This is a genomic window from Mesobacillus sp. MER 48, assembly GCF_023714225.1.
In the GTDB taxonomy this organism is placed as follows: Bacteria; Bacillota; Bacilli; order Bacillales; family Cytobacillaceae; genus Mesobacillus; species Mesobacillus oceanisediminis_A.
The window spans coordinates 1-230,686 of the sequence record NZ_JAMAUR010000003.1 but is presented as its reverse complement, the minus strand read 5'-3'; the positions used below and the strand labels follow the sequence as shown (position 1 = coordinate 230,686).

Here is a 230,686-nt window from a genome sequence, read left to right as displayed (position 1 = left end):
CCATCTAAAACAGGTCTTCAAATTGGAAACAGAACTAAATCTTCACAGTAAAACAATTTTGCTGATTGACGATATATATACTACAGGCTCAACGCTGAGGCATGCAGCCAAAATATTAAAAGACAACGGGGCGGCGAAGGTGTATTCATTCACTTTGGCACGCTAGATGAGATATTATTGAAGGAGGAAGGACAGTGGACCTTCAAAATTGCCCAAAATGCGATTCACTTTATGTGAAAAATAAATTTCGTGATGTATGCGAAAAATGCTGGAAAGAAGAAGAACAAGCTTATGATTTAGTTTCCAAGTTCATGAGAAAACGTGAAAATAGAGCAGCAACGATCTTGCAAGTTGTAGAAGCAACAGGAGTTTCTGAAGACTTGATCTTAAAATTTATAAAAGCAGGCAAATTCCAGCTGACTCAATTCCCAAACTTCGGTTACCCATGTGACAAATGTGGAAGTATTATACGTGAAGGAAGGCTTTGTGCTTCATGTGCAAGCATTTTAAAGGCGGATTTAAAAAGTGTTGAGTATGAGGAACAGAGGAAGAAAGATTTGGCAAAACGCGCGACTTTTTTCACACATCGAGATTAGGTGAAAAGAATCATTAAATAACAGCGGACAATTGCCGATAATAAAAGTACAAATCGTTCTGAAAGAGAGGTTTAGACGATGAAAATAAACAATAATTTTGGCCCATCCGGGATCAATCCATATAAACGCCAAATGAACAAACTGGATGCAGCAGCAACTGCCCAAAACAAAAAGGCTGATAAAGTTGAGATTTCTACAACTGCCAAGGAAATGCAGCAGCTTTCCCAGGTATCAGTTGAACGCAAGCAAAAGGTTGAGGAATTAAAAATCCAGGTGGAGAACGGCACGTATAAAGTGGATTCAAAAGAGACTGCTAAAAGCATCATCAATTTCTATCGTAATAAATAAGGAATATACTCGTCTTGCAGACGAGTGTTTCTTTATGCCTAATAAGGAGGGCAGTCAATGTCTGTTGAATCACTGATTAGCATCATGGATAAATTGAACAAAATGCATAAAAGCCTTTACGAATTGACCGTGAAAAAGACCGGCATTGTGAAAAAAGGAGATACGGCTGCCCTCGACCAGCTTTTGAAGGATGAGCAGGCACATATGGCGGCAATCAATAAGCTGGAGCAAGAGCGGACGGCAGTATCAAATGTAATTTTACCGGGTGCCTCTTTACAGGAAATAGCTGAGGCAAATCCTGCAGGAAAAGATCAGCTTTTACAGATAAAAAAAGATTTATTAAATGTCATAATAGAAATCAAGGCGCGCAACGAACTGAATCAGCAGCTGATTCATCAATCACTGCAATTCATCAATTTTTCCAAGAGCCTTGTGATGCCTCAGGAAAAAGAGATTAATTACAAACCGCCAGCCGGCAAAAAAGCAAAGCCTGGTCAATCGCCGGGAATGTTCAACTCAAAAGCATAATATTTGGAGGAACGAAACATGCGTTCAACCTTTATGGGATTAGAAACAGCGCGCCGCGGAATGTTCACGCAGCAAAGCGCTTTGCATACAACTGGACATAATATATCGAATGCCAATACGCCTGGCTATACACGCCAGCGGATTAACTTTGAGCAGACAGAGCCTTATCCAAACGCTTCGCTTAATCGTCCACAGATTCCAGGACAGGTGGGTACTGGAGTAAAAGCTGGTTCGATCCAGCGTGTGAGGGAAAGCTTCCTTGATGTTCAGTACCGCGGTGAGAATAATAAATTGGGTTATTGGGAGACAAGAGCTGAAGCTTATAACAAGCTGGAAGAAGTGCTGAATGAGCCATCTGAATCTGGCCTGTCCAAGACAATGGACCAGTTCTGGCAGTCTTTGCAGGATCTGGCTGTTAACCCGACGAACCCTGGTGCCCGTTCGGTCGTACGTCAGAGGGGTATTGCCGTGGCAGAGACGTTCAACTATCTGCACAACTCTCTTTCTTCCATTCAGAGAGATTTAAAGAATGAAATTACAGTTGCGGAAAAAGAAATCAATTCGATAACTTACCAGATTAGTAAGATTAACGGTCAGATTGCAGCAGTTGAGCCACATGGTTATTTGCCGAACGATCTGTACGATGAACGTGATCGTCTGATTGATCAGTTATCGTCTATAGCTAATATTAAAGTTGATTACACAAATTCTGGCGGTGGCTCACTAAAAATGGCTGAAGGACAAGCCGTCATCAAAATGGTCAGCGATAGTGGAAAAGAACTTGGAATCCTTGTAAGCGGAGACCGCTACAATGAAGTGAATGTGAATTTTGATGGCGCTGGTGAGTCCGTGAAAACCGTGTCGATTGGCCAGTCAAAGTTTGATTTCAATGACCTGAAAACAACAGGAAAGCTCAAAGCGCTAATTGATTCATATGGATATGAAAAAGATGGCAAGGTAGCTGGCGTTTATCCAGAAATGATGACAAAATTAGATGATTTGGCCTATACATTCGCAACAGAGTTCAATAAAGTCCATGAAACAGGCGTTAGTCCTAATGATATTTTAAAAGGTGAAAAGGCTGGGAATCCATTTTTTGCAGATGCTGAGAATGAAACAATTGAACGAGCTGGTTTTGCCGGAAGAATCGCATTGGCACAGGAAATTCATAACAGTCTGGATAATATCGCTACGGCACAAGGTGAGGTAAAAACCGATGCCAATGGTGACAAATATGTCGATGCGACTGTTGGTGATTCTTCCAATGCATTGGAGCTAGCCAATGTATTCAATAAGCCATTGGAATATGCAGAAGATTTTACGCCAAATAATATGGCTGATGATGAAATGGCGAACTTCCGCAATTATTATGAAGGTGTGATCGGGGGCATGGCTGTCCTTTCTCAGGAAGCAGTCAGGCTGACACAAAACAGCGGCTCCTTAAGAGAAGCAGTGGATAACCGCCGGAAGTCAGTGAGTTCTGTATCATTAGACGAAGAAATGACAAATATGATTCAGTTCCAGCATGCCTACAATGCATCAGCCCGGATGATCACCCTCCAGGACGAAATGCTCGACAAAATCATCAACGGCATGGGAACCGTAGGAAGATAGGTGAAATAAAATGCGGATAACACAATCAATGCTTTCTTCCAATTCACTAAGAAACCTAAGCGAGAGCTATCGACGGATGGGGCAGTATCAGGATCAGCTTTCGACTGGTAAAAAAATAACCAAGCCTTCTGATGATCCGGTTGTTGCGATGAAGGGTATGTTTTATCGTTCGGGATTGACTGAAGTTGAGCAGTATAAGAGGAATCTTTCTGAACTTTATTTGTGGATGGAGAATTCTGAGGCGGGAATCGAGCAGGCGAATAATGGTTTGCAGCGTGTACGTGAGCTGGTGATTCAAGGGAAGACTGGAACGCTCAGTCCAACAGACCGGGAAGCGATTGCCCGAGAAGTTGAACAGATTAAAAATGATTTGGTACAGGTAGCGAATACACAAGTTTCTGGACGCTATATTTTTCATGGTACGGACACTGACCATCCACCAGTTCCAACTGAAAATCCGCCAACTGTAGCTGCTAACCTTACCGATACAGCTATTGATACTTATAAGGTGGAAGTCTCACGCGGAGTATCTTTAAGAGCGAATATAAACCCTGCAAATGTTTTTAATCAAGAAATGTTTAATGTGGTTCAGGAAATTGAGACTGCTTTAAAAGATGACAATCCTTCTGCATTGGACGATTTGCTCAGTAGGCTAGATAACGCAATGGATAACCTATCTGCAGAGCGATCAGAGCTTGGAGCACGATACAATCGTCTAGAAATGATAGACGACCGGATTGCCCAGCAAGAAGTAATGGCCAACCGTGTGCTATCCGATAATGAAGACGCCGATATCGAGAGGGTTATCACAGATTTGAAGACCCAGGAAAGTGTCCACCGTGCTGCATTAGGCGTAGGAGCACGTATCCTTCAGCCCACATTATTAGACTTTTTAAGATAAGCTATTCTCAATGGGAATAGCTTTTTTTTCTAGGAGGGGACAACATGCAATTTCCTCAGATTCGACTGCAATCCACTTTTGCTCAAACTGAGATTAATACTTATAATGCCAAGCTCGAATATGAACAACCAACAGCTGAATTGAGTATAGAGCAGCCTTCTGCTGAATTGGACATCAACCGCACTCCATCAAAATTAACCATTGATCAGACAAAGGCAAGAGAGGATATGGATCTTAAAAATATCTCGAAGCGAATTGAAGAATTCTCTCAGCAGGGAAATGAAGACTGGCTTACTGGGATCGCTCGTCTGTCCCAGGATGGAGATGAGTTAATGATGATAGAAAATGGGGGGCACACCATTGCCGATCAGGCTGAAAGAAACAGTGAGTCTCCAATACTTGAATTCAATATTGGCTGGATTCCTTCTGCAGGCAGTGTGAAAATAGAATACGACCCGGGAAAAGTGGATATTAATTGGAAGGTAAACAAGCCAATAATCGAGAGTAAGATCAATAAACCAGTTTTGAATTATTCACCTGGCAAAGTAGAAGTCAGTCTAAAGGAATATCCATCTCTTAAAATTGATTTTGAAAATCTAAAGCATGTCGGAATCAAGTATGAGCAATCTATTTAAAAGGAGATTGAATAATGAAGATAGCAACAAAGTATCATGGAGATGTGGAAATAAGTGCAGAAGAAATTCTAAATTTTGAAAAAGGGATTCCTGGTTTTCCGAATGAGAAGGAGTTTACCCTTCTTCCTCTTTCTGATGATGACACTTTTTATGTTATGCAATCAGTTTGTAATAGACAACTTGCCTTTGTTCTTACTAATCCATTTCACTTTTTTAGAGAATATGATTTTAAGGTTGAAGATTCGGTAGTTGAAGAACTAGAGTTGGAATCTGAGAAAGATGTGGTTGTTCATTCTATACTGACTGTTCAAGATCCATTTAATAAAACAACAGCAAATCTCCAAGCTCCAGTGATTATCAATACAAAAAATCGCAAAGCTAAACAAGTTATCCTGCACAATGAACAATACAGTACAAAACACCCAATCTTTGAAAAAACAAATGTAAAGGGGTGATTTAGATGTTGGTACTTACAAGAAAAAATGGTGAAAGCATAAAAATCGGCGATGATATTGAAATCACCGTCATCTCTTCAAAAAATGATCAGGTGAAAATTGGAATAAAAGCGCCGAAGAATATAGATGTTTTCAGGAAAGAAATCGTGGAACAAATCCAAAGCGAAAACGAACAAGCCTCACAAGACATATCCTCCATGATCAATTTTATAAAAAATAACCAAAAAAAATAAAAAAACTATTAAACATCTATTAATAGAGACGATAAAACTATTGTAAGAGAAATAAGGGCGGCCGACCTTATTAACTCAGACAAATAAAAGCATTGTTCACAAGGACGTGAACAACAAATTCAAGGAGGAAAACAAGCAATGAGAATCAATCATAATATTGCGGCACTTAACACACACCGCCAATTAAACAGTGCAACAAACGCACAGTCAAAGTCTATGGAAAAATTATCATCTGGTCTTCGTATCAACCGTGCAGGTGATGATGCAGCTGGTCTTGCAATCTCTGAAAAAATGCGTGGTCAGATTCGTGGCTTGGATCAAGCATCCCGTAACGCTCAAGACGGTATTTCATTAATCCAGACAGCTGAAGGTGCGTTGAACGAAACTCACTCAATTCTTCAGCGTATGCGTGAACTTGCAGTTCAATCAGCAAATGATACGAACACTTCAACTGATCGTGGTGAACTTCAAAAGGAACTTGATCAATTAGTTGATGAAATTGATCGTATTGCAGGTAATACTGAATTTAATACTCAAAATCTATTAGGTAAGAAAGATGCTTCAGGTACTTTTACTGGATCAGGCCAATCTTTCACATTCCATATTGGTGCTAATGAAGGACAAAAACTTACATTAACTATTAATTCAATGGATAGCGATAGCATGGGTGTTGTTGGTAGTGGAAGTGGTTCTGTACAGAGTTTAAAGACAGCAACAACAACTACCGGTTCTGGTTCAGGAGCAACGACGTCAACAACAGGTGGTCTTTTAACTCAATCAGGAGCAGATGCAGCTATCACAATTATCAATAATGCCATTGAAACAGTTTCTGCAGAGCGTTCTAAGTTGGGGGCACACCAGAATCGTCTAGAGCACACTATCAACAACTTAAATACTTCTTCAGAAAACTTAACTGCAGCGGAATCTCGTGTCCGTGACGTAGATTATACTTTAGCTGCCTAGGCAGTGAATAGTACAGTCGTCCTGGCTGGTAACGGCTAGTGATAATAATCGGGTGAATTGCTGGAAACCCCTAATAGAGCTTCCCTTGCCACAACGAAGTTGGAAACGACATGCGTGAGGGCTTGAAAAAAGTGAAGATTGGGCAATCAGCAGCCAAGCTCCTGTCTCGAAAGAGTGGAGAAGGTTCAACGACTAGGATAGACCATCTAAGGCGAAAGCTACGATGATGAAATCCGTAGGTGAAACAATGAACATCAGCATTGTGAATCCGAAGTGCCCGACCCCTACCAGCTTTTGGAGGGTGAAGATATAGTCTGGTCATTTGTGAAAGCAAATGTTCGCACGATGGCGAAAGAAATGATGGATCAAACTAAGAACTCTATACTTTCTCAGGCAGCTCAGGCAATGTTGGCACAAGCAAACCAGCAGCCGCAGGGAGTTCTTCAACTTCTACGTTAATTATTAAAAATCCTGTTTCTCATGAGTGAGAAACAGGATTTTTTTATCCCCTTTTAAATTTCTATACTTCATATTTTTTATTATTAGTTTACCCGTATAAAATAACAAAGCGCTTAATTATTCTTTTGGTAAACCGATATAATACATAACCATTTCAAAATATATGAATGGAGGAAATCAATATGGAATTAATCTTAAAGGATAAAATTTTTTATTTAGAGGGTCAGCCTTCTGTTGATAAAATAATTGAAACGATAAATACAATGTTAAGTGATAATCATTATTTTAGTCACTTTATCGCTGATGGGGTCGCGGTTTATGGTGGTCACGAAAATTTTCTATCCGAGCATATTATGGATATTAACAGACTTGAAATAGAGAGTAAAACTATAAGAGAATTTGTCATAGATTTATTAAATACATCAAGAACTTATTTGAAAAGGGCGATACAGGAATTACCCCACCTTGCAGATGGTTTTTATAATAATCCATCCTCTAAAGAATGGGATGGATTTGAAGCTCTGGTTGACGGGATAGATTGGCTGAGTGAGATGATCATCCAAATTGAAAGAAGTAAAGAGAAGCCTGGAAATTGGAAAGAATACAATGAAATCTCAGTATTAATGAATACAGAAATAAAAAACCTTCATTCAGCTGTTGAAAATGGTGATAGTGTTCTAATTGCTGATATTATTCAATATGAGTTTTTATCTATTTTCAAGGACCTGCAAACAACCATAGAAAATACAACTAACTTAGAGGGATATACCCATGATATTAATTGAAAACCGTAATTTTTTACGAAAGAACAATCCTGCTCTTTTGGAGAAAATTAGTAATATAGAAGAGTCTGGAAAAGAAAGCTTAGTAACGGTTGAAGCAGGTAAAAATAATGCAAAGACTATAAAAGTAAATGTAGATGGAAAAATACAATATATTCACAGTAAATACGACCCCGAAACTGAGGCAAAGAGATTAGTAGATAAACTAGGGGGTATGGAAAAGTATAATCAAGTTTTATTTTTTGGAATTGGATTAGGGTATCAAATTGATGAATTCTTAAAAAAGTACCCTTCTATGAAATTTTCTTTTTATGAACCTAATCTTGAAGTTTTTTTACAATACTTATCCCATCGAAAGTTAACAGACTTGCCAGTAAAGCAGATACAAAGTATTTTTGTATCGGCAAGTGAAGAACAAATTCGCCATGGGATAAATATTTTAGATGATTCAATTGGGAGCAGTACTTATATTTTTACGTTACCATTATATGAAAGTATTTATTCGAATGAATTAAAAATTTTAATGGATGCCTTTAAGGAACGGTTGAAAGACAAAAGAAGTAACATAGCAACAAATGTTTCCTTTCAACAAAGATGGTCTATTAATTCTATCAAAAATTTTCCGACTGTCCTCCAAACACCGAATATACTACATGATATAGATAAAAGTTTTTTCAAAGGTAAGCCGGTGATACTCGTAGCGGCAGGTCCGTCCTTATCCGATGAGTTTGAGAATTTAAGGTATATAAAAGAAAATGGATTAGCCTATATTTTTTCTGTTGGATCGGCCATAAATGCCTTAATCGAACATGGTATATTTCCAGATGCAGCATGTAGCTATGATCCAGGCATAAATAATCAGATGGTAATAAAAAAAATAAAAGATTTGGAAATCTCCAATATTCCTTTGGTATTTGGCAGTTCTGTAGGTTATGAAACTTTATACGATTACCCTGGAAAATTAGTTCATATGATTACTAGTCAGGATACTATTACACCCTTTTTATTAGATACAACACAGGATATCGATATTGTTCTTGATGCGCCTTCCATAGCTGTAGTAACTTTCCAGATGCTAACAAAGCTTGGCTGCAATCTGATTATTTTGGCAGGCCAAAATTTAAGCTATAAAAATAATCTGCGGTATGCAAAGGGAATTAAATACGATCATGTAGGTAATGAATTAACTTATGAGGAAACCAAAGATTTAATAAGAGTGAAAAGTGTAGATGGTAATGATGTATTTGCAGACCAGACCTTTGTTTTGATGCGAAAACAGCTGGAAATGTACATAAATAACTCAAAAGAGGTAGAAGTCATCAACACAACTCAGGGTGGCGCCCATATCGAAGGAACAACATTTATGGATTTACTCGAAGTAATTTCTAGTAAGTTGCAGAAAAAGGATATTGTTTCAGCTGATTGGTGCGAGAGTTATAATAGCTACAATAATGACTATGTAAAAAAACAATTGGATACAATGGCCTCTTCGATGGGGAGATTTGAAAAAGATTTGAAGACTGCAGTAAAGGATTTAAAGGAGATTAACTTTTTTCTTCAACAGAATAATATAAGTAAACTTGAACAAAAATTTGCAAAGTTTGATAAAGAGTTTGGCAACATTCAACAAAATCTATTCTTTCAGTCTTTTATTGGGCCCATGGTCAGAATCCAAAATAAACTCTTATCCGAAGAGAGCAAATCGGTTCGTTATGAAATCAATCCATTGAAAAAAGGTAAGAAAGTTGTTTATTTATTCGGTTCTTTTCTTGCAGAATGCGAATCCTGCTATCAAGTCGTGGTTCCACTATTTAAAGAATTACAAGATGAAATTTTAACAATGAAGGTTTAATAAAATCTTGTTTTTAAATATTAAGAGATTTGTCCACCGGGCAGATCTCTTTTCTCTTTTTGAAAATGTACTAATTCCAACGAAGTAAGATAATAAACTAAACAAAATTAACATTCCTCCGATATTAAAACTAAAAGATTCTATATTTCAGGGGGATCCAGAGATGATCGAGAGCTTATCATCCAATCAATTTTCCTCACATCTTAGAACAACAACCGTAATCGGTGATACAAACATCCAGACACAGGAAAGAGAAGTAAACGCGCCTGCAGTAGTAAAAGAAGAAAATAAAGAAAATACCATTTTTCCAGAAGACAAGGTGAAGGAAATTGTTGAAGGTATGAACAAATTCATGGATGCATCGCCTACAGCATTAAAGTTCGAGTTCCATGAAAAGTTAAATGAATACTATGTGAAAATTATTGATGAAAGAACAAAGGAAGTTATCAGAGAAATTCCACCAAAAAAAATGCTTGATTTTTATGCAGCAATGACAGAGTTCATTGGATTGATGATAGATAAAAAGATCTGAAGGTGATTATGAATGGCGAGTTTAAGGATAGGCGGTTTGGCCAGTGGAATGGACACCGACCAGATTGTCAGCGATTTAATGAAAGCTGAACGTATACCGCTTGATAAATTGAAACAACAGAAGCAAATTCTGCAATGGCAGCGTGATGACTACCGTTCGATGAATAGTCTGCTGTTGAATTTCAGGACGGAACTGACGAACATGAAGCTGACTACACAATACCGGGCAAGATCGGTTACTTCGACAAACTCGGAATTACTCACGGCCACGGCGAGTAGTGCGGCTTCGCAAGCTTCCTATACTATAAATAGTGTGAGCAGCTTAGCATCTGCCGCCACTAAAGTAAGTGGAGGTATTTCAGCATCGAAACTGGATAAAATTGACCCTGCTCAATCCCTTCTCAGTCAGAAGTCGAAAATGGCTGATATAGGAACCTTTCAATGGTCTAAAGGTGCCTTAGGGAGCCAGACACTGAAGGGCGATGGCAACTTAGATAGTTTTAAACTGACTTTGAATCCGGAAGAGTTAGTCGATACATCTCATGCTGAAAATATGTCAATTAAGGTAAACGGCAAGACACTTAATGTCGTTGCTGGGGATACGAATGCACAGCCACCAGCAGATACTGTGTTCATCGATAATATGGGGAATCTAAAGTTTAATTCAATCATCCCTAAGGATGCTACAATAAAAGTTGATTATATTTTGCAAGAAAAAATTGATACAAAGTCACTTGTCGTTGGCACAACTGAATTTCAGATGGGTACAATACCATTATCCGGCTTTAAATTGGAAAAGGGCGGAATTGTTTATACAGCAGGAGCAGCTGATCCTGTCACCGGAAAAAGCTCTTTAGTTGATGGTGGAGGGAATTCCATCGGTTCCATCAATCTTGAGACTGGCAAAGTGGAATTTGATGCTGCTCTTAATGCTGATGAGAATGTGAAAGTTTCCTATACTCAAAATTATTCAACATTAAATATAACTACCCAGACATCAAAGGGTTCTATAAAAGAAAATTTCCTAATATCCGCTACTGAGTCGTTGAATCAAGTCATGAATAAGGTCAACATATCTAATGCAGGAGTTACCATGTTCTATGATTCTTATTCTGATCAGATTTCCGTCACAAGGAATGAAACAGGGGATTATCTTACTAACGGAAGCTTGTCAGATAATACGAATAAGATTAACCAGATAGCAGCTGGCGGTATGTTTGCTTCGAATATATTGAAGATTGATAATACTAATGTGAATGGCACCAATGCGGTATTCAATATCAATGGTTTGAATACAAGTCGAGCAACGAATACTTTTGAAATGAATGGTGTAACTTTTACTTTAAAAAATAAATTTGATACTACTGCGACACCGGTTTCCTTATCGGTAAATAATGATTCCAACAAGGTATTTGACAATATAAAAGTATTTGTTGAAAAGTACAACGAATTGATAGATAAAATCCAAAAAAAGACATCAGAAGAATATTACCGCAGCTATAAGCCATTGACGGATGAGCAGCGGGAAACTCTTTCTGAAAAACAGCAAGAGCAGTGGGAAGAAAAGGCAATGAGTGGTCTGCTGAAAAGAGATCCTATCCTGACTGGAGTCCTTGGTGGCATGCGCAGCAATTTTTATGCTCCAGTCAAAAATTCAGCAGTTGATCCTCTTATGAATCAATTAGCAAGTATCGGAATTAAAACAACGGCTAACTATCTTGAGGGTGGAAAGCTTGAAATTAATGATGCTGCTCTGAAAAAGGCAATTGAAAACAACCCAGGATCCGTGGAGAATCTTTTCCGTAGTACGGGTACATCAAGTGAAGAGCAGGGTATTGTCCATCGTTTATATGACACCATCAATGGAACGATGGATAAGTTGAAAGCTCGTGCTGGAAATTCTTTTTCCACGACTAAACAATTTACGCTTGGTCGCCAGCTTGATAATGTGGATAACCAAATTAATCGTTTTGAAACTCGTTTAACACAAGTCGAAGACCGTTATTGGCGCCAGTTTACAGCGATGGAAAAGGCAATTCAAAAGGCTAATAGCCAGTCGGCTTACTTGATGCAACAATTTAGCGGTGGATATTAAAATGCCCTTTTTAAAAGGAGAGTAAAACATGGCACTAACTAACCCTTATCAATCCTACCAGCAAAACTCTGTCAATACCGCTTCTCCAGGCGAGTTGACGTTGATGTTATATAATGGCTGCCTGAAGTTTATCAATCTGGCAAAGCATGCGATTGAGACGAAAGATATCCAGGCGAAAAATACGAACATCCAAAAAGCACAGAAAATTGTTCATGAGTTAATGGTCACGCTTAATATGGACCTCGAAGTATCGGAAAATATGATGTCTTTGTACGATTATATGAACCGTAGATTGATTGACGCGAATATTAAGAATGATACAGCGATTTTGGAGGAAGTGGAAGTTCTTGTCACCGACTTCCGTGATACTTGGAAGCAAGTCATCCAGCTGAACCGCCAAAAGCAGCACAGCCAGGGTGGCATGGCCTAGTGAGTGCGGTCATCGATTTTCATCAGCTAACAACTGAGTTGATCCAGCTACTTGAGAACGCTGGTGTTGAGCGAGATAATAAAATTCCCATGGTTGAGGAATTACTGAACCAGCGTGAAACGCTAATCTTGGCTATCCAACCGCCCTATTCTCCTGAAGAAATGGAGATTGGCAGGAAGCTCAATCAGTTGAATGGGAGGCTGTCTCAGCTTTTAAAGTTAGAAAAAGCGGCGGTCCAAAAAGACATCAAGTATCTTCAAAACAAAAAAGAATCGAACACCAAATATGTCAACCCATACCAAAACATTTCATCAGATGGCATGTTTTACGACAAGAGGAAATAGGTGGCTGGTTTAAACACGTTAACTGAGGAAAAGTTTTTATTGGTCAACGAGTATATCGGGTTGCTTGATATCATCTCTGAAGCTTTTGGCCATATCCCTGTAAGTCTTGAAAGGAATAATCGTCAGGACTGGACTCCGAGCAATTGTGGGAAGATGTGACCATGGCTTTGATGCAAATGCATGAATCAAACAAGGTCCTTGCTGAGCATTTTTCCGATCAGCCAGGGGTTATCGAACAATTTTCACAATTCAATTTGGTCTAGGATAAGGACGATCAATTCCTGGAGGTACTTATCTGTGAGAAGATTTATCCTGCTCTCCTTGGATGGTCGGGGCAAATCACTCAACAATCCAGGCCCTATTACATTAATTAACCGCCCAAACCAGGGCGGTTTTCCCATTTTCGGACAACCCTCAACAAATTATCCACTATTCCGACAGTAAAAACAGACATAAAAATGTCAAATCTTCAGACTGTTTTTGCAGGAGTTCTTTGGGGTAAAATAGAATTAGTAATACATAGTCATATCCCAAAGGAGGAGTCCACTATGAACTACAACATTCGTGGAGAAAACATTGAGGTAACGCCAGCAATCAGAGAATATGTTGAGAAGAAGGTTGCGAAGCTTGACCGGTATTTTACCGAGTCACCCAATGCCAATGTGAACGTGAACCTGAAAGTTTACCAGGATAAAAAATCAAAAGTTGAAATTACGATTCCGATGAAGGACCTTGTGCTTCGTGCAGAGGAGCTTCATGAAGATATGTATGCTGCGATCGATCTGATCACGGATAAGCTTGAGCGTCAGATCCGCAAGCATAAAACAAAGGTCAACCGCAAATTCCGTGATAAGGAAAGCCTGAAGGATTTCGTTCCGATTTTCACAGATGTTGAGCAGGTTGAGGAAGATGAGGATCTTGAAGTTGTCCGTACAAAGAGCTTCGACCTAAAGCCGATGGACAGCGAAGAGGCAATCTTGCAAATGAACATGCTGGGCCACAGCTTCTATGTGTTCACAAACGCTGAAACAAATCAGACAAACGTTGTTTACAAGCGTAACGACGGCCGCTATGGATTGATTGAAGCTCAATAATAATCTAACACTCTACCCACAGTCAGAAATTGGCTGTGGGTTTTAATATGTTCTTTTGAAGGAAAAATTATACCGAGTGCCGAAATATTTTTACAGGAGGCGATACATATGACATTTTCAATCGTAGGTTATGATCCTCAGGAAAAAGAGTGGGGAATTGCGGTACAATCTAAATTTCTTGGTGTGGGGGCAGTTGTACCGTTTGCGAAAGCAGGAGTGGGAGCTGTGGCTACCCAGTCCTACGCGAATACAGCGTATGGTCCACAGGCGCTTGAGTTGATGGCGCAGGGAAAATCGGCTGAAGAGGCGATGGAACTGATCACAAAGGACGACCCTGACAAGAAAATGCGCCAGGTCGGCTTGATTGATGCCGAGGGCAACGCAGCAACTTTTACGGGTACATACTGTTATGACTGGGCAGGAGGAGTAACAGGCAAGCACTTTGCGGCCCAGGGAAATATTTTAGTGGACGAAAATACGGTAAAAGCAATGGCTGAAACGTTTGAATCAACGGAAGGCTCGCTTGCACACCGCTTGCTCCTGGCCCTTAATGCTGGACAGCAAGCTGGAGGAGACAGCAGGGGCCAGCAGTCGGCGGCACTTCTTGTCGTCAAGGAGCAGGGCGGATATGGCGGCTACAACGACCGTTACATCGATCTGCGTGTCGATGATCATCCTGAACCAATCACAGAGCTGATCCGTATCTATGGCTTGCAGCAGCTCTATTTTGCGAAAGCAAAGCCGGAGAACGTAGTTGCCATCAAAGGAGAGGTCAGGGAAACAGTAGTACAGCATCTGAAGCGCCTTGATTACCTGAAAACAGACCCTGCAGACGATGCTGAACTCCATAAAGCGCTCACTGCCTATATCCACACCGAAAACTTCGAAGAACGGGAGCAGGAAAAAGGCAAGATCGATCTGGAAGTTTTGGAGTTTATGAAAAATCAATAATCCTTGAGTCCCCCTGTCAGCCGGCAGGGGGCTTTTCACATTTCCCCTTTGGTTGTCACCCCTTGTCCTAAGTGGTAAAATAGTAAGAAGCAATAAATCGAATTTTTCTAAAAGGGATTCGGTGCATTCAGGGCGAATCTTTTTTCTTTGGGATTATTTTTTACAATTCGAATTCAACGAGATTCAATAGATAAAAGGAGCGTCTGTATGGGGATTTTAACGAAAATTTTCGACCAGAATAAACGCGATATTAAGAAATTGACAAAAATGGCGGATCAGATCGATGCGCTTGCAGGGGATATGGAAAAGCTGTCTGATGACCAGTTGAGGGAAAAAACAGAAGAATTCAAGAGCCGCTACCAGAACGGCGAATCGACTGATGATCTGCTTGTTGAAGCATTCGCGGTTGTCCGTGAAGGCGCCAAGCGTGTTCTTGGCCTGTATCCTTATAAAGTCCAGCTGATGGGTGGTATCGCTCTTCATGAGGGGAATATCTCCGAGATGAAGACTGGTGAAGGTAAAACCCTTACAGCAACAATGCCGGTTTATCTTAATGCTGTTACTGGCCGTGGTGTACACGTCATCACAGTTAACGAATACCTTGCTAGCCGTGACGCTGTTGAAATGGGCCAGCTATATGAATTCCTTGGCCTGACTGTTGGCCTTAACTTGAACAGCATGACGAAGGAAGAGAAGCAGGAAGCGTACCGTGCTGATATCACTTATGGTACGAATAACGAATTTGGCTTCGACTATCTGCGCGATAACATGGTGCTCTACTCAGACCAGAAGGTTCAGCGCCCTCTGCACTTCTGCGTCATCGATGAAGTAGACTCCATCTTGATTGATGAAGCGCGTACGCCGTTGATCATTTCCGGTTCTGCGCAAAAATCGGCTGCGCTTTATATCCAGGCGAATGCATTCGTCCGCACATTGAAGCGTGAAGAAGATTACACATATGATGAAAAAACGAAGGGTGTCCAGCTGACGGAGGAAGGGATTACGAAGTCCGAAAAGGCTTTCGGCATCGATAACCTTTTTGACATAAAGCATGTGACATTGCTGCACCATATCAACCAGGCAATGAAAGCACAGGCGAGCATGCACAAGGATGTTGATTACGTCGTCCAGGACGGCGAGATTGTTATCGTTGACCAGTTCACTGGCCGTCTGATGAAGGGCCGCCGCTACAGCGAAGGTTTGCACCAGGCGATCGAGGCGAAGGAAGGCCTTGATATCCAGAACGAAAGCATGACGCTTGCGACGATCACATTCCAGAACTACTTCCGTATGTATGAAAAACTGTCCGGTATGACCGGTACAGCGAAGACAGAGGAAGAGGAATTCCGCAATATTTATAACATGAACGTAGTTGTCATCCCTACGAACCGTCCGATTGCTCGTGACGACCGTCCGGATTTGATTTACGCATCGATGCAGGGCAAGTTCAAGGCAGTTGCCGATGACATTGCTGAGCGCCACCAGGCGGGACAACCTGTTCTTGTTGGTACAGTTGCGATTGAAACATCTGAAATCATTTCTGCGTTTTTATCGAAAAAGGGCATCAAGCATAATGTCCTGAACGCGAAGAACCATGAGCGTGAAGCGGATATCATCGCCGAGGCCGGTTCGATGGGCGCTGTGACGATTGCGACAAACATGGCGGGCCGTGGTACAGATATCAAGCTTGGCGAGGGCGTTAAAGAGCTTGGCGGTCTTGCGGTCATTGGTACCGAGCGACATGAGAGTCGTCGTATCGATAACCAGCTCCGTGGACGTTCTGGTCGTCAGGGAGACCCGGGTGTCACTCAGTTCTACCTTTCAATGGAAGATGAACTGATGCGCCGCTTCGGTTCTGATAATATGAAAACAATGATGGAACGCCTTGGAATGGATGATACCCAGCCAATCCAGAGCAAGATGGTGTCAAGAGCCGTTGAATCCGCGCAAAAACGTGTTGAGGGCAACAACTTCGATGCCCGTAAGCAATTGCTTCAGTACGATGATGTCCTGCGTCAGCAGCGTGAGATCATCTACAAGCAGCGTGATGAGGTTCTTGAATCTGAAAACCTTCGCAGCATCGTTGAAAATATGATCAGATCTTCATTGGAGCGCAATGTTTCCGCCCATACGCCAGCCGGCGAAGAGATGGAAAAATGGGATCTGAACAGCATCATCGATTACGTGAACGGCAACCTGCTTCATGAAGGTGACATTACTGTCGAAGACCTTCGCGGCAAAGAGCAGGATGAAATCATCGAAGCGATCATGGCGAAGGTGAAAGTGCGCTACGATGAAAAAGAAGAAATGTTGACTGACGAACAGATGCGTGAATTTGAAAAAGTCATCGTGCTTCGTTCGGTTGACTCGAAGTGGATGGACCACATCGACCAGATGGACCAGCTGCGCCAGGGTATCCACCTGCGTGCATATGGCCAGATCGATCCACTGCGCGAATACCAGCATGAAGGCTTCGCAATGTTCGAGAGCATGGTCCTTTCCATCGAAGACGATGTTGCGAAATATATCATGAAGGCTGAAATCCGCAGCAACCTTGAGCGTCAGGAAGTAGCGAAGGGCCAGGCGGTGAATCCAAAAGAAGACGAAGGCGGAAAAGTGAAGAAGAAGCCAGTCGTCAAAACAATGGATGTAGGCCGTAATGATCCATGTATTTGCGGCAGCGGCAAGAAATACAAGAACTGCTGCGGCAAAGCTGAATAAACTGATACAAGAGGCCGGCGGGCAACCCGCTGGTTTCTTTTTGTAGACCAGATGTGAAATTCATTTGGCAAGACGCTATAATATACTATGAGGTGAATGATATGGAATTAGCAGATATCAGGAATGAGCTTGAGAAAACAGCTAAGAAATTAGCGGACTTCAGGGGGTCTCTTTGACCTCGAAAATAAGGAAGCGCGAATTGCAGAGCTAGAGGACGGCATGCTTGCGCCAGACTTCTGGGATGACCAGCAGAAGGCACAGGTCGTCATCAACGAAGCCAATGCGCTTAAAGAACAGGTAAATGTTTTTAATGAGCTTAGCGAGACATACGAAAATCTCGATTTGACTTATGAGCTTGTAAAAGAAGAAAACGACGCAGATCTTTGGGAAGAACTCGAGAAGGAGCTTGTCGAGTTCAAAGAGCGCATGAGTGAGTTCGAGCTTCAATTGTTGTTAAGTGAAGAATACGATAAAAATAACGCAATCCTTGAATTGCATCCAGGTGCTGGCGGAACCGAGTCACAGGATTGGGGTTCGATGCTGTTGCGTATGTACACACGCTGGGCAGAAAAGCGAGGCTTCAAGGTTGAGACTTTGGATTACCTTCCAGGTGATGAAGCGGGAATCAAGAGTGTCACATTAGCGATCAAAGGTCATAATGCTTATGGATATTTAAAAGCAGAAAAAGGAGTACACCGTCTCGTCCGTATTTCTCCATTTGACTCTTCTGGCCGCCGTCATACTTCATTCGTATCCTGCGAAGTCATGCCGGAATTCAATAACGAAATCGAAATTGAAATTCGTCCTGAAGACCTGAAAATTGATACGTACCGTGCGAGCGGCGCCGGCGGTCAGCACATCAACACCACTGACTCAGCCGTCCGGATCACCCACTTGCCGACAGGTGTTGTTGTATCATCCCAGGCAGAACGTTCACAGATCAAGAACCGTGAAACATCGATGAAGATGCTGAAAGCAAAGCTATACCAGCGTGAAATCGAGCAGCAGCAAGCCGAACTGGACGAAATCCGCGGCGAGCAAAAAGAAATCGGCTGGGGCAGCCAGATCCGCTCCTATGTTTTCCATCCATACTCCATGGTAAAAGACCACCGCACCAGCGCCGAATCCGGCAACGTCCAGGCGGTCATGGACGGGGATATTGATATGTTTATTGATGCTTATTTGAGGTCTAAGTTGAGTTTGGGTGAGTAATATGTAAAGGTGGTCCCCCGCTGGGTTGCGGGGGATTTTTTTATTTCCGTTTGTAACTTCTACTTTTGGTTGCACCAGTTGCAATGAGATTTGAATTTGCCAGCAGCTTGGATGCTAGTTTTTGGGATGGTAAATGTACGAATGACCGAAACTGTTTGTTATTGATGGTTGGGTTAATTAAGAGAAAATAATCTTCTAATGCTTGTAAGTGGGCATCTTTAGCAGTGGCTCCGCAATGGGGACAATTCCAAGTACCACTGTATCTTTCCATAGCATAAAGAGTGCAAGACGGACATTGGACTCCAGTAAGATATTCGGCAGGGTTAATTTGAAATTTTGGAAGATGGGATTCCGGAGGCTGGTCACTCTTTAGTAAAAGCTTGCTTAGCTTCTTATGTTCTTTTAAGGTAAGCACGTCTTTTTTATACTTTGAAAGAAACTCTTCAATTTTAAAAATAAGTCTTCCGGGTGGACATACGCGAAGGTATACCTCTGGGTCATTAGTGGGGTTTCGCAAGGCAGTTGAAGGATTACTGCTGAAGACCAGGTATTCGATAGGAATCATAGGGTAATGATGGAGGTTCAGCCATTTTAGCAAAAGAATACGGTGTCTTTTGGCCTGAAGAAGTGGGTCATCAAACGTGTCTGTTTTATCATTAAAGCTTCGGTCCATTTGATTGAATTGGGAATTGAAAGTGAGGGTGCCTGCCATGTTCTTAGATTCGATAATAATGGCGAATGAAGGGGAGAGGAGCAGGGAGTCCATTTGGAAATGAGTTTCACCTGTTTTTAAGCGCAAACCCTGAAATATGTGAAAGGCATCTTCATGGAGCAGGCTGGTGTAATAGTCCAGAGTTACCTCGCCTTTGTGTCCAGCTCCGAATCTCATAGAGTCTTGCATGACTTCTGCCCGTTTGGAATGTGGATCAGGCAATCTTCTTAAGATAGCACCATTTATTTTGAGTCTTAATGGTACTTTTCTTCTTTTAACGATCAAAATTGGTTCCCTCCTTGTGTTTGATCCTAAATTCTTCGACAAAATACACTATAATTCCTGCTAGAAGAGGTGGAGACGAGAAATATTCACTAATAATCGAAGGTAATCTCTACGGAATCTCAACTATTCTCTACGAAAAAAGCATAATCTCTACGAAATGGCCCACATTCTCTACGAAAACTGCAATAATCTCTACGTTTATCAATTAACTAGGAAAATACAAAAGCCAATCACCTTCTTTTAGCAACCCCACCCAGCCCGTACGCATGCTGTACCAAAAAAAGCGGCCCCCGAAGAAGGCCGCTCCCAAATTAGATAAACAAATTCAATCCAGAATCCTCAGCGTCACCAAGATAAGCTGCAACGCCGCCGATTTCGACTCCATCAATCAGCTCTTCTTTGGAAATCCCCATAATGTCCATGCTCATGCCGCAGGCGACGAGTTTCACGCCGGCGTCCATGGCGTTTTTCATCAGGGTTTCGAGGCTGTCGACGTTTTTGTTGGCCATGACGGTCTTGATCATCTTGGCACCCATGCCGCCCATGTTCATCTTGGATAACGGCAGGTCGTTTGCGCCTTTCGGCATCATCATGCTGAACATTTTTGCCATCATGTCTTTTTCAGTCGAAGGTGCGTCGTTACGCTTCAGGATGTTCAGTCCCCAGAAGGTGAAGAACAAAGTTACCTCCTTACCCATCGCCGCGGCGCCGGATGCGATGATAAAGGTTGCGATGGCCTTATCGAGGTCACCGCTGAACACGACCATCGTCGCGCCATTTTTAGCAGGAGGAGCTGTTGACACTTCCATCGGTACAGCAATCGTATTCAAAGGTACCACGACGTTTCCTTTCATGATCTGGGCCTTGAATTTCTTATTCTCAAACTTGTTGCTGACCAGCTTGTTGCCTGTCTTCTCACACCATGCCTTGATGTCCTTCGCGAAGCCAGGGTCAGTAGCGTGGACTTCCATTACCTCGCCGTCCTGCATGTCACCGATTGTTTTGTACACCTTCATGATCGGACCAGGGCAAGACAGGCCGCATGCATCAAGGGTTGTTTTAACAGTCGGCGGAGCAACTGGAGCTGCCGAAGCCACTGGGGCAGCATCAACTGCCAATCCAACACTGTACTGTGCCGCACCAGCATCAATTTCCTCCAGCGCAGCATTACGCTGGGCAACACCATTATCGCTGATAGGTGTACCACAGTTCTCGCTGGCATCCGGCTCGAACACGCAAGAGTAAGTCTTGTATCCGCCATCCAGGTTGCGAACCTTGAATCCAGCTTGCTTCAGGATACGAGATGCTAGGTATCCACGGAGGCCAACCTGGCAATATACGTACACCTCTTTCGTCGGAATCTCGCCAAGACGGTCTCGTAGCTCTCCAAGCGGGATGTTAACAGAACCCTCAATCATCCCCATATCACGTTCGATCGGTTCGCGGACGTCGATCAGGTATCCGCCGTCTGCTAGAATGTCGTTGATTTCATGCCACTGAACAGTTTCCACGAGACCTTCCGCGATATTCTTCGCTGCGTAACCCGCCATATTGACCGGGTCTTTTGCAGAAGAATATGGCGGTGCATAGGCTAGTTCAAGATCAGGCAGGTCAAAAATCGTCATACCGCCCTTGATGGCAGTTGCCAAAACATCGATACGCTTGTCGGCGCCATCATAAGACACCGCCTGAGCGCCAAAGATTTTTCCTGTCTCGCGGTCGAAAATCAATTTCAGAGCGATAGGGAACGCACCTGGATAGTAGCCGGCATGAGAGCTTGGGTGAACGTGCACAACATCGTAAGCAATGCCAAGACGCTTCAATGTCTTTTCGTTATTGCCTGTTGCGGCAACGGTCATGTCGAACACCTTCGCGATGGATGTTCCGAGTGTTCCCTGGTACTTGGAGTCGATGCCGTTGATATGGTCAGCGACGATGCGTCCCTGGCGGTTGGCTGGCCATGCAAGCGGAATATGAGTCGCCTGGCCGTTGATATAGTCCTTCACTTCAATCGCATCACCGATTGCGTAGATGCTTTCGTCGGCTGTCTGCAATCTTTCATTAACACGGATTGCACCGCGAAGTCCAAGCTCCAGGCCTGCTTCCTTAGCCAATTTATTTTCAGGAGCAACGCCAATGGCAAGGATGACCAGATCAGTCTCGAGTTGGTTGCCGCTATTTAGGTTGATCAGTTTGCCGTTGTTTTCAATAGATTTCACGCCATCTTCAAGGACAAGGTTCACGCCTTTTTCACGGAGATGCTGATGTAAAATAGAAGCCATTTCGAAGTCGATCGGCGCCATGATCTGGTCAGCCATCTCGACAAGTGTTACTTCGACGCCGCGTTCCCAAAGGTTTTCGGCCATTTCAACACCGATGAAGCCGCCGCCGATGACTGTTGCTTTCTTCGGCTTCCGCTCATCGACATACGCCTTGATTTTATCAGTGTCCGGAATATTGCGAAGCGTGAACAATGCTTCAGCTTCATCGATACCCGGAATCGGAGGCTTAATAGGGCTCGCTCCAGGTGAAAGAACCAGTACATCATAAGTTTCTTCATATGTTTTACCAGTTCTTAAATCTTTGATTTCCACTACCTTGCGTTCACGGTCAATCAGAGTCACCTCGCTCAGGTTGCGGATGTCCATATTGAATTTTTTAGACATGCCTTCAACTGTCTGGACAAGCAAAGCATCGCGCTCCTGGATGGCACCTCCGATATAATAAGGAAGGCCGCAGTTGGCGAAAGAAATGTATTCACCGCGTTCGATCATCACGATTTCTGTCTGTTCATCCAATCTTCTTAAACGGGCAGCTGTTGTAGCTCCGCCAGCAACTCCACCTACGATTACCACTTTTTTAGCCATATATATTACCCTCTTTCTGGAAAAATTTATTGTGTAGTGTTGAGCAATCTTTGGTAAAAAAATAATTTCAACTTATTACAGGAAAGACTAATCAATATGACCGCCTCCTTATACGTGAAATATATCACAAAGTACGACTAGGGGTAAGGGTATTTGGAGAAACGTCAAAAATTGTTCATAATTTCACAAACTCCCCAAGAGAGGTCGAAAAATTAGCTTTAAAATCTTTCTATTCCTAATTGACCCGGGGTAGCCTATAAAAAGACGGCGTACCTCTTCATATATAATCGAAGTCATTCTTTCATCCTTTAATACGGCGCACTACTAGCGTTTACAGAAAATTCGACACATGCTATACTCACTGACGGCATTAATGGAAAAAGGGGATAGGACAGTGAAAAAACGGCGAAATCAGAAGATGAATCCAGCTTTGGACAAGCTGATTGAATATGTATATGTGTTGATAGGTTCAGGGATTGTGGCTATATCGTTTAATGTGTTCTTGCTGCCAAACCGTGTTGCTTCAGGAGGAGTGAGCGGGATCAGTACAATCCTGGATGCGACGCTTGGCTGGGAGCCGGCGTATGTACAATGGGCCTTTAATATTCCGTTGTTTATTGCCGGGGTTGTTTTACTTGGAAGACAATATGGGTATAAAACTCTTGCGGGGACCATTTTTCTTCCATTTGTTGTGTTCCTGACGAATGATGTGAAGCCCTGGACTCTTGATCCTTTGCTTGGGTCATTGTTCGGCGGTATTGGTGTCGGTCTGGGCCTTGGGATTGTATTCAGAGGAAATGCATCAACTGGCGGTACGGATTTGGCCGCGCAAATCATCCATAAGTACACGGGACTTTCACTTGGAACCTGCGTGGCGTTGATTGATGGGCTGATTGTATTGTCTGCAGCGATTGTCTTTGATATTGAACGAGGTCTTTATGCTTTGATCGGGCTTTATGTGACTAGTAAAACAATCGACCTTGTGCAGGTTGGTATCGGTCGCTCGAAGATGGCGATGGTCATCACGAACCGCCAGGATGAAGTTCGTGAAGCGATTTTGAATAAAATTGACCGTGGAGTGACAAAACTATCAGCATACGGCGGCTATACCGATCAAGAACGGCCAATCATCATGTGTGTAGTGGACCAGACGGAGTTCACAAAATTGAAACAATTGGTTCAATCCATTGACCCTGCTGCATTTGTGATTGTAATGGATGCTTCAGAGGTATTGGGTGAGGGTTTTAAAAGGGCTTAGTATTGGTATAAAATAGTCATGTATGCAAAATTTTCTTAGGGGGAGTTAAGTTTGAAGAAAAAGTTATTAGCTCTATTAATGGGAACCTCCTTGGCACTGGCAGCCTGCGGCGGTGGCGGTGGCGATGAAGCTGGCGGCGACAAAGCGGGGGCAGATCCGGAAAAGCTTTTTAACCAAAAATGTTCAAGCTGCCATGGCGGCAATCTTGAAGGCGGCGTAGGACCAAAATTAAGTGATGTAGGTTCACGTCTATCACAGGATGAGATTGAAAGTACAATCGCCAATGGTAAAGGGTCAATGCCTCCAAAATTACTTGAGGGCGACGATGCTTCCGCAGTAGCTGAATGGCTGGCAAACAAAAAATAATGTTTAAAAGGAAACGTTCTGATCAGCATCAGGGCGTTTTTTTTTGCGCTTATTTTTCCAGTCTGATGTCAGCTGCAATGCTTTCTTTATGCATTTTTGTAAAATCGCCAAATTATTTAGCAATTCAGCAAGCTTCACAATTTGTACATACAAGTTTTGACAAAACATTGTAATACCCCTGTAATAAAACTGAAAATTCGACAAACATATCCTTGCTGTAAATAGTGCATTTTACTTGGTAAATAGCTAGATTGGCAAGTGAAATGCTTTGTAAATTAATAGATATATTACCCTTCGGAGGAATATAATGGGACTTTTTGTTCAATTTGAAAAGAAACTGTAATATATAAAAGGGTTTATTTGATAGAGCTAGATGCTATAATAGGTTTGTTACAAATTGTCGAAGAAAAGCCGAGTGATAAGACTAACTATCTAAGGTGATACAAAAAATGATTGATATGCAGGATGTTTACAAGACTTATTCCAACGGCATCATGGCCGCAAACGGAATTAATGTTCATATAGATGCTGGTGAATTTTTATACGTGGTAGGACCCAGCGGTGCTGGGAAATCTACTTTTATAAAAATGATGTATCGTGAAGTGAAGCCTTCTAAGGGTTCCATCATTATAAATGGTGTTAATCTCGCAAAGCTTAAGGACAGCAAAGTACCATTGCTGCGCCGGAATATTGGCGTCGTATTCCAGGACTTCAAATTGCTCAATACTCTTTCAGTCTATGAAAATGTCGCGTTCGCGATGGAGGTTATTGAGGAATCGCCGCAATATATCAAAAAGCGAGTAATGGAAACTTTGGATCTAGTCGGGTTGAAGCATAAAGCCAGATCGCTTCCGACTGAGCTTTCAGGCGGGGAGCAGCAGCGTGTTGCCATCGCTCGTTCAATAGTGAACGCACCAAAAGTGGTGATCGCCGATGAGCCAACTGGTAACCTTGACCCAGACACTTCATGGGAAATCATGAGCATCTTCGAAGAAATTAATTTAAGGGGAACCACGATTGTCATGGCCACCCACAACAAAGAAATCGTCAACACAATCAAGCATCGCGTCATCGCGATTGAGAACGGCCGGATTGCGCGTGATGAAATGAAAGGTGATTACGGATATGAAAGCTAGAACATTCCGCCGCCACATTCGTGAAAGCTTTAAAAGCTTAGGCCGGAATGGCTGGATGACGTTCGCATCCGTAAGTGCCGTAACGGTTACCTTGCTTTTGGTCGGTGTCTTTTTCGTCATTATGATGAATTTAAATAAAGTCGCAACCACAATCGAGGAGGATGTAGAAATCCGAGTCCATGTGGATGTAGCGGCGAACGACAAAGATAAAAAGGTATTGGAACAGCGGATCAACCAGGTATCTGGAATTAAGAAAGTGACCTATTCTCCGAAGGAAAAAGAACTCGAAAGCCTGATTAACAGTCTCGGAGATGAAGGGGAAGCCTTCCAGTTATTTGAGCAGGACAATCCTTTGAACGATGTGTTCGTCGTAAAGACGAAAAATCCTACTGATACAATGAAAGTCGCAAAGCAGTTAGAGAAGCTGGAGTATGTAGCAACTGTAAAATATGGTCAGGGCAAGGTGGAGAAACTTTTCGGTTTTATAAAAGTAAGCCGTAATGTCGGACTCGTCTTGATTGTCGGACTTCTTTTTACTGCAATGTTCCTGATTTCTAATACGATTAAGATCACGATCATGGCACGTAAACGAGAGATTGAGATTATGAGACTCGTTGGGGCCACAAATGGTTTTATCAGATGGCCATTCTTCCTGGAAGGCCTATGGTTGGGTATCCTTGGGGCAGTGGTGCCGATTGGCGTCGTATCAGCAGCGTATTATTACGCTTACGACTTCTTGAACGAAAAGCTAAAAGATCATTTCATAAGATTGCTTGAATTCAACCCGTTTGTTTACCAGCTGTCTGCGATCCTAATTATCATGGGTGCGGCAATTGGAATCTGGGGAAGTCTTATGTCCGTCCGCAAGTTCTTGAAGGTGTAAAGGAGCAGATTTCCGGTATCTGCCGGAAATTTCTCCTAAACACTACATAACCAATAGACGATAGATAGAAAGACAAAGTTACGAAACTATCATGAGTAAGAGAGGGGAAAAGATCTAGTGAAAAAGCAGATACTCTCACTAGCAGTAGTCAGTACTTTAAGCCTGGGTTCTTTAGTTAGCCCATTATCAGTGAATGAAGCAAAAGCAGCAAGCATTTCGGAAATGCAAAAAGAAAAGAATGCATTGCAAAATAAACGTTCAGGCATCAATGCTGAAATCAATAAAAATCAATCTAAAATCGGTGAGCTGCAAACTGAGCAGCAAAGCCTGAATGACCAGATCAAAAAGCTAGATTTAGGCGTTGAAGACGCAGAAAAGAAAATTGAAGTAAAAAATGCAGAAATCGCACAGACTACTGCTGAAATCGAGCAATTAAAAGTAGAAATCGCTGAATTGATCAAGCGTATCGAAAAACGCAATGAATTGCTTAAGGACAAGGCACGCTCTTTCCAGGAAAATGGCGGTACTGTCAACTATATAGATGTCCTTCTTGGGGCACAAAGCTTCAGTGACTTCGTTGACCGTGTTAGTGCGGTAACGACAATCGTCCAGGCCGATAAAGATATTCTTGAACAGCACAGATTGGATAAGGAAGAGCTTGAAACGAAGCAGAATCAAGTAGAAACAAAGCTTAATAACCTTCAGGGAATGAAAAAGGAACTAGAAGCATTAAAAGTGAAGCTGAACGCTCAAATTAAAGAAAAGAACAAGCTTATGAGCACTCTTAAGCATGAAGAAGAGCAGATGCATGCGGAGAATATGGAAATGTCAGAAGCCGCGGATGTTTTGGCGGCACAGGAAGCTGCAATGGCTCAGGCAATTCAACTTGAAAAGAAGCGCCAGGCGGAAATCGCAGCCGAAAAAGCTAGACAAGCTGAACTTGCAAGACAAAGGGCAGCGGCAGCGGCAGCTGCAAAAGCGAAGAGCAGTGGTGGCGGAAGCACTTCAGCTCCAGATCCTGAACCAGTGGTGGCAGCACCATCATCAGGCGGCATGATCATCAGGCCGGCAAACGGACGTATTTCGTCTGGTCTTGGCAGTCGTTGGGGCACATTCCATGCAGGGATTGATATTGCCAACAGTGGATCAAACGTACCAATTCATGCTGCAGCAGATGGTGTTGTCATTAAGTCTTATTATTCTTCAAGCTACGGGAATGTTATCTTTGTTGCACACTCTATTGATGGACAAACATGGACAACTGTTTATGCACATATGAGTGCGCGGATGGCCAGCAATGGTCAAGTGGTTTCCAGAGGCCAGAGAATCGGCACAATGGGCAATACTGGACAATCTTATGGACAGCACTTGCACTTTGAACTGCACAGAGGATCGTGGAACCAAGCTAAATCAAACGCTGTAAACCCAGCGGCATATTGGTAAAACCTATCAGGAAGAGACATGATGTCTCTTCCTTTTTTATTTTCCCTGATAAAAAATCTATAAAACTTGTAAATATAGTTAAAAAAGTAGTGTATTGACAATCCAAATGCAGAGGGTGATAATTTTAATAGGTATATTTTCCTAACGAGTTCGGGGTGGGCATTTTGAGATTGGTATCGATACATAATTGTGAAGAGGGACTTATCCTTGCAAAACCAATATTTGATCAAAGCAACCGTATTTTGTTAAGTGCAGGGAGTGGATTGACTAATAGCTTTATTAAAAGGCTAAAAGATAAAAATGTTCATCATATTTATGTAAAGTCCGATATAACGGAAGATGTGGAAGTGGATGATGATTTAAATCCCAGGCTAAGGTTTGAAGCGGTCCAGAAGTTAAGTGAGGTCTTTAGTTCACTCCAAGAGGGGAAACCGGGGAAGAATGATACTTTGGGTCGGGTAAAGTCAATCCGGAGCATGTCGGATGTTTTTAGTCAAATTATAAAAGAAATGAATTCATCCAAACATCTTCTAAATTTATTAAGTCATATGCAATCCTCTATTGATACAATATTTGATCATTCTATTAATACGAGCCTTTATTCATTAACGATGGGGAGGCAACTTGGTCTTAAGGAAAAAGAGTTAAATATTTTAGGTCTTGGTGCTCTATTCCATGATATTGGAAAGCTTCAGCTTGAAGGTGAAACAAAAAACGAGCAGGCGGATTGGAAAAAACACCCTGAGCTGGCTTTCCAGGCTCTCAGGAAAGAACCTAGCCTGCACCTGCTAGTTGCACATTGTGCCTATCAGCATCATGAGCATGTAGATGGCTCTGGATTTCCAAGAGAATTAAAGGGGAAAGATATTCATTTATACGCAAAGATCATATCAGTCGCTGAAGCCTTCGATCATTTGATTAATAGCCAAAGTCTGCTTCCTCACGAAGCCATGGAGATTATAGTGGCACGTACCTTTACGAGGTATGACTATCAAGTGGTAGAAGCGTTTAAAACTGCGGTCGCTATCTATCCGATAGGGGTAACAGTCGATCTGAATACAGGAGAAAGCGGGGTAGTGATTGCCTATAATAATCAATATCCTCAGCGTCCAGTTGTGAGAGTGTTTAAAGACCAATACGGCCGGAAATTAAATCAATTTTACGATATTGATCTTATGAACTCATTAAATACAATGATTGTTAAATGTGATGCTATTATTGATAGGGAACCTGTTAAAAGCTAGATGTTGCTTTTAACAGGTTTTTTGTGCATTCCTTCATACCCTGTCCCTCTTCGTCATATAATGGGAATCATATAAATTTTTACGGCAGAGAAGCAGTTGATGCGGTAAACAGGGAGGAGTTTGGCAATGGAGCGTAAGTGGATTGCCATTTTGATGGCGGGCTCGCTGCTGACTGGGGCGGGGAGTACATACGCCGGGATGCAATGGTACGAGAGTAAGGCTGGGGTGCTGGACCGTCAGATTGTCCCTTTTAAGGATAGTGCGAGGGCAGAATCAGGCGAGCAGGGCAGTATTGAAAAAGTTGAGCAGGCCTACAGTTTGATTTTTAATAGTTATGTGGAAAAAGTAGAGGGAAAAAAGCTGGTTGAGGGTGCCATCAAGGGCATGCTGTCGACTTTGGAGGATCCTTATTCGGTCTATATGGACAAGGAAACTGCTAAGCAATTCAATCAGACACTGGAGTCATCATTTGAGGGGATTGGCGCTGAAGTCAGTTCAGTTGATGGAAAGATCGTGATTGTTTCGCCTTTTAAAAATTCGCCTGCAGAAAAAGCGGGTTTGAAGCCGAACGACCAGATTCTGAAGGTTGATGGTGAAAGTATCGATGGGCTGGACTTGTTTGAAGCGACAACGAAAATCCGCGGGAAAAAGGGGACCCCTGTGGTACTCGAGATTGGGCGGAAAGGCTTGAAGGATCCGCTTCAGGTAAAAGTGATCCGTGATGAAATCCCACAGATTACGGTTTATAGTGATATGAAAAAGGTAAATGGCGAAAAAATCGGATACCTGGAGATAACCTCATTTTCTGAGGAAACATCCAAGGAATTCAATAAAGAACTGAAGATACTGGAAAAAGAGGGATTGGATGCGCTGCTGATTGATGTTCGCGGAAATCCTGGCGGGCTGCTATCGAGTGTCGAAGAGGTTTTGCGAGAGCTGATTCCTAAAGATAAGCCGCTTTATCAGATAGAGGAACGCAGCGGAGATAAGACACGTTATTTTTCAAATTTGGCTAAAGCGAAAGACTACCCGATTGGCGTGTTGACAAATGACGGAAGTGCATCAGCAGCGGAAATCCTGGCCGGGGCATTGAAGGAAGCGGGCGGCTATCCTATTATCGGCGAAAAGACCTTCGGAAAGGGAACAGTCCAGCAGGCTGTGCCGATGGGCGATGGAAGCAATATCAAGCTGACGCTGTTCAAATGGCTGACGCCGGATGGCAACTGGATCCATAAGAAAGGCATCGAGCCAACCGTCGAAGTCAACCAGCCAGCTTTGTATCACACCCATCCGATTCAGGCTGAAAAACCGCTGAAGCTGGATATGAATAACGAGCAGGTCAAGAACGCCCAAGAGATTCTTGCAGGTCTTGGATTCGAGCCGGGGCGCACGGACGGCTACTTTAGCGATAAGACCGAAATCGCTGTCAAGGCATTCCAGCGTAACAAGAGTATGAACGTAACAGGTGTAATCAACGCCAAAACGGCCAGTGCTCTTGAGGAAGCTGCCAGGGAAGCGATGAAGCAGGAAGAGAACGATTTGCAGCTGCAGACTGCGTTGAGGCTGCTGGCAAGGTAATCAACTACAACTCCATTTTTAGAAGACGCTGTACCTTAGTCAGGGGTGCAGTGTTTTTTTTGTTAGTTTATGGTAAACGTAGAGAATATGCTTCATTTCGTAGAGATTATAGCCTCTTCCGTAGAGAATAAGCAGCATTCCGTAGAGATTCCAGACCAAACCGTAGAGAATAACCCGGATTCCATAGAGATTAGTTGCTATCGACCGAAATAAACCTCCACAAGAAAAAAATCCCATCCCATTTCCGCAAGTATTAATAGGTTTTACCCCCTAGATTTGATAGAATAAGCTTAATAATATGTAATTTTACGGGGATGGTGACATAGGGGTGGCACAGGATTGGTTCATTGAGCTTTTGAAGGGGACGGGCAGGCTTCTGCTTCACCCTGTGTTCTATTATTCTTTTATTATAGCTGCGGTCCTTGGGGTTGCGCGCGTGAAGCGGGAGCGGAAAAACTTCACGGTCCGGTCGGAAGATGCTTATTTTGAGCTAAGGCAGCTGTTTCCGCTTGGTCTGCTTGTCGGTCTGCTGATTTCCGCAATCACTATTGGAGCAGGGCTTACGATACCATTCGCGGCGATTGTTTTAATTGCGGCGGCGACATTGCTATTGAGCTTTACCGCGAGAGTGAGGCTGCTGGCTCCTGCCTATACGGTTGGCGCTGCTTTTTTTGCTCTAGCTTTTCTGTCGGGCAAAAACATCGAGCTTCCGCTGGCCGGCGATTTATTTTCAAATTTGGATGAAAAAATATATCCTTCCATCGCGATTTTGCTGGCACTGCTGACAATCGGTGAAGGATTCCTTATTTTAAAGAATGGCAAAAAGGGAACTTCTCCAAAATTAGTTAAAAGCAAGCGCGGCCAGACGGTCGGTGTTCATGAGGTGAAACGGCTGTGGCTGGTTCCGGCATTCATGCTCATTCCAGGAAACATCCTGACCATGCCGTTCGAGTGGTGGCCGGTGTTCACGCTTGGCGACAATACATATTCATTGCTTCTCGTTCCATTCGCGATCGGCATGCATCAGCAAATCCAGGGCATGCTGCCGAGGGAGGCCATTCAGCAGCAGGGCAGCCGGGTGATTGGACTTGGCATCCTGGCCGTACTGATTGCTGCAGCCGGGTACTGGTACCCCATCGCGGCCATCGCAGCCGTGTCTATCGCGATCATTGGCCGCGAAGCTTTGACTTATACCCAGCGGATGCAGGAAGAAAGCCGTCCGTTCTATTTTTCCAAAAAGAATCATGGCGTAATGATTCTCGGCATCCTGCCAGGATCGCCAGCCGATAAAATGGCCCTGGAAGTAGGGGAGCTTGTCACAAAAGTCAATGGCACGAACGTCAATGACGAAAAAACATTTTACGAGGCTCTTTCGCGAAACAGGGCACATTGCAAGCTGGAAGTGCTTGATACGAATGCGCAAATCCGTTTTGTGCAACGGGCGTTATATGAAGGCGATCATCACGAACTTGGTATCCTTTTTGTTCAGGATGAGAAAAAGTGGGACAGTGAAGTTGGATAAGAAACCAAAGCGGGAGCCATCACACGAGACTCCCGCTTTTTTCGTATTATTCCACAACCCCTGTCCGCAGAATCTCGAAGTCCACCTTTACATTAACCTTGCTATCCGGATACATCTTGTGCCATTTCGATGCAGTCAGGTTTGTGCCTCTGACGCTTTTACGGTAAATTTCGCCAAACCCGAATGGATCTGCTCCGGCCACGCGCGCCTTTTCAACCAGGTTCTCAATTTCGGAGGTGATTTTTTCACTAAGTCTGTCTTCCAGTTTTTTTAGTAGTACTGGGTTCTTAATGTCCATTACTTGATTGACCTCAAGCAATCTTGTTGTTAATTTGATTTTCATTTCGAACTGGAGGTTGTCTTTGTTGAGCAGGTTGATATCACTTTTGCTTGTGATCGTATCCAGGACCACGGACATTTGGTCAGGAGCTTCAATTGACTCCGGAATACCAAAACCGCCTTTTGGGATGGTTATTTCTATTGCTCCTGTTTTATATCGGTCATTGACCAATTTCAGAAAAAATGCTTCATCGGGATTGGCCTTGCTGACCATTTTATCATTCTTGAACAACGCCATGCCGGTAATGATAATTTCTCCGTTTTCCCCCCTTATAGTGGGCAAAACCGGGTCAGTTCCTGCAGCATAATAATCTTGCATGACTTCCTGCAGAGTTGACGAGGGGATTTTTTCCCCTTTTATATTTTGATCTAGTTCCTTATAAATGAGCTGGCTGATATCGGAAAACCCCGCGTTTTTCTGTTTGAGCAGTTTATGTGTACTGCCTTCAACGACTGCAAGATAGGTGAGATTGCTGATAGCCGGATCCCGTGCCAGGGTGTCTACGAGATTGATGATACCTAGCTGTGCGAACTCTTCGCTGACTAGTGCTACCCGGAGTTGACCTGATTGCAGCTTTTTAGGGCTTTTTAAATCAGCTTTGTTTTTCGCCCCTTTGCTAGTCTCTGATTTTGCGGAAAGGATAATGGAATTCTGAGCTGCCTCTGGATCAATTTGCAACAGTACCATTGTTACAAGAACATTTTTATCTTCTGTCGTATCATATCCGATTGTTGTGACCAAACCCATTCGCTCCAATGTTTTCGGATCAGCACAGCCGGAAATGATGATGGCAAGGATCGCAATGATGATTTTATTCATTTTTCTGTACATTGGCCTCATCCTTTTTTCGGAAAAATTTCTTTTTGACTAGAACTGCACCGAATAGCAGGAATGGATAGATAAACACGATATAGAAGGCACCTTTTGCGAAATAATCGTTCATCATATTGATTTGTACCCTGGTGAGTGGATAAAGCAGGGTCAAGAATAAAAATATCAGCAACTTCCAACTGACTTTCTGTTCCTTTTTACCAAAAACCCTTGAAATACCTCGGGTAGCCGCCCACATATAGAGCATCAAGTTCGGCATGATCAGCAACACCCAGAAGGTAATAGCCACGTATTCAAATCTTTCTATGAAAGGAAAGCGGACGATTGTTAAGAGAGAGAGAGTTCCCCAAATCGTCCGTTCCAACTGTCCTCCGCTAAAATAGGCCAGGGAGACCACCATAATCGTGAGGTAAAGGATGGTGGTAAAAAAAAGGCCTACTTGCATATATTTGTGGACCTTGTCTTTTTCTTTTAAAAAAGGATAGATTACATAGATGATCTCAAAGCCGACGACAGTGAATGTCATTTGTTTTGTACCCCTTAAAATTTCCGGAATGCTCGCTTCGAACATCGGAAATAAGTAATCCAAATTGGCGAACTGGAAGGGATAGGCAAGCAGGAGAATTAGCCAGAAGGACAGACCTACACTAAAGAAGCATACTCCTACCACTGTCCTCAGTCCTCCATTTAGTCCGTAGTAGACAAGGTAGAGAAGAGTAAGGGAGATCAGCCAGTCCGGTACTTCAGGGAAAATCCACGCCTGGATAACTTCAATATAATTTCGGACAATGATGTGGAATCCTCCAAGAAAATAAATGACAAATAAGATATTGAGCATGTTCCCGAACCATTTTCCAAGTACATCATATTGAATTCCATAGAGGTCCGTATTCTCATAGGCTTTCAAAGTCTTGACCATGATGAACCCAACGATTGCAGTTGCAACACCACTCAAAATAACGGAAATCCAGGCATCATGCTTTGCTTCCATATAAATGACCCTCTGGAATCCCTGGATGCCTACGCCTACCTGCATGGAAAAAATCACGAATACGAGCAGCATGGTATTGACCATACTCTGCGGTTTTACCTCGATCAGGATTTTCATTCATAACACCACATCTTTATTCTTTGGTTTTTTGGGCTCTGAATTTCATTTTGTCATCTGGTCTTGCCTGTTTTGGACGTCTATTGGTCCAGCCAATCGGGAGACGGATGATGCTGTCCCGCCAGTCTGCAAATCTCGGCGGGTAAAAAGGAGCCAGAAATGGGCTTCCAAGACTGGATTGGCGGATCAGGTGGATCAGCAGGAAACAAAAGCCGAACATCAGCCCGTAAAAACCCCAAAAACCAGCTAAAATAATTAAGGGAAAGCGCAGGATCCGTATGACATTGCCCATCGTATAGTTTGGTGTTGTAAAAGAGGCAAGGGCGCTAACGGCAATGATGATGATCAGGATGTTGCTTGTGAATCCGGCATCTACTGCAGCTGTGCCAACAACGATACCGCCTACGATACCCATTGTCTGGCCGACTTTCGTTGGCAGCCGGGCTCCTGCTTCCCGGAGGAGCTCAATCATTGTTTCGAGCAATAATGCCTCAATAATGGGCGGAAAAGGAACACGCGATCTTGATTCACCGAGAGGGACCAGCAATGTCTGCGGAATGATTTCGTAATGGAATGTCAAAGACGCAACATAAATGGCGGTGAAAAAAATCGAGACTATCATGGAAAAAACGCGCAGGATCCTGATAAAAGTGGCAATTTGCCATCTGACACTTTCATCCTCCATGCTCTGAAAAAATTCGATGAAGGTTTGCGGTGCTCCGATGACCTGGACACTGCCATCCACCAGTACCACTACTTTTCCGTTCAAAAGCCATGCACAGGCACGATCTGGTCTTTCCGTCAGCAGCATTTGCGGGAAAATCGCCAGGGAATTGTCTTCGATAAGCTGGATCAAGAAAGAGCTATCAAGGACTGAATCGATGTCGATGCTCTGAATCCGTTCACGCATTCTGTCAACCATCTCTTCATCGGCAATATCTTTTAAATAAAGCAGCGCAACCGCAGAATTCGTTTGTTTTCCTACTTTAAAACTTTCATTGCATAGATTGGCATTTGTAAGAAAACGGCGAAGCAGTGATATATTCGTTGCCAGACTCTCATTGAAGGCGATTTGCGGTCCCATCACCTGGGATTCATTTTCCGGCCTGGTCAATGAGCGGTTTTCCTGGGTAGCCACAACTGCGCTGATAATGACAGGGTATCCAGTAGAATGGACCAGTACGGCACCTTTCAGTATCGAATCGACACCATCTTCAACGTACTTATGCTTCGAAGTGCTCGAAACCGTTATGCTCTTTAAAGCTTCATCCGGTGTAGCAGAGGTGCCAGCCAAACGCGATAAAATATCCTCATTCAACATTTTCTTATCAGTCAAAGTGTCGAGGAAAACAAGGGTGAAACCATTGGCCAATTCTTTTGTGTTTAGGTCGGCACTATGATGAAGACGCTCTTTCATAATGTTGATGAATTCATCTTTGGATACGGGGATTAACTCCTTGTCGTCGAGATTTTTTTCATTCATGCTGTCAGGAGCTTCACGTTTCTGTTTCTTGAAGAACATAAAAAATCCCTCCGATGCCAGTCATCTACACAAAAGGTTTTGCATTATAGGGAAAAATTATACTGATGATAGATTTTGTGATTGTATGTATCAACTAAAAAAAGAAGCTGGCGTAATGCCAGCTTCCTTTTATATGAGGCCTAGTGAATCAAGGAATACAATGATGATGACGATTGGAACGATGAACCTCATGACATTGTACCAGAGATTAAAAAGCCAGCTGCCTGTTTTGGAATGTTGGAGAAGCTCCTGCCTTAAAACTTCTTTCCTGATTTTCAGCGGAACGAAAATCGAAATCAGCAGGACTCCAAGCGGCATCAGGATATTGCTTACCAGGAAGTCGGCTGTGTCAAAGATGTTTTTTCCGAAAACCGTTGCCTCCGCCAAAGTTCCAAAAGACAGGGCAGATGGGATGCCGAGCAGGAAGATCAATCCGCCGGCAATCCATGCGAATCTGGCGCGCTTTTTACGATCGCCTTTTGCAAGAGTGGCGACGACAATTTCAAGCATCGAGAATGCCGAGGTCAGTGTCGCGAACAAGAATAAGGCTAAAAACAGCAGCAGGAACAGCTCACCGAAAACCATTTTTTCAAAAACCGCTGGCAGGACGACGAACAGCAGTCCCGGACCTTCAGCAGCTTCAAATCCGAGTGAGAATACCGCCGGAAAGATTGCCAGTCCGGCAAGCAGTGCGATGAACAGGTTCATCCCGACAACCGACAGGGCCGGCTGTACAAGGCTGCCTTTTTTCGGCAGGTACGAACTGTATGTCACCATCACCGAGACCCCGATGCTCAGGGAGAAAAAGGATTGTCCCATCGCGAATAAGATGCTTTCGGAGGTGATGCTTGAAAAATCCGGAGCGAGGAAGAACTTTACTCCAGTTAACGCGTTATCGAGCGTGAGTGAACGGACGATCAAGATGATGAAAAGCAGGAACAGGGCAGGCATGAGGATTTTACTCGCTTTTTCAATGCCAGACTGGACGCCTTTTGCGACTACCACGATGGTGATCAGCAAGAACGCAGCCTGCGCGGCGAGTACGCTCCACGGATCGCTGATCGTCTTCCCGAACAGCTCACCATAATCGGTGCCTTCCTGAATCACCCCGCCAGCAAGCCCCTTTATAAAATAAACACTGATCCAGCCGCCAACCACACTGTAAAAGCTAAGCAGCACGAAGCTGGTAACGACACCGAGTATCCCGATCAAATACCATTTGCTTTTAGGCGCGATTTCTAGATAAGCACGAATCGCTTCTTTTCCAGTACTGCGGCCGATCACGAATTCCGCAAGCAGGAGCGGCAGGCCGATGAACAGCGAAAATAAAATGAACATGAGGAAAAACGCTCCGCCGCCGCTGACCCCCGTCACATACGGAAGCTTCCAGATTGCCCCGATTCCGATTGCCGAACCGGCTGCGGCAAGGATAAATCCAATCTTTGATGACCATTGCTCTTTCTCCATGTTGATTCTCCCTTTTCTCTCTATTTCAGCTGAGCCGCTGGACGTCAGGGCAAAATAAAAAGCCACGCCGCTATCCAACGATCTGGATAGGGACGTGGCTGAACACGCGGTACCACCCTATTTGGAAGCAAAAATACGCTTCCCGCTCAAGTTAATTGGATAACGGCCAAGTCCGTTCCTTTTTTACAATGTGTATTAAAGGAAAAGCTCCAAGAACGAAATTCACCAGGACTTTGTATCAGTTTTCACCAACCACTGATTCTCTAGTAACAGGGAGACCGGCTTAATAAACTCTCTTCAATGCTTCAACTTATTAAAATGTAATACTCGAAATTATAGTATGATAAGAATATACTGTCAAGCTTCTTTTTCAGAGAATTGAAACAAGCTATAATTGAGGAAACAGCAGGAAGTTGGAGGAGAGTGCATGCTGACACTTATTAAGAATGGCGAGATTTACGCACCAGATCACCTTGGTAAAAAAGATATTTTAATTGTCGATCGAAAAATCGGATTCATCCAGGATGAAATCGAAGTTCCTGAACAGTTCGTCGATGTGAAAGTTATTGATGCTGAGGGCAAGACGGTTGTACCAGGCTTCATCGATTCCCATGTCCACCTGATTGGCGGCGGCGGAGAAGGCGGGTTCCGAACCAGGACACCGGAAATCCAGCTGACCCAGGCGACAACTGCCGGCATCACGACGCTGGTCGGTGTTCTCGGCACTGACGGCACGACACGAACGATGCCGAGCTTGATTGCCAAGGCACGAGCGTTAGAAGAAGAAGGCATCACGACCTATGTGCAAACGGGCTCCTATCAGGTCCCTGTCAAAACGCTTACCGGCAAAATTGAGGACGACATCATTTTGATTGATAAAGTAATCGGGGCGGGCGAAATTGCGATTGCCGATCATCGTTCATCCCAGCCAACTGCCGAGGAGCTGGCCAAAATCGTTTCGGCAGCGAGGATCGGCGGGATGCTCGCTGGAAAAAGCGGCATCGTCAATATCCATGTCGGCGACAGCCTAGACCATCTGAAGCTGATCGAGGAGGTCGTCGAGAATACCGACATCCCGATCCGGCAATTTTATCCGACCCATATCAACCGCAATCCCCACCTGTTTGAAGCAGGCATTGAGTACGCGAAAAAAGGCGGCTGGGTTGATTTCACCACCAGCTCCATCCCGAAGTTTTTGGAGGAAGGGGAGGTCAAATGCAGTGTCGGTCTCAAGCGGATGCTTGAAGCGGGCGTCGACATCAGCCAGATTACCTTCACTTCCGATGGACAGGCGAGCCTGCCTGATTTTGATCAAAATGGTGAACTGATTGGTTTGCAGATTGGCCAGGTTTCGTCTTTGTACGATGCTGTTAAGGAAGCCGTAGTTTCGGAGGGGATTCCGCTTGAGGTCGCCATCCGAGTGATCACGGCGAACCCGGCAGCCGTTTTAAAGCTTTCACAAAAAGGCCGGATCGAAACAGGACGTGATGCAGACCTGGTGCTGCTGGATAAGGACCTTGAGATTGATACGGTCATCGCAATGGGAAAAGTAATGGTAGAAAACAAAGTTCCGCTAGTGAGAGGGACATTTGAATGATTAGAAGAACCTTGACCATAAGCGGTCAAGGTTCTTTTTGACTTGGTCGATATATCTGTAAATGTGGTCGATATATTCGGAAAAGTGGTCGATATATTTGAAAATCCGCCGAAATAATCAAAAATGTGGTCGATAAAATCAGATTTTTCGCCAATAAACCCATTTTACCGGAATTCGGAAGCAGGAATATGGGTGCGAAATCAATGAAACCTTACCCAAACAGCAAAAAAACGGGCAAAAACCCGCATTTTTTAAAAAATCATCGACAAAATCATTCCGCCAACCGCACCAGTAACAACGACAATCCACGGTGCGAGCTTCCAATACACTAGCATGCTGAACAAAACTGCTGCAAACACGAAATCAACAGGCACGAGAATGGAACTTGTCCAGATAGGATGATAGAACGCCGCAATCAGGATGCCGACAACAGCGGCATTAACGCCCATAAGCGCTCTGCTGATCTTGCTGTTCCGTCTCAATGCATCCCAGAAAGGCAGTGTCCCAAGGATCAGCAGGAATGCCGGAAGAAAAATTGCCGCTGTCGCGAGCAGTCCGCCCTTCCAGCCGCTGATGACTGCTCCGATATAGGCAGCGAAGGTAAACAAGGGTCCGGGTACTGCCTGGGCAGCGCCATATCCAGCGAGGAAGGCTTCCTCACTCAGCCAGCCTGTCGGCACGAATTCGCGTTCAAGCAGAGGCAAAACTACATGTCCTCCGCCAAAAACAAGTGAACCTGATCGATAAAAGCTATCGAACATCGCAATCCAGTTTAGTGAAGTGGCTTCCCGTAAAATCGGCAGGAGGATGAGCAAACCGAAAAAGAGTCCCAAGCTGACATACCCAACACCTTTGGAAATCGGGAAAGTCATCCGATCGTCTGCAGATGCAGTATGGGACTTGAATAAAACATATCCTAAAATTCCAGCGATGATAATCACGCCAATTTGCGTGAACGCTGTTTGCCACAGCAGAGTTGCAGCGAGCGCAAATAAAGCAATCGTCTTCCGCGGCAGATCGGGAGTGAGCTTCTGTGCCATTCCGAGGATAGCATGTGCCACCACCGCGACAGCGACGATTTTCAAACCATGAATCCAGCCTGCGTCTCCAATATCGAATCCCTGTAAAATCAAAGCGAAGACGATAAGTGCCAGAACAGAAGGCAGGGTGAATCCAAGGAATGCGAACAATCCTCCGAGTAATCCGCCGCGCATCAGCCCCACGCCGATCCCGACCTGGCTGCTTGCCGGGCCAGGCAGGAACTGGCATAATGCCACGAGATCCGCATAGCTTTTTTCGTCCATCCACTTCCTGCGGCGGACATATTCTTCATGGAAATAGCCTAGATGGGCGACAGGCCCGCCGAAAGATGTCAGGCCGAGCCTGGTCGAAACCATCAAGATTTCCAGCAGCGACTGGAAAGTTACACTTTTTTTCTCTGTCATTTCTTATTCTCCTTCATAACTAATTGAAAACGCTCATTGAAAAAAGATTTATAGGCCATCTGCAAATACAAAATCACCGTCAGTGACACACTTCCGACAATCCCAAGCATGATGGCGATCTGGTATTCCACGGCAACGATGGGGGAGGTGCCGGAAAGAATTTGACCCGTCATCATTCCCGGCAGGAATATGATTCCCATCCCGACCATTGAGTTGATCGTTGGCAGCATCGCAGAGTCAAAAGCCTCGTTGACGACTTTCCTTGCGGCGTCCTTCGGGGTGGCGCCAAGCATTAAGGCGCCTTCAATCTCATCCTTGTGCGAAGTGAATCCCGAAATTAAATGATTCACCCCTAGCGAAACACCAGTCATCGAATTTCCGATGATCATTCCGGCAATCGGGATGAAATAACGCGGTTCGTACCATGGAGTAACATCCAGGATAACGAGAATGAAAAAGAACAAACTCGAATGGATGCCGATTGCCATAGCATAGGCAATATACTTTTTCATCCCGCTTCCAAGAGGGTGCTTTGTACGTTTGTACACATTATAAATGGCAAAAATCTGCATGATGGCAATGATCAGCAAGGTATACCAGGGGTTAGGATTATCAAACAGATAGACGAGAAGGTACCCGACCAGTACAAGCTGGATGGACATTCGCACAGTAGCCAGCAGGATTTCTTTTTCCCGGCGGATTCCGCGAACCCTGACAATGATGATTAATATCAGGATGAAGATATAGGCAGCAGCAAGCTGCAGTAACGATAGATCCATTACACCATCCATCAGAGCCCCTCGCTTCCAAGGGAGTATTGGGACAAGTCAATCGTATTCTCGGCTGCGAGCTCTGCCAGTTCCTTTGAATGAGTGATCATAATGACTGTTTTCGAATGCTTTTTTGCATACTCGTAAAATCTTGTTAGCACAGTACGGGCTGTTTCTTCATCCAGCGCGGAGGTCGGCTCGTCCAGCAAAAACACCTCGGGATCCAGCAGCATCGCCCTGGCCCAGGAAAGACGCTGTTTTTCGCCGCCAGACAGGTTCTCCGCTTCATCGCCCAGCTTTTTATCAAGCATGAATAATTCGAGCATTGTCTCCATTTCCTTAACACTTGCTGCTTCTTTTCCGGAAAAAGAAAGGCCAATCTGCAAATTATCTTCAATACTGCCCTGAAAAATAACCGGCGCCTGCGACACCATAACAACCGTTCTTCTGAGCTGAAGCGGATCGAATTCGTTGATTGGTTTGTTTTTATAAAGAATCTTCCCTTCATCAGGGCTGGACAGATCATTCAAAAGCCTCAAGAGCGTCGACTTCCCGCTTCCGCTCGGTCCAAGAATGCAGGTGAATTGATTTTCCGGAATCGTCAGCTGGTCGATTTGTAAAATTCCGTTTACAGTCACATTCTGAAGTTTAAACAAACTGCTTCACTCCCATCATCCGCTGAATTCAGATACATTCCTGGTCAATCCTTGATTTCCTTAAAAAGCTCATACGCTTTCTTTTGGGCTTCCTCAAGCACCCTGTTTCCTTTGTCCGTTGTCCGATAGTATTTGCGTATTTTCCCTTCGACCTTTCTTTCTTCTTTTATCAGCAATCCATCTGATTCCATACTGTGCAAAATCGGGTAGAGAGTCCCGGCGCTCAAACTGTAGCCGTGTTCTTTAAGCTCTTCCAGCATCCACAACCCAAAAATCTCTTGCTCTTTTGCATGATGCAAAATATGGATCTGGATGAACCCGAGAAAAAGTTTCCTGAGAACTTTATCCTCCATGTAAAATTCCTTCTTTCCCTGATATCGAAATCCAATAACGAAACTCGATATCATTTTAACTTATCAAGAAAATAAATCAATTATTTTGCTACTATCCTTCCCTAATGAAAACAAATAGTAAATTCTACTCCGGAAATTTGCAGATTTTATCAATTTCAAAAAGCTGTAAAATTTCTCAGCTTTATATTTTGGTTTGTGATGAACTTAACATTTTCGCAGGAATGGGCGGGATTATCATGGTGGTAGATTTCCGAAAAGGAGGGCTCAAAATGAGTCGTTTAAATGTAAAAATGATTAGCCTGTTTGCTTCTGTTGGACTTGTTCTTGCAGGATGTGGGACGGGTGCTGCTACTAAGGTTGAAAAGAAACCTGAAGTGAAAGCGGCCAAACAAGAACAAGTTTCAGGAAAATATTATTTCACCGCCAATGAGGGCGGGACCATCAGCAAGGTCAATGTCAAAGATAATAAGGTGGCCGATACCATCAAGGCAGATGGAGTTGTTCATAATATCCAGCTTTCGCCTGATGGAAAAGTGGTTGCCGCAACACTAATTCCTGAATCTGGGCACGGGCATGGCGGTCACGAAGGAGGAACTTCTGGAAAAGTAGTATTCTATGATGCCTTTACAAATGAACTGTTAAAAGAAGTGGAAGTTGGGAATCATCCGGCGCATATTGTGTATTCAGGGGATGGCAAATACGTATTGGCAACAAACAACGAGGATGACACCGTTTCAGTCATTGACGCGGCAACCTATAAAGTGATCAAAACCGTTCCGACAGGCGATGGCCCACATGGTTTCAGGATTTCTCCAGACAGCCAATTCGCCTATATCGCCAATATGGGTGAGGACACAGTAAGTGTAATCAATCTGGAAACATTCCAGGAAGAAAGAATGAATATAGGAAGTACACCTGTGACAACAGGAGTGACCAAGGACGGAAAGACCCTGGCAGTAACCCTTTTCTCAGAAAACTCACTAGCCATAGTCGATCTAGAAACGAAGCAAGTGGCCAAGGTGGAAGTTGGTACAGGCCCGGCACAGGTCTATATTGGTCCTGACAGCAAGTATGCGTATGTCGCGAACCAGGGCACCGAGGAATCCCCTTCAAGTTCCATGTCAATAGTCGATTTGGAAGCAAAAACGGTTGTCGATGAGATCAAGACAGGAAATGGCGCCCATGGTGTAACGGTAAGCAGTGACGGAAAATTCGCCTATGTCACCAATATGTTCGATAACACAGTTAGTATCATTGACTTGGATAGCAAACAAGCAGAAACAATCGAGGTCGGGGAAATACCTAACGGAATCACGATCATGAATTGATTCGAAAAATCCACACATTTTCCACTTTTTCACGGTATGATGGAAATAAATTCATTCTAAATAAGCGTGAAGGAGGATGGAGATTAATTGGAAACAACTGAGAAAACCATAAAGCTGGCCGTTAATGGCGGCATTGATTTTGGCTCCAAACTGAATGCCAGGCAGCTGCTGGCCCTGGCGAAATATCTGGGAGAGGACCAGGAGCTGGAGCTGACGACGTTTCAGCAGCTGTATATCGAAATACCGGAAAGCCGAAAAGAAGAGGCAATCGCAGAGTTTGAACAGGCTGGCCTCAGCTGTTATCCAGTTGGGAGCTTTGTGAAAAGTCTCCGCACATGTAATTTTTGCAAAGGAGCGGAGGAGGAAGGGATGCCCGTTGCCATTGAACTGAACAAAAGGATCGCCGGCAAAGCTGTCCCTTTTACCCTGAAGCCAGCGTATACGGGCTGCCCGGTCGGCTGCGGTGAACCGCTCATTAACGATATCGGCATAATGAAAGTGAAAGACGGCTACAATCTATATGCCGGGGGAAAATCAAAGGGGCAGGATGCTGCACCGGGAAGCCTGTTATATGAACAGCTTACTCCGGATGAGCTTTATCAAAGCGTTGAGAGTCTCATAGACATATATAATGAGAATGGGAAAAAGCGCGAGCCGGTCCATAAATTCATTGTCCGGTTTGGAAAAGAAGAGCTGTTGGAGATGATTAATACAGCGTGTCAAAAGTAAAAATAAGATGATTTCATATTCTGCTATCCAAGGCTGGAGAGCATATGGACATATCCAATTTTCTGGATTTGTCCATATGCTTTTTTTGTTTTATAAAAATAATTTTGACACTTTCTCCACACTTACATATAATAAAAAACAAAAGTTGCACTAAGGAAACTTTTTAAGGTGGAGGAAATATTAATGAGCGAATCAAAAAAAGTCCGTTTATCCGATGGTGAAAAAGGAAACGTCATTAAGCTGACGTGCATATCAGTTGAAGGGGTCATGCGGAGAAGGCTGCTTGATTTAGGATTTGTGCCTGGGGCGATCGTGGAAGTAATCAGGAAAAGTCCTTTGGGTGATCCAATTGCTTTTCGCGTAAGCAATACTACGATCGCTTTAAGGAAAGATGAAAGCATAAAAATCGAAGGGGAGCTGATGGACTGATGAGCAGGCAATTTCGTGTCGCGCTGGCTGGAAACCCTAATACGGGGAAAAGTACATTGTTCAATGTTTTGACTGGATTGAAGCAGCATACGGGAAACTGGGCGGGAAAGACGGTTGAATTAAAGGAAGGTTCCTTTCAATATAAAGGCAACACTTTTAAACTAGTCGATTTGCCTGGTACCTATTCGCTTTACTCCAATTCTCTTGATGAAGAAGTGGCCCGCAATTATATTGTGTTCGAAAAACCTGATCTCACACTCGTCGTATTGGACGCTACTGCACTGGAACGGAATTTTAACCTGGCTTTACAAGTTCTTGAGATGACCGGCCAGGTAATCATCTGCATCAATTTGATTGATGAGGCTGAGAAGATGGGGATTAAAATTAATGAAAAGATCTTAATGAGGCGGCTAGGGGTACCGGTCATCAAAATCTCTGCCAGGAATAAAACGGGCATTTCGGCGCTGCTCGATGCCATGGACCGGCTGATGAGCGGTAAGATCACATGTAATCCTGTACCGGTCACCTATGATGAAGAAACCGAAGAAAAAATTGCAGTCCTCATTCCGCTGGTAAAACAGCTTCGGAATAACCGAATTCCATCCAGATGGCTTGCTTTGCGCTTACTTGATGGAGATAAAGCGCTGCTTGAGGAAATCAGCAAGCGGCAACCGTCAGAGGAGGTGTTGCAGTAATGGAATCTCAATCATTGGATCAAAATCAGCTTTTGGAAGAAATTCTTCATCAAGCTGAAAAACTATCAACCTCCGACTCTCGTGACCGCATCGTTGAGAAGCTCTATCAGAATAGCAGTCAATTGGTTCAGGCCGGAGTTACTTACACGAAAAATAAACACTCTCAGCGCACTGAAAAATTAGATGCGATTTTCACCTCGCCCATCCTTGGTTTCCCGATCATGCTGGTGATGCTCGGGGTGGTCTTTTATTTAACGATTGCCGGCGCAAATGTTCCATCTGCCATGCTGGCTGAATTTTTTGGCTGGATTGAAGGATACCTCACTTTGTTTTTTGAAATGATCCATGCTCCTGAATGGCTTCATGGTGTACTTGTTCTAGGTTTCTATCGTGGCACAACATGGGTGATCAGTGTCATGCTCCCGCCGATGGCGATTTTCTTCCCGACATTTGCCCTCCTTGAAAACTATGGCTATCTCCCGCGTGTTGCCTTTAATATGGACCGACTTTTTAAGTCTGTTGGCGCACATGGAAAGCAGTCACTGACAATGGCGATGGGTTTTGGGTGCAATGCGGCGGCGATGATGTCAACGAGAATCATCGAGTCGCCGCGGGAAAGAATGCTGGCGATCCTTACGAATAACTTTGTACCTTGCAACGGAAGATGGGGAACACTGATTGTCCTTGCTTCACTATTCATGGCTTCAGGTTTTACGGGCGGAATGGCAATGGTTGTGACGACGTCGGTCATCGTGGGGATTGTATTGTTTGGCATCATCGTGACATTCTTTGTATCATGGATTCTTTCAAAAACAATGCTTAAAGGAGTTCCTACACATTATACATTGGAGCTGCCTCCATATCGCAAACCGAAAATATTCGATACTGTGATCAGGGCTTCTCTTACAAAATCGCTATCCGTACTAAACAGGGCGGTAAAAGTCGCGGCACCAGCAGCAGTCCTGACATGGGTTTTCGCCAACATCGATATAGGCGGAACCAGCATCCTCCTGCATATTGTGCAATTTTTAGATCCTCTTGGGCAATCGCTGGGGCTGGATGGATATATCCTTATGGCTTTCTTGATTGGCCTGCCGGCAAATGAAATTGTATTGCCGGTACTGTTGATGGGTTATTTATCCACAGGGGAACTGATCGATGTGGAAGGAATCGGGGATTTGAAGCAAATCTTCCTTGATCAGGGCTGGACCTGGCTGACAGCTCTCAACATGATGTTGTTTTCACTCCTTCATTATCCTTGCGGAACCACACTGATCAATATTTATAAGGAGACAAAGAGCAAGAAATGGACTTTTATGGCATTCATGATCCCGACTGTCATCGCCTTACTTGTAACATTTGTGATCGCCCAACTGGCAAAGTTATTAGGCTGGGTGTGAAAATAAGCATAAGGGCCAAATAAGTGGGTTGGTCCTTATGCTTTTTGTTTTATCCAAGGCCCGACCAGCAAGCGACACCGTTATTTTTAAGTTGGCAGCGTTTGTTGTTGGCATGAACCAGACGCTTGCGAATTTGTTCTTTGCCTAATATAGAATGGGTTTCAGGGTATAGGATAGAATAATTAGACAAGGAGTGAAGCGTATGTCCCAAGATGCTTTGTCAAAATGGATTAAGCTGGGTGGCTACATAGTTACTGCAGCATTTGCTGGTATGTTGATCCTCGGTTTCTTCGCTGGTGAAACTGATTTGTTGAGCGAGCTTTACGAGAAGTTCGGAACAGCAGCCGAAATAGGAGCGATCGCAGCCTTTGCACTCTGGCTGGCCAGACTCTTATTCCTGCAATTAAAAAAACGGAAAGTTGGATTTTTGAAGTGGGCCCAGATAGCATACAAGCTTTTGAGGGAGCATCATACACTGATTGGCTGGGCTGCTTTTTCAGGAGCGATTGCGCATGGCTCTTATTTTTTCCTGCAGACTAATGAAGAATGGGAAAGCATCTACAGCGGATTAGCGACATTGATAGGATTTGCTTTCCTTGTAACCTTTGGCTTGATCCTGGACAAGTGGGCAAAGGGGAAGAAGTATCTCGCGTATAAAAAAATCCACCGGGCAATCGCGATTGTTTTTGGGATTGCCTTAGGGGTCCATCTCCTGATCGGTTAATGCCACAAAAAAAAGACTCCGGGGATGTCCGGAGTATTACTCTTCTACCGTGAATTGTCCCATCATCCCGGCGTCCTCGTGCTCCAGGATGTGACAGTGGTACATGAACAAACCTTTATGGTCGAATGTCGCAATCGCACGCACTTTTTCTCCAGGTGCGACCAAAATCGTATCTTTCCAGCCCCGTTCGTTTGCAGGTGGCGGATTTCCATCCCGGTCCAAAATCAGGAACTGAGTGCCATGGCCATGGAATGGGTGAGCCATTCCCATATTATTGCCCATCATGCCCATGCCCTCGTTCGAAATTTCCCATATCTCTGTATCATGAAGTTTGAGCTGCTCGTCAATCCGATCCATATCCATCTGTTTGCCGTTGATCGTAACATTGCTTCCCATTCCTGACATGACAAACTCTCTTGTCCTGGAAGCCATGGATTCATCGACTTGCGGAATGTCAGCCAATTGGGAGGGAAGTTCTTTTGGCCCTTTTTCCTCGCCAGTTACGACGAATTTCATGAATGAGGTGCCCTGGTCTGACAACTCGACTGTCTGGCCCTCTTCATATTCGGAAAAATCCACAATCAGCTCTGCCCGCTCGGCGGAGCTTAAAATGAGGCTGTTCAGCTTCACAGGCTCTTCCATCAGACCGCCATCCGTACCTATCTGGTAAAATTCCTGTCCATTGCTCAATGCGAATTGATAGATCCGCGCATTCGACCCATTGAGCAGCCGGAAACGAACCTTTCCTTTCGGAACCTCAACATACGGATTGATGGCTCCGTTGACCATAATGGTGTCACCCTGGAGACCCATCATCACGTCGTGCATGCTCAAATCATAATCAAACTGTCCATTTTCATCCAGCTGTTTGTCCTGGACAATCAATGGTATATCATTCACACCATATTCATCTGGCAGGTCCAGTTTTTCACTTTCTTCATCATCGATTAAAAATAACCCGGCAAGCCCTTTATAAACATGTTCTCCTGTTTCATGGAGCAGGTGCGGATGGTACCATAATGTTGCCGCGTTTTGTTCGATTTTAAATTGCGGGTTCCAGGTAGTATCTGGCTGGATTCCGTTGTGAGGACCGCCATCATCCTCACCATCCACTTCGAGACCATGCCAGTGTAGTGTGGTTGCTTCACCAATCTCATTTTTCACTTTGACAGAAACGTCATCGCCCTTTTTGACGCGAATGACTGGGCCAAGGTAATCGCCATTATACCCGAATGTATCTGTAGCTTTTCCTTTTAAAAACTCCATCGAACCTTTTTGGGCAACAAGAGTGAATTCTGCTTTGCCCGGGTCGGGATTCTCATCTTCAAGAATCGGAGGAATCGGGAGTGGCTTTTCTCCCTCGGCAAAAGATTCATTCTTCATATCCTCAACCTGGCCGGAACCGCCGCCCATCATTCCGCCATTTCCCATTCCGCCACCGTTCATCATTCCGCCGCCTTGGCCGGGCATATTCCCTCCCATGCCTCCGCCCATCATCCTCATGAATAACCAGCCGCCTACTAGGACTAAGACAAGGATGATCAGTGCTGCTATACCAAACTTTTTCACTTTTTTTGCGCCTCCTTTGTAGCCTTGGCCATCGTTGATTCTGACATTATACCTTTGGTATACCTAGTGTAGTATTTTATAAGCGCTATTTTTCAATTGCAAACAAAATAAACCGTATCAGCTAAATATGCATTTTCTATGGAGTTTATCCTTCCCTGAAAGTGGTAGTGGTTATTTGAGGCAATGAAAAAAGTAAGGAGGAATATTCTTTTGTTACTTCCAGCGTCTGATTTAGGATTGATCACATCCCACTTACCTGCCCACGACGGCATGCTTATGAAAATGAAGCTTTTGGCAAAAGAAGCAAAGGATGAAAAACTGATAAATTTGCTAAATTTGAAGGCAGGTATCATACGCAGCCATGTGCGCATTATGATGGATATGCTTGATCCGGATAAAAGCGACTTCGAGAAGATTCCAGATTTCGATGAGCTTCCCCAGAATCAGTTTGAAACGACAACGAGAGGCAGCAAAAAGATGGACAGGCATATCGCGATGGAAATCAAGACATCTGCCGAGGCGATGGCAAAGGATAATTTCGTCTCCGCTCTAAAGATGAAGGATCTTAAAGTGAAGGAAGCACATATTGAAATGGCACTGCAGCAAGTAACGCTCCTCGAAATGATTACAGAGTTCCTTAAAGAGAATGAAGCGGACGTAACACCTCTCGGTACTGTGGATGAACAAAAGAAGGTAGTGAATCATTTCAGTCATATTATGGAAGAATAAATTTTTAGAATGGAGGTTGAGAGGATGAATCGTGAACATGACCATGATAGCCGCCACAGCTCTATGCAGCAGGATGGCTTAACGGGAGAAAACAGATCGGCCGCCGATCACTCTGCCAACCCACATCAGGACCATAGCATGCATGATTCCCATGCAGGCCACCCAGGGGATCACGGACACGGCCAGCTTTTAGGTGAGCAGCGTGCATTGAAGGTCGAGGTGGAGTGGAAGTCAAATCCTGAACCGATTGAAAGCAATCAGGAAACGGAGATTGTCCTTGATATTAAAGATGCATCTGGCAAAGCGCATGAGGTGTTTACCACTGTCCATGATAAAGAAATGCATCTCCTGGCTATTAAAAAGGATCTATCGGTATTCCAGCATCTTCACCCTGCTTATCTGGGAAAGGGGAGATTCCAGATTAAAACAACCTTCCCTAAAGCCGGCAGATATAAACTGTATGCCGATTTCCTGCCGGAAGGGGCAAATCAGCAGCTGGCAACTCATGAGCTTGTGGTTGCTGGACAGGAAGGCGATGAAGAAATCAACGCCGATAAAGTCATGAGAAAAACGGTAGATGACCTTGAAATCGAACTGATCCTTCCAAAGGCCAGGGTGGATGAACCGGTAAAGTTAATTTTCGAACTTAGCGATCGTACAGGAGATCCTGTTACGGAACTCGAGCCATATCTTGGTTCTGCAGGGCATGTCGTGATTGTCAGCGAGGATATGAACGAATTCCTTCATGTCCATCCAGCCGATGAAAACACGAAGGGCCCCAGGGTGGAGTATATGACAAGCTTCCCAAGGGAAGGATTGTTCAAGATTTGGGGGCAGTTCAAGTATAAAGGCAAGCTCTATACCGTTTCTTTTGTGATAGAGGTACAGGAGTAAGCCATACTAAAAACGATGCGCACACTTTGATAGTGTGCTTTTGTTTTCATCCCTCAGCAAAGGAGGTTAATGTATTGAAGGATAAGGTCATTGAGGGGAAAATCACCATGCCGCAAACGGATAAAGGCCGGCTGAAAATCATTACTGTACTGGCAATACCGGCAGTCATCGAGAATTTTTTTCAGACGATCCTTGGCTTTGTTGATACATACTTTGTATCTAAAATTGGCCTTGCCGAAGTTTCAGCTGTAGGGGTGACCAATGCGGTCCTTGCCATTTATTTTGCGTTATTCATGGCAATTGGGGTAGCAGCCAATGTCAGGATTGCGAACTTTCTCGGTGCAAACTTGCCGGAAAAAGCAAGGCATATATCACAGCAATCGATCGTTCTTGCTGCTGCTTTTGGAATCATAACGGGTATCATCACATTGATTTTTGCAGAGCCTCTTCTCAAATTGATGGGGATAGAAGCAGAAGTTCTCGAGGCTGGAGCCCTCTATTTCAGGATTGTCGGGATTCCGTCAATCGTGATTAGCTTTATGTTTGTGTTAAGTGCCATTTTGAGGGGAGCAGGGGATACAAAGTCTCCGATGAAGGTCAGTATTGTCATCAATATCATCAATGCCGTTTTGGATTACGTCCTTATTTTCGGATTTTTATTCATACCTGAAATGGGGATTGTCGGTGCCGCGCTGGCAACGGTATTCTCGAGGCTGATCGGCAGCATTGCATTATTCTACTATGTGAATCGTACAGAAACCCTTGCCTTCCGCAAGGATTACTGGAGTATTGACAAGACTCACCTTAAGGAGCTGACAACCCTGGGAGCACCGGCGGCAGGTGAAAGGCTGGTCATGCGCGCAGGACAAATCGTCTATTTCGGCTTCGTCGTTGCGCTCGGGACGAATGCATTTGCAGCCCACCAGATTGCCGGGAATGTAGAGGTCTTTTCTTATATGATTGGCTATGGTTTTGCGACAGCGGCAACCATCCTTGTCGGGCAGCAGATCGGAGCCGGAAATATTGAAGAGGCCAAGCATTACGCGAGGCTTTCGACCTATCTTACTGTTGGCTTCATGACCGTACTCGGTGCGTTGCTCTTCTTTCTTGGTGACTGGGCAGGCAGCTTTTTCACCGAAGATCAGCAGGTTATTGACAATATCGGTACAGCCCTGAAAATCTCGGGAGTTTTCCAGCCATTCCTGGCCGTATTGATGGTGCTGACAGGGGCATTTCAAGGTGCGAATAATACCAAGTTCCCGATGTACCTGACAGGCTTTGGCATGTGGGCAGTGCGCACGGTGCTTGTCTATATCCTTGGAATCAAACTGGGCTGGGGACTAGCAGGAGTCTGGATCGCAATTGGCGCCGATATCGCATTTCGTGCGGTGGTCCTGGCGATTCAGTTCAAAAGAGGGAAATGGATGGCGCTCGAAAAAGCACCAGATCCAGAATCACACTGCCACCCGCAAACTGCAAAAGAAAACATGTCCGCCTGCGCCAATAACTACTGAAAACAAGCATACGGTTCCGGCTGTATGCTGTTTTTAATTCAGGTGATTAGGATGTTTGAAGATGGACAAAGTAAAGAGTGATGAATTGAAATTTATTAAAGGATGTTTATTATGCCTCTCCCACTTTATCTTTCATTGGCAATCCTGGCCATTCTTCATTTATTTTCCATGCGGAGACCGCTGAACCTCTTGCAGAATTCCATTATATATATGGTCATTGTGTTTTTAGCGACCCTTTTCATCACAATAGTACGGATGGAACTGCATTTAATGGAAAAGTCGAGTGGCAATCTGGATTACCTGTCATTTCTGCTTTATCGAAACCTTTTGCTGCCAGCTGTCGTCGTAATTTTTATCAATTATTACCTCCTGAAGGAATCGGGAAAAAACATAGCTTTGCTTTTACCAGCCTTTTTATTCATCCTGGTTGGAATGGATTGGTTTAACGACTATTTTGGAATCATTAAGTTTATCCGCTGGAATCTTTTTTACAGTGGTATTATTAATGCCATATACTTGTTGATCGCCCTTGGAGTCTTGAGGATGCTGCTGAATATCAACGTCCAGGAGAGCAATAAAGATGAAAATTTATGAGGATGCTTTTAACCAGAATGAGTGGTTCATCATTGGCAGCCTCATTGTGCTGCATGGCGCCCTTTGGTTTGCGCCGAAGCTTTTCAATAAGCTGGAAACGATTGCCTACTACTTTTATGGGGTCAATGTTGTCTTGTTTTTCGACCATACCATCAGTGTCAAGCCGTGGGATTTTTATGATGTGAATGATCGCTCCGCCTTTCAGTTCATGGACTTCCTTAGTTACATATCCTATGGGCCATACAGTTATTTCTTTGTTTACTTCTATGAAAAATACAAGATTTCTGGTGTTAAGGTGATTTTTTACGTTTTGATCTGGTCGGCATTTTCAATGCTGATGGAGTGGATTGGGCTCCAGATTGGCTTGCTTCATTATGACAAGGGCTATAAGATGTATTGGTCTTTCCCGATCTATCTTTTTGTTCAAACGCTGCTGCTGGCTTTTTACCTCCTTATTAAAAAGGAGCGCACCTGATGGAAGTTACTGTCATATTTTTTAAAAATTTCATATAATTAGGGAGGAACTCAAATAAAGGGGAAATATTTCGATGATTAAGACAAGTACCACACGTTTGCTCCGCCTTCTGATCCAATACATAACAGGTGTGCTCATTTTCATCTTCATCGGCAGTCTGCCAGTCCTCCTGAGGGATTTGACCTTTGATACGGAAGGATATTTCAAAAGCATAAAGGACCTTGCCATCAAGATTTTCACATTGACTGGCCTGACATACAATGGCCAGCATGAGATGCTGCCGGCCGTGATGGGCCGCTTTTTCTATTCGATGACGACATTGGGCACGGCTCTTATCGCGGCCACAGCTGCGGCGTTCCTGCTGTCCTATTTGCTCGTTCTCTTTTTTGAAAAGCAAAAAGACTATATTCTAAGCTTCATAGAAATCATCCGGTCCGTTCCTGATGTGCTATGGATGTTCCTGCTGCAGGCGGTAGTGATCTGGGTTTTTAAGACCTTTGGCGTGAAATTCGTCCAGACGACTTCGCTTGGAACCGATCACCAGGCTTTCCTGCTGCCGCTGATCAGCCTGAGCCTGCCGCTTTTTCTGTTCCTGACGCAGATTATCGTCCTTAAAATCTTTGAAGAATTGGATCAGCAGTACATTTTGCTGGCAAAAGCAAAAGGCCTGTCGTATTTTTATATGCTGAATGTCCATGTGCTCCGCAATATCAGCCAGGATTTGCAGGGTCACTTCAAGACGATTGTCTGGATGATGCTTTCAACGCTTGTCATGGTTGAATACATATTTAACCTGGACGGTTTGATGCTGTTCAATATCAAGCATATATCCGTCGAACTATTCGTGTTTAGCTGCATTCTATTTTTCACGCCGTTTTTCCTGATTTACAGACTAATAGATTTTAGAAGGTTAACCTTATGAGCAAATTGCTGAAAACGAAGAAATTCATATTTGGAGTATCCTTTTTGACGATTCTTCTGGTCCTGAGCATTTTGAACACCGTTGTGAACGACGGGAAAATCAGGCAGGTTCCTTTCGTCTACAATGAAGATGGAAGCCTGGACAAGGCTCCGCCGTATCCGCCATTTGATGTTTTTGTTTTGGGGTCGGACATGTATGGCTATGATATGCTCCATACGGTCATTGAGGGAGCGAAATATTCAATCGGCATCGTCTTGATTGTCGCTTTTTTAAGGATGGTTTTATCGGTTGTGCTCAGTTATTTCCTTTTCAGGGTCCCGGAACGGATCTTCAAGCTGCTAAAAGCGATTGCCGAGCCTTTGTCATTTTTCCCACAGACGCTGATTGCCTACTTCCTGCTGGCCACGGTCGTCATGTATACGATCAACGGCTTCAATCACCCTTTATGGGTCAGGGTGGTCTATGAATTCATCATTTTGGTATTGATCGCGCTGCCGGCCTTGACTGTCCAGCTGATTGAGCAAAAGCGCCGCATTTGGAAGGAGGAATTCATCGAGTCAGCCATTACACTGGGAGGAAGCAAGCGCCATATCTATTTCAAGCACATCCTTCCGCAGCTTTATGAAGAATGGATATTGATGTTTGGCCAGCAATTCCTGCAGGTGCTTACGCTGCTTGTCCACCTTGGTGTCATGCTCGTCCTCTTCGGCGGGACGATCTTGGGCGAAGGGCCGCCTTCCTCGGTCACCCATGAATGGTCTGGATTGATCGGCCTGAACAAGCGCTTTATGCTTGCATATGAATGGATTGTCTATGTGCCAATCCTGTTTTTCGCCATGACCGCCCTGAGTGTGGCAATGATTAACAAGGCCCTGAGCGACTTTTTCAGCCATAAGGATATGGTAAGGAAGAACAAGGGAGTATAACACTTTTGTACTATAAAAATACCCCGTTTGATGAATAGTCATTTTCCAAAGCTTTTGTCATAATAGTGTTCAACGAAACTCTATATGAGTTTGGCCCATTCATTGGCTAGTGGCACCCCCATTCGGCCAGTGAATGGGTTTTATTTGTAATCTGGAACCTGTCGTTATAAAATTAATTAACTGAAAATTCTAAACGCGATAGGGGTGAAACAAGTGAAACAAAAAAGGGAGTGGTATGCGAAGCTGTTCATGAATTCAGTTACACTGCTTGGCTGGGTACTCATCCTTTATTCATTTGTAAAAATAGAATTGCCTGCTGAACCGGTTGTTTTTGCACTTCTGTTCTTATTCCTGCTTATTAGCGAGTACTACCCAATGCCGGTGTGGAGGGGCCATACAGCCATCACATTTCCCGTGGTCTACGTGTTGTTCTTGCTGTATGGATTTTCGTATACTGCGATTGCTTATGCAGCTGCCGTCCTGATCGTGAACATCATCCATAGAAGACCGCTTCGGACGGTTTTGTTCAATCCCGCCCAGCTGGTGCTGAGCTTTTACTCTGCCGCCATGCTTTTGCCTGTAATGGAGCCTTTGCTTGCGATAATTGCACCCGCACCGATTTTCCAGGGAATGCTGGGTTATCTTTTCCTGTTGGCAGTCTATGTACTGGTAAACAATGTGATTGTCGACCTCGTCCTTTTCATCAGGCCGCAGCATTATTCGTTTAAAGTTTGGAAGCAAAAAACGATCACAGAAATGAATAGTGCGGCAATTTCATTGATTTACGGCATTACCCTTTATGTGGTCGGCAGCCAAAACCGCGATGAAATCGATGTCTTTGCCTACTTCTTCTTTTTCTCGCCGCTTGTCGGGATTTCCCTTTTGAGCGCGACGGTTGCGAGGCTGAAAAGGGAGAAGAACCGATTGAAGCTGCTTTTTTCGATCACCTCCGAGTTGAACCAGATGCTTCCTTCACAGGACTGGCTGTCGGCATTAAGCGGCAGCTTCAACGAATTGATTGGAGCAGAGGCAAGTTCATTATGGATTAAACGGGATGGCGAATGGGAGCTTAGCTTCAAAGATGGGAGGACCATATTGAATTGCGAGCTGCCATCAGAGGCGTTTGCTGAATTTGACGGCATGCGCAGTCCTGTTGTCTATAATGACCGCAAAAAAGATGGCGGTGTGGCAGCTGCGTGTTTTGAAGATGACGTGAAGGCGTTCGTCTACTCACCGCTTGTCATCGAGAATGAAACAATCGGGATGTTCATCGTCGCGAGGAGCCGGACGAAAAGCTTTGAGGACCATGATGTCCAATCAATTGCGACACTGGCCAACCAGCTTGCTGTCATTATCAAAACAAGGATGCTTTTTACTGAAAAGGAAAAGCGGATTGTCCTTGAAGAACGGAACCGGATTGCCCGCGATATCCATGACGGTGTGGCTCAGACTCTTGCCGGGGCGGTCATGAAGCTTGAGACCGCGGGTAAGAAGTTCACGAAAAATCCAGAAGAAACAAGGAAGCTTGTGGACGAAAGTGTCAGCGGCCTCAGGGAAAGCCTGAAGGAGGTCCGCGAGTCGATTTATGCATTGCGTCCATATCCGACGCAGAAAGCGACCCTGGCAGAAGCGATTTTGCGGAAAATCGAAGCTGTCCAGAAGGAATACAAGATGGATATCGAATTCGAGATCAGAGGCAAGGAGCAGGAGCTTAGCCCGATGGTCGAAAAGGTTCTGTTCGACACCTTCCAGGAGAGCCTGCACAATGCCATCAAGCACTCACAGGCAATGAAGGCACAGGTTCTCTTAAGCTATCAAACGGAGCATATCCTTTTGAAAATCAAGGATGAAGGAAAAGGATTCTCGCTGTTCCAGGCAATGCTCAAGGCGAGGAACCAGCCGCATTTCGGCATCCTGCAGATGAACGATGCTGCTGAAAAAATCAACGCTTCCCTGCAGATCGACAGCAAGGAAGGCTCGGGAACGGAAGTGAGCATCACCGTTCCTAGAATGGGAATCGAGGGGGAAAACATACATGATCAGGCTCATGCTAGTGGATGACCATGCTGTACTGCGCGATGGGCTGCGAAACATCCTGTCCGTTGAAGAAGATATCGAAGTCGTCGGTGAAGCTGTTTCCGGGGATGATGCCCTTTTGAAGGTGGAAAATTGTCAGCCGGATATGATTTTGATGGATATCAACATGCCGATGAAAAATGGTGTCGAAGTCACTGGCATTTTAAAAAAGAAATACCCGAATATCAAAATTCTTGTGCTGACGATGCATAGCCACGAGGAATACTTCATGTCCGCAATCCGCGAAGGAGCGGATGGATATTTATTGAAGGACGCGCCATCCGACCAGGTCGTCGAAGCGATCAGGACCGTCGCCCGCGGCGAATCGGTCATTCATCCCTCGATGACCAGGAAACTGCTCGCCTTTCACCAGCAAAAACAAACAGAGCAGGAGGACACGACCCTGACTGAGCGCGAAAAAGAGGTGCTTCTTTGCCTGGTGGAAGGCCTCAGCAACAAAGAAATTGCCGACCGCCTGTTCATCAGCGACAAAACGGTGAAAATCCACGTCAGCAAAATTTTCAAAAAGCTGAACGTCAAGAGCCGTTCACAGGTTGTCATCCATGCTGTCCAGCATCAGCTCGTACCAATCCCGCCGACATCGAGCGGAGTATAAAGAGAGTCCTCATGACGGGGCTCTTTTTCTTTGTATAGGAAATTATAAAAGCATTTTTGTGTGGATAACTGCATATGGGTGTTTTAATCCAGCTCCAGCGCCTAGCCCCTCGAGACGCTTCGGTCCTGCCAATGAAGTCAAAGAACGACTTCACTGTCAGGCCCTCCAGCGCTTGTCGGGGCTGAACAAGGCGCTTGCGCTTTTTGTTCTTTAGATACTACTTTGGTAGTATCGAAGATTAGTACAGAAGATATCATTTTTTAAACCCAATGCAGAATGGTTTTCGTGTAAATATTGTGGGAATATTAAGAAAAAAATAAGGGGCTGAAAAATTAATGAAGTTAAAAGCTGCATTTTTATCATTTATTCTCACGGCCGCGACAGTCTTTGCTGCGATGGTTCCAGGGACGGCGACTAAGGCAGTTGAGCCTGGTACAGCAGTTGTGGACTCTGAACTGGCGGAAACCCTGCTGAAGAGCATCACGCCGGTCGAAGCAATCGTCACTTTTAATAGTGATGAAGGGGTCCTGCCGGAGCAGGTGAATCTTTTGGAGAAGCTTGGCATCACGAAGGGCCTGACGCTGAACAAATTGCCGATCGCGGGAATTCTCGCGACAAAATCGCAGGTTGATCAGCTTGCTCAAAGTGACCAGGTGGTATCCATCTATTTGAACAAAAAGCTGGAGTACGAAAACGCCAAAGCTACGGATCTCACCGGTGTGGACCAGGTTCGGACAGATGACACAATGAGAAAGCTTAACGGCGGCTTGCCGGTCACTGGAAAGGGAATTGGCGTCGTCATCAATGACAGCGGGGTCGACGGAACGCATCAGGATCTGGAATTCGGCAGCCATCTCGTCCAGAATGTGCTTGGATCCACCAACCTGAATGCACTAAGCACGCTTTTGCCTGTTTCATATGTTGAAAATGTGCCGAACACTGATTCAAGTTCCGGCCATGGCACACATGTAGCTGGTATTGTAGGCGGAACTGGCGAAATGTCTGGCGGGAAATATGAAGGGGTTGCTCCTGGCGCGAACCTGATTGGCTACGGATCAGGCGCAGCGGTCGCAATGCTTGATACTCTTGGCGGATTTGATTATGCGCTGACCCATCAGCAGCAATACAATATACGCGTCATCACGAATTCCTGGGGAGACACGGGTGACGCCGGAACTGACTTTGATCCCTACAATCCTATTAATATCGCAACAAAAAAACTGTACGACAGAGGAATCGTGACGGTTTTCTCTGCAGGGAATTCTGGTCCGGACGCAAAAACGATTTCCGGGAATTACAAGAAGGCACCATGGGCAGTGACCGTTGCAGCCGGGGATAAATCAGGAAAGCTCGCCGACTTTTCATCACGCGGTGAAGAGGGCCGGGGAGGAACCGTCACTGTCGACGGCAAGACATGGAAATGGGTCGATCAGCCGACAGTGACATCACCAGGAGTCGACATCATTTCAACCAGGGTCATCAGCCCCCTCGTGGCGCTTGGAGCAACCTCTGACGCTGAATATATAGAGCCGGCATACCTGCCTTATTACACAACGATGAGCGGAACATCGATGGCCGCACCGCACGTCGCCGGCATCATTGCTCTTATGCTGGAGGCAAACCCGTTGCTGTCACCTTCCGAGGTAAAATCAATCCTTGAAAACACCGCCACAGCAATGCCGGATTACGCTGAGTGGGAAGTCGGCGCCGGTTATGTGAATGCTTATAAAGCGGTAGATGCAGCTTTTAAAATGAAAAAGTGATGATTAGTTGATCTCCCTTGCCGTTGCGAGGGAGATTTTTGCAATGCTGAAGTGAGAAAAAAACTAGCAAATGACGCGCATCTCAATGGAATAGGAAATCAAGATTAACCTGAAAACTACACCGTAATCCAAATTTTGGAAAACCATAAATACATCAGCACTACTCCATCTACAACTTTTGTACGATGCCAAAATAGACATTCCGGAAATAAAGTTTATAACCTTAGAAGAATAGTTTTGCAGCAGGGATTTCATGATAATTAAGTTAGGAATATTCAAAATTTTAATATAGTGAGAGGAGAATATGATGAAACGTTTTATGTATCTGTTGCTGGCATTCCTGCTGTTTATGCCGTTTTTTGCCGTTCCACAGGGGAAGGCGAGCAGTCTTGCGGTAATTGACCCGCTTGTCACCAAGGCGTTTGACATGGCAAGTTCACTGCAAGTCATTGTCACTTTCAAGGGGGACAGCGCACCAACAAGCTCCCAGCTATCTCTGTTAAAAACGCTCGGAATTGAAACGGGAGTAATCATGAAGTCCCTGCCGATTGCCGGGGTCATCGCGACAAAGGATCAGATTGAGCAGCTGGCGGCAAATCCGGAAGTTCAATCAATCTATGTGAACAAGAAGCTCTCTTACTTCAACGCAGATGCCACAGCGATCACCGGCGTCGATAAAGCGAGGACAGACGACAGCTTCCGGAAAGCAAATGGAGGACTGCCGGTTTCAGGAAAAGGAGTAGGTGTCGTCGTGAACGACAGTGGCATTGACGGAACGCATAAGGACCACGAATTGGGTAAAAATCTGGTCCAGAATGTAATGGCCCAGACAAATCTGAATGCACTGGCTCCGGGATTGCTGCCAATCAGCTACCAGGAAAATGTCCCCAACACTGACTCGAACTCAGGACATGGTACACATGTTGCCGGAACGGTTGGCGGAACGGGGGCGATGTCAGGCGGCAAATATGAAGGTGCAGCACCTGGCGCTGACTTGATTGGCTATGGCTCAGGAGCGGCATTATTCGTCCTTGATGGAATCGGCGGTTTTGACTACGCGATTACTCATCAATCACAGTACAATATCCGTGTCATCACGAATTCATGGGGTTCATCAGGTGACTTCGATCCAAATGATCCGATCAATATTGCCAGCAAAAAAGCGCACGACCGCGGCATCACAGTTCTCTTTGCGGCAGGAAATGAAGGTCCCGGGGAGAACACTCATAATCCGTACGCTAAAGCTCCATGGGTCATTTCCGTTGCGGCCGGAGTCAAAGATGGCACACTGGCTGATTTTTCTTCAAGGGGAACAAAGGGTGTCGGCGGTACTTTTACAATGGATGGCAAGGAATGGACATGGAAGGATGAACCGACAGTGACGGCTCCGGGGGTAGATATCGTTTCAACCCGTGTCCTCGCGCCGGTATCAAGCCTGTCAGCCGACCAGGATGCGCAAACAATCGAGACTGCTTACCTGCCTTATTACACAACCATGAGCGGGACCTCAATGGCGACGCCACATGTTGCCGGGATCGTCGCTTTGATGCTCGATGCGAATCCACAGTTGTCACCGGATGAAATCAAATCCATCCTTGAACAGACCGCTACGAATATGCCAGGCTATGAAACATGGGAGGTCGGTGCAGGTTATGTGAATGCCTATGCAGCCATCGATCAGGCATTCAATGATACTGCCTATGGATCAACCCTGAACTCAACCCAGACATTCTATAGCAATGTTGATTCATCAACGGAGCGAAAGGAATTTTCAGTTGATTATAATCCGCTCACATTTATTTCGGATAACAAATATGAATTCACTGTCGAAGAAGGCATGTCCAGCATTGTGGCAAAAGTAGACGGAGCGGGTCTGATGGAGCAAACGGGCAATCCAATCAACCTGGTGCTGATTGCTCCGGACGGCAAGGAATACAGCTCGGGTGTAAGCCTGCTGTTCCCGCTCTACTATGACCGCACCGTATCGGTCACATCACCTGTACCTGGTGCATGGAAGGCTGAAATCCGCGGGCTTCGCGGGGCAGATGCCAATCCGCTAGGCCTGGCTCTTCCAGAAACGGTAAAAGGAGAGATGGCGTTCACGAAGGTCAGCGGTTTCTCCGGATTGAATGATATTGCCGGACACCCAGCAGCTGAAGCAATTAAAATGGGGGTGGGCGAGCGTTTATTTGATGGCTTCTCGAATGGCGCCTTCAAACCTGATGCACTTTTAACAAGAGCTGAGCTGGCAAAATACCTGGTAATGGGAGCAGAAATCAAGCAATCACTCCCAGCAGCCCCAAGTTTCACGGATGTTTCAAGCTCAGACATTCCATTCATTGAAGCAGCAACTGCCAAAGGAGCCTCCTTCCGGGATCAGCAGCATATCCAGAACGGAGTCATTCTTCCTAAAGCAACAGGCAAATTTGCGCCAAAGGATGGCGTGACTCGCGCAGAATTGGCATACTCACTCGTCCAGGCATTGGGCATGCAAAAAGAGGCGGAAGAATTCGATGGCCAGCTGACCGTACAGTATAATGATGAGAGAATTGCCATTTCAGATGCAGCAGAAGTTCCGGAACATCTGAAAGGCTATGTTCAGATGGCGCTGGACCTGAACATCCTAAATGCGAACTTCGCTGTAACACAGGGTCCATACGATTTAAAACCAAAAGTAACAGCAAGCTTCAGCCCAACTGCAAAAAACACACGCGGAGACTTTGCAGTTGCGATGACACGTTACTATAATGCATTTCTGAAATAGGGTAAAATGTGAACAGGCCTAAAATGGTCTGTTCTTTTTCGCATGGGCTAATCCCTGGCAGCGTCCATAGTTCAGAAAGTCATTAAACAAATACGATTCTTTTGAAAGAGGAGGAATTCAGTTGCGGAATATTGAGGCTGTCTTTTTTGATTTGGACGGTACCCTCCTGGACCGTGAAACATCTCTCGTAAAATTTATTGAAGCCCAGTACGACCGCTTTCAATTGAATTGCAAGTGATAGACAAACAGATTTATAAAGAGAGATTCATTGAATTGGATGCCCGCGGATATGTATGGAAGGATAAAGTCTACAGCCAGCTCTTACAAGAATTCAACATAGCGTCACTGACATGGGAAGAGTTGATGGAAGATTACATAATGAATTTCAAGCATTCGTGCACAGGATTTAATAACCTGAACGAGGTAGTTGGGAAACTTAAGCAAATGGATCTGGGGCTGGGCATCATTTCGAATGGCAAGGCTAATTTCCAGATGGACAATATAAAGGCTTTAGGAATTGAGGGTTACTTTGATACCATTCTCATCTCTGAAGCAGTGGGATTGAGGAAACCTGACTTACGAATCTTCAGGAAGGGGATTGACGCTCTTGGTGTATCAGCATTTGGCAGTATATTTGTAGGTGACCATCCAGAATATGATGTGGCTGCCTCCAAATGTGCCGGGATGATTGGGATTTTGAAGCGTAATGACTATTGGCACAGCGCGGAAGCTGATTTTATCATTAAAGAATTAGAAGAGTTGTTAGGGATCATCGAAAAAGGAGCTGAAAATCATGACTGATTTTAAGGTTACATATCATCCCCCAAGCATTTCAGACTATATCAATCTTCGTCTCGAAGCAGGTTTGAGCGCGAAATCGGAGGAAGCCGTGCGAATCGGACTGAAAAATTCATTATTTGCTGTCACTGTTTATGAACATACCACGCTAGTGGCGATGGGAAGGATCATTGGCGATGGCGGGGCGTTTTTTCAAGTAGTAGATATCGCCGTCAAGCCGGCTTATCAGGGTAAGGGATTGGGAAGACTTGTGATGGAGGAGCTTTGCACATACCTTGAACAACATACATACGAAGGTTCTTATGTCAGCTTGATTGCGGATTCACCGGCAAATAAGCTGTATGAAAAATTTGGTTTTGACTATACTTATCCTGCTTCCTATGGAATGTATCGTAAGTACTAACAAGTGGTAATGGAAGGAAAATCCTGCGCTAATAATTGTTGGGAAAATTGGTTTTTTACCCCATGTGGTATTCTTCTTGGATTCTAAATGTGTTTTAATTAGCAAAGTGAAAAATAAAGCAGCAGTAATTTTAGATTGAAGGATGGTTGAGATCTAAGATGAAATACGCGCCTGAAGATATACAGCTAATTAAAGACCAGCTTGGCAGCCAATCATTACCTAGCATTGCCAGAAGGCTTAATCGCAGTCTCACAGCCCTTGAAGTAAAGATCACCAGATTGGGACTGTCCCACACGAAATCCTACACGGGAATGCTGACCGCAGGAGAACTGGCAAACATCCTCAAGATAGACCGAAATACCGTGATGCAATGGATCCTTAATCATGAATTGGATTCCCATCAGCGGATTACCCGCAATAAGAAGAAATTTACCTTCATCAACATTGATGATTTTTGGGCGTGGGCTGAAAGTAAGCGCCATAAAATTGACTTTTCCAAACTAGAGCTTGATGCACTCCCTCCTGAACCGGAGTGGGTGGCAGAAGAGCGTAAAACCGTTCGGCAAGTCACGAATTATAAAGCATGGACGAAAAAAGAAGAGAAGCTCCTGATGGAATTCTACTGCTGCGGCAAGTCGTTGGGCGAAATCTCTGAATTGCTCGGGAGGACGCGAGAATCCATTCGCAAAAAAATCAATAGAGTTATTCATAATAAGCAATGAGAAAAATTGAAAATCCTGGCGACTCAACATTAATCTTGTAATACTTGTAAAATAATAGTATATTTTTCCTATCGAACTATTGTTAAATAGTAACAGATTAGTTGTGAACGTCCCCGGGAGGATTCAGTATGGATATTTATGTTGCCAGGCAGCCTATATTTGATTTGAATGAGAAGACTGTTGCGTATGAATTGCTTTACAGGAGCAGCGCAGTTAATACTTATCAGCATACAGATGGGGACCAGGCTACAACGGACGTTATTGTGAATAGCTTCTTGAATATCGGGGTCAAAGACTTATCGAATGGCAAACCTTGTTTCATTAATTTTACTGATAATCTATTAAAACTGGGTGTTCCTTCTTATTTCAATCCATTATCAATTGTGGTGGAAATTCTTGAAACCGTTGAATTGAATGATGAGATCCTGAAAATTTGCCAGGAATTGAAATCGCATGGATACACTATTGCGCTGGATGATTTTTTTGTTTCCCAGTGGAACGAACTGACGGTCCGATTATTGGACTTTATTGATATTATCAAAATCGATTTCAGGACGACCAGCCGAACGGACAGGCAGGAAATGATTCGCTTTTTAAAGGGAAGGGACATCCGGTTTCTTGCTGAAAAGGTCGAAACGATCGATGAATATCTTGAAGCGAAGGAAGATGGGTTCGTATTCTTTCAGGGTTTTTACTTTAGCAAGCCGGTTATCCTGAACAGCTATGATATCCCATCTTATTATCATTCCTATTTTCAGATTCTGAAAGAAACCGAGAGCCCGGAACCAGACCTGGAAAAAATAAAGGATGTCATTGAAAAGGATATATCCCTTTCCTACAAACTGTTAAGATTGATCAATAACCCGGTTTTCAGGCCGCGGAACGAGATTTCCTCGATCAAGCAAGCCATTATCCTTTTAGGGCTTAATGAAATAAAAAAATGGATCTATGTACTGGCCATCAGGGGAGCAGTCACAGGTACCGGCAATTCCAAGGAAAGGGAAATCATTGAATTGTCCCTTAAGCGGGGAAAGCTGGGGGAACTGATTGGCAGGAAGGTAGGAAGAGAGGTATTGGCCTCTAAGTATTTCCTTCTCGGAATGTTTTCCCTGATGGATTCCCTGCTGCACCATCCGATGGAGGACTTGCTTCAAGACTTGCCTCTCAGCAATGAATTGAAGGATGCCTTATCGGGTGAAAAGAATGATGAATACGTCATGCTTCAATTTTTAATAGATATTGAGCATGCCTTCCACGAAAATCTTGAGCTTGCTTTCAACCCGACCACGATGAGCAAGGAAGAGCTCTTCAGGCTTTATGGAGAGGCGAGTGACTGGGCAGCCAAGGTATTGACTGAAGTGAATCCATAATCTTTAAAGCATGCTGCTGCATGCTTTTTCTTTTAGGCTCTTTTCTCAAACTTTGTTGCTATTGACTACTAAATGGGATTGAATGATAGTTTTCTTCATAAAAAAAAAGCTTATCATGAGAAAAGAGCTTGCACACTTAAAAACGAACTGCAAAATGGCTTTATAGCACGTTAAAATCGGCTTTAAGATTTTAACAACATCTTTCGGAAACAACCTTCATTTGCAAAGTAAATTCTTGTAACCTGCCGCTAAAAAAGCTATATTTTTTACATAGATAAAGTCGTTTTGAAAAAGTTCGAAATTCTCTCTGAATGAGGTGTTTTTCCATTGGTGCTGAAATATTTGTCCGCACTGCTCCTGCCTGGTTTCATGGTCGTGTTTTTTTCCCGGGTTGCCTATAATCATGTCCTTGCGCTTGTATTGACGGTCGCATTGATCGCGGCTTCTGTTTATAAAGGGTATACGGATACCTTTCTGCTGATCGTCGTTGATGCTTTCTCGTTGACGTTTGGCTTCTTTCTGGCCAATCAGATGAGGAGTCGGAACAAGAAATAGCTGAAAAAAGTTAAATCAAGCCTGTCGAATTCTGTTCGGCAGGTTTTTCCTATTACAGCAGGCAAAACCGAAGTTCAATCAAACATTTGATTAACAATCATTCGACATTGCTCAACAGTGTCTTTTAAAAGAAGAATAGTAATTCGAATGTTTGTTCGCTTTTTGTTGGTTTGTTTTACCTGCTTTGTGGTAGAATGAGGATATGACTTTTTTGACAACCGTGTAAGGCTTATATATAGGAAGGTTCATATTCCACTGCGAAATGAACCCGACAGAAATTAAATTACAGGAGGCTTTTCTGTGAAGGACCAATTTGAATTAGTCTCGAAGTATTCCCCGCAGGGAGACCAGCCTGCGGCAATAACAGAGCTGGTGAAAGGCATTCGCGATAACAAGAAGCACCAGACGCTCCTTGGGGCGACAGGAACAGGGAAGACGTTCACGATTTCGAATGTCATCAAGGAAGTGAACAAGCCGACGCTTGTCATTGCCCACAATAAGACATTGGCAGGGCAGCTCTACAGCGAGTTCAAGGAATTTTTCCCGAATAATGCGGTTGAGTATTTTGTCAGTTACTACGATTACTATCAGCCGGAGGCCTATGTGCCTCAGACGGATACATTCATTGAAAAAGATGCGAGCATCAATGATGAGATCGACAAGCTGCGCCACTCAGCTACTTCGTCTTTGTTCGAGCGCAAGGATGTCATCATCATTGCCAGTGTATCCTGCATCTATGGTCTCGGTAATCCGGATGAATACCGTGACATGGTCGTGTCGCTCCGGACTGGGATGGAGATTGAGCGGAACAAACTGCTCCACAAGCTGGTTGATATCCAGTACGAACGGAATGATATTGACTTCAAGCGCGGGACGTTCCGTGTCCGCGGTGATGTTGTCGAGATCTTCCCTGCATCACGTGATGAGCATTGCATGAGGATTGAGTTTTTCGGTGATGAGATTGACCGGATTCGCGAGGTCGATGCGCTCACTGGCGAGATCATCGGTGAACGTGATCATGTCGCGATTTTCCCGGCATCCCACTTCGTAACCCGCGAAGAAAAGATGAAGATCGCGATCGAGAATATTGAAAAAGAACTGGAAGAGCGCCTTGAAGTGCTTCGTGCCGAGGAGAAATTGCTTGAGGCTCAAAGGCTTGAGCAGCGGACAAGGTATGACCTTGAGATGATGCGCGAGATGGGCTTCTGTTCAGGAATCGAAAACTACTCGCGCCACCTGACTTTAAGGCCGGCGGGTGCGACTCCTTATACATTGCTTGATTACTTCCCCGATGACTTTTTGATTGTCGTCGATGAGTCGCATGTTACATTGCCGCAAATACGGGGAATGTTTAATGGTGACCAGGCACGTAAACAAGTGCTTGTTGACCATGGGTTCCGCTTGCCGTCAGCGATGGATAACCGTCCGCTGACATTTGCCGAATTCGAGAAGCATGTCAAACAGGCGGTGTTCGTCTCGGCGACTCCAGGGCCGTACGAACTGGAGCATACACCGGAAATGGTCCAGCAGATCATCCGTCCTACTGGATTACTTGATCCGACAATCGATGTAAGGCCGATTGAAGGCCAGATCGATGACCTGATCGGCGAAATCCAGGAGCGGACGAAGCGGAATGAGCGTGTACTGGTAACAACCTTGACGAAGAAAATGTCAGAGGATCTGACCGATTACCTGAAGGAAATCGGCATCAAGGTCCAGTACCTGCACTCAGAGGTCAAGACGCTTGAGCGGATTGAAATCATCCGCGAGCTGCGGCTTGGTAAATATGATGTCCTTATCGGAATCAACCTTTTGAGGGAAGGATTGGATATTCCGGAGGTATCGCTGGTGACGATTCTGGATGCCGATAAGGAAGGCTTCCTCCGTTCAGAAAGATCGCTCATCCAGACGATCGGACGTGCAGCGAGGAATGAAAACGGTCATGTCATCATGTATGCGGACAAGATGACCGATTCGATGACAAAGGCGATCAGTGAAACGAAGCGCCGCCGTGAAATCCAGGAGGAATATAACAAAAAGCATGGCATCACACCGCAGACGATCCAGAAGAGTATCCGCGACGTGATCCGTGCGACGATTGCTGCCGAAGATCAGGAAGCGTACAGCCCGGCAGAAGGTCTGAAGAAGCTGACAAAGAAAGATCGCGAACAAGTAATTTTAAATATGGAAAAGGAAATGAAGGAAGCAGCAAAGGCCCTCAACTTCGAACGGGCAGCCGAGCTGCGTGACCTCATTCTTGAGTTGAAAGCGGAAGGATGACGATAACATGGCTATGGATAAACTGATTGTCAAAGGCGCCAGGGCCCATAATTTGAAAAATATAGATGTCACCATTCCGAGAGACAAGCTTGTTGTGCTGACAGGACTTTCCGGTTCAGGGAAGTCCTCGCTGGCGTTCGATACGATTTACGCTGAAGGGCAGCGCCGCTATGTGGAATCATTGTCTGCATACGCGCGCCAGTTCCTCGGCCAGATGGACAAGCCGGATGTCGATTCAATCGAAGGATTGTCTCCGGCGATTTCCATCGACCAGAAAACAACAAGCCGGAACCCGCGTTCAACAGTGGGAACGGTGACCGAGATTTATGATTATTTGCGACTGTTATTCGCAAGGGTGGGAAGACCAACCTGCCCGGTGCACAATATAGAGATTACCTCACAGACGATTGAACAGATGGTCGATCGCGTGCTGGAATATCCGGAGAGAACGAAGCTGCAAATCATGGCTCCGCTCGTTTCCGGCCGTAAGGGCACCCATGCAAAAGTCCTCGAGGATGTAAAAAAGCAGGGCTATGTCCGTGTCCGCGTTGATGGGGAAATGTTCGACCTGGGTGACGAAATCGAGCTTGAAAAGAACAAGAAGCATTCGATCGAAGTCGTCATCGACCGGATTGTCATCAAGGAAGGCATTGCTGCACGCTTGGCGGACTCACTTGAATCTGCACTCAAGCTTGGTGAAGGCAATGTGCTGATTGACGTGATGGGCGAGGAAGAATTGATGTTCAGCGAAAACCATGCCTGCCCGATTTGCGGTTTTTCAATCGGTGAGCTGGAGCCGCGGATGTTCTCATTCAACAGCCCGTTCGGTGCCTGCCCGGAATGTGACGGACTCGGCGCAAAGCTGGAGGTCGATGTCGACCTGGTCATCCCGAATAAGGAGCTTTCATTAAAGCAGCATGCCATTGCCCCGTGGGAACCGACGAGCTCGCAATACTATCCGCAGCTGCTTGAGGCAATCTGCAATCACTATGGAATCGATATGGATATGCCGGTAAAGGATCTCCCAGACAACCAGATGGAGAAGATTCTCTATGGTTCCACTAAAGACAGGATTTACTTCCGTTACGAGAACGACTGGGGACAGGTCAGGGAAAATTATATTGTTTTCGAAGGCGTATTGAAGAATGTGGAGCGCCGTTATAAGGAAACTAGCTCTGACTATATCCGCGAGCAGATGGAGAAGTATATGGGCGAGCACGCCTGCCCGACATGCAAAGGCTATAGGCTGAAGCGTGAAACCCTGGCGGTACTGGTTGACGGCCGCCATATCGGTGAAGTAACAGCATTATCGGTTGAGGAAGCACATCAATTTTTCGAGGGCCTTGAACTTTCTGAAAAAGAAATGAAAATTGCCAACATGATTTTCCGTGAAATCACTGAGCGGCTTGGCTTCCTGATAAATGTGGGTCTGGATTATCTGACGTTGAGCCGCGCTGCCGGAACGCTATCCGGCGGGGAAGCTCAGCGGATCAGGCTGGCAACCCAGATTGGTTCGCGTCTAACCGGAGTGCTTTATATCCTTGATGAGCCGTCCATCGGTTTGCATCAGCGCGACAATGACAGGCTGATTGATACGCTGAAAAATATGCGTGACATCGGCAATACCTTGATTGTCGTCGAACATGATGAAGATACGATGTTAGCGGCTGACCACCTGATCGATATCGGTCCTGGTGCTGGCATCCATGGCGGGGAAATTATCTCCCAGGGTACGCCGGCAGAGGTGATGGATGATCCAAATTCGCTTACGGGCCAGTATCTCTCAGGCAAAAAATTCATTCCGCTGCCAATCGAGCGCCGCAAACCAGACGGCCGCTATATTGAAATCAAAGGCGCAAAGGAAAACAACCTGAAAAATGTCAATGTGAAGTTCCCGCTCGGAACCTTCATGGCCGTCACAGGTGTATCCGGTTCCGGCAAAAGTACCCTGATCAATGAAATCCTTCATAAATCGCTGGCGATGAAGCTGCACAGAGCAAAAAGCAAGCCAGGCGAGTTCAAGGAAATAAAAGGTATCGATCACCTCGACAAGGTCATCGATATCGATCAGTCGCCAATCGGCCGTACGCCAAGATCAAACCCGGCAACCTATACGGGTGTGTTCGATGACATCCGTGATGTGTTTGCGTCGACGAATGAAGCAAAAGTCCGCGGCTATAAAAAGGGCCGCTTCAGCTTCAATGTAAAAGGCGGCCGCTGTGAAGCCTGCCGCGGAGACGGCATCATCAAAATCGAGATGCACTTCCTGCCTGACGTATACGTCCCATGTGAAGTATGCCATGGCAAGCGTTACAACCGCGAGACTTTGGAAGTGAAATACAAAGGAAAGAATATTTCAGATATCCTTGATATGACGGTTGAGGCAGGGGTTGAATTCTTTGCTAATATTCCGAAGATCGCCCGCAAATTGCAGACGATTTACGATGTCGGCCTTGGTTATATCAAACTCGGCCAGCCGGCGACGACTCTTTCCGGCGGGGAAGCCCAGCGCGTCAAGTTGGCATCCGAGCTGCACCGACGCTCAACAGGACGTTCGCTTTATATCCTGGATGAGCCGACAACCGGTCTGCACGTCGATGATATATCCCGCCTGCTTGTCGTCCTCCAGCGTCTCGTCGAAAATGGCGACACCGTGCTGGTCATCGAACATAATCTCGATGTCATCAAAGCCGCTGACTATATCGTCGACCTTGGCCCGGAAGGAGGAGACCGCGGCGGCACCATCGTCGCTACCGGCACTCCGGAAAAAATCGCCGAAGTGGAAGAATCTTATACCGGCCGGTACCTCAAGCCGATATTGGAACGCGATAGACTGCGGATGAAAGAGCAGGTCGAGGAAAAAGAAAAAAGTACTAGCAATGCGTAATCTATATGAAAAAATCTCTTCCTTTTCGGGAAGAGATTTTTTGCGTAAAGAATCATACTACACTATTTCAACTGAATCGGTGTCATCTGTGCATCGAGCGCTTTAAAATCATAATTCTGCTTTTTCAGGAATTCCAGCAATTGAGGCAGCTGGATAAGGGTTTCTTCTCTTTCATGCAGAAGGATCACGAGCGGCTCATCCTTCTTGGCTTTGTCTGCTACCTGGGCGATTGTATTGGCAACCAGCCGGTTATCGCGGTAATACCAGTCTTTGCTGTCTACGTTCCAGTCCCACAACTGGTATCCTTTGTCACTGACGGCTTTTTTATAAGGATCCTTCATGTAAGGGGCGCTCCCATATGGTGTGCGGATCAGGGTCGAATCGATTCCTGTGATTTCTTTGATGGTCTTTAGTGTCTGTTCCATTTCAGCGACAACGGTTTGCGGAGACTGATAGATTTTCGTTTTGTCATGGGTGACACCATGCGCTCCAAGGCTGTGGCCGGCTTCTGCCATCCTTTTTACCGCATCGGGAAAGTTCCTCATATTGCCGTCCAGCATAAAAAAGGTAGCTTTTGCGTCAAACTCATTTAGAATCGATAAAAGTTGGTCTGATACCTTGTGCGGTCCGTCGTCAAATGTTAAGTAAACAGTTTTTGAAGGAGCTTTGGCTGGTTCTTCAGAGGGAGGGTTAACTACGTCTGGAGTCGGTTGTTCTTTATATCGTGTTTCACTTACTATAAATCTAGGCGGCTTTGTTTCAAGTTTTTTTAACACATGGTCAGTGCGATGATAAGCTGGTTTGAGTTCCTGATGTTGGCAGGAACTATGGACCACTGGCTTTTTCACCTGGCTAGCCACGGCGGAAGAGGAAGTGACTAGCCACCCAACTAAACAAACAACAGTGCACCATCTGGCTGTTTTACTTTTCAAGCTGAACACTCTGCATCCCTCGCTGATTTCTAATTTAATTTCACTTACTTAGACGGTAATATTTCATGTTTGTTACAGGAATATTTCTATATAATTACAGGATAATAGTTCATCAACATTATTTGAATAAGAAAATAGTGGAATTTGCCTATTGTAGAGTTCACGGAAGATTCGATAAATAATGGGGGTGTAGACAAGGGTTTGAAGGCAGTTTGTCGAATTAATTTCATAAAGAAATGAAACTTCTTAGACTCCGCTGCGTATTAATTGCTAAGGAGATGAAGAGGATGGATACGAAAAGGATTCTGTCAGCTTTGTGCTATTTCAGTATTATGTTCGCCGGGATCTTGTTCCCCCTTGTTGCTTATTTAGCTTCAGAGGATGGAGATGTAAAGTTCCATGCGAAGAAAGCGCTAATGTCACATCTTATACCACTGATTCCTGTGCCGCTTATTTTAATTGCGGTGTTCATTGATTTTAACGGAGGAACAGGGGGATTCCCTGTATTCCTGTTCAGCAGTGCGATTTTAATGGTTATATTGAGTTTCATTGTCCTTATATGGAATTTGGTTAAAGGAATAAAGGTGCTTAATACAAATTGAGGAGGATGGACCATGAAAGAAGAAAGAAAACGGATTTTGAAGCTTGTTGAAGAGGGAAAGATGACGGTGGAAGAAGCTTTGTTCCTGATCGAGCAGCTGGAGCAGGGGAAAACACAGAACCAGGAAAAATCAACCGCTCTTTCAACAAATGTGAATTTTGAAGAAGCCAAAAAAGCTGAATACAAAAAAGAAGATTACAATACGTATAATTTCAACACTGTAAAAGATAAGGTGCTTGATTTTGTAGATTCTGCTTTCAAAAAGATCAAGGATTTCGATTTGGACCTGAACTTTGGCCATTCCGTTGATATCACGCATATTTTCCAGCAGGGTGATACTTATTTGAACCAGGTGGACATTGATATGGCAAATGGTTCGGTAAAAATAGTGCCATGGGAACAAAAGGATGTGCGAGTCGAGTGCAGTGCGAAAGTGTATCGGGTCGAAAACCAGGATGAGGCACGCAAGAAGTTTTTAGAGGATGCAATCTTCACGATTGAAAATCAAAAGCTCCGTTTTTCGGTGCAGCAAAAGTGGATGAAGGTGGATGCAGTCATCCATATTCCGAAAGAAGAATATGAAAATGTCCGGATCCGCTTGTTTAATGGAACCATCGAAGGTGAAAACTTAACAATAAAGGATTGCCGGGCAAAAACGGCAAACGGCAAAGTATTGCTCGGAAACCTTGAGTGCGGCAAGCTGGAAACGGAAACTGTGAGTGGCCAAATCAGCATCCAGCGAAGTGCAATCAGAGAACTTGAAGCTGAAACAATCAATGGCGCAATCAAGGCCGATGGCTTTTTTAATCATGTCGATCTTCAATCTTTTAATGGAAATGTGACATGCACCGTAAAGAACCAGGATTGCGAAAGCGTGGAAGTGAAGGCCACGACAGGAAGCATAGAGGTGACCCTACCGGAAAAAACACCAGCCAGTGGTGAACTCAAATCGAATCTTGGCGGCTTTACCATCGAGCTCGATGGCATACAGGTCGTTGAGGAGAAAAGTGATATGGTCCAGAAACATCTTCGCTTCAAGCCTGCTGATGGCGGGCAAAAGGCTGTCAGGCTCTATGCTGACACCAAAACAGGTTCAATTGCAGTAAAAAAATTATTACAACAGCAGTAGGAAGGTGTTAACCATGAAATTATCCCGTTCCCGGACGAACCGTATGCTCGCAGGAGTGCTCGGCGGGATGGCAGAATCCTTTGGAGTGAAGGCAGCCCTGCTGCGAATCCTGTTTGTGATTCTGCTGTTCAGTACGGCATTCTTTCCGATGGCCGTCCTTTATCTTGTATTTGTGTTTGCACTGCCAAACAGGGAGGAATATTAAAAATGAGATGGCTGTTGGGAATCGTCATTAACGCAGTCCTTTTCATGGCACTTGCCGGGTATTTCGAGAATGAGATTTATCTGTCTGGTTTCGGTGCTGCATTAGGCGCCAGCTTCATTCTTTCAATCTTGAATATCCTGGTTAAGCCGATTTTAATCATTTTGACACTTCCTGTCACAGTCCTTAGCCTCGGACTCTTCCTGTTTGTCATCAACGCAGTCACGCTGATGCTGACAGACAGCCTGATGGGGAGTTCATTTGAAATAGCCGGTTTTGGCATGGCGCTTCTTACAGCGGTGATCATGTCCATCGCCAACCTGGTCATCCAGAACACGGTGTTGCGCGAATCGGATAAAAAACACAGGTAACATCATCTAGATAAAACAGAAAAGGCCGGCACATAAAGTATCGGCCTTTTCCTATTCCTTCTCAATATAAGCTTCAAAGCCCGCGTTCCTTAAACGTGCGGCAAGTTCTTCAGCGTTACGCTCATCTTCGAACGCCCCTGCCTGGACTTTGTATAATCCGCCTTTCCTGGCTGAAGCGGCAGATTTTGCAGCCGAAGGTGAGGGAGCAGGGGATGGTGCCGCATTGTCTTTTTGCTCGAGCTTGAACTGCTCTGCCAAAGCTTTGACAATGCCTTCTGCTATAGTTCTTCGGTACGTTTCGGAGCGCAGCAGCTCTACTTCGTTACGGTTTGTCATAAATCCGCCCTCCACCAGGACAGCATCCATTTTTGTTTCCCTCAGGACATGGAAATCAGCAGTTCGTACCCCACGGTTCTCGAAACCTGTAGCGATGACAAGATTGCGCTGGATTTTTTGGGCCAGCTGATTCGCCACAGGCGGCCTGGATGGATAGACATAAGTCTCAATACCGCCGACATTATTCCAGCCCCCGCTCCCAAACGCATTGGCATGGATCGATACAAATATATCCACATTCAGGCTGTTCGCCTTGTCTGTCCTTGCTGTCAATGACACATCTCGCTGATCGGAATGAGAAAAATACACGGTGACATTCTTGTAGTTTTCAAGCAGCTGGTTCGCATAATTCGCCACGGCCCTGTTAAACTCATATTCTCTCAATCCATCAGGACTTCGCTTACCCGGGGTGTTGTAGCCATGCCCAGCATCAAGCATAATCTTCAAGTTTATCACACCTTCCGTTAAAAGATTTCCTCATCAGTATATATATGACTAAATCCAGGAAAAGGACATATTGAGATCAGATAAAGGCGGTTATCCATACGTTGTTTCTTATTTGTTCAGTTCAAATATGTCATCAAGACGCTGTGATATGAAATCGTGGCCGTCCTGGATTCCTTTATTATAAAAGTGAGGTGCGAGCTTATTCGCAAAAAATTCAAGAATCAGCATGGCAGCCAAATCTCCCAGTTCCTCACCCCGTTCTTCAAGGAAATATTGCTTGATCTCAGCGGTCATTTGATTCCTGGCAAAATCATCAATCTGGAAGTTCTTAAGCATCTTATCTACTCCTTATTGTTTATTACCCCCATTTTAAGGCAATCAGACAAACTATTCGACAAAGGCGTTCGATTATTTCCGTGGAAATAAGCTAAATTTTCTTTTGACATCGACAATAGAGCCATTACATGAAATTTTTGTAGGAATTTATAAAGAGGGAGCGACAGTAATGAAAAGCTCGTTTAGCCTTTGAATGATTACTTACCAGGCAGGGGGGGGGTTCAGTGTGAAAAAGTCACGAAAAAAGACCCGGCTGGGGGTCTCTGAAATAATAGTCATTACCTCTGCATAGTATGAATGAATTTGTAGCGGTCGGCACGATAGGCTGATTTTACGTATTCGAAGGGGGTGCCATCCTTTAGATATGAAGTCCTGTGTATCAGCAGGACTGGCGAGCCTCTGTCGATTTCCAGCAAGGGCAATTCGTGTTCCTTCGCAATTGTCGCCTCGATTTGCTGTGTCGCTTCATGGATCGTCAGCGATAGTTTTTCCTCGATGTACTCGTAAAGGGAATGATTAATGATTTCCTCTGTCAATCCTTTCACCAGATTGGCAGGTAGATAGGTGGTTTCAAGAGCCAGCGGGGCATCATCGGCAAGTCTGACACGCGTGATTTCAAATACAGGTGTATGTTCACCAAGATGAAGCATATCGGCAATTTGCCGGCTGGCGGGAATGATTTCGAATGACACCAGCCTGCTGCCAGGAGTAAGCCCGCGCTCCTTCATGTCTTCTGTAAAGCTTGTCATTCCCTCCAGGCGATTTTCGACTTTCTTTTGATTGACGAAGGTGCCTTTCCCTTTTTGGCGGTACAGGTATCCATCATTCACAAGATTCGTCAACGCCTGCCTGATGGTCATTCGGCTGATTTTGAAGAGGTCGGCATAAACGCGTTCCGAGGGAATGGCTTCATCAGGCTTGAGCTCGCCGCTTTCAATCTGGCTTTTAATATATTCTTCAAGCTGATGATAAATCGGTATAGGTGAATTTTTATCAATCATAGGTCATTCTCCTGACTGCATATCGTTTCCGTTATAGCGGAATCAAAGCATTGCTGCCGCTTCTTTATCGGCAAAAATCGTAACATTCTCGTGCTTTTTCAGGACAGAAGCAGGAAACTCTTCGCTGACTTCGCTATTCATCAAGCGGGCAAGTGCCTCAGCTTTTGCAGTGCCGGAAACAAGCAAGAAGATTTCCCTGCTATCCAAGATCGTGGCAATTCCCATAGTGATCGCCTGCCTCGGGACATCATCAAGAGAAGCGAAAAAACGCGAATTTGCCTTGCGTGTGCTTTCCGCCAGGTCGATGATGTGCGTCCTGCTGTCGAATGATGTTCCTGGTTCATTAAAACCGATATGCCCATTCTGTCCAATCCCGAGAACCTGCAGATCGATGCCTCCATGCTCACGGATGAACTGTTCATAACGTGTGCATTCTTTGGCAAAATCTTTTGCTGTCCCATCAGGTATATGGGTTTGGTCAAGCGGGATATCGATGTGTTCAAATAGCTTCTCACACATGAAGTAGTGGTAGCTGTGATGATCCTTTTTCGGAACGCCAATGTATTCATCCAGGTTGAATGTGTTTACTTGTTGGTAGGAAGTCCCGGTCAGCTGGTGGTCTTTGATAAGTTCCTGATAAAGTCCGGTCGGTGTACTTCCGGTAGCAAGGCCTAGATTAAGCGCTGGATTCCCTTTGAGGCGGGAGATGACTTGCGCTGCTGCCTGCTGGCTAAGCTCTGCGTAATTCAATGTTTGGATCAGTTTCACATCATCACCTCTTTCAAAATGGTTATAAGCGGGTATAGCTTGTGATACCCCGGCAAAAAGTCATGGCAACATCGTTGTTGCTGTCCAGCACAACAAGATCCGCATCCTTTCCGGCAGCAATGCTTCCTTTTCGATTGAAAACTTTAAGCTGTCTGGCAGGATTCACACTGGATAGCTTTACTGCATCCTTAAGACTGATGCCAGTGAATTCCATCATATTCTTCAGGGAATCCTTCATTTTTAAAATACTGCCAGCAAGCGTTCCATCTTCTAAAAGTGCCTTTCCGTCCGCAACACTCACTGCTTGCCCGCCAAGGTCGTATATGCCATTCTTAAGGCATTTCGCTCTCATGGAATCGGTAATCAGAATGACACCCTCTTTTCCCTTTGTCCGTATCGCTAAATCAAGCATTTCTGGAACGACATGGATTCCATCCGCAATCAGCTCGATTTTTAACTCATCCAAAAGCAGCGCAGCTCCTGCGACTCCTGGATCCCGATGGTGTATCCCGCGCATACCATTGAATAAATGGGTCACATGGCTCGCGCCGGATTTTACAGCTTCAGACATCTGGGCGTATGTAGCGTCTGAATGGCCAACCGAAGCAATGACACCATTTTTGGCTAAATGAGCTATAAGTTCATTGCCGTTCTCTTTTTCCGGCGCCAGCGTGACAAGCCTGATATTGTTCCCTGATACTTGCTGCATGTTCTTGAATAGCTCGATATCGGGTTTGTTGATGTATTTCTCTGGCTGGGCCCCTTTACGTACTTCATTGATGAAGGGTCCTTCCAGATGGATCCCGAGCATCTCCGCTTTTCCTGGATGATTATGACTGCCCATATAGTCTTCGGCATTTTTCAAAGCTTGGAAAATGGCGGATTGTTCCTGTGTGATCGTTGTAGCAAGAAAACTGGTCGTTCCTTCCTCAGGCAGGACCGAGGCCATGGTGGTCAGGGCTTCAATGGTTGCGTCCATCGTATCGGCTCCGCCGGCTCCATGGATGTGCACATCAATGAACCCGGGGACAATGGTGCTGTCCTCGGGCAGCTCCACCAGGTCTGCATGATGCTGGGAGAGTGAGGAAACAGACCCAATATCAGCAATTATCCCGTCTTTTATATAAAGATATCCTTTTTGAATCAACGTCTCTTCGGTTAAAATCCTGGCGTTAACCAGCAATAATTCTTTCATCCTATCACCCGAAAATTGTGTCTTATTTCTTTCTATTATACAAATCTCACCTTTAGGTTGTCTATACCACTATACATAATTTAATTAAGTCTTCAACTGGTATAGACATATATTGAGAAGTATGCAATTTAAAAAACAACAATGGTGTTTTTTGACTCCTTATATTTGGTTCTGCCTGAAAAAGTGCTAAAATATAAAGTATTGTGATCATGTGGAAAAAAGTATCCTAATAAAGGAGGAAGTTTCTTTGCCAAAAGTCCGCACTAAAGACATCATCGAGAAATTCGACATGGAATTGTTAAGTGGAGAGGAAGGCATCAACCGTCCGATTACGACGACTGATATCTCAAGGCCGGGACTCGAGATTGCCGGTTACTTTGAATATTATCCTGCGGAGCGCCTGCAGTTGCTTGGTAAAACAGAATTGACCTTCTTTGAAAAACTGAACCCTCGCGAAAAGACAGAGCGGATGGAAAAGCTCTGTACAGATATTACGCCAGGCATCATTGTTACAAGGGACATGGAAGTTCCGGCTGAACTGATTGAAGCGGCCGAACGAGAATCTGTTCCGGTCATGAGATCGAAGCAAAAGACAACAAGGCTTTCGAGTCATCTGACAAACTACCTGGAGAGCAAGCTTGCACCAACTACTGCCGTACATGGTGTACTGGTCGATCTATATGGGATTGGCGTTCTGATCACAGGCAAAAGCGGTGTCGGTAAAAGTGAAACTGCGCTTGAACTGGTCAAACGCGGACACCGGCTGGTAGCGGATGATTGCGTCGAAATCCGCCAGGAAGATATCGGAACACTCGTCGGTAACTCGCCAGATCTAATTGAACATCTGCTCGAAATCCGCGGCGTGGGCATCATCAATGTCATGACCCTGTTCGGGGCAGGAGCGGTACGCTCACATAAACGGATTTCCCTGATTATTGATCTCGAAATCTGGGACCAGAAAAAATCATATGATAGATTGGGCCTTGATGAAGAAAAAATGAGAATCCTCGACACCGATATCACGAAGCTGACGATTCCGGTCCGTCCAGGCCGTAACCTCGCTGTCATCATTGAGGTAGCCGCAATGAACTTCAGGCTGAAGCGCATGGGGATGAACGCAGCAGAGCAATTCACCAACAGGCTTTCTGACGTCATCGAAGACGGCGACCATGATGAACGGTAAATTGACACAACCATGAATTTTAGATAGGTATTTCTATAGTAGAACGCAAGAAAATAATGCATTGTAAAGCAATAAAGTTTACAAAAAGAGCCTTAATCAAACGTTTGATTAAACACGGCTAAAGTGCTGGTATAAATGGTTTTTTCATTTTTTAATATATAAAAATTCACTTCGAGAATTGTCCAGCTCCAGCGCCTAGCCCCTCGAGTCGCTTCGGTCCGCCCAATGAAGTCAAAGAACGACTTCAATGGGCGGCCCTCCAGCGCTTGTCGGGGCTGGACAAGGCGCTTGCGCTTTTCTTGTGAAAAAGGGGAAATGATATGGAAAAGAATATTCAGCCGATCGACCCGATTGCCTTTTCGCTTGGCCCGATCCAGGTGCACTGGTACGGCGTCATCATCGGGCTTGGAATTGCGCTCGCTTTATGGATTGCCATGCGCGAAGCCGAACGGCGCGGATTGCCAAAAGATATATTTGCAGACTTGATGCTCTGGGCGATTCCAATCGCCATCATCTCAGCAAGGATTTATTATGTTATCTTCCAGTGGGATTATTACGTACAGTATCCGGGCGAGATTTTTAAAATCTGGAATGGCGGGATTGCGATTCATGGCGCGTTGATCGGAGCTGTAGCCACTACTTATTTCTTTACGAAGTCAAGGAATGTTTCATTCTGGAAGCTTGCGGATATCGCCGCTCCGAGTATCATCCTTGGCCAGGCAATCGGCCGCTGGGGCAATTTCATGAACCAGGAGGCACATGGCGGAGAAGTCACCCGGGCATTTTTGGAGAACCTGCATCTTCCTGAATTCATCATCAACCAGATGTATATCAATGGCACATACTATCACCCAACGTTCCTGTATGAATCTATCTGGAATCTGCTTGGTTTTATCCTGCTTATGTCGTTGCGCAGGGTCAACCTGGGCCGCGGGGAAATTTTCCTCAGTTATGTCATCTGGTATTCAATCGGACGCTTCTTTGTCGAAGGCATGCGCACAGACAGCCTGATGCTGACAGACACGCTAAGGATTGCCCAGACTATCTCAATCGCACTGATTGCTTTTGCGATTGGTTTATGGATTTACAGGAGAGCCAAGGGTTATTCAAAAGTAAGATATTTAGATAACTAGAAAAATTACGGACCAACTCAATACATTAAATATAGGCTGAAAAAGTGGGAGAGATGCTTCAATGGGTTCTTCATTGAAAAGAGGGTTGATGGTTGGCTTGAATACAACATGGGCACTGGGGAAAGTGATTTTTCCGGTGACCCTGATTGTTTCAATCCTTAAATATACTCCTGTCCTGCCGTGGCTCATCGACTTGATCACACCGCTGATGTCGTTGTTCGGCTTGTCGGGAGATGCGGCGATACCGCTTGTCATAGGGAACTTCCTCAATCTGTATGCGGCAATCGGAGCAATACTGACTCTTGATTTGACGGTAAAAGAAGTGTTCATCATCGCCGTGATGCTGAGCTTTTCGCACAATATGCTTGTCGAATCAAGTGTGGCCGTCAAGGTCGGCGTCAAGCTTTGGATCATTGTCCTTGTCCGGCTGGGGCTAGCGTTCTTATCGGCGATCATCATCAACCTTGTCTGGAATGGCGGTTCCGAAATCGCAAAATATGGCATGGTTCCTGCCAAAGGGGAAGAGGTTTCTGGCTGGGGATCAATTCTTCTTGAAAGTGTCACCAAAGCCGGTATCGGCATTTTCCAGCTGGCGCTCATCGTCATCCCGCTGATGGTCATCGTTCAGATCATGAAGGATAAGCAATGGCTTGCCGTTTTTTCAAAATGGATGGCGCCGGCGACAAAAGCGCTGGGCATGAAGGAAAACACCTCGACGACCATGGCAGCCGGCCTGCTGATCGGCCTCGCATACGGTGCGGGTGTGATGATCCAGGCAGTCCAAGAGGATGGAGTCAGCAAAAAGGATGTCACACTAGCGTTCATTTTTCTTGTGGCCTGCCACGCAGTCGTTGAAGATACACTAATTTTTGTTCCGCTTGGAATCCCGGTGCTGCCGTTGTTATTGATTCGCCTTGGAGTGGCGATATTATTGACGACAGCAGTAGCGTTCATCTGGAACCGGGCTGACCTTGCCAAAAGAAAGGAAGCAGTATATGAGCAATAAAATAGATACGGTCTTGTTCGATCTCGACGGGACTTTGATTGATACGAATGAATTGATTATTTCGTCTTTCCTCCATACAATGGAAACTTATTTTCCGGGCCAGTACAAACGGGAGGATGTCCTTCCGTTTTTAGGGCCATCGCTCAAGGATACATTCGAGCCGATGGATCCTGAAGGCTACGAGGAAATGATCAAAACCTACCGCACCTACAATCTGGCAAACCATGACCTGCTGGTAAAAGGTTTCGAAGGTGTGTACGAAACTGTAAGGACTCTGAAAGAGAATGGTTTCCACCTTGGAATCGTCACGACAAAGCTTTCTGATGTCGTCCAGATGGGCCTGAAGCTGACGGGGCTTGATGAATTTTTCGACGTCGTCGTCGCACTGGATCATGTCGAAAAAGCAAAGCCAGATCCAGAGCCGCTTTTAAAAGCATTGGACATGCTTGGTTCTTCCCCGGACCGAGCAATCATGGTCGGCGATAACCACCATGACATTCTTGGCGGCAAAAATGCCGGCACAAAGACAGCTGCCGTTGCCTGGTCTATCAAGGGCAGAGAACATCTGGAGCAATACAATCCGGATTATATGCTGGAAAAAATGGCTGATATCCTGCCGATTCTCGGGGTGTAGGATGAGACGTACGACACGTTATCGTGTAGAAGGCGCCAATTCACTCTGGCATGTTTATAAAACCGTCCCGTTCTGGAAGGTCGTCAAGAATTTTGTCGTCATCCAGGTCGCACGCTACACGCCATTCCTCGGGATAAAAAACTGGCTGTACCGTACATTTTTGCGGATGAAAATCGGTGAACAGACTTCTTTTGCGCTGATGGTCATGCTGGATGTCATGTTCCCGGAAAAAATTTCGGTTGGACGCAATACCGTCATCGGCTATAACACCACCATCCTTGCTCACGAATATTTGATTAAGGAATACCGTCTTGGCGATGTCGAAATCGGCAGTGAAGTCATGATTGGCGCCAATTCAACGATCATGCCCGGCATTAAGATCGGCGACGGCGCCATCGTCTCCGCTGGGACACTCGTCCACAAAGACGTACCCGAGGGCGCATTCGTCGGCGGCAACCCGATGCGAGTCATCTATACAAAAGAAGAACTAGCTGAGCGCTGGGCGGATGATGAAATTTATGGAACAAAAAGCGAACGGAAATGATTCCGCTTCGCTTTTTTTGTTTCTGAAAGGGACTTGGTCGATATAATTGAAAATCCGCCGAAATATTGCAAAATGTGGTCGATAAAATCAAAAATCCGCTGATATATCGTGAAAAGTGGTCGATATATTTCGATTTTCGCCAAAAAAGTATAATTCTTCATCTCTATAACCCAAAATTTCTTCTGTAATGAGTGCCTTTTTTACATCCTCTTATGAAACAGACCCCTTTTTAGAAACCATTATGAAAAATTATAAACATGAAGAGCTAATGGTTGACGGATAATAGAATGAACGGTACACTACATATAACTTCATCTTGTTACCATATTAGCGAACTAAAGGATTCCGATAATTAAATTAAAAGTGAACCAAGTGACTAAAGCAAAGAAAAACAAATGGTTAAATATAAAGTAAACCAAGTGACTGAAGCAAGGTTAACTAAATGATCAAATTAAAAGTTAGCCGCACAGGCAACGAACTAATGAGTTCCAATAAATAAACCAACCACATCGGCAACGAAGAGGGTGACCATATTGAGTAGATTATTCATGTTTGAAAAACCGCTTGGCATGCGGGATACACTGCCGGAGCTGCATGAAGCGAAGGAAAGGGTCCGCAGCTCAATAGAAATGGAGATGAAACGCTGGGGTTTTCAGTTCATCGAAACACCGGCCCTCGAATATTACGAAACGGTCGGAACGGCATCGGCAATATTGGATCAGCAATTGTTCAAGCTGCTGGACCAGCAGGGGCACACACTGGTGCTGCGCCCTGATATGACTGCGCCGATCGCCAGGGTTGCGGCGTCCAAGCTTTACAAAGACCAGATACCATTAAGACTGGCTTATTCGGCGAACGTCTACCGTGCCCAGCAGCGTGAAGGAGGCAGGCCGGCAGAGTTTGAACAAATCGGGGTCGAGTGTATCGGGGACGATTCTGTCAGTGCTGATGGCGAAATGATTGCTTTGGCGATTTCCTCGCTGAAAAAAGCAGGATTGGAACAATTCCAGCTTTCAGTTGGACATGTAGGCTTCGTCAACGAATTATTCGTGCAGATCCTTGGCAACGAAGAACGCGCCAGGGAATTGACAAAATTTTTATATGAGAAAAATTATGTTGGCTATCGAGAGCATGTCAAATCACTGCCGCTTTCATCGATTGATTCGCAAAGGCTGCTTGCCTTCCTGGAATTGCGCGGCGGCCCTGAAGTGATTGGCAAAGCGCTGGAACTGGTCGAGAACGGGAAAGGCAGGGCGGCGCTTGACGAACTGAAGCTGCTCTGGGATGTCATCGAGGACTTTGGAGAAAGCAGCCGAATCAAGTTCGATCTAACAATTGTCAGCCATATGAGCTACTATACAGGAATCCTATTCGAGGTTTATGCCGGAATGGTCGGTTTTCCGATCGGCAATGGCGGGCGCTACGACAAATTACTCGAGAAATTCGGCAAAACAACTGGAGCGACAGGATTTGCCATCAGGCTGGACCGTCTGCTTGAAAGCCTCGGCGATCTTGGAGAATCAGAACCTGTCACCTGCATCCTTTTCAGTCCGGAACGAAGAAAGGAAGCCTACCAGTTGGCCGCGCAAAGAAGGGCGGATGGTGAACAGATCGTCCTGCAGGACATCAGCGCAGTCCGTAATCTGGATGCGTGTTCGAATGTTTTTGCCAATGTCGTTTTCCTTGTAGGGAAGGAGGGAACGCAATGAATGAACAGCTGACGATTGCGATGCCGAAGGGCAGGATTTTTACCGAAGCAGTCGAACTGCTGCGTAACGCGGGGTTCGATCTTCCTCCTGAATTCGATGATTCGCGCAAGCTGATTATCGATGTTGAAGAAGAAAATTTCCGCTTTATCCTCGCCAAGCCAATGGATGTGGCGACATATGTGGAGCATGGTGTCGCCGATCTCGGGATTGCCGGGAAGGACGTCCTGCTTGAGGAAGAACGCGATGTGTACGAGCTGCTCGATTTGAAAATCAGCGGCTGCTACCTCGCTGTCGCAGGTCTGCCTGATACAAAAATGAACGATGTCGCCCCGAAAATCGCGACGAAGTATCCAAACATCGCTGCCGCTTATTTCCGCGAACAGGGTGAGCAGGTCGAAATCATTAAATTAAATGGATCGATTGAGCTTGCTCCCCTGATTGGCCTCGCCGACCGGATTGTCGATATCGTATCAACCGGCAGGACCCTAAAGGAGAACGGCCTTGTCGAATACGAAACAATCACCGGCGTGACCTCAAGACTGATCGTGAACCCAGTCAGCTACCGAATCAAGGATGAGCGCATCAGCGAACTGATCAAAAGACTTAATGAAGTAATTTAATCGTTGAAACTGAAAGGATTTGATCTTCGGTGGAAATTTTACAGATAGACGGCAATTTGTCACTCAAACGGACAGTGGATGGCGGAACGGAAGACCAACGCAAGGCTGTAAAGGCAATCATAGAAGAAGTCAGAGCTGCGGGCGACCAGGCTCTAAGGGCTTTTACCGAAAAATTCGACTCAGTGACGCTTGATGAAATTCGAGTAACAGAAGAAGAGGTTTCTGAAGCCTATAAAACGGTCAGCGGCCAGTTGGTGGACATCATCACCGAAGCGGCGGCGAATATTCGTAATTACCATGAAAAGCAGCTGCGGCCTTCATGGATGACGACAGAGGAAAATGGCACAATGCTCGGCCAAAAGGTGACACCGCTCGATTCTGTCGGTGTCTATGTCCCGGGAGGAACTGCAGCATACCCATCATCTGTATTAATGAACGTTATTCCCGCCAAGACGGCTGGTGTAGAACGCATCGTCATGGTGTCGCCACCCGGACAGAATGGAAAGCTTCCGGCAGGAGTGCTGGTTGCGGCCGACATCGCCGGGGTAAAAGAGATCTATAAAGTCGGCGGAGCACAGGCTATTGCAGCTATGGCTTATGGAACAGAAACGATCAAGCCGGTCGATAAAATCACCGGTCCCGGCAATATTTATGTCGCTCTCGCCAAGCGCGAAGTGTTCGGAGATGTCGCAATCGACATGATCGCCGGCCCAAGTGAAATCGGCATCCTGGCTGATGATACAGCACGTGCAAATGAGATTGCGGCTGACCTGCTTTCCCAGGCGGAGCATGATCCGCGTGCGTGTGCAGTCCTGGTGACAACATCACGGACTCTGGCAGAGGATGTGCTGGACGAGGTGTATAAACAGCTGTCGCACTTACCGCGAAAGGAAATCGCCACAGCGGCGATTGAGGACTTTGGAGCGATCTATGTTGCCGCTGATTTGGAAGAAGCCATCGCAGCAATCAATCAGCTGGCCCCGGAGCATCTCGAAGTCATCACGGAAAATCCAGTCGAATTGCTCGGCAAAATAAAGCATGCAGGAGCGATTTTTCTAGGCAGATACAGTTCGGAGCCTGTTGGCGATTATTTTGCCGGACCAAACCACGTCCTGCCAACGAATGGAACAGCGCGCTTTTCGAGTCCACTCAGCGTCGAGGATTTCCAGAAAAAATCAAGCGTGATTTTATACAGTGAGCAAGCAATGAACACCAATGGTGAGAAGATAGCTGAATTTGCAAGGCTTGAGGGGCTTGAAGCCCATGCCCGTGCAGTAGAATCTCGACTGAAATAAGAATTTTTAATCCGGAGGTAAGGTAATGGAACGGACTGCAACAGTGAACAGATATACAAATGAAACGAAAATAGATTTAACGTTTGGCATCGATGGGGAAGGGAAATCCTCTCTCGAAACCGGCGTACCTTTCCTATCCCACATGCTCGATCTATTCGCGAAGCACGGGCAATTTGATTTGTCTGTGGACGCCAAGGGTGATGTAGAAGTTGATGGCCACCACACAACCGAAGATATCGGCATCTGCATCGGCCAGGCTCTCCGTGAAGCACTTGGCGATAAAAAGGGAATCAAACGCTACGGAAACGCATTTGTCCCAATGGATGAGGCACTTGCCCAGGTAGTAATCGATTTAAGCAACCGCCCGCACCTTGAAATGCGCGCAGAATTCCCGTCGCAGCAAGTCGGTACATTCGATGTCGAGCTGGTCCATGAATTCCTTTGGAAACTGGCGCTGGAAGCGAGGATGAACCTGCATGTCATCGTCCATTACGGTAAAAATACTCACCACATGATCGAGGCGGTATTTAAAGCTCTTGGCCGTGCGCTAGATGAAGCAACGACCATCGACCCGCGCGTAAAAGGCGTTCCATCAACGAAGGGGATGCTGTAAAGATCTCATAAATTGAAAGGGAGCTGAACAGAGGTCTTCAAATAGAAGGAAGCTGTAAACAGATCTTCAAACGGAAGGAAGTTAAACCATGATTGGCATCGTCGATTACGGCATGGGCAATCTGTTCAGCGTCAGCAAAGCGCTTGAACGGCTGAATGCGCCCTATTTTATCTCACAATATAAAGATGGATTAATGGAAGCAGATGCATTGCTCGTTCCGGGCGTTGGCTCATTCCGTGACGCGATGGACGTGTTGAATCGGACTGGACTTGCTGAAATGATCCGTGATTTCGCAGCGACCGGCAAGCCTGTGCTCGGCATTTGCCTTGGCATGCAGCTGCTTTTTGAAGAAAGCACAGAGAATGGCAAGACGAAAGGGCTCAGGCTCCTTCCCGGAAAAGTCGTGCGTTTCAGCGGCCGAACATCAGATGGCGAGGCCTATAAGGTTCCGCATATGGGATGGAACAAGCTCCGTTTTACCGGTGATTCGCCATTGCTCGCTTCACTTGAGGAGGATTACGTGTACTTCGTCCATTCCTATTATGTAAAAACGGATGAGCAGGATGTGCTGGTTGCCGTTGGTGACTATTACGATATTGAAGTGCCTGCAATCGTTGGCAGAGGGAATATATACGGCATGCAATTCCATCCGGAGAAAAGCAGTGACATGGGAATGGGGCTGCTCCGTAATTTTACGGAATTGGCAGCGGAAAGGAAGTCTGAGCAATGAAATTCACGATCTACCCGGCAATCGACATGCGCGGCGGAAAATGTGTAAGACTGCTGCAGGGCGATTATGATAAAGAAACTGTCTATGGGGATTCCCCTTTTGAAATGGCAAAAAAATTCGCCGCTGAAGGAGCGGAGTGGATTCACATGGTCGACCTCGACGGTGCAAGAGATGGCAAGCGTGTCAATGACCAGTATGTCATCCAGGCCGCTCAGGAGCTTGGCGTGAACGTCCAGATCGGCGGCGGGATCCGCAGCGAAAACGATATCAACCACTATCTTGAGAATGGCGTCACTCGTGTCATCATCGGCAGCATTGCTGTTTCAAATCCCGGGTTTGCTGAGGAAATGGTCCGGAAGTATGGTGCGAGAATCGCAATCGGCCTTGATGCTAAAAATGGATTCGTGGCAACACACGGATGGCTTAACACTTCTGAAGTAAGTGCAGTCGAGCTTGGCAAAAGATTCGCTGATGCCGGAGCAGAGACTTTTATTTTTACCGATATTGCAACCGACGGAACGCTTGCCGGCCCGAATGTCGAGGCAACCCGTCAGCTGGCAATGGAAACAGGCAAAAGTGTCATCGCGTCCGGCGGTGTCAGCACGCTTGACGATTTGGCGGCCCTCCGCCAGCTTGGCGAAGATGGCATCAGCGGCGCAATTGTCGGCAAAGCCATCTATGAAGGCCGTTTCTCGGTAAAAGCTGCGCTGGAAATGGGGAATGCCTGATGCTGAGCAAGCGAATCATTCCCTGTTTAGATGTTAAAGAAGGCCGTGTCGTAAAAGGAATCCAATTCGTCCAGCTTCGTGATGCCGGCGATCCGGTTGAGCTTGCAAGATTCTATGATGAGCAGGGCGCAGACGAGCTTGTATTCCTTGATATTTCCGCGTCTGTCGAAGGCAGGAAGACGATGGTCGAGGTTGTCAGGGAAGTAGCCTCCGAACTGGCGATTCCTTTTACAGTAGGAGGGGGAATAAATACCCTTGAGGACATGAAGAGAATGCTCCGCTCTGGTGCCGATAAAGTGTCACTGAATACGGCAGCTGTGAACAATCCGAAACTGATTTCGGAAGGCTCTGATTTCTTCGGAGCCCAGTGCATCGTCGTTGCAATCGACGCGAAATATGACCCGGAGCTCGGTACATGGCGAGTGTATACCCATGGCGGACGCACGCCAACAGAATGGAAAGTTATCGACTGGGCGAAGGAAGCCGTTCGCCTTGGTGCAGGTGAAATCCTGCTGACGAGCATGGACAGCGATGGCGAAAAGAATGGTTTTGACCTCGCATTGACGAGAGCGGTCAGTGAAGCGGTAACCGTTCCGGTGATTGCCTCAGGCGGTGCAGGAAATGCGGACCATTTTGTCGATGCATTTGTTGAAGGGAAAGCAGATGCTGCACTCGCTGCTTCGATTTTCCACTACCGTGAAACATCTGTAAAAGAAGTGAAATTCCATCTGCGCGAAAAAGGAGTGACTGTACGATGAAGATAGAAGACTTGAAGTTCGGTGACAATGGATTGATTCCCGCAGTTGTTCAGGATGCTTCCACCCGCGAAGTGCTGACTGTTGCATATATGAATGAAGAATCGCTAGGCAAGTCGCTCGAAACACGCGAGACCTGGTTCTACAGCCGTTCACGCCAGGAGCTCTGGCATAAAGGCGCAACAAGCGGGAATACCCAGAAAATCGTCGAAATCAAATACGATTGCGACGGTGATGCATTGGTCGTTCTCGTTGAACCGGCTGGTCCATCATGCCATACAGGCGCGGAAAGCTGTTTCTCGGAGAACCTCCTCGATAAGACTGTCACAGAAAACACAGCTTTAACTGATTTCGCCGTCATGCTTGAACTGGAAAAAACAATCCGCGAACGTGAACAAGACATGCCAGAAGGCGCCTACACCACCTATCTTTTCGAAAAAGGCGTCGACAAGATTTTAAAGAAAGTCGGAGAAGAAGCCGCTGAAGTCATCATCGCCGCCAAAAACCGCGACCCCGAAGAACTGAAGTGGGAAGCCGCCGACCTGCTTTACCACCTGATGGTCCTGCTGCAGGAACAAAAGCTTCCACTGAAAGAAGTACTCGGTGTATTGAATAAAAGGAAGAAGCCCAGCGCAGGAGAGTGATGCGCTGGTTTTTTGCTGTGAACAATTAATCAAAGAAGCTTTTTCGTGGAGAGTATGTCCGGCCTTTGGTCGTGCCAAGAAAGTTCAAATCCATATTCGTTAAAAGTCGCTTTGCCGTTGAAGATGATTTTACATTCGTGAAGTCGCGGAATTGCTTACTATTAATTGAAGGGCCGTATATGAGGAAGTAATCCCTCAATGCCTGAATATGCGCATCCCCAGTTTTATGTCCGCAATTTTTACAAGTCCACTTCCCTTGATGGTAATCCATGCCGAATGTCTCGCAGGCAGGGCATTGCACACCCTTAACCATTTTCTCAAATGGAAGATTCATTGTTTTGGGGTCGGGAACCAATGGTTCATGCGCCTTCACTAATTGTCTGGCGATTTTCTTCATGTCATTTTTAGTGAGGAGAGACTGGGTATGCTTTTGGTAGAAAGGAGGAAGCTTGAAGGCAACATTCGATGACCTGAAGACTCTGTAACTGACTTCCTTGTCATTGGTGGGATTTTTAATGATGGCTTGCGTATTGCTAATCGCTACAAGAAATTCAATTGGCGGAGGCGTAAAGTGATGCTTATTAAGAAAAGCCTTTAACTGATATGCCTGGTTTTTTGTCTGGAGTATCGGATCAGGAAAAACTTCTTCTATATCGTTTTGGATTCTGATCAGCTGATTGAATTCTGGAAGGAAAATGAGTGTTCCTGCGTAATTCTTGGAATCAATGATGAGGAGAAAATAAGGAGTGATTATGAGGGTATCGATTTGGAAGTGGGTACTGTTAAATTGGATTCTTAAATCGTTTAAAATCACCATTTCAGTATGGTCAATTTGCTCTAAGAAGTAATCCAGCACCTTTTCGCCTTTGTAACCTGCCCTTTTTCGGTAGAGCTTCCTCTCGAATTCTGTTTTTCTGAAGTCATCTGAAGGAAAACGCCTTACTATGGCTTCTAAAATCATGATTTCTCTAGGATATTCTCTTGTTTTGCCAATCAAAGTCTATCACTCCTTAAAATTTTTACTTCTATATTCGATACCATCCTCGAAAACACCTTCTTTATTAAGAGGGATATAAACTTATTGGCGAAAAATAAATTTATTCGACCACTTTTTTGATTAATTTGGCGGATTTTTAATTTATTCGACCACATTTAACGATAATTCGACCACTTTTCTCATTAATTCGACCAACTCCCGTGAAACGGCTCGCTATTGGAATCGCATTCTAAAATAGTCTCCACACCAAATGGAGTCGAATTCACAATAATCCGCGCAAATCCAGAAATCAATCTCCCCACCCACAATTTCACTCCCACACCTTCTCGAACCATCTGTCCTTATGTTATACTACATTAGTTAAAGTTGCTTCGATAAAACACTGTATGTGTATTCTTATACAAACCACTAGGCACAATGGATTTAATTTTACTAAAAGGGTTCAACGGATATAGCTTTACTAAAATAGGAGGATCACATGGGAAAAGACTCTAAAGCAACGAAGCAAAAAGGCCAATTGCTGTCTTTCGTTCCTACTGGTGAGTATTATTTCGCCAAAGGGGTCAAGGCTTTCCACAAGCGGGATCTGAAGAAGGCTGAGAAGTATTTCGAGCGTGCGATGCATCTTGAGCCGGGCGAGCCGATGATTGTTTGCCAGCTGGCGATCGTGCAGTCGGAATTGGGTGATTATCAGCAATCTAACCGTCTTTTGCACTTGGTCCTCGAAGAACTGGATGAAAACATGGCGGAGTGCCATTACTTCCTGGCGAATAATTACGCTCATATGGGTTTATTCCGCGATGCGTTCAGGCATGCGAATTTATACCTGGAAGTGAATGAAGACGGCGAGTTCGCGGAGGATGCGAATGACCTTCTGGAGCTTCTGACTATGGAAGCGGAAGAAATGGATGAGGATTATTATGAAGAGGATGACCTGATCGTCAAGCAGGAGGAAGCGCGCAATCATCTCGAGTCAGGGGAGTTTCCGCGAGCGATCGAGATTTTCCAGGAGGTCATCGAGGAGTATCCGGAGTATTGGTCGGCATACAATAACTTGGCGCTGGCGTATTTTTACCTTGGGGAAACGGTCAAGGCCCGTGACATTCTGAATGATGTGCTCGAGCAGAATCCCGGGAACATGCACGCGCTCTGCAATGCGCTTGTATTTGCGCATTACCAGGGCGAGGAGAAGGAAGGCCAGGATCTTAAGGATTCACTGGAAAAAATCCATCCGATTCATGTTGAGCACCAGTTCAAGCTTGGTGCCACGTTCGCGCTGGTCGGGGAATATGAACTTGCTTACCGCTGGCTGAAAAAGCTGCAAAAGTCAGGTTTTGAAGGCGACGGTGCTTTCTATTACTGGCTGGCGCATGCGTCATATTTTACCGGCAGGGAAAATACGGCACGGACAGCGTGGAAAAAGGTTCTCGAGTACAATCCGGAAAAGGACGGAATGGAGCCCTGGGCAGAAAAGCAAGGCGTGAAGTTCGAAGCTCAGGTTTCGGCGATACTGAACCAGTTGAACAGTGATTATCCGGAGGAACGCCTTTTTGCGCTATTCCTCACATCTGTATCAGCGAAGAAGAAAGAAATTCTCGCAGCGGATACATCAACGGATAAAATGACGGAGATGGAAAAATCATATTTTGCCTATGTAACCTCCGGCAAACTGAGCAGCAGGGAAGAAGAAGTCAAGGGAGCGCATGAAACGGCGAAGCTATTGTACGACCACCATCAGCCGATCAGCAAAAATGAAGCCGGCGTCTACATCATGTGGTTTTCGGTATTCGAGCAGGCGGCAAAGGCCGGCTACGATTTTAAAAACAAGAAAGCATGGGCAGCAGCTGTCGATTATCTCTGGGATAAGCTGAGAAATATCAGCACGACGAAAGCGGCAGTCGCGAAGAAATACGGATTATCCGTATCCACTCTGTCCAAATACATCAATTTGGCTAGTGAGTTTCTTCATGAAGAAGACAGCATATGAAGGATAAACTGAGTCTGCAACTGCAGGCAAAGTTTATCCTTTTTTTCTTTTTAAAGTATACAATCAAGGGTATTAGAAACTATATATGTCAATTCCGTGAACTTAAGCATATTTTTGGACTATGCAGCACTTGTTTTATAGGATATGTTTATGCAGGAAATACTATTTCCGAATGGATTACGGAAATTAGCGGACTATGATATTCAAAGGAGTTGTACACCATGTCAGAAGAGAAAATTTACGACGTCATCATCATTGGTGCCGGACCGGCAGGGATGACCGCTGCTGTTTATACTTCACGCGCGAACTTGTCGACACTGATGCTTGAGCGCGGCGTTCCAGGCGGCCAGATGGCGAATACAGAAGAGGTTGAAAACTATCCAGGCTTTGACCACATTCTTGGCCCAGAGCTTTCAACCAAAATGTTTGACCATGCGAAAAAATTCGGTGCAGAATATGCTTACGGTGATGTAAAAGAAGTCATCGACGGCAAAGAATATAAAACCATCAAGGCTGGCAGCAAGGAATACAAAGCCCGCTCCATCATCATCTCTGCTGGTGCGGAGTACAAGAAGCTTGGCGTTCCTGGCGAGCAGGAGCTTGGCGGGCGCGGTGTATCTTACTGTGCGGTTTGTGACGGCGCATTCTTCAAAAACAGGGAACTTGTCGTTGTCGGTGGAGGAGACTCCGCAGTTGAAGAGGGTGTTTACCTAACTCGCTTCGCTTCAAAAGTGACGATCGTTCACCGCCGTGATGAGCTTCGTGCGCAAAAAATCCTTCAAGACCGCGCATTTGCCAATGACAAAATTGATTTCATCTGGAATCATACAGTCAAGCAAATCAATGACAAAGATGGCAAAGTCGGCAGCGTGACGCTTGTATCCACACTGGATGGTGCTGAACAGGAGTTCCCGGCTGATGGCGTATTCATCTACATCGGAATGGTTCCTTTGACTAAGCCATTCGAAAGCCTTGGCATCACGAACAGCAACGGCTACATCGAAACGAATGAACAAATGGAAACAAAGGTTCCCGGCATTTTTGCAGCTGGTGACATCCGTGAAAAAACGCTGCGCCAAATCGTGACCGCGACAGGCGACGGAAGTATCGCTGCTCAAAACGCCCAGCATTATGTTGAGGAATTGATCGAGGAATTGAAAGCAAACGCTTAATATACAAATGTCCGGCCCGCCGCAATGATTTGGCGGGCTTTTAATTTAATTAGAACTGGAAAAAACATCACACCGCGGCATAAATTAACAAAAAGTAATTATTTATTAATTCTTCTGTAACAGTAGTGAAACAATCATGGGGTATTATAGGAGTAGAAATTGACCCCCTTTTAAAAATATAATCCTTTGACGGCACAGGTTATCCTGTGCTCTTTTTTTATACATAAAAATGAAACAGGCATTTGCAAGCGAATATAACACTTTTTATATTGGGAAATTTTCGCGGGTCATTGTCTTTACACTTCATAAAAATTATCCCGCTTTATAAAAAGAACTTTTCTTGTCAAAAATATCATCTTTCTATTCATTGTGGGTAAAAACTAAAAATAGTATAATGGAAAGAATAAAATGTCCGGCAAATGACGAATGACTGTGGTTTCATAGAAAATTTTGCTAAAAGGCTTATATGTCCGGAATCCATTAAAATGAGAAACAAGCAGACGAACCGCCCTTTTTGCGGCGGGACTTTTCTTGCGCATATAGATGAAGAGGTGGATTTGATGCAGCGCGTCACGAATTGTGTTTTAGTGAAAGAGGATAAAATTTTGCTTTTGCAGAAGCCGCGCCGCAATTGGTGGGTGGCTCCTGGCGGAAAGATGGAACCTGGTGAGACTGTCAAGGATTCCTGTGTCAGGGAATTCCGTGAAGAAACAGGGATTTACCTGCGTAATCCCCAAATCAAAGGGATCTTCACATTCGTCATCAAGGAAGATGATCAGGTAGTTTCTGAGTGGATGATGTTCACTTTTTATGCCACTGAGGCAGACGGGATCAATCTTGATGTTTCCGACGAAGGCACCATTTCCTGGCACGAGCTTGATGATATTAAGGATTTGCCAATGGCAGCAGGAGATTATCATATTCTTGAATATATGATTCATGGACAAGGAATCATTTATGGCAACTTTACTTATACACCGGATTTTGAGCTGATCAGCTACAGGCTCGATCCGAATTGATACGATAAAAAATGGCTGTTTTCGTATTGGCGGCTGCCTTTCAACGAAAAGGCCTTAATAACTAATTTTCAGGGGGAAGAGAAATGAGTACCGGTTCAACTACTGATACCCAACTGGTCATCATAACAGGTATGTCTGGCGCGGGGAAAACGGTCGCAATCCAGAGTTTTGAGGACCTTGGCTTTTTCTGTGTCGACAATCTGCCGCCGACATTGCTGCCGAAATTCCTTGAGTTGATGAAGGAATCTGGCACAAAAATGAATAAGGTGGCATTGGTCATGGATTTGCGCGGGCGCGAATTCTTTGATTCCCTGTTCAAGGCGCTTGATGAACTTGCGGAAACTTCATGGGTGACGCCACAGGTGCTGTTCCTGGATGCAGATGACTCTACACTCGTCCGCCGTTATAAAGAAACGAGACGTTCGCATCCACTTGCTCCATCAGGCTTGCCGCTTGAAGGCATCCAGCTTGAACGCGAGCTGCTGGAAGAACTGAAGGGCCGAGCACAGCTTATTTATAAAACAACCGGCATGAAACCAAAGGACCTCCGCGAAAAAATCCTTGAAGAGTTCTCGGTGAACAAAAAGACGATTTTTACCGTGAATGTGATGTCCTTTGGGTTCAAGCATGGATTACCGATAGATGCCGACCTCGTTTTCGATGTCCGCTTCTTGCCGAACCCGCATTATATTGAACATATGCGTCCAAAAACTGGTCTTGATGAAGATGTATCGACATACGTTTTAAAATGGAACGAGACATCCAAGTTCCTTGAAAAGGTGCTAGACCTCTTGAGCTTCATGCTTCCGCATTATAAGCGGGAAGGCAAGGCGCAGCTGGTCATCGCCATCGGCTGCACGGGAGGCCAGCATCGTTCAGTAGCGCTGGCTGAACATATCGCCAAATATTTCGAGAAAGACTATCATACCCGCGTGACACACCGTGATATCGATAAAAGGAAGGGACTTACGACATGATGACAGATGGATTGCCAAGAATCGTCATCATTGGAGGCGGAACAGGCCTCCCAGTCCTGCTCCGGGGCTTGAAAAAGCATCCGGTCGACATCACTGCGATTGTCACAGTGGCTGATGATGGCGGAAGTTCGGGCCGCCTGCGGGAAGATATGCAGATTCCCCCTCCAGGCGATATCAGGAATGTCCTGGCTGCCCTTTCGGATGTGGAGCCGCTGATTGAAGAAATGTTCCAGCATCGCTTCAATACATCCAATGAATTATCTGGCCACTCACTCGGCAACCTGATCCTGGCGGCGATGACGTCGATTACCGGCAATTTCGTCCATGCAATCCAGGAGATGAGCAAGGTGCTGAATGTGCGCGGAAAAGTCCTGCCGGCAGCAAACAGGAGTGTCATGCTGAATGCGGTGATGGAGGATAACAGCATTGTCAGGGGCGAATCGAAAATTCCTTACTCAGGGAAAAGAATCAAGCGGGTTTTCCTGAATCCTGAAGGCGTAAAGCCATTGCCTGAGACGCTCCAGGCGATCAGGGAAGCAGATTTGATTGTCATCGGACCAGGCAGCTTATATACAAGCATCCTGCCAAACCTGCTCGTGAAAAGGCTTGGCAAGGAAGTATGCAAAGCGAAGGCGCGCAAGGTGTATATCTGCAACCTGATGACCCAGGCGGGAGAGACGCATGATTTTGCGGCAAGTGACCATATTAAAGCGATTTATGATCATATGGATTGTGCTTTTATCGATACGATTTTGGTAAACAGTGAGACCATCCCTCCTGATGTCGAGCTGCGATATAAGGAAGAGCTTGCCCAGCCTGTCGTTTTTGATCTGGACCGGCTGAATTCTTTAGGAGTCGAGGTCGTACAGGATGAAATCGCAGAGCTGGATGGCAATGTCATCAGGCATGATACAAAAAAAGTTTCAGAAATTTTATATTCTATGATAATAGATGAAACCAAAAAGAGGTATAACGCGTAGATATAGGATGCAAGCGTTTGTCTCGAGAAAAGAAGATTTTAAAAAAGACAACTGCTGCGCTTGCGTGAACAAGGGCGCCAGCACCAAATAACCAGGGGGTGAAGAGGTGTCGTTCGCTTCGGAAACAAAAAAAGAACTCACGAATATTGACGTGAAGGGCTGCTGCGCCAATGCGGAACTGTCCGCTTTGATCCGGATGAATGGTTCCCTTTCCTTCTCTAATCGCAAACTCATCGTAGACGTACAGACTGAAAATGCCGCGATTGCCAGGCGGATCTATACCCTGATCAAGAAAAGCTATCAGGTACAGGTAGAGCTTTTGGTGCGAAAGAAGATGCGGCTGAAAAAAAATAATGTTTATATTGTCCGCCTGAAGGAATCAGCCAGAGAAATTTTGGAGGATTTAAAGATTTTAGGAGAAGGCTTTGAAATTAACTATGAAATTTCACCTGAATTGGTGAAAAAGAAATGTTGTAAGCGTTCTTATTTAAGAGGAGCTTTCCTTGCAGGAGGTTCGGTAAATAACCCGGAAACTTCCTCCTACCATCTTGAGATTGCCTCGATGTATCAGGAGCATAATGATTCATTATGTGAGTTGATGAACACGTTTGGACTCAACAGCAAAACGCTGGAACGGAAAAAAGGATTTATCACCTACTTGAAGGAAGCGGAAAAAATCACTGAGTTCTTGAACATCGTTGGCGCCCATAATGCGCTGCTGCGTTTTGAGGATATCCGGATTGTCCGTGATATGAGAAATTCGGTTAACCGTCTCGTAAATTGTGAAACGGCTAACTTGAATAAAACAATTGGGGCTGCCCTAAGACAGGTAGAGAATATCCGCTACATACGGGATACAGTCGGCCTGCAAATTTTACCGGATAAGCTGAGGGAGATTGCTCAGCTCCGTGTCGATTACCAGGATGTCACCCTGAAAGAGCTGGGCGAAATGGTCAGCGGGGGAAGTATCAGCAAATCAGGAATCAATCACCGGCTGCGAAAAATTGATGAGATAGCAGATAAACTGCGTGCCGGGCAAACTATAAATAAATAGGGATAGAGGAGGAAAAGCAATGGTTGAAAAACAAGTGGAAGTCAAATTGAAAACTGGGCTGCAAGCACGTCCCGCTGCATTATTCGTGCAGGAAGCAAACAGGTTCTCATCCGATATTTTTCTAGAGAAGGATGGGAAAAAGGTAAACGCAAAAAGCATCATGGGCTTGATGAGTCTTGCAGTAAGTGCCGGCGCATCAGTGAACCTGATCGCGGATGGAAATGACGAAGAAGAAGCCGTGTCGAAATTGGCTGAATACATCCAGAACGAAAATTAAGCTGAAAAGAACCATAAAAAACTCGCTCCGTTTAAAGAGCGAGTTTTGGTTTTGATTATTTATCCTTTTTTTCTTCCAATACGTTGCGACTGATGATCTGGTCGACAAGACCGTATTCCTTCGCACGCTCAGCTGTCATGAAGTTGTCGCGGTCAGTATCTTTCGCGATGACTTCAAGCGGCTGGCCAGTACGCTCGGAAAGGATGCCATTCAGCTTTTCACGAAGGAAAAGGATACGCTTCGCAGCGATTTCGATTTCAGTCGCCTGTCCCTGTGCACCGCCAAGTGGCTGGTGGATCATGACTTCGGCGTTTGGAAGTGCATAACGCTTGCCTTTTGTTCCGGCAGCCAGAAGGAATGCACCCATGGATGCAGCCATACCGATGCAGATTGTCTGTACATCCGGCTTGATGAACTGCATAGTATCGTAGATTGCCATACCGGCAGTGATGCTGCCGCCCGGGCTATTGATGTAGATGGAAATGTCTTTTTCCGGATTTTCAGCTTCCAGGAAAAGCAGCTGGGCTACGATTGAGTTAGCAACATTGTCATCAATGCCGCTTCCCAGCATAATGATGCGATCCTTTAAAAGGCGGGAATAAATATCATATGCCCTTTCGCCCCGATTCGTTTGTTCAATAACTGTAGGAATCAAGTTCATGTTTGTTTTCCTCCTTTAACGTAAAATCATTTCACCGCTTTAAAATAGGTTTTATAGTCCCTTTTTAAAGCAAATGACTGCCCTTAAATAGACAGATTGCAGGCTGGCATAAACTGGTTCGTTTGCCAGAACACCTATGTAGTTTAATGATACACGCATGGTCAATAAAGGTCAAACGAATCGCTTTTAAAGCCTGCATAAACTGTTCGACAATATTTATATTCCAATTTACTGTACCGTATCCATCTTACCCAAGATTGTCATTTTTAAACAAAGGGCTTGCACTGCTGGCAAAAAATCATTCTTGCAAACCGTGAAGACTTATCCTATAATAGGTAAGCGTAACGCTAACTTCAAACATGCCCTCGTGGTGCAACGGATAGCACGTAAGATTCCGGTTCTTGAGATGTGGGTTCGATTCCTGCCGAGGGCGTTACAAAAAAATGAGTTCCTATGTTTGTATGTTTTATATACAAGCATGGGAACTTTTTTTGTTTTGGTATTCATTCAACTGCTGCTAACCCTATGGGTACAATCCCTGAGGAAAGGGATTTTTGTTTTACCCATACATGCGAAATCGCATGTGTTTTAAGGACTCGGCCGTAAAAACTCCGATTTAGATTTTTGGTATGAGACGTCTTCTAAAGAACCCTGCTGGAGAAACTGCCGGACCTCCTCTATAGGAATCCCCATTTGTTTAGCCTGCATCATTAAGTACAACCACTCTTGTTCTAACTCTCTTTCCATGATTCATTCTCCTCCACTCAAATTAGGTCTTTTCCAAATCGATTTGATTTTTCCAAAGGTATTCAGTGATTTTTGGCGTTCGCCAATCCAGTGGTATTCAAGGAGATGTAATTATGGCGATGCAAGGGTCAATTCCAATAGCGAAAAATGATCAGACGCTTTTCGGTAACATTCCGTTTAGAAGAAGTTGAACAATCTCAGAAGAAAGTTCTTCAGGAGTTTTTATGCCGGGAAATAATTTGGTCATCGTGAGGCGCTCGATAATGCCAATCAAAATATCTGACACCAAATCCATGTCGAGTTCAGACTGAAAAATACCATTTTCAGCTTCAAACATTAAGTTTTCTCTTATTTGGACCGCTAACTGTTTTTTCAATTCTTTAGACTCTTGAGGATGATAGAAACCAATGAGTGTTAAATCTTGATTCTCAATAAAGAAAGTAAAGATTCCTGTTAAGCCTTTACTGATCGTCGTTGATAAGGAGTCAGGATTAATTCCGGGTTCTAATCGACTTTCTTTTGTGAGATGAAAAAGCCTTTTGCGAAACGAGTCGATTAATTCCTTAAAAATTGCCTCTTTACTTTTAAAGTAAAGGTAGAATGTTGGCTGGGTTAAGCCTGCCCTTTGAACGATTGTGCTGATTTTGGTTTCGTAATATCCTTTTTGGGCAAACTCTTCTGCTGCGATTGTAAGCAGCAAAGCCCGGCTTTGTTCACCGCTAGCCCCTTTCTTCCTGCCTCTTTTACTCATTTAATAACACCTTCTAAAATATATTACTCAGTAGTATTATCTTATAATTAATATCACTGAGTCAACTGAAATTTCAGATAATAAAGTAAAACCGCCTTACATATTTATCTTTTTTCGTTAATACTATTGACACTGGTAAAACATGAGGGTTTTCTTGTCAAGCCAAATTCTTTCCATACACCAAACCCCGTTTATCATGTAAAATGAGTGCAGGGGTGATTTAGATGGATCTGAAAGCTGGATTGTTTCAAAAACAGACGTTAAAATTGGCGATGACTCAGGAGCTGACTCAGGCAATTGCGCTTTTGCAGTACTCAGCCCATGAGCTTGCGGCTTTTCTTGAAGCTAAATCGATGGAAAATCCCCTGCTGCAAGTAGACTTTAAAAATATCACTAACTTTGATTCGAATATGGATCGTAAGAGAAAAAGTACAAAAAGGACATTCGAACGTGACCAGAAAAATTTGATTGAACAGATTGGTTCTGGCGAGAGTGAGACGCTTGAAGAATATCTTCATGCCCAGCTAAACTCCTTAAAAGCATCGCCAGAGGAAAAACTGATATTACCAGTGTTGATTGAAAATATAGATGAAAACGGTTACTTGAAAATGGATCGCAATGATCTTGCAAAAAGGTTTGCTGTGGATGAGGAAATCATTGATTCCGCCTATTTCAAGCTGCAATCATTGGATCCTGCCGGTATTGCGGCAGGAGACCTTCAGGAGTGCCTGCTGCTCCAGTTGACAAGGCAGAAGCGGACCTCAGCCAATCAACTGGCGATCACGATCATCCGTGACCATTTCCTTCTCTTTGCTGAAAAAAAGTGGAAAGCACTCTCGAAAATGCTGAATATAGAATTGAAGGATATCCAGAAGGTCCATGACGAGATCCAAAAGCTTAATCCGAAACCAGGGGCAGCTTTCCAGCGTGGAAAGCCAGCCTATATTGTTCCGGATGTAGTGGTGAAACGTGAAGGTGATGAACTTTCCGTAAGCGTATATGATGCTTTGATTCCGAAAGTCTCTTTTAACGATGGCTATTACCGACAGCTATCACAGCATAAGGATCAGGAAGTCAATAAATTCCTCCAGGAAAAGCAGGGGGATTATCAGTGGATCCGCCGCAGCCTCGAACAACGCAAGGAAACGCTGGTGAAGGTGTCCGCAAAGATCATCGAAAAACAGCCGGACTTTTTCATGAAAGGTCCTTCCCACCTGAATCCGATGACGATGAGGGAGGTGGCGGATGAGCTGGAGATCCACGAATCAACCGTCAGCCGGACTGTACGTGAAAAATACATGCAGACACCATGCGGAACCTATGAATTGAAATCGTTCTTTACAAGTGGGGTTGCCACCACCGAGAACGACCAGGCCTCATCGCAAACTGTAAAGGCGGCAATCGAGAACTATATAAAGGAAGAAGATAAAAGAAAGCCGATTTCCGACCAGGCTATCGTTGAAATGCTCGAGGATCGTGAAGGGATGGTCGTGTCGCGGAGAACCGTCGCGAAATACCGCGACCAGCTGGGGATTCCATCCTCTTCGAAACGGAAACGATTTGATTAGGGTATAGCAAATTCACGTTGAACCTGTTGGTGATATGGATGATATTTCCGTTTTGCGAATAAAGCCCCGTAATTTGCGAATAAAGCTTCTGTATTTCCTAATAAAACCAAATGTTTGCGATTAAATAAGATTCCACTCAGTCAAAGGAGCCAGAAATGAAAAAAACAGTCAAACTTTATTCCCGACCGCGCTGCCATTTATGTGAGACTGCACGGGAAATACTAGAAGAACTGCAGCAAAACTGGAATTTTACAATAGAAGAGATCAATATCGACCTCGATGATGAGCTTGTCGAGAAGTATGGAATCATGATTCCGGTCATCGAATTGGACGGCGAGGAGCTTCAATACGGGATTATTAACAAAAAATTCATAAGTGAAGCGTTTTCACGAAAAAACCTTGAGTTTATTGGTTGATTAAGGTTTTCACTCCTGTTAGAATGAAATCTGTAGCAGGGGTGATTTTTTTTACCGCGAGTGGGACATAATATGTCTTGGCGGGACATTTAACGTCCATCACTTATAAAGGAGAATATCAACATGGACTTTTCGCTCATTGATATTCAAAAAAGAATATTGCCCGATTTATTGCAAGTTATGCAAAAACGATACCTCATCCTCCAATACATAAATGTGATGCAGCCTGTTGGCAGGAGAAATCTTTCGGTCAGCCTGAATTTGACTGAACGGGTTTTGCGTTCTGAGGTGGAGTTTTTGAAAGACCAGGATCTGATCTCGATGTCGGTTTCGGGAATGACGCTGACCAAAGAGGGAAAAGATATACTGGAAAGTCTTGATAGAGTAATGCGGGACATAATGGGTATAAACACATTAGAGTATCAGCTCGAAAAGCGCATGGGCATTCGAAGGGTCATAGTTGTCCCGGGGGACAGCGACAAGTCGCCATGGGTGAAAAGTGAGCTGGGGCGTGCGACAGCCAATAGTATGAAAGAGCTCCTAAAAAGCAATGATGTCATTGCGGTAACCGGAGGATCGACTATGGCGGCTGTGGCGGAAAGCCTTACTCCCGACTTTGGCGAAAAGGATTTAGTTTTCGTGCCGGCAAGGGGCGGAATCGGCGAGGACGTCAAGAATCAGGCCAACACGGTTTGCGCGATCATGGCGGATAATACGAATTCCCGCAATCGGGTATTTTATGTACCGGACCAAGTCAGCACCGAAGTTTACAAGTCCTTCATCAAAGAACCGCTGATTTATGAAGTATGGAATTTGGTTAAATCAGCGAGCATGGTTTTACATGGTATTGGAGACGCTATTACAATGGCGGAACGCCGTAATACCAGCCCTGAGGATTTGCAGAAAATCCTTGATGGAAAAGCAGTCGGCGAGGCTTTTGGCTATTATTTCAATGAAGAGGGTGAAATCGTCCACAAAGTGCTGACGATTGGCCTTCAGCTGGATGATCTCGCAAATATAGGCAATATCATTGCGGTTGCCGGCGGACAGTCAAAGGCAAAGGCGATCAGGTCCTATATGAAACAGGCGCCTTCCTCGACCATCCTGGTCACGGATGAAGGAGCCGCTAAAACATTGTTACAAGGGTAACACCTTAATATAAACAACACCTTTTATAGGAATCAAAGGAGGAAATACTCATGGCAGTAAAAGTTGGTATTAACGGATTTGGACGTATTGGACGCGTAGTTTTCCGCGCGGCATTGAAGAACCCTAATGTGGAAGTAGTTGCAGTTAACGATTTAACTGATGCAAACATGCTTGCTCACCTTTTAAAATATGATACTGTTCACGGAACATTGAACGAAGAAATCACAGTTGACGGTGACTACCTTGTAGTTGACGGCCACAAAGTGAAAGTACTTGCTGAAAGAGATCCAGCTCAACTTGGCTGGGGCGACCTTGGCGTAGAAGTAGTAGTAGAATCTACTGGCCGTTTCACAAAGCGTGCAGACGCTGCTAAACACCTTGAAGCAGGCGCAAAGAAAGTCATCATTTCTGCTCCGGCATCTGACGAAGATATCACAATCGTTATGGGTGTTAACGACGACAAGTACGATGCAGCTAACCACCACGTAATCTCTAATGCATCTTGTACAACAAACTGCCTGGCTCCATTTGCGAAAGTTCTGAACGACAACTTCGGAATCAAGCGCGGTATGATGACAACTGTTCACTCATACACAAATGACCAGCAAATTCTTGACCTTCCGCACAAAGACTACCGTCGTGCGCGTGCAGCTGCGGAAAACATCATTCCTACAACAACTGGTGCTGCAAAAGCAGTTTCACTAGTATTGCCTGAACTTAAAGGCAAATTGAACGGTGGAGCAATGCGTGTTCCAACTCCAAACGTTTCACTAGTTGACCTTGTTGCTGAGCTTGAAAAAGACGTAACAGTTGAAGAAATCAATGCTGCATTCAAGAAAGCATCTGAAAACGAGCTTAAAGGTATCCTTGGATACAGCGAAGAGCCACTAGTATCTAGCGACTACAATGGCTGTGCAAACTCTTCTACAATCGATGCACTTTCAACAATGGTTATGGAAGGCAGCATGGTAAAAGTTATCTCTTGGTATGACAACGAGTCTGGCTACTCTAACCGTGTAGTTGACCTGGTTGATTTCATCGCTAAAAAAGGTCTGTAAGCAAATATTGGATTAACCATCCATTTACGACTATAATGTAGTGGGATGAAAAGGGGAGCGGGGTAAATTCCCTCTCCTCTTTTTCTGCTTAATCGCGCATATGCGCTATTTTAAAGGAGGTCTCTAGCCTTGAACAAAAAGACAGTAAAAGATGTGGATGTAAAAGGAAAACGAGTTTTTTGCCGCGTTGATTTCAACGTGCCGATGAAGGATGGACAGGTTACGGATGAAACAAGGATCCGTGCAGCGCTGCCAACAATCAAGTACCTTGTTGATCAGGGTGCAAAAGTCCTTCTTGCAAGCCACCTTGGCCGTCCAAAAGGGCAGGCTGTTGAAGAATTGCGTTTGACTCCAGTAGCAAAGCGTTTGTCTGAGCTGCTAGGCAAGGATGTAAAGAAAACAGATGAAGCTTACGGCGACTCTGTAAAATCTGAAATCGACAGCATGAACGAGGGCGATGTCCTGCTTCTTGAGAATGTCCGTTTCTATCCAGGCGAAGAGAAGAATGATCCTGAACTTGCAAAAGCATTTGCAGAGCTTGCAGATGTATACGTAAACGATGCATTCGGAGCTGCACACCGTGCACATGCTTCAACAGAAGGCATCGCAAAGTACATTCCAGCTGTCTCTGGCTTCCTGATGGAAAAAGAGCTTGAAGTACTTGGAAAAGCATTGTCAAACCCAGAGCGTCCTTTCACAGCGATCATTGGCGGCGCGAAGGTAAAAGACAAAATCGGCGTCATCGATAACCTGTTGGAAAAAGTAGATAACCTGATCATCGGGGGCGGACTTGCTTATACATTCGTAAAAGCACAGGGCCACGAAATCGGCAAATCTCTTTTAGAAGAAGATAAAATTGAATTGGCTAAAAGCTTCATGGAAAAAGCAAAGGCAAAAGGCGTGAACTTCTACATGCCGGTTGACGCAATCGTTGCCGATGATTTTTCTGCGGATGCAAATACAAAGGTCGTAGCAATCGAAGAAATTCCTGCAGACTGGGAAGCTCTTGATATCGGACCGAAGACAGCTGAAACTTACCGCGATGTCATCCAGAAGTCCAAACTGGTTATCTGGAACGGACCAATGGGTGTATTCGAAATCGATAAGTTCGCAGAAGGAACAAAAGCAGTAGCACAAGCATTAGCCGATGCAAGCGATACATATTCAGTCATCGGCGGGGGCGACTCTGCAGCAGCAGTCGAGAAGTTCGGACTGGCTGAAAAAATGAGCCACATCTCCACAGGCGGCGGCGCTTCACTTGAATTCATGGAAGGCAAGCAGCTGCCAGGAGTAGTCGCATTGAACGATAAGTAAAATTTTATTTCGGAGCGGTGCTGCAGAAGTGTAAGGGTGCGGATCCTGATGACTGATGCCCCGCCCGCAATGTAAGACCCAACATCCAGAGGGTAATTTTAAAGTTGCAAACGCTGTGTAAACAGCAATCATGAAAGGAAGTGTCAGCATGCGAAAACCAATCATTGCAGGTAACTGGAAAATGCATAAAACGCTGCCTGAAGCTAAAGATTTCATCGAAAAAGTAAGCGGACTTGTTCCTTCAAAGGACAAGGTAGAATCCGTTGTATGTGCTCCTGCTCTGTTCCTTGGACAGCTCGTTGAATTAACACAGGAATCAGATCTTGAAATTGGCGCACAAAACATGCACTTTGAAGAAAACGGTGCTTTTACAGGCGAAGTCAGCCCGAAAGCATTGCAGGATATCGGTGCGAAATACGTGATTATCGGACACTCTGAACGCCGTGAAATGTTCAACGAGACTGATGACACAGTTAACAAGAAGACATTGTCTGCATTCAAATATAATCTGACTCCAATCGTCTGCTGTGGCGAAACGCTTGAACAGCGTGAGAACGGCGAAACAAATGAGTTTGTCGGCGGCCAGATCAAAGCTGCGCTTAACGGACTTACTGAGGAGCAGGTTAAACAAACGGTCATCGCCTACGAGCCTATCTGGGCAATCGGAACAGGCAAATCTTCCACAGCTGAAGATGCGAACGAAACTTGCTCGCACATCCGCAAAGTGGTTGCAGAGCAATTTTCACCAGAAGTGGCTGAAGCGGTCCGTATTCAGTACGGCGGAAGCGTAAAGCCAGCTAACATCAAGGAATACATGTCCCAGCCTGACATCGACGGCGCATTGGTCGGCGGAGCAAGCCTTGAGACAGATTCCTTCTTGCAGCTATTGGAGGCAGGTACGAATGAGTAAAAAGTCACCAACAGCATTAATCATTCTGGATGGCTTTGCATGCCGGCCTGAGTCTAAAGGCAATGCCGTTGCACAAGCGAAAAAGCCAAATTTTGACCGCTATTGGAACAGTTTCCCGCACGCGAACTTAACGGCAAGCGGTGAAGCGGTCGGTCTTCCAGAGGGCCAAATGGGAAACTCTGAGGTAGGCCACCTGAACATCGGTGCCGGCCGAATCGTTTACCAGAGCCTTACACGTGTGAACATTTCCATCCGTGAAGGTGAATTTGAAAAAAATGAAACCTTCCTTGCAGCGATCAAGCATGCAAAGGAAAAAGGCACTGCCCTTCACCTGATGGGGCTGCTGTCTGACGGCGGCGTGCACAGCCATATTGAGCATATGTTTGCTCTTTTAAAGCTTGCGGCTGATGAAGGCCTGACAAAGGTTTATGTACACGGATTCCTTGACGGCCGTGATGTTGGACCGCAAACTGCACCAGGCTATATCAAACAAACTCTTGAAAAAATGAGTGAAATCGGAGTAGGTGAATTTGCAACGATTTCCGGGCGATACTATTCAATGGACCGCGACAAGCGCTGGGAGCGTGTGGAGAAATCTTACCGCTCAATGGTGTATGGCGACGGACCTACGTATTCGAACCCAATGGAACTCATTGAAGATAACTATCAAAATGGAATCTTTGATGAATTCGTTGTTCCATCTGTCCTTGTTAAGAAAGATGGCTCACCAGTTGCGACGGTTAAAAACGACGATGCTGTGATTTTTTACAACTTCCGTCCGGACCGTGCAATCCAGATTTCGAACACTTTTACAAATAAAGACTTCCGTTCATTCGATCGCGGCGAAGGCCATCCTGAGAACCTTCACTTTGTGTGCTTGACACACTTCAGTGAGTCGGTTGACGGTTATGTGGCGTTCGAGCCTACCAACTTGGATAACACTATTGGTGAAGTGATTTCCCAGGCTGGCATGACTCAGCTTCGCATCGCTGAAACAGAAAAGTATCCGCATGTAACGTTCTTCATGAGCGGCGGCCGTGAGAAGGAATTCCCGGGCGAGCAGCGGATCCTGATCAACTCGCCAAAGGTTGCGACATATGACCTTAAGCCTGAAATGAGTGCCTACGAAGTGACAGATGCATTGATCAAAGAAATCGAAGCAGATAACTTCGATGCGATTCTCTTGAACTTTGCGAACCCGGACATGGTAGGACATTCTGGCATGCTTGAGCCAACCATAAAGGCAGTTGAAACAGTTGACGAGTGCCTCGGACGCATCGTTGACCTGATTGTTTCTAAAGGCGGAACAGCGATCATCACTGCTGACCACGGAAACGCTGATGAGGTTGTTACCCTTGAAGGCAATCCGATGACCGCTCATACTACTAACCCGGTTCCAGTCATTGTGACCAAGGAAGGCGTGGAGCTTCGTGAAGACGGAATTCTGGGCGACCTTGCTCCGACAATGCTTGAATTACTGGGACTGAACCAGCCAGCTGAAATGACTGGAAAAACTTTAATCAAAAAACTTTAATTATAAGGAGAGATACTTATGCCATTTATTACAGACGTATACGCACGTGAAGTATTGGATTCCCGAGGAAACCCAACAGTTGAGGTAGAAGTTTTTACAGAATCAGGTGCTTTCGGACGCGCACTAGTTCCAAGTGGTGCTTCAACTGGTGAATACGAAGCAGTTGAACTTCGTGACGGCGACAAAGGCCGCTACCTTGGAAAAGGTGTTCTGAAAGCAGTTGAAAATGTGAACGAAATCATCGCTCCTTTCCTTGTTGGAGAAGAATTCAACGTTCTTGACCAAATCGGTATCGACGAGGCTCTGATCGAATTAGATGGTACTGAAAACAAAGGCAAGCTAGGCGCTAACGCAATCCTTGGCGTGTCCATGGCTGTTGCACACGCTGCTGCAGACTATCTTGACCTTCCTTTGTATCAATATCTTGGCGGATTCAACTCCAAGCAGCTTCCAGTTCCAATGATGAACATCGTGAACGGCGGCGAGCACGCTGACAACAACGTGGACATCCAGGAATTCATGGTAATGCCTGTTGGCGCTGAAAACTTCCGTGAAGCACTTCGCATGGGTGCTGAAATTTTCCATAGCCTGAAGTCTGTACTTAAGGAAAAAGGCTTGAACACAGCTGTTGGTGACGAAGGCGGATTTGCTCCAAACCTTGGTTCAAACGAAGAAGCTCTTCAAACAATCGTGACAGCTATCGAAAAAGCAGGCTACAAGCCAGGCGAGCAAGTAATGCTTGCTATGGATGCTGCATCTTCTGAGTTCTACAACAAAGAAGACGGCAAATACCACCTTTCTGGAGAAGGCGTTGTTAAAACTTCTGCAGAAATGGTTGATTGGTACGAAGAAATGGCTTCTAAATATCCAATCATCTCAATCGAAGACGGTTTGGATGAAAACGACTGGGAAGGCCACAAGCTATTGACTGAGCGCCTTGGCGGAAAAGTTCAGCTTGTTGGTGACGACCTGTTCGTTACAAACACTAAAAAGCTTGCTCAAGGTATCGAGCAGGGCGTTGGAAACTCAATCCTGATCAAAGTTAACCAAATAGGTACTTTGACAGAAACTTTCGATGCAATCGAAATGGCTAAGCGCGCAGGCTACACTGCAGTTATCTCTCACCGTTCTGGTGAAACAGAAGATTCAACAATCGCTGACATCGCTGTTGCAACAAACGCTGGCCAAATCAAGACTGGTGCTCCATCACGTACAGACCGCGTAGCGAAGTACAACCAGCTTCTTCGCATCGAAGACCAGCTTGGTGAAACAGCTCGTTTCAATGGAATCAAATCTTTCTACAACCTAAAGAAGTAATCTAACGAGGGATTCATTCCCCCTAAAACCGAACGCCGGTAGCATGACGATGCTGCCGGCGTTTTTTTTTGAGCCGCTAATGGACAATTAGAAGAGAAGAAACGCGAAAAGTGTCCGATAGAAGGTCTCTAATGGACAAATAGAAGAAGAGAACCCCGAAAAAGTGTCCGATAGAAGGGCTCTAACGGACAAATAGAAGAGGAGAACCTGGAAAAGTTTCCCGTAGAGGTCTAATTGAATGGATAGACAAAACATGGAATAATTCTCAGGAAATAAACTCGCTAGTAAATCCGCACAATAATAGATAAAAACTCATTAAATGATGATTGGAGCGGATTCATATGAAGAGGGTTACCCTGGCTGCTGTCTTGTTGATGGTTTTTACACTATATAATGTCATGCCTGCATCTGCCACTCCATCCTCTATAAAAAGAGAGAAGTTCGAAAAGACGGGTCACGTATTCTGGGATATCCCGGTAGAGGAGAAGCTTGTGGCATTTACGTTTGATGACGGGCCGGATCCTACCTATACTCCGCAAATCCTTGATGCTCTGAAAAAATACAAGGCCAAGGCGACGTTTTTCGTGATTGGCGAGGAGGCGGAAAGATATCCGGAGATCGTGAAACGCCAGGCTGCAGAGGGGCACGAAATCGGCAATCACACCTATCGGCATCATTTCCGGGACGGCTATTCCCCGGCAATGTTGAAAAAAGAACTCGCTAAAAACTCGGAAATCATCGAAAGCCTGACTGGAACATCGCCCACTCTGTTCAGGCCGATTGCCGGCTATTATGACAAGGAAATCGTCGATACGGCGATTAAGGGCGGCTACAATGTCATCCTTTGGTCATGGCATCAGGAAACCCGGGATTGGAGCAGGCCGGGAGCAGCGAAGATCACGCAGAATGTCGTTTCCGATGCTCGGCCAGGTGATGTGATTATTTTTCATGATGCTGGCGGAGACCGTTCACAAACGGTGAAGGCGGTTGAGGACATCCTCGAGATTTTATATAAGAATGGATACCAATGCACGACCGTTTCCGATCTGCTGTACAGATCGAATTCGCTGCTTCCAGCTTCAATAAACTAGCCGGAATGGACAAGTGTGACATGTACGTGCCCAATAAAATTCACAACAATTCGGACAAGTATTGTTTCATTCCCGAAAATGTGATAAATTTAAAATACTGTTAGCAGTTTTATCGGGAGGTACGTCATGCATACATTTTTAACCGTTCTTTTAGTGATTGTGAGCCTTGGGCTAATTGCGGTTGTTCTTCTTCAGTCAGGCAAGAGTGCTGGTCTATCTGGTGCGATTTCCGGCGGCGCTGAGCAATTGTTTGGTAAGCAGAAGGCAAGGGGTCTGGATTTAGTCCTTCACCGAGTCACGGTTGTTCTATCTGTACTATTTTTTGTCCTGACTATTGCCGTTACTTATTTCAAACTATAATACAAACAATGACCCGGCTTCCACAAGAGGCCGGGTTTTATTGTGTGCAAAAAACCTCACATATTTATACTGAATATGGGTATTTACATATATAAAGGCTTTTAATTGAATGTTACACGCATGTTTGTTAAAACTAAGGAAGAAATCAGATAGAGGGAGTAGGAAAATGAGAAAGTTAGTGCCAAGACCATTTACATTTAAAGCTGGAAAAAGAGCGGTATTGCTGCTCCATGGATTTACCGGCAACTCAGCGGACGTCAGGATGCTGGGACGATTTTTAGAAGGAAAAGGTTATACGAGCCATGCACCAGTTTTTAAAGGACATGGGGTACCGCCTGAAGAACTTATACATACTGGACCTGCAGATTGGTGGCAGGACGCGCTTGACGGATATGAATTCCTCAAGAGTGAAGGATATGAGGAAATAGCGGTTGCCGGATTATCACTGGGAGGCGTCCTGTCCCTGAAGCTTGGATATACAAAGCCGCTAAAGGGAATCGTGCCAATGTGCGCACCGATGCATCTTAAGACAGAAGAGTTGATGTACCGGGGCGTGCTTGAGTATGCGCGGGAATACAAGCGGATGGAAGGCAAGCCGGAAGAGCAAATCGAGGCGGAGGTAAAGGAACTCGAACAAAAATCCATGTCCACCTTGAAAGACCTTCAGGAATTGATCAAAGAGGTCCGCGGAAGCATCGACTTGATTTATGCTCCGACATTTGTTGTCCAGGCGCGCAATGACGTAATCATCGATCCTGACAGCGCGAACATCATTCACGATAGCATCGAGTCTGAACATAAAAAACTCAAGTGGTATGAAGAATCAGGACATGTCATCACGCTTGATAAAGAACGTGACCAGCTGCATGAAGATGTTTATGAGTTTCTTGAGTCGTTAGATTGGAAAGAATAAAGGAAAAGAACCCTAAATAGAAGGAGGGATTCATATGGATGAGAATATTAAAGGCCATATAGACAGGCTGTTGCATTATATGAAGGATGAAGCCTACAAGCCGCTTACCGTACAGGAGCTTGAGAATGCCTTTGGAATCGAGGACTCCTCGACATTCAAGGATTTTGTCAAAGCGCTTGTGGTCATGGAAGAAAAGGGCCTCGTAGTCAGGACCCGAAGTGACCGGTACGGCCTTCCGGAAAAAATGAATCTAGTGCGCGGCCGTTTCAGCGCACATGCCAAGGGATTTGCTTTTGTTATAACAGAAGAGCAAGGAATGGATGACATCTTCATTCCCCCGAATGAAACGAGTAATGCGATGAACGGTGACACAGTCCTTGTCCGCGTATCGTCAGACAGTTCTGGTCAGCGCCGTGAAGGGACAGTAGTGCGCATCCTTGAAAGAGGAGTATCGCAAATTGTCGGCACTTATACAGAAAGCAAACACTTTGGTTTTGTCATTCCTGACGATAAGAAATTCACAAGTGATATCTTTATTCCTAAGGAAGCCGGCATGGGGGCAGTCGAAGGGCATAAGGTTGTCGTAAAACTGACGAGCTACCCTGAAGGACGCAAAAGTGCAGAGGGAGAAGTCACCGCGATTCTTGGCCATAAAAATGACCCCGGTGTCGATATCCTTTCTGTCATCCACAAACATGGACTGCCGATGGAATTCCCAGACGAAGTTCTGGAGCAGGCGAATAATGCTCCAGACCAAATCAATGAGAGTGAAATCGCAAACCGGCGTGACCTTCGCAATGAAGTCATTGTTACGATAGATGGCGCAGATGCCAAGGACCTTGACGATGCAGTCCAGGTAACAAGGCTTGAAAACGGCAACTATAAACTTGGCGTTCATATCGCAGATGTTACGTACTATGTAACCGAGGATTCACCAATTGACCGTGAAGCAGAAGACCGTGCGACGAGCGTTTATTTGGTCGACCGGGTAATCCCGATGATTCCGCACCGTTTATCAAATGGTATTTGCTCGCTGAATCCGAAAGTGGATCGTCTGACCTTGTCATGTAATATGGAAATCACACCTGAAGGCCAGGTCGTAGACCATGAAATCTATCAAAGTGTCATTAAGACGACTGAGCGGATGACGTATTTTGATGTAAATCGTATCTTCGTTGATAAGGACGAAGAAACCCGCTCACGTTATGAGTCTTTGGTACCGATGTTCGAATTGATGGAAGAACTGGCAGCTATACTTCGTAAAAAGAGGATGGCTCGCGGGGCAATCGACTTTGATTTTAAAGAATCGAAGGTACTGGTCGATGAAGAAGGCCATCCAACTGATGTTGTGATACGCGAACGCTCGGTTGCTGAAAAGCTGATCGAGGAATTCATGCTTGCTGCGAACGAAACGGTTGCAGAGCATTTCCACTGGCTTGAAGTGCCATTCATCTATCGTATCCACGAAGATCCGAAAGAGGATAAGTTGAGAAAATTTTTCGATTTCATTACCAACTTTGGTTACCTTGTAAGAGGTTCTGCAAATGGAGTACATCCAAGGGCGCTCCAGGAAATCATTGAAGAGGTTCAGGGAAAACCCGAGGAAATGGTTGTATCAACTGTCATGCTCCGTTCGATGCAGCAGGCCAAATATTATCCTGAAAGCCTCGGACACTTTGGACTTTCTACAGACTATTACACGCACTTCACATCGCCGATCCGCCGTTATCCTGACTTAATTGTCCACCGTTTGATCAGGACTTATTTAATCGAAGGCAAACTCGATCAGGCAACGAAGGAAAAATGGAATGCGATGCTGCCGGATATTGCCGAGCACTCTTCCAATATGGAACGCCGGGCGGTCGAAGCGGAACGTGAAACAGATGAGCTGAAGAAAGCGGAGTACATGGAAGACAAGGTTGGAACTGAATATGATGGAATCATCAGCTCCGTTACGAATTTTGGTATGTTTGTCGAGCTGCCTAACACCATCGAGGGCCTTGTTCATGTCAGCTACATGACGGATGATTATTACCGCTATGATGAACGCCACCTGGCGATGATCGGTGAGCGAACGGGCAATGTCTTCCGAATCGGCGATGAAATTACTGTCCGAGTCATCAAGGTAAACAAGGATGAACGCTCCATTGATTTTGAAATCGTCGGCATGAAGGGTACACCAAGACGTGAGCGCCCGGCACAGCCAAAGATCTTCAAGACAGGCAGCAGCGAGAAAAAACCGCGCCGCGGAAAAGAGGAAGAAGGCAAGCGCGGAGGCAGAAGCTCTGGAGGCAGAGGTTCAGGTGGCGGAAGAAACGGCTCAGGCTCAAGCACCGGTTCAAAGCCAAAGAGCAAGAAAAAGAAATTCTTCGAGAACGCACCAGCTGCAAAACGTAAATCGAAAAAGAGAAAATAGGCAACTCTTATTGGAGAGCTCCTGACGAAGGGGCTCTCTGTTGTCCTAGTATATTAAAGGATAAATTTTCACTTTGAGAATTGTCTAGCTCCAGCGCCTAGCCAGTTTTCATCCTTGAGATGGCTTCTTCGAGTATCTTGCGAGAAGCGTTAGCTTTGAGCAGTTCGAGTCGCTTCGGTCCGCCCAATGAAGTCAAAGAACGACTTCAATGATCGGCCCTCCAGCGCTTGTCGGGGCTGACCAAGGCGCTTCCGCTTTTCGTTGTGGGCGAAGGCTTAATTTGCTAAAATGAGAGAACAGAAAAGGGGGAAGTTTTTATGCCAAAAGGTGAGGGGAAAGTCGTCGCGCAAAATAAAAAAGCGAACCATGACTATTTCATCGAAGAAACGTATGAGGCCGGAGTCGTCCTCCAGGGAACAGAGATCAAATCAATCCGCAACGGACGCGTCCAGCTGAAGGATTCTTACGCAAAAGTCCATAATGGTGAGCTTTTCTTATACAATCTGCATATCAGCCCATATGAACAGGGAAACCGTTATAACCATGATCCGCTTCGCACAAGGAAGCTTCTGCTCCATAAACGCCAGATCAACCAGCTAATTGGGGAAACAAAGGAAGCAGGCTATGCGCTTGTGCCATTGAAGATTTATCTGAAGAATGGTTTCGCGAAGGTTTTAATCGGTCTTGGTAAGGGTAAAAAGAACTACGACAAGCGTGAAACACTGAAGAAGAAGGAAGCAGGCCGCGACATTGAGCGTGCATTCCGTGAGCGCCAGAAAATGTAAGCTTGTCAGCTGAGGAAGAGTGTACCAGTTGAAAAAAGTCCTCAGTGTGTTATAATAATAACTGTCACCAGCGAGTGACAACATAACTTTTGCTCGGCTTAACCGAGTTCTCCTAACGTCTGTATCACAGATACAGCAACCTTTTATATGGGGACGTTACGGATTCGACAGGGGTAGTTTGAGCTTAAGTGGCGAGTCGAGGGGATCGGCCTCGTAAAAACGTCAACGCCTATAACTGGCAAACAAAACAACAACTTCGCTTTCGCAGCTTAATACTGCATAGCGGTTCGCCCCTCCATCGCCCATGTGGTAGGGTAGCGGACTCACTCTAAGTGGGCTACGCCGGATTCCACCGCCTGAGGATGAAGGAAGAGAACAACCAGGCTAGCTGGCCGGCCGCCTGTCGGTAGGCAAAAGGACCAGCGAATCGCCAATATGCCGACTACACTCGTAGAAGCTTAAGTGCCAATATCTTTGGACGTGGGTTCGATTAGTAATTAGTCGCCTTGCGTGGCAACATGCAAGTGAAAATCCGGCTTTATCGGTGAAACCTAAGTCGTGAATAGCGATAAGGCAATGCCGAGTGGTATGTGGAGCAATCCAACAGCCATGTATCGACTTATAGGCTGCCATCCTGGCAGTACTAGGATGCGTGATCGATCCGGGAATCCGGATAAAACTACATCTCGCATAAGACGCCGGAGGACCTGCAGATGCAGGTTCAAGATATAGTCAGTGCCATGACGAAAGCATGGAATAGCACGTCCCACCGTCTCCACCAATACATATGTTGGTGGATTTTTATTTTGACTGTATAACATCAGCTTTCGGCTGATGTTTTTTATTTGGGAGTTAATAATGAATCATTAATAGTAAACTAAGCGAATTACTAACAATCATAAATTATTGCTTAAATAGTAAAGAAAGAATCCTCGAATGCCTTTTTAGCTACTAACATTTCCGGTTTATACTTTCCGTTTCGGGGTGTAACCGACTCATAATGCTCCAATATCCATTGAGCACGGAGCCGTTTCCGTTCAATTCTTAAAAAGGGGTAGATGTGTCTTAAAGTGGACAATACGTCAATTTTATTCTTTATGCTCAATGTATAAGAGTTCTTATGGGTATCAGGTTTATAATTTTTCTTATTACTAATAACTCCTCCAATTATAGAATGGATATACACCAAAAGTTCTTTATCTGTTGATGGAATGGTGATCATCGGCCGACGATGTTCGTGCTGGTGCATTCTTGTTAATGTTATGCTGCCTTCTCCATCTATAATGCCAGCAATATAGCTAGCTTCCCAAATCTCCATTCTCCTTCCTCCTTCCTCCTTCCTCCTTCCTCCTTCCTCCTTCCTCCTTCCTCCTTCCTCCTTCCTCCTTTTAAGGAACGTATGTTCTTGTGTTGATTATAAACTTTAATTGCCCATATCGAAAGTTTTTGATTTGCATTTCATTTATAGAATAGGATTTAGTTTCTTACCCATGACGTTAAAGAAGCTCGGGTTTTCCATATATCCTTTCCTTCCTCTTATGCTATAGGTCTGTGTTTGATTTATCTCTCTCAACCTGGACTTGCTTATGTATTTTTCTAAAACTAAATGGGAATGACTGCTGATAAATGAAGGAGGTAGCCATGAAAGAAGGTATGATATCATCAGAGCATATCGTTATGATTATTACGGCTATTTGCGTTGGAACATTGGCTCGGGTTCTGGCAATTAAAGAAGACTTCAGACAATACCCCAGCTATCCGAATGGCTATATGATCCATCTGGTTACTGGGTTTGTTGCTGCTGCCCTTGGTGCAGTTGCCATTCCGGCGTTAATGACCAAAAACTTTGTCGCAGTTACATTCCTGACACTTGCCATCCAACAGTTCCGGGATGTAAGGAAGTCTGAAAGGGAAAGTTTGAAAGATGTAGAACACACCGAGTATGCTTATCGTGGAGATGCGTATATCGACGGAATAGCAAAGACATTCGAAGCAAGAAATTATTTTTCTCTGATTGTTTCTTTTTTGACGGCTCTCACTATTCAAATTGTGGACAGTGAGTCGAAATTGGTCAATATCATTTCGGGTACAATTGTCGGTGCAATAGGATTTTACATATTAAAAAGATTTTCAAAAGGAAAAACAATTGGTGATGTTGCTGAAGTAGAAGAAGGAAAGATTGAAGTGAAAGGATCGGAATTGTTTGTGGATGGTATATATGTGACAAATCAGCTTGGAACGGAAAATGCCGCTAAAATGTTTGAAAACGAAGGTATGGCTGTGGTCATTTATCCTCACGAGGAACATTTTCGGATCGCTTTGGACAACTATGGACAAAGGCAGGCTGCACTTTTTGAAGCAACAAGGGCCCTGGGGGTAAAGAGATATCATTTTACAAGGAAGGAATATGAAAAAGGAAGGATTGTTGTGACACTCGTTCCAATCATTAAAGACAAGGATAAGCTGATTGAAGCTGTCAAAAAGACTCCTTTGCTTGAAAGTACGAAAAAAAGCCATACAGTCATGAAAACAAACCTTGTCGGAAAGGAATAAACAATGGGAAGAGAATCTTCAGAGAGACCAGGCTATGAGATCCTGGCATTTGTCACTTTAAACAAGGAAAGAATACTGGGGGGCAGCCAGCTTACCCTGTTAGCTGAGAATGAAGAACAGCAGAAGTTGATGGTTCAGGACGTGGCCAAAGCAATGAAAGCTGATGTCGTTCAGATGAAAAGTGGAGATTATTTAGTGTTGAGAGTTTAATTTTAATTGACTCCTCCTAGGCATAAGGGCAGCCTTTCTGAATTCAGAAGGGCTTCTTTTGTTTTTATGAGTACTGGACAAACTCGTAAGAAATCAATTCTAAAAAGTGGAAATTTGACAGAGATTCAATGAGAATATAAGATTTTTAATATATGAATTCATGAACATGTAATGGGTAATAGCCATTCCTAGTAAATTATATAGGTCGCTTGCAAACAGTACCAGACATATTAAACTGTTCCTGAAAGAAGATAAAGCTTTGCAAATTCCAATAAAAGCCAAAAGAGTATTTAATATTGCCTTGCCAGCGATTGGATTTTATAAAGTTTACTTCGTGCAGGAATGTTTATTTGGTACCGAAAAAATAGACAGGTAATAAAAGACCTGGCGTGAATAGGCGCTAAGAAAACAATTCGGGAGTGATATACATGCAATTTATATTAGGTTTTAACTTGATGGAGCTTATGCCAACAATTATTGTGTATTCTATTTTGTCCATTTTGGCTATTGGCGTTATCTATCTATTAAAGAAAAAGTCAGATAAAGAATTAAAAGAACTGGATGAAAAAATGAAATCCAACGATAAAATCAAATAACAATAAGGCTGTCTAATAATGGGCAGCCTTAATTTCCTGAAAAAGATAATTTATTTTAAAGGGGTCCTATGAGCAGATTTTCCAACTCGAAAATCTGCTTTTTTATTTTTTAAAAAAAATAGTCGAAAAACGAACTCTTTGATTAAAGGTAATTAGACTTAGTCAATCATAGGGATTAATTGGGTTAAAAGAACTCTTTTAGTTTAAAGGAAAAGCAACCGTCGAAAATCCAAAGTTAATGTCGAATCCTCTCCATGGAAGTGATGAATCCCTGCTTCTGAAAGGGGGTGAGATAGTGCGCATCCGGCATGTTATTCTAATGGGTGTATTTTTAGGGGCGGCCTCTTTCTTTCCGGATAATGCATTTGCTGAGAAAAATGGTTCAGCCGGTCAGCCGGTGACTCAAAAATCTGAAGTACATACTCAAGTTATACGTAAAGCAGATTCTCCAGAGGCCACGAATAAAGAAATCCCCGTTAATCCTGATAGAGTAAAAAAGAAGCCGGAACAGGCGGGTCAGAAACCTGTCCAGAAACCAGTTCAGAAGCCTGATTCCCAGCCAACCCAATCGATTAAATCTGTTCAAAAGTTACCGGACAAGACGGATAGGAGTAATGAAAAGGTTATTCCTTCTATTAAAAACAAGATAAAGGCTGGGAAACCTCCTGAATCTGCTGTAATGCGGAAAGGCCAGGCACCGATTCAGGCAAAGCCAAAAGTTGTCACTGCTGAGTCTGCTAAAGCGTCAAAGGTTCAAGCTCCAAGTAAAAGGTTTTACGAGGCAGATGAATACAGCCACATTCAAGGCGGAACCGATGCCAAGCCAGAGATTTCTTCAAAAAATGTAAAGCCTTCTTTTTCAAAAAAAAAACGCAGTACTCTTCGTTTGGCGAAGGAACCTTTAATAGAGGGCAAACACGAAACTCCTTCTGGAGATAAAAAGAATCCTAGATTCATTGAAATCATAAGTAATTCTCCACAACGAACGCAAACGCCTGGAGGACAATCAAATGAGCAAATAAGCTCGGGGTCAGGCACTATAAGCTTCATTGCAGGTTTGCTTGAATGGAATGATTACTTTGGTGGAAATCATGCCCGTATCCATAATTCCTGCCATGCTTATTACTTTCATCAATGGATTAATGCTCCACCTTCACCACCGCCGAAGGCAGCTCCTTTTTTCTTAATGTTTACTGCTTAATTAGCTAAAAAAACATAGTAAAAGGGAGCAAAATGAGAATGAAAAATATAAAGAAACTGGTAAAAACTTTCGTCGCAACCACAGTATTGTCATTTGGTATTATTTCTGGAGGCAATTTCACTGAAGCTGCTGCACCTGATCATGCAAGAACAGAACCTGTAAAAGCTGTTCAAGCAGACGGTCCACAGAATCTCCAGGGACGTGAAAAAGCAACCTCTGTGACTTCAGCAACTCCTAAAAAGGCCGAGCTTACTGTCCAGCCTAAAGAAGAAACAAAGCCGGAGGTAACTGCATCTAAAGCAGAAGCCAAACCAGAGGTAACTGCGCCAGAGGCAGAAGCAAAGCCTGAAGCTGATACCCAGCCTGAAACAGAAGAAAAGATTGTAGAGCCTTCACAGTCTAATAACGCTGAAGCCCAGCTAAAGAAAGAAAATAAAATCAGCAAATCGCAGGCAGGTTTGCATGCAAGTGAAACGGCAAGATCGCATGCTGCCGCAAATTCAGCGATTTTCTCTAACAGCCCATCAGAAGAAAAGACCGAACCTGAAGTTCAAACGGAATATTATTATGGAACTGATTCAGCTACGTCTATACCTAATCCTGCTGGCAATGATTTTTATCTTGGAAAGTTGGGATATGGAAGCGTCGTTCAATTTGACGCAGGCACAGGCAGCGGGAAATTCTTCAGCAGTGCCAGAGCAGAGGAAGCTGCATATGTTTATGGTTACTGGTTTTTAACTGGTATGCAACAGGCACCTGCGGGTATCTCTGCAAGTGAATGGGGAGCGCAGCAGGCAAAATTGGCACTTGAAACCTATGAAGCTATGAAAAGCGTCTATGGTTCGAAAGTAAGACCTGTTATCTTTATTGATGTTGAACCAGCATCAACTGGTACGAAAGAATATGACTATGCGAACAATCAGGCGATCTATACCGCTTTTGTCAATTATCTGAATCAATATGGGGAAGGCGTTAAGCCTGGTACCTATTCCTCAAAATGGAGCTGGGAAGTTTCAATGGGGGAATTTTCGCCAAGCACTCCGGGAGCTTACTGGGTGGCCTATTACCCGGGTGACATTCCTGAAGATTTAACAATCAGCAATCCAGACTGGGGCAATTTCCCGGGAACAACCGAAAAGGCACAAATCTGGCAGTATTATGGCGGGGAAAATGACTATAATGTAGCCTGGAAACTTCCTTAAGACCTATAAATCTTTCAAAACCCTAAGCCTGACTTTTCCTTAAGGGGAAAGTTAGGCTTTTTGCTGTTCTGCTTCGATAGCGGGCTTTTGTAAATTAATAGGCCGTTTCAAACTCCCACTATAGCTTGTCTTTTTATTTTCTGTACACCATGACAAACACTCGTTTCGTGGTTTTGCTATATATTAAAACATAATATTTTTGAATCGAGGTATGTTGAATGGCAATCAGAAGAGCAACTCAGGAAGAGGCGAACCATCTTATTCAGCTGTCCGGGAAAGTGATGAAGGAAAGCTCGATGGGATATGCTGAAAATAGTGTGCAGAATGCGTATAACCTATTTATGCCCGTAATTCAAAATGGAGGCTATTTTCTCATCGATATAGAACAAAGCCAGCTGAGGGGATGGATTCTCCTGGTTACAGACTTGAATCCTGCGAAGAGCCAGGTCATGGGAAATTTGCTAAGTGTATACGTATTCCCAAAGTACAGAAAGTCCGGTGTCGCCCGGGAACTTACGGTAGCCGCGATTAATGAGTTTAAGGCGCTTGGAATCAGGACGATCCAGCTTAATGTGTTCAACGGAAATCCATCCAGAATACTTTGTGAAAGCTTAGGGTTTAAACCTATTTCGACGGTAATGGAATTGAACATCCAATAATCCATGCAGCATCTGGTCATAGGATTGATCTCCTACTGTTCCATCATTGCCGTTTAGAATCAAGGTTTGGCAGAGCTGGGCCCAGACAAAATCGGCGGAACATGCATAAACATGGAAAAGAGGAGGTTTTTAAATATGCATCCATATGTAAATGGTTATCAACGAAATGATTATAGATTTGGCGCTGGTCTTGGCTGGTTGCCGTTTTTAGGCGGTTTAGCGGGTGGATTCCTTGGCGGCGCTTTGGCAGCTCCCCGTCCCTTGCCGCCCCCACCATTCGGATATCCGGGAGCAGGATTTCCAGGAGGAGGCTACTTCCCCCCTGGTGGATATCCTGGACCAGGATTCGGTGGCTACCCAGGTGGTTATGGCGGTTATCCAGGAGTGGGGGCAGCAGGCTATCCAGGTCCGGCTGGAACCGGCTACCCAATAGCACCAGGCGGCGTTGGATACCAAGCAGATGGCTATCCATTCTACGGAAATTCAAATTTAGATTCATTCGGCTCTGGCTATCCGGAAAATGCTAATAAAGCTCTCTCTAAATTCTAACTAGTGAAAAAAGGCCTCAAAGGAGGTCTTTTTTCATGGCCTTTTTCACATTGCTTGATACTTTGCGTATAACCTCATGAACTTCTTTAAAATAAACCATGCAATACTGCAGAAAAACTTGAATAGATATAGGCATGACGGTAAAAAGCAAGGAAAAGTCAGGAGTGGGGATATGCCTGCAATCAATGGAACACAGTTGAAAGAAAGAATCGGTAATTTGCAAAGCAATATTTGGTTTGATGGACAGAAAGTCACGGGAGACATCGTAGCACATCCTGCCTTTAAGGGAGTGATCAATAGTAAGGCCCGCTTGTATGATTTTCAGCTGGAAGAGGAAAATTTGCCGCTGATGACCTATAAATCGCCTACAACGGGAAACCGGGTTGGCCGGTCTTTTCATCCCCCCCTCAAAAAAGAAGACCTGGAACTCAGGAGGCTTGCTGCCGGGGAGTGGGCAAAGCTGACTGGCGGAATGATGGGGAGGACCCCTGATTACATGAATACAGCCTTAATGGCTCTTGGTGCTTCAGCACATGTCTTTGAAGGGAAAAATAAATTAGGCAGGAATGTGACGTGTCTTTATGAAAAGGCAAGAGAGAATGACCTTACCTTTTCCCATACGTATGTCACGCCGCAGGTGAATCGTTCGCTCGCGTATTTTGAAGAGAAGGAGCAGCCAATTTCTGCCCGAGTTGTCAAGGAGACAGCTGACGGGATTTTCATTAAGGGTGCCAGGTTATTGGCTACACAAGGAGGCATCACAGATGAACTGATGGTTTTGCCGGCCGGCGGGAAATTCATCGAAGAGGATTATGTATATGCCTTTTCGATTCCGAGCAGCACAGAAAACTTAAAGTTTGTCTGCAGGGAATCTTTTGTCTATAACGACTCCCACTTTGACCATCCACTGGGGTCACGATTTGAAGAAATGGATACGATTGTGATTTTCGATAACACCTTTGTGCCGTGGGAAAGAGTTTTTTTATATAAAGATATTAATGCAGCCATGAATCTGTTCAACGAAACCAATTTCAATACCTTCCTGGTTCATCAGACATTATCAAGGCAGCTTACGAAATCCAGGCTGTTCCTGGGAACTGCCCAATTAATTACGGAAACGATCGGGATTGGCGAATATCAGCATGTAAAAGAAAAAATCAGTGAAATTATATGTGGTGTGGAAATGATGAAAGGGCTGCTATTATCCTCAGAAATGCAGGCGAGGGAAAATAGTTCCGGCTTGATGGTACCGGATGCGAGCCCTCTTACTGTTGCAAGTCTTATGTTTCCAAAGTTTTATCCAAGATTCGTAGAAATCCTTCAGCTGCTGGGGGCCAGTGGAACCATCACCATTCCGACAAGCAATGATTTTAAATCGGATCTAAGAAGTGACCTGGACCTGTATTTGCAGGGAGCAGATACCGAAGCGAAGGAAAGAGTTCAATTGTTCAGATTGGCATGGGATATGTGCTCAAGCGCTTTTGCGGGAAGAGAAACCATCTACGAGCGATTCTTTTTCGGCGATCCGGCCCGGATTTCAGTCGGGTTGTACAATCAGTATGACAAGAAACCAGCGGTGGATTTGGTGAATGATTTATTGAAAAGTTGAATGATAGAAAATGTAAAGTCCGGAGATTATTCTCCGGGCTTTTTGCTGTTTTTGGCATGGATTGGCTTTTGTAAATAACATTTCTTTCATCTTGGCTCTGTTGAAGCCCAATGTTGTTTTTACACACCTGTTGATTGTAGTGGAGGGCGCGTAGACTCCTGCGGGCGCAGCTGGTCAGGTGAGACCCCGCAGGAGCAAAGCGACGAGGAGGCTCAGCGCCAGCCAAGAAGAATTTGGTCTTTGAAAAAGCTGGCACTTGAGCTTTTTCATAATTCTTCCCCCGCGGAAAGCGAAGCGCCTGGAACGAAAATCAACAGTCTTGTTTAACAGAGCCTTCATCTTAAAAAAATCTTGGTGCAGAATGCAATAATGTTCCCAAAGTCAATTATGCTGTTTTTCCTGATTCATGCGTCTGGCAACCCAGAACGGGAAATACAAAATCACGAAGGTGATCAGTGCAATAATCTCCAGGGAAAGGATATACCATGGCCATGGTCCAAGAAAATCAATGATCGATGGATTGACTGGCTTTTCGGAGATGTACATATAGTTGCCTTCAATCAGGAAGTTGACGACGAAAATTATGAGCGTATAGACGTTCAACCAGAGAAATGCTTTCCAAATGGACTTTCCAGTCGGCCGGTAACCTGCCACAAATACCATGAACAGATTGGCTACGACCGTTCCCCCGTGTGAAACGAAGAAATGGATATATCGGTAATGGGGAAAGGTGTATAGGCTGATGTCTGGTGTGATCATGGCCTGCAATGCACTGCCGACGCCGACAAAATAAGTGAATTCAAACAGTGCATATCTCTTGTTTAATAGCAATATGGCAGAGAGGATGAGGGAGATACTGCTTAAGTGAAGTGGCAATGAATACTGATAGTTCCAGTGTCCGCTCCACCAAAGCCATATTTGCAGGCTTACTTCGGAGGCTATAAGCACCACGAATAATCCGATACGGGCAGCACGGTTGATCCCGTGTTTCCGTAAAGGCTCCCGGAACAAGAAGAGCAGTATGATCATTATAAAGAAAGCAGTGAGTGTCAAAAGGTGGACGCTTGAAAACAACTGAAAAACAGTTTCCGTTCCCGGTTCAAAAAACCCCTTCATAATTCTGCCGCCCTTCGAAAAAAGATTTCCATATCCTTACTTTATCATATTATCAGATGACATATATATCAGTTGAAAAACATACATTTCATACGATTACAGTTTGAGGAGGTGGGTTTATGCAATTTTACTATGGACAACAGATGCCCTTGAGGATCTTGGATGAAGCCGAGTTCTGGAAGCATCAGGAGGAGGAGCATACCGTCGTAATCCGCGAGCTGACACCTGATTTAGAACAGGAGTATGTGGATGCCCTGAAAGAATGGGAAAAGGTATTGGGGGAGACCCGCCATCAAGTTTTGAGATTCATAGAGACGGTGACGAGGACGGGCAATTACATACCTGCCCAGCTGCATCAGCATGTACTGAAACTAACCTCCTTCTATTTACAGCAAAGCCTCGAATTCATTCGATTGTGTGAACAAATCAAAACAGAAAGTGAAGCTGTTAAAAGGAATCCAACAGCAAAAGTGGTATTGGATCATATCATCCGTGAGTCAGAATATTTTGTGGGGATTGCCCAGGCACTTCTGTATCAGCAGACAACTTAATAGCATATCTAAAATCAGCCAGTGAATGGCTGATTTTTTATCTCTCATTGTTTATAAAATGCTGAGACCAACCTCCTAGTTTTAAAACTTTCGCTAATAGAAAGAAGTCTGTTATGATTATGTTGAAATAAAGAAAAGGAGGAATTTTCCTATGTATGATGTAGCAATTATCGGCGCGGGTCCTGCAGGCGGAAGCGCAGCGATTTTCGCAGCAAAGGCTGGCAAGAAAACAGTTGTGCTGGACAACAATAAAAGCGTAACGAAGCGTGCATGGATGGAGAACCACTATGGCGCACCTGAAATTGCAGGTCCTGACTTGGTAGAGACAGGCATCAAGCAAGCCAAAAAATTCGGTGCTGAGTTTGTTGAAACGACTGTGACTTCTGTAAGCAAAACAGACAGCGGCGTTAAAGTCGTGACTGAAAACGGCGAGTATGAAGCAAAGCATGTCATTATCGCTTCTGGCATGATGACTGATGTAGCTGAAGCATCTGGCCTTGCAACAAAAGATGGCACAGAGCCAAGAATCAAGACGATTTTTGACGTCGATGCTGCCGGAAAAACAAATGTTGAAGGTGTTTGGGCTGCAGGCACTTGCGCAGGGGTCAGCATGCACACAATCATCACAGCTGGCGACGGCGCGAAGGTAGCCATCAACGTCATCAGCGAGCTGAATGGCGAGCGCTATGTAGACCATGATGTTCTGAAAGCATAAATAGTTGAAGCCTTGCAGGAATCTGCAAGGCTTTTATTCTGGTAAAGGTTCAGCAACTCTAGTTGCTATAATTAAACTGATCCTCGATCTTCCCGTCTTCATTGTGAATATATGCCATTGTGCCGGCCTCCTCAGCCATACGCTTGGCTTCATTCACAGCCTCTGATCTTGAACCAGTGGTAAGTTCAGGGTCATCTTGTCCCTCTTTTTTGACAGCCCACCCCTCTTTGTCATGGGGCACGGCATGGAATCTTGCTTCATCTGTTCCGGCTCGGTCCTCGAAATATTCATCACGTTCCATATCATCATTCTTGTTTTGAGCCATCTTAATCCCTCCTTGGCTTTTTGTTTGCACCTGGAAAAGGTATTAAGACTTTACCCGCAAAAAACGATCAAAAACGCGCCTGGACAGTATGGATATTTTTGGTGAATCATCCTCAGAGGATCCTGTTATCTTCCTGTCTGTCTGCCGTTCCAGCAGTCTGCCGTGGGTAGGTCACCTGTAAAATCCCATCTTGGAAGGTAGATTGAATGAACCTTGTCTCGGTGGGTTCGGGAAGCGGGATCAGGCGCTCGAATTCACCATAAAATCTTTCCCTTTTCACCTCCATATCAGCAGGGAACAAGGTTCTTGAAATACCCTTCACCACCAGAGTATCTCCTTGTCTTAGAGCCACGGAGAGATCGCTCCTGCTTAAACCGGGAACCTCAAGGATCAGGCAGATGGCGGAATCATTTTTATAAATATCATAAAGAGGGAAATCATCAGCATGAACCATTCTCTCCGGGATACCATGATTGAATAACCCACGCCAAAAGTCATCTTTTTGGTATTTATTCGTCAGCTCGAGCCACATTTTCACTTTCTCCATATCCATGTCATGGCCCTCCCAATGAAGGTTTTTAAATTTGATTCGCAATCGGAGCAGAAGGGTTGGCAATCTGATCCTGATCGCTGACATCCGGATCAAAAATCCCGGTATTCTGTAAAGAAGATGATGGTGAGAAATCACCGAGAGAAAAATTGACACCGAAGTTCTTGCTGTTTGCCGTGTGGCTATTATGGACTGTTGGTCCAACATCCAGGTTTCCGTTTTGAGTGATTCCATTGACTTTGATATTAAAAATATTAATTTGGTAAGGCATCGAAAACCTCCTTATCAGTACTAAAATGTTGCATTTTGAAATTCTTTTTTTACACGAACCCACCATTTTAGTAAAAAAGAGACTAAATGATGGGTTCATCAACTGGGGCCAGAGGGACGCCCTGATAGGTGGAGTCAGCTGTCGCAATCGCAGCTTGATCATTTAAATCCGGATCAATATAGACATTATCCATCAATGCTTCCGTTGGTGACGCATCACCAAAAGAAGAGTTCATTCCCTGGGACTTATCATTGGCTGTATGGCTGTTATGGATGGCTGATCCAATAGTGATGGAGCCATTTCCCGAAACGCTGTTAACTTTGAAATAAAAGAGGTTAATCGTGACTGGCATAGCTTTTCATCCTTATTCCGTCTTTGAGGTACTATATGCAGTCTTTGGCCCAAATGTTCTTTGATATTACGGGAGGCTGCTCTTCTCGAATAATGGACAAATACCTATGAAATTCTTTTGGATATGGATAAATACCCAGGAAATTTCTGTGCTTCTGCATAATCTTTAGTAACCTTTTGGGAAAAGGGATATTTTAGCTATTCATGAAATAAAGAGGAGGTAATACAATGGATGCTTCTAATCAGTATTCAAGTGTAATCAGCCAGGTGCCATTCAATCAAAATGACCTAAGGTTTGGCCGATTTGGCTTTGGCAGGCCGTTTGGCTTCGGAAGGCCATTTTTTGGGAGGCCATTTTTCGGGGGACCATTTTTCGGAGGTTTAGCCACTGGATTGCTTGGTGCAGCACTGTTCAGTCCGTTCTATGGGTATGGATATGGATTTGGTTACCCATATTATGCGCCATACCCATACTATGCTCCATATTTTTGGTGACAGAGATAAACAATATTATGTGATAGCACAAGCCTTCCGAAAATAAGATGTAATATTAAACAGCGGAGGTTTTGCCATGGCAGTTGTGAAGCATACAGAGGCGGATATCAGTTTGTTGGCGAGACTTCTGAGGGCAGAGGGTGAGGGGGAAGGCCAGCAGGGAATGCTGATGATCGGAAACGTAGGAATCAACCGAATCCGGGGGAATTGTTCTGACTTTATCGGATTAAGGACGATTCCGCAGATGATTTATCAGGAGCACGCATTTGAAGCTGTCCAGAAGGGCTATTTTTACCAGAGAGCCAGGGAAGTGGAAAAGAGGCTTGCGAGGCGGGCAGTGAAAGGCGAACGTCTATGGCCGTCCAAATTCGCACTCTGGTATTTCCGGCCGCCGGGCGATTGTCCTTCTACCTGGTACAACCAGCCGCTCGCCGGCCGTTTTAAGCTGCACTGTTTCTATGAGCCGACAGGAGAAGAGTGTGAAAACATCTATAATACATTTTGATGTTCTGCCAATTTTATTTTGGCAGTCATTTTTTTGTGAGATAAGAAAGTATAAAATTCACTTTGAGAATAATCCAGCTCCAGCGCCTAGCCCCTCGAGACGCTTGTCTAGTGTCGCCTCCTAGAAACTCCGAAACTTCAACTCCGCCGGCAGAAGCAAAAAGCGCTTCTTTGTCGGAGTCTCCAGTTTCTGCGTTTCTGGGCAGTCGGCTATACTTTTCGATTTCGGTCCTGCCAATGAAGTCAAAGAACGACTTCACTGTCAGGCCCTCCAGCGCTTGTCGGGGCTGACCAAGGCGCTTGCGCTTTTTGTTCTTGACAGCAAAATGAAATGGGATTAAAGTTAAATAGCTTAATAGTTAAACAGTTTAACTATTAAATAATAGAATGACTTTAAGGCGAGGTGTCTACATAAATATGTATGATAAATCTGTCAAGGATTTAGTGGATCACTATATCCATGTTTCCTTTTCGGTGAACAAGATTGCCGAGGGGATGGTCAAGGAAGAAATCGGTTCGGACCTGACGAACGATCAGCACTATACATTGCGCTACATCAACAAAGTGGGTTCATGTACATCATCGGAGCTGGCTGAAGTTTTCGATGTCAAAAAAAGTGCGATCACCGCCATCATCACGCGTTTGTGGGAAAAGGGGCTTATCCTAAGAACAAGGGATGAAAATGACCGTCGATTGGTCTATCTGACTTTGACTGACAAGGGAAATGAACTGTTCCAAAAAACGGAGGAGCGGATCCAGGCCCTGGTGGAATCGATTATTACCAAGTTCGATCAGGATGAAATCATCCAGTTCCTTAAGACGTACGACAAACTAAATGAAATTTTAATAGAAAGAAAGAGCAGGGTGGAATAAAGTGAACTTCATTATCAAGCAGAAATGGTTAGTCATTATTGCATGGATTCTGGTGGCTGCAGGTCTGTTCATGGCTGCACCGAATATGGCAGAACTTGTCCGGGAAAAAGGGCAGATCACCGTGCCTGACGAATACTCCTCGACACTGGCTGGCAAAATTATGGATGAGGTCAGGGAGCAGGAGGGCGGAGGCGATGAGACACAGGTCGCACTTGTCTTCCACAGCGAGAAAAAATTGACAGCAGCAGAAATCAAGGAAGCGGAAAACGCAATCCGTGAACTTGAAAAGAATCGCGAGGAAATCGGGATCACGGATATCCTGACACACTTCAATGAGGAAAGCCTGAAAGAACAGCTTGTCTCTGAAGATGGAAAGTCAATCCTGTCCTCGGTAACGGTCAGCTGGAATGACCGCGAACCGGCTGAAGTAAGGAAGCTGCTCTATGACACAATTGAGGATGTTGACGTCGACCACTACTATACGAGCCAGTGGCTGATCAACGAAGATTTAATGACCAGTTCGGAAGAAGGATTGAAAAAGACGGAAGGAATTACGGTCGTCTTTATTCTTGTCGTCCTTCTCCTTGTATTCAGGTCCGTCATCGCTCCGGTCATTCCATTGCTTACAGTCGGTATGGCATACCTGGTTTCACAGTCGATTGTATCGGTGTTAGTTGACCAATTTGATTTTCCGCTCTCAAACTATACGCAGATTTTCCTTGTGGCCGTATTGTTCGGGATTGGAACGGACTACTGTATTTTGCTGCTCAGCCGTTTTAAGGAAGAGCTCACGCATCAAGAAAGTGTCCCTGCTGCGATTGTCGCTACCTATAAAAATGCAGGGCGCACAGTATTTTTTAGCGGGATAGCAGTTATGATCGGCTTTGCCGCCATTGGCTTCTCACAATTCATTTTATATCAGTCCGCGGCTGCCGTAGCAATCGGAGTCGCCATGCTTTTGGTTGGATTATTCACTATTGTCCCGTTTTTCATGGCGTTATTAGGCCAAAAGATATTCTGGCCTTCAAAGCAGAGCGCAGAGCATGGTGAAAGCAAGTTATGGGGCACTGTCGGAAGATTCTCACTGGCACGCCCATTCCTGAGCCTGCTGATTGTTGCTGCAGTATGTGTGCCGTTTTTGGTGGCTTATGATGGGGATCTGAGTTACAACTCACTGGATGAAATCAGCGGAGATGTAAACTCGATTAAGGCGTTTAATGCGATTGCCGGCAGTTTCGGCCCAGGCGAATCGATGCCAACACAAATTATCTTGAAAAATGACGAAAGAATGGACTCGGCTGAATACATTGAACTCGCTGAAAAAATCAGCACCGAGCTGAAAAAAGTCGACATGGTCGATACAGTTCGTTCGGTCACAAGGCCAACAGGAGAGCCAATCGAAGACTTCTTCGTCTCCAAACAGGCCGAAACACTCGGTTCAGGACTGGGTGAAGGAAAGGAAGGCCTGGATAAAATCAGCGATGGCCTCAATGAGGCTGAAACTGAATTGTCAAAGTCAGCACCCGAATTGGAAGGGGCTGCTGACGGCATAAACGAATTGATCAATGGAACAACTGCAATTAAGTCAGGTCTTGGCGAAATCCAGACCAACCTTGGCAAAATTGAGGATGGCATTCGCAAGGGTTCTGCGGGGTCTGATCAGATTCAGGCAGGATTAACAGAAGCAAAGTCCGGGGCTGAAGAATTGCTCGCCGGCTATAAACAGCTGCAATCCAAGTATGTGGAGATGCAGGCTGGCCTGGCACAGGTTGAGGCGGGATATACAGAGGCCGGGGGCGGAATTTCAAAACTGTCTGGCGGCATATCACAAGCAAACGGCCAGCTATTCGGCTATTTGGAAAATAGAGACCAGACATTGAAAGCAGACCAAAACTATCAGCAAATTAAAGGCCAGCTTCAATACATGCAGACTGAACTGGCAAAAGCTTCAGCAGGTCTGGATCAACTTAATGAGGTAATGCCGCAGCTTACAGGCGGAATGGCAAAAGCAAACGAAGCCTTTGCCGGAGCCTTGGCACAACAAGCAAATTTCGGCCCGGGACTCCAACAGCTGATCGACGGTATCGAACAGCAGCAGACAGGATTGAATCAGCTTGCTGACGGACAGGGGAAAATCGTCGATAATTTCCCTAAGCTGACAAATGGCTTGACTGGAATCAATGCGGGCCAACAGCAGCTTCTGGCTGGTTTTGGCGGATTGGGTACTCAGTTGGATCAGCTCACGGACGGACTAAGCCAGAGCACGGATGGGCTGGATCAGGTTTCTGAAGGACTTGGTTCCGCTCAGGAGTACCTGAACGGTCTGGCCAAATCTGATTCCAATGGCTTTTACCTGCCTGAGGAGGTGCTTGAAAGTGAGGATTTTGCCCAGGTATTTGATGTCTATTTTTCAAAAGACCGAAAAGTCATGACGATGGATGTCATTTTTGAAGCAAATCCTTACTCAAACAAAGCGATGGCACAGATTCCTGAACTTAAGGAAGCCGTTGAGCGCGCAACGAAAGGGACGAAGCTTGAAAATGCAGATGTAGCCGTCGGCGGGATCACAAGCACGAATGCGGACCTCGACACGATGTCTGGCCAGGATTATACACGCACAGTGATTTTGATGCTGCTTGGCATCGGTATCATCCTTGTATTCCTGTTCCGCTCCATCATCATGCCGATTTACATTATCGGCTCATTGATATTAACGTATTATACTTCAATGGCGATCAATGAAGTGATCTATGTCGATATTCTCGGATACTCAGGCATCAGCTGGGCGGTACCGTTTTTCGCCTTTGTCATCCTAGTTGCCCTTGGAGTCGACTACAGTATCTTCCTGATGGACCGTTTCAATGAATATAAGGATTTGTCCATCTCAGAGGCAATGCTGCTTTCGATGAAAAAGATGGGAACGGTCATCATCTCGGCAGCCGTCATTCTCGGCGGAACTTTCGCCGCGATGATGCCTTCGGGAATGATGTCGTTGCTGCAAATCGCATCAATCCTCCTTGCGGGATTATTCCTGTACGCGTTCATCATGCTGCCGCTGTTCATCCCGGTTCTTGTGAAGAACTTTGGCGAAGCAAACTGGTGGCCGTTTAAAAGAGCATAATGGAAAAGAGGCAGCCGATCAGCTGCCTCTTTTTGCATTAACACCTATCCACTCCACAGGACATTCCTTCATTGGGGTCGTCCATTTCTGAGAGGATAATTTGTTCCAGTGCTTCTTTCGACCTCATCCCCGGAACGACCCTGTCTCCAACGATGAACGTCGGAACAGCAGTGATGTCCACCTCGTTATAAGCATGGTCCAGTGCTTGTTGATGAGCCTCTTTATACTTACGGGTTTCGAGCGCGTGACGATATTCATCTTGATCGAGACCAACTTCACCGGCAAGCATTGTCAAAACCTTAAGGTTCCCAATATCTAACCCCCTCTGGAAAAATGCCCTGAGCATATGGTCATTATACTCGTTTCCTTTTCCATGCTCCTTCGCATACTGATATCCCTCAAATGCAAGGTGTGTGTACGGCTGGGGAGATACATCGGGAAGGACAATCTCCACCCCCATCCGCTCAGCCATAGGATAAACAGATTGCTTCCAGGTGCTTTGCAGGTAATGTTCCTCGGGCTTTAACGTTTTGTTCGGATAGGGCCTTAATTCAAAAGGCATCCATTCAAGTTCGACATCCTTCCCATCGATGGCTTCCTTCAGCGGAAACTCCGCCAAAAAACAGAATGGTCAAACATAGTCTGAATAAATTTTGATTTTCAGTGTCATAGCAGCCTCCTCCATATTCTTAAAAGTGTTAGGGTTTGTTTGGATTATACCTTTATACTCTCTGGCTAAACTTGCAGCAGGTTTTTCATTGCTAAAATCAATTCAGTTCGAAGGCAGGATGATGCAGGAGTTCATAGAGATGGGAAGATTCATGACGGGATCAACATGGGAATATTGCGGTCAGGAAGAAAGTCGAATCTAAGCCGTAAAAAAAGCTGTACAGAGTTAAATCTGTACAGCTTTTGTGCCTTCATATACAATTTACCTGCCAGTCATCAGGTTACTCAGATGCGGGATTTAAACCTTTGGAAGGAAGAAGCTTGTCCAATATCCATCCAGCCAGGCCGCCGACCAGAGCAGGCAGAAGCCAGCCCAGACCTTCTGCATAAAGCGGAAGCGATTGAAGAAGAGCCATCAGTGCTTCTGATTTAACGCCAAATGTTTTCAATCCATCTATGACACTGACCATTCCAGCGGCAAAAACAGCTCCGACATAGACCCCTCGCGCTCCTTTGAAAAAGCGGTCAAGGAAAGAAAGGATGACTAGAACGATCGTGATTGGATATAGAACGATCAAAACAGGTACTGAAATCGAAATGATCTGGTTTAAGCCAAGGTTTGCGATTAGCAAGCTGACCAATGTCACAGACAAGGCGAACACCTTATAAGGCACCTGTGGCATCATCTTGTTGAAAAATTGGCTGGTTGCCGCTACAAGACCAACAGCAGTCGTAAAGCAGGCAAGAGTCACAATCAATCCTAACAGCAGCATGCCCGGTACACCGAACATCAACTTCGCAGAAGCTGTTAAAATCTCACTGCCATTTTCGAATTGACCTCCCGAAGCCATCTTTGCTCCCATCAGGCCGACTGTTACATAGACAAAAGCCAGGCCAATTCCGGCAATGATGCCTGCTTTTAATGTTTCCCTTACAATCTGTTTGCGTTCCAGCGCCTTTTTCTGCTGGACAGCTCCTACGACAATGATGCCGAATGCCAGCGCCGCAATGGTATCCATTGTCAGGTACCCTTCAAGGAAACCTGTGGCAAATGGTGCAGCGGTGTATTTTTCAGAGACAGCTCCAAATGATCCGTCCAGTTTGAAAAAGCTGCCGAGTACCAGCAGAACGATGGCAGCGAGCAAAACAGGCGTTAAAATGCTCCCAATCCGCTCAACCATTTTTGATGGATTCAATGTCACCCAGTAAACAAGTGCAAAAAACGCAACTGTGAAAAGCAAGAGGACAGTCGTATGCGAACCGCCCTCTGCCAGGAATGGCTTGACGGACATTTCAAAAGCAACATTGGCGCTTCGCGGAATCCCGAAAAACGGTCCAATCGACAAGTATACTGCAGCGCTGAAAACAACTGCAAAAACAGGATGGACCCTTGACCCGATTTCTTTTACGCCGCCCTTTGCCATTGAAATGACAACGACCGTCAACAACGGCAGCCCAACCCCGGTCACGACAAAACCAAGCATGGCCGGCCAGAAGTTCGCTCCTGCTTCCTGCCCTAAAAATGGCGGGAAAATCAGATTCCCTGCTCCAAAAAATAATGCAAATAACATTAAACCGATTGTGAGTGTATCTTTACCTTTTAAGCTTCCCATCCTTTTTCTCCTCCTAATATAATGTTTTGGCACTGAGAGTATAGGAATTTCGGAACGGAATGTTATATGTTGAAAAATAAAAACCCGCCCCTAAAACTAGGGACGAGTTATCCTCGCGTTACCACCCTGATTCCGCAAAAACAAAAGCGGCCCTCATCAACGTACCATCATACGTGTTCCCTTTAACGGCGGACAATCCGGCAAAGCTTACTGCCAATAAGGTTCAGCATTGCATCTCAGAGATGATGCCCCTCTATAACCTGAACACCGGTTTGCAGCAAATCACCGGCTCTCTGTAGATCAGTTCCATGAAGGACGTGTTCTCGTCATCGATTTTATTATTTTGAAATATATTAACATGAACTATAATAATATTCAGATAATAATATGTCAATACTATTCGCAAAGGAAAGTTTTTCAGTTAGGCACTTGAACACTGGAGATTCAATTGAAAATCCAGGAAGTGGTATTTTATAGACATTTTGACGCCCATCACCCGAAATGTCCAAGAAGTGTTGTTTAAAAGACATTTTGAGGCTGTACACTCCCCGAAATGTCCAAGAAGTAGTGTTTAATAGACATTTTGAAGCTTCTCACGTAACGAAATGTCCAAGAAGAGGTGTTTAAAAGACATTTTGAGGCCCAACACGTTCCGAAATGTCTAAGAAACCGCGTTTAATAGACATTTTGACGCCCATCACACCCCGAAATGTCCAAGAAGAGGTGTTTAATAGACATTTTGAAGCTCATCACACCCCGAAATGTCCAAGAAGTGTTGTTTAATAGACAATTTGAGGCCCAACACGCCCCGAAATGTCCAAGAAGTGTTGTTTAAAAGACATTTTGAAGCTCCTCACGCCCCGAAATGTCCAAGAAGTCACGTTTAATAGATATTTTAACTCTCGTCATACGCCGAAATGTCTAAGAAATGACTTGAATGGACTTGCCGAACTTAACTATTCTTTAAACTCTATATAAAATATAGTGTCTTTAACAGTACAATCCATATTAAAATGGGGTTATATAAGTCTGAAAATGGAGAAATGCCATGAATCTTAAAAAGCTTGATGCGTTCATTATGGTTGTAGAGAAGAACAGTTTTTCAGAGGCTGCAGCTGCGCTTAAAAGTTCCCAGCCATCGGTTAGCCTGAAAATCAAAAGTCTGGAAGATGAACTTGGATTCGAACTGCTCGACAGGGGGGCGGCTGGAATCAGGCCGACGTCTGCAGGAATGCTGGTGTACAGTGCTGCAAAGGACATTAAGAGCAGGTGGAAGACACTCGAAGATGAACTCGGGGAATTTCACGGTACGTTGACAGGGACTCTTACCATTGGTGCGAGCACGATACCGGGCACATACCTGCTTCCAGGCTGGATCAAGAAATTTCGGATTCTGTTTCCGAAGGTGGATGTAAAGATTGATATTGGCGATTCGAAGAAAGTGCTCGATCAATTGCAGAATCATCAGATTGACGCAGGCATTATTGGGATGAAAGTCGACTCACGCCTGGTGACGAGCAAGCCGATTGTCTCAGATTCACTGGTTTTGGTCACACCTGTGGAGCACCCATTAACCCTTGCAGAATCACCGGATTTTCCCCAAATACAGCAATATGATTTCGTCCTCCGTGAAGAAGGATCAGGAACACGGAAAATGATGGAGCATTACTTGGTGGAAAATGGTCTGTCGCTTGATGATCTGAACGTAGCTGTCTCGATCGGAAGCACTGAATCCGTGATCGCAGCCGTGGAAGCCGGACTCGGCATCAGCTTCGTTTCCAGACTCGCGGCAATGCCTGCTGTGAAAGCAGGACGTATAGCCATCATTGATAGCTTTGCTCCGTACGACAGGGAGTTTTACCTTGTGGCACAATCGGATGCCGAAAATCGCCCGCTGATCAAGCAGTTCACCGACGCAGTCATGGATTCTAGTTTGTAAGATAAACGATTCCCTTTTAAATAGAAAGTGCGGATGACAATTTATAATTTTCACATTATTATTAGGGGTAGGAGAAAGGGGCGTTTTGGATGCAGGTTAAAGTATTTGCTAATCTCAGAGATATTTGCGGAGGCGTGACGGTCGAAGTGAAGCCTGATGGGGAACGGGTAATGGATGTGCTTGATAAAATGTGCGAAATGTTCCCGGATTTGCACGAAGAAATTTTCACAGAAGAAAAGACGCTCAAGCCATTTGTACACGTTTATATCAATGGCCGTAACATCGTCCATGACCAGGAACTCGAAACGAATGTAAAAGAAAGCGACCAGTTCGCATTGTTCCCTCCTGTTGCCGGTGGCTGATATGGTAGATAGAATACTAGAATTCCGCGGAATCAACAGGGATCATCTCGGCATGTATTTTGAAGAACTGGGCGGCCGACTCGTAACCGATTCCTTCCCGTACGTGTATGAAGCGGAAGGATGGAGAGCGGAAATTTTGAGCGAGGATGAACTTGCTTTTACAAAAACATTCATCGTTAATGCTGTTCATATCCGCTTTGCGGCGGAAAGCATGGATGAGCTCGAACACCTGATCAAAAATTACCGTTATAAAACAACCCGGGTAGGCGGGTAGCAAAGGTTTCGGCAACTTTTTGCCGGGGCCTTTTTATTTTTGCAAAAAATCTATATGTAATTCATATTCCCGACTGATATCGAGGATCGTAATCGTGGATTACGCTAATAAGAAGCGAATCTACACCCTGTAAGATGGCACTTTTGATTAATTCGACCACATTTCAGATTTATTTGGCGGATTTCAAGATAATTCGATCACATTTCAAGTTTTTTTGGCGGATTTTAAAATAATTCGACCACATTTCCTATTAATTCGACCAAGTTGCTTCATCCGCAATATCTGCACCCTTAAACAAAAAACCAGGCGAGAAAGTCACCTGGTTACTCTCAAACTATTAAACTTCTTCTGTAGCCGGAGTTGTTTCTTCGTCAATGATGCCCAGTTCGCGAAGTTTTTCTTCGGTAACGACGCCATCCTTCCAGCCGCGGACATTGTAATAGTCTTCCAGCATGATATCCATGCGTGAGACAAGTCCTTCACTGTTGCCGGAAGCACCTTCTTCAGTAAAGCGTTTTGGAAGGAAGTCATCCTCACGCTTGTTGAATCCGGCAAGGTTATTGTAGTAACGCTCAAGATTGTAAATTCTTTCTCCTGCAAGCATGACGTCATCCGCTGTCATTGGGATGCCTGTCATTGTGCTGTATTGCTCAGCGTAGTGCTCGGCGTTTTCAGAGAAAGAAGAGAACTTACAGATATTCATAGAGTCAGAGAATGAAAGCAGGTTCTGGAATACGTTCAGAAGCTCAGCTTTTCCTTCTGCTACTGTACGGTCAGTTGGCTCTGGAATACCGGCGATTTCAGATGCGATTGTGTAGCCGCGAAGGTGGCAGGCACCACGGTTACTCGTCGCATAGCCAAGGCCGATTCCCTGGATTCCGCGCGGATCGTAAGCTGGGATGGACTGGCCTTTAACGGACATGGACAGTTCAGGAACTCCCCATGCAGCAGTCGCGCGTGCAGGACCTTCAGCAAGGATTCCGCCGAAACCTTCACGGAACGCGATTTTGCGAGCAATCTCGATCATGCCGTCAGCATCGCCCCAGTCAAGCTTCTCTTCAACGATGCCTTTTTCATAGGCTTCCATTGTGACAGAGATGGCGTGGCCAAGCTCGATTGTATCCATTCCATATTCGTTACAGATATCGATTAAGTATGCGATTGCTTCAGAGTTGCTCAAACCGCTGTTCGCACCAAGCGCCCATGCAGATTCAAACTCAAAGCTTTCTACGCGAGTCTTATATTTGCCTTCCTTGACTTCAACCTCGATCTTACAGCCAACAGGGCAAGCGTGGCATGTGTTGTTGGCAACGAGAAGGTGCTCGTTTACCCACTCGCCTGAGTGCTTTTCAGCCTCATCCCAGTGTGTCAATTGAGAGTTGCGTGTTGGAAGCGCTCCCACTTCATTGATCAAGTTGGTAAGGACGTTTGTTCCGTATACGGACAAGCCGCCTTTGTTAGGAGCAGTCAGGCCGCCTTCAAGAATCGCTTTAACAGCTTTCTTGTTCGCCTGATTGTAATCATCTTTTTGAGCAGGCTCAGGCATGTTGCCCTTTTGAGCTGCCTTGATCACGATTGCCTTCAGTTTTTTGTAACCTGCAACCGCACCAGTACCGCCGCGTCCAGCCGCACGGTCATGCTCGTTCATGAAACCGGCAAAACGCACGCCATTCTCACCAGCCTGGCCGATTGTCATAACGCTGAGGTTTTCTTCTCCATGAGCATCTTTCAAAGCCTGTACAGTCGCGCGCGTGCTCAATCCCCACAATTGAGAAGCGTCGCGGATTTCTGCCTGGCCATCCTCGATATACAGGTAGACAGGCTTGTCGCTCTTGCCTTTGAAAATCACGTTGTCGATTCCAGACCACTTTAGACGGGCAGCTGTCCATCCGCCCATATGAGAGTCAGTAACCGTACCGGTAAGCGGTGACTTTGTTACGACAGCAAGACGTCCGCTCATTGAAGAACGAGAACCTGTTACAGGGCCAGTCATGATACATAGAATGTTTTCTTCTGATAGAGGCTCAACTTCTGGTCCGTTGTCCAGTACATACTTGACTCCAAGGCCGCGGCCGCCGATATACTTCCTTACATCTTCTTCATTGATGCCACGGTAACCGACAGTGCCATTGGTTAAGTCAACTACGACTTCTTTGTTTTTAAATCCCCCAAGATTCATCTTAACTAATCCACCTCTTTCACTTTTAGTAGTAAAAAGTCCCTAAGAGGGTAAACCCTCTTAATATTTAGTATAGTGAAAATTTTCCCTAAAAAAAAGCTTTATTTAAAGATATAATCTAAATAGAAGTGAGGGGATATCCATGAATGAAATGGAGCGTTATTCTAGACAAATTTTATTCAAGCAAATTGGCCGTGACGGACAGAAGAAACTGCTGACTAGTTCTGCAGTCATCGTCGGCATGGGGGCGCTGGGGACAGTGATCTCGAATCATCTGGTTCGCTCGGGTGTGGGGCATGTGCGCTTCATCGACCGTGACCTGGTCGAGCTGTCCAATCTCCAGCGCCAGACTCTCTATGATGAAGAAGATGCCCGCGAGAACCTGCCAAAGGTGATTGCTGCTGAAAAAAAACTGAGGAAAATCAATTCCGAAGTGAGATTGGAACCGATCATTGCCGACCTGACGCTGGATAACACGGAGGACCTGCTTGCTGGTTTTGATGTGATCGTCGATGGGACCGATAATTTCATGGCACGGTATCTCATCAACGATGTCGCTGTGAAACATGGAATTCCATGGGTCTACGGCGGGGCGGTGAGCTCAAGGGGCATGTTCGCTGTCATAAAACCAGGTGAGACTCCGTGCTATCGCTGTCTTTTCCCGTCCGTCCCCGCAGGACTTGGGGATACTTGTGACAGCATCGGTGTGCTATCACCAATCACGGATATCATCGGTTCGTTCGAAGCGGTCGAAGCTTTGAAGCTGCTTGTCGGAGCGGAGTCGAATCCCAATCTTGAACAGATGGATATCTGGTATAACTCGTTTTTGCAAATGGATGTCAGCCAGGGGCGCAACCCGGAATGCCCGGCATGTGTCCATCATCATTATGAATTTCTCGATCGCTCATCAGAGCAGCAGATTAACTATGCATCACTTTGCGGACGCAACACAATCCAAATCAATCCTCGACAAAAGGCAAAATTAGACCTTGAAAAACTGGCAGGCCGTTTGAAAAATAATGGCGAAGTAAAAGGCAACCCATTCCTGTTACGTTTTATGCCTGATGAGGAAATCACCATGGTCATCTTCCAGGATGGACGTGTACTTGTCCACGGAACGAATGATCTGGTAAAAGCTAGAACCTATTATGCGAGATACATGGGGTCCTAATTTGAAAACTACATAGGATTACAGCAAGATAAATTTAACGATAAAGGGGAGAGGGATTTGGCAGGCTATATTGATGAGCTGAAAAGAGTGATCGGAGAAGAATGTGTAAGTGTGAATGAAACGATTTTGGAGCTTCATGGCCGCGATGAGTCGTACCATGAACCGCGCCTGCCTGATGTCGTCGTTTTTCCGAGGGATAAAACAGATGTCAGCAAGGTCCTGAAATTTGCGGACGAAAGAAGGATTCCGGTCGTGCCATTCGGTTTGGGAACCAGTCTTGAAGGCCATGTCATTCCGGTGAATGGAGGGATCTCCCTCGACATGTCGCAGATGAATGCGATCCTCGAAGTGAAGGAAAATGACTTTCTGGTTAAAGTCCAGCCCGGCGTGACCAGGTCCGTATTGAATAAAGAACTGAAGAAATACGGCTTGTTCTTCACTGTCGATCCAGGTGCAGACGCGACACTTGGCGGGATGGCGGCAACGAATGCGAGCGGCACGACTTCTGTCAGGTATGGCATCATGAGGGACCAGGTCCGGGATCTGGAAGTAGTACTCGCCAATGGTGATATCATCCATACCGGCAGTCTGTCTGCCAAGTCTTCTTCAGGAATCCATCTGAACGGCATGTTTGTTGGCTCGGAAGGAACGCTTGGGGTCATAACAGAGCTCACGTTGAAAGTGTACGGAATTCCGGAGGCGATTACTGCAGCAAGGGCGGTTTTTCCTTCTGTAAGAAAAGCTGTCGATGCCGTAGTCGGCATTCTGGCAGGCGGCATTCCTGTCGCCCGGATTGAGTTTGTCGATGGGGAATCTGTCAAAAAAGTAAATGAATACATGGAAACTCAGTACGAAGAAGACACAACGTTATTCATGGAGTTCCACGGCAACGAAGCAGGGCTCGCTCAGGATGTCGAGTTCGCCACGGAAATATTGAAGGACCACGGCTGTTCGAACTTCCAATTCGAGGCTGATTCCAAAGCGCGAAACCAGCTGTGGGAAGCAAGGCATAATCTGCTTTACGCCTACAAACACACCGCCGGAAACAAAAGCATCATGCTGACAGATGTCAGTGTCCCGGTCTCAGAATTGACCGGAGCGATTCTCCACACCCGGGAATTAATTGACGCTTCATTGATTGAAGGCTCGATTGTCGGCCATGTCGGTGACGGCAATTATCATGTTTTGCTGCTGCTTGATAAAGAAAATCCTGAAAAAGTAACCGAAGCTGAACGGATCAATGAAGAAATTGTCCACTATGCGCTGAACCGCGGCGGAACCTGCACCGGCGAGCACGGAGTAGGATTGGGAAAAGCAAAATACCAGCGCCTCGAGCACGGAGCTGCCTATGAAGTGATGAAAACCATTAAAAAAAGCCTTGATCCGAATGGGATACTGAACCCTGGGAAGATTTTTATAGATTAACGAAAAAGAAAGCGGCCATTATGCCGCTTTCTTTTCATTATTGGGGGATAAGATAAGCAAAAAATATGAGACAATCTCTACGGTTTGCACATTAATCTCTACGGTAAAAGGGGTAATCTCTACAATTTACCCCATAATCTCTACGAAAAGTTTAATAATCTCTACGATTTACCCCATAATCTCTACAATTTCCAAAAAGTAGGAACCACGCCTTAATAAAACAGTCTGACAAGCAAGTACCCAAACCCCGAAAGCAGCACAGACCCGGCAAGTCCGGCTGTCAATGCCTTTCCGCCCATTTGGCGGAATGATTTGAAATCAACATTCAATCCTAATCCGGCCATTGCCATCCCGATCAGCAGATAGGCGAAGCTGACGATTGCCGAAGCGGCGCCTTCGCTGACCAGTCCTGTCGTATTGAAGGCACTGACGGCGAGGAAACCAAGGATGAACCAGGGAATCGGAAGGGAGGCGAACGTCATTTTCTCTCCCGTTGCTCCGGTTTCCTTCCGTTTAATCAGGATGCCGATTAAAATGGCGACAGGGACAAGCAGTGCTACTCTCGTCAATTTTACGATGATGGCGAGGTCAAGCGCTGCCTGTCCAGCCGGATCGGCAGCTGCGACGACGTGGGCGATCTCATGCAAGGTGCCTCCGGCGAAAACGCCATAGTCCAGTGCATTCAACCCAAGATAAGAAAAAATCAACGTATAAAGGATAGTAAATATCGTTCCGAGCACCGCAACATTTGCTGCACCGACGGCTGTTTCTTTTTCATTCGCCTTGATGACTGGTGCGATGGCGACGACTGCTGCAGCTCCGCATATCGCCGTGCCACAGGCAGTCAGGATGCCGAGTCGCTTTTCAACCTTGAAAAGCCTGCTCAGACCATAAACCACCAGCAAGGCAAACGTCAGATTCGCAAATGCGATGAAAAAGACAGTCGCCCCTGCATTGTATATATCATAAAGATTCAGCCTGAAACCCAGCAAAATAATACCGAGCCGAAGGAGCTTTTTGCTGGAATAAGAGGCACCCTCCAACAAACCGTTATCCACTCCAACGGCAGCACGCCACATCATTCCGAGCATGATGGCGATGACAAGCTGGCCCATGATCGCGAAGAAGGGCAGTCCTGCGATCAGGCGCGCAGCCAGTGCCAGTACCAACGTTAAAGCAATCCCTTTGAACACCGGCACGCTAAAACGAGGCAAAAGTTCATTCATTTTCATCATTACACTTCCTCTGAATCAATCTATCTACCACTTTATCGAATAAAAGAAAAATAGCAAAACCCATGTATGTATTCAATCCCGAATTGTCAATATTCACAAAACGGATATATGTGGGCTAAGTTTTGCACCTGGATGGTGATTATAATGAAAGTAACTATACGACCTCCAAAAGCAGGTGAGAAAAAATGGAGAGAAGCATGTCGGAGGGAAGATTCCTAATCTATACCATTGCTGCGGTGATGTTCTTTATGCTGATTCATCTTTATCACTCCGATCTTTCACCCTACTTGAATCCTGAAAACTATATTGCCATCCATACTATTTTGGAATTTTTCAGTATTGCAGTTTCCTTTTCGATTTTTTCATATGGCTGGAAATTGTTCGGTTTCACTAAGTCAAGAAAGATCCTGATGCTTTCGTTTTTGTTCTTCATTGTCGGTGTACTCGATTTATTACACACGGTGACGTTCAAAGGCATGCCGTTTTTTATAACCGAAAGCTCGATCGCAAAGGCGACATGGTTTTGGGTTGCCGCCAGGGTGGCCGAGTCGTTGTTGATAGTCCTTGTTCTCATTCTGCCGGAACGCCAGCTGAAGATGGATTCAAGGCGAATCTGCCTTGCTTTATGTACCATTGTTCTCGGTACCATTATGTATATGATTTTCAGGTATGAACAAAGTCTGCCTCTTCTCGTCATTGAAGGAGAAGGAACGACGCTTTTAAAAAATGTCATCGAATATGGTGTCGGTTTCCTGCACTTTATTTCCATCGTGATTTCGCTTTATTTTTATCATGAAGGCAAGGATGGCCAGCATCTGTATGTGGCTCTCGCATTTACGTTTTTATTCCTGTCGGAGCTTGTTTTTACCATCTATCAGAGCGTCTACGACATCGATAATTTCACCGGCCATTTATACAAGGCAGCAGGCTACTTTTTCATCATGAGAGGCTTCTACTTCTCGACCATTGCCGATGACAGCTTTTTTACAGGTCCCCGGGAAAAGGTTTGGTCTCAGCCTGAAGAAATGATCCAGAGTCACTACGGAATCATCTTCAGGCTGACGAAGCAGGGAAATGACTTCATCCATAAGATTGTCGGCGGTGGATTGCTGGAGGATCTCGGCTTCACCCCGAATGAAATCAACGGCAAGACGCTGAAGGAGTTTTTGCCCGAAAAAGCGGGAAGAGTTGAGAAGTATTATGAATGTGTCTGGAAAAATAATGAGAAAATCGTCTTTGATATCGAAATAGGCGGGAACACCTATGCCATTTCGCTTATGCCTGTTTTGAACAACGGGGAAGTTGTCGAGATTGCCGGGGCAGTGATGGGAATCGTGAAGCATTCACGGTTGGACCGCTGTTCAAGGAGTACAAAGGCAAGTGCCTTGTGAGATTAAAGAAAACCTGCACCCGTGCAGGTTTTTTTCTTTGTTGTTTAGGAAATTATAAAAGTATTTTTGTGTGGATAACTACATATGGGAGTCTTAATCCAGCTCCAGCGCCTAGCCCCTCGAGACGCTTCGGTCCTGCCAATGAAGTCAAAGAACGACTTCACTGTCAGGCCCTCCAGCGCTTGTCGGGGCTGAGCAAGGCGCTTGCGCTTTTTGTTCTTGTTAACCAGTCCTTAATGGAATTTTAGGGAACTCAGCGAATAAGCTATTAGTATCAGCCCTGTCCGATGTACAGGGTGACCAACTCAAGAGGGGAGCATACTTTTTCAGTAGTCAAGAGGATGTAAATAGTCTTTTTACAGGATGTTTTTAGCGGGAGGAAATGTTAATTTGGTTATGTGTTTACAAATATCAACAATATTTCTGGAAAAATGTAAACACTTACAATTTTTAAGGAAGAGGTGTTGACAGTGCTGGGATTTTTACAAAGAATCGGGAAGGCTTTGATGCTTCCAATCGCTGTTTTGCCTGCAGCGGCTTTATTGCTGCGTCTTGGGCAGCCGGACTTATTCAATATTCCTTTTATATCTGCAGCAGGTGACGCGATTTTTGCGAATCTTGCGCTGCTATTCGCAATTGGTGTGGCTGTTGGTATTGCGAAGGACGGGAATGGCGCTGCGGGTCTTGCTGGTGCAATTGGCTATTTCGTTTTGACTAAAGGTGCAGGTGCGATTAATGAAGATATCAATATGGCGGTGCTTGGAGGTATTTTATCCGGCGTGATCGCAGGATTGCTTTATAACCGATATCACGATATCAAGCTGCCAGACTATCTTGGTTTTTTCGGGGGCAGACGCTTCGTCCCCATCATTACTTCTCTGGTGATGATTATTTTAGCAGGAATCTTTGGTTATGTATGGCCGCCGATCCAGGCTGGCATCAACAATATCGGTGAGTGGATCGTTGGAGCCGGCGCACTAGGTGTCGGGGTATTCGGTTTCCTAAACCGCTTATTGATCCCATTGGGTCTTCACCATGTTCTGAACGCACTTGTATGGTTTGAATTTGGTGAATTCACGAATGCTGCAGGAGAAATAGTAAAAGGTGACCTGAACCGTTTCTTCGCAGGTGACCCTAAGGCTGGAATCTTCATGAACGGCTTCTTCCCAGTGATGATGTTCGGTCTTCCAGCTGCTGCGTTCGCGATGATTGCGGCGGCGAAAAAAGAGCGGAAGAAAGCTGTAACAGGCGCTCTGGCCGGAGTTGCATTCACTTCATTCCTGACAGGGATCACTGAACCGATCGAATTTTTGTTCATGTTCCTTTCTCCTTTATTATATGGAATCCACGCTGTCATGACCGGCCTCGCTATGTCGATCACCTACATGCTGGATATCCACCATGGTTTTGGATTCTCAGCAGGTGCGATTGATTATGTCCTGAACTATGGAATTGCTCAAAAGCCACTATTGCTGCTGGGTGTCGGTCTCGTATACGGTGTGCTATATTTCGTGCTTTTCTACTTTTTGATCATCAAGCTTGACCTGAAGACACCAGGACGTGAGGACGAAGTCGAGGGAGAGTTTACAGATAGCGGTGCTTCACAAGGCAATTATGCTGAGCTTGCAGATCATTATCTTGCTGCATTGGGAGGCAAAAACAATCTTAGGGAACTCGATAATTGCGTCACACGCCTCCGTTTAAAAGTCGATGATATGTCACAAGTGAATGAAGCAGACCTGAAACGGCTTGGCGCAAAAGGGGTATTGAAACTCAACAAAACAGACTTGCAGGTTATTGTTGGTACAGATGTCGAGTACCTGGCAAATGAAATGAAACGAAAATAAGGAGGCGGCAGTCCACCGCGGTTTACTGTGTCTTCTCTTTTATTGCCGTCCACCGGAAGCGCCTATTCCATATGTATTCCCTAATTTTGTAAGCTCGTTTCAGCATTTATCCGGGTAAAAACAAACACGGCCGCTGATACTAACTTAAGGAGGGATTCAACATGGATAAGGATAAACTTGTGGACATTGATCCAAACGCAAAGCCTGGGAATCAACGTGAGATGGAAGAACATTTAAAGACGACGGAGGCGAATCAGAAGCTTCAGGATGCTTTTTATGACGAAAACAAAAGCGACGGAGTTGACCCCGCAAACCTTAATAACCAATCAGCCATACTAACGGAAATGGACTAAAGCCGGCAGACGAGTGCCGGCTTTTGCCTTGGTTTTATTGATGGCGGTCCGTTTTATCGTTCTGGTCTTTGTTGCGTTTGTTGCCTTTGCTGTTATCCCCGCTGGCCAACTCGCCGGAAAACTCAGCCATCTGGTTGCCGAGCCTCGGTGAATTCTGGTTTTTGCTGCCTTTATTGTTCTTTTTGGTCATTTTAAGCCCCCCTAGTAGTAAGTTCAGTTTAGTTTTCCCGGAAAGCAGGGAGCAATATGTACTGTTTTCTTAGTATGAAAAAAAGAAGCAGCTGTCTGACAGCTGCCCCTTCTGCTTACTCTTTGATCGCTTGTTCGATTTCTTTTTCGCTCACATTCGTTACTTGAGCGGTTTCCTTCAATTCCTGAATCAGCTCATTTGCTTCCTCATAAAGCGTGTCATCGGTGAATTCCTCGGAAAAGTACAAGGAATCTTCCAGCACGGCCTTTACCCGCAGCCTTGTACCGGACTCCGTGTCCTCGTCGCCAAGTGTGACTGCAGAGCGGGAGGTCTCATGCTGGCTGAGCAAAATTTTCTTTGGATTTTGATCTTCTTTTACAGCTTCAACAATTTCCGCCAACGAATGAACTCGTTTCAATGACATCACCCCTCTATTATGTATTCCATATTTGATGATTTTAAAACCAGTCAAAGAATAATTTCGAAAATTGTCCCTTTGCCGGGCTCGCTTTTAAGTCTGATTTTGCCGCCATGCGCCTCCACAAGCTCCTTTACGATGGCTAGCCCGAGGCCAGAGCCGCCAAGGGATGATGACCGCGACTTGTCGACGCGGTAAAAACGGTCGAAAACCCATGCCTGGTCCTCTTTAGGGATGCCTTTCCCTTCATCTTCAATCGTAAGATGTGTGCGGCCGCTCTTTTTAAATGCATGAATTGTAGTTGTTGTGCCTGCAGCAGAATACTTCCGGGCATTATCCAGCAGGTTGATGACGATCTGCTCAAAACGGACTGGATCGGCCTCGATATAGCTTTCCTCGTCACAGATTAAGTTAAGCATGATATTTTTCTCCTGGAAAGAGGGAAGCATCTTCATCTGGATGCTATGCAAAAATCCGCAAAGCTCCAAAGGCTCTTTTTGGATGGGAAAAGTATTCTCATCCATTTTGGCTAGATCGAATAAACTCTTGACGAGATCGGACAGCCTGGCTGCTTCTTCATTGATAATTTGCAGGTATTTGCTTTTGTCCTCTGGACTCGTTGATTCCCTTCCAGCAATGTCTGCATAACCTTTTATATAAGTCAGCGGTGTCCTTAGTTCATGCGAAATGCTTGCGAGAAACTCACTGCGCTGCTGCTTGATATGGTTGAGGTCATCCGCCAGCACTTTGATCGATTCCCCCAGTTCTCCCAGCTCATCGTTCCCAAGGCGGGGCAAAGCGACAGAATAGTCGCCCTGGCGGATCTTCAAGGTTGCCTCATTCATTTTGATCACTGGCTTTGTAATGAATCTGGAAAGGAAAAGTGTGATGACTACCATTGAAGAAAGCAGCAGGATTCCCGCAAGCCAGAAATGCCTGTTAAGCCTGGCGATCAGCCCCTGGACACGCTGCGTGTTCTTGAACATATAGACGTTTCCATTTGCCTCTAAAGGGCTGACCGAAGCAATGTACTTCTTGTCCTGCCAGTCATCCTCAAGGATCAAGCCGGTTCGCGGAACGTCCGGTGCTGCGGTAATAATATTTTGTATGTATTGGTCAACCGGAATGGAGGAAGCAACCACTTCACCATTCTGGCCGGTGATGACAACATGAGTTTCCGTCCTGGATTCCATCGTTGTAATGTGGTGAATCGTTTCCGCAGTATAGGAAGTTTCCAGAATATCTCGATGGTTATTCCCGCGTGTCAGCAGGGAATCCAGTTCTTCATCAATTCGTGAATGGATGATTGATGAGTGAAGAAAGTAAAACAGGAAGCCCTCAACCATCAATATTGTTATGAAAAATACAATGCCTATTTTAAGTGAAATGCGATCCATAATTGCTCACTCCAAAGGATATCTTTACGTTCATCATACTAAAAAAGAAGAGTGATAATAAGTGTTTGATAAATGGAATAAACTGGTTTATTTATTTCGATAATGGGTAATTTATCCAAGTGTACAAAAAGGAGGAGGGAAAACATGGAGAAAGATTTTTATTTTTCCAAGCTGAGGATAGTGGTCCTGTTCTTTTTTATCAGTCTCGTGACCATCGGATTTAGTTGGGGATTCCTCAGCATGATGTCAGAACCAGAGGGAAATGGGGGAGGACTTGTATTGTTTGGGGCAATCATCCTGATTCTTGGATGGAGTCTGGTCTTTCTCGGAAAAACTTTTTTCCAAAAAGAGGCCAATGTAACAATCAGTGACCGCGGTCTCACATTAAGAGGGAAGGCAGGACCTGGCTTCATTCCCTGGGAAGACATTGAGGGGATTCTGCCATATGAGGTACATAATAATGCGACACTGGGCATTATCCTTAAGGATGAGGAATACTACCTGAATGCAATGCCAAAGGGAGGTCAGCGTCTCGCCAGGCTGAATGTCAAAACAGGATTTCCGGCTTTCAATATAGGCCTGAGCAATATTAAAGACAAGCAGGGGCTCATCGATTTCCTGCTTGAAATGAAAGTCCCCTTCTTCATTGAAGCGGACGAGAATGAGCTTGTTGACCAGGAAAAGGAAACGAATATGCAGTAGCAAAAAAGCGGAGGAGCAGGGCTCTCCGCTTTCCTTGAATTTATATCCTTCCTCTATTTGAAAAAACAGCATGGCATCTTACAGCCATGCTGTTAAGCAACTAATTGAGAAGGCTTTTCCAATCATTTATAAAAGTGGAAGCAGATGCGTTGGGGGATGACAACACTTCCTCTGTGGGACCAGTCTGTTTCAGCTCACCATCCATCAGGATCGCAAGCGTTCCAGCAAGGTATTTCAGTTCCATAAGATCGTGGCTGACAAAAACTGTTGTCGTTTTCGTCTGCCCGATGATCGACTTAATATCCTTCAATAACTGCACCTTCGTGGGGAAGTCAAGTGCAGAGAAGGGTTCATCGAGGAACAGGACTTCCGGCTCAAGCACCATTGCCCGGGCAAGGTTGACACGCTGGGCCTCGCCGCCGGACAGGTATGCTGCGTGTTTTTTGGCAAGATGGCTAATCTGGAATTTTTCCAGCCAGTAGGCAACCTTTTGTTTTACTTCCTGGCGGGGAAGATTCCTTAGCTTCAAGCCAATCGCAACATTTTGAAAAACGGTTGTATCAAGAAGCAGCGGCTGTTGCATCGCGACAGCGAATTTTCTTCGCATCTTAAGAGAGAGATCGTCAGAGATATCCTGACCTTTGAAAAAAATCGAGCCCTGAGCTGGTTTTTCCAGCAGGGACAAAGCTTTTATAAAAGTGCTTTTTCCAGCACCATTCGGACCCATGATCCCTAGGATTTCTCCGTCTTGTATCTCAAAGTGGGGGATGGACAGCAGGTTTTTCTTCCCGGCTCTCACTTCTAAATTTTTTACAGTAATCAGTGGGGTCATAGGCTCCGCTTCCTTTGCTGTAAGTAAGTCAGGCTAAATGTGATAATGAACGCCAATGTCATCAGGATGAATGAAAGTGCCAGGGCGATATCGAAATTGCCTTTCGATACTTCCATGACAATCGAAGTCGTGAGGATCCGGGTCTCGCCGCTGAGATTGCCGCCGACCATCATTGCGGCGCCGACCTCGGCAATGACTCGTCCAAATCCGGCTATGATGGCGGCAAGAATCGCAAGCTTTACTTCTTTCATCAAAATCCAATATAGCTGGAACTTCGTCGCTCCAAGCGCTTTGACCTGAAGGATCAGTTTAGGATTGATTTGCTGGAATGCCGTGCTTGTAAGCGCTGTGACAATCGGCAGTGAAACGAGAATCTGTGCCATGATGATCGCGGTTGGCGTGTACAGCCAGGCCAGATCGCCAAGCGGACCAGAGCGCCACAGGAAAAGAGTGATCCATAGACCAGCGACGACAGGAGGGAGGCCCATGCCGATATTGATGATGGCAAGGAGCAGCTTCCTTCCCGGAAATCGGGCAAGCCCAAGGAACATTCCCGCTGGAATACCGATCATTGTGCTGATCAGCACAGCTGTAATCGATACCCTCAGCGTCAGCAGGGTAATCTCGAGGATTTCCCGGTCTCCTGACAGGATCATTTCTATCGCTTTTTTCAATCCTTCTAATAAAAGTTCCATGCGCAATCAGACTTTCTTTTGAATTTGTACTTGCAAAATTTCTGAGAATTGAAGTATTACACTTCAAGAATTGTCCATCTCCAGCGCCTTAGCCCTGGAGATGCTTCGTACCTGCCAATGAAGCCAAAGAACGGCTTCATTTCTTGTCGGGATAATCAAGACTGTTCCGATTTTCTTATTCAAAAAGGAAGAATAATGGCTCGCCGTACTCATCGGTGCCAAATTCCTTGATAATCTTCTTTGTCTCTTCTGAGGTCATATAGTCGACAAATGCTTTCGCACCTTCTGCATTTACTTTATCATGTTTTTCCTCGTTAACTTGCATAACGTGATAAATATTCAGCAGGCTTTCGTCACCTTCAACCAAAATTCCGGTGTCAGGCATGTTCTTTTTCTGAGCCAGGAATGTAGCACGGTCTGTCAAAGTATAAGCTTGTTTTTCGGAAGCGATCTGCAGTGTTGCACCCATCCCTTGTCCAGCTTCGATATATGCATCACCAAGGCTTTTCGGATCAAGAGAAGATTTCTTCCAAAGCTCGAGCTCTTTTTTATGAGTGCCGGAATCATCACCACGAGACACGAATGAAGCTTTTGTATCAATGATTTTTTTCAATGTTTCAGGTACTGTTAAGCCTATTACTTTTGCTGGGTCTTCAGCTGGTCCAACAATGATGAAGTCATTGTACATGACCTTCTGTCGGTTGATGGCATCGCCGCTTTTTACGATTTCTTCCTCCGCTGCAGGTGCGTGCACAAGAAGGACGTCCGCTTCACCGCGTGTTCCCATTTCAAGAGCCTGTCCGGTACCAACGGCAATGATTTTCAGATTATAATTGTTTTTTTCTTCAAAATCAGGCTTCAGAACATCAAGAAGGCCGCTATCCTGAGTACTGGTAGTTGTCGCTAGGATCAAATCCGTTTTTTCTGTTTTTTCCGTTTTTGTCTCTTGCTGATTTTCAGCTTCCTTTGTCGAGGAGTCAGAACAGCCTGTAACAAAAGCGAACATAAGTACAAGCAATAGTGAAATTAAATGTTTGAATTTCATTCCTTATTCCTCCGTTGAGTGGTTTCCATAAATGATGTTTGCGAATTCTTCAGCATCATAGCCATCAAGGTCTGCAATGCTATCTTTGAAATTGGTGAGCTGGATCAGGTCGATCAAGTGCTGGAGGGCTTCTTTGTTTCCAGGAGTCCAGCGGAACACTAAGTCAAACTGTTCCCTCGTGAGCGGGATGAAATCGAGACCTAGCTGGCTTGCTGCGCACCTGATTCCAAATGCTGCATCTGCTGTACCCCTGCTGATATGAGCTGCAGCCCCCAGGTGTGTCCACTCTTCATTTTCATAACCCTTCACATTTGTCGGCTCAAGTTTTTCATTGGCAAGGAAGGAATCGAGCAGGAAACGGGTGCCGGCTCCTTTTTGGCGATTGACAATAGTGACGTCAGTCCTTGCCAAATCTTTGACCCCGGTAATATCCTTTGGATTGCCCTTCGCGACAATCATACCCTGCTCCCTTGAAGCAAGCCTCATAACGGTAATAGGCTCGTGGACAAACAGCTGCCGGATGAAGGGTAGATTGTATTGCTGCGATGTCGGGTCGAGCAGATGGACGGCCGCGATATCGGCGCTGCCGCGATACAGCATCATCAGACCTTCGAGACTGCCGATGTAGGAGGGAGTGATGCTGAGTCCCGTTCCTTCAGAGGCTATGTACTTTACCAGCTGTTCGACCAGGAAATCATGGCTGCCAGCGAGCTGCACAGAATGCTGGGAATTTCCCTTTGCTTCCTGAGCTCTGGCAGGAGTTGCGGACATGCTGGTTTTGTATCTTTCAAACTCGCTTTCTTCGATGCGCATCTTATTGCCCACTTTGAAAGCGGCAAGGTCTCCGCGCTTGATCATTTCATAGACGGTATGCTTTGAAATCTTCAGCATGGAGGCGATTTCATCGGGAGTGTAAATTTGCAAAAGGCTTCCCTCCTTTTCTTCCTAATCTAAATATAATAAAATATTTAATAGTTAGGTAGAGTTTTTGTTTGGTTTTGTTTATTTTTGTTAAGTTTTGTTTGTGGTTTATCATATTTTGTTCACAATTTAGGAATTAGATTACCAAATAAAACCTTCACAAAATACTCCAGGCAGTATCGTGTATTTCTGATTCAATACATGGTAAACTAAACTCTAGAAATATTTGATGCAGAAAGGAATACGGGAGAATGCAGATTTCAGATAAAGCGCGCGACATTTTAAAAGAAATCCTCGCAGAGCGCAATGCGGAAGGTATCCGCGTCTACTTTGGCGGCTTTGGCTGAGGAGGCCCGCAGATTGGTCTGGCTCTGGAAGAGCCGGAAGAAGATGATCATGTAACAGTAATCAATGAAATCCAAGTTGCGATTGAATCCAATATCGTCGACTATACAGAAGGCATGGCCCTCGAATATGACGAATACCGTGAAGGCCTCGTCCTCATGGGCGGCGACGGCGGCTGCTGATAAATGTGCACACCTCATGTGCATGCCTGACATAAATGGCGCACATCTATTTGCACACGCCTGACATCAAAAAATGCACACCATCTTGTGAATGGTGTGCATTTTTTCGTAGTTGATTACTGGAAAAAAACGCGTGGAATTTCCAATTCGCTATATAAAGTAAAAAGTCGCTATAAAAAAATAAAAGTCGCTATAAAAAGTAAAAACTCGCTATAAAAATGAAAAACTCGCTATAAAAAATTTCAGAACTGCCCGGTGAACTGAAAATACAGCACGATCAGCCCGATTACCCATACATAAATCGCAAAAGGTTTTAATGAGCGCTTTTTTAAATAGCCAATCATCCATTTTACGGCGATATAACCGAAAATCGCAGCCGAAATGATGCCAATCAGCAAAGCCTGAAGTGAAATCGTCTCGCTCCCGCCGCTGAAGAGGTCCTTTCCCTGAAGGACGATTGCCCCGAGAATGGCTGGCGTCGAAAGCAGAAAAGAGAAGTAAGCTGCTGTCTCGCGGTCAAGCTTCCTCCAAAGCGCAGCGACGATGGTCAGCCCTGAACGGGAAATAGCCGGGAAGATCGCAGCAGCCTGGAAGCTCCCGATTACAAGGGCATCTGTATAACTGATGTCATCCATCTTTTTACGCCCATTTTTAATCGAATCCGCGAACCACATCAATGTTCCAGTGATCAGGAATTCCCAGCCGATTGTCACGCCTGTTTTGGAGATTTCATCAAAATAATCCTCAAACAGCAAACCGACAACGACAGCGGGAAGCGTACCGACAACAAGCAGGAAGGTCAGCTTCCCGAATGGATTTTTCAACATCTTGATGAATTCATACCTATAAAACACAAATACGGCCAGAAGCGTACCAACATGGAGCATCGTGTCGAGCAGAAGGCCAGCTTCCTCGAGCCCAAACAGGTTCCTGCCGAGATAAAGGTGCCCGGTCGAGCTGATCGGCAAGAACTCGGTCAGTCCCTGAATCAGCCCAAGAATAAAAGCTTCAATTTTAGATAGCATGAAGAATCCCCACTTTTTCAAAGACTTTGTCCATTACAAAGCTATGAAACATGTCCCGGTGGTATGCAAGCTATTTTTTGATGACTCCAATGGAAGGCCAGCTTCCTTTTGGTGACACCATTGGAATGTAAGCCTCATATGAGTGTTACCGTTGGACTGTACTTCAATTTGGTGACATCATCGGAATGTGAGCCTCATATGAATTTTACCGTTGGACTGTGCTCCAATTTGATGACATCATAGAGTGCCATGTTCTCATGTTGCGGACGCCACCAAAATGCCACCAGCCACCGCCTGTGTCAATATGCCTGATTACAGTGAATATGGATATGTAATAATAACCATTTCAGAGTCAGAAGTTGTGATTTATTGTCGAAAAAAATATAATGAAGTATTGAACAGTTCTTCTGATATTTTTGCAGAAAACGTCCTTCATTTAAAAAGGGGAATAAACATGACATCGAATCAAAAAAATAATTCCCGGCTCGACTATGGGCTGGTTACGATACTGATCCTTTTATTTCTTGCAAGCTGCATTGCCATTTACAGCGCCCAGACAACGGGGCAGTATGGCTCTGAAAACTTCCTGATCAAACAGATTATCTGGTACGTCATCGGTGCCGGCATCATTACCGCGGTCATCACACTGGATTCCGACCAGCTGCAAAAACTGAGCTGGTATGCTTACGGCTTTGGGCTGGTGCTGCTGGCAGGGTTGATTGTTGCTCCCTCAGGTATCGCTCCGGTCATCAATGGAGCAAAAAGCTGGTACAAGGTGCCGGCAATGGGGACGCTGCAGCCGTCTGAACTAGTCAAAGTGTTCATCATCCTGGCTCTGGCGAGAGTGATAGTCGATCATCATCAGAAATACCGCTTAAAAACGATCCAAACAGACTTATGGCTTTTGATTAAAATCGGCTTGGTGACAATGGCGCCGCTCATGCTTGTCATGCAGCAGCCTGACCTTGGGACTTCGCTTGTGTATATTGCGATCATGCTCGGGATGATTTTCATCTCCGGCATCACATGGAAGCTGCTAGTACCGATTTTTGGCACAGGTCTAACATTAATCTCGATTATCTTTTATTTTGTCATCTGGAAACCAGAAATTCTTGAGAAATACCTTGGCGTAAAAGAGTATCAATTCGGCCGGATCTATTCCTGGCTGGATCCATATAATTATCAGAGTTCGACCGGCTTCCAGCTGACGAGATCGCTGCTGGCAATTGGCTCCGGTGAAACAGTAGGTAAAGGCTATGGAACAAGGGAAGTTTACCTTCCGGAGAGCCATACCGATTTCATTTTCAGCATAATCGGTGAGGAATTTGGATTTGTTGGTGCAAGTGTTCTTGTCAGCTTGTTTTTCTTGCTGATTTATCAGATCACGAAAATCGGAATGGAAACAAAAAACGATTTTTATACCTATATTTGTGTAGGTGTTATCAGCATGATCACCTTCCACGTTTTCCAGAACATCGGCATGACGATCGGCCTTCTGCCAATCACCGGAATTCCGCTGCCATTCATCAGCTACGGAGGCAGCTCCCTGATGGGGAATATGCTTGCTGTCAGCCTGATCTTCTCGATACGGTACCATTACAAAAAATATATGTTTTCAACATCCACATAAAAACGAGCAGGAATCGATTCCTGCTCGTTTTTTTCCTGTTCAAGACCCAATTCTTATTCAATGATTCCTACCTCAGTAATGACCACATCAGTGTTAACATGCACGGTCAGGTTTTTGTATTCATCTTCCCATTTTTTAAAATCAAAGCCTCTCGTTTTGGTTTTAATGAAGTGGCCGAATCCTACCGGGTCGGTGCCCTTTTCCTGAAAATCTTTGATCATTGCGGTGGCCTCTTTGTTGACCTGTGTTTCGAATTGCTTTTCGATATCTTTGATAATCGCTGGTGTTACGATATTCCCGGTATATTCCCGTATCAGGCCTTTAATTTTGATATCCACTGTGATGGTGTAAGGGTCCCGTTTTGTCAGTTTTAGTTTATGTTTGGAATCCAGGTCTTTTATAACAGCTTTCTTATTATCTACGGAAAGCTTAAAAGACCCTTCGCTGAACTTATCTGTCAGCAGTTTGAAAAAGAACATTTTTTCAGGAGGGAGTTCGCTTACAAGCTGATCATCTTTGAATAATGCAATCCCTACGATATCCACGATCTCCGGCTCTACCTTTTTTAAGATGGGGAGGTAGGGATCCTTTCCTTCCTGAAAACGGTCAAAGGTAAACAGATGCATATTTGTTTCAGGGAGATTCCGGTTTTTCATATTGTGCTCGATCAGTTGGGATAAGTGTACGGCGTTCCCACGGTCTCCATATGTCCCGGATAAAATACTTTTTGCTGACTCATCAGCTACGGCAAAATAAACCCCTGCGCCGATACTCGCATCGCGCTGAAAAGCATCTGTATACTCGCTGATGCCTTTTTTGGCAATATCCTCTCCGAACAAGGCAATTTCCAGTGAGCCTGTAACAATTGGCTGCGCTGATTTCCGCTGTACCTCCTGGATGAGATCCATACTGCTTAAGGCCGTGGCAGAATAGGTGAAATTGCCGATCTTTTTATCAGGGTTGAAGATGGGAATCATGACGGTTCCTTCGATTTTTCCATCCTCAGCCACGTCATAACCCACGCCCATTTCAATATTGACATCATCGATGATTTCTTTTTCGACACAGCCGGTAAGGACCATTAAGGCAGTGATAATCAGACAGAGCATTTTAATTCGCATTTTTATTTTTCACCTTCTTTGCAATCCATGTGGCGATAAATAAAAAGGGGATATAACCATAGGTTATGATGAAACCGATTTTTGCAGTCCAATCATTCAGAAGATTGATTCTAGCACGAGTATCAAAGAACATGATCGCAACTAAACATATCAAGGCAAGACCAATGACGCCTTTTCTTTGCCGCAGCTTAAAAGCCCTTTTTAAAATCATGCTGCCACCCCAAAGGGCAATGCATACATTCGGGAGGATGATCAGATTCCAGTTGGCAATCCCAATATATTCAAACCTTTCAACGAAGGGCATGGTGACGATCTTCCACATGTCGAGGGTCGCCCAAATGGATTTTGCCAGCTGGCCCTCTGAAAAGAAACTGAATGTAATGATTGCCAGGACAGTATAGATTATAGTCGTCAAAAAGACGCCTAGATGAGCCCACTTTTGGGATTTGGGTGCGTCTTTAATGAATGGATAGAAAAAAAGAGGGATCTCGAATCCGATATAGGTCAAAGACATATTATAGGCACTGGTTGCAAGTTCTTTAACAGAGTGATCAAAAATCGGCAGAAGGTTCGTGAAATCTGCATATTTTAATGTGAAACCGAAAGTCAGCAGCAGATAACTTGGCAGTACGATACAGAAAAAGGCAACACCAGTTACTGTGCGAAACCCTCCAAATACGATGTAGATAGAAAGAATCAAAAAAACAAAGCTGTACCAGAACGCGCTGATTTCAGGAAACATCCATACCTGGATGACTTCAATATAGGTCCGTAATACCGCCATTACAAAAATGAGAAGGTAGATAATGGAAATGGCACTTATCATATTGCCGATTTTTTTGCCAAAGACATATGCGTTCGCCGCCACAATATCTCCTTCGACTGTCCCGCAAATTTTATAGATCATCCAGATAATAATGTGGATGCTCAAACCTGCAGCAAGAACGGAGATCCAGGCGTCATAACCTGCAGCCTTCGCGATGATTCGCTGGTAACCCAGTACCCCGATGCCGATTTGCATGGACATGATCAAATAGAGAACGAGAAAGGGTGAAACTTGCAATCTTTCGGGTACTGGCTGCTGCATGACTCAAAACCTCCAATGCTCATTCATCAATATCCTTCTTTTCCTTCGCCTTTTTCTCACTGAAGCGGGCAGGATTTTCCGTCCTCAAATATTGTGGCCGATTGTATTGCATCGTAAACGGCAGACGGATGATCGCATCCTTGAAATCAGTGACCCTGGGAGGGTAAAGAGGTTCCAAAAATGGCCTTCCCAAAGATGTCAGTCTAAGCAAATGGGTCAGAAGGAATGAAAAGGAGACGACGATTCCGAGCAAGCCCCAGAGCTCCGCGAACAACAGGAATGGAAAACGCAGCAACCTGATTGTGTTGCCCATTCGGTATACAGGTGTTGTAAAGGACGCCAGTGCGGCCAACGCAACAATAATCAGCAGGACATTACTGGTCAGGCCGGCTTCAACGGAAGCTGTCCCGATTACGATACCGCCCACGATACCGATTGTCTGGCCAACCTTGGTTGGCAGTCGGGCTCCAGCCTCACGCAGAAGTTCGATCGTCAGCTCAAGGAACAATGCTTCCAGGATAGGAGGAAGGGGAATTTCTCTTCTAGACGTAATCAATGTGCTTAGCAGGTCCTTCGGGATCAATTCATAGTGATACGACAAAGTTGCCACATAAATCGGTGTGATCAGAATCGAGAAGGCAACAGCGAACAAACGAACCAAACGGAAAAAAGAAGAGAGTAAATAATTCAGGAAATAGTCTTCGAATGACCCGAAAAATTCGACCAGGGTCGTAGGGCCAATCAGCGCATGTGGTGACCCGTCAACAAGGATGGCGACTTTTCCCTCCGCGAGTACAGCCGCAATCCGGTCGGGCCTTTCTGTATCGAGCAATTGCGGGAAGGGAGAATTCTGGTTATCTGAAATTAATTGCACAATATAGGAACTATCCGTAATTTCATCAAACTCGATATCCTTAATTCGCTGAATGACCGTATCGACATTATCCTTATTTGTAATGCCATCAATGTAAAGGACAGCGACCCCACTTTTTGAAAGAGAACCAACCGTGTAGTTTTCGACGATTAGCTCTTTAACAGGAACCCTTTTCCGGATCATATTAAGATTCTGGTCAATTGACTCGACAAAAGACTCTTTTGGACCGATGACACTGAACTCGACTTCTGGCATCCCGACTGCGCGGACGATTTCCTTCTGTGCTGCGATGAACGCAAAATATTTCTCTTCATTTTCAAGGGTCAGCAGTACATAGCCGTTAAAGAGCTTCGTTTCAATCTCCTCGTTCTTGTCCGATACCTGGACATCTGCGACGGGGACCAGCTTTTTGACATCTTCAATGGTGAAAAAATCACCTTCAAGCAGTCCGGGGAGAGCATTATTCTGAAGAAGGCTTTCATCCACAAGAGTGGAAATAAAGGAAAAACAGAATTTTTTTTCTGATTTCTGGTTCACGTAAAAGGTTTTTTTATAATCGTGCGACTTGAAAAGCGTATTTTCCCAGCCATGGTCATTTAGATATTGGTCAGGCTTTTGACCATCTGTATCCTGCCTGGCCGCTTCTTTTTCAATGTCTTCCAGCAGTTTTTTCTTGAATAACTTTCTCATTGCACTCTCCGCCAATCTTGGTTTACGCTTATCATTTCCGAAATTGGGAGGAATATGAAGTCATTACGAAATTTTGTTAAATATGCCTCCTATCATCAACCTAGTGCTCATTTGGAAGAATAAAAAAACCCGCATATCTTTGCGGGTTTTCTGCTTTATATATATATGGGGAGGGAATTAGTAAAAATAAAATCTTGGGGGGATTTTATTTCAACATATGTTTTTCAAGATCATCAAGCATCAGGTTGGCAGCCTTGACTCCGCCTGCTGTATTCCAGATGGCATCATCTACTTTATATACTTCACCTTTTTTTGCTGCCTCTAGGTTTTGGAATAACGGATCCTCGATCCATTCTTTTTCGACTTCAGTTGCTTTGCCGTCACCTTCATCATATGTGAAGTAGAACAGGATATCTCCGTCCATTGCCGGAATTCTTTCCTTCGTTACGCCTTTTTCAGCAAAGTCTTCTTGGTCCTGGCTTTCTGGACGGGCCAGGCCAATTTGTTCAAGAATCACTCCTGAGAATGAATCCTTGTGGTAAATACGAACATCGCCGGCCATAAAACGGACCATTGATACTTCAGTGTTTATTTTATCTCCAAGCTTTTCTTTTAAATCTTCAATGCGCTTGTCATAGGCAGCTAGTACTTCCTTGCCTTTTTCCTCTTTGTTCACGGCTTTTGCATAAAGTTCAAAGTTGTTTTTCCAGTTTCCGCGAAGATCTTCAGCAAAAACGGTAGGTGCGATTGCTTTAAGCTGTTCATAAATATCTTCCTGGCGCATCTTATTCCCAATGATCAAATCAGGCTGAAGCGCAGCAATTGCTTCTACGTTAACCTGGCTTTCAACGCCAACGACTTTTACATCTTTCATATCCTCTGCAATATGGTCATACCATGGATCTCCTGTCCATGACTGGACCGCTCCCACAGGTGTGACTCCAAGTGCAAGAAGTGCTTCCGTTCCTTCATTTGTCAGGATGACAACCTTTTCAGGACTCTTTTCCAGGGTTGTTGTACCCATAGCGTGTTCCACTGTATAGCTTTCTTCTTTTTCTTTAGGCTTTTCAGCTATATCCTTCGCCTGATCCTCATCTGTCCCGCATGCTGCCAAAAGCAGGATGGTGAAAATGCTGATAAGAACCAGCAAGTGTTTGGTAACTTTCATATGTATTTCCTCCTGTGTTGGTATTGATAATCATTTTCAATTACTGCCTCTTTATGATAAAATGCAAGAGGAGACATTGTCAATACTAATTGATAATGATTTTCATCATCATTGACAATTTTGTGAATATGTTTCGTCAAATGGTGAAAAGAGTGCTAATTTCACGTACAGTAAATAAACAATATAAGCAACTAACTTAATTTAAAAAAGCCACATTGTAAACAAGAAAGGTTAAATCATTATGCTGCTGAAAACCAATGCTCACAGATTGGCAGGGCTCCTGGCCGCCATCATCTTTATATTTTTTTTAATATGTGCAAGCATCGTTTACGGATATACCGATACTTCATGGGGAACTGCTTTCGATGCCTTCACTAAATATGACGGATCAAATGAACATATCATCATTCAATCTGTCCGGCTGCCGCGTGCGCTGATTGCCGCAGCAGTGGGAGCAAGCCTGGCGATCGCGGGTGTCCTGATGCAGACATTGACGAAAAACCCGCTTGCATCGCCTGGCATATTTGGAGTGAATGCAGGTGCTGGGTTCGCGGTGGTAGTGGCGGTGACGATTTTTTCAGTCGGCAGCCTCCAGGCTTTCGCGTGGATTTCCTTTTTAGGTGCTGCTCTTGCTGCAATCAGCGTCTATGTAATCGGGTCAGCAGGACGTGAAGGATTGACACCCATGAAATTGACACTTGCCGGCGCTGCGATGAGCGCGATGTTTTCATCGTTCACACAGGGTTTGCTCGTGTTGGATGAAGCAGCACTCGAACAGGTGCTTTACTGGCTTGCGGGCTCTGTGCAGGGACGTAAGCTGGAAACACTCATCGGTGTCCTCCCATATCTGGCGATTGGCTGGATCGCAGCCATTCTGATTTCCACGAAAATGAATGTACTGTCAATGGGGGAAGATGTGGCCAAGGGGCTTGGTTTGAATACCGGATTTGTAAAGCTGGGCGCGGGCGTGATCATAGTCCTCTTATCCGGTGGCGCTGTGGCTGTGGCTGGTCCAATTGGGTTCCTCGGTATTGTAATCCCGCATTTGACAAGGGCAGTAGTTGGCATTGATCACCGCTGGGTCATTCCTTTCTCGGCGATCTTCGGCGGGATGCTGCTGTTGGCGGCGGATATCGCTGCCCGATATGTGTTAATGCCGCAGGAAATCCCGGTAGGTGTGATGACCGCGATGATCGGAACTCCATTTTTCATTTATATCGCGAGAAAGGGGTTCAACGGAAAATGAGCCAGTTTAAAAGCTTAAGATTTTTCAAGGATAGAGTATCCTTTTTAATCGATAAAAAAGCCGCAGCTGTTATGATTGGCCTGCTTGTTACGGCTTTTGCTGTCTTTGTCATCAGTACTGGATTGGGCGATATGGAAATAAGCCCGCTAAGAGTGCTTGCTGTGTTTTTTGGCGGGGGAAGCGATATGGAGAGATTGGTTGTGCAATCCTTCCGTCTTCCGAGAATAATCGTAGCGCTAATGGTTGGAATCAGCCTGGCTGTTGCCGGAGGACTTCTGCAGGGCATGATCCGAAATCCGCTTGCTTCACCTGATATTTTGGGGATCACCGGGGGAGCATCGGTGGCAGTAGTCGGATTTTTAGCTATTTTCAGTGATGACAATAATGCTTTGACAGTAAGTATAGAATGGATGCCGGTTGCCGCGTTTGCTGGTGCTGCGATCGTAGCCTTCCTCGTTTATTTTCTTTCCTGGAAAAATGGTGTTTCGCCTATTCGCCTCGTCTTGATTGGTATCGGTATTTCCGCGATGATGCAGGCTTTGACTACACTAATGATGATAATGGGGCCAATTTACAGGGCCAGCCAGGCGAACATCTGGATTACCGGTACGGTATATGGCTCAACATGGGGAAATGTAGCTGTGCTCGTACCATGGACAATCATCATGCTTTTGATTTCCTTCATTCTTGCCAGAAAGGTAAATGTACAGGAACTAGGGGAAGATATCGCTACTGGTGTCGGGGGACATGTCCAGCGTCAGCGTTTTGCGCTTTTGCTGGTCAGCACCGCGCTTATAGCCAGCTCAGTTGCTTTTGCCGGTGGAATTGGTTTCGTCGGCCTGATGGCACCACATATGGCCAGAAGGCTTGTCGGTTCTGCATTCGGAGCGCTTTTGCCAGTATCTGCTTTAATTGGCGGCATTCTTGTCATGCTTGCTGATTTGATAGGGCGGACGATGTTTTCGCCATTGGAAGTCCCCGCGGGCGTTTTCACCGCAGGCATAGGAGCGCCATATTTTATTTACCTGTTATTCAAGACACGAAATTCTTAACAGAAGGGGGAACCGACATGGCCCAGGCAATTGAAACAGAAAAACTGACTCTCTCCTATGGAGATTCGATCATCATAAATGAGTTAGACCTTCAAATTCCCAAAGGCGAGATTACTGTTTTTATAGGAGGGAATGGCTGCGGCAAGTCGACTTTGCTTCGCTCGATCGCGAGACTGCTCAAGCCTCGGGATGGATCAATTCTGCTTGAAGGCGAATCGATTGCAAAGCTGTCAACAAAGGAAGTTGCCCGCAAAATGGCAATCCTTCCGCAATCTCCTTCCTCGCCGGAAGGATTAACGGTCCTGCAGCTTGTGAAACAGGGAAGATATCCATACCAGACATGGCTGAAGCAATGGTCTGAAGAAGATGAAAAAAGTGTTGAGAATGCGTTGAAGGCAACAGGCATCAACCATCTTAAAGATCGGACAGTCGATTCATTGTCCGGAGGACAGCGACAGCGTGCCTGGATTGCGATGACCCTGGCCCAGGACACTGATATCATCCTTCTCGACGAACCAACGACGTATTTGGACATGACCCATCAAATCGACATTCTTGATTTGCTTTATGAGTTGAATGAAAATGAAGGCAGAACGATTGTCATGGTTTTGCATGACCTGAACCTGGCATGCAGGTATGCCCACAATATTGTGGCAATCAAAGACCAGAAGATTTTTGACCAGGGAAAACCGGAAATTGTTATTAATTGCGGTCTTGTGAAGCATGTTTTCGGAATGGATTGCGAAGTGACGATTGATCCGCTATTCGGTACGCCATTATGCATTCCACATGGTAAAGGCCGCCGCATACTCAGGGATAATGTGGGTGCGCCAATATGAACGCGGAGTTGACAGCAAAGGAAAGCGGTATTCTCGCCAACTACCGATTTGTCGTTTCTGAACCTGATAAGGAGGTCCAAATTGAATTCAAGCCATTCATGGATGAATCAATGATGGGAGCTTATCTGGATAGGTTCAATGAGGGATTGAAGGCACCGGATGCGAAAACGGCTGCTTCAGTATTCATGAAAAGACATGCCTTCCTGGCAGTTCTATACTTATATTCAATGACCGCTTTTAACAAAAAGCTTGATGTTTCACCTGAGAATATTATCCTTGCTGATGCTATCAAAGATGGCCTTTGGCTTCCAGAGTTTTATCTGAAAAGCAAAATTGCCGATGTGTGTCCGGACGAGGAACGGGAAGTGTGGCGGATGGAAGCAGTAAGGCACTTATTTGTCGACAATCTGTTTCCTGTCATGGATGCCATCTCAAAATCTGCGAAAATCTCAAAATTGGTGCTGTGGGAAAATGTTGCGGTCTATATCTTTTGGCTTTATGAAAAAATCCTGAATGAATCCGGTGACCCAGATGTAAGGGTGAAGGCAGCAGAGGACTTTGCTTTTTTGGTTGAGTCAGCTCCCGGCAGACTATTCGGAAGGTATCACAAAAACCCGATTGCAAGATATTACACTAAACCAATCTATCAAGAAGTAACAGATTCTTATATCAGGGTACGAGAAACCTGCTGTTACAGCTACAGGCTAAAGGGAAAAGGCGATTTCTGCAAAACTTGTCCCCGCACATGCGGCGGAGGAAAAAAGGAGTAGGATGATGGAGAATAATATGAATGAACAAATCAACGGATTGCTGGAAAAGTATACTGAACTTCTGGTTGGCGAAGCCTCAGCTGAAAATATCGAAAAGGTAAAAACGTGGATTTTGTACGGTCATATCGCCAAGTCAATGCCGCCTCTGGCTAAACATTGGAATGCGGAATATCCAGAGGCAAAGGAGCAGATCAAGAATGTGATCGCGGAAATCAAAGAAATGAATGAGCGAAACCGCCAGAAATAACCAAGGGCCATCTCTAAGCGAGGTGGTTTATTATAAGGAAAAGGCCTTCTTGAGTTTCAATATCCAATTGAAGGTGAAAAGGAAAGAGGAAAGTCATTTTTTAGCACGAAAAAACAAAATAAGAACCGGACGTTGTGCCCGGTTCGGTGAGAAACACATATGGAATTACTGAAGCTGCTGTCCGCCATAAGGAAATTGATTCGTATACCCCTGGAATTGCTGGTGTGATTGCTGCAGCTTTTGCGCGTCCGCCGCTTCGACTGCGTACCAGCCCTTTTTGAACATCAAGTTGTAAAGGCTGCGCTGTGCGTTTGCTGTTTCTGTGTAGATTGCAAGTACATCCTGGAACAGCTGATCGTGGCTCGCTTCATGGAGTGCCTGTGTGTAAGCGTCAGTCATGTATTTTTCTGTCGTTAAAATATCATTGATGAAATCACGCTCATTCATTTGTGGTGTCTTCTGCACCTGTGTTTCTGGATTTTGGATTTTCTGCTGATTCTGGTTCATCCGCTTTTCCTCCTGTCTGGTTAGATTATTGCATTCCTGGCGTTTGGGAATATGCCTGGTTTTGCGGGCTGTTCAGGTGCGTAAGGATTTTCTCGTAATGTTTCTGGTGCATTTGGCCGCACTTTTCGATTTCCATCTTCAGTTCCTGATCCTGGCATTGCTGTGCAAAGAAATGTGCTTTTTTCATGGCAAGTAAATTCCATGAAAGCATATCGGTTAAGTATAGGGAATCCTTAGTGGATACAACGGATGGCGGCGTCTGCATGATCCCTTGCTGCTGGCTTTGAAAATTCATGTTTTGCTGCTGCATAATAGAACCTCCTGTTTTTTGATCATTCCTACGGATATTATCGTTCCCGCGCCGAAATAAAGTATGCAGGTCAAGATTCGCCAAAAAAGAACATTTTTCTACGAAAGTAATATTCAAAGTTCTCAAAAAGTGATAAAATGATTTTGCAAAATAGATATAGATGAAGCAATTTTTTTAAAGGGTAATGTAATCGTTTTCACTAAGGGGAGGAAAAGCTATGGAACAACTAATGAGGAACTTTTTTCTTTTTCTATCAAAAAATAAATTTTTCACCAAAATGGCGAAAAAGTATGGCCTGCGTTTAGGAGCGAAACGCTTCGTATCAGGGGAAAGTGTCGAGCAGGCAGTGGCAGTCATCAAGGAACTGAATAGCAAGAAGCTTGCGGCAACTGTCGACTATCTTGGCGAATTCGTTGACAATGAACGAGAAGCGAACGAGAGAGCGGAAAGTTCAATTGCGATGATCATAGCGATTGGCCGAGAAAAATTAAATGCCCAGATGAGCGTTAAAATGACTTCACTTGGCTTTGACATCTCTGAGAAAGTAGTCATGAACAATATGCGCCGAATCATGGATACTGCCAAGGAGAATAATGTATTCGTGACTATTGATATGGAGGACTACGAGCGCTGCCAGAAGACGCTGGATATTTTCAGACAGCTGAAGTCTGAGTACGATAATATCGGAACCGTCATCCAGGCATATCTATACAGGACAGAAAAGGATATCGAGGATTTAAATCAATACTCACCAAATCTCCGTCTTGTGAAGGGAGCTTACAAAGAGTCTCCGGAAGTAGCTTTCCCTGAGAAGAAGGATGTAGATGAGAACTTCAAGAAAATCATCAAGATGCATATGCTGAATGGAAATTATACAGCAGTTGCCTCACATGATGACAATATCATCAATTTCACGAAGGAATTCGCGAAGGCGAACAATATCCCGAAAACCCAGTTCGAATTCCAGATGCTGTTCGGGATCATGCCGGAAAGACAGCTCCAGCTTGCTGAAGAAGGCTATACAATGCGCGTTTATGTGCCTTTCGGAACAGACTGGTACGGTTATTTCATGCGCCGCCTTGCAGAACGCCCGGCAAACGTAGCATTTGTTTTAAAAGGAATGCTGAAGAAATAATGAGCAGCAGGCTGACAAACTTGTCAGCCTTGTTTTTATTTGGGTCGAGCTGGTCCGGCTATTTTTTATATTGGCTGTTCTGGCTGTTCTGCTTTCTTTCTCCGCCCTTACTCATTGACGGGCCTGCATCGCCTTTGACGCTTGCTGCACTTACACCAGCTTTGGACGGATCTTTTTTCATTCTTGCCATAATCATACCTCCGTGTTTTAAGTGATAAAAGTAACGCTTTTATAGATTGCCCAAGTGTTTAAGAATAAGCATATGGATTAAAGATTCAAAAAATTTTATTTTTTCCGCACCTTATTATTGCGGAAATTTTTTAAATATTTTATAGTAGTAATTAACAGAGCTCATTTATATGCATATTTTTTTTGGTGCAAAAATGAATGAGTATTCATTCAAAAAGAGTCAAAGGGGGAGACAAATTTGATGCGACAAATTCAAAAGGCAGCGGTGCTTGGTTCAGGTGTCATGGGATCAGGAATTGCCGCACATCTGGCCAACATCGGGATTCCGACATTGCTGCTGGACATTGTACCTCGGGAATTAACGGAACAGGAAAAAGTGAAAGGCCTGACACTTGAAGATAAGCAGGTGCGCAACCGAATCAGTGCAGGATCACTGCAGAAGTTATTGAAGCAAAAACCGGCACCTTTGGCCTCCAAAAAGAATCTTGCTCTAATTGAAGCGGGCAACTTTGAAGATGATATGGAAAAACTCAAGGATGTAGACTGGGTAATCGAAGTAGTCGTTGAAAACCTTGATATTAAAAAGAAAGTTTTTACGGATGTAGATAAATACCGCAAGCAGGGAAGCATCATCAGTTCCAACACTTCGGGAATTTCTGTAGAGGCAATGGCTGAAGGGAGGTCCGAAGATTTCAGGAAGCATTTCCTTGGCACTCACTTCTTCAACCCGCCTCGTTACTTGAAGCTGCTTGAAGTGATTCCTACCAAAGATACGGATCCTGAAGTCCTTTCTTTCATGAAGGCGTTCGGTGAAGACCAGCTTGGTAAAGGTGTTGTAGAAGCAAAGGATACGCCTAACTTCATCGCCAACCGAATCGGCACTTACGGATTGCTTGTGACAGTAAGGGAAATGGTCAAAGGCGGATACAGTGTAGGTGAGGTTGACTCAGTGACTGGTCCAATGATTGGCCGTCCTAAGAGCGCAACATTCCGCACACTTGATGTAGTTGGTCTCGATACTTTCGCGCATGTTGCGAAAAACGTGTACGACCAGGTTGAAGGTGAAGAGAAGGAAGTCTTTGAAGTACCTGGATTCATGAAGAAGATGCTTGAGAACGGCTGGCTTGGAAGCAAGTCAGGACAGGGATTCTTCCTGAAGCAGGGCAAGGAAATCCTGGAACTGGATCCGCAGACATTGGAGTACGGAACGCGCAAGAAACTGAAAACAGCCTCTACAGAAATGGCTAAGCAAGAAAAAGGCCTTGCCAATAAAATGAAAGCGCTTGTTTATGCTAAGGACCGTGCTGGAGAGCTTTTATGGAATATCTTCAGTCCAGTGCTTGTTTACTCAGCTGATTTGCTCGGTACGATTGCTGACGATATCGTTGCGATTGACCGTGCGATGAAGTGGGGATTCGGCTGGGAAATGGGACCTTTCGAAGCATGGGATGCACTGGGTGTCGAAAAAGCAGTCAGTAAAATGGAGTCTGAAGGTAAGACTGTTCCTGCATGGGTTAAAGAAATGGTCGAAAAAGGCTTTACTTCTTTCTATAAGGAAGAGGATGGCAGACTGAGCTATTACAACAATGGTGAATACGTAACTGTTGAGGAAAACCCAAAGTCAATCAACCTGAAGCTTTTAAAGAAGCAAAATGGTGTCATTAAAAAGAATGGCGGCGCAAGCCTGATCGACCTTGGCGATGGCATCGCATTGCTGGAGTTCCATTCACACAGCAATTCGATTGGACCTGATATCCTCCAGATGATCAATTTCGCAATCGATGAAGTAGAAAAGAATTACAAAGGACTTGTCATCGGCAACCAGGGCAAAAACTTCTCTGTTGGAGCTAATCTGGCGATGATCCTGATGGAAGCACAGGACGATAACATTTGGGACCTTGATATGGTCGTTCGCCAGTTCCAGCAGACGACGATGAAAATCAAATACAGCTCCAAGCCGATTGTTGCTGCTCCGTTCGGAATGACGCTCGGAGGCGGAGCCGAAATGTGCTTGCCGGCCGCGCATATCCAGGCGTCCATGGAAACATACATGGGACTTGTTGAAGCGGGAGTTGGCCTCATCCCTGGCGGAGGCGGAAACAAGGAGCTTTATATCAAGCACCTTGAAGGCCTGCCAAAAGGCGTCGATTTTGATCTTCAAAAGGTTGCGAATAAGGTATTTGAAACAATTGCGATGGCTAAGGTCTCCACTTCAGGAGAGGAAGCTCGTGAAAATAACTTCCTGAATGAAGCAGACGGCATCAGTGTCAATAGCGATCACTTATTATACGATGCGAAACAGGCTGCATTGAATTTATATGAAACCGGTTATAAAGCACCGGTAAGAAAGAAAGTACCTGTAACTGGTGAGCCGGGATATGCAACCCTGCTGCTGGGTGCTCAAACGATGCACCTGTCCGGATACATTTCAGAACATGACCTGAAGATCGCAAAGAAGCTCGCGTATGTCATCTCCGGCGGAAAAGTGCCGTACGGAACCGAAGTCGATGAGCAATACTTGCTTGATCTTGAAAGGGAAGCGTTCCTGAGTCTGGTGGCAGAACCGAAATCACAGCAGCGCATGCAGCATATGCTCGTAAAAGGAAAACCGTTGCGCAATTAATAGATTGATAGTTTGACAGTGAAATATATTTTAACATCCAAGGAAAGAGAGGGAATGAGATGAGAGAAGCGGTAATCGTAGCCGGAGCACGGACACCGGTCGGAAAAGCGAAAAAAGGAACTCTTGCTAACGTCCGGCCTGATGATCTTGGAGCTCTTGTAGTAAGAGAAACTCTAAAGCGTGCAGGCAATTATGAAGGGAATATTGATGATTTGATCATCGGCTGTGCTATGCCAGAAGCAGAGCAAGGATTGAATATGGCGCGTAATATCGGTGCCTTAGCTGGATTGTCACATGAAGTGCCGGCGATCACCATCAACCGTTATTGCTCATCAGGACTGCAGGCGATTGCGAATGCATCCGAGCGCATCATGCTTGGCCATGCAGACACAATCATTGCCGGCGGTGCGGAATCAATGAGCCTGGTGCCGATGATGGGCCATGTCGTCCGTCCAAACTCGAAGCTTGCTGAAACAGCTCCGCAATATTATATGGGAATGGGCCATACTGCTGAAGAAGTAGCAAAGAAATACGGAATTTCCCGTGAAGACCAGGATGCTTTTGCAGTAAGAAGCCATCAGCGCGCGGCAAAAGCAATCCAGGAAGGCAAATTTGAGGATGAAATCGTTCCTGTCGATGTAACCCTCCGTACCGTAGGAAAAGACAATAAGCTTGTCGAAAAGACAATCCAATTCAAACATGATGAAGGTGTACGCCCTGATACGAACATGGAAACTCTTGCGAAACTGCGTCCGGCATTCAATATCAACGGCACAGTCACTGCAGGGAACTCCTCTCAGACAAGTGACGGAGCAGCGGCTGTCATGGTCATGGACCGTGAAAAGGCTGAATCACTAGGATTGAAACCACTTGCTAAATTCCGTTCATTCGCACTTGGCGGAGTGCCGCCTGAAATCATGGGAATCGGTCCTGTCGTGGCAATTCCAAAAGCATTGAAGCTTGCTGGACTGCAGGTATCTGACATTGGTGTCTTCGAACTGAACGAAGCATTTGCTTCCCAATCCATCCAGGTCATCCGTGAGCTGGGTCTTGATGAGGAGAAGGTCAATGTCAACGGCGGAGCGATCGCATTGGGCCACCCGCTGGGAACAACTGGCGCAAAATTGACTTTGACAGTAATCCACGAAATGATACGCAGAAATGAGCAATTCGGTGTCGTCACGATGTGTATCGGCGGTGGCATGGGAGCAGCTGGAGTTTTTGAGCTTTTATAGAATAAAAATTGGAGGGGTTGGACCCCTCCCCAAAATGGATAGGAGGAACATTAAATGGGTAACCAAACAGAAAAGCTTGTAAAAGGCGGAAGCTTCTTAATCGAAGATGTATCATATGACCATGTTTTTACTCCAGAGGATTACACAGATGAGCACAAAATGATTGCCAAAACCACTGAGGATTTCGTAACAAACGAAGTGTTGCCTCAGGTTGAATATATCGAGCAGCATGAGTTCGACCGTACTGTAAAACTATTGAAGGAAGCTGGAGAGCTTGGTCTCCTTGGAGCGGACGTTCCTGAAGAGTATGGCGGCTTGAGCCTTGATAAAGTCAGCTCAGCTTTGATCGCTGAGAAGATGGCAGTTGCAGGCGGCTTCTCAATCTCCCACGGTGCACACGTAGGAATTGGGTCATTGCCAATCGTTCTTTTCGGTAATGAAGAACAGAAGCAAAAATATCTTCCTGTACTGGCAACTGGTGAAAAGCTTGCAGCCTATGCACTTACTGAGCCAGGTTCAGGATCAGACGCATTGGGTGCAAAGACAACAGCTAAGCTTAATGCTGAAGGCACTCACTATGTCCTTAACGGGGAAAAACAATGGATTACAAACGCTGGCTTTGCGGATGTATTCGTTGTCTATGCAAAAATCGACGGCGAACAATTCACAGCTTTCATCGTTGAAAGAGAATATCCAGGCGTATCAGTAGGCGCAGAAGAAAAGAAAATGGGAATCAAGAGCTCTTCAACACGTACCTTGATTCTTGAAGATGCTCAAGTACCTGTGGAAAACCTTCTTGGTGAAGCAGGAAAAGGCCATCTTATCGCCTTCAATATCCTGAACATCGGCCGTTATAAGTTGGGAGTAGGCGCAACTGGCGGAGCTAAACAAGCATTCGGTCTGACAGTAAAATATGCGAACCAGCGCCAGCAGTTCAAGACACCTATTTCCCAGTTCAACCTTACAAAAGAGAAGCTTGCGACAATGGCTTCCAAAATCTATGCATCTGAAAGCTCTGTATACCGTACAGTAGGGTTGTTCGAGGAAAGAATGAACCAGCTGTCAGAAGAAGAAATCAACAACGGCAAAGCAGTTGCAGATTCAATTGCTGAGTATGCAATTGAGTGTTCAATGAATAAAGTGTTCGCAACCGAGACACTTGATTATGTAGTTGATGAAGGCGTCCAGATCCACGGTGGATACGGCTTCATGCAAGAGTATGAAATCGAAAGAGCTTACCGTGATTCAAGGATCAACCGTATTTTTGAAGGAACAAATGAAATCAACCGCCTTCTTGTACCGGGAACATTCCTGCGTAAGGCAATGAAAGGCGAGCTTCCATTATTGCAAAAAGCTCAGCAGCTTCAGGAAGAATTGATGATGCTGATGCCTGAAGAACCAGGCGATGAGCCGCTGGCACAGGAGAAATATCTTGTGAAGAACGCCAAGAAAATTGGCTTGCTTGCAGCTGGATTGGCTGCACAGAAGTTCGGCAAAGCCTTGGAAAAAGAACAGGAAATCCTCGTTAATATCGCAGATATCATCTCAAATGCGTATTCAATGGAGTCTGCTGTTCTTCGTACAGAAAAGGCAATCGCAAAAGATGGAGTAGAGAAGAGCAAGCAAAAGCTTCTTTACACTCAAATCTTCTGCCAGGAAGCATTCAATGAAATCGAGCGTGACGCTAAGGAAACGCTTGTGGCTACAGAAGAAGGCGACGCACTTCGCATGCTGACTTCCGCATTGCGCAAGTTCACAAGACACACTCCAATCAACGTTATCGCGAAGAAGCGTGAAGCAGCTGAAAAGCTAATCGATGCAGAACGCTTTATCGTTTAAAAACTGATTTTGCCGAACACTCCTCTCCATTCCGGGAGGAGTGTTTTTGCTAATCTTTTTAAAATGGCAGGATTTTTGCAAACATTGTTGAATTTAATAAAAGGATGTTAAAATTAAAGGGTTGATCAGGCACTGAATGATAGTATTTCACCTCAATAATATGTTACTATCCGTTTAGAGGGTTTAATCTATGGGATACTAGCAAAGGGGTGGTGAAATCATGGAAAAAACTTTTTATTGGTACCCTAAATGTGGTACGTGCAGGAATGCGAAGAAATGGCTGGACCAGCATGAAGTTGCCTATAACGAAGTACATATTGTTGAAAATCCGCCAACCCAGTCACAGCTGGAAGAAATGCTTGAGAAAAGCGGCCTCGAGATCAAGAAGTTTTTTAACACGAGCGGTCAAAAGTACCGTGAGCTTGGATTGAAAGACAAAATCAAGACGGCATCCAGAAATGAATTAGTGGAACTGCTGGCATCTGATGGTATGCTCATCAAACGCCCGCTGATGACAGATGGCGAAAAAGTGACCGTAGGTTTCAAAGAAGATGAGTATGAAAAAGCATGGCTGTAATTTTGGTCCCATCGATATTAATCGATAGAGATATACAATTGGAGGGATAGTCAATGAATACACCAAAAGATTTACGTTATTCTGCAGAACACGAATGGGTAAAAGTTGAAGGAGAAAAGGTTCGCGTGGGCATTACTGATTTCGCTCAATCCGAGCTTGGTGACATCGTTTTCGTCGAACTTCCAGAAGTGGGAGACGAAATCACTTTGGACCAGCCTTTCGGAAGCGTTGAATCAGTTAAGACCGTATCTGAGCTATATGCACCAGTGAGCGGCAAGGTTGTTGAAATCAACGAAGAACTGAACGACAGCCCTGAATTCGTTAACGAATCTCCTTATGAAAAAGCATGGATGATTACAGTTGAACTCACAGACAGCAGTGAAGTAGAAAAGCTTATGACACCAGAACAATACGAAGAAATGATCAAAGAATAAGATTTGCCGACGCCTTGAACCTTCAAGGCGTTTTTCATTTCCCCCATGTAAATCTCCTTCATTTTTCCATCACTTCATTCCAGCAGTTTGGACAAACTAATGTTAATGATTATATAAAAAGGGTGAAATTCATGGCTTTGAACCAGCAAAAAATCGATATCACAGACAGGGTAACAGGAAAACTGGAAAATGGTCAGATCCAACTTTACCTTGAAAAAGAACCTATTGGGAACATCGAGCTTCCTGAAGGGATCCAGATGAAACTTGAGCATCATTATGAAGCAGAACAGAATAAGATTTACCAGCATGTATCAGTACCGGACCAATCTGAGCAACGGTATACTGACTGTGATGAAGGCGGCTGGTGCTAAAAAATGAACAGCGGCCAGCCTGGCCGCTGTTTTTAGTTGGCTTCCGGGTATAAAATTCCTTTTACTCCCTGATAAAGTTAATATTGGACTAAATCTTTGCAATCTCCCAAAAAAACAGTAACAATAGAAAGATACAAGTAAACAGCACAATTTATTTAATAATGTTTATAATGTTGTAAAGTAATTATTTTCTGGTGCATAGGTGGTTATGGCGATGGACGAAAATCACAAGGTGATCATAGTAGAAGGTTCGTCAGACAAAAAGAAAGTACAGACCGTGCTGAAGGAGCCAGTGGAAATTATCTGCACGAATGGGACAATTGGCGTTTCAAAGCTTGATGAGCTGATTGACTCGCTTTTTGATAAAGATGTCTATATCCTCGTAGATGCAGACGCATCAGGCGAAAAGCTGAGGAAGCAATTTAAAAGGGAATTTCCTGAGGCGAACCATCTGTACATTGACAGGATGTACCGGGAAGTGGCAACCGCACCTGAAAATCACCTTGCTACTGTTTTAATCGGAGCAAATATTGATGTTCAAGCAGAGTACTTAGAAAAAGGATGACTTTAATGGAAGACTGGACCAGGACGGACATGGAAACATTCCTCGCAGAAAAACAAACGGGTTACCTATACTTTTATACACCAATGTGCGGAACCTGTCAGGTAGCAAGCAAAATGCTGACAGTGATTGAACAACTCCTGCCTGACCTCCCATCGGGGAAAGCCGATTTGAATTTCCTGCCTGAAATGGCAGGACGATTTGAAATAGAAAGTGTACCATGTCTGATTGTATTAGAAAATGGGGAGGTACAGGAGAAAATCTATGCTTTTCAATCAGTTCCGTATCTCTTTGAAAAATTGAAAGAGTTGAAAGGGTAAATATAAACGGCTTGGCCGTTTTTTTTTTTTGCGCTAATCAGGTTTTGGCCGAAGATAAAGGCTCTAACACCCAATCCCCAGTTCCGAATTATATGGTCTCCTAAGCGGCGAAAGGCAACACTGAAAAATATTTACATTTCATGCCAAACGGTTTATATTTAGATTATCGAAATAACCGAGGGGCGAAATAAAAAAATGGCTCTTTATCAAGAGTGGGCAGACCAAATCAAAAGTTATAATCGCAATATAAAATTGACCTTCCTGGCAAACATCCTCACCCAAAATCGGTCTGGGGATCTTTATGGTGATTTATAATTTTTACATACGAGAGCTGGGATTCAATGAACTGGTAAACGGGAAAGTGATTTCAATGACGTTTCTTTCCACGGCACTGGTACTCATTCCGGCAGGCGTTATGAGCGACAGGGCTGGCCGGAAAAAGCTGATGCTGTTTGGAGCATTCTCGACTGGGATCATTTTATTTACACGGAGTATGGTTGAGAGTCAGGAACTACTGATATTGTTTGCATTTGGTACTGGTCTTGCGTCCGCTTTTATCCAGGTTTCCATCATTCCGTGGCTGGCAGAAAACTCCTAACCTGAACAGCGCGTGCATATCTTCAGCATACATTTTGCAGCGATGACAGCAGCCAATGTTGTCGGAAGCCTTTTGGGCGGAATCCTTACAGATGTGTTTTCTTTATTCCTCCCTGAACTGGAGAGTATCCGTTTCACATTGGTCGCTGGTTCAGCACTGTTTCTGGCCGCACTTCTTCCTATTTTCCGACTTAAGGAAGTACGGATAGAAAACCAGACAGACAGAAAGTTCATGGATTTTAAAAGAGGAATCCCTCATAAGGCGAGCCTTAAAATCATCATTCTATTTGCGGTCGCACAGTTGATGATCGGCTTCGGTGCTGGACTGGTCATCCCTTACTTGAATCTTTATTTTGCTGATCGGTTCATGGCATCAAATTCACTGATTGGCCTGGTCATTTCACTTGGACAGGGAGCGACTGCAGTAGCCATGATCATTGGACCGATGGTTGTGCGCAGGCTTGGGGAAGTGAAAGCAGTAGTTGTCCTGCAAATGCTCTCCCTTCCGTTTTTGCTGCTTACTGCTTACACTCAGCATTTCTGGCTTGCTGCCCTGGGCTTTTTATTTCGACAAGCCCTCATGAACGCAGGGAATCCAATTCAAATGTCACTAATGATGTCGAAGGTTGATGATTCGATGAAAGGATTGGCCAATTCTGTGAATCAAATGGTATTTAACCTTGGATGGGCGATTATGGGACCGGTTTCGACGGGGATCGTTTTGAAATATGGCTCCTATTGGGGATATGCAGCGGTTTTCACCATCACAGCAGGTCTTTATTTAGTAGGGTCAACTTACTTCTTCTTTGTCTTCAAGGCGATGGACAAAACAAAATCCGCCCTCTCAGCCACCAAGACAGCTTGATTGCTGTATTTCTTTGGATATATTTCTCGGGAAATGAAAGACAATGGCGAAATATCATTCGTTATTGTCTTTTTTCTATGTTTGTTATGTTGTTAACCGCTTATTAACGAAGTATTTGTCGAAGGATTCCAACAGGTTTTTTTCCTTGCTAAAAGAATTATGTATGTGAGGGAGTTGAGCGGCATGCGGGAATCTATCGAAGTTTTTGCGAATGAAGTTGGCGGTAAGGCTCATATACTGCAATTGATCAAAAAGCTGGATCTTTGTTTGAAATTAGAGTCAGAAAAGGAAGAAGTATACCTATTATTTAAGGGGGGACGAGTTGAACTCCTAACAGGCAATCTCAATTCTCAATTCCAGATTACAATCAAAGGAAGTGAAGCCAGCATTGCCGGGCTGTTGAAAGGGGAATTCAAACTAAGGCAAGGCCTCAGATGGGGATATTATAAAGTTGAAGACTGCCCGTTCAGAGATTTGTTGGTCCTTGAGTCAATTTTCTACCTTGCAAGACCAATCTCCGCTTGATTTATTCAGAAAAATCGTAATATATTGACTTTAAATGCGTGGAAATGATATTATCACTTTAACGCAATAAAAACGAACTGAATATTCTTATCCAGAGAGGCGGAGGGACTGGCCCGATGAAGCCCGGCAACCGGTTATTAAACACGGTGCTAATTCCTGCAGAGTGTAGACTCTGAAGAGATAAGGAGAGATGATAAATGGCCCTCTTCTTAGGAAGTGGGTTTTTTGTATCACCTTTCCATTTTATTTTTATGATAGGAGAGATGGAGATGGCAAATGAGCAAAAAAACTACAGAATCGAAACAATTGGTGTCCACGGAGGACAATCACCAGACCCGGTGACTGGGGCAAGGGCTGTGCCAATTTACTCAAGCAATGCATTCCAATTTGAAAACACTGATCATGCAGCCGATTTGTTCGCACTCAAGGAGCCTGGTTACATTTACTCGCGAATCCACAACCCAACCGTGACAGCCCTGGAAGAAAAAGTCGCCCTGCTTGAAGGAGGAGTAGGTGCACTTGCCTTATCAAGCGGGATGTCAGCAATCACGATGGCGATTCTGAATATTGCCCATGCAGGGGATGAAATCGTTGCAGCCTCTAATCTGTACGGAGGGACGTATAATTTATTTGCTGTAACCTTGCCGAAATATGGGATTAATGTCCACCTTGTGGATCCTGAAGACCCGGAGAATTTCAGGAAGGCGATCACACCAAAAACGAAGGCGGTTTATGCGGAAACGATCGGAAATCCAAGTCTCAGGGTTTTAGACATTGAAGCAGTTGCCGATGTTGCCCATGAAGCTGGGGTTCCGTTGATCATTGATAACACATTTGCCACTCCATATCTATGCCGGCCGATTGAACACGGCGCAGACATCGTGATACACTCGGCTACCAAGTGGCTTTTAGGCAACGGCACAGTCATGGGCGGAATCATTGTGGATGGTGGCAAGTTTGATTGGAGATCCCCGAAGTTCCCTGGTTTCAATGAGCCAGACTCCAGTTACCATGACATTGTTTATAGTGAAGCGATAGGGGCAGCAGCCTATATTGTAAAGGCCAGGGTTCAGCTGCTTCGCGACCTTGGTCCGGCCATCAGCCCGCAGAGTGCTTTCCAATTCAATCTTGGAATCGAAACATTGCATGTCCGCATGAAAGAGCATGTCGCCAATACGCTTAAAGTAGTTGGCTACCTGGAGGCACATCCTGCTGTTACCTGGGTCACCTACCCGGGGCATGACTCTCACCCTGATAAGCAATTGGCAGTTCGATACCTTCCAAAAGGTGCAGGATCAGTTGTAGTTTTTGGCATCGAGGGAGGCAGGGAAGCTGGAGCAAAACTGATTAACTCATTGACGCTTTGGTCCCATGTTGCGAATGTCGGTGACGCGAAGAGCCTGGTCATCCACCCTGCAAGCACCACTCATCAGCAGCTTGATTCAGACGGACTTAAGGCAGCGGGAGTTCCAGAAGATTTAATCCGTCTTTCTGTCGGAATTGAAAACGTTGATGACATCATCGAAGACCTGGAGCAGGCAATTGAAAAAGCTACTGGAGTACCAGGGGTCACGGCGAGAACCTAATATCCAGTACCTTCCAAAAGGTATTTGAAAATAATTTTATTGACACCCATTTTTGTTCCGTGCTACAATCACTTTCGTAACTAAAAACCGATTTTAAAATTTAATAGCGTACTCTTATCAAGAGAGGTGGAGGGAAGTGCCCGATGAAACCCGGCAACCGTCAGTAAGCTTGCTTATCTGAAACGGTGCCAATTCACTCAAAGCTGATGGCTTTGGCAGATGAGAGAAAGGATACAGCCAATTACTATGCCTTTCTGCTTATTTGCAGAAAGGCTTTTTTAATGCCAGAATCGACCATGTTCGGTTCTGACGTGAGTTTCACAAGAGCATATTATTCCAGGAAGGTGCACCCCATTTTACCTGAAGTTTGAATTTTTACGGGCAGGGAATGGGAAACTAGATTGATAACCTTCTGATTAGGATGGAAGATTCAACGGTTTTTTGAGTTAAGAATATGGTTGTTGCAAAAGAGGGGGAGTCAATTGATCACGATAAAAAAGGCCAGAAAGATTTATCCTTCAAAAAAAGGCGAAGTCAAAGCGGTTGATGATGTCAACCTTGAAGTGAAAGAAGGCGAAATCTTTGGCGTCATTGGATACAGCGGCGCAGGTAAGAGCACATTGATTCGCATGTTGAATGGACTTGAAATCCCAACTTCGGGTTCTGTCGTCGTGGCAGGAAGGGAAGTTTCAAGGATCAAGGGTGCGGAATTAAGGAAAGCAAGACAGGAAATCAGCATGATTTTCCAGCATTTCAACCTTCTTTGGTCAAGGACGGTTGCAGAAAATATTTCATTCCCTCTTGAAATCGCAGGAGTGCCTAAAACTGAGAGGGACAAAAGGGTAAAAGAATTGATCACGCTTGTCGGTCTTGAGGGACGCGGCGATGCTTATCCTTCTCAATTAAGCGGCGGGCAGAAGCAGAGAGTCGGTATCGCCAGGGCACTGGCGAATAATCCAAAAGTTCTTCTCGGTGATGAAGCGACGTCAGCTCTTGACCCGCAAACGACCGACCAGATCCTGGATCTTCTCGTTGATATCAATAAGAGATTGGGACTTACCATTGTCCTGATCACTCATGAAATGCATGTCATCCGTAAGATTTGTCACCGGGTTGCGGTCATGGAGGGCGGAAAGATCGTTGAGACTGGTCCAGTATTGGATGTGTTCAAGAACCCGCAGCAGCCAATTACGAAAAGGTTTGTCCAGCAGGTGACTGAACCGGAGGAAACAAAGGAAACGGTAGACCATTTACTGGAGCGATATCCGCAAGGACGGGTCATCCAGCTGACATTCGTAGGCGAAGGTGCTGAGCAGCCGCTGATCACCAATCTGATCCGCCAATTCGCCATCACCGTCAATATTGTGCAGGGGAAGATTTCCCAGACACAAAACGGTTCATATGGAACCTTATTCATCCATCTTGATGGTGAAGAGGAAGAATTGGCCCGTGCGATTGAATTTATCGGCCAGCATGAAGTCGGCGTGGAGGTGATTTCGAATGGCTGAAACTTTATTCCCGAATGTTAACTGGGACCGCATGTGGGAGGCGACAATTGAGACACTATACATGAGTGCCATTTCCGTTGTTGCTACCTTTATAATTGGAGCCATTCTTGGATTGTTGCTCTTTTTGACCTCAAAGGGCAATATATGGGAAAACAAACCGGTTAATGTCGTACTAAGCGCAGTGGTAAATATTTTCAGGTCGATTCCATTCATCATTTTGATCGTCCTGCTGATTCCTTTTACAAAATTCATCGTTGGATCAATGATTGGCGAAAATGCCGCCTTGCCAGCACTGATTATCGGTTCAGCACCATTTTACGCAAGGATGGTTGAAATCGGCTTGCGTGAGATTGATAAGGGAGTCATTGAAGCAGCAAAATCCATGGGAGCAAAAACGACGACCATCATCTGGAAGGTTCTGTTGCCGGAATCAATGCCTGCCTTGGTGTCAGGCATCACAGTCACAGCGATTGCGCTCGTAAGTTATACGGCGATGGCTGGAGTCATCGGCGCAGGCGGTCTTGGAAACCTTGCCTACATGGAAGGATTCCAAAGGAGCCGGAATGATGTCACACTGATGGCGACCATCATTATTTTGATCATCGTATTTTTAATCCAGATTATTGGAGATTCCATTACAAGAAAATTAGACAAAAGATAAAGGAGAGATTGAAATTGAAAAAATGGCTATTATCACTTTTAGTATTAGTTTTAACAGCAGGACTTGCAGCTTGCGGTTCATCTGAGGAAAAAACAGAAGGCGGCAAGGAAGAAAGCAAGAAAATCGTAGTGGGTGCTTCAAACGTACCTCATGCTGAAATCCTTGAAGAGGCAAAACCGCTTCTTGAAGAAAAAGGATTTGAAATGGAAATCAAGACATTCAATGACTATGTTGTTCCAAACCAGGCGTTAGATTCAGGAGAACTTGATGCGAACTACTTCCAGCACATCCCCTACCTTGAATCACAAATGGCTGAAAACGGCTATAAGTTTGAAAATGCGGGTGGAATCCACATCGAGCCAATCGGTGTTTATTCAAAGGACTACACAACACTTGAGGACCTGCCAAAAGGTGCGCATATCATTATGAGCAGTTCAGTAGCAGACCATGGCCGTATTTTGACAATGCTTGAAAAAGAGGGCCTGATCACTCTTAAAGACGGCGTGGAAAAAGTAAAAGCAACAATTGACGATATCGCAGAAAACCCTAAAGACTTGAAGTTCGATACAGAATACGAAGCAGCATTGCTTCCACAGATTTTTAACAATGGTGAAGGCGACGCCGTTCTAATCAACTCAAACTACGCGATTGACGCTGGATTGAACCCACTGAAGGATTCTATCGCTATTGAAGAAAGTGATTCTCCTTACGTGAACGTCATTGCCGTTCGTGAAGGCGATGCAGACAAGCCGGCAATCAAAGCGCTTGTAGAAGTCCTTCATTCTAAAGAAATCCAGGACTTTATCCTTGAAAAATATGATGGTGCAGTCGTGCCAGTAAAAGAATAAACCTTTGGAAAGCAGGCGAATAGCCTGCTTTTCTTTTTGCCGCATAACCCACTCTGAAATTTAACATACTAACCGAGAAAAAAGTAGATTGGAGTGGTAGGTAATGGAGCATCATTATGAACCTCGGAATTCAACAGAAGCAGCTCTTCATGAATATAAACAGGGATTGGGCGTTTTTACGCAAAAAATGCCGGAGCTTGCAAGACATTATAACGCATTTACAGAAGTGTGTTTTCAGGAAGGGACATTGACACAAAAAGAAAAGCAGTTAATCGCGCTGGGGATTTCTTTGTATTCCCAGGACGAATACTGCATCATTTACCATTTAAAAGGCTGCCTGGATCAGGGAGCCACTGAAGAACAAATTTTGGAAGCGGTTGGTGTGACAGCGGCTTTTGGCGGCGGGGCGGCCATGAGCCAGGCAGTCACGCTTGTTCAGGAAGCCATGGCAGAATTGAATACTTTGAAGCAGTAAAAGCTGTTGTAGTCAGATTAATTGACTGCTGGCTAACAGGAAAGGCTTCATTTGGGAGGATATTGCCAGTATTCTAAGAATGACAGAGGTGAACCCTCCATAGGACTCCACATTCCATTACATCCAAAAATTAACGGTTTTAAACGCTTTGATAGTGGTAAACAAAAGGTGTTACCATTGCAATAACAAAAAAACGCTTTGTTAAAAGCGAAAAACCGAAGGGATGATTCACTATTAGTCAGCTAAAACTGAACTACACAAGTGAAATGGAAAAAGCGATGCATGGAGCCCATGGAATTAGTTACGAGGTCTACAGCATGAACCATGACGCAAGAATGGAAGTCGAAAGAAAACGAGAGCAAGATTATATCAAAAGCCAACGGATGGTCGCTGACCTGGATAGAAAAATCCACTCGTAAGCGATGGGATATATAATAGAAGAAAAATGGAACCAGTGTATTTTTTGCACTGGTTTCTTTATTATTTATGTTAAGAATGAAGATGTTTGAAACTAGAAAATCAGGCTTGTCGAGAGATGGGACTGGATCTCCCTGTTCAACCTGTTATTTTGACAGGTTTGAGGCGGTAGGTGGGAAAGCTGCCAAGAAACGCTCGTTATTTTGACAGGTTTGAGGCGAGAGGAAGGAAAGTTGTCAAGAAACGCTCGTTATTTTGACAGGTTTGAGGCGAGAGGAAGGAAAGTTGTCAAGAAACGCTCGTTATTTTGACAGGTTTGGGGCGAGAGGAAGGAAAGCAGTCAAGAAACGCTCGTTATTTTGACAGCTTAGAGGGATTAGCATGCAAACCTTTCAATAATCCCTCATAATCTAGACAGGTTTTGAGTCAAGAAGTGAAAAGCTGACTGAATCTGAATTGTCTTTGCGTTAAATTTACATTCCTGCTTATTAAATCAAACTGATATAACTGTCTATAGGCTATCCAGTACATTTTTTCCCTACAGAAGGTAAAAATAAAATGATGTACAGGCTGTGAGCGGGATATCCTGCTTTGCTGTGCTTGGTCTGGTAAAATGTAGATGGAGTGTTCGAACCCTGCTGTCGCCTTTCAGCTAAGCTGAAAGGCGGTGGCGGGAAGTTAAAAGAAGTAATTAGAGAAAACCAAGGATTCTTGATGAGATGATTCTAAATTAATTTGTGCTGATTTTTGGCTCATTGGCGTGAAGCTTACGCTTCACTGGCTTTTCAGCTTACGCTGAAAAGCTGCCGAGTGGGAATGAAACGCTGCGGGCAAATGCATTTGCCCGGTCGTTTCCTCCCCACTCGGCATGAGCCAAAAATCTTTTAAAGAATTTGTCAACAATCTACAGTTTTTGATATTCCTCTTTCCACTTCTAAGGTGTTGCTAACACTTTTCATTTGTTATAAGATTGTAATGAGAATAAAATGAGAATAGAGTTAAAGACGGCAATAGTCGGCTTAAAATCTTTTCTATATTGACGGAGGTATTATTATGGCAGGATCTGTATTATCAATTAAGGACCTTCAGGTTGAGATTGAAGGCAAGCAGATATTAAAAGGTGTGAACCTTGAAGTTAAAGGTGGAGAAATCCACGCGATCATGGGACCGAATGGTACTGGTAAATCAACTTTATCTTCTTCTATCATGGGTCATCCTAAATATGAAGTAACGAACGGTTCTGTTACTCTTGATGGCGAAGATGTTCTTGAAATGGAAGTGGACGAAAGAGCACGCGCTGGTCTTTTCCTTGCGATGCAATACCCAAGTGAAATCAGCGGTGTAACGAATGCTGACTTCCTTCGTTCTGCTTTGAACAGCCGTCTTGGCGAAGGCAATGAAATTTCTCTTATGAAATTCATCCGCAAGATGGATAAGCAAATGGAATTCCTTGAAATGGATCTTGATATGGCACAGCGTTATCTTAACGAAGGTTTCTCCGGCGGTGAGAAGAAGCGTAACGAAATCCTTCAATTGATGATGCTTGAACCAAAAATTGCAATCCTTGACGAAATCGACTCAGGTCTTGATATCGATGCATTGAAGGTTGTTTCTAAAGGAATCAACGAAATGCGCGGCGAAGATTTCGGCTGCTTGATTATCACTCACTACCAGCGCCTTCTTGATTACATCACTCCTGACTATGTTCACGTTATGATGCAGGGCCGCATTGTGAAGTCTGGCGGACCAGAACTTGCACAGCGCTTAGAAGCAGAAGGGTACGACTGGATTAAGAAAGAACTGGGCATCGAAGACGAAACAGTTGGGCAAGAAGCTTAAGCGTTGGGGGGATTTATAATGACTACGGAAACGAAATGGGCTTTTGACCAGGAGTACATTACTTCCTTCTCAAAAGAAATGAACGAACCGGAATGGCTGACCGAGCTTCGCACGCAATCTCTTGCAAAAGCAGAAGATCTTTCTATGCCAAGACCGGATAAGACGAAGATTGATAAATGGAATTTCACACAATTCGAGAAGCTGCTCGTTAAAAGCGATGTTTTTTCATCCATCGACGAGCTTCCTGAAGAAGTAAAAGCACTTGTTGACCAGGAAGCTAAGGAAAACAGCCTGTATGTTCAGCGCAACAACAAGCCTGCATACCTCCAGCTTTCCAAGGAAATGCAGGAGCAAGGCGTTATTTTCACTGATATTTTCACAGCGGCACGCGAATACAGTGATCTGCTGAAGAAATACTTCATGTCAGCTGTGAAAAACGACGAGCACCGTTTGACCGCTCTCCACACAGCATTCATGAACGGCGGGGCATTCCTTTATGTTCCGAAAAATGTACAACTGAACAGCCCAATCCAGGCGATCTTCCTGCATGATGATGCAGAAGCGAACTTGTTCAACCATGTGCTTGTTGTTGCTGAAGACAATAGCTCTGTGACATATGTCGAGAACTATATCTCAACTACTGGCAAAGTAACCGGATTGGTTAACATCGTAACGGAAGCAATCGCTGGCCAAAATGCGAAAATCCAGTACGGTGCGGTTGATACACTGGCGGAAGGCCTTACAACTTATGTGAACCGCCGCGGCCATGCTGGCAGAGACGCACGGATCGAGTGGGCTCTTGGCATGATGAACGACGGTAACACCATTTCTGATAATGTAACCAACCTGGTTGGTGACGGTTCTTACTCTGACATCAAGACAGTCGTTGTCGGACGTGGAGAACAGACTCAGAACTTCACGACCAGCATCATCCATTTCGGGAAAAATTCAGAAGGTTACATCCTTAAGCACGGTGTCGTGAAGGATAGCGCTACTTCTATATTCAACGGAATCGGAAAAATCGAGCATGGTGCTTCCAAATCCAATGCGGAGCAGGAATCACGCGTTCTGATGCTTAGCGAAAAAGCACGTGGGGATGCGAACCCAATTCTTCTAATTGACGAAGATGATGTTACAGCCGGCCACGCGGCTTCTGTTGGACGGGTTGATCCATTGCAGCTTTACTACTTGATGAGCCGCGGTATTCCGCAGCACGAGGCAGAGCGCCTTGTCATCCATGGATTCCTTGCACCTGTTGTAAATGAGCTTCCAATCGAGGGAGTTAAAAAGCAATTGGTCGAGGTCATCGAAAGGAAAGTTAAATAATGAACGCCCGCGAAATTCGTGAATTATTTCCGATTCTGAATCAGGAAGTCAATGGCAGCCCGCTTGTCTACCTTGACAGCGCGGCGACATCACAAAAGCCGGTGCAGGTGATCGAAGCGCTGGATAAATATTATCGCGAATACAACTCCAACGTTCACCGCGGAGTGCACACTCTTGGAACAAGAGCGACCGATGGTTACGAGGGAGCAAGGGAAAAGGTCCGCAAGTTCATTAACGCAAAATCTATCGAAGAAATCATTTTCACCCGTGGAACTACAACTGCCATCAATACGGTAGCGGCAAGCTATGCGCGCGATAACCTTAAAGAAGGCGATGAGATTGTCATCTCCTACATGGAGCATCACAGCAATATCATCCCATGGCAGCAGGTAGCTAAAAAAACGGGTGCAACATTGAAATATATCGATCTGCAAGAAGACGGCACGATTTCACTTGATACTGTCAGAGAAACAGTGACAGAGAATACAAAAATCGTTTCGATTATGCAGGTTTCAAACGTTCTGGGTGTCATGAACCCGATCAAGGAGATTGCTGAAATTGCCCATCAGAATGGTGCGATCATGGTCGTCGATGGTGCCCAGAGTGCACCGCACATGAAGATTGATGTCCAGGATTTGAATTGCGACTTTCTCGCTTTTTCCGGACATAAGATGTGCGGGCCGACGGGGATCGGCGTACTATATGGCAAGAAGGCACTTCTTGAAAAAATGGAACCGGTTGAGTTTGGCGGCGAAATGATTGATTTTGTAGGTCTCTACGAATCAACATGGAAAGAGCTGCCGTGGAAATTCGAGGGCGGTACCCCGATCATTGCTGGTGCGATTGGTCTGGGTGCAGCCATCGACTTCCTTAATGAAATCGGACTCGACAATATCGAGAAGCATGAACACGCTCTTGCGGCCTATGCGATGGATAAAATGTCTGAAATTGACGGCATGACCATCTATGGGCCGAAGGAAGCCGGCAAGCGTGCTGGACTCGTAACATTCAATATTGATGACGTACACCCACATGATGTGGCAACTGTATTAGATGCTGAAGGAATCGCCGTCCGCGCGGGCCATCATTGTGCACAGCCTTTGATGAAATGGCTGAAGGCATCCGCGACAGCACGTGCAAGCTTCTACCTGTACAACACAGAAGAAGATATTGACAAGCTCGTAGCCGGACTTGTCAAAACAAAGGAGTATTTCAGCGATGTCTTTTAATAATTTAGATAACCTTTATCGGCAAGTTATTATGGATCACTATAAGAACCCTCGCAATAAAGGTGTTTTGGAAGAAGGCAGCCTGACAGTCAACATGAACAACCCGACATGCGGCGACCGCATCCAGCTGACGATGAAAGTCGAAGACGGCAAAGTTGCGGACGCGAAATTTGAAGGGGAAGGCTGCTCGATTTCCATGTCCTCTGCTTCGATGATGACGCAGGCGGTAAAAGGAAGAAACATCGAAGAAGCTTTAAAGCTTTCATCGGTTTTTTCTGACATCATGCAGGGAAAAGAATATGAAGAGGATGATCTTGACCTCGGGGATATCGAAGCACTGCAAGGTGTGGCGAAATTCCCGGCAAGGATCAAATGTGCTACTCTTGCATGGAAGGCAATGGAGAAAGGCCTGAAGGAAGAGGAAGACAGCCAATAAAAATCATCGCAGGATGATTTTTCCGAACGTGCTGCAGGGGATTGGCCTGCAGCGGACAACTACAAAGCAGGAATCATTGGTTCCCTGCTTTAAGAATGGAGGAATTCGACGATGGCTAAAAAAATGCCAGAGATCGGTGATTATAAATATGGATTTTCCGATAAAGACGTTTCCATCTTCCGGTCTAAGCGCGGTCTGACGCGTGAAATCGTTGAAGAAATTTCGAAAATGAAGGAAGAGCCCCAGTGGATGCTGGACTTCCGTTTAAAATCATTGGAGCACTTCTACAATATGCCAATGCCTCAATGGGGCGGAGACATGGCTTCATTGAACTTTGATGAAATCACGTACTATGTAAAACCATCTGAGAAATCTGAAAAGTCATGGGATGAAGTACCTGATGAAATCAAGGCTACTTTTGACAAGCTTGGAATCCCTGAAGCTGAGCAAAAATACCTTGCTGGTGTTTCTGCACAATATGAATCAGAGGTTGTATACCACAACATGAAGGAAGAGCTTGAAGAGCTGGGAATCGTTTTCAAAGACACAGATTCTGCTCTGAAGGAAAACGAAGACATTTTCCGCGAGCATTTCGGAAAAGTCATTCCTCCAACAGACAACAAGTTCTCGGCATTGAACTCTGCGGTCTGGTCTGGCGGATCTTTCATCTATGTTCCAAAGGGAATCAAAGTGGATACTCCGCTTCAGGCGTATTTCCGCATCAACTCCGAGAACATGGGACAGTTCGAGCGTACATTGATCATTGTTGATGAAGGCGCGCACGTACACTATGTTGAAGGATGTACAGCACCTGTTTACACAACGAACTCCCTTCACAGTGCGGTCGTTGAAATCATCATCAAAAAGGACGCATATTGCCGTTATACAACAATCCAGAACTGGGCAAACAACGTCTTCAACCTTGTTACAAAGCGTGCGGTTTGTGAAGCGAATGCGACAATGGAATGGATCGATGGCAACATCGGTTCCAAGCTGACAATGAAGTACCCTGCAGTCATCCTTAAGGGTGAAGGCGCACGCGGTATGACATTATCAATCGCAATCGCTGGTAAAGGCCAGCACCAGGATGCAGGTGCGAAAATGATCCACCTTGCTCCAAACACATCATCAACTATCGTATCAAAGTCAATCTCAAAGCAAGGCGGAAAAGTAACATACCGCGGTATCGTCCACTTCGGACGCAAAGCTGACGGTGCCCGCTCAAACATTGAGTGTGATACGCTAATCATGGATAACAAGTCTACATCAGACACAATTCCATACAATGAAATCCTGAACGACAACATTTCTCTTGAGCATGAAGCGAAGGTTTCAAAGGTATCAGAAGAGCAATTGTTCTACCTGATGAGCCGCGGAATCTCCGAAGAAGAAGCAACAGAAATGATCGTCATGGGCTTCATCGAGCCGTTCACAAAAGAACTGCCAATGGAATATGCCGTCGAAATGAACCGCCTGATCAAGTTCGAGATGGAAGGTTCAATCGGTTAATAGATGATTACGGGAATCCACCTGCCTCGGCAGGTGGATTTTTTTACCGTTTGAAAGAATATTGAATGAAATAAAATTTCCACTAAAATGGAAGACGGTGCAATTCTCATGCTTTACCATGCAATAATTTGATTTACCGCGCAATTATTTGTTTTAACCGTGCAATTATCTGTTTTACCGTGCAAATATCTGAAATGACCGTGCAATTAGTGCAGTACATCGTACACTTCATGGAGTTATAGGTAAGGTTGACACCTAATTTTTGTAAAAAGTAGTGATTATCTAGAATTTCGTAGTGAATCGGTCTATTTTCGTAGTGATAAGCTTCTTAAGTGTAGTGATTCCTTGTAAAATTGTAGTGATTCAACTCAAAAACGTAGTGATTAGCAACAACCAGAGACAAGGCGTCAATTAATAATGCGTTTTCCCCCTTCTATAAGCGGGAAAAAGGGTAGAACATGTCTTAGTTCTAGTTCAGCGCTTAATTGTGCTATTATGAAGGGAAAATGGAGGTGCACAGATGATTATTGTTGGCTTAACGGGTTGGGGAGACCATGACAGTTTATATGAAGGCAAGGTTTCGCCTCGTGATAAACTGAAGGAGTATTCCAGCCACTTTCCTGCAGTTGAGGTCGATGCCTCGTTTTACGCTGTGCAGCCTGTGAAGAACGCGGCGAAATGGGCAGAGGATACACCAGACAAGTTTCAATTCATTGTAAAAGCGTATCAGGGAATGACCGGCCATCAGCGCGGTGAAATTCCTTTTACAGATAAAAATGAGATGTTCACAGCCTACAAAGAGTCGCTGAGGCCCTATCTTGAGGCCAATAAGCATGCGATGACGCTGTTCCAGTTCCCGCCATGGTTTGACCTGCGCAAAGAGAATGTCGATTATTTGCGCTGGTGCCGCGAGCAGATGGGGGACATTGACTGTGCGCTCGAGTTCCGGAACCAGTCATGGTTTGCAGGTGAGATGCGCGATAAGACTCTTGAGTTCATGCAAAAGGAAAATTGGATCCACAGCATTTGTGATGAGCCGCAGGCAGGGGAAGGCTCGATTCCAACCGTGCTTCAATCCACATCCAAGGAGAAGGTCCTTGTCCGCTTCCATGGCCGCAATGTCCATGGATGGAACAAAAAAGGAAGAGGCCAGGATTGGCGGGAAGTACGCTATTTGTATCGCTATAATCAGGCAGAATTGACAGAGTGGGCAGAGAACCTTCGAAAGCTTGATAAAGGGACTTCCCACGTATTCGCCCTGTTCAATAACAATTCCGGCGGGGATGCGGCTGATAACGCGAAACAGATGATGGATTTATTGGATATCGAATATGAAGGGCTGAACCCGAGACAGCTTGATTTGTTTTGATACTGGATTCCCCTCCTGGAAGCAGCGAGGGGACACTTCATTTTAAAAGAGGAATGATGGTTCAATGGAAGAAATGATTCATATATACCATACGAATGATTTGCATAGCCATTTGGAGCACTGGCCGAGTATCCATAAGCTTGTAACTGAGCGGCGGCGCTGGCATGAGGAAGAAGGCGATGAGGTTTTCGTTTTTGATATTGGGGATCATATGGACCGCTGGCACCCATTATCAGATGCTACAAGGGGGAAGGCGAATTGCCGACTGCTGAATGAAGCCGGTTATGATGCCGGAACCATTGGGAACAATGAAGGCATTACACTTCCATTCGAGGATCTGGATTCGATGTATCTGGAAAAAGAATTCGAGATGCTTGTGGCGAATCTATTCAATCAGGATGGAAGCCGTCCGGTTTGGGCAAAGCCTTATCATGTGTACATAAGCAAAAAAGGCACAAGGATCGGAGTAATTGGTGTTACGGTCAATTTCGGGCGCTTCTATGAGCAGCTCGGATGGAAGGTGACCGACCCAGTGGAGGAAATTGAGAACTGTGTCGATGAGTTAAAAAAACAAAGTGATGTCATCATTCTGTTATCCCATCTCGGGATTCATGATGATGAAAGGATTGCAGAACAGTTCCCGGAAATTGACGTCATTCTTGGCGGGCACACACATCATATTTTACATGAAGGTAAAGAGGTTGGCTCGAGTTTGCTCGCGGGTGCTGGCAAATTTGGATATTACACCGGCCATGTGACTGTGAAGCTGGATGTGGATTCAAAGCGGATTTTGCAGAAAACGGCTCTTCTGTACGATATGAATGAAGCCGGCCAGGCGGAAGACGAAAAGGAGATGGCTGCAGCCTATTACATGGAAGGAAGAGAACTTATGGGTGAGCCGGTGGCGAATCTGCCTGCTAAGTTAACAGCCGACCCCATGCAGCATACCGAACTGGCAAGGCTGCTCGTTCAGGCTTTAAGAGAGTGGTGTGATGCAGACTGCGCCTTTATGAATGCTGGCATGATTCTTAAGGGCCTCAAGCAGGGGGATGTAACGAGATTCGACCTCCTCGAAATCTGTCCGCACCCGATCAATCCATGTACGATCAACATGTCAGGTGCGGAACTGAAAGAAGTACTCCTTCAGACAAGGGATGAATCATGGCCCCATCTGCAGATAAAAGGACTTGGCTTCCGCGGCACCGTGATGGGTGTCATGGAGTACGACGGGATTGAGTTTCGCCAAAAGGGCAATGTCCAGCAAGTGTTCATCAACGGCGAGCTCATTGATGCGAAAAAGCAGTACTTGCTCGCCATTCCCGATATGTTCACGTTCGGCCGGTTTTTTCCGGAAATCCAGCGTGCTGAGGAAAAACGATACTGGCTGCCGGAGTTCCTCCGCAATCTGCTTGAGTGGAAGCTTACAAATATGACCATTAATATTTGATCAAAATATCACGCTTTCCCTGTCATCTTCATAGAGTGTTATTGGGATTGAAGGGAGGAGTTGTGGTCATGATCGATATGTCACCCATTGAACTAGAAGGCAAAACATTTTTATGCATATCTGTAAAATTGCCAAAGACAAACCTTCTTGTCGTTACCGGCGACAAAGGATATATAATGTGCGGCGCCCTTGATGTCGCGCTTCTCAATGAAAAGCTCAAAAGCAGGAAAGTCATTGCAGGCAGGGCGGTTGGCGTGAAAACGATTGAAGAATTGCTCGAAGCCCCGCTTGAGTCCGTCACATTCGAGGCGGAGAACCTTGGCGCCATAAAAGGGATGGTCGGCAGGGAAGCATTGCTGCTAATGAATTAAACAGGCTTTTCATATATAGAAACAACTACTTAAAAAGACAGCCTGAAGAGCTGTCTTTTTTGTGTACTCCATGTGAATTTTTGCAGAAGCAGTATAAAAAGTGAGTTTTCATTCCGATATAATGATTGAATGCAAAAAATGGGCTCGTTTTTTCCCAACTCAAAAAGGAAAACGAATGACCCAATGATTTGTAATTGTGATAGAATACAAGAAAATATTGTCGTTTTATGTAAAATTTTCTTTATTCATGATAAGGCAGACATAGCCGCCAATTAACAGATAAAGTGGGAATGAACATGAGACTCGTAGCCACCACATCGGTAGAGGAAGGGGCTTTACTCGGGAAAGCCATTTATAATGACAAGGGCCAAATCCTGCTGAATGTGGGCGTACGGCTCGAGCGGAAGATTCTGAACAGGCTTGAAGAGTTTGGGATTGATTATATCTATATTAAAGACCCTGATACCGATGATATCATCGTGAAAAACGTGATACCAGATGAAATGCGGATCAATGCGATCATGACAATCGGGGAAACTTTTAAACAGGTTCAGCTGGATTCCAAGATCTCACAAACCTTCGTGCTGGAAAAATCGGCGAGGAAATTCAAGAAGCTGATTGTTGCTTTACTTGATGAATTGAAGAGCAGCAAAGATCTTTTGAACCTGCTTTCGGATGTATTCCTGCATGACCATTATATTTTTTCGCATAGTTTGAACGTCACGCTTTACTCGCTTGCGATTGGAATAGAAATGAAGCTCTCTCCAAAAGAACTTGAACAGCTGGGGCTCGGGGCGATTTTGCATGATGTAGGGAAAATGAAGGTCCCTGAAGAAATTTTATCAAAGCCAGGCAAACTGACTGCGGAAGAATTCCAAATCATCAAGGCCCATGCTGAGGACGGCTTCCAGATGCTCAGGAATATTCCGACTGTCCCGCTGATTGTTGCCCATTGTGCGTATCAGCATCATGAACGTTTGAATGGAGCGGGATATCCGCGCGGTTTAAAGGAGGCTGAAATCCACTTATTCGGAAAAATCCTCGGAGTGGCGGATGTATTTGATGCTGTCACATCCAATCGGGTATACCGGCCGGCAATGCTGCCGCATGAAGGCCTGGAAATCCTTTATTCCGGTGCAGGCAGCCTGTTTGATCCAAAGATCGTAGACGCGTTCCGCAGAGCTGTGGCCATCTATCCAATCGGCCTGACTGTCACCCTGAGTGATGGCCGGAAGGGAGTCGTAGCACAACAAAATCCTGGCTTGAGCGAGCGGCCTGTTGTCCGTATTCTGGAGGACAGCGGCCAAAGAGTGGAACCGTACAACCTGGATCTAAAAGCCAATCTATCACAAATGATTGTCAGCTGTGATACGATCATACAATACGAGTATGCAACGAATTATTAATTTCGTTCCGCTAAGTGAAATTCCTTTTACTATAAGACAAAGTAATTATAGTTTTTAGGCTAGTTCCCCCCTTTGAAGCATACATATAGCTTTAGAGGGGGGATTTGTTTTGGCAAAATTCGGCCGGCGGCTGCCTCGGAAAGGGCCATTGCCTTTCAGGTATGTATTCCTGCTGACATTCGTATTTTTTTCCTTTTCCACTGCCGCAGGACTTTGGATCATCGATAAAGGACTTGAACCGACTTTGATGAAATATGCTGAATCCCAGACAAGAAAAATTGCGACTCTGGTTATCAACAAGGCAATCAACAAAAAAATAGCCAGCGGGATGGATATTGATAAAGTAATTGAATTTGTACCGGTGGATGGAGGTACAACCACTGTGGTGAAATTCAACACAGAAATCATCAACCGGGTAAAAGCGGAAACAACCAATATTGTACAAATGAACCTGAAAGAAGCAGAAAGAGGGAATCTTACCTCTCTCGAAATGTTATCCGATGTCGAGCTCGTAACCGATGAAAAAGACAGGGAAGAAGGAATCATTTATTATGTTCCTTTGGGTCAGGCGACCAACAATGCGCTGCTCGGTAATATGGGGCCAAGGGTTCCAGTGAAGTTCAATGCAATTGGCGATGTGACGGCCGATGTCGTCTGGGATACTGAGGAGCATGGGATCAATAATACCCTTATAAATGTATCGGTCAGGGTAAAAGTGAATGTGCAAATCATTATTCCTTTTGCGACCGAAATCGCAACCGTTCAGGAAAATATTCCGATTGGCAGCTTCTATTATCCTGGAAAAGTACCGCAGTTCTACAATGGCGGAGGAGATACATCCCCAGCCATCCAGCTTCCTGGCGAATAATAACAGTTGTCAAGTTAGTGATATTGTTATATTATAAAATCAATTGAATAATAAACCACATCATTCCGATGGGGTAGAGGCGCAGGATTCAAGAGTAAGCTGTGTGAGGATGACAACTTTGACCACAGCAGAAAGGGAATTTTGCCGAAGTAATAAAAAATGAGTCGCATTTTTTATTGCTGGGGATACTTTGAACAGGAGTATCACTGTCATTATGGAGGTATATCCATAATGGGGAGCTACAGATCGTGATGGAGACACTAGTTGCTTATTAAGGGCAGCGATAGAATGTTCTCTATCGTTGCCCTTTTTTATATTTTTATAGAAAGTGGCTACAACTCTTTTCATGGAACAGTTTCCCCCCTGTCAAAAATAAGGAGGAGAAAGAATGGAGAACACAATTTTCTCATTGCTGCCGCCATTATTGGCTATTTTGATGGTAGTGATCACAAGGCGGGTGCTATTGTCTTTGGGGACAGGCATCGTCGCAGCAGCGTTTTTGCTTGCTGACTTTAATATCATTGAAACATTCGCTATTATGTGGGATGCAGCCAAGGGGATAGTCATCGCTGATGGCGAACTGAACACGTATAGCCTATACATCATTTTATTTTTGCTGCTTTTGGGTACAATTACAGCCTTCATTTCTATTTCAGGAGGAAGCCGAGCGTTCGGCGAATGGGCAATGAAGCGTGTCAAAACAAGAGCTGGGGCTCAATTAGTCGGTGCTTTCCTTGGCATTATTATTTTTATTGATGATTATTTCAATGCACTGGCTGTAGGGCAGATCACTCGTCCAATCACGGACCGCCAGAAGGTTTCGCGCGCAAAACTGGCCTATATAATCGATTCAACTTCAGCACCAATGTGTGTCATCTCTCCGATTTCCAGCTGGGGTGCTTATATCATTGCATTGATTGGTACAATCCTTGCTGCACACGGCGTGAATGAATACAGTGCGTTCTCAGGGTTCATGCAGATCGTGCCGATGAACTTCTATGCTCTTGCAGCATTGGCAATGGTGTTCATTGTTGCTCTTAGGAATGTTGAAATCGGCCCAATGAAAAAGCATGAGGAACTTGCGATTACGGAAGGAATTGTTGTTCCTCAGGACAAGCCGGTACCAGGGGAACTGAAGGATGATCTGCCAACGAGTACGAAAGGTACTGTTGGAGACCTTGTATGGCCGATTGTAGCCCTTGTCGTAGGAACAGTAGGCATGATGCTCTGGACAGGCGCAAGTGCTGTTGAAGGAAAAGTAACCATTTTCGGTATTTTTGAAAATACAGATGTCACCAAATCTCTTGTAACTGGCGGATTGTTGGGACTTGCTGTAGCGTTGATTCTTTTTGTCAGACAGGCGGCTGTATTAAAAGGCGTCAATGCCAATGTCTTTGGAAAAGGACTAGCTGAGGGCATTAAATCAATGCTTCCGGCTATCTATATTCTCGTTTTTGCCTGGGTCATCGTTGACCTGATTGGCCGGCTTGAAACAGGTAAATATCTGGCAGGCATCGTTGAAAGCTCAAACATCAATATTGCCTTCCTGCCATTCCTGTTGTTCCTCGTAGCCGGAATCATGGCGTTCTCAACAGGAACATCATGGGGATCATTCGGAATACTGCTTCCGATTGCAGGAGATATCGCAGCGGCTGCTGATATTACAATTCTTTTGCCTGCTTTAGCAGCTGTCCTGGCTGGTGCAGTTTTTGGAGACCACTGCTCGCCAATTTCCGATACAACGATCCTATCATCAACAGGTGCTGGTTCACATCATATGGACCATGTCATGACACAGCTGCCATACGCGCTGATTTCAGCAGCAATTTCTGCTGTCGGATTCCTGGTCCTCGGTTTTACAGGCAGCACGCTCGCAGCTCTTGCAGTAGTGGCCATCCTGCTGGTTGCTTTTGCGTTCATCTTCGGAAGCAAAACAAACCAGGAAGAAGTACTGAAAGAAAATCTAGCAGAATAATGAAAAAGCTGTCTGGTATCAGACAGCTTTTTTTCATATTTTTAAAATAGCGGGAATAGAATCCTAATTAATAGGAGTTTTAGTATAGTTGGGAAAATTTTATCGAAAAAAATTTATTATGACGCAAATAATATTTTGACAAGCCATTAAAAACTAGCTATACTATTTCTAGACCAAATAATCTGAAAATATAAAACTTTCTAATTCATCAATATTTTCCAGGTGATTAGAAGGCAAGGGGGATTTATAAATGGAAAATCGTCCACAGTGGGGCACGAGGGCAGGATTCATTCTTGCTGCGGTAGGTTCGGCAGTCGGGTTGGGAAATATTTGGCGCTTCCCGGGTGTAGCTTATGAGAATGGCGGGGGAGCATTCTTCTTCCCATACTTATTTGCTTTATTAACAGCAGGTATCCCAATTTTGATTTTGGAATTCACCATCGGTCATAAGTACCGCGGATCTGCACCATTAAGTTATTTCAAGATGCGAAAAGGCGCAGAATGGCTTGGCTGGTGGCAGCTTGCTATTTCTTTTGTCATTTCGACGTATTACGCAGTCATTATCGCATGGGCAATGTCCTACGCTTATTTCTCGCTCAGCAAGCAGTGGGGAGACGATCCGCTTAGCTTCCTTGTTGGGGATTATTTAAAGGTAGTGGACGCTGGCCAGGTAGGCGGTATCGTACCAGGTGTATTCCTGCCATTAGTCATTGTATGGGTCATTTCTCTTGGTATTTTGTTCAAAGGCGTCAAGAAAGGTATTGAAGTAGCGAACAAGATCTTTATTCCTGCACTTGTTATTTTATTTATGATTATTGTTGTTCGCGCATTGACTCTGGATGGAGCAATTGATGGTGTAAACGCATTTTTCAAGCCTGACTGGAGCCAGATCCTGAACGGTAAAGTATGGGTAGCGGCATATGGACAGATTTTCTTCAGTTTATCGATCGCATTTGCAATCATGATCACGTACTCAAGTTATCTTCCTAAGAAATCTGATATTACAAACAACGCTTTCATTACTGCTTTTGCCAACTCTTCCTTTGAATTGCTGGCTGGTATCGGCGTATTCGCGGCATTGGGCTTCATGGCAATGCAGCAAGGCGTTCCAATTGATGAAGTGGTAAGCAAAGGGGTTATCCTTGCATTTGCGGTCTTCCCGCAGATCATAAATGAATTGCCGGCGTTCAGTGCGGCGTTCGGAGTACTGTTCTTCGTCAGCTTAACACTGGCAGGACTGTCTTCGTTGATTTCAATCGTTGAAACATATATTGCCGGGGTACAGGACAAATTCAATGTTTCCCGTACTAAGGCAGTAGCAATCGGCGGCGGTCTATCTGCATTGGTTTCCATCCTGTTCGCAACACAGGGCGGCTTGAATTTCCTTGACACAGCAGATGCGTTCATCAATAACTATGGTGTCGCTCTTGCCGGTCTTGTTGAAGTAGTCTTCATTGTATGGGTTGCAAAGGAACTGAAGAACCTGCAAAACCATGCTGATGCAATTTCTGATATCCGTCTTGGAAGCTGGTGGGTGATTTCCCTGAAATACATCACTCCAGTAGTATTGGGTATCATGATGGTCATGAACATCATGACAGATATTAAAACAAGTTATGGCGGCTATCCAGTCATGTTCAATGTCTACTATGGATGGTTTGTCGCAATCGGTGCTGTTATTGTTGGATTCATTTTTGCAAAAGCAAAGAAATGGGATACTGCACTTTATGAAGTTCCACAAGACAAGGGGGTTGCTAAGTAATGGATGCTAGCGCAGTTGCAATGATGGTAGTGGGTATGGTCATTATCTGGGGAGGACTCGCAGCAAGTGTAATTCATGCTGTTAGAAAAGCCCGTTCATAAGAAAAGACAAAAGGTCAGCCTGAGGATAGGCTGGCCTTTTTTGATGTCTATCTTTTCTTCAACCTCGCTCTTTCCTGCCTGGACCATAACTTCAAATGAGGGTATGGATCGAAGGACCATTCAGTATAGCCATTGTCCTTGTACATGCCATAATGCAGGTGCGGGGGGAATTTCCCGCTGGTTCCCGGCGGCCCGTACCCGGAGCTTCCCACACCGCCTATGACCGTTCCAGGCTCAACGATCTGCCCTACTCTAAGGTCCTTGGCAAACCCGCTCAGGTGGGCGAAGTAATGGTAGGTATTATTGATATCACGGATGCCGACCCGCCATCCGCCATATTTGTTCCAGCCTTTCATTTCAATAATGCCATACCCTGTGGCTCGGACTGGTACTCCATAGCCGGCGAAAATATCCGTCCCTTCATGGATCCGTCTGCCGCCCCAACCGCGTGCATCTCCCCAAGTGTTGTTATAGCTGTGGTTGCTCCGAAGCGGGAGAGGGAATACATGTGTATCAAGGTCCAAGCGTCCAAAATGCTTGTAGATCATCGCTTTTCCTATGATGATTCCGACTGTCTTATCGCGTTTATAGTAATTCCAGAGGCCAATTTTAATATTCTCATGGTCTGTACCGTAATTCAGGAGATATTGGGCGAAAGCCTGCATTACATCTTCATCATCCTTCAGGCTTGCTTTGCTGTCACCATTTCCATCGAACCCGATTCCATTGAAAAATTGTATGGAAACTGGATTGTCATCCTCCAGATTTGGATTCAGAAGTCCAGCCCACTCTTCCGGCTTGAAGTAAATTCCGGCAGTACCTTCAGCTTTTGGCAAGTCCTTTCTTGCCTGGCGGACATTCCGTTCATATTGATCCACCGCAGCAATATAATACCAGGGAATCTGGGTAACCGCTTCAACTTGAGTGTAGAGATCCATTCTCTTTTTATAGATATCCTGGTCCTGCTCAGCTGCAGATGCTAAATCCACAGAAAGGACAGGACATAGGAAAAAAAGAACGATAACTGCTTTAAGGAATTTCACCGTAATCCTCCCTTCATGATTTGACTCCTTTATTTTCCAGCTCGAGCATATAAAATATGCTTCCGCTTGTCTTCTGTTAGTTTGCGATGATGGGGGTTTTTCATAAATATCAAATAATGGTAATCGCAAAGATATCGTACTTGTCGATAGTATTCCATTATGTTAAAGTGACATCAGAAGCTGTATGCCAGCCTTGATTTTTTCATGGTGTTCTTGAGGAAGTGCAGCAGGAATGGAGTGAAAATAATGAGCAAAAAAGAGGTACAGAGAAAGCCTGATTGGCTGAAAATAAAGTTAAATACGAACGAAAACTATACGGGCTTAAAAAAGATGATGCGCGAGAAAAACCTACATACTGTGTGTGAAGAAGCAAAGTGCCCGAACATCCATGAATGCTGGGCAGTTAGACGGACTGCGACCTTCATGATCCTTGGCGATGTATGTACGCGTGCATGCCGTTTTTGTGCTGTAAAAACGGGACTGCCTACGGAACTTGACTGGCAGGAGCCAGAAAGAGTAGCGGATTCCGTTACCCTAATGAACCTTAAGCACGTCGTCGTAACAGCGGTAGCCCGCGATGACCTGAAGGATGGAGGGGCAGCTGTATTTGCTGAGACTGTAAGAGCAATCCGCCGGAAAAATCCGTTTACCTCTATTGAAGTACTGCCTTCTGATATGGGCGGAGTTGCAGAAAACCTGCAGACACTGATGGATGCTCGCCCGGATATTCTTAACCACAATGTCGAAACGGTAAAGCGCCTGACACCTAGAATCCGTGCTCGTGCTACCTATGAACGTTCACTGGAATTCCTGCGCAGGGCAAAAAAAATGCAGCCGGACATTCCGACAAAGTCAAGCATCATGGTTGGCCTGGGCGAAACGAAGGAAGAATTAATCGAAGCAATGGATGATTTGCGTGCGAACAATGTGGACATCCTTACACTTGGCCAATATTTACAGCCTTCCAAAAAGCATCTTGAGGTACAGAAGTACTACCATCCGGATGAGTTTGCCGAGCTAAGGGAAATTGCACTGGCGAAAGGCTTCAGCCATTGCGAGGCAGGCCCTCTTGTCCGTTCGTCCTACCATGCCGATGAACAGGTCAACTCAGCAGCGAAACATAAACAGCAGCTTGCAGAACAGGAAGCACAGCAGGCATAATTGATTTGCACAAGCGAAAGCTAAAAAAGAGTTCAGCATTCAATACGCTGAACTCTTTTTGTTATTTACCTTTGTTCATCTGCCTTGAAAGATCATCTTTGTCTGTCTCTTCATTGAGTTCTCCCTTGGCTTCACCATTGGCGTTTTCACCTGAACTCATATCGCGGCCTTGAGGAGATTTAAGCATCTGCTTGATGACGCCATCGACCAAATCGTCGACATTGCGGCTATCGGTATCAAGCGAGGCGAAGTTCTCTACTTCATTTCGCAGGCTAGTATCGTCTGAAACGTATACATGGAACCAGCGAGGAACGACTGACATCGCCATCCGTTTCACCTGGTCTGCGGTTTCGTTGCGATTTGCAGAATCTGTCTGGTATACAATTAGTACTTCCTCATCAGTTACAAGTGTTGACACATCATCGACATTCGGTGCCATCAAACTGAACCTGCTGATCATATCGGCGATACGCTCGCGGTCGATCGCTTCGTATGCGTTTTCTGGATTTTCCGTTCCCATTACACCAGTTCTCTGCTGACGGACATATCCGAAGTCCTCGCTTCTATTTTTCAATCCTTTACGTCCATCTTCGTTATATAAGTCTGGACGCTGATCATTAACATTCAGTGTGTTTCCGCTTTGCTGGTAAATACCAGTCCTGCCATCACGGCCTTCCTGTGCGGCATTATCGTCACCCGCAGCACATCCAGTCATAGCCACTGTTCCGCAAATACCAAGAGCCATTAATGCTTTTTTCAATTAAAACACCCCCTATTGATTAGAATGGCTCCGAAATTATTTTTTTTGCTTAGTAATTGATGGGGAATAAGTTATAATTAAGAAAAGCGCAGGCACGTTAGCTTGTTGACCAAGACAGATCGTTATGGAAAAAGAGGTGGACCTACCAATGATTTGCATCAATAACCTATGCTATGAAATAGTGGATGAAGAACGGAATGGCTTTAATGAGGAAGCATTTCGAGCCAGATACAGCGAGATTCTGACGAAATATGACTATATAGTTGGTGACTGGGGATATGGGCAGCTTCGCTTAAGAGGCTTTTTCGATGACCAGAACCAGAAATCAACATTCGATACGAAAATCAGTACGGTAAGTGAATACTTATATGAGTACTGCAATTTTGGCTGTGCCTATTTTGTCGCCAAGAAGGTAGCGAAGCAAGGTCAGGATAAATAGAATAGAAAACGAAGGAATGCTCCAATACTGTGATTGGAGCATTCCTTTTTTTACATGTCGCTATATGGCGGCTGCTCACTTTCGCTCGGGTCATCATGGGTTGGGTGGGCACCAGCTTCTTTTCTTGGTGTACTCTGATGAAGGGACTTGAATTCATAATTGAAGTTACTGTAGGTCCGTTGTCCCTCACGCCAAGGTGTGCTTTTACCCTCAACCGGTTCATCCATCCGGAATGGCGAACCATATGGTCCATCAGGTAAGTCTTCAGCCGTTATATAGTTCTTTTGCTTTTCAACATTCGAAAAATCAGAGTACTTTTCGCTGTCTTCCTTGCTCATGAACTCACCTTCTTTTGCTTGTTGTCTTTTTAGTATTTCTTTGAAAAGACAAATCAAACAAACAGTTCATTCCAGATTAAAGGATTGGCCGCAGGAATGAGCGAAGTTCTTCCGCATCTTCTTCGGATAAGTTGTAGGCATATTCGAGATAGCCTTCTTCATCAAGGTCATCGTGGCCAAGGATCGCGAATCGGCTCCCCTGGATATCCAATACGATACTCTTGCCATAATATCTTCCTGTCTGCAGGATGGCAAGGTCAAAACGCTGGTTTTCACCCACAAAGCTTACAAAGCGTGTTTTTGTCGCTTCTGTTTCATCGTATAAAAAAAATTGTTCCGTCATCGTGAACCTCCTATGTGCTGTAAAAGTATGTATTTTTTCAACCATCACAAGATGCGGCTTGTGTTCGAGAGATGGTGTGCTGTGATGTAGCGGACAGTGTCCTTCGCATTCCAAAATCTCTCTCCTCCATTTTGGCAGCATTCTCACCCACCATCAATCTTACCAGAAAAACTTTTGTTTCTGAATTTATCTTTGCGGGAAAATGCGAAAAGACCTATTTCAGACAGGATTAGTAGGGAAAGGATTTAAAAACCAGTCACAGTTCGGACAGGTTTGGGAGGAGAACAGGGAAAGCTGTCAGAAGTAGCGCCGAGTTCGGACAGGTTTGAGGGAGTAACAAGAAAAGCTGTCAAAAAAACCCCGTAATACTGACAGGTTTGAGGGAGAAGTAAAAAAGCTGTCAAAAAAACCCCGTAATTCTGACAGGTTTAGGTGAGAAGCATGAAAAGCTGTCAAAAAACCCCCGTAATTCTGACAGGTTTAGGTGAGAAGCATGAAAAGCTGTCAAAAAACCTCTGTAATTCGGACAGGTTTGAGGGAGAAGCAAAAAAAGCTGTCAAAAAACCTCCGTAATTCTGACAGGTTTAGGTGAGAAGCATGAAAAGCTGTCAAAAAACCTCTGTAATTCGGACAGGTTTGAGGGAGAAGCAAAAAAAGCTGTCAAAAAACCTCCGTAATTCGGACAGGTTTGAGGGAGAAGCAAAAAAAGCTGTCAAAAAACCTCTGTAATTCGGACAGGTTTGAGGGAGAAGCAAAAAAAGCTGTCAAAAAACCTCCGTAATTCTGACAGGTTTGAGGGAGAAGCAAAAAAAGCTGTCAAAAAACCTCCGTAATTCTGACAGGTTTAGGTGAGAAGCAAAAAAAGCTGTCAAAAAAACCTCGTAATTCTGACAGGTTTGAGGGAGAAGCCATAAAAGCTGTCATAAACAAGAATTTATTCGTGATGCCCCTTCCCTACATTCCCTACCATAACAAAGAGTAAAAATATTTTGAAATAACTATCTAGTAAAAAAGGTCTATTTTATCGAAATATGGTACAATTAAGAAAAAGTTCTAGTCATCGTTTGAGAGGATTGAAACCTATGGCCCGCCGTGTTACTAGCATATTGGACAACCTGCTTGGTTGGGGGAAAATAATGTTGCCTCATTCATCGCTTTGTTATTATCCGCCTCAGTTCATCTTGAGGGATCCTGTTGTAACAGGGGTGAAGAAGGCTTTTAACAGTGGCTGTGAAGTGGCAGTCATCGCCTATACGATCAAAAATCACCGCGAGCTGGCGGCTCAGCTTGGTGGGGAGACGTGGAAGTACCACAAGGCTTTGAAGCGTCATTTCAAAGCTGTGATTGAATTGGAAATTGAAAAAGAGGACATGATTGTCCTGCATGATTACTATAGTGACAGCTTGAGCCTGTTTATAAGGATTGACCATAACAGGCATTGTATCTCGGAGATTGATGGGAAGATGAAGAAAATCCTCAGGGAAGCGGAAAGCAGGATTTTTCATGAGTATCCGACCGTCCAGCCTATCTTTGACACGGGATTCATTTTTATTGATAAATCAGTAGGGTCCGTACATGAAGCGGTCTTGAAGGCTCATCAGCAGGCGTTTGCGATGGCTGAAAAGCGGATTCAGACGGAATTCAATGAAATGGTTTATGAAATGAACAAAATCATCTCCCGGCAGAATATAAAACTTTTGGCACAGCCAATCATTGACGTCGCCACTAAGGAGGTCCGTGCGTGGGAGATGCTGACCCGCGGTCCTGAGGGGACAGCCCTCGAAAGTCCACTGCAGCTTTTTTCAGTCGCGAGGCAGACGAATATGCTGTATGAGCTTGAAATGATTGTCCTGAGGAAAACGCTTGACCAAATTACGTCAACTGGCTGCCAGGATGATATCTTCATTAATTTTACGCCGATCACGCTTGGCAATTTTCGATTCGTCCGTGATTTGAAAACAATGATGAAATCCTATGAAGGCATCAAGCCGAATCAGATCACCCTGGAAATCACCGAACGGGACTCGATTGAGGGAATCGATAATTTTATCTATAATATAAAGGTGTTAAGAGGAATGGGTATCAAGATTGCGGTGGATGATACAGGAGCGGGATATGCCAGCCTGAATACCATCAGTGAGATCATGCCGGATGTCATCAAGATCGACCGGTCCGTCATCCAGAACATCGACAAGAACTCTGTGAAGGAGTCGATGCTGAAAGGGCTTCTGCTTGTCGCAAAGGAAGCAGGCTCTACTGTCATAGCCGAAGGAATCGAAAATGAGCATGAAGCATCAGTCCTCTCACGGAACAAGGTTGAACTGGCACAAGGTTATTTTTACGCCCGTCCTGGATTATTGAAAACCGTCTAGCATCTTCGAGAGGTGATAAGGAATGTATTTTGTCGACAGGGATCAAATTGAGCAAACATTGGAGTTTTTGGACAGGCAGATTGATTTTTTTGAAAGCAATGGATCATGGGAAACGCCTATGGAAAAAGCGGCCCTCGAGCGTGCAGCGCATACGATGGTGGAGGCTGTTCTTGATGTGGGCAATTCGATGATTGATGGCTTCATCATGCGTGACCCGGGCAGCTATGAAGACATCATCGATATCCTCGATGATGAAAAAGTCGTGACGCCTGACATGAGCGCAGGCTTGAAAAAAATCGTCCTGTTCAGGAAGATGCTAGTCCAGCAATACACTGATGTGGACCATGGAAGCCTGATCCAAACCTTCAAGTCTGAACTTCCGCAACTCAAGCTGTTTCCGGTGAAGGTCAGGGAATATCTAACGAATGAACTAGGCCCGGTTTCCGCTTTTAAAAAGTAAAGCTGGATGAAGAGACCGATAAGATGAACTGAGCAGTTCATAAGTCGGTCTCTTTTTCTTTGCTGTGAGCTTTGTCCTTTGCACTGCCTGCTCTACTTTAATAAAATGGGAGTATTCGTTTTAGCACAACAAGGGAACATTATGCATAGGAGTGATCATCATGAAAAAATATAAAGGCTATCTGATTGATTTAGATGGAACGATGTACAGGGGCTCAGAACGGATCGAGGCGGCTTCGGATTTTATAAAAAGGCTGATTGCAGCTGGAATTCCTTATTTATTCGTCACAAATAATTCTTCGCGTACACCGGCCCAGGTGGCGAAAAAGCTGCGGAGCTTTGATATCCCAACCACTGAGGAGCAGGTTTTTACGACAAGTCAGGCAACGGCCAACTATATTTATGAGCAAAAGCAAGATGCGACCGTATACGTGATTGGCGAAGAGGGGATTCAGACGGCCATCGAGGAAAAAGGGCTCCGGTTTGCAGGGGAAGAAGCGGATTTCGTCGTTTCCGGAATTGACCGCGGCATTACCTATGAAAAGCTGGCAGTTGGCTGCCTTGCGGTCAGGAACGGGGCCACTTTCATTTCAACTAATGGAGATATCGCAATTCCGACAGAACGTGGCCTGCTTCCGGGAAATGGATCACTGACATCAGTCATCGCTGTTTCCACGCAAACAGACCCAATCTTCATTGGCAAGCCGGAATCAGTGATCATGGAACAGGCACTGAAGGTCCTGGGAACTGCGAAGGAAGAGACGCTGATGGTCGGGGACTATTATGATACCGACATTCTCGCAGGCATGAGGGCCGGAATGGATACTCTGCTTGTACACACGGGGGTCACAACGAAGGAACTGCTGAAGGGTTACGATGAAATGCCAACCTATACAGTCGATTCATTGGATGACTGGGAAGTATAAAAACAGAAGGGACTTGCGCCATCGCCGGCTGCAAGTCCCTTTATCATTATTCCTCTACATTCGCCGCTCGGTGTGCAAGTCGGCTTGAAGCAGCCGCTGCAACAGCTCCCACAATATCATCCAGGAATGTATGGCATTTGCCTGACTTTTCTTTATCATTAAGGAGTTCAAGGATACCCGGTTTTGCTTTATCAATGAACCCGTAGTTGGTGAATCCAATCGAACCATAGATATTGACGATTGAGAAAGCGAGAATCTCATCCACGCCATACAGGCTCTCATCTGTTTCAATAATGGATTGAAGCGGTTCGCCAAGCTTCTTCTGCTCTGCGAGGATATCAAGCTGGATTCCTGTCAGGATGGCATTCTGGACCTCACGTTTGGACAATACTCGCTCGACATTCTGGATGCAATCGTCCATCTGCAGGTTCGGATGATACTTCTCCTGCAAGAAGAACACAAGTTTCGCAATATCCTCTATTTCAACCCCGCGTTCGTGAAGCCATTTCCGGGCAGTTTCCTCTGTCATATGAATGGCGCGTTTCTTTTCTAACATCTGCATCACCTTTCTGTTTTTAATTCAGATAAGAAAGTGTGTATCTCACTTTGGTAACTGTCTAGCTCCAGCGCCTAGCCCCTCGAGACGTTTCGGTCTGCCCAATGAAGTCAAAGAACGACTTCACTGGTCAGCCCTCCAACGCTTGTCGGGGCTGACCAAGGCGCTTACGCTTTTCTAATAGCTATCTTCATATCCTATTTAACCTAAATTATTCCGCTTAATCCGTTTTAGTGAAAGAATTCATTCCTTTAAATCATTTCCCGAATGAAGCCAGTTATTCATTTCATTGTTTTGCAGTCCGGCACATATATTTGTAAAAGAATGGCTTGGAGAGAGGTGCTGTTTGATGTTTCAAAAGATGTTAAAAGAAGTATATGGGATTTTTCCGGATTCAGAAGTATCTCTTGGAAGATATCATGGATATAAACAGAATGAAGGGCTTTATTTGATTATGGACGCTAATGGGGCAAAAGAGCAAGAGATAAGCGAGCTTTCGAGAATCGCTGACCATATGCAAAAAGCTGGTGACCGCAACGTTTCGCAGCTGCTTACAGACAAGGAAGGACGCCAGATTTGCGAATGGGAGGGAAGGAAGTACTGTGTGCTGCAGAGTCGTGCCGCACCGATGCCGGAAAAATTGCGAACAGGCAGGAAGCTGGCCAGATTCCATGCAAGAGGCAGGCAAATCCCTTTCAAGGTTAAAGGGATGAACAGGGTCGGACAGTGGAAACAGCTCTGGGAAAAGCGGCTGGACCAGATGGAAAAGGTGTGGAGCGGCAAACTCTATACTGAGCCTGAGAACGATTTTGAGAGAATGTTCATGGAGTCTTTTCCGTATTATATGGGATTGTCGGAAAATGCCATCCAATATCTTGCAGATACGGAGATCGATGATAAGCCGACAAAGATTGACCACGGCACTGTCTGCCATGAGCGCTTCACCAATACAGTCTGGAGAGGGCCGTATTTTGTGAAAAATCCATTTGAGTGGGTGTTCGACCATGGAAGCCGCGATCTGGCAGAGTGGGTAAGGGAGCGTTATTTTGCCAACATCCAGACGAGCCAGCCGGAAATCAAAAACTTCCTTAATGAGTACCAGAGTCTGACAATGCTGTCGCCGTTTTCATGGAGGCTTCTGTACTCCAGGCTGCTGTTTCCGCTTCACTACTATGAAGCAATCGAAAATTACTATATTACCCAGTCAGAACAGACAAAGCGCCAGCTTGAGGACCGTTTGCGGAAGTATCTGGACCAAAGCAGTGATTACGAACGTTTTTTAAGCCATTTTTACCAGATTGGCGATGCACCTGTGAAAATGGCGAAGCTTCCTCCGGTTGAGTGGTTATTACGGTAGTCGAAGCTTTTGCGTAAATGTGATAGAATGAATATTATTCTATTATATTAACCGCTTACAAAAAGGAGCCAGACGATGAAACCGTATATTTATATTACCAGGAAACTTCCTGCAGAAACGATTGTAGAGCTCACCGAGCAATTTGAGGTGAAGATGTGGGAGCATGAAGATATCCCTGCCCCGAGAGAGGTTTTGCTCGCTGAAGCAAAAAAAGCCAGTGGGATGATCACCATGCTGTCTGACAAAATTGACGAGGAATTGCTGTCAGCTGGTGAAAACCTGAAAGTCGTCGCCAACCTGGCTGTGGGTTTTGACAATATCAATCTCAAATCAGCCACCGAGCGCGGAATCGTTGTGAGCAATACCCCGGATGTGCTGACCGAGACAACCGCTGATCTTACTTTTGCTTTGTTGATGGCTGCGGCAAGGCGCATCGTCGAAGCAGCAGATTATATCAAAGCTGGCAAGTGGGAAGGCTGGAGCCCATACCTGCTTGCAGGACATGATGTATATGGAAAGACGATCGGAATCGTCGGTATGGGGAAAATTGGTAAGGCTGTTGCCCGACGCGCGAATGGCTTTGGAATGGATATTCTTTACCATAACCGTTCCCGTAAACCGGAAGCTGAAAAGGAACTCGGTGCGGTCTACAGTTCATTCGAGGATCTTGTATCAAAGGCTGATTATGTGGTATCACTCGCACCGCTTACAGATGAAACCAGAAATCTTTTTACAGCAGATGTTTTTGCGAAAATGAAAAAAAGCGCGATTTTCATCAATGCTGGACGCGGGCCGGTTGTGGACGAGCAGGCATTGTATGAAGCCCTGAAAAGCGGAGAGATTGCCGCTGCAGGACTTGATGTTTTTGAAAAAGAGCCCATTTCAACAGAGCATCCGCTGCTGGAACTTTCAAATGTGACAGCAATCCCGCATATCGGATCGGCAAGTACAGAAACGAGGACAAAGATGATCAAGCTTTGCTGCACGAACGTCAAAGCTGTCCTCACCGGAGACAGTCCGAAGACTATTGTTAATAAAGAAGTGATTCAATAACTCATCAATCCTTCCCTTCATGCAGGGGAGGATTTTTTTTACACTTACAGCCCCTTGCGATTAAGCGTTTTCATGGAGAAAGGCTTCTTAAATATCCCTTGTAAAAGAGGTTGGTCGTCTATATAATGTCTACTATACAAAAACAAATGTATTTTTAGAAAAGACAAAGGGAGAGGGGAAGAGAATATGCAGGCAATCTCGGTAGGACTTCTTGGATTAGGAACAGTTGGGTCGGGGGTAGTGAGAATCATTGAGAACCACCAGGATAAGTTGATGCACCAGGTTGGCTGCCCTGTGAAGGTAAAGAAAATCCTCGTCCAGGATGTAGAAAAGGAAAGGTCGGTAAAGGTCGACCCTTCTCTCCTGACGATGGACCCAGCGGACATCATCGAAGATCCGGAAATCGAAGTTGTGATTGAAGTCATGGGCGGGATCGAGAATACCCGTGACCATATGCTGCAGGCACTGAGGAACAAAAAGAACGTGGTGACAGCAAACAAAGATTTGATGGCTGTCCATGGCTCAGAGCTGCTGACGGCTGCGAGTGAAAATGGCTGCGATCTGTTTTTTGAAGCGAGCGTGGCAGGAGGCATCCCGATTTTGCGAAGTCTCGTTGATGGGCTTGCGTCTGACAGGATCACAAAGATGATGGGAATTGTGAACGGAACAACAAATTATATTTTAACGAAGATGAGCCAGGAGGGACTTCCATATGACAGCGTGCTGAAGGAAGCGCAGGAGCTGGGATATGCGGAGGCGAATCCGGCATCTGACGTGGAAGGGCTAGATGCAGCCAGAAAAATGGCGATACTGGGTACACTTGGATTTTCCATGAAGATTGACCTAGATGATGTGAAGTTTAAAGGAATCACTTCGGTCACAGAGGAAGACCTGCAGTATGCCAAACAGCTTGGCTATACGATGAAATTGCTTGGCATCGCTGTCCGTGAAGGTAACAAAGTCGAGGTATGTGTGGAGCCTGCCCTGTTGCCGTCTTCCCATCCGCTTTCGTCTGTCAATAATGAGTACAATGCGGTATATGTATACGGTGAAGCGGTCGGGGAAACCATGTTCTACGGCCCGGGTGCCGGCAGTCTGCCAACCGCCACTGCTGTTGTGTCAGATCTTGTTGGCGTCGTTAAGAATATGCGCCTAGGAGTTAATGGCCGTTCTATGGTCACCCCGCAATATGAGAAGCAGCTGAAGGATGATGGAGAAGTAAGTTCGAAGCACTTCCTCCGTCTGCATGTCCATGATGAAGTTGGTGTCTTTTCGGAGGTCACCTCGCTTTTCGCTGACCATAATGTCAGCTTTGAAAAGATCCTCCAGATGCCTTTGAAGGAAAAGGGACTTGCCGAAATCGTAGTCGTTACACATCGTGCTTCTCTCAAAGACTATCAAAATATCCTGATGGAGCTGCGTGACCTCAGGGTCGTGAAAGAAATCAAGAGCTCATACAGAGTCGAGGGGAGTGTCAATCGATGAGATGGCGGGGACTGTTGAGTGAATATCGTGAATACCTGCCAGTCAATGATCAGACCCCGATGCTGACACTGCATGAAGGAAACACGCCACTGATCCGGCTAGACCAGCTGTCAGAGCAGTGGGGCATTGATTTGCATGTAAAAGTTGAAGGGGCCAATCCGACGGGTTCATTCAAGGACCGAGGCATGGTGATGGCGGTCGCGAAAGCCAAGGAGGAGGGCAGTGATACGGTGATTTGTGCTTCCACAGGCAATACCTCGGCTTCTGCAGCTGCATATGCGGCGAGAGCAGGAATGCGGTGTATCATCGTCATTCCCGAAGGAAAAATCGCGATGGGCAAACTGGCACAGGCGGTGATGTATGGCGCCAGCATCGTTTCGATTGAAGGCAATTTTGACGAGGCGTTGAAAATGGTCAGGGCCATCAGTGAAAATGAACCAGTCACACTCGTAAACTCGGTGAATCCATATCGGCTCGAAGGACAGAAAACGGCTGCTTTCGAAATCTGTGACCAGCTGGGCGGTGCACCAGATGTCCTGGCGATTCCGGTGGGTAATGCGGGGAATATCAGTGCTTACTGGAAAGGTTTCAAAGAATACAATTCCAGCAGGCGGACAGGATTGCCGAGGATGTTCGGTTTCGAGGCAGAAGGTGCAGCAGCAATCGTGCAGGGAAAACCGATTGAGCAGCCAGAAACGATCGCCACTGCCATACGAATCGGCAACCCTGCCAGCTGGAATCTTGCTGTTGCTGCCAGGGATGAATCAGAAGGAACAATTGACTTCGTCACCGATGAAGAAATTTTACAGGCATACAGCCGACTGGCCTCTACAGAAGGGATATTTGCTGAGCCGGGTTCATGTGCCTCGCTGGCAGGAATCCACAAGCTTCTGAAACAAGGGGAAATTCCTCGTGGCTCCCGGATTGTTGCTGTACTGACGGGAAATGGATTGAAGGACCCTTCAACTGCCATCGATATCAGCTCGATCTCACCCGTGCTGCTTCCGAATGACGAAAGAATCGTCAGCAAGCATATCAGGGGAGTGGTCAGACAATGAACGGACTGGGGGAACCACATGCTGCAGGCATTACAGCAAGACAGGTTTTTGCGGTAAAAGTCCCGGCAAGCTCAGCGAACCTTGGCCCCGGCTTTGATTCCCTTGCAGTCGCATTGGACCTATACCTGGAGCTCGAGGCAGAGCGAAGCAATCGTTGGGAGGTGGAGTTCCTCTCACCATCCTTAACAGACTTTCCGCGTGATGAAACGAATTATATTTGCCAGATCGCGCTTAAAACCGCTTTAATGTACAAGCAGAAAATGCCGCCTCTCCGAATGTCTGTCAAAAGCGATATTCCGCTGGCAAGAGGGCTGGGGTCCAGCGCTGCGGCGATTGTTGCCGGAGTGGAACTGGCCAATGAATTTTGCAATTTAGAATTGTCACTGCTTGAAAAATTAAAAATCGCTGCAGGGTTTGAAGGCCACCCGGACAATGCGGGGGCCAGCCTTTTTGGCGGTGTCGTGGTGGGCAGCCAAATAGGGGATGAAGTAGATCTGACAGTACTTGACCAAATCCAATTCGATCCGATACTGGTTGTCCCCCGGGAGGAATTGCTGACCGAAATTTCACGAGACGTGTTGCCGGCAAACATGGAATTCCAGCACAGTGTCCGGGCAAGTGCCGTTGCCAATCAGCAGCTTGCTGCATTGTTAACTCATAATTGGACGCTTGCAGGCAGGATGATGGCTGCCGATCTGTTCCATCAGCCATACAGGAAAGAACTTGTGCCATTTTTTGATGATGTGCATGAAAAAGCCATTCAGTCAGGAGCTTTCGGCGTTGCACTGAGCGGGGCCGGGCCATCGATTTTGTGTCTGGCGGAACCCGGTAAAGGGGATGAAGTCGGGGAAAAAATGAAGCGGTGTGTCGATGGAATGGAAATTTTAACTTTAAAAATCGACCGGAACGGATGCAGTTCCAGCATGAAAAAAAGCGGTTTTGCCATTTAAGGCAAAACCGCTTTATTATTGGTTAATTAGAATACCTGTTCAACCTCAACAACGCCAGGTACTTCCTCTAAAAGGGCGCGTTCGATTCCAGCCTTAAGCGTGATTGTGGAGCTCGGGCAGCTTCCGCATGCACCCAGCAGGCGAAGTTTTACGATGCCATCTTCTACATCCACTAGTTCGCAGTCTCCACCATCGCGAAGAAGGAATGGACGCAATTTATCTAATACTTCTTGTACTTGCTCAAACATTTGCTGTTCAGTCATGCAAATCGACTCCTTTCATAATACTTATTATAATCTCATCAGCCGGAAAAATCTATCCAATTGAATGAAAAACCTCAGAACAACAGTTTTTTCCTTATGAATCCTTTTCATCGTATAGTAAAATAAAAGAAAATAACAGGGGGTAATTGATAATGGAACGCAAAGAAGTAGAAATAGTCGTTTACGGCGCAGAAGTATTATGCCCTAGCTGTGTCAACCTGCCATCCTCAAAAGAAACATATGAATGGCTTGAAGCAGCGATCGGCCGCAAATATGCAGACCAGCCTTTTAAAATTACTTATGTCGATATCTACAACCCTCCTGCAGATGAAGATAAGCGGGAATTTGCTGAAAAAGTAATCGAAGAAGACATGTTTTATCCCGTCGTCCTGCTCGAAGGCAAGGTTGTCGGCGAAGGAAATCCGAAATTGAAGACGATTTACGCCGAATTAGAGAAATACGGATACATTTCAGCGTAATTCTGTTAAAAGCATTCCGAAACGGAGTGCTTTTTTCTCTTTTTGAGAAGAATCTCTTTAAAATACCGATTTATTAAAAAAGCGAAAAACCTTTTATAGCGATTTTAAAATTATATAGCGACTTTTTTGTTTTTATAGCGGCTTTTGAAATTATATAGCGAAAATTTCATTTTTATAGCGACTTTAAAGATTATATAGCGAAAAATTCAATTATATAGCGAACTGGAAATTCCCGCTGATTTTTACCAGTTACCAAAAAATAAAAAACCGGGCACCCGCGCCCGGTTCACAAATGATCATCCATTATGATACTTATACATCCACAAAATACCTGACTTCAGCAATCGTGCTACGCGGCCGGTGATCGGACGTTCTGCAACCAGACCGAAACCGTGCTTTTTGCCAAGTGAACCGATGACGCCTTTCAGCTTGATCGGCGGGAAGGATTCAGGTGGTTCTTCGCCTTTCCAGCGCTTTTGCAGCACCTGGACGATTTGCTCAGCCTGGCCTTCTGCAAGCTGGGCGCTCGGTGCATGCGGCAGGCTCGCACAATCCCCGACTACATATACATTTTCATGTCCTGGCAGGTTGTGCTGCTCAGTAACCGCGGCCCGGCCCATGCTGTCTTTTTCGACATCCATTTCACGGACAAGTCTGTTTGCCTGAATTCCGGCAGTCCAGACAATCGCGTCACATACAATCGGCTCATCATGATTGTATAAGACGTTTTTCTGTACTTCTGTAATATTTGCATTGTTGATGATTTCGACATTATGGTTGTCAAACCAGTTTTCCACATAGGTGCTCAGGCGCTCGGAGAACGCGGACAGAATATGGTTTCCGCGATCGAAAAGCTTGATTTTCAAGTCTTTGCGGCTTTCAGCCAATTCACTCGCAAGCTCGACACCGCTCAACCCTGCACCAACAATGGCAACACTTGAACCTGCTGGCAGATTATTAAGTGCCTGATAAGTAGCGCGTGATTTTTCGATTGACTGGATGCTGTACGTGAACGTGTCGGCACCAGGAACATTGTGGTACTTATCTTCGCAGCCGAGACCAATGATCAAATCGTCATATTCCACAGCTTCATTACCCTGCAGCTCAACCTTATTTTCCTCCAGATTGATGGCCGTAACTTCCGCGTATTTTACCTGAAGGCGGGGGTGTTCAGGAAATGACACACGAATATGCTGATCGGAAATCGTGCCTGCAGCCAGCGCATAGTATTCAGTTTTCAAGCAATGGTAAGGAACACGGTCAATCAATGTAATGGATACATCTTCCGGCAGATCATTAGGCAGCAATTTATGGAGGACACGCATGCCGCCATAGCCGCCGCCAAGAATAACGAGATTTCTCATGTGAATTTCCCCTTTTTAACTCATCACAGACAGTCAATGATGTAGGTTTTTTAAGCTCGTTCTTGCAAACGGTAAACGGATACATAATTCGAAATTATTCTACAATATTTTTTCTGATTCGTTTTAATCCATAAAAAGTATAACGAAATTGTGACAAAATAACAACAATTTTATAGAGGCTGTAAGCCGGAGAAATTGACGATTTACCTGAAAAAGGGTACGATTAAAAATTAGTAGAGAGGTGAAACAAATGATTAAGCCGATCATTGAATTTTGTATCAGCAATCTTGCGAGCGGTTCTCAGGCAGCAAGGGCAGAGCTTGAACGGGACCCTGATCTTGACGTCATTGAATATGGGTGCCTTGGTTACTGTGGAAAATGCGCCATGTCCATGTTTGCGCTTGTAAACGGTGATCCGGTAGTCGGTGACACCCCAGAAGAGCTGGTTGAAAATGTTTATAAATATCTGGATGAAAATCCTATGTTTTAATATAGAAAAAAAGCTGGCATGGAAATCGTTCCATTCGCCAGCTTTTTTCATGATTTAGAGAAATTCAGTTTCTGCACTTGTTTCCATGAAATAGATAGTTTAGTTTCCGGAAACGGCTTGTCTTTCCCGCATCTCCTGCCAGCGGTCCTTGGCGAGCTGGATGATTTGCGGTTCGACAGACTGTCTCTGTTTTTCTATTACCTTCGAGAAAAAACGGACAGCGTCCTGCGTTTGGCCGATTCTTCTTGAGAGCTCGCCAATCAGGTACATGAGGCGCAGTTCTGAGACCTGGGTGCCTTTATAATCACCAGTGCTATACGACTCGGTATATTCCTTAAGGGCCAGTTTTAAAAAACGGTTTTCCTGTTCATGGTTTTCAGTGGAGCGATACAGCCAGGCAAGCCTTATATAGAGACCGGCCGCAACAATATGTTTCTCTTTCTTCAGTGTCGAACTATAGGCTGCCAGCTTGAAAGTATTCATTGCCTCCTGGATTGTCCGCTCATCGCCGTAGTTATGAGGAGCCCACTGATTGCAGATTTTATCCTGGATGACCTGCTTGGCGCCTGGCGGAAAATAAGTGCTGAACTCATCGGTAAAAGAATAGCCGCAGTCAGGGCAGACATTGGTATAGTAAAGATTGGGATTTTCAAAACCGTCGGCATACTGAGGGGCAAAGTCAGAATCAAAGCTGAGGACTTTCACAAAACGGGAGCGAACCTTCTTGGTCGTAAAAGAATGCTCGCACATGGCACATGTGTATTTTTTATCAAAAAGAGGTACTAGTTGAGACATCTTTGTCACCTGCCGAATATCCTATGATTTTTGTGAATCTGTTTAGGTCTATTATACCAAGTTATTTGGCTGTTGGAGGAAAAAATTGAAGAATATTCTTTTTCAGCCTGATTGGTTGAGGATTGGAAAAATGCTGTATATACTATAAGAAAGGGAACAAGGAGGTTTTAATAAAATGGAAAATATCGTAATTATTACTGAAGAAGCTGCATTGCAGATTAAAGATATGATGAAGCAAAATGAAACGGAAGACGCTTTCCTGCGTGTTTCTGTAAAAGGCGGCGGCTGCAGCGGCCTGTCTTACGGAATGGGTTTCGCGCATGAAGTCGAAGAGGGTGACAGCCAGCTCGAGCAGCACGGCATCAAGATCCTTGTCGATAAGGAAAGCGCTCCAGTGCTGAATGGCACAACAATCAGCTATAAGCAGTCTTTAATGGGCGGCGGCTTCACAATCGACAACCCGAACGCGATCGCATCATGCGGCTGTGGTTCCAGTTTTAAGACAGCGACACGTGAAGGAACACCTGAAGAATGCTAAATAAAAGCAAGGTCCATACGCGGACCTTGCTTTTGTCTTTTAATTAAACATCGATGAACTATGCAGCGGCTGTGTCTTCGCTTTTGGATCCATATAGGATTTCGCGTTGTTGACAGCTGTAGGTGCTTCACCGAATCCGGTTGCGATCAATTTGACTTTTCCTTCGTATGTGCAAATATCGCCTGCAGCGTAAACGCCAGGGATATTCGTCTCCATTTTGGAGTTGACGACGATGGCGTTCTTTTCGATTTCAAGGCCCCATTCCTTGATTGGTCCCAGAGATGAAACGAAACCGAAGTTGCAGATGACCGCGTCAACGTCCACAGCGACTGTTTCTTCGCTGTTTGCGTCCTTTAGTACTAGCTGGCTGATCTTTTCTCCATCACCGATCAGTTCTGCTGGAACGTAAGGTGTTTTGATATCAACCTTTGAATTTTGCAGGTTTTCAACACTGTGCTCGTGGGCGCGGAACTTATCGCGTCTGTGAACGATGGTTACCTGCTCAGCAATTGGTTCAAGCATCAATGCCCAGTCAACAGCAGAGTCCCCGCCGCCCAGTACAGCGACCTTTTGTCCAGCGAACTGGTTCAAGTCGTCGATGAAATAGTGCAGGTTCTTGCCTTCGTATTGTGCAGCGCTTTCAAGTTCAAGTCTGCGTGGCTGGAACGCACCGTTTCCGGCAGTGATGATGACTGTTTTTGTATAATGAACTTCTTTATCAGTAGTCAGCTTGATATTTCCGTCTTCCAGCTTCTCCAGCTTTTCAACAGACTGTTCAAGAGCAGTCGCAGGCTCGAATTTCGCCATTTGCTCCTTCAGGTTGTTGATCAGCTCCTGGGCACGGACTTTTGGAAAGCCGGCAACATCATATATGTACTTTTCTGGATAAAGTGCAGATAATTGCCCGCCTAACTGTGGCAAACTTTCAATGATCTTAACAGATGCTTGTCTCATTCCGCCGTAGAAAGCAGTGAACAGACCAGCAGGCCCCCCGCCGATAATCGTGATGTCATAAACTTTTTGATCTTCTTTCACTCCATATCCCCCTCACTATGTAGTAAAATTGCTCCAATTGTTATAATACCATAAATTGAAAAAATAAACTCCTAATCATAATAGAAGAAAGCTTGTGGAACAATATATTTCATAGAAAATTCTCTTTACAAAACGGGTAAATAGTGAAATTATCCTATTTTCTGAATATTTCCAAGTTAAATGAATCGCTTGAAAATGCTGCGTAAAAAGAATAAGATGGATTGTAGGTAAGAATGTTAAGATTTTGTGACATTTTCAGGACATTTTTTTGAACATTTTAGTGAATAATATCACAAACTTATCCGGGAAATGATGGCAGCAAAGAGAGAGAAGCCAGTCGACCAAAAATATTTTAAAAAGGTGGAAGTGATCACTTTGAGAAAGCCAAAGATCGTAATCTTAGGAGCAGGATACGGGGGATTAATGACAGCTACCCGTTTACAAAAAGCTGTTGGAGTAAACGAGGCTGATATTGTCCTTGTCAATAAAAATGATTACCACTATGAAACTACATGGCTGCATGAAGCATCTGCAGGAACTTTGCATCATGACAGAGTCCGCTATGATGTTCGTGATGTAATCGATCGCCATAAGGTTGAATTCGTCCAGGGATCTGTTGAAGAGATCAAGATGGATGAGAAGCGTGTAATCCTTGAGAACGGTGACATCGTCTATGACTATCTGGTCATCGCCCTGGGTGCTGAACCTGAAACTTTTGGTATTAAAGGCTTGAAAGAGTATGCTTTCTCTATCGTCAATGTCAACTCAGCAAGACAAATCCGTGAGCATATCGAATATCAATTCGCAACATATAATACTGAAGCCGAGAGGAAAGATGAGCGCCTGACAATTGTTGTCGGCGGTGCAGGCTTCACAGGAATCGAGTTCCTTGGTGAACTGACAAACCGGGTTCCTGAACTTTGCCGTGAATATGATGTGGATTACCATAAAGTAAAAATCGTATGTGTTGAAGCAGCGCCAATGGTTCTGCCTGGTTTCGACCCTGAACTTGTCAAATATGCGGTTGCTACGCTCGAGAAAAAAGGCGTGGAATTCCGCATCGGCACAGCAATCAAGGAAGCTACTCAAGAAGGAATCATCGTCGCAAAAGGTGAGGAAGAAGTCGAAGAAATCAAAGCTGGAACAGTGGTCTGGGCAGCTGGTGTACGCGGCAGCTCCGTCATCGAAAGATCGGGTATCGAAGCAATGCGCGGCCGCGTGAAAGTCCAGCCGGACCTTCGCCTGCCAGGATCAGATGATGTATTCATCGTTGGTGACTGCTCTTTGATCATCAATGAAGAAATCAATCGTCCATATCCTCCGACTGCACAAATTGCGATGCAGCAAGGTGAAGTATGCGCTAGGAATCTTGCAGCACTTGTCCGTGGCAAAACCGAGCTTGAAGCCTTCACTCCAGATATCAAAGGAACAGTATGTTCACTTGGTGAAGATGACGCAATCGGCGTAGCATTCGGCAAGAAAATGGTCGGCACGAAAGCTTCCTTCATGAAAAAGATGATCGACAACCGTGCGCTTTATATGATTGGCGGACCTTCAATGGTTCTTAAAAAAGGCAAATTCAACATTCTTTAATAGATGTACTGAAACAGGCTCTTTGCGGGGCCTGTTTTTATTTTGTCCATGGCTTAAATGGTAAGCCGCGCTGATCTGGTTGGAAGGAATAATAAGTTACTGGCACAGCAGGAATGTATGACTAAGCCTGCTTCGATCGTGTACAATATTCGTAAAATGAGTTATTGGATGGGGATGAAATGGGGAAACGGGAAAATGTCTGGCTGGGAGTTGCCGGAGTTGTCATGGATGAGGATGGCCGCTGGCTTGTTGTCAAAAAGCGCTACGGCGGCCTGGAAGGAAGCTGGTCCCTTCCGGCAGGCTTCGTTGAGGAAGGGGAGACCGCTGACCAGGCTGTTCTCAGGGAAGTGAGGGAAGAAACAGGAATAGAGTGCACTGTCATTGGTCTTCTAGGGGTGCGAACCGGCGTAATCAGGGAGTCGATCAGCGATAATATGCTCGTTTTTTTATTAAAACCATTGCCGGACCAGGAAGTAATGGCACAAGAAACGGAATTATATGAAGCAGGATTTTTGTCAACTGATCATTTAAAATCAGACCCTGATACCTCAATGCTGCTGCATTACCTTTTGAGTAAACCCATAGCTAATGTGATCAGCGGCAAACAGGGAATGGACCCGGGAAAGCAGTTTCATTATAGCGCATATCAATTATTTTTATAATTTTCTGAAATTTAAAGAAAGTGACAGATATTTAAAGAAAAAATAGGATGTATCCGTTTTCAAAGGGGGTTTTCGGTCAAATTCGGACCTTTTCAAGAATGGGGAATCTCTGATATATTATCAGAAAATTCTATAATATAAAGGAGAGATTCATTTATGAAAATGCAGGCACATGATTCAAAGGAATGTCCTTATTGCTCAGGTAAAGGCTACTTCCAACTACTTCTTGGCGGATCAGAAACATGCACTTGCTGCAGCGGCTCAGGAAAATCAAAAAATTAAGGCAAAGCATCTTTGACCTTCGCAATTTGCGGGGTTTTTCTTTTTGCCTCGAATTTGGAGATACTGCACCATTTCATTGACTCGAAAACGGACTAACAGTAAACTAGAAATGATGTTTAATGGGGGGATATAGACATGATGACGGTTGTCACACTGATCATTTCAATGTTATTGTTTTTTGTCCTGTTTTTCGGGATTGGATTTTTATTGAATATGCTGCTGAGGATGTCCTGGGTAATGGCGATCGTTTATCCATTGATTGCGATATTCATTATTGATAAATATCGGTTGATCGATTACTTCCGCAACAGCGGGGAAGCTTTCCGTGATCTTGGACAGCGGATTTCGCAGCTGGCTGTCGCAGATATACTGATTCTGAGCAGCGGGCTTGCAGGTGCAATACTTGCAGGTGTTGTAATCAAACTTTTACGAAAAAAAGGATATCAAATGTTTTAAGAATGCGACCTTCAATTTTTTGAGGGTTTTTTTTATGCATAAAAATAGGGATTGGTCAGAGACTAATACTAATTTAGTAAAGTCAAGATATTAATCCAATGATTAAAAATTTACTTTTAATGGAAGTGTAAATAGGTCTTTTGGTCCCTTTTTTGCTCCTTTTGGAATATTTCTTGTTTCGTTGGGAAATTAATAGATTTGGGAGGAGTGAAAAATTATATGAATATTTTAAAAATGTGGGCAAAACGCTCAACTATGGCAGTTTTATTTTTTGCTGCTATAACTTCAACTTTCCACTCGATTTCAGGAGTGGAAGCTTCCACTGTTTCTACATACGTTTTTGACAGTGCTGGCGCACAACAAGAGGAAAATTCAAGTTTTGATCATAAAAAAAAGTCAATGGGGCTTGCCCTTAAGTTTTTGAAAAAAGTTTCGGACTTCACGACGAAGATCTCTTCTAGTGAAAAAGTAGCCGGCGCACCGCCAACGCTTGAGGAATCAATGAACTGGTCGCAATACCCGACAAAGCAGATCATTGCAACGGGCTATACGGCAGGAATTGAATCCACTGGTAAAAATCCTGGCCACCCAGGCTATGGAATTACTTATTCAGGTGTGAAGGTCAAACGCGACCTCTACTCGACCGTAGCCGCTGACTTAAATGTATTCCCGATCGGGACCATCCTTTTCATCCCTGGATATGGATTTGGGGTTGTCGCCGATAAAGGCGGGGCAATCAAGGGAAATAAAGTGGATTTATATTATGATACTGTTAAGGATGTATACGAACAATGGGGCAAGAAGACGCTGGACGCATACATAATTGAAATGGGTAACGGCAAGCTTACAGAAGCTGATTTGAAAGCACTCAACGAAAATGAATCCATGCAGGTTTTCCGCCAGCAGTATATTAGCGGAAAGAAATCTTAAAAGGTTAGGCACTTTCCCAGGCGGAAAGTGCCTTTTTATTTGTGGATGAGATGGTGCAATTTTTCCAGACCATCAAGAAGTCTGGGGGACGGCCGGCAATACAGTTCTTCCTCTAGAATGAAAAGACGGTCTTCCTTGACGGCGTCGAGTTCTTTCCAGCCGGGCCTGTTTGTAATCAATTCTTTTTTCACCTTTTGTTTCCTGACACCGACCCAGGCAATGCACAGATAATCCGGATTCCGGGATTTTACATCATCCCAGTCAGTCTGTACGCTGGCAAGTTCAACATCATTAAAAATATTTTCAGCACCGGCAGCTTCTGATATTTCTGTCAGCCAATTGATCCTGCCGGGAGTGAATACAGGTTTTGGCCACCACTCCCAGTAGAGCTTCGGTTTCCATTTAACTGCTTCCCCTTTTTGCCTGATGTTCTCGAGTCTGTTTCTGAACTTTTCTGCAGCATCCTGCCCGCGCTCTGGCATGTTCAATGCTTCGGCCGTGACCAATAAATCTTTCTCTATATCCTGAAGCGATTGCGGATTCAGAATGATGTGGGGAATATTGCGTTCCTTCAGGCCTTCGATATTCTTTTCCATACCAGGCACGCTTAAAGATGCAAGCACGAGGTCTGGCTTCAATTCTTCAACAAGATCAAGATCGATCGAAAGGTCCGGGCCAAGCTTAGGCAGCGATTTTACCGCTTCGGGCCAATCGGAGAAATCATCCACACCGACGAGAAGATGAGTCAGCCCGAGAAATTCCATGATTTCGGTATTGCTGGGACATAATGACACTACTTTCATACAAATCCACCTGCCTTATAAAAGATAATGCAGCAGCAAAGTCAGCACAATGCCAGTCAATCCGCCGAAAAAAACTTCGATGGGCTTGTGTCCCAGCAGCTCTTTCAGCTCTTTTTGCTTTTCCTGCTCGGGTTTCTTTTGCCACCCCTTTGCTTCCTGGGCGAAGCGGCCAAAATCAGCCACTAGCTGGTTCAGGACAATGGCCTGCTCTCCAGCCTGCCTGCGGACACCCGAGGCATCGAACATCGTGATAATCGCAAAGACAGCCGAAACAGCAAATACAGCTGAATCGAGTCCTGCTTGAAGAGCCACCCCTGTCGACAATGCTGTCACAGCAGCGGAGTGTGAGCTCGGCATACCGCCCGTACTCGTCAGCAGCGACCAGTCAATCCTCCTCGTCGCAATATATTGAATCGGGACCTTCACGAACTGCGCGAAAAAAATCGCCGCCAGCGAGGCCCACAATGGGAAATTCGTTAATAATTCCATGGCTGTTCCCCCTCTATATATAAAAGTACCTTTTTCAGTAATACCCTAAGTTCAATGATAACATTACAGCCAGCGGCCGATGTTTGATAAAATAGTTCTAACGTTCAGGATGAATGGAGGTGAGGGATTTGACAGGCTACCCTGAAGAGTACTATGAGTTCTTTATTAAATTCAACGAAGGGGACTATTATACCTGCCATGACTTGCTTGAAGATATGTGGATGACGGATAAAGGCAATCTTTTTTTAAAAGGGCTGCTGCAAATGAGTGTTGCGATCTATCATTACAGCTACGGAAATGTGAAGGGAGCGCGGCTCATGATGCAGGCAGCGCATGATTACCTTCAAACCTACCGTCCAATCCACTGGGGACTTGATCTGGAAAAAATATATCCCTTCATCGAAAAGTGCCTAGAAACATTCCCAGACGGACTTGACCGTGTTCCCTATGAAGAAGTCGGGGCACTGCCAGAGCTGCCGGTTTTATATTTATATCTGGAAGACTAGGAGCTAAAGTGAAAATAAACTGCGGAAGTCGAAATATTTCAGCTGTTTCGATATAATGAAAGTATAAATTTGGAGGGGTGAAGGATTTGTTTACTGTTAGCAATCAATTTAATTTGACCAACAGCCATGACTGTCTTGTGATTGGCCTGTTCAATAAGCCATCAGGACTTGAAGGCGTGGTTGGGGAAGCAGACAAGCTTTTTGACGGACAATTGACTGAACTGATCAAAAGCGGGGATATTTCAACAAGGAAAAAAGAGGTTTCCAAAATACATACTTTCGGTAAAATTGGCGCGAAGAAGATTTATTTTGTCGGGCTTGGACATGAGAAAGAATATAAATTCGAGACTTTGAGGGACGCATTTGGCCGTCTGTTCAAGACAGCAAAGAAGGAGAAATGGACGGAAGCAGCAGTGCTTTTGGATACTTTTACAAGCGACAGCGTCGAGCTGAACGATGCAGCACACGCACTTGGAGAAGCTTTCCCGATGGCTACATATGAATTCGCAGGCTACAAGCAAAAATCGAACGAGCCAGAAAAGCGCATTGAGAGCCTTACTGTTTACAATGCCGATGAAGAAGGCGATGTGGAAGCAGCTCTAGAGGTTGGCTATGTTTTCGGCAAAGGCACGAATTCAGCACGAACGCTCGTCAATACACCGGGCAATCTGTTGACTGCGACAGATATGGCGGAATATGCGCTGAAGCTCGCAGAAAAATATGAGTTTGAAGCAGAAATTTTAGAAAAAGAAGAAATGGAAAAGCTCGGCATGGGTGCGTTGCTGGCCGTCAATCAGGGTTCAGCTGAGCCGCCGAAAATGATTGTCCTGAAATATCAGGGCAAGGAAGAATGGAATAATGTCATCGGGCTGGTCGGCAAGGGCATCACATTTGACACAGGCGGCTACTCGATTAAAACGAAGGCCGGCATCGTCGGAATGAAGTCAGATATGGGCGGTGCAGCGGCCGTGCTTGGCGCGATGGAGATCATCGGTGAACTGAAACCCGAGCGCAATGTCGTTGCCGTCATTCCGTCTACTGACAACATGATCAGCGGCACTGCATTCAAGCCGGATGACGTCATCACATCCATGAGCGGAAAAACAATTGAAGTGCTGAATACCGATGCAGAAGGACGCCTTGTGCTTGCGGATGCCATGACATACGCTAAGCATCACGGCGCAGATTACCTGGTTGATATTGCAACTCTGACAGGCGGCGTGATTACTGCTTTAGGACTGCATACATCAGGAGCTTTGACGAATAACGAGGAATTCTTTGAACAAGTGCTTGAGGCTTCCTATGAGTCAGGAGAGCCAATCTGGCGCCTGCCATTGTTCGAGCGCGATATTGAGCGCGTGAGGGGCAGCAAGATCGCCGACCTGAACAATTCGCCAGGGGCCGAAGGACATGCAATCATGGGCGGAGCCTTTGTCGGTGAGTTTGCAGAAGGCACTCCATGGGTTCACCTTGATATCGCTGGAACAGCTACCACCAGCAAAGAGCATGACCTGGGACCAGCAGGCGCAACTGGCGTCATGGCCAGAACACTCGCATTGCTGGTTGAACGATTCGAGACAGAAGAAGATGAAAAATAAATAGAATGGAGAACCCTGAAGTTCACATGAGACTTTGGGGTTTTTTTGTGAGCAGACAGAGGCATAACTACCACATCTGTACTTTCCCCCATTTTTAACATAAATTTCAATGGCAATCAAAACACTAAATCAAGCAAACCCATTGACATAAAAAACAATTCTATGATAATTTAATACTTGTCATTTTAATTCTCTACCAATTTACCAAACTAAAGTATTTGATCACCGAGAGGAGCACGTATAATGAATGCAGTTGTTATTGCCGTACTGGCGATGCTGATCCTGAGTCTGCTTCGTGTCAATGTTGTATTGGCATTGATTGCCGGAGCGCTGATCGGGGGGTTGACTGGCGGCTTGAGCATAGAAAAGACAATTGAAGTTTTTTCAGGAGGACTTGGCGGAAGTGCCGAGGTTGCGCTGAGCTATGCATTGCTTGGCGGGTTCGCAGTGGCTATTTCCAAAACAGGATTGCCAAACCTGATCGTTGACTGGATGATCAGCATGATTGGCAAAAAAGGCGAGTCAAAAGCAAAGACTTATTCAAAAGCGATTATCGTGATTTTAATTTTAATGATGTCGATTTTCTCGCAAAACCTGATTCCGATTCACATTGCGTTCATTCCGATCTTGATTCCGCCATTGTTGATTGTCTTCAATGAACTGAAGATTGATAGACGTTTGATAGCATCTGTTTTGACATTCGGACTGACGGCGCCATATATCTTGCTGCCGGTAGGATTCGGAGGGATCTTCCACGATATCCTGGCCACGAATATGGCTGAAGGCGGGATGAACATCGATAAGGGTGACATCCCGACAGCGATGCTGCTTCCTACTGCAGGCCTGGTAGTCGGTTTGCTGATTGCCATTTTCGTATCCTACCGCAAACCTAGAAATTATCAAGATCACCAAGTGGTCGAAATGGAAAGAAATGAGTACTCAAAAACTGGCATCATTTTCTCTTTCGTTGCGATTATCGCAGCCCTTGCAGCACAGCTGTTCTTCGATTCGATGATCATGGGCGCGCTTGCGGGAATCATCGTCGTTTATGCAAGCGGAGCGATTAAGTGGCGTGAAGCCGACAATCTTTTAACAGAAGGTATGAAAATGATGGCGTTTATCGGATTCGTCATGCTGGCAGCATTCGGATTCGCTGAGGTCCTGAAAGAAACAGGGGATGTGGAGTCCCTTGTTACGCAGGCTGCTGATGCAATCGGCAATAATAAAGCCATGGGCGCTTTGTTGATGCTTGTTGTCGGATTGCTCGTCACAATGGGAATCGGTTCTTCGTTCTCGACGATTCCAATCATTGCAACGATTTTCGTGCCGCTAAGTCTTCAATTGGGCTTCAGCCCGATGGCTACGATTGCGATTGTGGGAACAGCTGCCGCACTTGGTGATGCCGGTTCTCCTGCATCCGACAGTACGCTTGGGCCGACAGCGGGTTTGAATGCGGACGCTCAGCACAATCACATCTGGGATACAGTAGTACCGACTTTCGTGCACTACAATATTCCTTTGATCATTTTCGGCTGGATTGCCGCAATGATTTTATAATTTTAAAAAAGAGCCGTCCTCCTTTTTTACAGGGAGGACGGCTTTGTTTATTTTAAAATGAAAATTCGGTAGGATAATAAAAAGAGGTGATTAACATGTACTTTGGGAAAACACGGAAAAAGGGTCCTTCGGGCAGAGTCCCGCCGAACCAGAATGTTACGACTTCGTTCCCTGTCCTGCATTATGGCAATGTCCCTTTTTATAAAAGTTTAGATGATTGGACCCTGAAGATTTTTGGACTAGTCGAAAAAGAAGTGATTTTACCATATAAAGAATTGATGGATTTGCCGCAAATATCCTCCGGCAATGACATACACTGTGTGACTGGATGGTCCAAGCTTGATAATGTTTGGGAAGGAGTTTCCACGCTGGAGCTGGCGAGGATGGCCAAACCGAAGGAAGCAGCTAAATATGTCATCCTCCATGCTGAAGAAAATTGGACGACCAACCTTCCTGTTGAGGATTTCCTCAGGGATACGAGCCTGCTTGCCCATTCCCATAATGGAGAACCATTGACTCCTGAGCATGGCTATCCATTGCGGGCGGTCATTCCACACCTCTACTTCTGGAAAAGTGCAAAGTGGATCAGGGGCATAGAATTCACCTCTGAAAACCGGCCTGGTTTCTGGGAGGAAAATGGCTATCACATGTATGGAGACCCGTGGAAAGAGCAGCGGATGACCTGGGACTAGGCATTTTTTTCAGTACAATGGACAAACGCCTATCCAACTGTCCCTCTGTATGCATATGAAGTACTATAGGCATAGAAAAAGAGGGAGGCAGCTTTATGAATAGAAGAAGACCATTTTATGGCGGCCGGCGTCCATTTGGTTTTGGATTTGGAGGTCCGTTTATTGGCGGAGTGCTGGGAGGCCTTTTAGGCAGCACGTTATTGTACCCCGGCGGCTATGGCTACGGTTATGGGGGATTCCCGCCTTATGGCTATGGTTATGGATACCCTTATTATTAATAATAAAAGCCGCTGTTCCCATGCAGCGGCCTTTTCCAATTAGTGCCACCTAAGCTGTGTGATAATATGGCAGCATTCTTTTTCCCCTGTATAATCCGTGAAATTCATGGTGATTCCATCCGGGTCATAATCTATTTTTGGCATTCTTTTAATTCCTGTTGCTCTAATCATTCGCTCCACTTCTTTTGAATTTGATTGCTGCGCAGCAGACATTAAATCCTTGGAAAAAGAGGACGAAGACGTGATTTTGCTCATTACGATGTTTGCATCTTTCATCAGGGCAATTGATTTTAACGCAGATGTTTTGAACAGGGTTGCGCTCACTTCAGGAAATGGACGAGTATCGGGATGCTGATTTTCATAAAAAAATAAACAATGCATAGGTACCCTCCCTCCAGCCGGGTAATTTCATAATATGATTCAATGTATGAAAGCTGACTCTCAAGTATGAAGGAGGGAAAAGCTCAAAAATACTTAAATGCTGGAAAAAAAGGGTATACCAACGTAAAAGGAGAATTCTTATACATAATAACTTCCCGGTTGAAATAGAATCGGACCAAGGTAGCATGAAAGGGGGGACCTCATGGATTTGGATCTGGTCGTCAATATAATTGACGAAAACGGCTATTTAGGGTTGTTTTTATGGTTGTGGTTTGGGGTGTTCATCCTTCCAGTACCAAACGAGGTCATATTGATGACTGTCGGCATGGCTTCGTCCCAGGGGGCTTTAACCCCAATGCTTGCCTTTGGTGTTACATATCTGGGGATCTCTGCAGCTTTCACTTCCAGCTATTTTTTTGGAAGGGTGATAGGAAGAAGATTATTACAGATAATGAGAAGAAAAAAGCGGTTTGCAAATTCAATTGAATCCGCTATGGGGTTAATGCAGAAATACCATGCATTTTCCTTATCATTAAGCTGTTTTGTTCCTGGTGCCCGTTATTTGGTGCCAACTCTTTATGGTATCAGCAGGCTTTCGTTCAAAACGTTTGCCATCTTCGCATATAGCGGTGCTTTTATATGGGTATTGATTGCTTTTGTGTTAGGCTATCTATTTGGCGATAAAATGGATCTGATCATGAGGTATAGCGATGAGCTGTGGCTTGTGGTTCTTGCTGGTGTGATTGTCTTTATTACTATCATGGCAAGGCGGAGAAAAGTTAAGGAAACAGCTACTGAAATGGATCAAGCCATATATCAGGAAAGGCAGCATAAATAGCCGCCTTCACCTGGAACTTGTCCTTATTTGCTAAAAATCGTTCCTGTGCTCAACCAAATCAATGGCCCCCAGAACAATATGAGCCAATCCGAAACCGAATACCGTGTTGGAAACCATTTTGTCGATCTTGCGATTTTGTTTCATCGCATAACCTGCAGCCGTGACAGCTGTACCTAAAACTGTCGGGATCATGCCTTCGCGAATTCGGTTCAAATGAATCACCCCATGATTTTGTTGGTCCTTAGTGGTAAGGACAATATTAGTTTTTCCCGCAAGCACCTGTGAATTGTTTGCCAAATATAAGGAGGCTAAAGAATATGGATTTGAACAACACATTGCTGGGCTCACTTGGAATTGAAGTAACAGAACTGCAAAAAGGAAAAGTGGTCGCCACGATGCCGGTCGATGAAAGAACAAGGCAGCCATTTGGCCTGCTGCATGGCGGAGCATCTGTTGCCCTTGCAGAAACTGTCGCCAGCGTAGGCGCTTTCGAGTTGGTCGACAAAGAGAACGAAGTCGTGGTCGGCCTTGAAATCAACGCCAACCACATCAGGGCAAAAAGAGACGGAGTGGTCACAGCCCTCGGCACCGTTCTCCATCAGGGAAAAACGACGATGGTCTGGGATATAAAAATAACAGACGAAGACGACAATCTTGTCTGCATATCCAGATGCACCATCGCTGTGATCAAACGCAAAAAATAAACCAGCCGATTTGGCTGGTGTTTTTTTATGGTTCGGACATGGTTTGAGGGAAAAATGGTGAAGCTTTCCGAAGTAGCCCTAAGTTCGGGCAGGTTATGGGGAAAAACTGAAAAAGCTGTCCGAAGCAGCCCCAAGTTCGGACATGTTATGGGGAAAAACTGGAAAAGTTGTCCGAAGTAGCTCGAAGTTCGGACAGGTTAAGGAGGAAACCTGAAAAAGCTGTCCGAAGTAGCCCGAAGTTCGGACAGGTAGGGAGGAAAAACTGTATAAATGTCAATGCAATCATGTACATTTTTGACTGTGTAAGAATGTACATTTTTAATCATTTTCTTTTTCAAAATGATTCTTTATTCTGTATGAATCACCCACTATATTTACTACGGTAGCGTGAT

The 230,686-nt window shown here is 45.0% G+C and carries 235 protein-coding genes, 1 tRNA gene, 1 other RNA gene, 2 pseudogenes, 3 riboswitches and 2 other annotated features (1 of these 244 cut by a window edge); of the genes and pseudogenes, 178 read left to right on the top strand and 61 right to left on the bottom strand.

All coding sequences use genetic code 11. From position 1 onward, the window contains the following. The 22 genes and pseudogenes from M3593_RS12650 to prfB all read left to right on the top strand — a co-directional run. On the top strand, positions 1-166 hold the final stretch of the coding sequence (locus M3593_RS12650) for a ComFC family protein (protein WP_251543102.1). The gene continues 536 nt to the left of window position 1, outside the view; 166 of the gene's 702 nt are visible here — the last part of the coding sequence; its start codon lies off the left edge, out of view; the stop codon is at positions 164-166. Between the two features lie 28 nt (positions 167-194). Next, positions 195-596 (top strand): TIGR03826 family flagellar region protein, encoded by a 402-nt coding sequence (locus M3593_RS12645; RefSeq protein WP_251543100.1) that lies wholly within the window; start codon positions 195-197, stop codon positions 594-596. Between the two features lie 78 nt (positions 597-674). Then, positions 675-944, top strand: coding sequence for a flagellar biosynthesis anti-sigma factor FlgM (gene flgM, locus M3593_RS12640; RefSeq protein ID WP_251543098.1), 270 nt, complete (start codon positions 675-677; stop codon positions 942-944). 57 nt (positions 945-1,001) lie between these two features. Next, entirely contained in the window at positions 1,002-1,472 is a 471-nt protein-coding gene (locus M3593_RS12635) for a flagellar protein FlgN (protein ID WP_251543097.1), read from the top strand. An 18-nt stretch (positions 1,473-1,490) separates the two neighbouring features. Continuing rightward, positions 1,491-3,086, top strand: a complete 1,596-nt coding sequence (gene flgK / locus M3593_RS12630; protein ID WP_251543094.1) for a flagellar hook-associated protein FlgK — start codon at positions 1,491-1,493, stop codon at positions 3,084-3,086. A gap of 10 nt (positions 3,087-3,096) precedes the next feature. Then, on the top strand, positions 3,097-3,987 hold the full coding sequence (gene flgL / locus M3593_RS12625; RefSeq protein WP_251543093.1) for a flagellar hook-associated protein FlgL: 891 nt from the start codon (positions 3,097-3,099) through the stop codon (positions 3,985-3,987). A gap of 44 nt (positions 3,988-4,031) precedes the next feature. Next, entirely contained in the window at positions 4,032-4,622 is a 591-nt protein-coding gene (locus M3593_RS12620) for a DUF6470 family protein (RefSeq protein ID WP_251543091.1), read from the top strand. Positions 4,623-4,636: 14 nt separating this feature from the next. Continuing rightward, the gene (gene fliW / locus M3593_RS12615) at positions 4,637-5,077 is read left to right on the top strand and encodes a flagellar assembly protein FliW (protein WP_251543089.1); all 441 of its coding nucleotides are present in this window, start codon (positions 4,637-4,639) and stop codon (positions 5,075-5,077) included. Positions 5,078-5,082: 5 nt separating this feature from the next. Beyond that, positions 5,083-5,310: a carbon storage regulator CsrA gene (gene csrA, locus M3593_RS12610; protein ID WP_251543086.1), complete on the top strand. Its 228-nt coding sequence runs from the start codon at positions 5,083-5,085 to the stop codon at positions 5,308-5,310. 138 nt (positions 5,311-5,448) lie between these two features. Further along, positions 5,449-6,273: a flagellin N-terminal helical domain-containing protein gene (locus M3593_RS12605; RefSeq protein ID WP_251543084.1), complete on the top strand. Its 825-nt coding sequence runs from the start codon at positions 5,449-5,451 to the stop codon at positions 6,271-6,273. Between the two features lie 345 nt (positions 6,274-6,618). Continuing rightward, a pseudogene (locus tag M3593_RS12600) lies at positions 6,619-6,732 on the top strand (flagellin); the annotation flags it as partial. 182 nt (positions 6,733-6,914) lie between these two features. Beyond that, the gene (locus M3593_RS12595; protein WP_251543082.1) at positions 6,915-7,517 is read left to right on the top strand and encodes a hypothetical protein; all 603 of its coding nucleotides are present in this window, start codon (positions 6,915-6,917) and stop codon (positions 7,515-7,517) included. Further along, on the top strand, positions 7,504-9,366 hold the full coding sequence (locus M3593_RS12590) for a motility associated factor glycosyltransferase family protein (protein WP_251543081.1): 1,863 nt from the start codon (positions 7,504-7,506) through the stop codon (positions 9,364-9,366). Before M3593_RS12595 ends, M3593_RS12590 begins: the two co-directional genes overlap by 14 nt. Before the next feature lie 163 nt (positions 9,367-9,529). Continuing rightward, positions 9,530-9,898 carry a flagellar protein FlaG gene (gene flaG, locus M3593_RS12585; RefSeq protein WP_251543079.1) on the top strand — a complete coding sequence of 123 codons (369 nt, stop codon included), beginning with the start codon at positions 9,530-9,532 and terminating at the stop codon, positions 9,896-9,898. Positions 9,899-9,910: 12 nt separating this feature from the next. After that, entirely contained in the window at positions 9,911-11,992 is a 2,082-nt protein-coding gene (gene fliD, locus M3593_RS12580) for a flagellar filament capping protein FliD (protein ID WP_251543077.1), read from the top strand. A gap of 28 nt (positions 11,993-12,020) precedes the next feature. Continuing rightward, positions 12,021-12,422, top strand: a complete 402-nt coding sequence (gene fliS, locus M3593_RS12575; RefSeq protein WP_251543075.1) for a flagellar export chaperone FliS — start codon at positions 12,021-12,023, stop codon at positions 12,420-12,422. Beyond that, on the top strand, positions 12,422-12,766 hold the full coding sequence (gene fliT, locus M3593_RS12570; RefSeq protein ID WP_251543073.1) for a flagellar protein FliT: 345 nt from the start codon (positions 12,422-12,424) through the stop codon (positions 12,764-12,766). The genes fliS and fliT overlap by 1 nt, the downstream gene beginning before the upstream one ends. After that, positions 12,767-12,925 (top strand): hypothetical protein, encoded by a 159-nt coding sequence (locus M3593_RS12565; RefSeq protein ID WP_251543071.1) that lies wholly within the window; start codon positions 12,767-12,769, stop codon positions 12,923-12,925. Positions 12,926-13,314: 389 nt separating this feature from the next. Further along, complete coding sequence (gene hpf / locus M3593_RS12560) at positions 13,315-13,860, top strand: ribosome hibernation-promoting factor, HPF/YfiA family (protein ID WP_251543069.1); 546 nt, start codon at positions 13,315-13,317, stop codon at positions 13,858-13,860. Positions 13,861-13,968: 108 nt separating this feature from the next. Continuing rightward, positions 13,969-14,811, top strand: coding sequence for a DUF1028 domain-containing protein (locus tag M3593_RS12555; protein WP_251543066.1), 843 nt, complete (start codon positions 13,969-13,971; stop codon positions 14,809-14,811). Positions 14,812-15,018: 207 nt separating this feature from the next. Next, on the top strand, positions 15,019-17,532 hold the full coding sequence (gene secA / locus M3593_RS12550; RefSeq protein WP_251543065.1) for a preprotein translocase subunit SecA: 2,514 nt from the start codon (positions 15,019-15,021) through the stop codon (positions 17,530-17,532). 101 nt (positions 17,533-17,633) lie between these two features. Further along, positions 17,634-18,744 (top strand): peptide chain release factor 2 gene (prfB, locus tag M3593_RS12545; RefSeq protein ID WP_251543063.1). Its coding sequence is split into 2 segments (ribosomal slippage): positions 17,634-17,705 and positions 17,707-18,744, totalling 1,110 coding nucleotides; the frame shifts between segments, so codons are not numbered across the junction. 40 nt (positions 18,745-18,784) lie between these two features. Here prfB and M3593_RS12540 read toward each other — a convergent pair. Together M3593_RS12540 and M3593_RS12535 are read right to left on the bottom strand one after the other, a co-directional pair. Beyond that, complete coding sequence (locus M3593_RS12540; RefSeq protein WP_251543061.1) at positions 18,785-19,741, bottom strand: NERD domain-containing protein; 957 nt, start codon at positions 19,739-19,741, stop codon at positions 18,785-18,787. 311 nt (positions 19,742-20,052) lie between these two features. Continuing rightward, entirely contained in the window at positions 20,053-22,608 is a 2,556-nt protein-coding gene (locus M3593_RS12535) for a CoA-disulfide reductase (protein ID WP_251543058.1), read from the bottom strand. Positions 22,609-23,026: 418 nt separating this feature from the next. Here M3593_RS12535 and M3593_RS12530 point away from each other — a divergent pair, with 418 nt between their 5' ends. Both M3593_RS12530 and cccB read left to right on the top strand, forming a co-directional pair. After that, positions 23,027-23,866: a YitT family protein gene (locus M3593_RS12530; RefSeq protein WP_251543288.1), complete on the top strand. Its 840-nt coding sequence runs from the start codon at positions 23,027-23,029 to the stop codon at positions 23,864-23,866. Between the two features lie 51 nt (positions 23,867-23,917). Then, positions 23,918-24,232 carry a cytochrome c551 gene (gene cccB, locus M3593_RS12525; protein ID WP_214706276.1) on the top strand — a complete coding sequence of 105 codons (315 nt, stop codon included), beginning with the start codon at positions 23,918-23,920 and terminating at the stop codon, positions 24,230-24,232. A gap of 3 nt (positions 24,233-24,235) precedes the next feature. On the opposite strand, the gene M3593_RS12520 is transcribed toward cccB, so the two are convergent. Beyond that, positions 24,236-24,400, bottom strand: coding sequence for a hypothetical protein (locus tag M3593_RS12520; RefSeq protein ID WP_251543056.1), 165 nt, complete (start codon positions 24,398-24,400; stop codon positions 24,236-24,238). A gap of 281 nt (positions 24,401-24,681) precedes the next feature. Here M3593_RS12520 and ftsE point away from each other — a divergent pair, with 281 nt between their 5' ends. The 6 genes from ftsE to M3593_RS12490 all read left to right on the top strand — a co-directional run bounded on the left by ftsE (position 24,682) and on the right by M3593_RS12490 (position 32,038). After that, the gene (ftsE, locus tag M3593_RS12515; RefSeq protein WP_251543054.1) at positions 24,682-25,368 is read left to right on the top strand and encodes a cell division ATP-binding protein FtsE; all 687 of its coding nucleotides are present in this window, start codon (positions 24,682-24,684) and stop codon (positions 25,366-25,368) included. Continuing rightward, entirely contained in the window at positions 25,358-26,251 is an 894-nt protein-coding gene (ftsX, locus tag M3593_RS12510) for a permease-like cell division protein FtsX (RefSeq protein ID WP_251543051.1), read from the top strand. The genes ftsE and ftsX overlap by 11 nt, the downstream gene beginning before the upstream one ends. A gap of 117 nt (positions 26,252-26,368) precedes the next feature. Then, entirely contained in the window at positions 26,369-27,694 is a 1,326-nt protein-coding gene (locus M3593_RS12505; RefSeq protein ID WP_251543050.1) for a murein hydrolase activator EnvC family protein, read from the top strand. A gap of 164 nt (positions 27,695-27,858) precedes the next feature. Next, positions 27,859-28,938: an HD-GYP domain-containing protein gene (locus M3593_RS12500; protein ID WP_251543048.1), complete on the top strand. Its 1,080-nt coding sequence runs from the start codon at positions 27,859-27,861 to the stop codon at positions 28,936-28,938. 126 nt (positions 28,939-29,064) lie between these two features. Then, positions 29,065-30,516: a S41 family peptidase gene (locus M3593_RS12495; protein WP_251543046.1), complete on the top strand. Its 1,452-nt coding sequence runs from the start codon at positions 29,065-29,067 to the stop codon at positions 30,514-30,516. Positions 30,517-30,844: 328 nt separating this feature from the next. Continuing rightward, on the top strand, positions 30,845-32,038 hold the full coding sequence (locus tag M3593_RS12490) for a PDZ domain-containing protein (protein WP_251543044.1): 1,194 nt from the start codon (positions 30,845-30,847) through the stop codon (positions 32,036-32,038). A 46-nt stretch (positions 32,039-32,084) separates the two neighbouring features. Here the strand turns inward: M3593_RS12490 and M3593_RS12485 are convergent, their stop codons facing one another. The 4 genes from M3593_RS12485 to M3593_RS12470 form a co-directional block, all read right to left on the bottom strand. Next, complete coding sequence (locus tag M3593_RS12485) at positions 32,085-33,209, bottom strand: Ger(x)C family spore germination protein (RefSeq protein ID WP_251543042.1); 1,125 nt, start codon at positions 33,207-33,209, stop codon at positions 32,085-32,087. Next, positions 33,190-34,317 (bottom strand): GerAB/ArcD/ProY family transporter, encoded by a 1,128-nt coding sequence (locus M3593_RS12480; protein ID WP_251543040.1) that lies wholly within the window; start codon positions 34,315-34,317, stop codon positions 33,190-33,192. Before M3593_RS12480 ends, M3593_RS12485 begins: the two co-directional genes overlap by 20 nt. 16 nt (positions 34,318-34,333) lie before the next feature. Then, positions 34,334-35,839, bottom strand: coding sequence for a spore germination protein (locus M3593_RS12475; protein ID WP_251543038.1), 1,506 nt, complete (start codon positions 35,837-35,839; stop codon positions 34,334-34,336). Between the two features lie 129 nt (positions 35,840-35,968). Next, positions 35,969-37,306: a sodium-dependent transporter gene (locus tag M3593_RS12470; RefSeq protein ID WP_251543036.1), complete on the bottom strand. Its 1,338-nt coding sequence runs from the start codon at positions 37,304-37,306 to the stop codon at positions 35,969-35,971. Between the two features lie 85 nt (positions 37,307-37,391). After that, positions 37,392-37,616, bottom strand: a binding site (T-box leader). 117 nt (positions 37,617-37,733) lie between these two features. Here M3593_RS12470 and iadA point away from each other — a divergent pair. Continuing rightward, positions 37,734-38,903: a beta-aspartyl-peptidase gene (iadA, locus tag M3593_RS12465; protein ID WP_251543034.1), complete on the top strand. Its 1,170-nt coding sequence runs from the start codon at positions 37,734-37,736 to the stop codon at positions 38,901-38,903. A 251-nt stretch (positions 38,904-39,154) separates the two neighbouring features. On the opposite strand, the gene chrA is transcribed toward iadA, so the two are convergent. From chrA to M3593_RS12445, 4 genes are read right to left on the bottom strand one after another with little or no spacing between them, the layout of a single operon-like run. Continuing rightward, positions 39,155-40,348, bottom strand: coding sequence for a chromate efflux transporter (gene chrA, locus M3593_RS12460; RefSeq protein WP_251543032.1), 1,194 nt, complete (start codon positions 40,346-40,348; stop codon positions 39,155-39,157). Continuing rightward, positions 40,345-41,139, bottom strand: a complete 795-nt coding sequence (locus M3593_RS12455; RefSeq protein ID WP_251543030.1) for an ABC transporter permease — start codon at positions 41,137-41,139, stop codon at positions 40,345-40,347. The genes chrA and M3593_RS12455 overlap by 4 nt, the downstream gene beginning before the upstream one ends. Then, positions 41,139-41,774: an ABC transporter ATP-binding protein gene (locus M3593_RS12450; protein ID WP_251543028.1), complete on the bottom strand. Its 636-nt coding sequence runs from the start codon at positions 41,772-41,774 to the stop codon at positions 41,139-41,141. The genes M3593_RS12455 and M3593_RS12450 overlap by 1 nt, the downstream gene beginning before the upstream one ends. A gap of 44 nt (positions 41,775-41,818) precedes the next feature. Further along, complete coding sequence (locus M3593_RS12445) at positions 41,819-42,127, bottom strand: PadR family transcriptional regulator (protein WP_144477991.1); 309 nt, start codon at positions 42,125-42,127, stop codon at positions 41,819-41,821. 269 nt (positions 42,128-42,396) lie between these two features. Between M3593_RS12445 and M3593_RS12440 the strand changes: the two genes are divergently transcribed. The 6 genes from M3593_RS12440 (at position 42,397) to M3593_RS12415 (ending at position 47,432) form a co-directional block, all read left to right on the top strand. Continuing rightward, positions 42,397-43,455, top strand: coding sequence for a YncE family protein (locus tag M3593_RS12440; protein WP_251543026.1), 1,059 nt, complete (start codon positions 42,397-42,399; stop codon positions 43,453-43,455). Positions 43,456-43,542: 87 nt separating this feature from the next. Next, entirely contained in the window at positions 43,543-44,184 is a 642-nt protein-coding gene (locus tag M3593_RS12435) for an NAD(P)/FAD-dependent oxidoreductase (RefSeq protein ID WP_251543024.1), read from the top strand. 183 nt (positions 44,185-44,367) lie between these two features. Continuing rightward, complete coding sequence (locus tag M3593_RS12430) at positions 44,368-44,613, top strand: FeoA family protein (RefSeq protein WP_144477987.1); 246 nt, start codon at positions 44,368-44,370, stop codon at positions 44,611-44,613. Further along, positions 44,613-45,308: a FeoB small GTPase domain-containing protein gene (locus M3593_RS12425; RefSeq protein WP_251543022.1), complete on the top strand. Its 696-nt coding sequence runs from the start codon at positions 44,613-44,615 to the stop codon at positions 45,306-45,308. Before M3593_RS12430 ends, M3593_RS12425 begins: the two co-directional genes overlap by 1 nt. Next, complete coding sequence (locus M3593_RS12420; RefSeq protein ID WP_251543020.1) at positions 45,308-46,708, top strand: nucleoside recognition domain-containing protein; 1,401 nt, start codon at positions 45,308-45,310, stop codon at positions 46,706-46,708. The genes M3593_RS12425 and M3593_RS12420 overlap by 1 nt, the downstream gene beginning before the upstream one ends. A 202-nt stretch (positions 46,709-46,910) precedes the next feature. After that, positions 46,911-47,432: a hypothetical protein gene (locus tag M3593_RS12415; RefSeq protein WP_251543019.1), complete on the top strand. Its 522-nt coding sequence runs from the start codon at positions 46,911-46,913 to the stop codon at positions 47,430-47,432. A gap of 36 nt (positions 47,433-47,468) precedes the next feature. Here the strand turns inward: M3593_RS12415 and M3593_RS12410 are convergent, their stop codons facing one another. Next, positions 47,469-49,001: a multicopper oxidase family protein gene (locus M3593_RS12410; protein WP_251543017.1), complete on the bottom strand. Its 1,533-nt coding sequence runs from the start codon at positions 48,999-49,001 to the stop codon at positions 47,469-47,471. A gap of 210 nt (positions 49,002-49,211) precedes the next feature. On the opposite strand from M3593_RS12410, the gene M3593_RS12405 reads away from it, so the two are divergent. The 18 genes from M3593_RS12405 (at position 49,212) to uvrA (ending at position 71,289) form a co-directional block, all read left to right on the top strand. Next, positions 49,212-49,730, top strand: coding sequence for a hypothetical protein (locus tag M3593_RS12405; protein WP_251543015.1), 519 nt, complete (start codon positions 49,212-49,214; stop codon positions 49,728-49,730). Positions 49,731-49,754: 24 nt separating this feature from the next. Then, the gene (locus tag M3593_RS12400; protein ID WP_251543013.1) at positions 49,755-50,624 is read left to right on the top strand and encodes a hypothetical protein; all 870 of its coding nucleotides are present in this window, start codon (positions 49,755-49,757) and stop codon (positions 50,622-50,624) included. A gap of 107 nt (positions 50,625-50,731) precedes the next feature. Continuing rightward, complete coding sequence (locus tag M3593_RS12395; protein WP_186326799.1) at positions 50,732-52,138, top strand: MATE family efflux transporter; 1,407 nt, start codon at positions 50,732-50,734, stop codon at positions 52,136-52,138. A 111-nt stretch (positions 52,139-52,249) separates the two neighbouring features. Next, the gene (locus M3593_RS12390) at positions 52,250-52,732 is read left to right on the top strand and encodes a hypothetical protein (RefSeq protein ID WP_144477974.1); all 483 of its coding nucleotides are present in this window, start codon (positions 52,250-52,252) and stop codon (positions 52,730-52,732) included. Continuing rightward, on the top strand, positions 52,719-53,207 hold the full coding sequence (locus M3593_RS12385; RefSeq protein WP_251543011.1) for a hypothetical protein: 489 nt from the start codon (positions 52,719-52,721) through the stop codon (positions 53,205-53,207). The genes M3593_RS12390 and M3593_RS12385 overlap by 14 nt, the downstream gene beginning before the upstream one ends. A gap of 73 nt (positions 53,208-53,280) precedes the next feature. After that, the gene (locus M3593_RS12380; protein WP_144477970.1) at positions 53,281-54,129 is read left to right on the top strand and encodes an ABC transporter permease subunit; all 849 of its coding nucleotides are present in this window, start codon (positions 53,281-53,283) and stop codon (positions 54,127-54,129) included. Next, positions 54,126-55,055 carry a peptide ABC transporter permease gene (locus tag M3593_RS12375; RefSeq protein WP_251543009.1) on the top strand — a complete coding sequence of 310 codons (930 nt, stop codon included), beginning with the start codon at positions 54,126-54,128 and terminating at the stop codon, positions 55,053-55,055. The genes M3593_RS12380 and M3593_RS12375 overlap by 4 nt, the downstream gene beginning before the upstream one ends. A gap of 213 nt (positions 55,056-55,268) precedes the next feature. Then, positions 55,269-57,116 (top strand): GAF domain-containing sensor histidine kinase, encoded by a 1,848-nt coding sequence (locus M3593_RS12370; RefSeq protein WP_251543007.1) that lies wholly within the window; start codon positions 55,269-55,271, stop codon positions 57,114-57,116. Continuing rightward, the gene (locus tag M3593_RS12365) at positions 57,091-57,747 is read left to right on the top strand and encodes a response regulator (protein ID WP_144477964.1); all 657 of its coding nucleotides are present in this window, start codon (positions 57,091-57,093) and stop codon (positions 57,745-57,747) included. The genes M3593_RS12370 and M3593_RS12365 overlap by 26 nt, the downstream gene beginning before the upstream one ends. Before the next feature lie 335 nt (positions 57,748-58,082). Beyond that, positions 58,083-59,510 (top strand): S8 family serine peptidase, encoded by a 1,428-nt coding sequence (locus M3593_RS12360; RefSeq protein ID WP_144477962.1) that lies wholly within the window; start codon positions 58,083-58,085, stop codon positions 59,508-59,510. A gap of 304 nt (positions 59,511-59,814) precedes the next feature. Beyond that, a complete protein-coding gene (locus M3593_RS12355; RefSeq protein ID WP_251543005.1) occupies positions 59,815-62,274 on the top strand; it encodes a S8 family serine peptidase in 2,460 nt (819 codons plus the stop codon). Positions 62,275-62,508: 234 nt separating this feature from the next. Beyond that, a complete protein-coding gene (locus M3593_RS12350; RefSeq protein ID WP_353056088.1) occupies positions 62,509-63,075 on the top strand; it encodes an HAD family hydrolase in 567 nt (188 codons plus the stop codon). Continuing rightward, positions 63,068-63,475, top strand: a complete 408-nt coding sequence (locus M3593_RS12345; RefSeq protein WP_251543003.1) for a GNAT family N-acetyltransferase — start codon at positions 63,068-63,070, stop codon at positions 63,473-63,475. The genes M3593_RS12350 and M3593_RS12345 overlap by 8 nt, the downstream gene beginning before the upstream one ends. Positions 63,476-63,633: 158 nt before the next feature. Then, positions 63,634-64,197 (top strand): helix-turn-helix domain-containing protein, encoded by a 564-nt coding sequence (locus M3593_RS12340; RefSeq protein WP_251543001.1) that lies wholly within the window; start codon positions 63,634-63,636, stop codon positions 64,195-64,197. Positions 64,198-64,325: 128 nt separating this feature from the next. Next, entirely contained in the window at positions 64,326-65,567 is a 1,242-nt protein-coding gene (locus M3593_RS12335) for an EAL and HDOD domain-containing protein (RefSeq protein ID WP_144477958.1), read from the top strand. A 327-nt stretch (positions 65,568-65,894) separates the two neighbouring features. Continuing rightward, a complete protein-coding gene (locus M3593_RS12330) occupies positions 65,895-66,122 on the top strand; it encodes a CsbA family protein (protein ID WP_144477956.1) in 228 nt (75 codons plus the stop codon). Between the two features lie 300 nt (positions 66,123-66,422). Further along, entirely contained in the window at positions 66,423-68,402 is a 1,980-nt protein-coding gene (gene uvrB, locus M3593_RS12325; RefSeq protein ID WP_144477954.1) for an excinuclease ABC subunit UvrB, read from the top strand. Positions 68,403-68,409: 7 nt separating this feature from the next. Continuing rightward, positions 68,410-71,289: an excinuclease ABC subunit UvrA gene (gene uvrA / locus M3593_RS12320; protein ID WP_251542999.1), complete on the top strand. Its 2,880-nt coding sequence runs from the start codon at positions 68,410-68,412 to the stop codon at positions 71,287-71,289. A 62-nt stretch (positions 71,290-71,351) separates the two neighbouring features. Here uvrA and M3593_RS12315 read toward each other — a convergent pair whose 3' ends face one another. Further along, on the bottom strand, positions 71,352-72,221 hold the full coding sequence (locus M3593_RS12315) for a polysaccharide deacetylase family protein (RefSeq protein ID WP_186326777.1): 870 nt from the start codon (positions 72,219-72,221) through the stop codon (positions 71,352-71,354). A gap of 287 nt (positions 72,222-72,508) precedes the next feature. On the opposite strand from M3593_RS12315, the gene M3593_RS12310 reads away from it, so the two are divergent. The 4 genes from M3593_RS12310 to M3593_RS12295 are packed head-to-tail and all read left to right on the top strand — an operon-like array spanning position 72,509 to position 74,524. Then, complete coding sequence (locus M3593_RS12310; protein ID WP_144477948.1) at positions 72,509-72,823, top strand: magnetosome magnetite crystal formation protein family; 315 nt, start codon at positions 72,509-72,511, stop codon at positions 72,821-72,823. Positions 72,824-72,835: 12 nt separating this feature from the next. Then, positions 72,836-73,951, top strand: coding sequence for a DUF4097 family beta strand repeat-containing protein (locus tag M3593_RS12305; protein ID WP_251542997.1), 1,116 nt, complete (start codon positions 72,836-72,838; stop codon positions 73,949-73,951). A 13-nt stretch (positions 73,952-73,964) separates the two neighbouring features. Further along, the gene (locus M3593_RS12300; RefSeq protein WP_144477944.1) at positions 73,965-74,156 is read left to right on the top strand and encodes a PspC domain-containing protein; all 192 of its coding nucleotides are present in this window, start codon (positions 73,965-73,967) and stop codon (positions 74,154-74,156) included. Positions 74,157-74,158: 2 nt separating this feature from the next. Beyond that, positions 74,159-74,524 carry a phage holin family protein gene (locus M3593_RS12295; protein WP_251542995.1) on the top strand — a complete coding sequence of 122 codons (366 nt, stop codon included), beginning with the start codon at positions 74,159-74,161 and terminating at the stop codon, positions 74,522-74,524. A gap of 51 nt (positions 74,525-74,575) precedes the next feature. Here the strand turns inward: M3593_RS12295 and M3593_RS12290 are convergent, their stop codons facing one another. From M3593_RS12290 to nagA, 5 genes are all read right to left on the bottom strand, one after another. Then, the gene (locus tag M3593_RS12290) at positions 74,576-75,298 is read right to left on the bottom strand and encodes an N-acetylmuramoyl-L-alanine amidase (RefSeq protein WP_353056096.1); all 723 of its coding nucleotides are present in this window, start codon (positions 75,296-75,298) and stop codon (positions 74,576-74,578) included. 117 nt (positions 75,299-75,415) lie between these two features. Then, on the bottom strand, positions 75,416-75,643 hold the full coding sequence (locus M3593_RS12285) for a DUF2164 domain-containing protein (RefSeq protein ID WP_144477938.1): 228 nt from the start codon (positions 75,641-75,643) through the stop codon (positions 75,416-75,418). Positions 75,644-75,921: 278 nt separating this feature from the next. Continuing rightward, positions 75,922-76,644, bottom strand: a complete 723-nt coding sequence (locus M3593_RS12280) for a GntR family transcriptional regulator (protein ID WP_144477936.1) — start codon at positions 76,642-76,644, stop codon at positions 75,922-75,924. A 42-nt stretch (positions 76,645-76,686) separates the two neighbouring features. Continuing rightward, positions 76,687-77,412, bottom strand: a complete 726-nt coding sequence (nagB, locus tag M3593_RS12275) for a glucosamine-6-phosphate deaminase (protein WP_251542991.1) — start codon at positions 77,410-77,412, stop codon at positions 76,687-76,689. Between the two features lie 22 nt (positions 77,413-77,434). Beyond that, a complete protein-coding gene (nagA, locus tag M3593_RS12270; protein ID WP_251542989.1) occupies positions 77,435-78,607 on the bottom strand; it encodes an N-acetylglucosamine-6-phosphate deacetylase in 1,173 nt (390 codons plus the stop codon). Positions 78,608-78,854: 247 nt separating this feature from the next. Here nagA and hprK point away from each other — a divergent pair, with 247 nt between their 5' ends. The 13 genes from hprK to hisIE all read left to right on the top strand — a co-directional run bounded on the left by hprK (position 78,855) and on the right by hisIE (position 90,201). Continuing rightward, positions 78,855-79,790 carry an HPr(Ser) kinase/phosphatase gene (hprK, locus tag M3593_RS12265; RefSeq protein WP_144477931.1) on the top strand — a complete coding sequence of 312 codons (936 nt, stop codon included), beginning with the start codon at positions 78,855-78,857 and terminating at the stop codon, positions 79,788-79,790. Positions 79,791-80,110: 320 nt separating this feature from the next. Continuing rightward, positions 80,111-80,923 (top strand): prolipoprotein diacylglyceryl transferase, encoded by an 813-nt coding sequence (gene lgt, locus M3593_RS12260; protein ID WP_251542988.1) that lies wholly within the window; start codon positions 80,111-80,113, stop codon positions 80,921-80,923. A gap of 61 nt (positions 80,924-80,984) precedes the next feature. Then, the gene (locus M3593_RS12255) at positions 80,985-81,929 is read left to right on the top strand and encodes a nucleoside recognition domain-containing protein (RefSeq protein ID WP_144477927.1); all 945 of its coding nucleotides are present in this window, start codon (positions 80,985-80,987) and stop codon (positions 81,927-81,929) included. Next, positions 81,919-82,563 (top strand): pyrophosphatase PpaX, encoded by a 645-nt coding sequence (ppaX, locus tag M3593_RS12250; protein ID WP_144477925.1) that lies wholly within the window; start codon positions 81,919-81,921, stop codon positions 82,561-82,563. The genes M3593_RS12255 and ppaX overlap by 11 nt, the downstream gene beginning before the upstream one ends. A gap of 1 nt (position 82,564) precedes the next feature. After that, complete coding sequence (locus M3593_RS12245) at positions 82,565-83,107, top strand: acyltransferase (RefSeq protein ID WP_251542986.1); 543 nt, start codon at positions 82,565-82,567, stop codon at positions 83,105-83,107. Positions 83,108-83,640: 533 nt separating this feature from the next. Beyond that, a complete protein-coding gene (locus M3593_RS12240; RefSeq protein WP_251542984.1) occupies positions 83,641-84,816 on the top strand; it encodes an ATP phosphoribosyltransferase regulatory subunit in 1,176 nt (391 codons plus the stop codon). Further along, entirely contained in the window at positions 84,813-85,436 is a 624-nt protein-coding gene (gene hisG, locus M3593_RS12235) for an ATP phosphoribosyltransferase (RefSeq protein WP_144477918.1), read from the top strand. Before M3593_RS12240 ends, hisG begins: the two co-directional genes overlap by 4 nt. Before the next feature lie 29 nt (positions 85,437-85,465). After that, entirely contained in the window at positions 85,466-86,731 is a 1,266-nt protein-coding gene (gene hisD / locus M3593_RS12230) for a histidinol dehydrogenase (protein ID WP_251542982.1), read from the top strand. A gap of 25 nt (positions 86,732-86,756) precedes the next feature. Beyond that, the gene (hisB, locus tag M3593_RS12225; protein ID WP_251542979.1) at positions 86,757-87,344 is read left to right on the top strand and encodes an imidazoleglycerol-phosphate dehydratase HisB; all 588 of its coding nucleotides are present in this window, start codon (positions 86,757-86,759) and stop codon (positions 87,342-87,344) included. Positions 87,345-87,432: 88 nt separating this feature from the next. Then, positions 87,433-88,074 (top strand): imidazole glycerol phosphate synthase subunit HisH, encoded by a 642-nt coding sequence (gene hisH / locus M3593_RS12220; RefSeq protein ID WP_251542977.1) that lies wholly within the window; start codon positions 87,433-87,435, stop codon positions 88,072-88,074. After that, positions 88,071-88,802: a 1-(5-phosphoribosyl)-5-[(5-phosphoribosylamino)methylideneamino]imidazole-4-carboxamide isomerase gene (gene hisA / locus M3593_RS12215; RefSeq protein WP_251542975.1), complete on the top strand. Its 732-nt coding sequence runs from the start codon at positions 88,071-88,073 to the stop codon at positions 88,800-88,802. Before hisH ends, hisA begins: the two co-directional genes overlap by 4 nt. Continuing rightward, the gene (hisF, locus tag M3593_RS12210; protein WP_144477908.1) at positions 88,802-89,560 is read left to right on the top strand and encodes an imidazole glycerol phosphate synthase subunit HisF; all 759 of its coding nucleotides are present in this window, start codon (positions 88,802-88,804) and stop codon (positions 89,558-89,560) included. The genes hisA and hisF overlap by 1 nt, the downstream gene beginning before the upstream one ends. After that, positions 89,557-90,201, top strand: coding sequence for a bifunctional phosphoribosyl-AMP cyclohydrolase/phosphoribosyl-ATP diphosphatase HisIE (gene hisIE, locus M3593_RS12205; RefSeq protein WP_251542973.1), 645 nt, complete (start codon positions 89,557-89,559; stop codon positions 90,199-90,201). Before hisF ends, hisIE begins: the two co-directional genes overlap by 4 nt. 25 nt (positions 90,202-90,226) lie before the next feature. Here the strand turns inward: hisIE and M3593_RS12200 are convergent, their stop codons facing one another. Beyond that, the gene (locus M3593_RS12200) at positions 90,227-91,198 is read right to left on the bottom strand and encodes a nuclease-related domain-containing protein (RefSeq protein ID WP_251542972.1); all 972 of its coding nucleotides are present in this window, start codon (positions 91,196-91,198) and stop codon (positions 90,227-90,229) included. Between the two features lie 478 nt (positions 91,199-91,676). Here M3593_RS12200 and M3593_RS12195 point away from each other — a divergent pair, with 478 nt between their 5' ends. The 7 genes from M3593_RS12195 to M3593_RS12165 all read left to right on the top strand — a co-directional run bounded on the left by M3593_RS12195 (position 91,677) and on the right by M3593_RS12165 (position 98,664). Further along, complete coding sequence (locus M3593_RS12195) at positions 91,677-93,185, top strand: tetratricopeptide repeat protein (RefSeq protein ID WP_251542970.1); 1,509 nt, start codon at positions 91,677-91,679, stop codon at positions 93,183-93,185. 221 nt (positions 93,186-93,406) lie between these two features. Continuing rightward, positions 93,407-94,357 (top strand): thioredoxin-disulfide reductase, encoded by a 951-nt coding sequence (gene trxB / locus M3593_RS12190; protein ID WP_251542968.1) that lies wholly within the window; start codon positions 93,407-93,409, stop codon positions 94,355-94,357. A gap of 560 nt (positions 94,358-94,917) precedes the next feature. After that, positions 94,918-95,376, top strand: a complete 459-nt coding sequence (locus M3593_RS12185; protein ID WP_144477898.1) for an NUDIX hydrolase — start codon at positions 94,918-94,920, stop codon at positions 95,374-95,376. A gap of 83 nt (positions 95,377-95,459) precedes the next feature. Next, positions 95,460-96,353, top strand: a complete 894-nt coding sequence (gene rapZ / locus M3593_RS12180) for an RNase adapter RapZ (RefSeq protein WP_251542967.1) — start codon at positions 95,460-95,462, stop codon at positions 96,351-96,353. Further along, a complete protein-coding gene (locus M3593_RS12175; RefSeq protein WP_251542966.1) occupies positions 96,350-97,333 on the top strand; it encodes a gluconeogenesis factor YvcK family protein in 984 nt (327 codons plus the stop codon). The genes rapZ and M3593_RS12175 overlap by 4 nt, the downstream gene beginning before the upstream one ends. 106 nt (positions 97,334-97,439) lie before the next feature. After that, positions 97,440-98,387 (top strand): DNA-binding protein WhiA, encoded by a 948-nt coding sequence (gene whiA, locus M3593_RS12170; RefSeq protein ID WP_144477892.1) that lies wholly within the window; start codon positions 97,440-97,442, stop codon positions 98,385-98,387. 19 nt (positions 98,388-98,406) lie between these two features. Further along, complete coding sequence (locus M3593_RS12165; RefSeq protein ID WP_144477890.1) at positions 98,407-98,664, top strand: HPr family phosphocarrier protein; 258 nt, start codon at positions 98,407-98,409, stop codon at positions 98,662-98,664. A 55-nt stretch (positions 98,665-98,719) separates the two neighbouring features. Here M3593_RS12165 and clpP read toward each other — a convergent pair whose 3' ends face one another. Next, a complete protein-coding gene (gene clpP, locus M3593_RS12160) occupies positions 98,720-99,325 on the bottom strand; it encodes an ATP-dependent Clp endopeptidase proteolytic subunit ClpP (RefSeq protein ID WP_251542964.1) in 606 nt (201 codons plus the stop codon). A gap of 361 nt (positions 99,326-99,686) precedes the next feature. Here clpP and M3593_RS12155 point away from each other — a divergent pair. Continuing rightward, positions 99,687-99,758 (top strand) — tRNA-Arg (locus tag M3593_RS12155). A gap of 155 nt (positions 99,759-99,913) precedes the next feature. On the opposite strand, the gene M3593_RS12150 is transcribed toward M3593_RS12155, so the two are convergent. Next, positions 99,914-100,072, bottom strand: coding sequence for an anti-repressor SinI family protein (locus M3593_RS12150; protein ID WP_144477888.1), 159 nt, complete (start codon positions 100,070-100,072; stop codon positions 99,914-99,916). Between the two features lie 151 nt (positions 100,073-100,223). Then, positions 100,224-100,823: a TetR/AcrR family transcriptional regulator gene (locus tag M3593_RS12145; protein WP_144477886.1), complete on the bottom strand. Its 600-nt coding sequence runs from the start codon at positions 100,821-100,823 to the stop codon at positions 100,224-100,226. 224 nt (positions 100,824-101,047) lie between these two features. Here M3593_RS12145 and rpoN point away from each other — a divergent pair, with 224 nt between their 5' ends. From rpoN to ssrA, 14 genes are all read left to right on the top strand, one after another. Further along, positions 101,048-102,391 carry an RNA polymerase factor sigma-54 gene (gene rpoN / locus M3593_RS12140; RefSeq protein ID WP_144477884.1) on the top strand — a complete coding sequence of 448 codons (1,344 nt, stop codon included), beginning with the start codon at positions 101,048-101,050 and terminating at the stop codon, positions 102,389-102,391. A 155-nt stretch (positions 102,392-102,546) separates the two neighbouring features. Next, positions 102,547-102,807, top strand: coding sequence for a glutaredoxin family protein (locus M3593_RS12135; RefSeq protein ID WP_144477882.1), 261 nt, complete (start codon positions 102,547-102,549; stop codon positions 102,805-102,807). A gap of 123 nt (positions 102,808-102,930) precedes the next feature. Then, the gene (locus tag M3593_RS12130) at positions 102,931-103,956 is read left to right on the top strand and encodes a sugar-binding transcriptional regulator (RefSeq protein ID WP_251542962.1); all 1,026 of its coding nucleotides are present in this window, start codon (positions 102,931-102,933) and stop codon (positions 103,954-103,956) included. A 50-nt stretch (positions 103,957-104,006) separates the two neighbouring features. Next, on the top strand, positions 104,007-105,014 hold the full coding sequence (gene gap / locus M3593_RS12125) for a type I glyceraldehyde-3-phosphate dehydrogenase (RefSeq protein WP_079506865.1): 1,008 nt from the start codon (positions 104,007-104,009) through the stop codon (positions 105,012-105,014). Positions 105,015-105,143: 129 nt separating this feature from the next. Continuing rightward, entirely contained in the window at positions 105,144-106,328 is a 1,185-nt protein-coding gene (locus M3593_RS12120) for a phosphoglycerate kinase (protein ID WP_251542960.1), read from the top strand. A gap of 148 nt (positions 106,329-106,476) precedes the next feature. Next, positions 106,477-107,238, top strand: a complete 762-nt coding sequence (gene tpiA / locus M3593_RS12115; RefSeq protein ID WP_144477876.1) for a triose-phosphate isomerase — start codon at positions 106,477-106,479, stop codon at positions 107,236-107,238. Further along, positions 107,231-108,772 (top strand): 2,3-bisphosphoglycerate-independent phosphoglycerate mutase, encoded by a 1,542-nt coding sequence (gpmI, locus tag M3593_RS12110; protein WP_144477874.1) that lies wholly within the window; start codon positions 107,231-107,233, stop codon positions 108,770-108,772. Before tpiA ends, gpmI begins: the two co-directional genes overlap by 8 nt. 18 nt (positions 108,773-108,790) lie before the next feature. Beyond that, positions 108,791-110,089, top strand: coding sequence for a phosphopyruvate hydratase (gene eno / locus M3593_RS12105; RefSeq protein ID WP_251542958.1), 1,299 nt, complete (start codon positions 108,791-108,793; stop codon positions 110,087-110,089). A 341-nt stretch (positions 110,090-110,430) separates the two neighbouring features. Continuing rightward, the gene (locus tag M3593_RS12100) at positions 110,431-111,180 is read left to right on the top strand and encodes a polysaccharide deacetylase family protein (protein ID WP_251542956.1); all 750 of its coding nucleotides are present in this window, start codon (positions 110,431-110,433) and stop codon (positions 111,178-111,180) included. Positions 111,181-111,306: 126 nt separating this feature from the next. Then, entirely contained in the window at positions 111,307-111,540 is a 234-nt protein-coding gene (secG, locus tag M3593_RS12095) for a preprotein translocase subunit SecG (protein WP_144477870.1), read from the top strand. Positions 111,541-111,706: 166 nt separating this feature from the next. Beyond that, positions 111,707-112,453, top strand: coding sequence for an alpha/beta hydrolase (locus M3593_RS12090; protein WP_144477868.1), 747 nt, complete (start codon positions 111,707-111,709; stop codon positions 112,451-112,453). Between the two features lie 34 nt (positions 112,454-112,487). Beyond that, positions 112,488-114,869: a ribonuclease R gene (gene rnr, locus M3593_RS12085; protein ID WP_251542955.1), complete on the top strand. Its 2,382-nt coding sequence runs from the start codon at positions 112,488-112,490 to the stop codon at positions 114,867-114,869. A 317-nt stretch (positions 114,870-115,186) separates the two neighbouring features. Next, entirely contained in the window at positions 115,187-115,654 is a 468-nt protein-coding gene (smpB, locus tag M3593_RS12080; protein ID WP_079506883.1) for an SsrA-binding protein SmpB, read from the top strand. Between the two features lie 157 nt (positions 115,655-115,811). Further along, positions 115,812-116,147, top strand: a transfer-messenger RNA (tmRNA) gene (ssrA, locus tag M3593_RS12075). Between the two features lie 417 nt (positions 116,148-116,564). Here the strand turns inward: ssrA and M3593_RS12070 are convergent. After that, a complete protein-coding gene (locus M3593_RS12070) occupies positions 116,565-116,972 on the bottom strand; it encodes an LAGLIDADG family homing endonuclease (RefSeq protein WP_251542953.1) in 408 nt (135 codons plus the stop codon). A 323-nt stretch (positions 116,973-117,295) separates the two neighbouring features. Between M3593_RS12070 and M3593_RS12065 the strand changes: the two genes are divergently transcribed. From M3593_RS12065 to hpaB, 8 genes are all read left to right on the top strand, one after another. Then, a complete protein-coding gene (locus M3593_RS12065) occupies positions 117,296-118,207 on the top strand; it encodes a YIEGIA family protein (RefSeq protein ID WP_251542951.1) in 912 nt (303 codons plus the stop codon). Positions 118,208-118,210: 3 nt separating this feature from the next. After that, positions 118,211-118,417, top strand: coding sequence for a capping complex subunit for YIEGIA (locus M3593_RS12060; protein WP_144477860.1), 207 nt, complete (start codon positions 118,211-118,213; stop codon positions 118,415-118,417). 428 nt (positions 118,418-118,845) lie between these two features. Continuing rightward, positions 118,846-119,013, top strand: a complete 168-nt coding sequence (locus M3593_RS12055; protein ID WP_186326776.1) for a hypothetical protein — start codon at positions 118,846-118,848, stop codon at positions 119,011-119,013. Between the two features lie 295 nt (positions 119,014-119,308). Next, positions 119,309-120,214 carry a hypothetical protein gene (locus M3593_RS12050; RefSeq protein ID WP_251542949.1) on the top strand — a complete coding sequence of 302 codons (906 nt, stop codon included), beginning with the start codon at positions 119,309-119,311 and terminating at the stop codon, positions 120,212-120,214. Positions 120,215-120,252: 38 nt separating this feature from the next. Further along, positions 120,253-121,416, top strand: coding sequence for a glycoside hydrolase family 25 domain-containing protein (locus M3593_RS12045; protein ID WP_251542947.1), 1,164 nt, complete (start codon positions 120,253-120,255; stop codon positions 121,414-121,416). Positions 121,417-121,634: 218 nt separating this feature from the next. Beyond that, a complete protein-coding gene (locus M3593_RS12040) occupies positions 121,635-122,075 on the top strand; it encodes a GNAT family N-acetyltransferase (protein ID WP_251542946.1) in 441 nt (146 codons plus the stop codon). 135 nt (positions 122,076-122,210) lie between these two features. Beyond that, a complete protein-coding gene (locus tag M3593_RS12035; protein ID WP_144477853.1) occupies positions 122,211-122,624 on the top strand; it encodes a hypothetical protein in 414 nt (137 codons plus the stop codon). A 172-nt stretch (positions 122,625-122,796) separates the two neighbouring features. After that, entirely contained in the window at positions 122,797-124,233 is a 1,437-nt protein-coding gene (gene hpaB, locus M3593_RS12030; RefSeq protein WP_251542944.1) for a 4-hydroxyphenylacetate 3-monooxygenase, oxygenase component, read from the top strand. Between the two features lie 381 nt (positions 124,234-124,614). Here hpaB and M3593_RS12025 read toward each other — a convergent pair whose 3' ends face one another. After that, on the bottom strand, positions 124,615-125,349 hold the full coding sequence (locus M3593_RS12025; protein ID WP_251542942.1) for a YwaF family protein: 735 nt from the start codon (positions 125,347-125,349) through the stop codon (positions 124,615-124,617). 119 nt (positions 125,350-125,468) lie between these two features. Between M3593_RS12025 and M3593_RS12020 the strand changes: the two genes are divergently transcribed. Together M3593_RS12020 and M3593_RS12015 are read left to right on the top strand one after the other, a co-directional pair. Continuing rightward, on the top strand, positions 125,469-125,900 hold the full coding sequence (locus M3593_RS12020) for a DUF2935 domain-containing protein (protein ID WP_251542940.1): 432 nt from the start codon (positions 125,469-125,471) through the stop codon (positions 125,898-125,900). A gap of 151 nt (positions 125,901-126,051) precedes the next feature. Further along, entirely contained in the window at positions 126,052-126,615 is a 564-nt protein-coding gene (locus M3593_RS12015) for an FAD-dependent oxidoreductase (RefSeq protein ID WP_251542938.1), read from the top strand. A 58-nt stretch (positions 126,616-126,673) separates the two neighbouring features. Here the strand turns inward: M3593_RS12015 and M3593_RS12010 are convergent, their stop codons facing one another. The 4 genes from M3593_RS12010 to M3593_RS11995 form a co-directional block, all read right to left on the bottom strand. Further along, the gene (locus tag M3593_RS12010) at positions 126,674-126,940 is read right to left on the bottom strand and encodes a DUF2188 domain-containing protein (RefSeq protein WP_251542936.1); all 267 of its coding nucleotides are present in this window, start codon (positions 126,938-126,940) and stop codon (positions 126,674-126,676) included. Between the two features lie 112 nt (positions 126,941-127,052). Next, a complete protein-coding gene (locus M3593_RS12005) occupies positions 127,053-127,493 on the bottom strand; it encodes an Hsp20/alpha crystallin family protein (RefSeq protein ID WP_144477843.1) in 441 nt (146 codons plus the stop codon). 25 nt (positions 127,494-127,518) lie between these two features. Continuing rightward, entirely contained in the window at positions 127,519-127,761 is a 243-nt protein-coding gene (locus M3593_RS12000) for a spore germination protein (RefSeq protein ID WP_144477841.1), read from the bottom strand. 82 nt (positions 127,762-127,843) lie between these two features. After that, positions 127,844-128,113, bottom strand: a complete 270-nt coding sequence (locus M3593_RS11995) for a spore germination protein (protein ID WP_144477839.1) — start codon at positions 128,111-128,113, stop codon at positions 127,844-127,846. A 227-nt stretch (positions 128,114-128,340) separates the two neighbouring features. Here M3593_RS11995 and M3593_RS11990 point away from each other — a divergent pair, with 227 nt between their 5' ends. Further along, positions 128,341-128,607 carry a spore coat protein gene (locus M3593_RS11990; protein WP_285848039.1) on the top strand — a complete coding sequence of 89 codons (267 nt, stop codon included), beginning with the start codon at positions 128,341-128,343 and terminating at the stop codon, positions 128,605-128,607. 76 nt (positions 128,608-128,683) lie between these two features. After that, a complete protein-coding gene (locus M3593_RS11985; protein ID WP_144477837.1) occupies positions 128,684-129,112 on the top strand; it encodes a cell wall hydrolase in 429 nt (142 codons plus the stop codon). A gap of 25 nt (positions 129,113-129,137) precedes the next feature. On the opposite strand, the gene M3593_RS11980 is transcribed toward M3593_RS11985, so the two are convergent. Next, positions 129,138-129,371 carry a hypothetical protein gene (locus tag M3593_RS11980; protein WP_251542934.1) on the bottom strand — a complete coding sequence of 78 codons (234 nt, stop codon included), beginning with the start codon at positions 129,369-129,371 and terminating at the stop codon, positions 129,138-129,140. 157 nt (positions 129,372-129,528) lie between these two features. On the opposite strand from M3593_RS11980, the gene M3593_RS11975 reads away from it, so the two are divergent. Beyond that, positions 129,529-129,984, top strand: coding sequence for a MarR family winged helix-turn-helix transcriptional regulator (locus tag M3593_RS11975; RefSeq protein WP_251542932.1), 456 nt, complete (start codon positions 129,529-129,531; stop codon positions 129,982-129,984). Between the two features lies 1 nt (position 129,985). Then, a complete protein-coding gene (locus tag M3593_RS11970) occupies positions 129,986-133,105 on the top strand; it encodes an MMPL family transporter (RefSeq protein WP_251542930.1) in 3,120 nt (1,039 codons plus the stop codon). Positions 133,106-133,142: 37 nt separating this feature from the next. Here the strand turns inward: M3593_RS11970 and M3593_RS11965 are convergent, their stop codons facing one another. Both M3593_RS11965 and brnQ read right to left on the bottom strand, forming a co-directional pair. Continuing rightward, positions 133,143-133,775: a DsbA family oxidoreductase gene (locus M3593_RS11965; RefSeq protein ID WP_251542928.1), complete on the bottom strand. Its 633-nt coding sequence runs from the start codon at positions 133,773-133,775 to the stop codon at positions 133,143-133,145. A 280-nt stretch (positions 133,776-134,055) separates the two neighbouring features. Next, on the bottom strand, positions 134,056-135,387 hold the full coding sequence (gene brnQ / locus M3593_RS11960; protein WP_251542927.1) for a branched-chain amino acid transport system II carrier protein: 1,332 nt from the start codon (positions 135,385-135,387) through the stop codon (positions 134,056-134,058). Between the two features lie 95 nt (positions 135,388-135,482). Then, positions 135,483-135,726: a binding site (T-box leader), on the bottom strand. A gap of 709 nt (positions 135,727-136,435) precedes the next feature. Between brnQ and M3593_RS11955 the strand changes: the two genes are divergently transcribed. The 3 genes from M3593_RS11955 (at position 136,436) to M3593_RS11945 (ending at position 137,962) form a co-directional block, all read left to right on the top strand. After that, positions 136,436-137,326, top strand: a complete 891-nt coding sequence (locus tag M3593_RS11955; RefSeq protein WP_251542925.1) for a selenium metabolism-associated LysR family transcriptional regulator — start codon at positions 136,436-136,438, stop codon at positions 137,324-137,326. 89 nt (positions 137,327-137,415) lie between these two features. Continuing rightward, complete coding sequence (locus M3593_RS11950) at positions 137,416-137,688, top strand: ubiquitin-like small modifier protein 1 (protein WP_144477823.1); 273 nt, start codon at positions 137,416-137,418, stop codon at positions 137,686-137,688. Between the two features lies 1 nt (position 137,689). Continuing rightward, positions 137,690-137,962: a MoaD-like domain-containing protein gene (locus M3593_RS11945; protein ID WP_251542923.1), complete on the top strand. Its 273-nt coding sequence runs from the start codon at positions 137,690-137,692 to the stop codon at positions 137,960-137,962. A gap of 337 nt (positions 137,963-138,299) precedes the next feature. Here the strand turns inward: M3593_RS11945 and M3593_RS11940 are convergent, their stop codons facing one another. After that, the gene (locus M3593_RS11940; RefSeq protein WP_251542921.1) at positions 138,300-140,141 is read right to left on the bottom strand and encodes an aldehyde ferredoxin oxidoreductase family protein; all 1,842 of its coding nucleotides are present in this window, start codon (positions 140,139-140,141) and stop codon (positions 138,300-138,302) included. A 142-nt stretch (positions 140,142-140,283) separates the two neighbouring features. Here M3593_RS11940 and M3593_RS11935 point away from each other — a divergent pair, with 142 nt between their 5' ends. After that, positions 140,284-141,312: a ThiF family adenylyltransferase gene (locus M3593_RS11935; RefSeq protein WP_251542919.1), complete on the top strand. Its 1,029-nt coding sequence runs from the start codon at positions 140,284-140,286 to the stop codon at positions 141,310-141,312. Positions 141,313-141,369: 57 nt separating this feature from the next. Further along, positions 141,370-142,737, top strand: a complete 1,368-nt coding sequence (locus tag M3593_RS11930) for an FAD-binding oxidoreductase (protein WP_251542918.1) — start codon at positions 141,370-141,372, stop codon at positions 142,735-142,737. A 212-nt stretch (positions 142,738-142,949) separates the two neighbouring features. Here M3593_RS11930 and M3593_RS11925 read toward each other — a convergent pair whose 3' ends face one another. Further along, positions 142,950-143,972, bottom strand: a complete 1,023-nt coding sequence (locus M3593_RS11925) for a YeiH family protein (RefSeq protein ID WP_144478420.1) — start codon at positions 143,970-143,972, stop codon at positions 142,950-142,952. Positions 143,973-144,157: 185 nt separating this feature from the next. On the opposite strand from M3593_RS11925, the gene M3593_RS11920 reads away from it, so the two are divergent. From M3593_RS11920 to M3593_RS11910, 3 genes are all read left to right on the top strand, one after another. Next, positions 144,158-145,363, top strand: a complete 1,206-nt coding sequence (locus tag M3593_RS11920) for a membrane-associated sensor domain-containing protein (RefSeq protein ID WP_251542916.1) — start codon at positions 144,158-144,160, stop codon at positions 145,361-145,363. 470 nt (positions 145,364-145,833) lie between these two features. Continuing rightward, positions 145,834-147,210, top strand: a complete 1,377-nt coding sequence (nagE, locus tag M3593_RS11915; protein WP_144478424.1) for an N-acetylglucosamine-specific PTS transporter subunit IIBC — start codon at positions 145,834-145,836, stop codon at positions 147,208-147,210. Between the two features lie 161 nt (positions 147,211-147,371). After that, positions 147,372-147,563, top strand: coding sequence for a hypothetical protein (locus M3593_RS11910; RefSeq protein WP_144478426.1), 192 nt, complete (start codon positions 147,372-147,374; stop codon positions 147,561-147,563). Positions 147,564-147,597: 34 nt separating this feature from the next. Here M3593_RS11910 and M3593_RS11905 read toward each other — a convergent pair whose 3' ends face one another. The 3 genes from M3593_RS11905 to M3593_RS11895 all read right to left on the bottom strand — a co-directional run bounded on the left by M3593_RS11905 (position 147,598) and on the right by M3593_RS11895 (position 149,568). Continuing rightward, entirely contained in the window at positions 147,598-147,753 is a 156-nt protein-coding gene (locus tag M3593_RS11905) for a hypothetical protein (RefSeq protein ID WP_186326801.1), read from the bottom strand. A 115-nt stretch (positions 147,754-147,868) separates the two neighbouring features. Next, positions 147,869-148,171, bottom strand: a complete 303-nt coding sequence (locus tag M3593_RS11900) for a hypothetical protein (protein ID WP_144478428.1) — start codon at positions 148,169-148,171, stop codon at positions 147,869-147,871. 50 nt (positions 148,172-148,221) lie between these two features. After that, complete coding sequence (locus M3593_RS11895) at positions 148,222-149,568, bottom strand: sensor histidine kinase (RefSeq protein WP_251542914.1); 1,347 nt, start codon at positions 149,566-149,568, stop codon at positions 148,222-148,224. Between the two features lie 144 nt (positions 149,569-149,712). Between M3593_RS11895 and M3593_RS11890 the strand changes: the two genes are divergently transcribed. Beyond that, complete coding sequence (locus M3593_RS11890; RefSeq protein WP_251542912.1) at positions 149,713-150,270, top strand: PH domain-containing protein; 558 nt, start codon at positions 149,713-149,715, stop codon at positions 150,268-150,270. A gap of 100 nt (positions 150,271-150,370) precedes the next feature. Here M3593_RS11890 and M3593_RS11885 read toward each other — a convergent pair whose 3' ends face one another. From M3593_RS11885 to M3593_RS11865, 5 genes are all read right to left on the bottom strand, one after another. Beyond that, positions 150,371-151,102, bottom strand: a complete 732-nt coding sequence (locus M3593_RS11885) for an ABC transporter ATP-binding protein (RefSeq protein WP_144478434.1) — start codon at positions 151,100-151,102, stop codon at positions 150,371-150,373. Further along, positions 151,099-151,797, bottom strand: a complete 699-nt coding sequence (locus tag M3593_RS11880) for an ABC transporter permease (protein WP_144478436.1) — start codon at positions 151,795-151,797, stop codon at positions 151,099-151,101. Before M3593_RS11880 ends, M3593_RS11885 begins: the two co-directional genes overlap by 4 nt. A gap of 175 nt (positions 151,798-151,972) precedes the next feature. Further along, positions 151,973-152,842 carry an ABC transporter substrate-binding protein gene (locus tag M3593_RS11875; RefSeq protein ID WP_251542910.1) on the bottom strand — a complete coding sequence of 290 codons (870 nt, stop codon included), beginning with the start codon at positions 152,840-152,842 and terminating at the stop codon, positions 151,973-151,975. Between the two features lie 3 nt (positions 152,843-152,845). Beyond that, the gene (locus tag M3593_RS11870; protein WP_251542908.1) at positions 152,846-153,766 is read right to left on the bottom strand and encodes a helix-turn-helix transcriptional regulator; all 921 of its coding nucleotides are present in this window, start codon (positions 153,764-153,766) and stop codon (positions 152,846-152,848) included. 766 nt (positions 153,767-154,532) lie between these two features. Beyond that, on the bottom strand, positions 154,533-155,315 hold the full coding sequence (locus M3593_RS11865) for an undecaprenyl-diphosphate phosphatase (RefSeq protein WP_144478442.1): 783 nt from the start codon (positions 155,313-155,315) through the stop codon (positions 154,533-154,535). Positions 155,316-155,769: 454 nt separating this feature from the next. On the opposite strand from M3593_RS11865, the gene M3593_RS11860 reads away from it, so the two are divergent. Then, positions 155,770-156,945 (top strand): FtsW/RodA/SpoVE family cell cycle protein, encoded by a 1,176-nt coding sequence (locus M3593_RS11860; RefSeq protein ID WP_144478445.1) that lies wholly within the window; start codon positions 155,770-155,772, stop codon positions 156,943-156,945. Positions 156,946-156,998: 53 nt separating this feature from the next. On the opposite strand, the gene M3593_RS11855 is transcribed toward M3593_RS11860, so the two are convergent. From M3593_RS11855 to M3593_RS11840, 4 genes are all read right to left on the bottom strand, one after another. Continuing rightward, positions 156,999-158,066, bottom strand: coding sequence for a Ger(x)C family spore germination protein (locus tag M3593_RS11855; protein WP_251542906.1), 1,068 nt, complete (start codon positions 158,064-158,066; stop codon positions 156,999-157,001). Continuing rightward, a complete protein-coding gene (locus tag M3593_RS11850; RefSeq protein WP_251542904.1) occupies positions 158,056-159,153 on the bottom strand; it encodes a GerAB/ArcD/ProY family transporter in 1,098 nt (365 codons plus the stop codon). The genes M3593_RS11855 and M3593_RS11850 overlap by 11 nt, the downstream gene beginning before the upstream one ends. 19 nt (positions 159,154-159,172) lie before the next feature. Beyond that, positions 159,173-160,717, bottom strand: a complete 1,545-nt coding sequence (locus M3593_RS11845) for a spore germination protein (RefSeq protein WP_251542902.1) — start codon at positions 160,715-160,717, stop codon at positions 159,173-159,175. Positions 160,718-160,922: 205 nt separating this feature from the next. Further along, a complete protein-coding gene (locus M3593_RS11840; RefSeq protein WP_144478453.1) occupies positions 160,923-161,885 on the bottom strand; it encodes an ABC transporter substrate-binding protein in 963 nt (320 codons plus the stop codon). Positions 161,886-162,126: 241 nt separating this feature from the next. On the opposite strand from M3593_RS11840, the gene M3593_RS11835 reads away from it, so the two are divergent. From M3593_RS11835 to M3593_RS11815, 5 genes are read left to right on the top strand one after another with little or no spacing between them, the layout of a single operon-like run. Continuing rightward, positions 162,127-163,131 (top strand): FecCD family ABC transporter permease, encoded by a 1,005-nt coding sequence (locus M3593_RS11835; RefSeq protein WP_144478455.1) that lies wholly within the window; start codon positions 162,127-162,129, stop codon positions 163,129-163,131. After that, entirely contained in the window at positions 163,128-164,183 is a 1,056-nt protein-coding gene (locus M3593_RS11830) for a FecCD family ABC transporter permease (protein ID WP_144478456.1), read from the top strand. The genes M3593_RS11835 and M3593_RS11830 overlap by 4 nt, the downstream gene beginning before the upstream one ends. Before the next feature lie 17 nt (positions 164,184-164,200). Further along, on the top strand, positions 164,201-165,022 hold the full coding sequence (locus M3593_RS11825; protein WP_144478459.1) for an ABC transporter ATP-binding protein: 822 nt from the start codon (positions 164,201-164,203) through the stop codon (positions 165,020-165,022). After that, on the top strand, positions 165,019-165,792 hold the full coding sequence (locus M3593_RS11820; RefSeq protein ID WP_144478461.1) for an IucA/IucC family C-terminal-domain containing protein: 774 nt from the start codon (positions 165,019-165,021) through the stop codon (positions 165,790-165,792). Before M3593_RS11825 ends, M3593_RS11820 begins: the two co-directional genes overlap by 4 nt. Positions 165,793-165,796: 4 nt before the next feature. Continuing rightward, positions 165,797-166,039, top strand: a complete 243-nt coding sequence (locus tag M3593_RS11815; protein ID WP_144479004.1) for a DUF2573 family protein — start codon at positions 165,797-165,799, stop codon at positions 166,037-166,039. 165 nt (positions 166,040-166,204) lie between these two features. On the opposite strand, the gene M3593_RS11810 is transcribed toward M3593_RS11815, so the two are convergent. Then, on the bottom strand, positions 166,205-166,546 hold the full coding sequence (locus M3593_RS11810; protein ID WP_251542900.1) for a spore coat protein: 342 nt from the start codon (positions 166,544-166,546) through the stop codon (positions 166,205-166,207). A 25-nt stretch (positions 166,547-166,571) separates the two neighbouring features. Continuing rightward, on the bottom strand, positions 166,572-166,856 hold the full coding sequence (locus M3593_RS11805) for a hypothetical protein (protein ID WP_251542898.1): 285 nt from the start codon (positions 166,854-166,856) through the stop codon (positions 166,572-166,574). Positions 166,857-167,073: 217 nt separating this feature from the next. Here M3593_RS11805 and M3593_RS11800 point away from each other — a divergent pair, with 217 nt between their 5' ends. After that, on the top strand, positions 167,074-167,991 hold the full coding sequence (locus M3593_RS11800; RefSeq protein ID WP_251542896.1) for a proline dehydrogenase family protein: 918 nt from the start codon (positions 167,074-167,076) through the stop codon (positions 167,989-167,991). A gap of 58 nt (positions 167,992-168,049) precedes the next feature. Here the strand turns inward: M3593_RS11800 and M3593_RS11795 are convergent, their stop codons facing one another. Continuing rightward, positions 168,050-168,181: a YuzL family protein gene (locus M3593_RS11795; RefSeq protein WP_251542894.1), complete on the bottom strand. Its 132-nt coding sequence runs from the start codon at positions 168,179-168,181 to the stop codon at positions 168,050-168,052. A 240-nt stretch (positions 168,182-168,421) separates the two neighbouring features. Between M3593_RS11795 and M3593_RS11790 the strand changes: the two genes are divergently transcribed. The 29 genes and pseudogenes from M3593_RS11790 (at position 168,422) to M3593_RS11655 (ending at position 199,261) form a co-directional block, all read left to right on the top strand. Continuing rightward, complete coding sequence (locus tag M3593_RS11790) at positions 168,422-170,803, top strand: 3-hydroxyacyl-CoA dehydrogenase/enoyl-CoA hydratase family protein (RefSeq protein ID WP_251543284.1); 2,382 nt, start codon at positions 168,422-168,424, stop codon at positions 170,801-170,803. Between the two features lie 59 nt (positions 170,804-170,862). After that, entirely contained in the window at positions 170,863-172,038 is a 1,176-nt protein-coding gene (locus tag M3593_RS11785; protein WP_251542892.1) for an acetyl-CoA C-acetyltransferase, read from the top strand. Between the two features lie 54 nt (positions 172,039-172,092). Then, positions 172,093-173,877, top strand: a complete 1,785-nt coding sequence (locus M3593_RS11780; protein ID WP_144478473.1) for an acyl-CoA dehydrogenase family protein — start codon at positions 172,093-172,095, stop codon at positions 173,875-173,877. A 220-nt stretch (positions 173,878-174,097) separates the two neighbouring features. Then, the gene (locus M3593_RS11775; protein ID WP_144478475.1) at positions 174,098-174,454 is read left to right on the top strand and encodes an arsenate reductase family protein; all 357 of its coding nucleotides are present in this window, start codon (positions 174,098-174,100) and stop codon (positions 174,452-174,454) included. Between the two features lie 53 nt (positions 174,455-174,507). Continuing rightward, on the top strand, positions 174,508-174,888 hold the full coding sequence (gene gcvH / locus M3593_RS11770; protein WP_144478477.1) for a glycine cleavage system protein GcvH: 381 nt from the start codon (positions 174,508-174,510) through the stop codon (positions 174,886-174,888). A gap of 131 nt (positions 174,889-175,019) precedes the next feature. Continuing rightward, positions 175,020-175,259, top strand: coding sequence for a YusG family protein (locus tag M3593_RS11765; protein ID WP_251542890.1), 240 nt, complete (start codon positions 175,020-175,022; stop codon positions 175,257-175,259). 208 nt (positions 175,260-175,467) lie between these two features. After that, positions 175,468-175,824 carry a toprim domain-containing protein gene (locus tag M3593_RS11760; RefSeq protein ID WP_251542888.1) on the top strand — a complete coding sequence of 119 codons (357 nt, stop codon included), beginning with the start codon at positions 175,468-175,470 and terminating at the stop codon, positions 175,822-175,824. 5 nt (positions 175,825-175,829) lie between these two features. Beyond that, positions 175,830-176,141 carry a thioredoxin family protein gene (locus tag M3593_RS11755; protein ID WP_251542886.1) on the top strand — a complete coding sequence of 104 codons (312 nt, stop codon included), beginning with the start codon at positions 175,830-175,832 and terminating at the stop codon, positions 176,139-176,141. A 195-nt stretch (positions 176,142-176,336) separates the two neighbouring features. Then, positions 176,337-177,603, top strand: a pseudogene (locus tag M3593_RS11750) (MFS transporter). Positions 177,604-177,786: 183 nt separating this feature from the next. Then, positions 177,787-178,128, top strand: coding sequence for a hypothetical protein (locus M3593_RS11745; RefSeq protein WP_251542884.1), 342 nt, complete (start codon positions 177,787-177,789; stop codon positions 178,126-178,128). Positions 178,129-178,212: 84 nt separating this feature from the next. After that, positions 178,213-178,315: riboswitch (SAM riboswitch) on the top strand. Positions 178,316-178,397: 82 nt separating this feature from the next. Beyond that, positions 178,398-179,714: an O-acetylhomoserine aminocarboxypropyltransferase/cysteine synthase family protein gene (locus tag M3593_RS11740; protein WP_251542882.1), complete on the top strand. Its 1,317-nt coding sequence runs from the start codon at positions 178,398-178,400 to the stop codon at positions 179,712-179,714. A gap of 111 nt (positions 179,715-179,825) precedes the next feature. Further along, a riboswitch (SAM riboswitch) is annotated at positions 179,826-179,940 on the top strand. Positions 179,941-180,196: 256 nt separating this feature from the next. Then, complete coding sequence (locus tag M3593_RS11735) at positions 180,197-181,222, top strand: methionine ABC transporter ATP-binding protein (protein WP_251542879.1); 1,026 nt, start codon at positions 180,197-180,199, stop codon at positions 181,220-181,222. Then, the gene (locus M3593_RS11730) at positions 181,215-181,883 is read left to right on the top strand and encodes a methionine ABC transporter permease (protein WP_251542877.1); all 669 of its coding nucleotides are present in this window, start codon (positions 181,215-181,217) and stop codon (positions 181,881-181,883) included. Before M3593_RS11735 ends, M3593_RS11730 begins: the two co-directional genes overlap by 8 nt. A 14-nt stretch (positions 181,884-181,897) precedes the next feature. Then, a complete protein-coding gene (locus M3593_RS11725; protein WP_144478495.1) occupies positions 181,898-182,731 on the top strand; it encodes a MetQ/NlpA family ABC transporter substrate-binding protein in 834 nt (277 codons plus the stop codon). A gap of 103 nt (positions 182,732-182,834) precedes the next feature. Next, positions 182,835-183,206, top strand: a complete 372-nt coding sequence (locus M3593_RS11720) for a carboxymuconolactone decarboxylase family protein (protein WP_214706487.1) — start codon at positions 182,835-182,837, stop codon at positions 183,204-183,206. A 266-nt stretch (positions 183,207-183,472) separates the two neighbouring features. Continuing rightward, entirely contained in the window at positions 183,473-183,625 is a 153-nt protein-coding gene (locus tag M3593_RS24365; protein ID WP_481825289.1) for a YuzK family famiily protein, read from the top strand. A gap of 1,051 nt (positions 183,626-184,676) precedes the next feature. After that, positions 184,677-185,462, top strand: coding sequence for a Fe-S cluster assembly ATPase SufC (gene sufC, locus M3593_RS11715; RefSeq protein WP_144478499.1), 786 nt, complete (start codon positions 184,677-184,679; stop codon positions 185,460-185,462). An 18-nt stretch (positions 185,463-185,480) separates the two neighbouring features. Next, positions 185,481-186,788 carry a Fe-S cluster assembly protein SufD gene (sufD, locus tag M3593_RS11710; protein WP_251542875.1) on the top strand — a complete coding sequence of 436 codons (1,308 nt, stop codon included), beginning with the start codon at positions 185,481-185,483 and terminating at the stop codon, positions 186,786-186,788. Next, complete coding sequence (locus tag M3593_RS11705; RefSeq protein ID WP_144478503.1) at positions 186,788-188,017, top strand: cysteine desulfurase; 1,230 nt, start codon at positions 186,788-186,790, stop codon at positions 188,015-188,017. The genes sufD and M3593_RS11705 overlap by 1 nt, the downstream gene beginning before the upstream one ends. Continuing rightward, a complete protein-coding gene (gene sufU / locus M3593_RS11700; RefSeq protein ID WP_144478505.1) occupies positions 188,007-188,453 on the top strand; it encodes a Fe-S cluster assembly sulfur transfer protein SufU in 447 nt (148 codons plus the stop codon). Before M3593_RS11705 ends, sufU begins: the two co-directional genes overlap by 11 nt. A 111-nt stretch (positions 188,454-188,564) precedes the next feature. Next, positions 188,565-189,962 (top strand): Fe-S cluster assembly protein SufB, encoded by a 1,398-nt coding sequence (sufB, locus tag M3593_RS11695; RefSeq protein WP_251542873.1) that lies wholly within the window; start codon positions 188,565-188,567, stop codon positions 189,960-189,962. Between the two features lie 520 nt (positions 189,963-190,482). Continuing rightward, positions 190,483-191,331 (top strand): DUF72 domain-containing protein, encoded by an 849-nt coding sequence (locus M3593_RS11690; protein WP_251542871.1) that lies wholly within the window; start codon positions 190,483-190,485, stop codon positions 191,329-191,331. Positions 191,332-191,395: 64 nt separating this feature from the next. Further along, a complete protein-coding gene (locus M3593_RS11685; protein ID WP_144478511.1) occupies positions 191,396-192,778 on the top strand; it encodes a bifunctional metallophosphatase/5'-nucleotidase in 1,383 nt (460 codons plus the stop codon). 68 nt (positions 192,779-192,846) lie between these two features. Then, positions 192,847-193,149, top strand: coding sequence for a YunC family protein (locus M3593_RS11680; protein ID WP_144478513.1), 303 nt, complete (start codon positions 192,847-192,849; stop codon positions 193,147-193,149). 296 nt (positions 193,150-193,445) lie between these two features. Continuing rightward, the gene (locus M3593_RS11675) at positions 193,446-194,555 is read left to right on the top strand and encodes an HD-GYP domain-containing protein (RefSeq protein ID WP_251542869.1); all 1,110 of its coding nucleotides are present in this window, start codon (positions 193,446-193,448) and stop codon (positions 194,553-194,555) included. Between the two features lie 109 nt (positions 194,556-194,664). Beyond that, positions 194,665-195,423 (top strand): sporulation protein YunB, encoded by a 759-nt coding sequence (yunB, locus tag M3593_RS11670; protein ID WP_144478517.1) that lies wholly within the window; start codon positions 194,665-194,667, stop codon positions 195,421-195,423. Positions 195,424-195,489: 66 nt separating this feature from the next. Continuing rightward, positions 195,490-195,673: riboswitch (Lysine riboswitch) on the top strand. Positions 195,674-195,811: 138 nt separating this feature from the next. Continuing rightward, complete coding sequence (locus tag M3593_RS11665) at positions 195,812-197,398, top strand: Na+/H+ antiporter NhaC family protein (RefSeq protein WP_144478519.1); 1,587 nt, start codon at positions 195,812-195,814, stop codon at positions 197,396-197,398. A 250-nt stretch (positions 197,399-197,648) separates the two neighbouring features. Beyond that, positions 197,649-199,160: a sodium-dependent transporter gene (locus M3593_RS11660; RefSeq protein ID WP_144478521.1), complete on the top strand. Its 1,512-nt coding sequence runs from the start codon at positions 197,649-197,651 to the stop codon at positions 199,158-199,160. Further along, complete coding sequence (locus M3593_RS11655) at positions 199,160-199,261, top strand: methionine/alanine import family NSS transporter small subunit (protein WP_144478523.1); 102 nt, start codon at positions 199,160-199,162, stop codon at positions 199,259-199,261. The genes M3593_RS11660 and M3593_RS11655 overlap by 1 nt, the downstream gene beginning before the upstream one ends. Before the next feature lie 47 nt (positions 199,262-199,308). Here M3593_RS11655 and M3593_RS11650 read toward each other — a convergent pair whose 3' ends face one another. After that, complete coding sequence (locus M3593_RS11650; RefSeq protein ID WP_251543282.1) at positions 199,309-200,250, bottom strand: M23 family metallopeptidase; 942 nt, start codon at positions 200,248-200,250, stop codon at positions 199,309-199,311. Between the two features lie 300 nt (positions 200,251-200,550). Here M3593_RS11650 and lipA point away from each other — a divergent pair, with 300 nt between their 5' ends. Further along, complete coding sequence (gene lipA, locus M3593_RS11645; RefSeq protein WP_251542867.1) at positions 200,551-201,465, top strand: lipoyl synthase; 915 nt, start codon at positions 200,551-200,553, stop codon at positions 201,463-201,465. 61 nt (positions 201,466-201,526) lie between these two features. On the opposite strand, the gene M3593_RS11640 is transcribed toward lipA, so the two are convergent. Continuing rightward, positions 201,527-202,225 (bottom strand): YhcN/YlaJ family sporulation lipoprotein, encoded by a 699-nt coding sequence (locus tag M3593_RS11640; protein WP_144478525.1) that lies wholly within the window; start codon positions 202,223-202,225, stop codon positions 201,527-201,529. Positions 202,226-202,373: 148 nt separating this feature from the next. On the opposite strand from M3593_RS11640, the gene M3593_RS11635 reads away from it, so the two are divergent. Further along, entirely contained in the window at positions 202,374-202,664 is a 291-nt protein-coding gene (locus tag M3593_RS11635; RefSeq protein WP_144478527.1) for a YutD family protein, read from the top strand. A 50-nt stretch (positions 202,665-202,714) separates the two neighbouring features. On the opposite strand, the gene M3593_RS11630 is transcribed toward M3593_RS11635, so the two are convergent. Next, positions 202,715-203,002: a cytosolic protein gene (locus M3593_RS11630; protein ID WP_251542865.1), complete on the bottom strand. Its 288-nt coding sequence runs from the start codon at positions 203,000-203,002 to the stop codon at positions 202,715-202,717. 76 nt (positions 203,003-203,078) lie between these two features. Beyond that, entirely contained in the window at positions 203,079-203,345 is a 267-nt protein-coding gene (locus M3593_RS11625; protein ID WP_144478531.1) for a DUF3055 domain-containing protein, read from the bottom strand. 1,136 nt (positions 203,346-204,481) lie between these two features. Between M3593_RS11625 and M3593_RS11620 the strand changes: the two genes are divergently transcribed. The 3 genes from M3593_RS11620 (at position 204,482) to M3593_RS11610 (ending at position 207,102) form a co-directional block, all read left to right on the top strand. Then, the gene (locus M3593_RS11620; RefSeq protein WP_251542863.1) at positions 204,482-205,717 is read left to right on the top strand and encodes an EAL domain-containing protein; all 1,236 of its coding nucleotides are present in this window, start codon (positions 204,482-204,484) and stop codon (positions 205,715-205,717) included. A 22-nt stretch (positions 205,718-205,739) separates the two neighbouring features. Beyond that, the gene (locus M3593_RS11615; protein WP_144478535.1) at positions 205,740-206,177 is read left to right on the top strand and encodes a DUF86 domain-containing protein; all 438 of its coding nucleotides are present in this window, start codon (positions 205,740-205,742) and stop codon (positions 206,175-206,177) included. Positions 206,178-206,337: 160 nt separating this feature from the next. Then, a complete protein-coding gene (locus M3593_RS11610; protein ID WP_251542861.1) occupies positions 206,338-207,102 on the top strand; it encodes a TIGR01457 family HAD-type hydrolase in 765 nt (254 codons plus the stop codon). 46 nt (positions 207,103-207,148) lie between these two features. Here M3593_RS11610 and M3593_RS11605 read toward each other — a convergent pair whose 3' ends face one another. After that, positions 207,149-207,658: a phosphatidylglycerophosphatase A family protein gene (locus M3593_RS11605; RefSeq protein WP_144478539.1), complete on the bottom strand. Its 510-nt coding sequence runs from the start codon at positions 207,656-207,658 to the stop codon at positions 207,149-207,151. A gap of 349 nt (positions 207,659-208,007) precedes the next feature. Between M3593_RS11605 and yutH the strand changes: the two genes are divergently transcribed. The 5 genes from yutH (at position 208,008) to thrB (ending at position 213,561) form a co-directional block, all read left to right on the top strand. Beyond that, the gene (gene yutH / locus M3593_RS11600; protein ID WP_251542859.1) at positions 208,008-209,015 is read left to right on the top strand and encodes a spore coat putative kinase YutH; all 1,008 of its coding nucleotides are present in this window, start codon (positions 208,008-208,010) and stop codon (positions 209,013-209,015) included. Between the two features lie 75 nt (positions 209,016-209,090). Continuing rightward, entirely contained in the window at positions 209,091-210,068 is a 978-nt protein-coding gene (locus M3593_RS11595) for a 2-hydroxyacid dehydrogenase (RefSeq protein WP_251542857.1), read from the top strand. Positions 210,069-210,254: 186 nt separating this feature from the next. Continuing rightward, positions 210,255-211,553 (top strand): homoserine dehydrogenase, encoded by a 1,299-nt coding sequence (locus M3593_RS11590; RefSeq protein WP_251542855.1) that lies wholly within the window; start codon positions 210,255-210,257, stop codon positions 211,551-211,553. After that, positions 211,550-212,611 (top strand): threonine synthase, encoded by a 1,062-nt coding sequence (thrC, locus tag M3593_RS11585; protein WP_251542853.1) that lies wholly within the window; start codon positions 211,550-211,552, stop codon positions 212,609-212,611. Before M3593_RS11590 ends, thrC begins: the two co-directional genes overlap by 4 nt. Beyond that, positions 212,608-213,561, top strand: a complete 954-nt coding sequence (gene thrB, locus M3593_RS11580) for a homoserine kinase (protein ID WP_251542851.1) — start codon at positions 212,608-212,610, stop codon at positions 213,559-213,561. Before thrC ends, thrB begins: the two co-directional genes overlap by 4 nt. A 26-nt stretch (positions 213,562-213,587) precedes the next feature. On the opposite strand, the gene M3593_RS11575 is transcribed toward thrB, so the two are convergent. Further along, positions 213,588-213,824, bottom strand: coding sequence for a NifU family protein (locus M3593_RS11575; protein WP_023626615.1), 237 nt, complete (start codon positions 213,822-213,824; stop codon positions 213,588-213,590). Between the two features lie 152 nt (positions 213,825-213,976). Between M3593_RS11575 and M3593_RS11570 the strand changes: the two genes are divergently transcribed. Further along, positions 213,977-214,303 (top strand): YuzD family protein, encoded by a 327-nt coding sequence (locus M3593_RS11570; RefSeq protein ID WP_144478546.1) that lies wholly within the window; start codon positions 213,977-213,979, stop codon positions 214,301-214,303. Between the two features lie 296 nt (positions 214,304-214,599). On the opposite strand, the gene M3593_RS11565 is transcribed toward M3593_RS11570, so the two are convergent. Beyond that, positions 214,600-215,667 (bottom strand): NAD(P)/FAD-dependent oxidoreductase, encoded by a 1,068-nt coding sequence (locus tag M3593_RS11565; protein WP_251542849.1) that lies wholly within the window; start codon positions 215,665-215,667, stop codon positions 214,600-214,602. 250 nt (positions 215,668-215,917) lie between these two features. On the opposite strand from M3593_RS11565, the gene M3593_RS11560 reads away from it, so the two are divergent. Next, a complete protein-coding gene (locus tag M3593_RS11560) occupies positions 215,918-216,157 on the top strand; it encodes a YuzB family protein (RefSeq protein WP_079507135.1) in 240 nt (79 codons plus the stop codon). A 99-nt stretch (positions 216,158-216,256) separates the two neighbouring features. On the opposite strand, the gene M3593_RS11555 is transcribed toward M3593_RS11560, so the two are convergent. Then, the gene (locus M3593_RS11555; protein WP_144478548.1) at positions 216,257-216,952 is read right to left on the bottom strand and encodes a DUF2225 domain-containing protein; all 696 of its coding nucleotides are present in this window, start codon (positions 216,950-216,952) and stop codon (positions 216,257-216,259) included. Between the two features lie 175 nt (positions 216,953-217,127). On the opposite strand from M3593_RS11555, the gene M3593_RS11550 reads away from it, so the two are divergent. Continuing rightward, positions 217,128-217,490 carry a HesB/IscA family protein gene (locus M3593_RS11550; protein WP_144478549.1) on the top strand — a complete coding sequence of 121 codons (363 nt, stop codon included), beginning with the start codon at positions 217,128-217,130 and terminating at the stop codon, positions 217,488-217,490. Between the two features lie 39 nt (positions 217,491-217,529). Here the strand turns inward: M3593_RS11550 and M3593_RS11545 are convergent, their stop codons facing one another. Then, positions 217,530-218,525: an NAD(P)/FAD-dependent oxidoreductase gene (locus tag M3593_RS11545; protein ID WP_251542847.1), complete on the bottom strand. Its 996-nt coding sequence runs from the start codon at positions 218,523-218,525 to the stop codon at positions 217,530-217,532. Positions 218,526-218,900: 375 nt separating this feature from the next. Between M3593_RS11545 and M3593_RS11540 the strand changes: the two genes are divergently transcribed. The 5 genes from M3593_RS11540 (at position 218,901) to M3593_RS11520 (ending at position 222,448) form a co-directional block, all read left to right on the top strand. Beyond that, a complete protein-coding gene (locus M3593_RS11540) occupies positions 218,901-220,118 on the top strand; it encodes an NAD(P)/FAD-dependent oxidoreductase (protein ID WP_251542845.1) in 1,218 nt (405 codons plus the stop codon). Positions 220,119-220,297: 179 nt separating this feature from the next. Further along, positions 220,298-220,780: an NUDIX domain-containing protein gene (locus tag M3593_RS11535; RefSeq protein WP_251542843.1), complete on the top strand. Its 483-nt coding sequence runs from the start codon at positions 220,298-220,300 to the stop codon at positions 220,778-220,780. Between the two features lie 156 nt (positions 220,781-220,936). Then, the gene (locus tag M3593_RS11530) at positions 220,937-221,062 is read left to right on the top strand and encodes a YuiA family protein (RefSeq protein ID WP_186326803.1); all 126 of its coding nucleotides are present in this window, start codon (positions 220,937-220,939) and stop codon (positions 221,060-221,062) included. Positions 221,063-221,197: 135 nt separating this feature from the next. After that, positions 221,198-221,518 carry a YuiB family protein gene (locus M3593_RS11525; protein WP_144478553.1) on the top strand — a complete coding sequence of 107 codons (321 nt, stop codon included), beginning with the start codon at positions 221,198-221,200 and terminating at the stop codon, positions 221,516-221,518. Positions 221,519-221,737: 219 nt separating this feature from the next. Next, a complete protein-coding gene (locus M3593_RS11520) occupies positions 221,738-222,448 on the top strand; it encodes a 3D domain-containing protein (RefSeq protein WP_285848037.1) in 711 nt (236 codons plus the stop codon). Positions 222,449-222,483: 35 nt separating this feature from the next. Here M3593_RS11520 and M3593_RS11515 read toward each other — a convergent pair whose 3' ends face one another. Both M3593_RS11515 and M3593_RS11510 read right to left on the bottom strand, forming a co-directional pair. Then, entirely contained in the window at positions 222,484-223,251 is a 768-nt protein-coding gene (locus M3593_RS11515; protein WP_251542841.1) for a cobalamin-binding protein, read from the bottom strand. Positions 223,252-223,266: 15 nt separating this feature from the next. Next, positions 223,267-223,740 (bottom strand): divergent PAP2 family protein, encoded by a 474-nt coding sequence (locus M3593_RS11510; protein WP_144478556.1) that lies wholly within the window; start codon positions 223,738-223,740, stop codon positions 223,267-223,269. Positions 223,741-223,868: 128 nt separating this feature from the next. On the opposite strand from M3593_RS11510, the gene M3593_RS11505 reads away from it, so the two are divergent. The 5 genes from M3593_RS11505 to M3593_RS11485 all read left to right on the top strand — a co-directional run bounded on the left by M3593_RS11505 (position 223,869) and on the right by M3593_RS11485 (position 228,371). Then, a complete protein-coding gene (locus M3593_RS11505) occupies positions 223,869-224,246 on the top strand; it encodes a DUF309 domain-containing protein (protein ID WP_251543278.1) in 378 nt (125 codons plus the stop codon). A gap of 86 nt (positions 224,247-224,332) precedes the next feature. After that, positions 224,333-225,844 carry a leucyl aminopeptidase gene (locus M3593_RS11500; protein ID WP_283904099.1) on the top strand — a complete coding sequence of 504 codons (1,512 nt, stop codon included), beginning with the start codon at positions 224,333-224,335 and terminating at the stop codon, positions 225,842-225,844. 243 nt (positions 225,845-226,087) lie between these two features. Next, entirely contained in the window at positions 226,088-227,401 is a 1,314-nt protein-coding gene (locus M3593_RS11495; RefSeq protein WP_144478558.1) for a Na+/H+ antiporter family protein, read from the top strand. 95 nt (positions 227,402-227,496) lie between these two features. Beyond that, complete coding sequence (locus M3593_RS11490) at positions 227,497-228,093, top strand: sulfite oxidase-like oxidoreductase (protein WP_251542839.1); 597 nt, start codon at positions 227,497-227,499, stop codon at positions 228,091-228,093. Positions 228,094-228,188: 95 nt separating this feature from the next. After that, on the top strand, positions 228,189-228,371 hold the full coding sequence (locus tag M3593_RS11485; RefSeq protein WP_251542838.1) for a hypothetical protein: 183 nt from the start codon (positions 228,189-228,191) through the stop codon (positions 228,369-228,371). A 39-nt stretch (positions 228,372-228,410) separates the two neighbouring features. On the opposite strand, the gene M3593_RS11480 is transcribed toward M3593_RS11485, so the two are convergent. Further along, entirely contained in the window at positions 228,411-228,752 is a 342-nt protein-coding gene (locus M3593_RS11480) for a YuzC family spore coat inner layer protein (RefSeq protein ID WP_251542836.1), read from the bottom strand. A gap of 202 nt (positions 228,753-228,954) precedes the next feature. Between M3593_RS11480 and M3593_RS11475 the strand changes: the two genes are divergently transcribed. Then, a complete protein-coding gene (locus tag M3593_RS11475; protein WP_251542834.1) occupies positions 228,955-229,590 on the top strand; it encodes a DedA family protein in 636 nt (211 codons plus the stop codon). Between the two features lie 30 nt (positions 229,591-229,620). Here the strand turns inward: M3593_RS11475 and M3593_RS11470 are convergent, their stop codons facing one another. Continuing rightward, positions 229,621-229,782, bottom strand: coding sequence for an asparagine synthase (locus tag M3593_RS11470; RefSeq protein ID WP_144479017.1), 162 nt, complete (start codon positions 229,780-229,782; stop codon positions 229,621-229,623). 125 nt (positions 229,783-229,907) lie between these two features. Between M3593_RS11470 and M3593_RS11465 the strand changes: the two genes are divergently transcribed. Further along, the gene (locus tag M3593_RS11465) at positions 229,908-230,294 is read left to right on the top strand and encodes a PaaI family thioesterase (protein WP_251542832.1); all 387 of its coding nucleotides are present in this window, start codon (positions 229,908-229,910) and stop codon (positions 230,292-230,294) included. Positions 230,295-230,686: the final 392 nt, after the last annotated feature.

What these genes read in the sequence shown, in the direction of transcription:
- flgM (WP_251543098.1), top strand. Translation starts at nt 675, where the DNA reads ATGAAAATAAACAATAATTTTGGCCCATCCGGGATCAATCCATATAAA.
- M3593_RS12635 (WP_251543097.1), top strand. Translation starts at nt 1,002, where the DNA reads ATGTCTGTTGAATCACTGATTAGCATCATGGATAAATTGAACAAAATG.
- flgK (WP_251543094.1), top strand. Translation starts at nt 1,491, where the DNA reads ATGCGTTCAACCTTTATGGGATTAGAAACAGCGCGCCGCGGAATGTTC.
- flgL (WP_251543093.1), top strand. Translation starts at nt 3,097, where the DNA reads ATGCGGATAACACAATCAATGCTTTCTTCCAATTCACTAAGAAACCTA.
- M3593_RS12620 (WP_251543091.1), top strand. Translation starts at nt 4,032, where the DNA reads ATGCAATTTCCTCAGATTCGACTGCAATCCACTTTTGCTCAAACTGAG.
- fliW (WP_251543089.1), top strand. Translation starts at nt 4,637, where the DNA reads ATGAAGATAGCAACAAAGTATCATGGAGATGTGGAAATAAGTGCAGAA.
- csrA (WP_251543086.1), top strand. Translation starts at nt 5,083, where the DNA reads ATGTTGGTACTTACAAGAAAAAATGGTGAAAGCATAAAAATCGGCGAT.
- M3593_RS12605 (WP_251543084.1), top strand. Translation starts at nt 5,449, where the DNA reads ATGAGAATCAATCATAATATTGCGGCACTTAACACACACCGCCAATTA.
- M3593_RS12595 (WP_251543082.1), top strand. Translation starts at nt 6,915, where the DNA reads ATGGAATTAATCTTAAAGGATAAAATTTTTTATTTAGAGGGTCAGCCT.
- M3593_RS12590 (WP_251543081.1), top strand. Translation starts at nt 7,504, where the DNA reads ATGATATTAATTGAAAACCGTAATTTTTTACGAAAGAACAATCCTGCT.
- flaG (WP_251543079.1), top strand. Translation starts at nt 9,530, where the DNA reads ATGATCGAGAGCTTATCATCCAATCAATTTTCCTCACATCTTAGAACA.
- fliD (WP_251543077.1), top strand. Translation starts at nt 9,911, where the DNA reads ATGGCGAGTTTAAGGATAGGCGGTTTGGCCAGTGGAATGGACACCGAC.
- fliS (WP_251543075.1), top strand. Translation starts at nt 12,021, where the DNA reads ATGGCACTAACTAACCCTTATCAATCCTACCAGCAAAACTCTGTCAAT.
- hpf (WP_251543069.1), top strand. Translation starts at nt 13,315, where the DNA reads ATGAACTACAACATTCGTGGAGAAAACATTGAGGTAACGCCAGCAATC.
- M3593_RS12555 (WP_251543066.1), top strand. Translation starts at nt 13,969, where the DNA reads ATGACATTTTCAATCGTAGGTTATGATCCTCAGGAAAAAGAGTGGGGA.
- secA (WP_251543065.1), top strand. Translation starts at nt 15,019, where the DNA reads ATGGGGATTTTAACGAAAATTTTCGACCAGAATAAACGCGATATTAAG.
- M3593_RS12535 (WP_251543058.1), bottom strand. Translation starts at nt 22,608, where the DNA reads ATGGCTAAAAAAGTGGTAATCGTAGGTGGAGTTGCTGGCGGAGCTACA.
- M3593_RS12530 (WP_251543288.1), top strand. Translation starts at nt 23,027, where the DNA reads ATGAATCCAGCTTTGGACAAGCTGATTGAATATGTATATGTGTTGATA.
- M3593_RS12520 (WP_251543056.1), bottom strand. Translation starts at nt 24,400, where the DNA reads ATGTTTTGTCAAAACTTGTATGTACAAATTGTGAAGCTTGCTGAATTG.
- ftsE (WP_251543054.1), top strand. Translation starts at nt 24,682, where the DNA reads ATGATTGATATGCAGGATGTTTACAAGACTTATTCCAACGGCATCATG.
- ftsX (WP_251543051.1), top strand. Translation starts at nt 25,358, where the DNA reads ATGAAAGCTAGAACATTCCGCCGCCACATTCGTGAAAGCTTTAAAAGC.
- M3593_RS12495 (WP_251543046.1), top strand. Translation starts at nt 29,065, where the DNA reads ATGGAGCGTAAGTGGATTGCCATTTTGATGGCGGGCTCGCTGCTGACT.
- M3593_RS12485 (WP_251543042.1), bottom strand. Translation starts at nt 33,209, where the DNA reads ATGTACAGAAAAATGAATAAAATCATCATTGCGATCCTTGCCATCATC.
- M3593_RS12480 (WP_251543040.1), bottom strand. Translation starts at nt 34,317, where the DNA reads ATGAAAATCCTGATCGAGGTAAAACCGCAGAGTATGGTCAATACCATG.
- M3593_RS12475 (WP_251543038.1), bottom strand. Translation starts at nt 35,839, where the DNA reads ATGTTCTTCAAGAAACAGAAACGTGAAGCTCCTGACAGCATGAATGAA.
- M3593_RS12470 (WP_251543036.1), bottom strand. Translation starts at nt 37,306, where the DNA reads ATGGAGAAAGAGCAATGGTCATCAAAGATTGGATTTATCCTTGCCGCA.
- iadA (WP_251543034.1), top strand. Translation starts at nt 37,734, where the DNA reads ATGCTGACACTTATTAAGAATGGCGAGATTTACGCACCAGATCACCTT.
- chrA (WP_251543032.1), bottom strand. Translation starts at nt 40,348, where the DNA reads ATGACAGAGAAAAAAAGTGTAACTTTCCAGTCGCTGCTGGAAATCTTG.
- M3593_RS12455 (WP_251543030.1), bottom strand. Translation starts at nt 41,139, where the DNA reads ATGGATGGTGTAATGGATCTATCGTTACTGCAGCTTGCTGCTGCCTAT.
- M3593_RS12445 (WP_144477991.1), bottom strand. Translation starts at nt 42,127, where the DNA reads ATGGAGGATAAAGTTCTCAGGAAACTTTTTCTCGGGTTCATCCAGATC.
- M3593_RS12440 (WP_251543026.1), top strand. Translation starts at nt 42,397, where the DNA reads ATGAGTCGTTTAAATGTAAAAATGATTAGCCTGTTTGCTTCTGTTGGA.
- M3593_RS12430 (WP_144477987.1), top strand. Translation starts at nt 44,368, where the DNA reads ATGAGCGAATCAAAAAAAGTCCGTTTATCCGATGGTGAAAAAGGAAAC.
- M3593_RS12425 (WP_251543022.1), top strand. Translation starts at nt 44,613, where the DNA reads ATGAGCAGGCAATTTCGTGTCGCGCTGGCTGGAAACCCTAATACGGGG.
- M3593_RS12420 (WP_251543020.1), top strand. Translation starts at nt 45,308, where the DNA reads ATGGAATCTCAATCATTGGATCAAAATCAGCTTTTGGAAGAAATTCTT.
- M3593_RS12415 (WP_251543019.1), top strand. Translation starts at nt 46,911, where the DNA reads ATGTCCCAAGATGCTTTGTCAAAATGGATTAAGCTGGGTGGCTACATA.
- M3593_RS12400 (WP_251543013.1), top strand. Translation starts at nt 49,755, where the DNA reads ATGAATCGTGAACATGACCATGATAGCCGCCACAGCTCTATGCAGCAG.
- M3593_RS12395 (WP_186326799.1), top strand. Translation starts at nt 50,732, where the DNA reads ATGCCGCAAACGGATAAAGGCCGGCTGAAAATCATTACTGTACTGGCA.
- M3593_RS12390 (WP_144477974.1), top strand. Translation starts at nt 52,250, where the DNA reads ATGCCTCTCCCACTTTATCTTTCATTGGCAATCCTGGCCATTCTTCAT.
- M3593_RS12385 (WP_251543011.1), top strand. Translation starts at nt 52,719, where the DNA reads ATGAAAATTTATGAGGATGCTTTTAACCAGAATGAGTGGTTCATCATT.
- M3593_RS12380 (WP_144477970.1), top strand. Translation starts at nt 53,281, where the DNA reads ATGATTAAGACAAGTACCACACGTTTGCTCCGCCTTCTGATCCAATAC.
- M3593_RS12375 (WP_251543009.1), top strand. Translation starts at nt 54,126, where the DNA reads ATGAGCAAATTGCTGAAAACGAAGAAATTCATATTTGGAGTATCCTTT.
- M3593_RS12365 (WP_144477964.1), top strand. Translation starts at nt 57,091, where the DNA reads ATGATCAGGCTCATGCTAGTGGATGACCATGCTGTACTGCGCGATGGG.
- M3593_RS12360 (WP_144477962.1), top strand. Translation starts at nt 58,083, where the DNA reads ATGAAGTTAAAAGCTGCATTTTTATCATTTATTCTCACGGCCGCGACA.
- M3593_RS12355 (WP_251543005.1), top strand. Translation starts at nt 59,815, where the DNA reads ATGATGAAACGTTTTATGTATCTGTTGCTGGCATTCCTGCTGTTTATG.
- M3593_RS12345 (WP_251543003.1), top strand. Translation starts at nt 63,068, where the DNA reads ATGACTGATTTTAAGGTTACATATCATCCCCCAAGCATTTCAGACTAT.
- M3593_RS12340 (WP_251543001.1), top strand. Translation starts at nt 63,634, where the DNA reads ATGAAATACGCGCCTGAAGATATACAGCTAATTAAAGACCAGCTTGGC.
- M3593_RS12335 (WP_144477958.1), top strand. Translation starts at nt 64,326, where the DNA reads ATGGATATTTATGTTGCCAGGCAGCCTATATTTGATTTGAATGAGAAG.
- uvrA (WP_251542999.1), top strand. Translation starts at nt 68,410, where the DNA reads ATGGCTATGGATAAACTGATTGTCAAAGGCGCCAGGGCCCATAATTTG.
- M3593_RS12310 (WP_144477948.1), top strand. Translation starts at nt 72,509, where the DNA reads ATGGATACGAAAAGGATTCTGTCAGCTTTGTGCTATTTCAGTATTATG.
- M3593_RS12305 (WP_251542997.1), top strand. Translation starts at nt 72,836, where the DNA reads ATGAAAGAAGAAAGAAAACGGATTTTGAAGCTTGTTGAAGAGGGAAAG.
- M3593_RS12300 (WP_144477944.1), top strand. Translation starts at nt 73,965, where the DNA reads ATGAAATTATCCCGTTCCCGGACGAACCGTATGCTCGCAGGAGTGCTC.
- M3593_RS12295 (WP_251542995.1), top strand. Translation starts at nt 74,159, where the DNA reads ATGAGATGGCTGTTGGGAATCGTCATTAACGCAGTCCTTTTCATGGCA.
- M3593_RS12290 (WP_353056096.1), bottom strand. Translation starts at nt 75,298, where the DNA reads ATGCTTGATGCTGGGCATGGCTACAACACCCCGGGTAAGCGAAGTCCT.
- M3593_RS12285 (WP_144477938.1), bottom strand. Translation starts at nt 75,643, where the DNA reads ATGCTTAAGAACTTCCAGATTGATGATTTTGCCAGGAATCAAATGACC.
- M3593_RS12280 (WP_144477936.1), bottom strand. Translation starts at nt 76,644, where the DNA reads ATGATTGATAAAAATTCACCTATACCGATTTATCATCAGCTTGAAGAA.
- nagA (WP_251542989.1), bottom strand. Translation starts at nt 78,607, where the DNA reads ATGAAAGAATTATTGCTGGTTAACGCCAGGATTTTAACCGAAGAGACG.
- lgt (WP_251542988.1), top strand. Translation starts at nt 80,111, where the DNA reads ATGGAAAAGAATATTCAGCCGATCGACCCGATTGCCTTTTCGCTTGGC.
- M3593_RS12255 (WP_144477927.1), top strand. Translation starts at nt 80,985, where the DNA reads ATGGGTTCTTCATTGAAAAGAGGGTTGATGGTTGGCTTGAATACAACA.
- ppaX (WP_144477925.1), top strand. Translation starts at nt 81,919, where the DNA reads ATGAGCAATAAAATAGATACGGTCTTGTTCGATCTCGACGGGACTTTG.
- M3593_RS12245 (WP_251542986.1), top strand. Translation starts at nt 82,565, where the DNA reads ATGAGACGTACGACACGTTATCGTGTAGAAGGCGCCAATTCACTCTGG.
- hisG (WP_144477918.1), top strand. Translation starts at nt 84,813, where the DNA reads ATGAATGAACAGCTGACGATTGCGATGCCGAAGGGCAGGATTTTTACC.
- hisB (WP_251542979.1), top strand. Translation starts at nt 86,757, where the DNA reads ATGGAACGGACTGCAACAGTGAACAGATATACAAATGAAACGAAAATA.
- hisH (WP_251542977.1), top strand. Translation starts at nt 87,433, where the DNA reads ATGATTGGCATCGTCGATTACGGCATGGGCAATCTGTTCAGCGTCAGC.
- hisA (WP_251542975.1), top strand. Translation starts at nt 88,071, where the DNA reads ATGAAATTCACGATCTACCCGGCAATCGACATGCGCGGCGGAAAATGT.
- hisF (WP_144477908.1), top strand. Translation starts at nt 88,802, where the DNA reads ATGCTGAGCAAGCGAATCATTCCCTGTTTAGATGTTAAAGAAGGCCGT.
- hisIE (WP_251542973.1), top strand. Translation starts at nt 89,557, where the DNA reads ATGAAGATAGAAGACTTGAAGTTCGGTGACAATGGATTGATTCCCGCA.
- M3593_RS12195 (WP_251542970.1), top strand. Translation starts at nt 91,677, where the DNA reads ATGGGAAAAGACTCTAAAGCAACGAAGCAAAAAGGCCAATTGCTGTCT.
- trxB (WP_251542968.1), top strand. Translation starts at nt 93,407, where the DNA reads ATGTCAGAAGAGAAAATTTACGACGTCATCATCATTGGTGCCGGACCG.
- M3593_RS12185 (WP_144477898.1), top strand. Translation starts at nt 94,918, where the DNA reads ATGCAGCGCGTCACGAATTGTGTTTTAGTGAAAGAGGATAAAATTTTG.
- rapZ (WP_251542967.1), top strand. Translation starts at nt 95,460, where the DNA reads ATGAGTACCGGTTCAACTACTGATACCCAACTGGTCATCATAACAGGT.
- M3593_RS12175 (WP_251542966.1), top strand. Translation starts at nt 96,350, where the DNA reads ATGATGACAGATGGATTGCCAAGAATCGTCATCATTGGAGGCGGAACA.
- M3593_RS12165 (WP_144477890.1), top strand. Translation starts at nt 98,407, where the DNA reads ATGGTTGAAAAACAAGTGGAAGTCAAATTGAAAACTGGGCTGCAAGCA.
- clpP (WP_251542964.1), bottom strand. Translation starts at nt 99,325, where the DNA reads ATGAACTTGATTCCTACAGTTATTGAACAAACGAATCGGGGCGAAAGG.
- M3593_RS12150 (WP_144477888.1), bottom strand. Translation starts at nt 100,072, where the DNA reads ATGGAAAGAGAGTTAGAACAAGAGTGGTTGTACTTAATGATGCAGGCT.
- M3593_RS12145 (WP_144477886.1), bottom strand. Translation starts at nt 100,823, where the DNA reads ATGAGTAAAAGAGGCAGGAAGAAAGGGGCTAGCGGTGAACAAAGCCGG.
- rpoN (WP_144477884.1), top strand. Translation starts at nt 101,048, where the DNA reads ATGGATCTGAAAGCTGGATTGTTTCAAAAACAGACGTTAAAATTGGCG.
- M3593_RS12135 (WP_144477882.1), top strand. Translation starts at nt 102,547, where the DNA reads ATGAAAAAAACAGTCAAACTTTATTCCCGACCGCGCTGCCATTTATGT.
- M3593_RS12130 (WP_251542962.1), top strand. Translation starts at nt 102,931, where the DNA reads ATGGACTTTTCGCTCATTGATATTCAAAAAAGAATATTGCCCGATTTA.
- gap (WP_079506865.1), top strand. Translation starts at nt 104,007, where the DNA reads ATGGCAGTAAAAGTTGGTATTAACGGATTTGGACGTATTGGACGCGTA.
- tpiA (WP_144477876.1), top strand. Translation starts at nt 106,477, where the DNA reads ATGCGAAAACCAATCATTGCAGGTAACTGGAAAATGCATAAAACGCTG.
- gpmI (WP_144477874.1), top strand. Translation starts at nt 107,231, where the DNA reads ATGAGTAAAAAGTCACCAACAGCATTAATCATTCTGGATGGCTTTGCA.
- eno (WP_251542958.1), top strand. Translation starts at nt 108,791, where the DNA reads ATGCCATTTATTACAGACGTATACGCACGTGAAGTATTGGATTCCCGA.
- M3593_RS12100 (WP_251542956.1), top strand. Translation starts at nt 110,431, where the DNA reads ATGAAGAGGGTTACCCTGGCTGCTGTCTTGTTGATGGTTTTTACACTA.
- secG (WP_144477870.1), top strand. Translation starts at nt 111,307, where the DNA reads ATGCATACATTTTTAACCGTTCTTTTAGTGATTGTGAGCCTTGGGCTA.
- M3593_RS12090 (WP_144477868.1), top strand. Translation starts at nt 111,707, where the DNA reads ATGAGAAAGTTAGTGCCAAGACCATTTACATTTAAAGCTGGAAAAAGA.
- rnr (WP_251542955.1), top strand. Translation starts at nt 112,488, where the DNA reads ATGGATGAGAATATTAAAGGCCATATAGACAGGCTGTTGCATTATATG.
- smpB (WP_079506883.1), top strand. Translation starts at nt 115,187, where the DNA reads ATGCCAAAAGGTGAGGGGAAAGTCGTCGCGCAAAATAAAAAAGCGAAC.
- M3593_RS12070 (WP_251542953.1), bottom strand. Translation starts at nt 116,972, where the DNA reads ATGGAGATTTGGGAAGCTAGCTATATTGCTGGCATTATAGATGGAGAA.
- M3593_RS12065 (WP_251542951.1), top strand. Translation starts at nt 117,296, where the DNA reads ATGAAAGAAGGTATGATATCATCAGAGCATATCGTTATGATTATTACG.
- M3593_RS12060 (WP_144477860.1), top strand. Translation starts at nt 118,211, where the DNA reads ATGGGAAGAGAATCTTCAGAGAGACCAGGCTATGAGATCCTGGCATTT.
- M3593_RS12055 (WP_186326776.1), top strand. Translation starts at nt 118,846, where the DNA reads ATGCAATTTATATTAGGTTTTAACTTGATGGAGCTTATGCCAACAATT.
- M3593_RS12045 (WP_251542947.1), top strand. Translation starts at nt 120,253, where the DNA reads ATGAAAAATATAAAGAAACTGGTAAAAACTTTCGTCGCAACCACAGTA.
- M3593_RS12040 (WP_251542946.1), top strand. Translation starts at nt 121,635, where the DNA reads ATGGCAATCAGAAGAGCAACTCAGGAAGAGGCGAACCATCTTATTCAG.
- M3593_RS12035 (WP_144477853.1), top strand. Translation starts at nt 122,211, where the DNA reads ATGCATCCATATGTAAATGGTTATCAACGAAATGATTATAGATTTGGC.
- hpaB (WP_251542944.1), top strand. Translation starts at nt 122,797, where the DNA reads ATGCCTGCAATCAATGGAACACAGTTGAAAGAAAGAATCGGTAATTTG.
- M3593_RS12025 (WP_251542942.1), bottom strand. Translation starts at nt 125,349, where the DNA reads ATGAAGGGGTTTTTTGAACCGGGAACGGAAACTGTTTTTCAGTTGTTT.
- M3593_RS12020 (WP_251542940.1), top strand. Translation starts at nt 125,469, where the DNA reads ATGCAATTTTACTATGGACAACAGATGCCCTTGAGGATCTTGGATGAA.
- M3593_RS12015 (WP_251542938.1), top strand. Translation starts at nt 126,052, where the DNA reads ATGTATGATGTAGCAATTATCGGCGCGGGTCCTGCAGGCGGAAGCGCA.
- M3593_RS12010 (WP_251542936.1), bottom strand. Translation starts at nt 126,940, where the DNA reads ATGGCTCAAAACAAGAATGATGATATGGAACGTGATGAATATTTCGAG.
- M3593_RS12005 (WP_144477843.1), bottom strand. Translation starts at nt 127,493, where the DNA reads ATGGATATGGAGAAAGTGAAAATGTGGCTCGAGCTGACGAATAAATAC.
- M3593_RS12000 (WP_144477841.1), bottom strand. Translation starts at nt 127,761, where the DNA reads ATGCCTTACCAAATTAATATTTTTAATATCAAAGTCAATGGAATCACT.
- M3593_RS11995 (WP_144477839.1), bottom strand. Translation starts at nt 128,113, where the DNA reads ATGCCAGTCACGATTAACCTCTTTTATTTCAAAGTTAACAGCGTTTCG.
- M3593_RS11990 (WP_285848039.1), top strand. Translation starts at nt 128,341, where the DNA reads ATGGATGCTTCTAATCAGTATTCAAGTGTAATCAGCCAGGTGCCATTC.
- M3593_RS11985 (WP_144477837.1), top strand. Translation starts at nt 128,684, where the DNA reads ATGGCAGTTGTGAAGCATACAGAGGCGGATATCAGTTTGTTGGCGAGA.
- M3593_RS11975 (WP_251542932.1), top strand. Translation starts at nt 129,529, where the DNA reads ATGTATGATAAATCTGTCAAGGATTTAGTGGATCACTATATCCATGTT.
- brnQ (WP_251542927.1), bottom strand. Translation starts at nt 135,387, where the DNA reads ATGGGAAGCTTAAAAGGTAAAGATACACTCACAATCGGTTTAATGTTA.
- M3593_RS11955 (WP_251542925.1), top strand. Translation starts at nt 136,436, where the DNA reads ATGAATCTTAAAAAGCTTGATGCGTTCATTATGGTTGTAGAGAAGAAC.
- M3593_RS11950 (WP_144477823.1), top strand. Translation starts at nt 137,416, where the DNA reads ATGCAGGTTAAAGTATTTGCTAATCTCAGAGATATTTGCGGAGGCGTG.
- M3593_RS11945 (WP_251542923.1), top strand. Translation starts at nt 137,690, where the DNA reads ATGGTAGATAGAATACTAGAATTCCGCGGAATCAACAGGGATCATCTC.
- M3593_RS11940 (WP_251542921.1), bottom strand. Translation starts at nt 140,141, where the DNA reads ATGAATCTTGGGGGATTTAAAAACAAAGAAGTCGTAGTTGACTTAACC.
- M3593_RS11935 (WP_251542919.1), top strand. Translation starts at nt 140,284, where the DNA reads ATGAATGAAATGGAGCGTTATTCTAGACAAATTTTATTCAAGCAAATT.
- M3593_RS11925 (WP_144478420.1), bottom strand. Translation starts at nt 143,972, where the DNA reads ATGATGAAAATGAATGAACTTTTGCCTCGTTTTAGCGTGCCGGTGTTC.
- M3593_RS11920 (WP_251542916.1), top strand. Translation starts at nt 144,158, where the DNA reads ATGGAGAGAAGCATGTCGGAGGGAAGATTCCTAATCTATACCATTGCT.
- M3593_RS11910 (WP_144478426.1), top strand. Translation starts at nt 147,372, where the DNA reads ATGGATAAGGATAAACTTGTGGACATTGATCCAAACGCAAAGCCTGGG.
- M3593_RS11905 (WP_186326801.1), bottom strand. Translation starts at nt 147,753, where the DNA reads ATGACCAAAAAGAACAATAAAGGCAGCAAAAACCAGAATTCACCGAGG.
- M3593_RS11895 (WP_251542914.1), bottom strand. Translation starts at nt 149,568, where the DNA reads ATGGATCGCATTTCACTTAAAATAGGCATTGTATTTTTCATAACAATA.
- M3593_RS11890 (WP_251542912.1), top strand. Translation starts at nt 149,713, where the DNA reads ATGGAGAAAGATTTTTATTTTTCCAAGCTGAGGATAGTGGTCCTGTTC.
- M3593_RS11885 (WP_144478434.1), bottom strand. Translation starts at nt 151,102, where the DNA reads ATGACCCCACTGATTACTGTAAAAAATTTAGAAGTGAGAGCCGGGAAG.
- M3593_RS11880 (WP_144478436.1), bottom strand. Translation starts at nt 151,797, where the DNA reads ATGGAACTTTTATTAGAAGGATTGAAAAAAGCGATAGAAATGATCCTG.
- M3593_RS11875 (WP_251542910.1), bottom strand. Translation starts at nt 152,842, where the DNA reads ATGAAATTCAAACATTTAATTTCACTATTGCTTGTACTTATGTTCGCT.
- M3593_RS11865 (WP_144478442.1), bottom strand. Translation starts at nt 155,315, where the DNA reads ATGCTATCTAAAATTGAAGCTTTTATTCTTGGGCTGATTCAGGGACTG.
- M3593_RS11860 (WP_144478445.1), top strand. Translation starts at nt 155,770, where the DNA reads ATGACATCGAATCAAAAAAATAATTCCCGGCTCGACTATGGGCTGGTT.
- M3593_RS11855 (WP_251542906.1), bottom strand. Translation starts at nt 158,066, where the DNA reads ATGCGAATTAAAATGCTCTGTCTGATTATCACTGCCTTAATGGTCCTT.
- M3593_RS11850 (WP_251542904.1), bottom strand. Translation starts at nt 159,153, where the DNA reads ATGCAGCAGCCAGTACCCGAAAGATTGCAAGTTTCACCCTTTCTCGTT.
- M3593_RS11845 (WP_251542902.1), bottom strand. Translation starts at nt 160,717, where the DNA reads ATGAGAAAGTTATTCAAGAAAAAACTGCTGGAAGACATTGAAAAAGAA.
- M3593_RS11840 (WP_144478453.1), bottom strand. Translation starts at nt 161,885, where the DNA reads ATGAAAGTTACCAAACACTTGCTGGTTCTTATCAGCATTTTCACCATC.
- M3593_RS11835 (WP_144478455.1), top strand. Translation starts at nt 162,127, where the DNA reads ATGCTGCTGAAAACCAATGCTCACAGATTGGCAGGGCTCCTGGCCGCC.
- M3593_RS11830 (WP_144478456.1), top strand. Translation starts at nt 163,128, where the DNA reads ATGAGCCAGTTTAAAAGCTTAAGATTTTTCAAGGATAGAGTATCCTTT.
- M3593_RS11825 (WP_144478459.1), top strand. Translation starts at nt 164,201, where the DNA reads ATGGCCCAGGCAATTGAAACAGAAAAACTGACTCTCTCCTATGGAGAT.
- M3593_RS11820 (WP_144478461.1), top strand. Translation starts at nt 165,019, where the DNA reads ATGAACGCGGAGTTGACAGCAAAGGAAAGCGGTATTCTCGCCAACTAC.
- M3593_RS11815 (WP_144479004.1), top strand. Translation starts at nt 165,797, where the DNA reads ATGGAGAATAATATGAATGAACAAATCAACGGATTGCTGGAAAAGTAT.
- M3593_RS11810 (WP_251542900.1), bottom strand. Translation starts at nt 166,546, where the DNA reads ATGAACCAGAATCAGCAGAAAATCCAAAATCCAGAAACACAGGTGCAG.
- M3593_RS11805 (WP_251542898.1), bottom strand. Translation starts at nt 166,856, where the DNA reads ATGCAGCAGCAAAACATGAATTTTCAAAGCCAGCAGCAAGGGATCATG.
- M3593_RS11800 (WP_251542896.1), top strand. Translation starts at nt 167,074, where the DNA reads ATGGAACAACTAATGAGGAACTTTTTTCTTTTTCTATCAAAAAATAAA.
- M3593_RS11795 (WP_251542894.1), bottom strand. Translation starts at nt 168,181, where the DNA reads ATGGCAAGAATGAAAAAAGATCCGTCCAAAGCTGGTGTAAGTGCAGCA.
- M3593_RS11790 (WP_251543284.1), top strand. Translation starts at nt 168,422, where the DNA reads ATGCGACAAATTCAAAAGGCAGCGGTGCTTGGTTCAGGTGTCATGGGA.
- M3593_RS11785 (WP_251542892.1), top strand. Translation starts at nt 170,863, where the DNA reads ATGAGAGAAGCGGTAATCGTAGCCGGAGCACGGACACCGGTCGGAAAA.
- M3593_RS11780 (WP_144478473.1), top strand. Translation starts at nt 172,093, where the DNA reads ATGGGTAACCAAACAGAAAAGCTTGTAAAAGGCGGAAGCTTCTTAATC.
- M3593_RS11775 (WP_144478475.1), top strand. Translation starts at nt 174,098, where the DNA reads ATGGAAAAAACTTTTTATTGGTACCCTAAATGTGGTACGTGCAGGAAT.
- gcvH (WP_144478477.1), top strand. Translation starts at nt 174,508, where the DNA reads ATGAATACACCAAAAGATTTACGTTATTCTGCAGAACACGAATGGGTA.
- M3593_RS11765 (WP_251542890.1), top strand. Translation starts at nt 175,020, where the DNA reads ATGGCTTTGAACCAGCAAAAAATCGATATCACAGACAGGGTAACAGGA.
- M3593_RS11760 (WP_251542888.1), top strand. Translation starts at nt 175,468, where the DNA reads ATGGCGATGGACGAAAATCACAAGGTGATCATAGTAGAAGGTTCGTCA.
- M3593_RS11755 (WP_251542886.1), top strand. Translation starts at nt 175,830, where the DNA reads ATGGAAGACTGGACCAGGACGGACATGGAAACATTCCTCGCAGAAAAA.
- M3593_RS11745 (WP_251542884.1), top strand. Translation starts at nt 177,787, where the DNA reads ATGCGGGAATCTATCGAAGTTTTTGCGAATGAAGTTGGCGGTAAGGCT.
- M3593_RS11740 (WP_251542882.1), top strand. Translation starts at nt 178,398, where the DNA reads ATGGCAAATGAGCAAAAAAACTACAGAATCGAAACAATTGGTGTCCAC.
- M3593_RS11730 (WP_251542877.1), top strand. Translation starts at nt 181,215, where the DNA reads ATGGCTGAAACTTTATTCCCGAATGTTAACTGGGACCGCATGTGGGAG.
- M3593_RS11720 (WP_214706487.1), top strand. Translation starts at nt 182,835, where the DNA reads ATGGAGCATCATTATGAACCTCGGAATTCAACAGAAGCAGCTCTTCAT.
- M3593_RS24365 (WP_481825289.1), top strand. Translation starts at nt 183,473, where the DNA reads ATGGAAAAAGCGATGCATGGAGCCCATGGAATTAGTTACGAGGTCTAC.
- sufC (WP_144478499.1), top strand. Translation starts at nt 184,677, where the DNA reads ATGGCAGGATCTGTATTATCAATTAAGGACCTTCAGGTTGAGATTGAA.
- sufD (WP_251542875.1), top strand. Translation starts at nt 185,481, where the DNA reads ATGACTACGGAAACGAAATGGGCTTTTGACCAGGAGTACATTACTTCC.
- M3593_RS11705 (WP_144478503.1), top strand. Translation starts at nt 186,788, where the DNA reads ATGAACGCCCGCGAAATTCGTGAATTATTTCCGATTCTGAATCAGGAA.
- sufU (WP_144478505.1), top strand. Translation starts at nt 188,007, where the DNA reads ATGTCTTTTAATAATTTAGATAACCTTTATCGGCAAGTTATTATGGAT.
- sufB (WP_251542873.1), top strand. Translation starts at nt 188,565, where the DNA reads ATGGCTAAAAAAATGCCAGAGATCGGTGATTATAAATATGGATTTTCC.
- M3593_RS11690 (WP_251542871.1), top strand. Translation starts at nt 190,483, where the DNA reads ATGATTATTGTTGGCTTAACGGGTTGGGGAGACCATGACAGTTTATAT.
- M3593_RS11685 (WP_144478511.1), top strand. Translation starts at nt 191,396, where the DNA reads ATGGAAGAAATGATTCATATATACCATACGAATGATTTGCATAGCCAT.
- M3593_RS11680 (WP_144478513.1), top strand. Translation starts at nt 192,847, where the DNA reads ATGATCGATATGTCACCCATTGAACTAGAAGGCAAAACATTTTTATGC.
- M3593_RS11675 (WP_251542869.1), top strand. Translation starts at nt 193,446, where the DNA reads ATGAGACTCGTAGCCACCACATCGGTAGAGGAAGGGGCTTTACTCGGG.
- M3593_RS11665 (WP_144478519.1), top strand. Translation starts at nt 195,812, where the DNA reads ATGGAGAACACAATTTTCTCATTGCTGCCGCCATTATTGGCTATTTTG.
- M3593_RS11660 (WP_144478521.1), top strand. Translation starts at nt 197,649, where the DNA reads ATGGAAAATCGTCCACAGTGGGGCACGAGGGCAGGATTCATTCTTGCT.
- M3593_RS11655 (WP_144478523.1), top strand. Translation starts at nt 199,160, where the DNA reads ATGGATGCTAGCGCAGTTGCAATGATGGTAGTGGGTATGGTCATTATC.
- lipA (WP_251542867.1), top strand. Translation starts at nt 200,551, where the DNA reads ATGAGCAAAAAAGAGGTACAGAGAAAGCCTGATTGGCTGAAAATAAAG.
- M3593_RS11635 (WP_144478527.1), top strand. Translation starts at nt 202,374, where the DNA reads ATGATTTGCATCAATAACCTATGCTATGAAATAGTGGATGAAGAACGG.
- M3593_RS11630 (WP_251542865.1), bottom strand. Translation starts at nt 203,002, where the DNA reads ATGAGCAAGGAAGACAGCGAAAAGTACTCTGATTTTTCGAATGTTGAA.
- M3593_RS11625 (WP_144478531.1), bottom strand. Translation starts at nt 203,345, where the DNA reads ATGACGGAACAATTTTTTTTATACGATGAAACAGAAGCGACAAAAACA.
- M3593_RS11620 (WP_251542863.1), top strand. Translation starts at nt 204,482, where the DNA reads ATGTTGCCTCATTCATCGCTTTGTTATTATCCGCCTCAGTTCATCTTG.
- M3593_RS11615 (WP_144478535.1), top strand. Translation starts at nt 205,740, where the DNA reads ATGTATTTTGTCGACAGGGATCAAATTGAGCAAACATTGGAGTTTTTG.
- M3593_RS11610 (WP_251542861.1), top strand. Translation starts at nt 206,338, where the DNA reads ATGAAAAAATATAAAGGCTATCTGATTGATTTAGATGGAACGATGTAC.
- M3593_RS11605 (WP_144478539.1), bottom strand. Translation starts at nt 207,658, where the DNA reads ATGTTAGAAAAGAAACGCGCCATTCATATGACAGAGGAAACTGCCCGG.
- yutH (WP_251542859.1), top strand. Translation starts at nt 208,008, where the DNA reads ATGTTTCAAAAGATGTTAAAAGAAGTATATGGGATTTTTCCGGATTCA.
- M3593_RS11595 (WP_251542857.1), top strand. Translation starts at nt 209,091, where the DNA reads ATGAAACCGTATATTTATATTACCAGGAAACTTCCTGCAGAAACGATT.
- M3593_RS11590 (WP_251542855.1), top strand. Translation starts at nt 210,255, where the DNA reads ATGCAGGCAATCTCGGTAGGACTTCTTGGATTAGGAACAGTTGGGTCG.
- thrC (WP_251542853.1), top strand. Translation starts at nt 211,550, where the DNA reads ATGAGATGGCGGGGACTGTTGAGTGAATATCGTGAATACCTGCCAGTC.
- thrB (WP_251542851.1), top strand. Translation starts at nt 212,608, where the DNA reads ATGAACGGACTGGGGGAACCACATGCTGCAGGCATTACAGCAAGACAG.
- M3593_RS11575 (WP_023626615.1), bottom strand. Translation starts at nt 213,824, where the DNA reads ATGACTGAACAGCAAATGTTTGAGCAAGTACAAGAAGTATTAGATAAA.
- M3593_RS11570 (WP_144478546.1), top strand. Translation starts at nt 213,977, where the DNA reads ATGGAACGCAAAGAAGTAGAAATAGTCGTTTACGGCGCAGAAGTATTA.
- M3593_RS11565 (WP_251542849.1), bottom strand. Translation starts at nt 215,667, where the DNA reads ATGAGAAATCTCGTTATTCTTGGCGGCGGCTATGGCGGCATGCGTGTC.
- M3593_RS11560 (WP_079507135.1), top strand. Translation starts at nt 215,918, where the DNA reads ATGATTAAGCCGATCATTGAATTTTGTATCAGCAATCTTGCGAGCGGT.
- M3593_RS11555 (WP_144478548.1), bottom strand. Translation starts at nt 216,952, where the DNA reads ATGTCTCAACTAGTACCTCTTTTTGATAAAAAATACACATGTGCCATG.
- M3593_RS11550 (WP_144478549.1), top strand. Translation starts at nt 217,128, where the DNA reads ATGGAAAATATCGTAATTATTACTGAAGAAGCTGCATTGCAGATTAAA.
- M3593_RS11535 (WP_251542843.1), top strand. Translation starts at nt 220,298, where the DNA reads ATGGGGAAACGGGAAAATGTCTGGCTGGGAGTTGCCGGAGTTGTCATG.
- M3593_RS11530 (WP_186326803.1), top strand. Translation starts at nt 220,937, where the DNA reads ATGAAAATGCAGGCACATGATTCAAAGGAATGTCCTTATTGCTCAGGT.
- M3593_RS11525 (WP_144478553.1), top strand. Translation starts at nt 221,198, where the DNA reads ATGATGACGGTTGTCACACTGATCATTTCAATGTTATTGTTTTTTGTC.
- M3593_RS11520 (WP_285848037.1), top strand. Translation starts at nt 221,738, where the DNA reads ATGAATATTTTAAAAATGTGGGCAAAACGCTCAACTATGGCAGTTTTA.
- M3593_RS11515 (WP_251542841.1), bottom strand. Translation starts at nt 223,251, where the DNA reads ATGAAAGTAGTGTCATTATGTCCCAGCAATACCGAAATCATGGAATTT.
- M3593_RS11510 (WP_144478556.1), bottom strand. Translation starts at nt 223,740, where the DNA reads ATGGAATTATTAACGAATTTCCCATTGTGGGCCTCGCTGGCGGCGATT.
- M3593_RS11495 (WP_144478558.1), top strand. Translation starts at nt 226,088, where the DNA reads ATGAATGCAGTTGTTATTGCCGTACTGGCGATGCTGATCCTGAGTCTG.
- M3593_RS11490 (WP_251542839.1), top strand. Translation starts at nt 227,497, where the DNA reads ATGTACTTTGGGAAAACACGGAAAAAGGGTCCTTCGGGCAGAGTCCCG.
- M3593_RS11485 (WP_251542838.1), top strand. Translation starts at nt 228,189, where the DNA reads ATGAATAGAAGAAGACCATTTTATGGCGGCCGGCGTCCATTTGGTTTT.
- M3593_RS11480 (WP_251542836.1), bottom strand. Translation starts at nt 228,752, where the DNA reads ATGCATTGTTTATTTTTTTATGAAAATCAGCATCCCGATACTCGTCCA.
- M3593_RS11475 (WP_251542834.1), top strand. Translation starts at nt 228,955, where the DNA reads ATGGATTTGGATCTGGTCGTCAATATAATTGACGAAAACGGCTATTTA.
- M3593_RS11470 (WP_144479017.1), bottom strand. Translation starts at nt 229,782, where the DNA reads ATGATCCCGACAGTTTTAGGTACAGCTGTCACGGCTGCAGGTTATGCG.
- M3593_RS11465 (WP_251542832.1), top strand. Translation starts at nt 229,908, where the DNA reads ATGGATTTGAACAACACATTGCTGGGCTCACTTGGAATTGAAGTAACA.